166 protein-coding genes, 2 tRNA genes and 2 pseudogenes (1 of these 170 only partly in view) are annotated in these 184,829 nt (G+C 56.6%); 72 read left to right on the top strand and 98 right to left on the bottom strand.

What is annotated here, in order from left to right; genetic code table 11:
- Nucleotides 1-150: 150 nt before the first annotated feature.
- From MWH26_RS01075 to rpmH, 10 genes are all read right to left on the bottom strand, one after another.
- Complete coding sequence (locus tag MWH26_RS01075; RefSeq protein WP_247975697.1) at nt 151-1,446, bottom strand: serine hydrolase; 1,296 nt, start codon at nt 1,444-1,446, stop codon at nt 151-153.
- Between the two features lie 120 nt (nt 1,447-1,566).
- On the bottom strand, nt 1,567-2,775 hold the full coding sequence (locus MWH26_RS01070) for a hypothetical protein (protein ID WP_247975696.1): 1,209 nt from the start codon (nt 2,773-2,775) through the stop codon (nt 1,567-1,569).
- Between the two features lie 59 nt (nt 2,776-2,834).
- Nucleotides 2,835-3,674: an ion transporter gene (locus MWH26_RS01065; RefSeq protein ID WP_247975695.1), complete on the bottom strand. Its 840-nt coding sequence runs from the start codon at nt 3,672-3,674 to the stop codon at nt 2,835-2,837.
- 17 nt (nt 3,675-3,691) lie between these two features.
- Nucleotides 3,692-5,029 carry an APC family permease gene (locus MWH26_RS01060; protein ID WP_247975694.1) on the bottom strand — a complete coding sequence of 446 codons (1,338 nt, stop codon included), beginning with the start codon at nt 5,027-5,029 and terminating at the stop codon, nt 3,692-3,694.
- A 313-nt stretch (nt 5,030-5,342) separates the two neighbouring features.
- Complete coding sequence (locus MWH26_RS01055; RefSeq protein WP_188558084.1) at nt 5,343-5,852, bottom strand: DUF2480 family protein; 510 nt, start codon at nt 5,850-5,852, stop codon at nt 5,343-5,345.
- A 70-nt stretch (nt 5,853-5,922) separates the two neighbouring features.
- Entirely contained in the window at nt 5,923-6,630 is a 708-nt protein-coding gene (gene tsaB, locus MWH26_RS01050; protein ID WP_247975693.1) for a tRNA (adenosine(37)-N6)-threonylcarbamoyltransferase complex dimerization subunit type 1 TsaB, read from the bottom strand.
- Nucleotides 6,631-6,663: 33 nt separating this feature from the next.
- The gene (locus MWH26_RS01045) at nt 6,664-7,224 is read right to left on the bottom strand and encodes a hypothetical protein (RefSeq protein WP_247975692.1); all 561 of its coding nucleotides are present in this window, start codon (nt 7,222-7,224) and stop codon (nt 6,664-6,666) included.
- 72 nt (nt 7,225-7,296) lie between these two features.
- The gene (locus tag MWH26_RS01040) at nt 7,297-9,006 is read right to left on the bottom strand and encodes a S41 family peptidase (protein WP_244694716.1); all 1,710 of its coding nucleotides are present in this window, start codon (nt 9,004-9,006) and stop codon (nt 7,297-7,299) included.
- Between the two features lie 95 nt (nt 9,007-9,101).
- Nucleotides 9,102-9,527 carry a ribonuclease P protein component gene (locus tag MWH26_RS01035; protein ID WP_247975691.1) on the bottom strand — a complete coding sequence of 142 codons (426 nt, stop codon included), beginning with the start codon at nt 9,525-9,527 and terminating at the stop codon, nt 9,102-9,104.
- A gap of 46 nt (nt 9,528-9,573) precedes the next feature.
- Complete coding sequence (rpmH, locus tag MWH26_RS01030; RefSeq protein ID WP_088845492.1) at nt 9,574-9,732, bottom strand: 50S ribosomal protein L34; 159 nt, start codon at nt 9,730-9,732, stop codon at nt 9,574-9,576.
- A gap of 235 nt (nt 9,733-9,967) precedes the next feature.
- On the opposite strand from rpmH, the gene MWH26_RS01025 reads away from it, so the two are divergent.
- A complete protein-coding gene (locus MWH26_RS01025) occupies nt 9,968-11,701 on the top strand; it encodes a M61 family metallopeptidase (protein ID WP_247975690.1) in 1,734 nt (577 codons plus the stop codon).
- A 185-nt stretch (nt 11,702-11,886) separates the two neighbouring features.
- Nucleotides 11,887-12,693 (top strand): hypothetical protein, encoded by an 807-nt coding sequence (locus MWH26_RS01020; RefSeq protein ID WP_244694712.1) that lies wholly within the window; start codon nt 11,887-11,889, stop codon nt 12,691-12,693.
- A gap of 81 nt (nt 12,694-12,774) precedes the next feature.
- Here the strand turns inward: MWH26_RS01020 and MWH26_RS01015 are convergent, their stop codons facing one another.
- From MWH26_RS01015 to MWH26_RS01000, 4 genes are all read right to left on the bottom strand, one after another.
- Nucleotides 12,775-13,050 (bottom strand): hypothetical protein, encoded by a 276-nt coding sequence (locus MWH26_RS01015; RefSeq protein ID WP_244694711.1) that lies wholly within the window; start codon nt 13,048-13,050, stop codon nt 12,775-12,777.
- Nucleotides 13,051-13,232: 182 nt separating this feature from the next.
- Nucleotides 13,233-13,481: a hypothetical protein gene (locus tag MWH26_RS01010; RefSeq protein ID WP_247975689.1), complete on the bottom strand. Its 249-nt coding sequence runs from the start codon at nt 13,479-13,481 to the stop codon at nt 13,233-13,235.
- Nucleotides 13,482-13,640: 159 nt separating this feature from the next.
- Nucleotides 13,641-14,573, bottom strand: a complete 933-nt coding sequence (locus tag MWH26_RS01005; RefSeq protein ID WP_244694709.1) for a PfkB family carbohydrate kinase — start codon at nt 14,571-14,573, stop codon at nt 13,641-13,643.
- A gap of 159 nt (nt 14,574-14,732) precedes the next feature.
- Nucleotides 14,733-14,806: transfer RNA gene (locus tag MWH26_RS01000), tRNA-His, on the bottom strand.
- Between the two features lie 265 nt (nt 14,807-15,071).
- Between MWH26_RS01000 and MWH26_RS00995 the strand changes: the two genes are divergently transcribed.
- A complete protein-coding gene (locus MWH26_RS00995) occupies nt 15,072-16,502 on the top strand; it encodes a DEAD/DEAH box helicase (RefSeq protein ID WP_244694708.1) in 1,431 nt (476 codons plus the stop codon).
- Nucleotides 16,503-16,725: 223 nt separating this feature from the next.
- Here MWH26_RS00995 and MWH26_RS00990 read toward each other — a convergent pair whose 3' ends face one another.
- From MWH26_RS00990 to MWH26_RS00980, 3 genes are all read right to left on the bottom strand, one after another.
- Nucleotides 16,726-17,184, bottom strand: a complete 459-nt coding sequence (locus MWH26_RS00990; RefSeq protein ID WP_244694707.1) for a hypothetical protein — start codon at nt 17,182-17,184, stop codon at nt 16,726-16,728.
- Between the two features lie 132 nt (nt 17,185-17,316).
- Entirely contained in the window at nt 17,317-18,033 is a 717-nt protein-coding gene (gene upp / locus MWH26_RS00985; RefSeq protein WP_247975688.1) for a uracil phosphoribosyltransferase, read from the bottom strand.
- Nucleotides 18,021-18,977, bottom strand: a complete 957-nt coding sequence (locus tag MWH26_RS00980) for a GNAT family N-acetyltransferase (protein WP_247975687.1) — start codon at nt 18,975-18,977, stop codon at nt 18,021-18,023. Before MWH26_RS00980 ends, upp begins: the two co-directional genes overlap by 13 nt.
- A 121-nt stretch (nt 18,978-19,098) precedes the next feature.
- Between MWH26_RS00980 and MWH26_RS00975 the strand changes: the two genes are divergently transcribed.
- The 7 genes from MWH26_RS00975 to MWH26_RS00945 all read left to right on the top strand — a co-directional run bounded on the left by MWH26_RS00975 (nt 19,099) and on the right by MWH26_RS00945 (nt 27,713).
- The gene (locus tag MWH26_RS00975) at nt 19,099-20,985 is read left to right on the top strand and encodes a hypothetical protein (protein WP_247975686.1); all 1,887 of its coding nucleotides are present in this window, start codon (nt 19,099-19,101) and stop codon (nt 20,983-20,985) included.
- A 97-nt stretch (nt 20,986-21,082) separates the two neighbouring features.
- Entirely contained in the window at nt 21,083-21,439 is a 357-nt protein-coding gene (locus MWH26_RS00970) for a hypothetical protein (RefSeq protein WP_244694702.1), read from the top strand.
- A gap of 158 nt (nt 21,440-21,597) precedes the next feature.
- On the top strand, nt 21,598-23,445 hold the full coding sequence (locus tag MWH26_RS00965) for an ABC transporter ATP-binding protein (protein WP_247975685.1): 1,848 nt from the start codon (nt 21,598-21,600) through the stop codon (nt 23,443-23,445).
- 193 nt (nt 23,446-23,638) lie between these two features.
- On the top strand, nt 23,639-24,043 hold the full coding sequence (locus MWH26_RS00960) for a hypothetical protein (protein WP_244694700.1): 405 nt from the start codon (nt 23,639-23,641) through the stop codon (nt 24,041-24,043).
- A 15-nt stretch (nt 24,044-24,058) separates the two neighbouring features.
- A complete protein-coding gene (gene lpcA / locus MWH26_RS00955; RefSeq protein ID WP_247975684.1) occupies nt 24,059-24,640 on the top strand; it encodes a D-sedoheptulose 7-phosphate isomerase in 582 nt (193 codons plus the stop codon).
- Nucleotides 24,641-24,905: 265 nt separating this feature from the next.
- Nucleotides 24,906-26,444, top strand: coding sequence for a YifB family Mg chelatase-like AAA ATPase (locus tag MWH26_RS00950; protein WP_247975683.1), 1,539 nt, complete (start codon nt 24,906-24,908; stop codon nt 26,442-26,444).
- 234 nt (nt 26,445-26,678) lie between these two features.
- Entirely contained in the window at nt 26,679-27,713 is a 1,035-nt protein-coding gene (locus MWH26_RS00945) for a quinone-dependent dihydroorotate dehydrogenase (RefSeq protein WP_247975682.1), read from the top strand.
- 116 nt (nt 27,714-27,829) lie between these two features.
- On the opposite strand, the gene MWH26_RS00940 is transcribed toward MWH26_RS00945, so the two are convergent.
- Entirely contained in the window at nt 27,830-28,951 is a 1,122-nt protein-coding gene (locus MWH26_RS00940; RefSeq protein ID WP_247975681.1) for an acyloxyacyl hydrolase, read from the bottom strand.
- A 289-nt stretch (nt 28,952-29,240) separates the two neighbouring features.
- Between MWH26_RS00940 and MWH26_RS00935 the strand changes: the two genes are divergently transcribed.
- From MWH26_RS00935 to MWH26_RS00920, 4 genes are all read left to right on the top strand, one after another.
- Nucleotides 29,241-29,990, top strand: a complete 750-nt coding sequence (locus MWH26_RS00935; protein ID WP_244694696.1) for a porin family protein — start codon at nt 29,241-29,243, stop codon at nt 29,988-29,990.
- A gap of 322 nt (nt 29,991-30,312) precedes the next feature.
- On the top strand, nt 30,313-31,014 hold the full coding sequence (locus tag MWH26_RS00930; protein WP_247975680.1) for a porin family protein: 702 nt from the start codon (nt 30,313-30,315) through the stop codon (nt 31,012-31,014).
- Nucleotides 31,015-31,142: 128 nt separating this feature from the next.
- Nucleotides 31,143-31,922 (top strand): porin family protein, encoded by a 780-nt coding sequence (locus MWH26_RS00925; protein WP_247975679.1) that lies wholly within the window; start codon nt 31,143-31,145, stop codon nt 31,920-31,922.
- Nucleotides 31,923-32,017: 95 nt separating this feature from the next.
- Nucleotides 32,018-32,620, top strand: coding sequence for a porin family protein (locus MWH26_RS00920; RefSeq protein ID WP_247975678.1), 603 nt, complete (start codon nt 32,018-32,020; stop codon nt 32,618-32,620).
- Nucleotides 32,621-32,706: 86 nt separating this feature from the next.
- Here the strand turns inward: MWH26_RS00920 and MWH26_RS00915 are convergent, their stop codons facing one another.
- From MWH26_RS00915 to MWH26_RS00880, 8 genes are all read right to left on the bottom strand, one after another.
- The gene (locus MWH26_RS00915; RefSeq protein WP_247975677.1) at nt 32,707-34,068 is read right to left on the bottom strand and encodes a dipeptidase; all 1,362 of its coding nucleotides are present in this window, start codon (nt 34,066-34,068) and stop codon (nt 32,707-32,709) included.
- A gap of 66 nt (nt 34,069-34,134) precedes the next feature.
- On the bottom strand, nt 34,135-34,620 hold the full coding sequence (locus tag MWH26_RS00910) for a DUF2199 domain-containing protein (protein WP_247975676.1): 486 nt from the start codon (nt 34,618-34,620) through the stop codon (nt 34,135-34,137).
- Nucleotides 34,621-34,632: 12 nt separating this feature from the next.
- On the bottom strand, nt 34,633-35,274 hold the full coding sequence (gene plsY / locus MWH26_RS00905; protein WP_247975675.1) for a glycerol-3-phosphate 1-O-acyltransferase PlsY: 642 nt from the start codon (nt 35,272-35,274) through the stop codon (nt 34,633-34,635).
- A gap of 161 nt (nt 35,275-35,435) precedes the next feature.
- Nucleotides 35,436-40,628: a hypothetical protein gene (locus MWH26_RS00900; RefSeq protein WP_247975674.1), complete on the bottom strand. Its 5,193-nt coding sequence runs from the start codon at nt 40,626-40,628 to the stop codon at nt 35,436-35,438.
- Nucleotides 40,629-41,006: 378 nt separating this feature from the next.
- Nucleotides 41,007-41,843, bottom strand: coding sequence for a 50S ribosomal protein L11 methyltransferase (gene prmA, locus MWH26_RS00895; RefSeq protein ID WP_247975673.1), 837 nt, complete (start codon nt 41,841-41,843; stop codon nt 41,007-41,009).
- A gap of 91 nt (nt 41,844-41,934) precedes the next feature.
- Nucleotides 41,935-42,321: a 7(1) septoil knot domain-containing protein gene (locus tag MWH26_RS00890; protein WP_244694683.1), complete on the bottom strand. Its 387-nt coding sequence runs from the start codon at nt 42,319-42,321 to the stop codon at nt 41,935-41,937.
- Between the two features lie 158 nt (nt 42,322-42,479).
- Nucleotides 42,480-43,244, bottom strand: coding sequence for a triose-phosphate isomerase (gene tpiA, locus MWH26_RS00885; protein ID WP_247975672.1), 765 nt, complete (start codon nt 43,242-43,244; stop codon nt 42,480-42,482).
- Between the two features lie 144 nt (nt 43,245-43,388).
- Nucleotides 43,389-44,195 (bottom strand): TspO-related membrane protein, encoded by an 807-nt coding sequence (locus tag MWH26_RS00880; protein ID WP_247975671.1) that lies wholly within the window; start codon nt 44,193-44,195, stop codon nt 43,389-43,391.
- Between the two features lie 190 nt (nt 44,196-44,385).
- On the opposite strand from MWH26_RS00880, the gene MWH26_RS00875 reads away from it, so the two are divergent.
- Complete coding sequence (locus MWH26_RS00875; protein WP_247975670.1) at nt 44,386-44,619, top strand: hypothetical protein; 234 nt, start codon at nt 44,386-44,388, stop codon at nt 44,617-44,619.
- A gap of 80 nt (nt 44,620-44,699) precedes the next feature.
- Here MWH26_RS00875 and uvrA read toward each other — a convergent pair whose 3' ends face one another.
- Nucleotides 44,700-47,534 (bottom strand): excinuclease ABC subunit UvrA, encoded by a 2,835-nt coding sequence (gene uvrA, locus MWH26_RS00870; protein WP_247975669.1) that lies wholly within the window; start codon nt 47,532-47,534, stop codon nt 44,700-44,702.
- Nucleotides 47,535-47,710: 176 nt separating this feature from the next.
- On the opposite strand from uvrA, the gene MWH26_RS00865 reads away from it, so the two are divergent.
- Nucleotides 47,711-48,628, top strand: coding sequence for an ADP-ribosylglycohydrolase family protein (locus MWH26_RS00865; RefSeq protein ID WP_247975668.1), 918 nt, complete (start codon nt 47,711-47,713; stop codon nt 48,626-48,628).
- Nucleotides 48,629-48,645: 17 nt separating this feature from the next.
- On the opposite strand, the gene MWH26_RS00860 is transcribed toward MWH26_RS00865, so the two are convergent.
- Nucleotides 48,646-49,341, bottom strand: coding sequence for an SGNH/GDSL hydrolase family protein (locus MWH26_RS00860; RefSeq protein WP_247975667.1), 696 nt, complete (start codon nt 49,339-49,341; stop codon nt 48,646-48,648).
- Between the two features lie 359 nt (nt 49,342-49,700).
- On the opposite strand from MWH26_RS00860, the gene MWH26_RS00855 reads away from it, so the two are divergent.
- From MWH26_RS00855 to MWH26_RS00845, 3 genes are all read left to right on the top strand, one after another.
- A complete protein-coding gene (locus tag MWH26_RS00855; RefSeq protein WP_247975666.1) occupies nt 49,701-51,182 on the top strand; it encodes an alpha/beta hydrolase family protein in 1,482 nt (493 codons plus the stop codon).
- A 109-nt stretch (nt 51,183-51,291) separates the two neighbouring features.
- The gene (locus MWH26_RS00850; RefSeq protein WP_247975665.1) at nt 51,292-51,894 is read left to right on the top strand and encodes a hypothetical protein; all 603 of its coding nucleotides are present in this window, start codon (nt 51,292-51,294) and stop codon (nt 51,892-51,894) included.
- A 153-nt stretch (nt 51,895-52,047) separates the two neighbouring features.
- Nucleotides 52,048-52,800 (top strand): copper resistance protein NlpE, encoded by a 753-nt coding sequence (locus MWH26_RS00845; protein WP_247975664.1) that lies wholly within the window; start codon nt 52,048-52,050, stop codon nt 52,798-52,800.
- 79 nt (nt 52,801-52,879) lie between these two features.
- Here the strand turns inward: MWH26_RS00845 and MWH26_RS00840 are convergent, their stop codons facing one another.
- Complete coding sequence (locus MWH26_RS00840; RefSeq protein ID WP_247975663.1) at nt 52,880-54,181, bottom strand: MFS transporter; 1,302 nt, start codon at nt 54,179-54,181, stop codon at nt 52,880-52,882.
- Nucleotides 54,182-54,434: 253 nt separating this feature from the next.
- Between MWH26_RS00840 and MWH26_RS00835 the strand changes: the two genes are divergently transcribed.
- The 5 genes from MWH26_RS00835 (at nt 54,435) to nth (ending at nt 57,465) form a co-directional block, all read left to right on the top strand.
- Nucleotides 54,435-54,863: a hypothetical protein gene (locus MWH26_RS00835; RefSeq protein WP_247975662.1), complete on the top strand. Its 429-nt coding sequence runs from the start codon at nt 54,435-54,437 to the stop codon at nt 54,861-54,863.
- Between the two features lie 91 nt (nt 54,864-54,954).
- The gene (locus MWH26_RS00830) at nt 54,955-55,515 is read left to right on the top strand and encodes a DUF6799 domain-containing protein (protein ID WP_247975661.1); all 561 of its coding nucleotides are present in this window, start codon (nt 54,955-54,957) and stop codon (nt 55,513-55,515) included.
- Between the two features lie 317 nt (nt 55,516-55,832).
- Nucleotides 55,833-56,468 carry an RNA polymerase sigma factor gene (locus MWH26_RS00825; protein WP_247975660.1) on the top strand — a complete coding sequence of 212 codons (636 nt, stop codon included), beginning with the start codon at nt 55,833-55,835 and terminating at the stop codon, nt 56,466-56,468.
- Complete coding sequence (locus MWH26_RS00820) at nt 56,407-56,637, top strand: anti-sigma factor (RefSeq protein ID WP_247975659.1); 231 nt, start codon at nt 56,407-56,409, stop codon at nt 56,635-56,637. Before MWH26_RS00825 ends, MWH26_RS00820 begins: the two co-directional genes overlap by 62 nt.
- Nucleotides 56,638-56,745: 108 nt before the next feature.
- Nucleotides 56,746-57,465 (top strand): endonuclease III, encoded by a 720-nt coding sequence (nth, locus tag MWH26_RS00815; protein ID WP_247975658.1) that lies wholly within the window; start codon nt 56,746-56,748, stop codon nt 57,463-57,465.
- Between the two features lie 44 nt (nt 57,466-57,509).
- On the opposite strand, the gene MWH26_RS00810 is transcribed toward nth, so the two are convergent.
- Nucleotides 57,510-58,730, bottom strand: coding sequence for a glycosyltransferase family 4 protein (locus MWH26_RS00810; protein WP_247975657.1), 1,221 nt, complete (start codon nt 58,728-58,730; stop codon nt 57,510-57,512).
- Nucleotides 58,731-58,732: 2 nt separating this feature from the next.
- The gene (gene gldB, locus MWH26_RS00805; protein WP_247975656.1) at nt 58,733-59,743 is read right to left on the bottom strand and encodes a gliding motility lipoprotein GldB; all 1,011 of its coding nucleotides are present in this window, start codon (nt 59,741-59,743) and stop codon (nt 58,733-58,735) included.
- A gap of 108 nt (nt 59,744-59,851) precedes the next feature.
- On the opposite strand from gldB, the gene MWH26_RS00800 reads away from it, so the two are divergent.
- The gene (locus MWH26_RS00800; RefSeq protein WP_247975655.1) at nt 59,852-60,520 is read left to right on the top strand and encodes a porin family protein; all 669 of its coding nucleotides are present in this window, start codon (nt 59,852-59,854) and stop codon (nt 60,518-60,520) included.
- A 137-nt stretch (nt 60,521-60,657) separates the two neighbouring features.
- On the opposite strand, the gene MWH26_RS00795 is transcribed toward MWH26_RS00800, so the two are convergent.
- From MWH26_RS00795 to MWH26_RS00780, 4 genes are all read right to left on the bottom strand, one after another.
- Nucleotides 60,658-63,000, bottom strand: a complete 2,343-nt coding sequence (locus MWH26_RS00795) for a hybrid sensor histidine kinase/response regulator (protein WP_247975654.1) — start codon at nt 62,998-63,000, stop codon at nt 60,658-60,660.
- 230 nt (nt 63,001-63,230) lie between these two features.
- Nucleotides 63,231-64,838 (bottom strand): Rne/Rng family ribonuclease, encoded by a 1,608-nt coding sequence (locus MWH26_RS00790; RefSeq protein WP_247975653.1) that lies wholly within the window; start codon nt 64,836-64,838, stop codon nt 63,231-63,233.
- A gap of 327 nt (nt 64,839-65,165) precedes the next feature.
- Complete coding sequence (locus MWH26_RS00785; protein ID WP_244694655.1) at nt 65,166-66,071, bottom strand: tetratricopeptide repeat protein; 906 nt, start codon at nt 66,069-66,071, stop codon at nt 65,166-65,168.
- Between the two features lie 82 nt (nt 66,072-66,153).
- Nucleotides 66,154-66,459, bottom strand: a complete 306-nt coding sequence (locus tag MWH26_RS00780) for an HU family DNA-binding protein (protein WP_045690055.1) — start codon at nt 66,457-66,459, stop codon at nt 66,154-66,156.
- Between the two features lie 198 nt (nt 66,460-66,657).
- Between MWH26_RS00780 and mutY the strand changes: the two genes are divergently transcribed.
- The 4 genes from mutY to recG all read left to right on the top strand — a co-directional run bounded on the left by mutY (nt 66,658) and on the right by recG (nt 71,224).
- Nucleotides 66,658-67,749, top strand: coding sequence for an A/G-specific adenine glycosylase (mutY, locus tag MWH26_RS00775; RefSeq protein WP_247975652.1), 1,092 nt, complete (start codon nt 66,658-66,660; stop codon nt 67,747-67,749).
- 96 nt (nt 67,750-67,845) lie between these two features.
- Complete coding sequence (locus tag MWH26_RS00770; protein WP_247975651.1) at nt 67,846-68,271, top strand: single-stranded DNA-binding protein; 426 nt, start codon at nt 67,846-67,848, stop codon at nt 68,269-68,271.
- A 147-nt stretch (nt 68,272-68,418) separates the two neighbouring features.
- Complete coding sequence (gene gldD / locus MWH26_RS00765; protein WP_244694651.1) at nt 68,419-69,015, top strand: gliding motility lipoprotein GldD; 597 nt, start codon at nt 68,419-68,421, stop codon at nt 69,013-69,015.
- A gap of 109 nt (nt 69,016-69,124) precedes the next feature.
- Nucleotides 69,125-71,224: an ATP-dependent DNA helicase RecG gene (gene recG / locus MWH26_RS00760; RefSeq protein WP_247975650.1), complete on the top strand. Its 2,100-nt coding sequence runs from the start codon at nt 69,125-69,127 to the stop codon at nt 71,222-71,224.
- 138 nt (nt 71,225-71,362) lie between these two features.
- Here recG and MWH26_RS00755 read toward each other — a convergent pair whose 3' ends face one another.
- On the bottom strand, nt 71,363-71,569 hold the full coding sequence (locus tag MWH26_RS00755; protein ID WP_247975649.1) for a hypothetical protein: 207 nt from the start codon (nt 71,567-71,569) through the stop codon (nt 71,363-71,365).
- Nucleotides 71,570-71,990: 421 nt separating this feature from the next.
- Between MWH26_RS00755 and MWH26_RS00750 the strand changes: the two genes are divergently transcribed.
- Complete coding sequence (locus MWH26_RS00750) at nt 71,991-73,439, top strand: hypothetical protein (protein ID WP_247975648.1); 1,449 nt, start codon at nt 71,991-71,993, stop codon at nt 73,437-73,439.
- A 266-nt stretch (nt 73,440-73,705) separates the two neighbouring features.
- On the opposite strand, the gene MWH26_RS00745 is transcribed toward MWH26_RS00750, so the two are convergent.
- From MWH26_RS00745 to MWH26_RS00710, 8 genes are all read right to left on the bottom strand, one after another.
- A complete protein-coding gene (locus MWH26_RS00745) occupies nt 73,706-75,136 on the bottom strand; it encodes a Glu/Leu/Phe/Val family dehydrogenase (protein WP_247975647.1) in 1,431 nt (476 codons plus the stop codon).
- Between the two features lie 230 nt (nt 75,137-75,366).
- Nucleotides 75,367-77,154, bottom strand: a complete 1,788-nt coding sequence (locus MWH26_RS00740) for an acyl-CoA dehydrogenase FadE (protein ID WP_247975646.1) — start codon at nt 77,152-77,154, stop codon at nt 75,367-75,369.
- Nucleotides 77,155-77,498: 344 nt separating this feature from the next.
- A complete protein-coding gene (locus MWH26_RS00735) occupies nt 77,499-78,677 on the bottom strand; it encodes an acetyl-CoA C-acyltransferase (RefSeq protein WP_244694645.1) in 1,179 nt (392 codons plus the stop codon).
- Between the two features lie 46 nt (nt 78,678-78,723).
- A complete protein-coding gene (locus MWH26_RS00730; protein ID WP_262920531.1) occupies nt 78,724-79,092 on the bottom strand; it encodes a four helix bundle protein in 369 nt (122 codons plus the stop codon).
- Between the two features lie 39 nt (nt 79,093-79,131).
- The gene (locus MWH26_RS00725) at nt 79,132-81,540 is read right to left on the bottom strand and encodes a 3-hydroxyacyl-CoA dehydrogenase/enoyl-CoA hydratase family protein (protein ID WP_247975645.1); all 2,409 of its coding nucleotides are present in this window, start codon (nt 81,538-81,540) and stop codon (nt 79,132-79,134) included.
- Between the two features lie 185 nt (nt 81,541-81,725).
- Nucleotides 81,726-82,202, bottom strand: coding sequence for a MarR family winged helix-turn-helix transcriptional regulator (locus MWH26_RS00720; RefSeq protein WP_188558023.1), 477 nt, complete (start codon nt 82,200-82,202; stop codon nt 81,726-81,728).
- Nucleotides 82,203-82,343: 141 nt separating this feature from the next.
- The gene (locus MWH26_RS00715) at nt 82,344-83,045 is read right to left on the bottom strand and encodes a carboxypeptidase-like regulatory domain-containing protein (RefSeq protein ID WP_247975644.1); all 702 of its coding nucleotides are present in this window, start codon (nt 83,043-83,045) and stop codon (nt 82,344-82,346) included.
- 168 nt (nt 83,046-83,213) lie between these two features.
- Nucleotides 83,214-84,995 carry an AMP-dependent synthetase/ligase gene (locus MWH26_RS00710; protein ID WP_247975643.1) on the bottom strand — a complete coding sequence of 594 codons (1,782 nt, stop codon included), beginning with the start codon at nt 84,993-84,995 and terminating at the stop codon, nt 83,214-83,216.
- 200 nt (nt 84,996-85,195) lie between these two features.
- Between MWH26_RS00710 and MWH26_RS00705 the strand changes: the two genes are divergently transcribed.
- The 4 genes from MWH26_RS00705 (at nt 85,196) to MWH26_RS00690 (ending at nt 88,487) form a co-directional block, all read left to right on the top strand.
- The gene (locus MWH26_RS00705) at nt 85,196-86,344 is read left to right on the top strand and encodes a formimidoylglutamase (RefSeq protein WP_247975642.1); all 1,149 of its coding nucleotides are present in this window, start codon (nt 85,196-85,198) and stop codon (nt 86,342-86,344) included.
- Between the two features lie 54 nt (nt 86,345-86,398).
- Nucleotides 86,399-86,659, top strand: coding sequence for a cytochrome b5 domain-containing protein (locus MWH26_RS00700; RefSeq protein ID WP_247975641.1), 261 nt, complete (start codon nt 86,399-86,401; stop codon nt 86,657-86,659).
- A gap of 86 nt (nt 86,660-86,745) precedes the next feature.
- Complete coding sequence (murQ, locus tag MWH26_RS00695; RefSeq protein WP_247975640.1) at nt 86,746-87,549, top strand: N-acetylmuramic acid 6-phosphate etherase; 804 nt, start codon at nt 86,746-86,748, stop codon at nt 87,547-87,549.
- 371 nt (nt 87,550-87,920) lie between these two features.
- Nucleotides 87,921-88,487 carry a hypothetical protein gene (locus MWH26_RS00690; RefSeq protein ID WP_247975639.1) on the top strand — a complete coding sequence of 189 codons (567 nt, stop codon included), beginning with the start codon at nt 87,921-87,923 and terminating at the stop codon, nt 88,485-88,487.
- A gap of 75 nt (nt 88,488-88,562) precedes the next feature.
- Here the strand turns inward: MWH26_RS00690 and MWH26_RS00685 are convergent, their stop codons facing one another.
- The 4 genes from MWH26_RS00685 to era all read right to left on the bottom strand — a co-directional run bounded on the left by MWH26_RS00685 (nt 88,563) and on the right by era (nt 91,776).
- Nucleotides 88,563-88,790, bottom strand: a complete 228-nt coding sequence (locus MWH26_RS00685; protein ID WP_247975638.1) for a hypothetical protein — start codon at nt 88,788-88,790, stop codon at nt 88,563-88,565.
- Between the two features lie 209 nt (nt 88,791-88,999).
- A complete protein-coding gene (locus MWH26_RS00680) occupies nt 89,000-89,236 on the bottom strand; it encodes a hypothetical protein (protein ID WP_188558015.1) in 237 nt (78 codons plus the stop codon).
- A gap of 150 nt (nt 89,237-89,386) precedes the next feature.
- On the bottom strand, nt 89,387-90,709 hold the full coding sequence (der, locus tag MWH26_RS00675; RefSeq protein WP_188558014.1) for a ribosome biogenesis GTPase Der: 1,323 nt from the start codon (nt 90,707-90,709) through the stop codon (nt 89,387-89,389).
- A gap of 167 nt (nt 90,710-90,876) precedes the next feature.
- Entirely contained in the window at nt 90,877-91,776 is a 900-nt protein-coding gene (gene era / locus MWH26_RS00670) for a GTPase Era (RefSeq protein WP_244694635.1), read from the bottom strand.
- 216 nt (nt 91,777-91,992) lie between these two features.
- On the opposite strand from era, the gene hemH reads away from it, so the two are divergent.
- Nucleotides 91,993-93,039 (top strand): ferrochelatase, encoded by a 1,047-nt coding sequence (hemH, locus tag MWH26_RS00665; protein WP_247975637.1) that lies wholly within the window; start codon nt 91,993-91,995, stop codon nt 93,037-93,039.
- Between the two features lie 84 nt (nt 93,040-93,123).
- Here the strand turns inward: hemH and MWH26_RS00660 are convergent, their stop codons facing one another.
- Together MWH26_RS00660 and MWH26_RS00655 are read right to left on the bottom strand one after the other, a co-directional pair.
- On the bottom strand, nt 93,124-93,609 hold the full coding sequence (locus MWH26_RS00660; RefSeq protein WP_244694631.1) for a PRC-barrel domain-containing protein: 486 nt from the start codon (nt 93,607-93,609) through the stop codon (nt 93,124-93,126).
- Nucleotides 93,610-93,636: 27 nt separating this feature from the next.
- Entirely contained in the window at nt 93,637-94,296 is a 660-nt protein-coding gene (locus tag MWH26_RS00655) for a hypothetical protein (RefSeq protein ID WP_247975636.1), read from the bottom strand.
- A gap of 163 nt (nt 94,297-94,459) precedes the next feature.
- On the opposite strand from MWH26_RS00655, the gene MWH26_RS00650 reads away from it, so the two are divergent.
- Nucleotides 94,460-95,389, top strand: a complete 930-nt coding sequence (locus MWH26_RS00650) for a TIGR00271 membrane domain-containing protein (protein WP_244694628.1) — start codon at nt 94,460-94,462, stop codon at nt 95,387-95,389.
- 73 nt (nt 95,390-95,462) lie between these two features.
- Here MWH26_RS00650 and MWH26_RS00645 read toward each other — a convergent pair whose 3' ends face one another.
- Both MWH26_RS00645 and glmM read right to left on the bottom strand, forming a co-directional pair.
- A complete protein-coding gene (locus MWH26_RS00645; protein ID WP_247975635.1) occupies nt 95,463-96,611 on the bottom strand; it encodes a cysteine desulfurase family protein in 1,149 nt (382 codons plus the stop codon).
- Between the two features lie 188 nt (nt 96,612-96,799).
- Complete coding sequence (gene glmM / locus MWH26_RS00640) at nt 96,800-98,188, bottom strand: phosphoglucosamine mutase (protein WP_247975634.1); 1,389 nt, start codon at nt 98,186-98,188, stop codon at nt 96,800-96,802.
- Between the two features lie 167 nt (nt 98,189-98,355).
- Between glmM and mazG the strand changes: the two genes are divergently transcribed.
- From mazG to MWH26_RS00595, 10 genes and pseudogenes are all read left to right on the top strand, one after another.
- Nucleotides 98,356-99,195: a nucleoside triphosphate pyrophosphohydrolase gene (gene mazG, locus MWH26_RS00635; protein WP_247977114.1), complete on the top strand. Its 840-nt coding sequence runs from the start codon at nt 98,356-98,358 to the stop codon at nt 99,193-99,195.
- 278 nt (nt 99,196-99,473) lie between these two features.
- Nucleotides 99,474-100,337 (top strand): MotA/TolQ/ExbB proton channel family protein, encoded by an 864-nt coding sequence (locus MWH26_RS00630; RefSeq protein WP_188558102.1) that lies wholly within the window; start codon nt 99,474-99,476, stop codon nt 100,335-100,337.
- Nucleotides 100,338-100,407: 70 nt separating this feature from the next.
- Nucleotides 100,408-101,037, top strand: a complete 630-nt coding sequence (locus MWH26_RS00625; protein WP_188558005.1) for an ExbD/TolR family protein — start codon at nt 100,408-100,410, stop codon at nt 101,035-101,037.
- Nucleotides 101,038-101,048: 11 nt separating this feature from the next.
- Nucleotides 101,049-101,567: an ExbD/TolR family protein gene (locus tag MWH26_RS00620; protein WP_188558004.1), complete on the top strand. Its 519-nt coding sequence runs from the start codon at nt 101,049-101,051 to the stop codon at nt 101,565-101,567.
- The gene (locus MWH26_RS00615; RefSeq protein ID WP_229728709.1) at nt 101,564-102,394 is read left to right on the top strand and encodes an energy transducer TonB; all 831 of its coding nucleotides are present in this window, start codon (nt 101,564-101,566) and stop codon (nt 102,392-102,394) included. Before MWH26_RS00620 ends, MWH26_RS00615 begins: the two co-directional genes overlap by 4 nt.
- Nucleotides 102,395-102,631: 237 nt before the next feature.
- A pseudogene (locus tag MWH26_RS20295) lies at nt 102,632-102,745 on the top strand (hypothetical protein); the annotation flags it as partial.
- 126 nt (nt 102,746-102,871) lie between these two features.
- The gene (locus tag MWH26_RS00610) at nt 102,872-103,456 is read left to right on the top strand and encodes an energy transducer TonB (RefSeq protein ID WP_247975633.1); all 585 of its coding nucleotides are present in this window, start codon (nt 102,872-102,874) and stop codon (nt 103,454-103,456) included.
- 190 nt (nt 103,457-103,646) lie between these two features.
- Entirely contained in the window at nt 103,647-103,901 is a 255-nt protein-coding gene (locus MWH26_RS00605; protein WP_244694624.1) for a hypothetical protein, read from the top strand.
- Entirely contained in the window at nt 103,888-104,847 is a 960-nt protein-coding gene (locus tag MWH26_RS00600) for a PstS family phosphate ABC transporter substrate-binding protein (protein ID WP_247977113.1), read from the top strand. Before MWH26_RS00605 ends, MWH26_RS00600 begins: the two co-directional genes overlap by 14 nt.
- 46 nt (nt 104,848-104,893) lie before the next feature.
- Nucleotides 104,894-106,516: a tetratricopeptide repeat protein gene (locus MWH26_RS00595; RefSeq protein ID WP_244694623.1), complete on the top strand. Its 1,623-nt coding sequence runs from the start codon at nt 104,894-104,896 to the stop codon at nt 106,514-106,516.
- A gap of 83 nt (nt 106,517-106,599) precedes the next feature.
- Here the strand turns inward: MWH26_RS00595 and MWH26_RS00590 are convergent, their stop codons facing one another.
- The 14 genes from MWH26_RS00590 to MWH26_RS00525 all read right to left on the bottom strand — a co-directional run bounded on the left by MWH26_RS00590 (nt 106,600) and on the right by MWH26_RS00525 (nt 120,309).
- Nucleotides 106,600-107,694: an RluA family pseudouridine synthase gene (locus MWH26_RS00590; RefSeq protein WP_247975632.1), complete on the bottom strand. Its 1,095-nt coding sequence runs from the start codon at nt 107,692-107,694 to the stop codon at nt 106,600-106,602.
- 133 nt (nt 107,695-107,827) lie between these two features.
- The gene (locus MWH26_RS00585; protein ID WP_244694621.1) at nt 107,828-108,460 is read right to left on the bottom strand and encodes an OmpH/Skp family outer membrane protein; all 633 of its coding nucleotides are present in this window, start codon (nt 108,458-108,460) and stop codon (nt 107,828-107,830) included.
- 45 nt (nt 108,461-108,505) lie between these two features.
- A complete protein-coding gene (locus MWH26_RS00580; RefSeq protein WP_247975631.1) occupies nt 108,506-109,189 on the bottom strand; it encodes an OmpH/Skp family outer membrane protein in 684 nt (227 codons plus the stop codon).
- Nucleotides 109,190-109,231: 42 nt separating this feature from the next.
- Nucleotides 109,232-111,781 (bottom strand): outer membrane protein assembly factor BamA, encoded by a 2,550-nt coding sequence (gene bamA, locus MWH26_RS00575; RefSeq protein ID WP_247975630.1) that lies wholly within the window; start codon nt 111,779-111,781, stop codon nt 109,232-109,234.
- 9 nt (nt 111,782-111,790) lie between these two features.
- Complete coding sequence (gene uppS, locus MWH26_RS00570) at nt 111,791-112,537, bottom strand: undecaprenyl pyrophosphate synthase (protein ID WP_247975629.1); 747 nt, start codon at nt 112,535-112,537, stop codon at nt 111,791-111,793.
- Between the two features lie 164 nt (nt 112,538-112,701).
- Nucleotides 112,702-113,457, bottom strand: coding sequence for a type IX secretion system protein PorG (gene porG / locus MWH26_RS00565; RefSeq protein ID WP_247975628.1), 756 nt, complete (start codon nt 113,455-113,457; stop codon nt 112,702-112,704).
- A gap of 40 nt (nt 113,458-113,497) precedes the next feature.
- The gene (locus tag MWH26_RS00560) at nt 113,498-114,379 is read right to left on the bottom strand and encodes a DUF6089 family protein (protein ID WP_244694617.1); all 882 of its coding nucleotides are present in this window, start codon (nt 114,377-114,379) and stop codon (nt 113,498-113,500) included.
- A gap of 125 nt (nt 114,380-114,504) precedes the next feature.
- A complete protein-coding gene (locus MWH26_RS00555; RefSeq protein WP_247975627.1) occupies nt 114,505-115,398 on the bottom strand; it encodes an NAD kinase in 894 nt (297 codons plus the stop codon).
- Between the two features lie 37 nt (nt 115,399-115,435).
- Nucleotides 115,436-116,839, bottom strand: a complete 1,404-nt coding sequence (locus tag MWH26_RS00550) for a POTRA domain-containing protein (RefSeq protein WP_247975626.1) — start codon at nt 116,837-116,839, stop codon at nt 115,436-115,438.
- A 70-nt stretch (nt 116,840-116,909) separates the two neighbouring features.
- Nucleotides 116,910-117,587: a CBS domain-containing protein gene (locus tag MWH26_RS00545; RefSeq protein WP_247975625.1), complete on the bottom strand. Its 678-nt coding sequence runs from the start codon at nt 117,585-117,587 to the stop codon at nt 116,910-116,912.
- A 147-nt stretch (nt 117,588-117,734) separates the two neighbouring features.
- Nucleotides 117,735-118,511: an alpha/beta fold hydrolase gene (locus MWH26_RS00540; protein ID WP_247975624.1), complete on the bottom strand. Its 777-nt coding sequence runs from the start codon at nt 118,509-118,511 to the stop codon at nt 117,735-117,737.
- Nucleotides 118,512-118,536: 25 nt separating this feature from the next.
- Nucleotides 118,537-119,133, bottom strand: a complete 597-nt coding sequence (locus tag MWH26_RS00535; protein ID WP_247975623.1) for an anthranilate synthase component II — start codon at nt 119,131-119,133, stop codon at nt 118,537-118,539.
- Nucleotides 119,134-119,215: 82 nt separating this feature from the next.
- On the bottom strand, nt 119,216-119,737 hold the full coding sequence (locus MWH26_RS00530) for a CvpA family protein (RefSeq protein WP_247975622.1): 522 nt from the start codon (nt 119,735-119,737) through the stop codon (nt 119,216-119,218).
- A gap of 107 nt (nt 119,738-119,844) precedes the next feature.
- Nucleotides 119,845-120,309, bottom strand: coding sequence for a GatB/YqeY domain-containing protein (locus tag MWH26_RS00525; protein ID WP_244694611.1), 465 nt, complete (start codon nt 120,307-120,309; stop codon nt 119,845-119,847).
- Between the two features lie 202 nt (nt 120,310-120,511).
- Here MWH26_RS00525 and MWH26_RS00520 point away from each other — a divergent pair, with 202 nt between their 5' ends.
- The 8 genes from MWH26_RS00520 (at nt 120,512) to MWH26_RS00485 (ending at nt 128,096) form a co-directional block, all read left to right on the top strand.
- Nucleotides 120,512-121,225: a pyridoxine 5'-phosphate synthase gene (locus MWH26_RS00520; protein ID WP_244694610.1), complete on the top strand. Its 714-nt coding sequence runs from the start codon at nt 120,512-120,514 to the stop codon at nt 121,223-121,225.
- Nucleotides 121,226-121,354: 129 nt separating this feature from the next.
- Nucleotides 121,355-122,407: a tRNA 2-selenouridine(34) synthase MnmH gene (gene mnmH / locus MWH26_RS00515; protein WP_247975621.1), complete on the top strand. Its 1,053-nt coding sequence runs from the start codon at nt 121,355-121,357 to the stop codon at nt 122,405-122,407.
- Entirely contained in the window at nt 122,397-122,786 is a 390-nt protein-coding gene (locus tag MWH26_RS00510) for a VOC family protein (protein WP_247975620.1), read from the top strand. Before mnmH ends, MWH26_RS00510 begins: the two co-directional genes overlap by 11 nt.
- A gap of 22 nt (nt 122,787-122,808) precedes the next feature.
- A complete protein-coding gene (gene selD, locus MWH26_RS00505) occupies nt 122,809-123,867 on the top strand; it encodes a selenide, water dikinase SelD (RefSeq protein WP_247975619.1) in 1,059 nt (352 codons plus the stop codon).
- Between the two features lie 9 nt (nt 123,868-123,876).
- Entirely contained in the window at nt 123,877-124,470 is a 594-nt protein-coding gene (locus MWH26_RS00500) for a PH domain-containing protein (protein ID WP_247975618.1), read from the top strand.
- A 178-nt stretch (nt 124,471-124,648) separates the two neighbouring features.
- Nucleotides 124,649-126,544 carry a sensor histidine kinase gene (locus MWH26_RS00495; RefSeq protein WP_247975617.1) on the top strand — a complete coding sequence of 632 codons (1,896 nt, stop codon included), beginning with the start codon at nt 124,649-124,651 and terminating at the stop codon, nt 126,542-126,544.
- 50 nt (nt 126,545-126,594) lie between these two features.
- Nucleotides 126,595-127,374: an alpha/beta fold hydrolase gene (locus MWH26_RS00490; RefSeq protein ID WP_247975616.1), complete on the top strand. Its 780-nt coding sequence runs from the start codon at nt 126,595-126,597 to the stop codon at nt 127,372-127,374.
- A gap of 14 nt (nt 127,375-127,388) precedes the next feature.
- The gene (locus tag MWH26_RS00485) at nt 127,389-128,096 is read left to right on the top strand and encodes an SAM-dependent methyltransferase (RefSeq protein WP_247975615.1); all 708 of its coding nucleotides are present in this window, start codon (nt 127,389-127,391) and stop codon (nt 128,094-128,096) included.
- A 56-nt stretch (nt 128,097-128,152) separates the two neighbouring features.
- On the opposite strand, the gene feoB is transcribed toward MWH26_RS00485, so the two are convergent.
- Together feoB and MWH26_RS00475 are read right to left on the bottom strand one after the other, a co-directional pair.
- A complete protein-coding gene (gene feoB / locus MWH26_RS00480; protein ID WP_244694601.1) occupies nt 128,153-130,336 on the bottom strand; it encodes a ferrous iron transport protein B in 2,184 nt (727 codons plus the stop codon).
- Between the two features lie 9 nt (nt 130,337-130,345).
- A complete protein-coding gene (locus MWH26_RS00475) occupies nt 130,346-130,612 on the bottom strand; it encodes a FeoA family protein (protein ID WP_244694600.1) in 267 nt (88 codons plus the stop codon).
- Between the two features lie 262 nt (nt 130,613-130,874).
- On the opposite strand from MWH26_RS00475, the gene MWH26_RS00470 reads away from it, so the two are divergent.
- Nucleotides 130,875-131,741 carry a carboxypeptidase-like regulatory domain-containing protein gene (locus MWH26_RS00470; protein ID WP_247975614.1) on the top strand — a complete coding sequence of 289 codons (867 nt, stop codon included), beginning with the start codon at nt 130,875-130,877 and terminating at the stop codon, nt 131,739-131,741.
- Between the two features lie 185 nt (nt 131,742-131,926).
- Here the strand turns inward: MWH26_RS00470 and MWH26_RS00465 are convergent, their stop codons facing one another.
- Nucleotides 131,927-132,577 (bottom strand): OmpA family protein, encoded by a 651-nt coding sequence (locus MWH26_RS00465; RefSeq protein ID WP_244694597.1) that lies wholly within the window; start codon nt 132,575-132,577, stop codon nt 131,927-131,929.
- Between the two features lie 68 nt (nt 132,578-132,645).
- A complete protein-coding gene (locus MWH26_RS00460) occupies nt 132,646-135,159 on the bottom strand; it encodes a bifunctional UDP-N-acetylmuramoyl-tripeptide:D-alanyl-D-alanine ligase/alanine racemase (protein ID WP_247975613.1) in 2,514 nt (837 codons plus the stop codon).
- A 71-nt stretch (nt 135,160-135,230) separates the two neighbouring features.
- On the opposite strand from MWH26_RS00460, the gene MWH26_RS00455 reads away from it, so the two are divergent.
- The 3 genes from MWH26_RS00455 to MWH26_RS00445 all read left to right on the top strand — a co-directional run bounded on the left by MWH26_RS00455 (nt 135,231) and on the right by MWH26_RS00445 (nt 139,875).
- Nucleotides 135,231-136,136 carry an EamA family transporter gene (locus tag MWH26_RS00455; protein WP_247975612.1) on the top strand — a complete coding sequence of 302 codons (906 nt, stop codon included), beginning with the start codon at nt 135,231-135,233 and terminating at the stop codon, nt 136,134-136,136.
- Nucleotides 136,137-136,210: 74 nt separating this feature from the next.
- A complete protein-coding gene (locus MWH26_RS00450) occupies nt 136,211-138,799 on the top strand; it encodes a YfhO family protein (protein ID WP_247975611.1) in 2,589 nt (862 codons plus the stop codon).
- Nucleotides 138,800-138,978: 179 nt separating this feature from the next.
- The gene (locus MWH26_RS00445; protein ID WP_247975610.1) at nt 138,979-139,875 is read left to right on the top strand and encodes a 1-aminocyclopropane-1-carboxylate deaminase/D-cysteine desulfhydrase; all 897 of its coding nucleotides are present in this window, start codon (nt 138,979-138,981) and stop codon (nt 139,873-139,875) included.
- A 159-nt stretch (nt 139,876-140,034) separates the two neighbouring features.
- Here the strand turns inward: MWH26_RS00445 and MWH26_RS00440 are convergent, their stop codons facing one another.
- Nucleotides 140,035-141,276: a hypothetical protein gene (locus MWH26_RS00440; protein ID WP_247975609.1), complete on the bottom strand. Its 1,242-nt coding sequence runs from the start codon at nt 141,274-141,276 to the stop codon at nt 140,035-140,037.
- 111 nt (nt 141,277-141,387) lie between these two features.
- On the opposite strand from MWH26_RS00440, the gene MWH26_RS00435 reads away from it, so the two are divergent.
- On the top strand, nt 141,388-142,023 hold the full coding sequence (locus MWH26_RS00435) for a DUF4230 domain-containing protein (RefSeq protein WP_247975608.1): 636 nt from the start codon (nt 141,388-141,390) through the stop codon (nt 142,021-142,023).
- 146 nt (nt 142,024-142,169) lie between these two features.
- Here the strand turns inward: MWH26_RS00435 and MWH26_RS00430 are convergent, their stop codons facing one another.
- Nucleotides 142,170-142,673 carry a regulatory protein RecX gene (locus MWH26_RS00430; protein ID WP_247975607.1) on the bottom strand — a complete coding sequence of 168 codons (504 nt, stop codon included), beginning with the start codon at nt 142,671-142,673 and terminating at the stop codon, nt 142,170-142,172.
- Nucleotides 142,674-142,901: 228 nt separating this feature from the next.
- On the opposite strand from MWH26_RS00430, the gene MWH26_RS00425 reads away from it, so the two are divergent.
- On the top strand, nt 142,902-145,571 hold the full coding sequence (locus tag MWH26_RS00425; protein WP_247975606.1) for a DUF5686 and carboxypeptidase regulatory-like domain-containing protein: 2,670 nt from the start codon (nt 142,902-142,904) through the stop codon (nt 145,569-145,571).
- A gap of 60 nt (nt 145,572-145,631) precedes the next feature.
- On the opposite strand, the gene MWH26_RS00420 is transcribed toward MWH26_RS00425, so the two are convergent.
- From MWH26_RS00420 to MWH26_RS00410, 3 genes are read right to left on the bottom strand one after another with little or no spacing between them, the layout of a single operon-like run.
- Nucleotides 145,632-145,913, bottom strand: coding sequence for a DUF4834 family protein (locus MWH26_RS00420; protein ID WP_247975605.1), 282 nt, complete (start codon nt 145,911-145,913; stop codon nt 145,632-145,634).
- Entirely contained in the window at nt 145,913-146,689 is a 777-nt protein-coding gene (locus MWH26_RS00415; protein ID WP_247975604.1) for an FkbM family methyltransferase, read from the bottom strand. The genes MWH26_RS00420 and MWH26_RS00415 overlap by 1 nt, the downstream gene beginning before the upstream one ends.
- Nucleotides 146,690-146,746: 57 nt before the next feature.
- Nucleotides 146,747-147,214 (bottom strand): hypothetical protein, encoded by a 468-nt coding sequence (locus MWH26_RS00410; RefSeq protein WP_247975603.1) that lies wholly within the window; start codon nt 147,212-147,214, stop codon nt 146,747-146,749.
- Between the two features lie 121 nt (nt 147,215-147,335).
- Between MWH26_RS00410 and MWH26_RS00405 the strand changes: the two genes are divergently transcribed.
- A tRNA-Thr gene (locus MWH26_RS00405) sits at nt 147,336-147,408 on the top strand.
- Nucleotides 147,409-147,510: 102 nt separating this feature from the next.
- Here the strand turns inward: MWH26_RS00405 and MWH26_RS00400 are convergent.
- Both MWH26_RS00400 and MWH26_RS00395 read right to left on the bottom strand, forming a co-directional pair.
- The gene (locus tag MWH26_RS00400; RefSeq protein ID WP_247975602.1) at nt 147,511-148,041 is read right to left on the bottom strand and encodes a GAF domain-containing protein; all 531 of its coding nucleotides are present in this window, start codon (nt 148,039-148,041) and stop codon (nt 147,511-147,513) included.
- Between the two features lie 201 nt (nt 148,042-148,242).
- Entirely contained in the window at nt 148,243-148,779 is a 537-nt protein-coding gene (locus MWH26_RS00395) for a hypothetical protein (RefSeq protein WP_247975601.1), read from the bottom strand.
- A 209-nt stretch (nt 148,780-148,988) separates the two neighbouring features.
- Here MWH26_RS00395 and MWH26_RS00390 point away from each other — a divergent pair, with 209 nt between their 5' ends.
- On the top strand, nt 148,989-149,747 hold the full coding sequence (locus tag MWH26_RS00390; protein WP_247975600.1) for an SDR family NAD(P)-dependent oxidoreductase: 759 nt from the start codon (nt 148,989-148,991) through the stop codon (nt 149,745-149,747).
- A gap of 197 nt (nt 149,748-149,944) precedes the next feature.
- Here the strand turns inward: MWH26_RS00390 and MWH26_RS00385 are convergent, their stop codons facing one another.
- On the bottom strand, nt 149,945-150,307 hold the full coding sequence (locus MWH26_RS00385; RefSeq protein WP_244694582.1) for a hypothetical protein: 363 nt from the start codon (nt 150,305-150,307) through the stop codon (nt 149,945-149,947).
- 314 nt (nt 150,308-150,621) lie between these two features.
- Here MWH26_RS00385 and MWH26_RS00380 point away from each other — a divergent pair, with 314 nt between their 5' ends.
- Nucleotides 150,622-151,221: a C40 family peptidase gene (locus MWH26_RS00380; RefSeq protein WP_247975599.1), complete on the top strand. Its 600-nt coding sequence runs from the start codon at nt 150,622-150,624 to the stop codon at nt 151,219-151,221.
- Nucleotides 151,222-151,382: 161 nt separating this feature from the next.
- Nucleotides 151,383-151,736 (top strand): annotated as a pseudogene (locus MWH26_RS20130) (YkvA family protein); the annotation flags it as partial.
- Between the two features lie 520 nt (nt 151,737-152,256).
- On the opposite strand, the gene MWH26_RS00370 reads toward MWH26_RS20130, so the two are convergent.
- The 5 genes from MWH26_RS00370 to MWH26_RS00350 all read right to left on the bottom strand — a co-directional run bounded on the left by MWH26_RS00370 (nt 152,257) and on the right by MWH26_RS00350 (nt 159,793).
- Complete coding sequence (locus tag MWH26_RS00370; RefSeq protein ID WP_188557956.1) at nt 152,257-152,517, bottom strand: acyl carrier protein; 261 nt, start codon at nt 152,515-152,517, stop codon at nt 152,257-152,259.
- Between the two features lie 234 nt (nt 152,518-152,751).
- Nucleotides 152,752-156,228, bottom strand: coding sequence for an efflux RND transporter permease subunit (locus MWH26_RS00365; RefSeq protein WP_247975598.1), 3,477 nt, complete (start codon nt 156,226-156,228; stop codon nt 152,752-152,754).
- A 34-nt stretch (nt 156,229-156,262) separates the two neighbouring features.
- The gene (locus MWH26_RS00360) at nt 156,263-157,402 is read right to left on the bottom strand and encodes an efflux RND transporter periplasmic adaptor subunit (protein WP_244694579.1); all 1,140 of its coding nucleotides are present in this window, start codon (nt 157,400-157,402) and stop codon (nt 156,263-156,265) included.
- Nucleotides 157,403-157,464: 62 nt separating this feature from the next.
- Nucleotides 157,465-159,156 (bottom strand): TolC family protein, encoded by a 1,692-nt coding sequence (locus tag MWH26_RS00355; protein ID WP_244694578.1) that lies wholly within the window; start codon nt 159,154-159,156, stop codon nt 157,465-157,467.
- Between the two features lie 22 nt (nt 159,157-159,178).
- On the bottom strand, nt 159,179-159,793 hold the full coding sequence (locus MWH26_RS00350; RefSeq protein WP_244694577.1) for a TetR/AcrR family transcriptional regulator: 615 nt from the start codon (nt 159,791-159,793) through the stop codon (nt 159,179-159,181).
- 208 nt (nt 159,794-160,001) lie between these two features.
- Here MWH26_RS00350 and ispF point away from each other — a divergent pair, with 208 nt between their 5' ends.
- The 4 genes from ispF (at nt 160,002) to MWH26_RS00330 (ending at nt 165,262) form a co-directional block, all read left to right on the top strand.
- Nucleotides 160,002-160,481 (top strand): 2-C-methyl-D-erythritol 2,4-cyclodiphosphate synthase, encoded by a 480-nt coding sequence (ispF, locus tag MWH26_RS00345; RefSeq protein ID WP_244694576.1) that lies wholly within the window; start codon nt 160,002-160,004, stop codon nt 160,479-160,481.
- Nucleotides 160,482-160,717: 236 nt separating this feature from the next.
- A complete protein-coding gene (locus MWH26_RS00340; RefSeq protein WP_247975597.1) occupies nt 160,718-162,415 on the top strand; it encodes a M28 family peptidase in 1,698 nt (565 codons plus the stop codon).
- 267 nt (nt 162,416-162,682) lie between these two features.
- Nucleotides 162,683-164,086 carry a LutB/LldF family L-lactate oxidation iron-sulfur protein gene (locus MWH26_RS00335; protein WP_247975596.1) on the top strand — a complete coding sequence of 468 codons (1,404 nt, stop codon included), beginning with the start codon at nt 162,683-162,685 and terminating at the stop codon, nt 164,084-164,086.
- Nucleotides 164,087-164,182: 96 nt separating this feature from the next.
- A complete protein-coding gene (locus MWH26_RS00330; protein WP_247975595.1) occupies nt 164,183-165,262 on the top strand; it encodes a hypothetical protein in 1,080 nt (359 codons plus the stop codon).
- A 97-nt stretch (nt 165,263-165,359) separates the two neighbouring features.
- On the opposite strand, the gene sdaAA is transcribed toward MWH26_RS00330, so the two are convergent.
- Nucleotides 165,360-166,265, bottom strand: a complete 906-nt coding sequence (sdaAA, locus tag MWH26_RS00325) for an L-serine ammonia-lyase, iron-sulfur-dependent, subunit alpha (protein ID WP_247975594.1) — start codon at nt 166,263-166,265, stop codon at nt 165,360-165,362.
- A 219-nt stretch (nt 166,266-166,484) separates the two neighbouring features.
- Nucleotides 166,485-166,946: a peptide-methionine (R)-S-oxide reductase MsrB gene (gene msrB, locus MWH26_RS00320; protein ID WP_244694572.1), complete on the bottom strand. Its 462-nt coding sequence runs from the start codon at nt 166,944-166,946 to the stop codon at nt 166,485-166,487.
- A gap of 253 nt (nt 166,947-167,199) precedes the next feature.
- On the opposite strand from msrB, the gene MWH26_RS00315 reads away from it, so the two are divergent.
- Nucleotides 167,200-168,723 carry an NAD(P)H-hydrate dehydratase gene (locus MWH26_RS00315; protein WP_247975593.1) on the top strand — a complete coding sequence of 508 codons (1,524 nt, stop codon included), beginning with the start codon at nt 167,200-167,202 and terminating at the stop codon, nt 168,721-168,723.
- A 47-nt stretch (nt 168,724-168,770) separates the two neighbouring features.
- Here the strand turns inward: MWH26_RS00315 and MWH26_RS00310 are convergent, their stop codons facing one another.
- From MWH26_RS00310 to pafA, 4 genes are all read right to left on the bottom strand, one after another.
- On the bottom strand, nt 168,771-169,685 hold the full coding sequence (locus tag MWH26_RS00310) for a UbiA family prenyltransferase (protein WP_247975592.1): 915 nt from the start codon (nt 169,683-169,685) through the stop codon (nt 168,771-168,773).
- 61 nt (nt 169,686-169,746) lie between these two features.
- Nucleotides 169,747-170,430 carry a DUF6766 family protein gene (locus MWH26_RS00305; protein ID WP_247975591.1) on the bottom strand — a complete coding sequence of 228 codons (684 nt, stop codon included), beginning with the start codon at nt 170,428-170,430 and terminating at the stop codon, nt 169,747-169,749.
- A 145-nt stretch (nt 170,431-170,575) separates the two neighbouring features.
- Nucleotides 170,576-171,157, bottom strand: coding sequence for an inorganic diphosphatase (locus MWH26_RS00300; protein ID WP_247975590.1), 582 nt, complete (start codon nt 171,155-171,157; stop codon nt 170,576-170,578).
- A gap of 155 nt (nt 171,158-171,312) precedes the next feature.
- A complete protein-coding gene (gene pafA, locus MWH26_RS00295; RefSeq protein ID WP_262921974.1) occupies nt 171,313-173,028 on the bottom strand; it encodes an alkaline phosphatase PafA in 1,716 nt (571 codons plus the stop codon).
- 199 nt (nt 173,029-173,227) lie between these two features.
- On the opposite strand from pafA, the gene MWH26_RS00290 reads away from it, so the two are divergent.
- Nucleotides 173,228-173,956 carry an HAD family hydrolase gene (locus tag MWH26_RS00290; protein WP_247975589.1) on the top strand — a complete coding sequence of 243 codons (729 nt, stop codon included), beginning with the start codon at nt 173,228-173,230 and terminating at the stop codon, nt 173,954-173,956.
- Between the two features lie 180 nt (nt 173,957-174,136).
- Here MWH26_RS00290 and atpG read toward each other — a convergent pair whose 3' ends face one another.
- The 9 genes from atpG to MWH26_RS00245 form a co-directional block, all read right to left on the bottom strand.
- Nucleotides 174,137-175,027: an ATP synthase F1 subunit gamma gene (gene atpG / locus MWH26_RS00285; RefSeq protein WP_247975588.1), complete on the bottom strand. Its 891-nt coding sequence runs from the start codon at nt 175,025-175,027 to the stop codon at nt 174,137-174,139.
- A 112-nt stretch (nt 175,028-175,139) separates the two neighbouring features.
- Nucleotides 175,140-176,723: a F0F1 ATP synthase subunit alpha gene (atpA, locus tag MWH26_RS00280; RefSeq protein ID WP_247975587.1), complete on the bottom strand. Its 1,584-nt coding sequence runs from the start codon at nt 176,721-176,723 to the stop codon at nt 175,140-175,142.
- A 6-nt stretch (nt 176,724-176,729) separates the two neighbouring features.
- Complete coding sequence (atpH, locus tag MWH26_RS00275; protein ID WP_247975586.1) at nt 176,730-177,290, bottom strand: ATP synthase F1 subunit delta; 561 nt, start codon at nt 177,288-177,290, stop codon at nt 176,730-176,732.
- Between the two features lie 94 nt (nt 177,291-177,384).
- Nucleotides 177,385-177,879, bottom strand: coding sequence for a F0F1 ATP synthase subunit B (locus tag MWH26_RS00270; protein ID WP_188557936.1), 495 nt, complete (start codon nt 177,877-177,879; stop codon nt 177,385-177,387).
- A 170-nt stretch (nt 177,880-178,049) separates the two neighbouring features.
- The gene (atpE, locus tag MWH26_RS00265; RefSeq protein WP_019946527.1) at nt 178,050-178,310 is read right to left on the bottom strand and encodes an ATP synthase F0 subunit C; all 261 of its coding nucleotides are present in this window, start codon (nt 178,308-178,310) and stop codon (nt 178,050-178,052) included.
- Between the two features lie 53 nt (nt 178,311-178,363).
- A complete protein-coding gene (atpB, locus tag MWH26_RS00260; RefSeq protein WP_247975585.1) occupies nt 178,364-179,428 on the bottom strand; it encodes a F0F1 ATP synthase subunit A in 1,065 nt (354 codons plus the stop codon).
- A gap of 33 nt (nt 179,429-179,461) precedes the next feature.
- Nucleotides 179,462-179,869: a hypothetical protein gene (locus tag MWH26_RS00255; protein ID WP_244694564.1), complete on the bottom strand. Its 408-nt coding sequence runs from the start codon at nt 179,867-179,869 to the stop codon at nt 179,462-179,464.
- The gene (locus MWH26_RS00250; protein ID WP_244694563.1) at nt 179,866-180,180 is read right to left on the bottom strand and encodes a hypothetical protein; all 315 of its coding nucleotides are present in this window, start codon (nt 180,178-180,180) and stop codon (nt 179,866-179,868) included. The genes MWH26_RS00255 and MWH26_RS00250 overlap by 4 nt, the downstream gene beginning before the upstream one ends.
- The gene (locus MWH26_RS00245) at nt 180,180-180,431 is read right to left on the bottom strand and encodes an AtpZ/AtpI family protein (RefSeq protein WP_247975584.1); all 252 of its coding nucleotides are present in this window, start codon (nt 180,429-180,431) and stop codon (nt 180,180-180,182) included. Before MWH26_RS00245 ends, MWH26_RS00250 begins: the two co-directional genes overlap by 1 nt.
- A 203-nt stretch (nt 180,432-180,634) precedes the next feature.
- On the opposite strand from MWH26_RS00245, the gene porW reads away from it, so the two are divergent.
- Complete coding sequence (porW, locus tag MWH26_RS00240; RefSeq protein ID WP_247975583.1) at nt 180,635-183,820, top strand: type IX secretion system periplasmic lipoprotein PorW/SprE; 3,186 nt, start codon at nt 180,635-180,637, stop codon at nt 183,818-183,820.
- Between the two features lie 87 nt (nt 183,821-183,907).
- Nucleotides 183,908-184,829: the 5' end (the start) of a penicillin-binding protein 1A gene (locus MWH26_RS00235; RefSeq protein ID WP_247975582.1), read on the top strand. It continues 1,421 nt past the right edge of the window; 922 of the gene's 2,343 nt are visible here — the first part of the coding sequence; it begins with the start codon at nt 183,908-183,910; the stop codon falls past the right edge of the window.

Here is a 184,829-nt window from a genome sequence, read left to right as displayed (position 1 = left end):
GTGCAAAAGTGGCGCTTCGAATTCAGTTCTCCAAACCCTGCTCACACTTTTTTCGTTAAAATTTGCTTCGTTGAACGCCTCGCGAGCGTTTTCTGCAGATTATCAACTGTTTGCTACCAACAATCTGTATTACATTTTACTGGCGTGGTCTCATCTTACCTGCTTTTGAGGAAAGGATTCATCAGAGAGAGGGAGTATTGGTCGTGCACGCGAAGCTTCATACTGACTGACCACCTGACCGAGGGCTGCTAAGAAGGGTAAACCAATGGACTCATACTCGTAGGCCCCATCATTGATTACACCATCCTTATTCACATACAAGACGGCGCTAAGCATGAACTCTGTATGCCGGGTAGAGTCAGCGAAGTACGCAACGTCGGCGAGGTAGCCATGTGACATGCCTACTACGTTGTATATATGCAAACCTGCTTGGGCCTCAGTCTTTCTGCTTCGACCGTAGTAGAGGTACTTCTTGTATGCGTCGAAATAGCTTGGAGCTCTGTAGGCAGTGTAGCCTGAACTGTGCGGAGTGTGGTGGAGGTAATAGCGCAGAAAGGCATAATCGGTGGTGGTGAGGTTGAAACGCCGTTGAGCGAGTACTGCTTCCGGAAACAAGATGACCTTGAGCATATTCGTAACATCTTGCAACGGCAGGTAATTGGCAGTAGTAAAATCGTATGGTTGCGGGATGATGCGGCCCCCGGCCTGATAGGCGCGGCCTTTCATTACGCGGCCTAACGGATGCGTCAACGGAACTCGACTCAGTGTAAGCGGCTGCTGGTAGCATACTTGGCCCGTATTTGGGTTTCGAAACTCAATAGGATTGGTGTATCGATTGGCCGCGGTATCACAGGGAGCAAAGCGTCGGACAATTCGGGCATCAGGATACCCTAGCTGGCGGAGACGAGCATTGAGCGGGCCCTGCCCCAGAAATTCATATAATCGGTTATAGGCCTGATTACGACTCACCAGTAGCATGCGCTTGATGTAGTTGCCGACGGTATTGATGCGGTCAGAATCAGGAGACACTATATAAGGAGCAGCCGTCTGGCAACGAAAGCCCACGCCGGTGGCCATTGGGGAGCGACGAGACAAGCCCGGTTGCTGCAGTTGATTTAACTTTTCGAGAGCTAAAGCGGCGGTGGGTAGCTTAACTAGACTAGCCGGATTGAAATACCGGCCGGCATCAAGGCGAAAGTTGTGCTGAACGAAATAAGGCCGCTGTTGAGCATCTCGGTTTATTTGTGTGTAAATGATCTGTAACTCGTAGTTGGCGGCGCGCTGTACCACTGGCCGCAGACGCGAATCGGAGTTCAGCAAACTATCTAGCAAGCGGCTGTTCGCAACTGGAGTTACAGCGGGCAGAGGCAATACAGAATGCTGATCCTTATTGGATGTCAAGCGCAGCAATGCTGCTATGATGGGAATGAGAATGATGTGCATCATATAATAAGGTAGCAAAAGGCCTCTCCCCTACCCCAAGCAGTACCTGTCATGTGTGCTTTAACGCAACCGGCGAGCCGCATCTATATGATACGGCTCGCCGGTTGCTGATTTTATAACGAGTTATTGAACAGTAGTTGTCCGGTGGGCTAGCAAAAGGTTGGAATTGTTTTGACGCCAGTTGTAGCCCGTGCCAAACGGTAGGGGGCGCGGGCGGTTGGCTGAGTCAGTGTAGGCAGTCGTCAGTTCGGGCTGGTAGTGTTTGGCGAAGAGGTTGATAGGACGCTTATAGGTCCCGTAGAAGGTAAACTGCCAATCGGTGGCAGGACGGAAGTACTTCATGGCAATGCCTGAATCGTCCTGGAGCACGTAGTTGCTGCGTGCTAAAATCAGATTGCGGACTTTGCTGAAGTAAGGCTTGTGCATCAGATACGTAGCCGACTTTACGTAGGTGGTGAGCGGCCCTAGTGTTTGGACGTATTTGAGGGCGGCTTCCTTGGTAACTCCTAGCTTCCAGTCGCTGAGGTCGGCGGAGAGGTAGACCACCTTTTTCGGCTGGCCCTGCGCAGTACGCAGCTGTACTTCAACCCCGGGTACCACTTTCAAACCAGGCCGTCGAATCGTAGCGGTGTCGGCTTCTACTACCTCGCCCTCCGCAGTGAGCTGGATATAGCGCACAGCTTCTACTTGGTGATTGGTACGCGTGGCGAACAGCAGCAGCAGCGGCAAGGCTCCGTCGAGTTCAACCGACTTCAGATCAACGGCCATGTCGTTCGTGCGGAAAAAGCTGAAGTTGAGCACCGACCAAAGCGACGCTTTCAGGGCCGTAAACAGCTTGGGATTTTCTAGGGTAGTAGGGCGCGGCACGGTACCAACGGGCTCCAGGCCCATCAGTACGTAGGTCTGGCTACCGGGAAACATCGTCGTGACGTTGAGAAAATCGGGGCCGCTGAAGGGGTAGAAGATGGTAGGACTGGTGGCCCGCACCGAGTCCAGCTCCGTTTGAGCCCAAGCTTCAATCTTGGCCGTGCGGGTAGTGTGGTAGTTGGTCCAGCTCTGGGCGGCGGCGGCGGCGTAGGCCTGCCAGGCGGGCTGGGCTGTGAGGGGCCGCAAGTTGCCAGCGCGGCTGGTAGGTAGTCCTGCTAGGTAGGCGGCCACATCGTGGGTAGCGGAAGTGTCGGAGGCAGCGGGTTTGGGGGCAGCTGGTAGGGTTGCAACCGTATCGGTGGGGGTAGCGGCTGGCTGCTCAGTGGTGCTTGGTTTTTTATCGGAGCAGGAAGCCAAAACGGCCAGCATAGCCGGCATGATAAGCCGGGCGACGGAAAAACGCATAGGTGCTAGGAGTTGGAAAGGCCCGAAAGGTAGAAAATGTAGGGCGGAGCTTTCTACACCTAAAGCTTCTCTCCGCACCGCCAGCAGTACTCTGCCTCGGGCCGGTGTTCCGTGGCTTGGCACACATGGCAAATAACCTGCTTGTAAGTAGGCGGCGAAGAAGCCGGAGTAGCCGGCGTTGCCATCTGGGCCGATACAATCCCTGTGGGCACGGCAATAATGGCATAGCCCAGAATCATGAGCACAGAGGCCAAGCTTTGCCCGAGCACCGTTACGGGTGAAATGTCGCCGTAGCCCACGGTTGTAAGCGTAACAATAGCCCAATAAATGCTCTTTGGAATACTGGTAAAGCCATTTTGACCACCTTCAACCACGTACATCAGGGTACCTATCACGACTACCAGTGTCAAGACAGCCGTCAGGAATACCAAAATTTTAAAGCGGCTGGCTTTGAGGGCCCGTACGATAAATTCTCCCTCACCTACGAAGCGGCCTAACTTAAAAATGCGGAATACACGCAGTAGCCGCAACGTGCGGATCGTTAGTAGGTATTGGCTTCCTGGTAGTACCAGACTAACCAGGGTAGGCGCAATCGACAGAAAATCGATGATGCCCAACAGACTTAGGGCATAGGTGAGCGGGCGGCGCACTACCACTAAACGGGCAATGTATTCGGTTAGGAACAGCACGGTGAAGGCCCATTCCACCGCCCGAAGGTAGGGGCCATACTGGGCATTGATGCTCCGTACGCTCTCGAGCATGACCACAACTACACTCAGCAAAATAGCCCACAGCAGCGCAATATCGAAGGTTCGTCCGGCGGGCGTATCGGCTTCAAAAATGACGCTGTAGGCTTTCTGCTTCCAGCCAGGAGCTGCTTGGGGCGGGCGTGTTTCCATACCGTATAAAACTCAGCTTACGGCCGGGAAGCGGGTTGGGGTTGAGCTGAAAAGCGCTTTCCCACGAAGTATAGCACCAGTCCTACGGCCAACGTGGCTACTCCGTACACCGTCTCCTGGGGGTTGCGCTGGGCAATGAAACGGAGCGTCCAGCCATTGAGTAGCAGAAACAGCAGGGGCGTAACGGGGTAGCCCCAGGCCCGGTAAGGCCGGGACAGCCCGGGCTGGCGCCACCGCAGAATGAACAGGCCTAGCACCGTCAGAAACGTAAACAGGCTTAGAACAAAGCCAGCGTACAGCAGCACTTGCTCGAAAGTGGCCGTCAGGATAAAGAGAATGGTCAAAGCGGTCTGAAACAGGGTAGCTCGCACCGGAATACCCGCCGAGCTTAACTGGGCCAGTGGCCGAAGTGCGGGTAGGTCCTCCCCCATCACCTGCAGAATACGCGGACCGGCAAATATCATGGAGCTTACCGTAGACACTAACAGAACAGCAATGGCTCCGCCCATAAGTCGGCCCGCAGTGTCCCCGAACAAGTGGCTAGCCACAACAAAACCGACTTCGAGCTGGCCACTAATCTTGGACAGGGGAGTTGAGTAGAGAAAAACGAAATTCAGCCCTACATATAAAAGGAGTACGAGGCTGGTACCGAGCAACAAGATGCGGGGCAGATTACGCTGGGGTTGCTCTACTTCGCCCGTAAGGTAAACGGCCGCGTTCCAGCCTGAATAAGCATAGGACACATACACCAACGATACGGCAAAAGCCGGGCTTAGCAGCTGCTGCCAGTCGGCGGCCCCATGAGGCGCAAAGTGCAGGGGCTGAGGCTGGGCCACCAGCAGGCCTACCCCAATAAACCCAGCCAACACCAACACTTTTATGGTCGTTATAACTACCTGCAAGCGGCTCCCGGCCCGTCGGCTCGTTATGTGCACCGTCGCTAATATGAGCACGACAACTACTGACAAAGCGGAAGGCGAAACCGTAGGCCATACGCTTTGAGCGTAACGGCCCAGGGCCATGGCTGCCAAGGCAGTAGGCGCGGCAAACCCTACCGTGGCCGAAACCCAGCCCGATAGAAACCCCAGCGCCGGGTGATAAATACGCGAGAGGTAGTGGTACTCGCCGCCGGAGCGGGGCATAGCGGCTGCTAGCTCCCCATAGCTCAAGGCCCCGCACAGGGCAATAATGCCCCCTACGGCCCACAACATCAGCAGCGCAAAACCACTCTTGATGTCCAGCACCTGAAAGCCGAGGCTAGTGAACACGCCAGTACCTACCATACTAGCCACTACAATGGCTATGCCCGTCAGAACACTGATTTTATATGAGCCAGAAGGATTGGGTGCGGGCATATGAGCAGGGTTAAGAAGCCAAAGATGCACAATGTGCCCCCTGCATCAGTTCGCAGCCTGAGTTTTAGCCACTGCGAAAGTGCTGCGTTCCGCTGCATAACTGGCCCATACCTGCCAAGCATACAGCTACCCTTTAGCGTCCGTAACTTCCACCCCACCGCGGGTGGTAAGTGCTTCCGTTGAGGTGTCGCTTACTTCTACATCCAAATTGCAAGGCTAAGTTGGTATAGAAGTAACATGAAAAGAGCCCACTTGCCGGGCAAATGGGCTCTTTTCAGTAAAAATCAACCGCTAAACTTCGCGTAAGCCGAGGCTACACTTTCGGGCGCTTGTATAGCGGCACAGTACTGCACGGCTCCCCGTACATAACGCTGCTGACAACGGGTAGCAGCTTCTGCATGATGGCCACGTAGGCGTAAGTTGGCACGGGTTTCTCGCCGCAGCCCTTTACTACCACTTTTGCGTCGTGGTACTGCTCCACGTCGATAGCCGCAATGGCTTCGTGGAATAGCTCCTGCTCCAAGGCCTCTAGGTTACCAAATACGTAGCGATGCGCGTGCTTTTGCAGCTTGGTTGCCAACAACATATAGGCCCACGTGGGCACAATAGCGTCAGCGGAACAGATAATAGCTACGTTCTTTCCGTCGTACTGGCTCCAGTCGTGGGTTTTGATAAACTCGCGGAAATCCTTTTCGCGCAGCATCAGCCCGTGAAACAGATTTTCCTTGATATCATATACCACCCGCTCCCCTGGGTGAATAAACTCTTCGAGGTTAAGGGTAGTAAGGGCGCTTTGCGCCACGCGGTTGATAAATTCTTCCATGCTCAGCGCCGCAGCAGCAGCGAATTAGTAAGATGTCGTTCCCTATGATTGCAACAGCGTAGTGGTACCTCTACAAGCCGGCTTTGTTCTTTGGAGTTGTGGTATAGACTTCCTTCAAATAAAACGGCTCATAGTAAGCTACGTTCTGAAACTCCTGGCGCTGGTAAGCTGCTACTCCCAGGGCGCCTACCGCTATGGCTGAGGGCTCAATGCCTGGCAAGAAACCAGCTCGGGCATTGTTAGCCACCAGCGGATAAAATTTCGTGGCTCCGCTACCAAAGAACAACAAGGAGTGGTGGGCTAAATGTTCGGCCAAGGCGGTTTCGTCTAGCACCAAGGGGGTAGGTGCCAGTACCTCGGCGCCATCGTGGCGGTAGAGGGCCGTGTACACTTCCATCCGGCGGGCATCCAGCATGGGGCAGTATAGGTACTGCTCGGGCTGGGCGGTGTACGTAGCTACTTGGTGCGCCAGGCTTTGCAAGGTGCTCACGGCCAGTAGCGGAATATCCAGGGCATAGCACAGCCCCTTGGCCGCCGCCGCCCCAATGCGCAGCCCGGTGTAGGAGCCCGGCCCGTCGGAAACGGCCACTGCTGCCACATCCTGCAGGGTGTGCAGGGTATTTTCCAGCAGCTGGTTCACGAGCACACTCAGGTGCGAGGAGTGCGACTTTTCCAGACGCAGTTCCGATTGGCCGACCAATGTACCATCCGCCACGCGGTGCAAGGCAACGGAGCAAACTGGTGAGGACGTTTCCAAGGAGAGCAGCAAGGTAGGCATAAGACAAAGGTACGGCGGCTCTTGGGAAGCGTACTACAGTGCTTGCTCATCAGCGCCTATCCGCCGCAAGGCACGCTCTTCCCACTGCTTCTCTTCCCATAGCTTATTCAGGCGGGGCTGTATAAACCACACTCCGACTGGCCAGAAAAAGCAAAGCAGAAAGCCTTTTATAGCTTGAGCAGCATCAGGACGGCGGCCTGTTTGACTAGCATAAAGCAGGGAGCCAGGAAACCAATGCATGTGTAAGTAGGCAAAGGCAACATAAAAGAAGATCAAACCACCAACCCCATCGGCATGCCAACTCGTTGTTGAAATATGAAAGTGAGGATCTTCGGTTGCTACGCTGTAGCCCCATGCGCCCAGGACTAGAAAGGCATTGAATAGAAACCAGTTCATATTATACCCTTCCTGCTTAGGACGAAGCTGCATCAACTCATTCGACTGCAGGATCAACCATACTATTAAGGAGAAGGCGCCCAAAAAATCCAGCACACTATCCAGAAAGAGGTCTTCCGTGTACCAGGATAGAAAGTGAGGAATAAGCAAGCACAAGAATACCTGCCAATGTTTGGCACGTAGTACAACGTCGTTCATCTTACTTCAACATAACATAGAAAAAGCAGCCCCAAGATGAGGCTGCTTTTTCTATTTACAATTCCAAGACACCTATTTGCCGCCAGCCGTGCTGCGCTTGGCTTCAGGGCGGGTTTTGGCTTCTACGGTGCCGGGCTTTAGCAAAGCTGAGTAGCGCGGCTGGTCATTGAGCACGTTCAGGGCCATCAGGATGTTGGGGTCATCGTCGAAGCTGGCTTCCACGCTACCCTTCTGGAAGTAGTAGCGTGACACAATTTCCTGCTCCAGCAACTCCCGAATTTCTGGCTTGAAGCGCATCAGGTCGTTGGCCTTGTTGGTCGTCACCTTTTTGCGCATGCCTTCTAGCTCGGTTTTCACGTCCTCGTAGTGCTTTTCCTCCTTTACTTTTTTGGTGAGGTCAGCCAACGCTTTTTCCGCGTCGGTGCTGTAGCTGATGTCCTTGCCTTTGAGGTAGTCTATAAACTTCTGGTAGTCGGCGTCGGTGAGCTTGAACTGGCGCGCAGCGGCAATGGTCGGGTGCTCGGCGCGGTAGCGGGTAGCGTAGTCGAAGAGGTAGCTTTTCTGGAGCAGCACGCGGGTGATGTCGGCTATTTCGCGGTCCTGCACTTCCACGTCGGGCGCTACGCCGCCGCCGTCGTATACGGTGCGACCGGCCACGGTTTTGAAGGCCGTGCGCAAGGAGTCGGGCACTTTACCCAAGGTGCCATCATCGGCGCGGTGGGTGTAGTCGATTTCCTGAATGCACCGGCCGCTGGGGATATAGTACTTAGCGGTGGTTACTTTCAGCTGGGAGTTGTAGCTCAGGGGCCGGGTGGCTTGCACCAGCCCCTTGCCGAAGGTACGCTCCCCTACCAGCACGGCCCGGTCGTAGTCCTGTAGCACGCCCGAAACAATTTCCGAAGCCGAGGCAGAGCGGTTGCTGGTAATGACAACCATCGGAATTTGGGTATCCAACGGCGCATCCAAGGCTTTATAGGTTTTATTCCAGTCGGATACCTTGCCCTTAGTGCTCACGATGTCTTTGCCCTTGTCCACGAACAGGTTGGAGATATTCACGGCCTCGTTGAGCAAGCCGCCGGGGTTGTCCCGGATATCAAAGACGAGCTTTTTGGCGCCTTGCTCCTTGAGCTTGGCTACCGCTAAGCGCACTTCCTTACCTGCATCCACGGTAAAACCCGAGAGTTGAAAGTAGCCAATTTCGGGCGTCAGCATGCCGTAGTACGGTACATTGTCGACCTGAATTTTGTCGCGGGTAATGTTGACTTCCACCGGGGCTTCCTGGCCGTAGCGCGTCACCATTAGCTTCACCTGGGAGTTAGCTTGGCCCTTGAGCAGTTTGCTGATATCGGAGTTGGACTTCTTCTCCACCGTCACGCCGTTGATGCTCAGAATTTCATCACCGGGCAGCAGACCCGCCTTTTGGGCAGGATAGCCCTCGTAAGCTGCCTGCACTACCGTTCTGCCGCTACGCTTCACGACTACCGCCCCAATCCCGCCGTACTGGCCGGTGGTCATGGTGCGAAAGTCCTCAATATCGTCCTCGGGAATATAGTTGGTGTAGGGGTCCAGGGACTTGAGCATGGCGTCAATCCCGGTTTTCACCAGCTTAGCCGGCGGCACCTCATCAACATAGTAGGTATTCACCTCCTTGAAGAGGGTAGCGAAAATGTCGAGGTTCTTAGCAATTTCGAAATACCGCTCGTTGTCAGAGGCCGGGCGGAAGGATACGAGCAGCGCAGCGCCGCCAAGCAGGGCAACAGCTGCCAAGGATTTTTTACGCATATACGGGGCTGAAATCAACTAAACGACCCTACAGTGTGCCTCGCTTCCGGCTTGCTGTTTCTACCATGAACAGCCGGAGGACAAGTCATTTGTACCTAAGAACCGGCGACTCGCGAAGGAGTTGCACCGGCTTCGGTGAGCAAACGCTCTAGCCCTGAAATTAATTTTTTTTCAACCAGCGTGAAAGGCTTTTTTTCCTTGCCCGTGTAGATAATCGCCAATCGCCCGAGGCAGTGGCCTCCTTCGGCTTCCAGCAGCCGGTATTTGTTGAGGCGGTAAGCCTCGCGCAGCAGGCGCTTAAGGTAGTTGCGGTCAACGGCGCGCTTAAAGCTGCGCTTACTTACGCTGACCAGCACCTGTGGCGGCGCGGTAGTAGGTGTTTCCGTGGGCAACCAGATCAGCCGCAAGGGGTATAAACCAAAAGAAGAACCCCGGCCGAAAAGCTCTTCAATGAGCTTTTTGCGACACAGATGTTCTTCTTTCGGAAACGAATAGGAGCGCCCGCCAGGCGTAGAATCCATGGACTCAGACTCAGAGAGCGGCGACTGCACAGAAGCCGGCAGCGGCTTAGCGCTTATGACGACCTTCGTCGGATACGGTCAGGCGCTTGCGGCCTTTGGCACGACGACGAGCGATTACGCTGCGGCCGTTAGCGGACTCCATGCGCGAGCGGAATCCGTGCTTGTTGCGGCGCTTGCGCTGCGAGGGCTGAAAAGTACGTTTCATGGTATTGTTAAGTGACTCAGTAACAGGTAAGGCCGGCAAAGGTAAGGGGTTGAATCGGAAAAGACAATGCTTTCCCGCGCTTTTTCCTTTCTGACAAAGTGGATTTTACCGGAAATGGCCTGACGGAATGCTGGTTGTTTTCCGCCTGCAGCCGTATGAAAACCACGGGTATCCGCCCCGCAAATTCGTAGCTTTACGTTCAGGTTTACCGGCCCTTGCCGCCGTCCGCGCTTCCATGATTCACTACCACGTCTCGTTCGAGAACCCGCTTACCTTCTACGTTCAAATTCAAATGACCTTTGAGGTAGCCCAAGACGCTACTTCGGAGTTGGAACTACAGCTGCCAGCGTGGCGGCCCGGACGGTATGAGCTGCAGAACTTCGCCCAGAAGCTTCAGCACGTAGTCATTGAAGATGCAGCCTCCGGCGAATCCCTTTCTTCCCGCAAAATCACCAAAGACCGGTGGCAGGTAGCAGAGGCCGCCGGCCGCACCGTGCGGGTGCGCTATAACTTTTACGCCCACCAAATGGACGCCGGCGGCTCCTGGCTCGACGAAGGCCAGCTCTACCTGAACCCCGTGCAGGGCTTTATGTACGTGGAGGGCCGGCAGCAGGAAACCTGTCAACTATTGCTAGACCTGCCGGAAGGCTGGCAAATTGCTTGCGGCCTCCCCCAAAGTGGCCCTAACACGTTGCAAGCGCAGAGCTTCGACCATCTCGCCGACTCGCCCCTCATTGCCAGCCCTACCCTGCAGTATCGTAACTACGAGGTAAACGGATTGCCCTTTTACATCTGGATTCAGGGTGACTGCCCCGTGGACTGGAAGCGCGTGGTAGAGGATTTTCGGGCGTTTAGCGCCGAGCAGCTGGCTCTGTTTGGCTCGTTCCCGGCCCAGGACTACCACTTCCTGAATCAGATTCTGCCCTATAAGCACTACCACGGCGTGGAGCACTTGAACTCCACGGTCATTACCCTGGGCCCGGCCGAGTTGCTGATGACGGAAGGACTCTATAAGGAGTTTCTGGGGGTAAGCTGCCATGAGCTGTTCCATGCCTGGAACATCAAGAGCATCCGGCCCGCCGAAATGCAGCCTTACGACTATGCTCGGGAAAACTACTTCCGCACCTGCTTTATTGCGGAAGGCATCACCACGTATTACGGTGAGTACCTGCTGGCCCGCGCTGGAGTCCGTACTACGGAGCAGTATTTCCAGGAGTTGAACACGGTGTTGCGCAAGCACTACGACGACTACGGCCGCTACCACCTCTCCGTGGCCGATGCTAGCATGGACCTCTGGCTCGATGGCTATAAACCCGGCATCCCCGACCGCAAGGTGTCAGTATACCACAAAGGCGCGCTGGTGGCTTTGCTGCTGGATTTGACGCTGCGCCAGCTTTCCGGCCACAAGCGCAGCCTCGATGACGTGATGCAACGGCTGTGGGAAGAGTTCGGAAAAACCGGCGTGGGCTACACGGAGGAAGACTACCTCCGCATCGTGAAGGAAGTAGCTGGGCGCGATATGCAGGCCTATTTCGACAAGTTCATTTACGGCACGGCCCCGCTGGAAGAACCCCTGAACCGGGTGTTAGGCTTTGTGGGCTGTCGCCTTCGACTCGACGAAAATTTGTCGGTTTCGGAGGGTACGTATGGCTTCCGGACGGTAGTGAAAAACGAACGCACGGAAGTCACGGATATTCTGCCAGATTCGCCCGCGGCGCTTAGCCTGACGGTTGACGATGAGGTTATAGCCGTAAATGGCCGGCGCGTGGATATGAACCTGCAAAACCTGCTCAGTGACGGCGCCGACCACCACGAAATTACCGTATTCCGGCAGAATCGTTTGCTAACTGTACCGTTGGTTGCAGATCCGGCCCACCGGTTCTGGCAGAAGGTAACGGTAGAAAAACTGGCCGCCCCTACCCCCGAGCAACAGGCGAGCTTTAAGCAGTGGCTGAAACAGGATTTTTAAGGTAATACCCTTTTCAGAGCCTTGCTTGCCGATCAGCTAGTCACTTGCCTTCTTACGCAGCCTCCGCACTTTTCACCCCAGAATATTTCGCATAATCAGTGCTTGGCGGAACTCCCTGCACGCGTTTTCTTTTTCGCTCTTTGTCCACCAGACCTCGCGCATTTCGAATCAAGCCTACCCCTATCATGTTTCGGTTTCGTACCGTGGCGGCCGTGTTGCCGCTAGCCATGGCTTTGCCGGCTTGTTCACTGCGGATGCAACCGGCTGAGAAGCCGCGCCCGGGCATTGCAGTACCGCCACTACCCGCGCCAAAGCCCCCACGCATCTACCGCCTCGAGCATCTGGATACGCTGGTGCAAGTGCCCGGCCGCGTGCTGCGCATTTACCCGGCGGCCCGGCCCGTGTATGAGCGGCTGCCCAGCCCGCACTGGGTTTTGCCGCAAGCGGCCTCGGCAGCCGAAGAAGAGTCGTTTCTGGACTTTGCCGCTGAGGAAAAGCGGCGGCTACTAAAGGCTGGACCGCGAGTATTTCGGAAAGGCCGGGCTTTGTACTTACGCCCCACAGCCAGCCGGGAAGTTCGTTTGGTAAACAACCCGGTAGAAGATGAGCGTAACGTTGCCTACGAATACCTAGCCACTCTTCCCGAAATAAAGCAGTGGCTGGTATCGGTGCACCTGTACGAAGGCGGCTACTATATGCTGATTGACCAGCGCACAGGCCACCGCACCCAACTCATGGCCCCACCCGTTATTGCGCCCGATGGGCAGCATTTTGTGTGCGGCAACTCCGACGTCCTCGCCCGCTTCGAGCCCAGCGGTCTGCAACTCTGGTCCATGAATGATGGGGTACCCCATTTGCTGTGGGAGCGACAAACAGAATGGGGGTGCACGCAGCCCCGCTGGCTCGACAACAAAACTATTCTCTTTGAGCAGGACTTCTTTGATAAGGGCGACGTAGACACCCGCGTAGTACGACTTAAAGTAATTCCGTAGCGCCATTACGCGCATATGCTCTTATACACCAAACGGCCTTCCTGAAGTATATCAGGAAGGCCGTTTGGTGTATACTCGTAATTATTTCTGCTTTTGTTGGCTGGGGTTCGGGTTGTGGCGAGGCTTATTTGCTTGCGTGGTCCGCTCCTGCTCACTGTCGCCACCGCCGGGCGCATTATTGCGGGTGTGGTTGCCCGCCTCATTGAGGCCATTCTGGTTGTCGTTTTGCACCTGAGTACCGCCGGACTGTCCGCGCGTATCGGGGTCAACTGAGGGAGCGTGCTGCAGGGCATCGGGGCCCATGGCCGAGTCGCTTTTTTGATTCGAGGCTGGGGAATCTTTTTTATGCTTAGACATGGCAGTAGAGGCTAAGAGTACGTGAACAATCTGCCTTCTTTTACCCAGCCAGTACCCGTAGGGTTGTAAAAAAAGAGCGGACTTTTCGCAAGCTAAACAGTAGGCAAACCGAACTCTTACGCTCTATTCACCTACTGTTTACTTGCGAAAAGTCCGCTGTAAACACTCCGCTGGGAGGTTACTTAGTCAGCCTTTTTGCCCGGCCCTCGCTGGTTACCATCTACCGACATGGGCTGGTTACCCTGCGGATTGTTGCGAATGGGCGTGGTTTTGCGGGGCTCATTGCCACTGGAGTTGCCGTCGGTGGTATTGCCGTGCGCCGATACGTTGCTCACGTTGGGGTTCTGCACCTGGGTGCTTTTCTTCTTGGTATTCGCAGCCGGATTAACCGAGGTTTGCTCGTTGGTCAGGTCGGTTTGTTTTTTGCTCATGCTCATGGCCGTAGGGGGTTACGGGTGAATAGATAGAGCATGTACCTCATCAGTAGCTGGCAGGTTACGGTAAAATTAGGGCCACGCAAAAGCCCTGGCCGCTACTAGCAACCAGGGCTTGCTACCGTTGTCGGTGAATATTGCGCGAACCGGGTCGCTTTACTGGGCCACCGCCGAAGCCGGCACAACGGCCACTAAGTCGGCAAATTGCTGCTCGCGGGCTTCAATTTCTTCTTGGGTTAGGTTCAGCAGGCGCTCCGTGCCAAACTTCTCCACGCAGAACGAAGCCATGGCCGAACCGTGAATCACGGCGCGTTTCATATTGTCGAAGCTGATGTCATCGGTAGCGGCCAAGTGACCGATAAAGCCGCCCGCGAAAGTATCCCCGGCGCCGGTCGGGTCGAATACCTCTTCCAAGGGTAGGGCCGGTGCGTAGAACACCTTGTTTTTGTGGAAAAGCAAAGCGCCGTGTTCCCCTTTTTTGATAATGAGGTACTTCGGCCCCATAGCCATGATAATTTTGGCGGCTTTCACCAACGAGTGCACCCCAGACAGTTGCCGTGCTTCCTCATCGTTGATGCTGAGCACGTCCACCATCTCAATGGTCGTTTTCAGCTCATCCATGGCCACGTCCATCCAGAAGTTCATCGTGTCCATCACGATAAGCTTGGGCCGATTCACGAGGCGCTGAATCACGAGGCGCTGAATTTGGGGCGTTAAGTTGCCCAGCATCAGATACTTGCAATCCTGGTAGGAATCGGGGATAATCGGGTCGAAATCAGCCAGCACGTTCAGTTCCGTTACCAGCGTCTCGCGCGAGTTCAGGTCGTTGGAGTACTTGCCTGACCAGAAAAACGACTTCTCTCCTTCCTTGATCTGCAGGCCTTCCGTATCCACGCCGTGCTCCTGAAGCAACAAAATATCCGACTGCGGGAAATCGTCGCCAACTACTGCCACTACCTTCACAGGCTTGACGGAATAGGAGGCCGATAGGCCGATGTAGGTAGCGGCGCCGCCTACAATTTTGTCGGTTTTGCCGAAGGGCGTTTCCAGGGCGTCGAAGGCCACCGTGCCGATAACAACCAGACTCATAGATCAGAGGGGGAAAAGTGGTTCATGTACTATTATTACTGCTCCGCAACGTTGCTCAAGCCGAAATCCTTCCGCAACACGGTAAAAACACCCAGGAGTGAGCCACCAGGGCAAATAAAAAAGGTCTCTACCGAGACGGAGAGACCTTTTTTGACAGTGGGTAAATAATGGGGCTCGAACCCACGACCTTCGGAATCACAATCCGACGCTCTAACCAGCTGAGCTATATCTACCGTGTGGAGTATTGTGTCACAAAAGTAGCGGGTGCCGGGTTATTTGCAAACGATTTGGCGAGATTTTTCTTCTAAACCCAGAAGTAATAGGTCGGCGACTTCCTCGGTCCGGCGGCTTTAAATGGCCGGAACGCGGGTAGCCAGCGGCAAATCAGCCCACTAATTACTGCTCCGAGAGCTACCTTATTTCTGAACCTCCACTGCGGGGCAGAATACCCGCCGCCCGGATTACCCGTACCTTTGGGGCTCGTAATACCCTTTTGCCATGTCTGATACGCCGCAGCCCGTTTCCTTTGCCGACTTTAAGCTCAACAAGCAGCTCCTGACCGCCGTGGCGGAAGCAGGCTTTGAGCACCCTACCCCCGTGCAGGAGCAGACGATTCCGTTGCTGCTGGCCGGCCACGATGTGCTCGGCATCGCCCAGACGGGGACGGGCAAAACTGCCGCCTTCGGCCTACCCCTGCTGATGAAGGTAAAATATGCCCAGGGCACTCACCCACGGGCACTTATTCTGGCGCCTACCCGGGAGCTAGCCATGCAACTGGAGGCCCACCTGAAGAAGCTGGCTACCTACACCGACCTGCGCATTTTTGCTATTTACGGGGGCCTGGGGCCGAAAACGCAAATTGAAACCATTGCCCAAGGCGTAGATATTCTGATTGCCACCCCCGGCCGCCTGATGGAAATTTACCTGCGCGGCGACTTAGTGCTAAAGGAGCTGAAAACTTTGGTGCTAGATGAGGCCGACAAAATGATGGACATGGGCTTTATGCCCCAAATCCGGCGCATTCTGGAGGTAATTCCGCGCAAACGCCAGAACGTGCTGTTCTCGGCTACCATGCCCGAGAAAGTAACTACCCTTAGCGAGGAGTTCCTGGAGTTTCCGGTGCGGGTAGAGGTTACGCCGGCCGCTACCTCGGCCCAGAACGTTACCCAGAGCTTATACGAAGTACCCAACCTGATTACCAAGATCAACCTGCTAGAGTACCTGTTTCTGGACTGGGACACCTTCAGTCGGGTTATGATTTTTACCCGCACTAAGGAGCACGCCGAAAACGTAGCCAGCTTTCTGCAACGCAAAGCGCACGGCGAGGTGCGAGCCATTCACGGCAACAAGGGCCAGAATGTGCGCATCAACGCCATGGAGGCTTTCAAAGCGGGTGATGTGCGGTTCCTGGTAGCTACCGACGTAGCGGCCCGCGGCATCGACGTGCCGCAGGTAAGCCACGTTATCAATTTCGACGTGCCGCTGGTGTACGACGACTACGTGCACCGCATTGGCCGCACGGGGCGCGCCCAGCACACGGGCGCCGCCATTACCTTCGCCAATGAGGCGGAAATGCACCACATGCACCAAATTGAGGAGCTAATCCGGCAGCAGATTCCGGTGTTGCCCCTTCCGCCGGAGGTAGTTATCGCCAAAACTTCCTTTGAGGAGCAGCAGGGCATGGACCGGGAGAAAGATGAGCGGCGCAAGCGCGAAGACCCCAACTTCAAAGGTGCCTTCCACGAGCGCAAAGAGTGGATCAAGCCCGGCGTTACGATTGACAAGCGCACGGGCCGCGAGTTTGTAGCCGGCCCAAACCGCAGCCAGAAGGGCAGCAAGGCCAATCCATCCAAGGGCAAAGCCTCGTCTCACTCTTCCAAAGCCTTCCGCGCCGCCCAAGGCCGCGCCCGCAGCCGCCGTAGTAAGTAAGTGGTAAATGAGTGCTTGAGTGAAGGAGGGGCACGGTGAGCGGAACCCAGCTATCCTTTCTCTCATTCGCTAGACACTTGATAATGCGAGAAGCCCTTGACGCCAGCACGGACGTCAAGGGCTTCTCACATAGTATTAGGGGTAGTACTTTATGAAGGAAGGATGGCCGCGCTCCGTTTGCCCTAACCCTCCTTCACTCAAGCACTCATTTACCAGTTCACCACTACCGGTAGTGGTCGAAGATGGGGAGGTGGCTGAATTTGACAGCTAGCAGGGTGAAGGTGATGCCCCACAAGGCCGCGCTCCAGAGCATGTGCACCAGAATGCGCCAGCGCGGTACGTGCAGTTGGGTGGCAATAACGGTTCCGCCGACGGGGCTGAACAGAATCGGGGTTAGGAAGGCAATGCCTACCATACCAAAGCGCCGGTAAATGCGCACAATAGTTCGAGTACGGCGGTTGAACAGGGGCTTGCCCTTTTCTTCGCGCCGGCGGCGCTGATGTAAGGCCCAGGCCCGTCCTAATCCGGAAATGAGTACCACCGTTGTCATCATACCCGCCACCGACAGGCCCCAGATCAGCCCGGGCTGTAAGCCGGCGGCAACCCCAGCAATGGGCGCCGCCACAAACTTGAACATCCCAATGGCGAAAACGGAAGCGTATTTAAGAAGAGCAGGCAGCACGGTAGTACGTGAAATAAGCGGAAGGCAATGTGCTTGAACGCACCCTTGAAGATAACAGATTTACCTCGGCCAGTGGTTTTGCTGGTGGTTAGCCATGTCTTGCTACACCTCACCCAACCAGTGGCCCTACCCTTACAGCTTGCTACCGTACGATAGGTCGCCGGCATCACCCAGGCCCGGAATGATGTAGGCTTGGTCGTTGAGACCTTGGTCGATGGCAGCTACCCACAGCGTGGCCTCGGGTACTTCGCGGGTTACGTACTCTACGCCCTGGGGGCTGGCAATAACGGCGGCAATGTGCACCTGTCGGGGCGTGCCGAAGCGCAGCATAGCCCGGTAGGTTTGCACTAAGGATTTGCCGGAAGCCAGCATGGGGTCGGCCAGAATCAGCACCCGCTCGTCCAGGCTGGGGGCTGAGAGGTAGTCGACCTGCACCTGCACCTGGGCCGTACCCTCAATGCGGTAAGCGGCGGCAAAAGCCGAGGGCGACTGATCGAAGTAGTTCAGGAAGCCCTGGTGAAACGGTAGGCCCGCCCGCAGCACGGTGGCCAGCACTGGAAAATCGTGGAGCAGCTTGCCACTGGACTCGCCGAGCGGAGTGCGCACGGTTTGGTCGGTGTAGCTGAGCTGGGAGCTGATTTTGTAGGCAATGATTTCGCCGAGGCGCTGCAAGTTTCGGCGGAAGCGCAGTGAATCCTGCTGCACCGTTACGTCGCGCAGCTCGGCTAAAAAGTGATTGGCAATGGAGGGCTCAGCGCACACCTCGTGCACGCGGCTGTGGTCGGCGGCGGGGGTAGCGGATGCCGCGGCAGCCGCCGAAGAATCAGGAGTGGGGGTCAGCGCATCCATTTCAGATACCAGGGGCGTTGGGTGAACGATAGGGCCGCGTAGGGCACGGGCTCGGCCCCGAAATTGGCGAAAAAACGCGCAATGGACGGTATCGTGCCGCCTTCAAAATCCAAAACCAGCTCTGAGGTGCCAGCGTGTTGCTGAATAACCGCATCTAGCAGCAGCAGCGGGGCCCCGGCCTTTTTACCGGCCAGCGAGGCGGCCGCAAACAAATACACCAGCTTGGTGCGGTAGCGCACGAACAAGGCACTGGCCAGCAGCTCGCCGGTTTGGGGCTCCCGTACTTCCCGAATATCTAGCAACTGCCGCAAACTAAGCGCCGCTACCAACTTGCGCATGAGTATATAATGGCGGGTTTTAAGGCCGGCCTCCGGACCTTTCGTCTGCTGAAAGAGCTGCAGCAGCGGCTCCACATTCGTCGTTTCCGTGACGCGAAGGGGACGGCCGGCCGCCTCATAAAGACGCAGGCGGCGGCGGTAGTCGGCGGCATAAGCGCCCCGCAAGGTTTCATAGGGACTGTCCAGCCGCAATTGATAGGTATGTCGCTGCTGAAATGCTACCGACAGCGGCGCTTGGGGAGGCAGCTCATTCGCCTCATTAAGTTGGGTGTAGCAGCGGGAGTAGTGCGCGAGTAGGCTGTCGAGGTTCATCAGCCCACCAGAGCCTAGCGGCTGCTTAGCATTGGTTGAGGTGAGCCAGCCTAGCTGTTGAGTGAACGGAGGCTGATGAATCTCGCGGCCCCAGGGGCGCCACTTCACGGGCAGGGGCCACACGCTCAGGTAGCGGCCACTGCTTTCTTCCTGCTCTACCACGGCATCCCAGCGGCCAGCCGTAGCCTGCAGCCACCACGAGCAGGCGTAGGGCACTACCTGCCGGGCCGCCCCAACGCAGGCGTCCCAGGCGGCAAGGTCGATTTCGTGGTGGCGGAGCAGGCGCGTGGGCATGAAGCAAAGGTACTGCGGCGCAACTTCCGGCGTTACTGGACTCCTTACCCGAACTGAATCTTACCGTAACTCCGTAGGTTTGCCTACCCGCGCGCCGGCTTCGGCGTAAACGGCTCTGCTTATGAGAAAATCCTACCTTCTACTGCTGGCTTTGACCGGCCTACTTACGGCTCCGGCCGCCGCCCAGGACACGCCCACGCGCCCCTCCGACGGCAAAGGCACCTGGCTTGATTATTCGGGCGCGCCCAAGCCCTACCGGCCGGCCGCCTGGAACCTGAACTCTGATGAGCCGGCCAAATCCACGATGGGCACTACCTACGTGCCCCTGGACGTGGATATTTACCGGCTTATTGATCGGTATGCCATCAAATACGGCCCCGATTCCCTGGCTGATCCGCACACCTCGGTTCGGCCCTACACGCGGGCAGCGGTGGCCCGGCTGGCCGAGCGCATCCTGCGCGACTCCACGGCTGGCCTGTCGCGCCAGGACCGCTTTAATGTGCGCTACCTGTTGCGCGACAACTGGCACGACGCCCGGCAGGACTCGGCCGTGAACCTGCGGGAGCAACCTATTCTGAAGCACTTCTACGAACGGCGCTCCGACCTCTACAGCCTGGAAACGCCCGATTTCTCATTGCGGGTGAACCCCGTGCTAGGCCTGAGCCTGGGCAACAGCGACGGTAGCAAAAGTTACAGCTTCCTGAACACCCGCGGGGCGCAGGTAGAAGGCACCATTGACCAGCGTTTGGGCTTCTATACCTTCCTGGCCGACAACCAGATGGCCGTGCCACTCTACGTACAGCAGCGCATTGAGCGCGACCAAGCCGTACCGCACGAAGGGTTCTGGAAGCCATTCAAGAATACGCCCGGCCAGTACGATTTCCTTTCTGCCCGGGGCTACCTGACGTACGCCGCTGGCAAGCACGTAAGCCTGCAGCTGGGCCACGACCGAAACCAAATTGGCAACGGTTACCGTAGCCTCATCCTGTCGGATTACGCCTCGCCCTACCTGTTTCTGAAGGCAAACACGCGCATCTGGAAGTTTCATTACCAGAACCTATTCGCGCAGATGACGGCCGATGCGCCCAACCTGGATGCAGAGTACGACCGGAAATACCTGGCTTTGCACCACTTAAGCTTTGATGTGCTACCCAATTTGAATGTGGGTGTGTTCGAAAGCGTGGTATACAGCGGCTATTCTTCTACCTCTGACAGCGTGCTGGTAAATGGCCGCCCAGTGATTCAACCGCGTCGCCGAGGCTTCGAACTGCAGTACCTGAACCCCATCATCTTTTACCGGGCGGTGGAGCAGGGGACCGGTTCTGAGGACAACGCCATTCTGGGTCTGGATTTCAAATGGAACATCAAGCGGCAGGTGCAACTCTACGGGCAGCTGGTGCTGGATGAATTCGTGCTTAGCCAGATCCGAAGTGGCAACGGTTGGTGGGCTAATAAACAGGCTTTCCAGCTCGGTGGCAAGTATATAGACGTAGCGGGCATCCGGAACCTCGACATCCAGGGCGAGTTCAACTACATCCGGCCCTATATGTACCAGCACGAAGACCAGTTTCGCAACTACCAGCACAACGCCCAATCCCTGGCCCACCCCATGGGCGCCAACCTCTGGGAGCTGGTGGGCATCATAAGTTATCAGCCCCTACCCCGCCTGAATGTGGTGGCCAAGGGCTTTTACGTCAAGCAAGGCCTTGATCCGGTGGGACAAAATTACGGCTCCAACGTGCTGCTGCCTTACACCAACCGCCCCTTGGATGCCAACGGCAACCTGCGTGAATACGGCTTTGTGGTTGGCAGCGGCCCCACCTCCTACCTCTTCCACGGCGACTTCACCGCCACCTACCAAGCCGCGCACAACCTCTGGCTCGACGGCAAGCTGATTGTGCGTCACCGAACCTTCGACCAGCCCGTGCCCCATTTTACCGCCGGCACTGATGCCCTGGCCTCCGTGGCCCTGCGCTGGAACATTGCCCAGCGCCTGCACGAGTTTTAATAGGTGGGGCTAGGCATATCCAGCGCAGCTTATTCCGCCGGCCGAAACAGTATAGCTTATTCTTTTTGTTACCCGTCGTACTCCCTACTTACTTTTTATGCGCCATGAATCTGCCACCATGCTGCTGTACCGGCCAGTTAATCAGCAAGAATTAGATTTGATTGCCGCCTCGGGCTGGCTGGAGTTTCCGCCGCGCCTACCGGAGCAGCCCATCTTCTACCCCGTGCTGAATGAGCAATACGCTGCCCAAATTGCCCGGGACTGGAATGTGCCTTACTACGGCGTGGGCTACGTGCTACGCTTTGCCGTGGACGCCGACTATGCCGCCTCATTTCCGGTGCAGAACGTAGGCGGCCGGGAACATGAGGAACTGTGGGTGCCGGCCGAGGAGCTAGCCGAATTCAACCAGCACATCGTCGGCCAGATTGAGGTAGTGGGCATGTTCCAGGCCTGAGAGTTGGTGGGATTGCACTTCAGTTTTGCGTGAAGAGCCTTTTGCCACCCTGGCAAAAGGCTCTTCTGCTTGCTATCAATGTGCTTACCTATGGCTCAGGCCGGCTTGCTGACCTGCCACATTGGTAGCGCGTCGGATGCTGTACCTTTGTGCTTCCGATGAAGACCTACCTCCGCATTCTGCAATACGCCCGCCCCTGGGCTGCCTTTCTGCCGCAATACCTACTATTTACCTTGCTGGGTACAATATTTGGAACTGCCAACTTCACGCTAGTTATCCCACTATTGAGCGTACTGTTCGACAAATCGGAACAAGTTGCATTTCAGGCTCCGGCTTCCCTTCCCAGCTTTGCACCAACCCTTGATTGGGTAAAAAACTCCTTCAACTATTATTTCGCTGACGTGCTGGCACAGCATGGCGAAATGGGTGCACTGACATTTGTTTGTGGAGTCGTCGTCGTTTCTGTGCTTCTCAGCAATGTATTTCGCTACCTGAGCCTGCGAATTTTAGCAATGGTTAGGGCGCGGGTAATCAGCAATATGCGGCGTGATTTATACTACCGCATCACTGATCTGCCGCTTAGCTTCTTTGGGAAAGAACGCAAGGGCGATTTAATGTCCCGTTTCACCTCTGATGTGCAGGAAGTAGAAACGTCAGTGGTGAACACCTTAACAGCTGTTATTCAGGAACCTCTGCGCATTATTGTCTACTTCGCACTGCTGTTCTACATTTCCGTACCCTTAACTCTATTCGCGCTAATTTTGCTTCCTATATCGGGAGGGCTTATCGCAGGGGTGGCTAAACGGTTGCGCACCCAAGCAAAGCAAAGCCAAAGCACGCTAGGCTCCATGTTGTCGGTGATTGATGAAACATTAGGCGGCATCCGAGTCATAAAAGCCTTTAATGCTCAGACGTATATTAAAGGCAAGTTTGAGGACCAGAATGACCAGTACGCTAGCACCTCCCGCAACATTGATAATACTAGGGATTTGGCGTCTCCTTTCTCCGAAGTTGCTGGGGTAGCTGTGGTAGTGGGCTTATTGTACTTCGGGGGTACATTAGTATTAGGAGAACAACCTACACTTACTGGTCCCACATTTATCGGCTACGTTATCCTGTTTTCGCAGGTGCTCACGCCGGCCAAGGCGCTGTCGTCGTCCTTTGGCAACATTCAGCGCGGCTTGGTGGCCGGCGAGCGGGTGCTGAGCATTATTGACACGGAGCCAGTAATTCGGGATAAGCCCAACGCACAACTCCTGCCGACCTTTGAGCAGCAGATTGAGTTGCGCAACCTGCAGTTCAGCTACGGCGACACGCCCGTGCTGCAAGATATTAACCTCGTCATCCAGAAGGGCAAAACCGTAGCGCTGGTAGGGCCCAGCGGCGGCGGCAAAAGTACCCTGGCCGACCTACTTCCCCGCTTCTACGACCCTACCGGCGGACAGCTGCTCATTGATGGCAACGATGTGCGCGACTGCACCATTCACTCCGTCCGCGACCAGATGGGCATTGTGACCCAGGAAAGCATTTTGTTCAACGACACCATTTTCAACAACATCCGCTTCAACACCCAGGCCACCGAGCAGGAAGTGATGGAAGCCGCCCGCATTGCCAACGCCCACGACTTTATTATGGCCGCGCCGGAAGGGTACCAAACCTTCATTGGCGACCGGGGCAGCCGCCTGTCGGGTGGGCAGCGCCAGCGCCTGAGCATTGCCCGCGCCATCCTACGCAACCCGCCCATCCTGATTCTGGACGAGGCTACCTCCGCGCTGGATACGGAAAGTGAGAAACTGGTGCAGGAAGCCCTAACGCGCCTGATGCAGAACCGGACTTCCCTTGTTATTGCCCACCGCTTGAGCACGGTGCAGCACGCCGATGAAATTCTGGTGCTCCAACACGGGCGTATTGTGGAGCGCGGCACTCACGAGCAGCTGCAGCAGCGCGAAGGTGGCCTCTACCAGCGCCTGAGCCTGATGCAAACGACTAACGCCGCCTTGGTATAGGCCTGGAAATTCCGCTGTGTTATCGGCTACTCAGCCGTTAACTACTTGCCCCATCAAAGCTGAAAGCAGGCGCGAACTAAGGCACACTAAGCCCTTACGGGTTTCCCATTGCGAAAAACCTATATTTAGTCCGCGAAGTTGGCTGTCCCGTATGAGGGCTAGTTCTGTACTCCACCACAACCTGCTACAACTCATGCTTGCTCTCAAACGTCTGGTTACGATTCTGGTCATGGTGTTCCTGCTGCTGGCGCTGCTAGTGCTGCTGCTGCCTTCCGTGCGCGCCAGCTTCGTAGGTATGGCCGGCACTGCGGAGGCTCTGTATTTTGCCCTGCTTATTGCTGCAGTAGTGTTACTGGGCCTGCAGTTGATTACCGAAAACCTCGACAGCACCCTGCTGCGCCGGGAAGTAGCCGTTCGCGAAGCCAAGATCAACGAGTTGAAAGCCCGGCTCTACGACCACCAGATGGAGCAGCGCACCTCTGCCGACCGCCCGCTGGGTGCCCCGCGCACCGGCACCACTACCCTACCCGATGGCTACATAGCGCCGGCATCGTCGGGTGTGCCTCCTTCGGATGCTGCCAACCAGCCCCTGGCTTAACCTTTACCGCGTATCGTGTCTTCCCTTTCTGATCTTATTCGGGCCGAGCTAACGGAGGCCCAATCGGTTCTCGAACGTTTTCTGCAAGATTCTGCCAACCTCGGAGCCATAGAACAAGCGGCCCGCCTAATGGCTGGCTCTTTAAATCAGGGCGGTAAAATCCTGACCTGCGGCAACGGTGGTTCCCTCTGCGACGCCCAGCATTTTGCCGAGGAGCTAACGGGCCGCTACCGCCAAAACCGCCGCGCCCTGGCTGCCATTGCCCTCACCGAGGCTTCGCACATGAGTTGCGTAGCCAACGATTTCGGCTACGACCATGTGTTCAGCCGCTTCGTGGAGGCGCTGGGCCGCCCCGGCGACGTGCTGCTGGCTATTAGCACCAGCGGCAACTCCCCCAACGTATTGCTAGCTGCCCAGGCTGCCCGCGCGGCTGGCATGCAGGTAGTCAGCCTGACGGGCAAGGATGGCGGCCAGTTAGCTGCCATCAGCGACGTAGAAATTCGGGCCCCGCACAGCGGCTACGCCGACCGGATCCAGGAAATTCACATCAAGGCTATTCACATCCTGATTATGCTCATTGAGCAGCTGGTGAAGTAGCACGTAGTGAGTCTTGCCACAAGCCACTACTGCCTCCTTGTACAGCTGAAGTAGCAAAAGGCCGAATCCATGTAGAGTGACGCGTAGTACTACGCGTCACTCTACATGGATTCGGCCTTTTGCTTCCTATATCAATTTCTTACCGCTTTATTTCTCAGCTCAGTTGCTGAGTGCGAGCAGCTAAAGAACGCGACTCTGTTATGCGCCTGCTACATTTATTCTACCTTCGTTATTTCCATTCTCTTACTAATGTATTTCCTAGGTTATGCTCACCAAAACCTTCGGCTCGGCCGTGCAAGGGGTTAATGCATATACTATTACTATTGAAGTAGTTGTATCACAAGGCACGGGCTTTTTCGTGGTAGGCCTACCTGATAACGCCATCAAGGAAAGTCAGCAGCGGGTAGAAGCAGCCCTGAAGTTCCGAGGCTACCGGATGCCGCGCACGAAGGTGGTCGTAAATATGGCCCCCGCCGATATTCGCAAGGAAGGTTCCTCCTACGACTTGCCCATTGCTCTGGGCATTCTGCATGCCTCCCAGCAACTGACCACCGAACGGTTAAGCGAGTACATCATTATGGGTGAGTTGGCCCTGGATGGGGAGCTGCGGCCGGTGCGGGGTGTGTTGCCTATTGCCATTCAGGCCCGCAAGGAAGGCTTTAAGGGCTTTATCCTGCCCCGCGGCAACGCCCAGGAGGCAGCTATTGTCAACAACCTGGACATCATTCCGGTAGACACTATGCAGGAAGCCGTTGACTTTCTGGAAGGTCGCCAACCTATTACGCCCGTTGTGATTGACACCCGGGACGTATTTCAGCAGATGGCCAACCAGTACACCGCCGATTTTGCCGATGTGCAGGGCCAAGAAAATATCAAGCGTGCCCTGGAAATTGCGGCGGCTGGGGGCCACAACGTCATTATGATTGGTCCGCCCGGCGCGGGTAAGACGATGCTGGCCAAGCGCCTGCCTAGCATTTTGCCTATTCTGAACATGCAGGAGGCGCTGGAAACCACGAAAATTCATTCGGTGGCGGGTAAGCTGGGGGCCGATGCATCTTTGCTCAACACCCGGCCGTTCCGTGCGCCTCACCACACCATCTCCGACGTGGCCTTGGTAGGCGGCGGGGGCAACCCACAGCCCGGAGAAATTTCACTGGCCCACAACGGGGTACTATTTTTGGATGAGCTGCCGGAGTTTAAGCGCACGGTGCTGGAAGTGATGCGTCAGCCCCTAGAGGAGCGCCGCGTGACTATTTCCAGGGCTAAAATCAGCATTGATTTCCCGGCCAACTTCATGCTCATCGCCAGCATGAACCCCTGCCCTTGCGGCTACTACAACCACCCTGAAAAGGAGTGCGTGTGCGGCCCCGGCGTAGTGCAGCGTTACCTCAACAAAGTCAGCGGACCGCTGCTGGACCGCATTGATCTGCACGTAGAAGTCACGCCCGTAACCTTCGACCAGATGACGGAAACACGGCGTTCGGAGGATAGCCGCGCCATTCAGGAACGGGTAGAGCAGGCCCGGCAGCGGCAGGCTGGGCGCTTCCGGGAGTTTCCCGAAATTCACTCAAACGCCATGATGCCTTCCCAGATGGTTAAAGACATCTGCCGCATCGACCAAGCCGGCCTAACCCTACTCAAAACAGCCATGGAGCGCCTCGGCCTCTCGGCCCGGGCCTACGACCGAATCCTGAAGGTAGCTCGCACCATTGCTGATTTGGCTGGCACTGAAGAAATCCAGATTCAACACCTAGCCGAAGCCATTCAGTACCGCAGCCTCGACCGGGAAGGCTGGGCGGGGTAATAGTGGTGCAGTAAGCGAGTAAGTGAATGAATAAGCTGCTACACGTAAGATGTTGTTATTCTGAACAGAGCAGAGAGTTTGGATGAATGGCTTTCGTTGTAGCGACTCGTGTCAGCGTAACCAGGTCCTTCGCTCGACGCAGGATGACACTTCACCTATACAACTTGTTCACTTACCCGCTCAACCACTATTTCACTGCGTCGCTAACTCACCTTTTCCCATCTTTGCGGCATCATGTACAAAGCGCTGCTCAAACCGCTTTTCTTTCGACTTGATGCGGAAGAGGCTCACCATCTGGTTTTTAACAACTTGAAACGGGTGTACCGCCTGCCGGGGGCCCAGGCAGTGCTGCGCGGCCTTTATGAGCACCAGCACCCTAGCCTGGAGCGAGAGGTGTTTGGGCTGTCCTTCCGAAATCCAGTAGGCTTGGCGGCGGGCTTCGATAAAAACGCGGAGCTGACGGATGAATTGGCGGCATTGGGATTCGGGTTCGTGGAAATTGGGACGGTTACGCCCCGGCCCCAGCCGGGCAACCCGCTGCCACGCCTGTTCCGGCTGCCCAAAGATGAGGCCTTAATCAACCGTATGGGTTTTAACAACTCTGGGGCTGAGGCTGCTGCTGCCCGTCTGCGCCGGCGCCGGGCTCCCGGGCTGATTATTGGGGGCAACATTGGTAAAAACAAAGACACACCCAACGAGTTGGCCGCCCAGGACTACGTGGCCTGCGTGGAGGCCCTGCACGAGGTGGTTGACTATTTTGTGGTAAACGTTTCCTCGCCTAACACTCCCAACCTGCGCCAATTGCAAGAGCGGGAGCCCCTAATTGCCTTGCTGCAACAGGTACAGGAGCGCAACCAGGCCCTACCCCAGCCCCGCCCCCTGTTACTTAAAATTGCCCCGGACCTAACTGATTCTCAGCTCGACGACATCTTGCTGATTGCCCGCGAAACCGAGCTCAGCGGCCTAGTAGCTACCAACACCACCATTAGCCGCACCGGCCTGACGACTCCTGAGGCCCAGGTAACGGCCGCCGGAGCGGGTGGCCTCAGCGGACGCCCCCTGCGGCGGCGCGCTACGGAGGTTATTCAGTACCTGAGCAGCCGAAGCCGCGGGCAGCTGCCCATTATTGGGGTAGGCGGTATCCACTCGGCCCAAGATGCACAGGAAAAGCTGGCAGCCGGCGCAGCCCTGGTTCAGCTATACTCAGGGTTTATTTACGAAGGGCCGGGGCTGGTAAAGCAAATCAATCAAGCTCTTACTAGGGCCTAGGTTTCGGCGTTTGTTCGCTAGTTCTGCTCAGTAGTTTTGCCCGGCTACCTTGCTGAAAACCGCTGCCGATTAGTGCCGCCAACGTAGCACTAGGACTTTGGGACTAGCCAAGTCTTCTAGAGTTTTATGCCTAGGCGCCACTCAATAACGTCGGCCGCACCGCGGTGTACCTTCAGGTCTACGTTGCCAAAGACTCGCTCGGTGAAATGGTATTTTAGCCCGAGCCGCTCGTAGTAGAAGTTGTTGGATTTGTAGGGGTTATATACGTAAAAGCCCAGGTGTGACACGAATGCCAGCCGGCCAAATAGCAGTTCATGCCCGACGTAAACGCCCGCCTTTTTTACGTCAGGTAGCCGCACGCTGGTGCGGGCAGTATCCCGCAGCTGCGCCCGCAGGCTCCGGTCATAAAATCCTTCGAGGCCCGCTGTTAGGTTGCTTTTGCGGTTCACGCGCCGACCCACTGCCAGGGTCACGGAGTTTACCAGGTAGTTTTGCGAGTCGGCTTCATTGCGCTGCTTCCATCCCAGCGAGGCACTCAGGTTCAGAAAGTTGCGACCAATATTGGTGGGCGCTGGCGCCGGGGGTGTAGCCAAGGGGCGCAGGGGCCGTTGCTGATGGTAATTAAGGCCCAGCACCACGGTAGGCAGGTTGATGCCAAAATTAGGTTTGGTGGTAGCGCCGTTGGAATAATGGTTGAGGCCCACCCCCAACAATAGGCCCACCTGTTCGCTCAGGGCCACATCATACTCGAGGCGGGTTTGGAGGGTAGCGTTGAGCCGGGAGCTAATAATGGTGTTTTTGTGGTTCGTGGCTTGGTCGAACCGCTTGGAGAAATAGCCTATTCCCGTCCCGATGCGGAAGCTTAGCTCCTGGCGCCGTGTCTGCCAAAAAGCTTTATTAATGTAGACACTAGCCGCGTAGGACTGGCCCAGCCGGGGGTTACGATAGTCGTAATACACCAGGGCTACACCCACTTTGGGGTAGCGGTACCAGGCGTGCCAGGGTTCCCCACCATGCGTCTGACGCTGCAAGTTCATCTCCACACCCGTCGGGTGCGACACAGCTAAGTGCTTGACGGCCGGCGTGTGGGCCATGATAAAGCTGCCTTGAGCGTAGGCTCCTATCACCAGCGGGGGCCGACTCTGGGTAATGAGTTCCGGGGTCGTTTGCGCCTGGGTGTTCGTTAGTCCACTTCCTGCCAGTGCCCCTACTAATAGCACCCCAAATCGAATCATCATAACGCGGAAGGCCAACTGCCCAAAAGTAACAAAACCTGTTGGAAGCCATGCGCCAAAGCGGTGCGTCAGATTCCTACTTGGCGCTGTTTATTGGTATGGTAACAAGTTGCTGGTGTTGCACTTCCTCATGACGAGCTGCATTATCACTAGGATAATTCTAAAGTAATTCTGTACTCATCCGCAACCAACTGAGGCTTTTTTGCGCTATGAGGCCTTGAAACCACGAGGAACGTGGCTGTGCTGGTCAGTGAAGTGGTCTTTGTAGGCATTTTCCCCATCCCCCTATCCCATGAAAAAATTTGCAGCTCTTACGTTGGCTTTGGCCTCAGCTGGTTCAATTGCTCACGCTCAGGATGCCGGTGGCTTCCGCATTGGCGTGAAAGCTGGTGCCACTTACTCCAACATTTCCGGCGACAATGTTGGGCAGATTACCGGCCCCAACTACAGCACTGACCTAGCCGACTACAAGCTCGGCTACAACGCTGGGGTGTCCTTGACGATTCCATTGAGCAGCGACGGTTTCTTCTCTTTCTCGCCAGAATTGCTCTATAACCGGAAGGGCTACGAAATTCAGACGGAGCAGAATTCGGGCTTCGCCGCTGGCTCTAACATCACCAAAATTGAAGTAGAGCAGAAGCGGGTGCTGCATTACGTAGATGTGCCACTGCTAGCAAAAATCAACGCTGGAGGTCTGTTCTTTGAGCTGGGTCCGCAGGTGAGCTACCTGTTCGGATCGAAGAATAAGCAGCAGACCACCACCAAATATTCGAACAACCAGAAGGACAAAGTGGACGCTAACAGTGGCTTCCAGGACTACACCGGCATCAGCCGCGACGAAGCCTACAAATCTGACCTGTCGCAATTTGACATCAGCGGCGTAGCCGGCCTGGGCTACATGACCGATGGTGGTCTGAGCATCGGCCTGCGCTACGCCCGTGGCTTTAACTCCCTGATTGACACCAAGGACCAAGACAACGAGCCAAAAGCGTTCAACAATGCCTACACGCTGCAAGTTGGCTATCTGATTCCGACCAAGTAAGCACTTGGCTCACACCATAAAAAAAGGCTACTCCGCAAAGGGGTAGCCTTTTTTTATGGTGCGCAATCTAGCTGCAGCCTAGGTGAAGTACAGCTAGCCAGCGTTTTTATGGCTGAGCTACTGGCTCGGTAGGAATTACTACTGTGGGAAAGTGATTGGAGCGAGAAGCATACTCAACTGACTACCAGGTCATTTTAAAATAAAAAATCCAAGCAGGGAACTTTCACGGGAAGGAATCTACACGCTGGCACACTTTTCGACGTTAGCCCGACAGTTCCACTTCCTTTCACCTGTGGAGTTGTCACTCAACCCTATTTGCACCATGAAAAAGACCGTCTTATTTGCCGCTGCCCTGCTGGGTGTAGCCGCTGTTTCGTCCTCTTACGCGCAAGGTGTTCGTCTGGGCTTGCGCGCCGGCACCAACTACTCCAACCTGGCCGGCAACGTTCAGAACGAGAATACTTACAACAACAAATTTGGCTTTCTGGGCGGCGTTATGCTGAACGCCGATATCACCGGCGACGGCTTCTTCTCCATTCAGCCCGAAATCCTGTACTCACAGAAGGGCTTCGAAAATAAGCCTACGGAATATACCAGCACCATACTGGGGGTAGGCTACACGGAGAAGCGTGAGGGCAAGGTTAACTATAACTACCTCGACGTGCCCGTGCTGCTCAAAGTGAATGCCGGCGGCCTAGTTCTGGAAGCGGGCCCGCAGTACTCCTACCTGCTCAGCGCCAACGATGAAACGAAAGTGACCCGCACGCGCCAGCCCAACGGCACGCCCACGGTAGCCGAAGCGGAAAACAAGAAGGATGTAAGCGGTTTCAAGCGTAGCGAGCTGGGCTACGTGGCCGGCGTGGGCTACCAAGCCGACAATGGCCTGAGCCTGAATCTGCGCTACACCGGCGCCTTCAGCGACTTTGTAAAAAGCGACAATGGCAGCTACTTCAACGGCGACCTGGCCAACGCCCGCCACTCCGCGTTTCAACTCTCGCTCGGCTATCTAATTCCGAGCAAGTAAGCTTGATCTACGATTAACTACTGCCCGACTTGCGTGAGCTGGTCGGGCAGTTTGCGTGAGGTTTGTTTCGGTGCGCCCGCCTCTTTACGTGCCTCTATTCATTCCATGCCCCCTACTTACTGGACTTAATGCGGCTTTTTTACGGATTTTTTGTTACTCTATTCGTATTGGTAAACCATCATGGCACAGCGCAACGCATACAGTTAGGCCTCAGAGGCGGCGGGGTAATCACCCATGGCATAGGGGCCAATGCTACTAACAGTTCCCCTCGGTTTGGAGGTGAAGGTGGGGCCCTGATTCGGATAAAAATTACGCAGCAACTGGCCCTGCAGGCCGAGGGGCTCTACGCACAACGTGGTGACAAGAGCACAAGCTATGGCCCCTCCATCATGCACCGCCTGAACTACCTTTCGCTTCCCGTACTGGCTCAGTACCACTACGGTGATATTTTCTTCGAGGCTGGGCCTTCTTTTAGCCAACTGTACGCTGCTACCCCTACTATAGCACAGTCTACAAACAGCAGTGGCACCGTCTTTCGCTCTCGCGAATTGGGGTTTATAGTGGGTATCGGCTACCAGGATAGCACCGGCTTGATGCTGGGCTGGCGCTATAACGGCGGACTAAATAATGTGTACCGACGGGTGGACTTAGCAGGCAGCAGCCAAGTACAGTTGCGCAATAGCGCTATAGAGTTTTATTTGGGGTATTTGTTCGAGCCTAAAGAGGCTGCCCACCTTGCTGTGGGTAGCGCCAAGCTGGCCTTTGTTACTACTCCTGTCCTTCTGTTTAAAGGCAGCAAATTTCTGTTCTACACAGCTCCGGGAAAGCTCGTTCGAGGCATAGGAAAAAAGCGTAGGCAAGCTACTACCGACGTGGTTTCTCCGCCCAATGAAGCCAAACCAAAGTAAGTACTTCTCTCGCGGGTGAGGTAGCGAGTTTAGTGGGCAGCATCGGACCTCCTCGATTGTTTTGGGCTACTTTTATGCCTCCTTATCTCTTTCCTATGAAAAAGATTTTCTTTTCCCTGGCCCTGGTTGCCGGTGTTGGTGGCTTAGTGCAAGCGCAGTCTGTGCAGGTAGGCGTTAAGGCCGGCGCTAATCTGGCTACCGTTGTCGGCGACGATGCTAGCGACGCCAATGAAAGCAAAGTAGGGCTCAATGCCGGCGTGGCTTTCCGATTTGGACTTGATGCGGAAAATCAAGTGGCCCTTCAGCCGGAGTTGTTATACTCCGTAAAAGGCACTCGCTCGCAAGACGGAAAGAACAAGTCCGACTTAACCCTGCACTCCCTCGATATTCCGGTGCTCCTTCGCCTTGATGCCAAAGGCCCTTTCTTCGAATTGGGCCCGCAGATAGGGTTTTTACTAGCTGTCAGAAGTGAGTTGAGCGACGGATCTTCCTCAGTTGTCGGTCGGAACAAAGACGCGTATAACAAAGTAAGCCTTGGTGCCGTGGCCGGGGTAGGCTACCAGTTCAGCAGCGGACCGAGCGTTGGCATCCGCTATAATCGGGACTTTAGCTCTGTGTATGAGAAAATACAGGGCACCCAAGCGCAGCATTTCAACTCTATATTTCAGTTTCAACTAGGCTATATGTTTGGCCGTTAGCCTCAGACGGCAGCTAGCTTCAATGAAAACGGCTCGTTTCCGTACTGGAAACGAGCCGTTTTGTATTCACATGTTTTCCGCGCCGCTTACTTGGTAGCTGCGGCGTAGTTGCGGTAGAAATGCGGAATGGTTTCGATGCCCTTCAGGAAGTTAAACACGCCGTAATGTTCATTGGGCGAGTGGATGGCGTCGGAGTCGAGGCCGAAACCGAGTAGCACCGTATCTAGCCCTAGTTCCGATTTGAACATGGCCACAATGGGGATAGAGCCGCCACCGCGGGTAGGAATGGGGCGCTTGCCGAAGGTAGTTTCCATGGCATCGGCGGCGGCTTTGTAGGCTACTGAGTCGGTGGGCGTTACTACCGGCTCGCCGCCGTGGTGGGGCTTTACTACTACCGTTACGCCGGCCGGCGCAATGCTTTCGAAGTGCTGCTGGAAGATCTGCGTGATTTCGTCGGAGGTCTGGTTTGGCACCAGGCGCATGGAGATTTTAGCGTAGGCCTTGGAGGCAATAACCGTTTTGGCGCCCTCGCCGGTGTAGCCGCCCCAAATGCCGTTCACGTCTAGCGTCGGCCGGATGCCAATGCGCTCCACGGTGGTATAACCGGCTTCGCCATAGGTGGCGGGCAGGCCGATGCTTTGCTTGAACTCGTCATCAGAGTGCGGCACCCGGTTTAGTTCGGCGCGCTCCTGCTCGCTGAGTACGGCTACGTTGTCGTAGAAAGCTGGGATAGTAATGTGGTTATTTTCATCGTGCAGGGAGGCAATCATCTTGCAGAGCACGTTGATGGGGTTGGCCACCGCGCCACCGTAGAGGCCGGAGTGCAGGTCGCGGTTGGGGCCGGTTACTTCCACTTCGTGGTAACTCAGGCCGCGCAGGCCTACCTCAATGCTGGGCTGCTCGTTGCTGAGCATGCCGGTATCAGAAATCAGGATGACATCGGCCTTGAGCTTCTCCTTGTTGTTGCGCACGAAGATGCCCAAGTTGTTGGACCCAATTTCCTCTTCGCCCTCAATCATCACCTTCACGTTGCAGGGTACGCCGCCCTCCTGGTTCATCAGTTCCAGGGCTTTCACGTGCATGTACACCTGGCCTTTGTCGTCGCAGGCACCGCGGGCGTAAATCTTACCGTCTTTGATAACGGGCTCAAACGGCCCGGAAGTCCACAGCTCATACGGGTCGGCGGGCTGTACATCGTAGTGGCCGTACACGAGCACGGTAGGCAGCGTCGGGTCGATGATTTTCTCGCCGTAGACAATAGGGTTACCAGCCGTGGGGCACAGCTCCACGTTCTCCAATCCGACTTCCTCGAAGCGGGCTTTCAGGTACTCGGCGGCGCGCAGCACGTCGCCGTGAAACTTGGGGTCAGCTGATACGGAAGGAATGCGGAGCCAGTCAATCAGCTCATTCAGGAAACGCTCTTGGTTCTGCTCGAGGTAGGAAGCCATGCGGCGGTGGGGTTGGGGTGGAAATGCTGGGGTAAAAGTAGCCAACGAAATGGTAGGGCTTAGTTACTACTTGGGCAGATATTCATGCACGATTTCCCAAGCTTTATCAGCACTGATACCTTCATGCTGCGCAACTGATAAGGGATGGTTCGTGGGTTCGAGCTCTATCCAAGGACGCAGATTGCCGCACTGGAATCGCGCTTGTGTTTTCAAAGACAGTGTTTCCCCAAATTCGGGAATATCAGAACACAGCCACCCAAAATAAGGGCCGATTTCATCGGTATTGGGATGCTGTTGGTAAGTCCAGAAATTCTCCTCCTTCTGGCTAATCCATGCACCTATCCCAAAATAAGATTCGCTGTCATGAAGCGGTATTTTAATAACACCACGTATGTAGAAGTACTGATTGTCAATAATGCAGGTATCAGCAGTTACTTGAACTCTAGTATCTCTTTGCTCTGGAGGTACATCAAAGTAATTTTCCGGCTTGGCAAAACCGATATCCGGTAAGTACTCGTGCGTTTCACCGCAACAGGCGCAGACATAGCTCATAATTACTTTGGTCTATTTTTTATCCCACGGCATGGGCACGCGGCTCTCAGTGCCGGCGCGCAGACGGCCGATGTTGGCGCGGTGGGTGTACACGAGCAGGGCGGCCAGCACAAAGCCAAACCAGAGCAGCAAGGAGTTATCGGGGCGGAACTGGGGTAGCAGCTGGAGCAGGGCAAACACGATTCCGGCCGTCATGGAAGACATCGACACGTAGCGCGAAATCAGCAGCACCGTGATGAACACCAGGATGCACACCCCTACCGTAGCGGGGGCAATGGCCAGCATCATGCCCAGCACGGTGGCTACGCCCTTACCGCCCCGGAAACCCGCCCAAATAGGATAGATATGGCCGACCACGGCCAGCACTCCACAGGCCAGTTGGTAATACAGAAGCTGGTCGGGCAGAATGGCGCCCTGGTTGAGCATTACCTGGGCCAGGGAGGTAGCCAGCCAGCCTTTGAGCACATCTACGGCCATCACGAAGGAGCCGGGCTTCTTGCCTAGCACCCGGAAAGTATTGGTAGCCCCAGCGTTGCCAGAACCATGCTCCCGAATATCCAGCCCAAAAAACGCGCGGCCGACCCACAACGCCGTTGGGATAGAGCCAATAAGGTAAGCGGCCACCAACAGGCCAAGCACTAAGGGGAGATTCATGGAAAGGATGGGTAGCGTTTCGTCGATACCGACAAAGATATCATTGTCATTCCGACCGTAGGGAGGAATCTGGGTCCATGGCTACATGGCAAACCCAGATTCCTCCCTACGGTCGGAATGACAAAAAAGCCCCGGCAGAAAATCTGCCGGGGCTTTTCAGGTTACTCGTCGCCGAAGGGGTCGTTGGCGTCTTTCTTCTTTTTCTTCTTGGATTCCTTTTTCGGCTCCTCGGTGGGGGCGTCGGTGGGCGGAGCGGCTTCTACGGCCTCATCCTTTTTCTTCTTTTTCTTGCCCGTGTCTTCTACCGGAGCGGCGGGGGTGGAAGTAGGAGCGGCTTCTACAGGCTCGTCTTTCTTTTTCTTCTTTTTGGCGGGCTCTTCCTCGGCGGGCGGGGCGGCGTTGGGGTCAGCCTCCAGGGCTTCGTCTACCGCATCCTTTTTCTTCTTTTTCTTCTTACCACCATCCTCCATGAAGTCGAAGTTGCCGGTGCTCTGGGGCTGGGTCGTGTTGACTTTGCGCTTGCCGGTTTCCTTCAGGTAGTCCTTGCGGAAGTGGTTGAGGAATGTTTGCACCTCCATGTCGTCGCCGAGGAAGAAGCCGTACTCGGTGGCCGTGTTGTAGTCACCTTTCGCTTTCAGACCAATGATTTCATCGAAGGAGCCATGCTGGGCCTTGGCCAGCATCACGTTGTTAGAGTACTTGAGGTAGTACCAGGTCTGGGGCTCGGCTTCCAGGTACAGCTCCACGGCGTCGCCGGTGCTTTCCTTCTTGATTTCGATGTAGCCATCAATCAGGGCGTTGATGTCCTTCTTGCCTACACTCACCAGGCCAATTTTGCCCACCGAGTACCACGACTTGAATTTCTCGTTCCAACGCAAGTTCACCTGGCTCAGCACCACCGTGTGCAGGAATTTGGCCGATACCTTCTGCAACGGCACGTAGCCTCCCTTCCGGGTGCTGTAGTCCTGCACGGCCTTGTTACCGATGAACTCGCCCATTTTGTAGAGCTGGGCCGGCGAACCATCCAGCGCCTCCGGCGCGCCCTTGGCGTTGGTAGCCAAATCGGCAGCCATGGCTTCCACGGCCTTTTCCGGCAGGTTAATGTCGAAGGTCAGGAAGGTGTTCAGGTCGTAAATGGCGCTGTCGGGCTTGGCGTAACCTAGGCCGGCGGCCGTCAGGGTGTAGTCTTTGTTGGAGTTGATCAGGTTGAGCTTGCCCCGGAAGTCGAGCGCGCCCGTGGAGTCGGTTAGGGTCAGCACCGAGCCCTCGTACACGTCGGGGTCAGCGGGGTCGTGGCGGCTGATGCTGTACTGGCCTTTCTTCTGGTTGAAGCGCAGGTCACCATCTACTTCAAACAGGTTCATGTCCGTCACGCCGGGCTTGGTGGCCACAAACAAGGGGTAAATTTTGCCCGTGCCTTCCGACATAAACAGGCCCGACAGCATGGGCGTACCATCGTCCGACTTGGGTCCGTTCAGCTTGATACGGATGCCCTTGGGGTCAATGGTATCCTGCACGGCAAACCAGTCGGAGGCCGTCGTCGACTTCACGAAGTTAAGCTTGGCCTGGCCGTCGAAGGTGAAGCCTTTCTTCTGGGAGTTCATGGTAACACCACCCCGGTAGGCAATGCGCGGGGCTAAGTGAAACTTGTCGGTTGCCTGCAGGCTGGCCACGGCAATGGTGGGCGGCGAAGCCGGCTGGTCCTCCTCCGAAGGTCCGCGTTTCAGTAGCCCTTTCATGCCGCCCTTAGCTGCGCCGTTCTTGCCCAGTGAGGCCGTCATAGTCGCCATCGAATCGACGTGGAAGTTGGCAAACTTGATGGCGAAGGAATCGGCTGAGGCGTTCTTGTAGCTATACAGCGCGTTACCCGAGAAGGCCATGCGCGAAAGCACCCGGATTTCGCCCTTGTACAACTGGTGATACTTGCGCAGGGTATCCATTACAATGCCTGCGTTCTGGAAGGCGCGCATCTCGGCGTTGGGCAGGATGTACACCTTGCTAGAATCTGGCGTAATCCAGGCGTCGGCCGAGGAAATGCGGGGCACGCCGCCGGCTACCAGCCGGTAGCGGCTCAGGTCGTACTGACCGGTAGCAGCCTGGAACTTGAGGCCTTTCTGCTCGGGCTTGGTGCTGTAGAAGAAGGAGCGCGACGAATCAGCGCCGGGCGCTACCCGCAGCTGCACCAGCTTCTTTTTGAAATCCCACTTCCCCCCCGAAAGGGTGGTGCGGTACTGAGAGTACGGCAAGTCAATGCTCGACTTGTTGTCGCCTTCCTCGCGGGCAAATTCCGTGTTGCCGGCCTTCAGGTCGTAGGTGAAGTTTACGTTGTTGGCCGTGAGGGCGGGCTTGTTCACCTCCGCCGACTTGATGTTCAGCGTGGCCTTTTTACCCGTGTAGCGCGTAGGCTTGAAGGCAAAAGACGTAGACCGGATGAAGGACTGGGGCCCGTCCATGCGGCCGTCGCCGTAGAGGCCGCCGGGGGTATAGGTAAGCGTGCCTTTGAAGCCGTTATTAACATCATAGAGCTTGAAGGCTTCTCCCTGAGCTTGAGAGGTCAGGTACATTGAGTCCTGCTTCACGGCCCATTTCATCTGGTAGCCGGGCAAAAGGCTCACCTTGGCAAACTCCGTCCCGCTGAGCGGCCCCGGCAAAATAGTCCCGCTCTTGCCCACGGTCACCACTGAGTCGCGGTAGAACACAAACTGGTCGCTTTGGAAGTCGCCGGTGAGGTACTTCACATTCCCGACGCCCTGCAGGCCCTGGTTGTTCATGCGCACCTTGTTGTACAGGCGCCCCTTGCCCCCATACAGCGGAAATCCTTCCTTGGGCACGTTGTACACGAAGCCCAGGGAGCCATCTTCCTGCATACTCAGCTTGGTCTGGAAATCGGGCATGATGCCGCCCGACACAAACGTGCCTTTAAAGCCCACGGCTACCCGGTTCTTGTTGTTCAGGGAGTCGAGTTTAAAGGGCGGAATATCGAAGTACAAGGTTGTATCGTAAGCGCCGCCGAGTACCTCGGGCTTGTCGAAGTACACGTAGGCTCCGGTGCTGGCGTCGAAGGTGGGGTAGGCACCCAGCTTCTTGCGACCCGACTTGTTGTTGGGCGCGTTGATGTAGAGGCGGCCGGCCGAGTTCTTTTTCTTGTTGGTCAGGGTCCAGTCGACGTCCTTGCGGGCCTTCATGACGGAGCCTTTCGAGCCCTTGCCCTTCACAATGATGGAGTCAATCTTAACCAAGTCGATGTAGAACCCGTCGTAGTCAAACTTAAACTCCTTGCCCTTAAACACGAAGGCCGAGGCCACCACGGTACCGTTGAACAGCACGCCGCGGTTTTTCTGAATCCGGATGACGCTGGAGTCGGGCTTCACGAACACCGTCACGGAGTCGTCGGAGAAGTTGAAACGGTCCACGCCCCGCACAATCAGGTCGTTGGTGTTCAGGTCGAGGGTAGCGTTTTTGCCCGAGGGCGAGAGGCTCTTGATGGCAATGTGGTCGTAGTCTTTTTTGCCCCGCGAGGAGTTTACGTAGTGCATGGCCTTGGGCAGCAGCACTACTTGGTCAGTCTGGGGGTACCAGGCCACGTATCCATCACGGGCTAGGCCGGCCACGGCGGTGCGCACATTGTCGGGCTTCAGCTTGCGGAAAGTGGCTACGTCCTGAATCGTGAACAGCCTTTTGTTGCCGTTTTCCATGCTGTAGCCCACCACCATCTGGAGCGGGTGCAGCTTGTTGATGGCCTTGATCTGCTGGTAGCGGGTGTTGGTGTAGAACTCCTTGGACTCGAAGTTGGCCGTTACCTGGTTTTTAGCCGTCAGAATGGAAAAGTCGATGAAAGGAGTGCGCACGGGCCAGGTTAGCAGCTCGGCCGTTACTTCCATCTGGTGGTAGGAGTCGTAGTAGGGCGTGGTTTTGTAGAGGCCGCTTTCCCGGGCCAGCTGCAGCACTTGCTTGGGCTTGTTGTACTTCAGTTTCACGCCAGGGTGAGTCAGTGAGTCCTGCTTGTCCTGGAAAATGGTCACGGCCGCGTGCGAGGCCGTAATCACGGAGTCGCCCAACTCGTAGGCTCGCGAGGAAGCCCGGAACTTTGGTTTGCCATCTACGTCCACGATAATGCGCGACAGGGCCCCATCCAGCGAAGCCGACAGCGCCCGGCTACCCGACAGCGAAAAGCCGCCGAAGTAGCGAATGTTCTGCCCGATGTTTTTTACCCGCGCATCGTTGGTATTAGACACAAAGCGGGGGTAGCCCGTATCGGTAGTGGGCGTTTTGCGCTTCACGCTGCGGTAGGCCAGCCAGCCCTGCACGGGCTGCTCCAGCACGGCCGGGTAGGTGAGGGTAACGGGTTGGGCCGTAAACTCCGGCCGGGTAATATCGAAGTCGTACGTGGTCAGGTCGGCCGTTACGGGGTTGGCGTTTACTTGCCACGCATATTGCCCGCCGTAGCCCACAAACCGGTTGCGGGTAGGCACTACCGCGCCACTGGTTTTGCGAATCAGCACGGAGTCGCCGGAGGAGGCCAGAAACAGGTCGGCATCCTTGATGAGCAGCACTGGGCCGCGGGTAGAAGGCGCTACGTAGGAGCTGTAAGAAGGCGTTTGGTCGGTCCAGCCGCTGCCATCGGCAGATTTGGCGGCCGTGCCGCTATCCGTGTTCCAGGGGTCTTCGTCGCCCCAGCCGTTGTTTTTCTTTTTGGTATCCAGCTTCTTGGTGGAAACGGTAGCTGGGGCCGGCGTGGGCGCTACCGGGGGCGCGGGCGGCGCCATAGAGGGCATGTCGGCTTCGTTGTAAGCAAAGCTGAACGTGCCACCCACTACGCGCAACGTGCTGTAGCGCGAGCGGTACAGAGAACGGGTATCCAGGAATTGCGCGGCGCTGGCCATGAACTTCTCCGCATCGGTGGGCTGCTCCTTTTCCAGGGCTTTGCCCGCCACGCTCAGAAACTCAGTCATCTGCTGATCCGAAAAGTTCTGGACCAGCGCCCCGGCCGCAATGGCCGTGTAGAAGTGCTCAAAGTGGGGTTTGGGCCGAAACTTGCGGGCCAGCATGTACTGGCTCAAAGACACGATGTAGCGCTGCTGGGTAGCCGTGAGCTTGTTGCTAGCCCAAAGCTGCTGCATGCGCGCGCCAGCAGCTTTGGCCGTGGCGTTGTTGGTGGTTGCCATCATCGACTGCACGTCCACCATGAACTGCTCCGGCTCGGAGCTGAGCTTGCCCGTGAACTTGGGCAGGGCTGGCGCGGCTGCCGGAGTACCGGCCGGTTGTTTGGCGGGTTGCGGTTTCTGCTGCGCCCAGGCCGGAGCATGTATTCCCAACAGCAGCGCGCAAACCCATCCAACTAGAGTACGCTTCATATCAAATTCGTCAAAGCCTGATTAATCGCCTACAATTTCGACAAAACCCAGCACTTTTCGCGCCGGATTGCCCCGTCCCTCGCCACAATCATAGGGCACCTTTTTTTTATACCATTCTGATCATCAGCCTAGTTCCTGTCGTACCAGGCAGAGCTTGCCCTGGGGTCAAGGGGTAGGCAAAAAAACGACCAGGCCCAGACAAAATTGTTGCCTGGGCCTGGTCGTATAATTTCTCCTAACGGCGGCTGCCGGTACCCGTTAGCCCGTCAATTCGAGCGCCGCGAGTAATCCGGATTAAGCCGTTGAACGGTAACCCCAGATTTCTCGCGGCGCTCGGAATGACAGGGATTGGCTGTACAGTTGGGTTCTAGATGAAACCTACGCCGGCTGCCGGAATACGGCCGAAACCCAGTGATTTTGGGTGCGGTGGTTTTCGTACTGGAAGCCAGCTTTTTCGGCAGCGGCCTGAATCAGGGGTAGGTCATCTTCGTAGAAACCGGAGAACAGAATCGGGCCACCAGGTTTCAGGTACTGAGCGTAGGCACCCATGTCTTCCAGCAGCACATTGCGGTTGATGTTGGCCAGAATAATGTCGAAGGGCTCCTCCCCTTCCAGGGCCGTTACGTCGCCGAGGCGAGCTTCTACCTTATCCTGCACGTTGTTTTCGGCGGCGTTGTCGGCGGCGTTTTCCGCGGTCCAGGGCTCCACATCTACGGCCAGCACGTAGCGGGCCCCGAGTTGCACGGCCATTACGGCCAGAATGCCGGTACCGCAGCCCATATCTAGCACCCGCTTACCCTGGTGGTCAATGCCAAGCTGATTGGTAATCATAAGGGCCGTGGTATCGTGGTGGCCGGTGCCAAAGGACATGCGCGGCATAATCACGATTTCGTGCTCCAGCTCAGGCCGGGCCTCGTGGAAGGGTGCCCGCACCGATACTTTATCGGCAATGACTAGGGGCTGAAAGTTCTTTTCCCACTCGGCATTCCAGTTCTGGCGGGTAATTATGCGGTGCGAAAATTCCAGCTCGCCCAGGCCTTCGTACCGGCTCATTACCTCGGCTACGGCATCGGCCGAGAACTGGTCTTCGTCGATGTAGGCACAAAAGCCTTCGTCATTGTCTTCGAAGGTGCTGTAACCTACCTCGGCCAATTCAGCCACCAGAATATCCGACAGCTCGCGCGGAGCTTGTACGCGTACTTCAACGTAATCCATCTTCAACAACTATCAGGAGTCAAGCAAAACAAAACCGTCCCGCGCACCAAAGGCACGGGACGGCAAAGGTCGCAGGAAAAACCGGGCGGCCCTACTGCTTCCGGCAGCCGGCAAAGGCCCGGGCTTTGGTATAGTGAAACGAGAAGTCGGCTAGGTTGCGGTTATCCGTCACGAAGAGCACGTAGTCGGCGAAGTCGCGCGAATCGGTCAGGTACCATAAGCCCACCTTGTCGGCGAAGAGTTTGTTGGTTTCCTGGTATACCAGCACATCCGCAAAGGCCTCTTCCGGCTCCTGGTACACCACCCCGAAGCACTGGCTTCGGCGGCGCGGGTCCGTTTCCAGGTACACCGAGCCGTAGAGGCGGCACGGGTCGACGGAGGCAGCTACCGCGGCCGCCAGTGGGGTAGGCAGCTCGGCTGGGGCGGGCCGGAACGGGTTCAGGGCCAGCAGGCCGGAAAGGAGAAAAGTAGGAAGCATGAAAGAGCTGAAGCAGCCTAAAAAACGTTTGTCATCCGGAAGCGGTAGCCAGAGGACCTTGTCACGTCAGCACGTCAATTTTCGTTCCAGCGTGACAAAGCTCTCCGACTACCGCCTCCGGATGACAGATACCTGGCGGCTACGGATTGGTACAGTCCTTAAAACGACTTGATAATCTCGGTGAAGTCGCGCGACTTGAGGGAGGCGCCGCCAATAAGGCCGCCGTCTACGTCGGGCTGGCTGAACAGCTCGCGGGCGTTCTGGGCGTTGGCCGAGCCGCCGTACAGAATGGTGGTGTTGTCGGCTGCCTGAGCGTCGTAGGCGCGGGCAATTTGCTCCCGGATGAAGGCGTGCACTTCCTGAGCCTGGGCACTGGTAGCGGTTTTGCCGGTGCCAATGGCCCAGATGGGCTCGTAGGCCACCACTACCTGGTCGAACTCCTCATTGGAGAGGTGAAATAGGCCGTCCTGCAGCTGCTTGCGGAGGTAGTCAAAAGTCTCGTCGGCCTCGCGGGTTTCCAAGGATTCGCCTACGCAGAAAATAGGCTTCAGGCCGGCGGCCAGGGCAGCTTTCAGCTTTTGGCTCAGCAGCTCGTCGTCCTCGCGGAAGTACTGCCGCCGCTCCGAGTGGCCCAGAATTACGTATTCGGCACCCACGGATTGTAGCATCTGAGCCGATACTTCGCCGGTGAAGGCGCCGCTTTCTTTCTGGTGGCAGTTCTGGGCGCCGAGGTGGAAGCGGCCGCCGGCGGGTAGCTGCTTGCCAATAACCGACAGAAACGGAAAGGGCGGGCACACGACTACCTCTACCTGGGAGCCGGTTACTTCGTCCTGCACCATGTTGACGATTTCGGAAATTAGCGCCTGGCCATCCTGGAGGGTGGTGTTCATTTTCCAGTTGCCGGCCACAATATTCTTACGCATAGCGGAAAGGGTTGAGGGTAGGAGTTGGCTTGCAAGTTATGATAATGAAGAGTTAGGAGTGAAGAACGAGGCATGAGGACGCAAGGCAAGAGGACACTTGACTCTCTATTCCTCACTCTTTATTCCTTCTTCTCATTTCCTGCCCTATCCCTTGCGCCTACCCCACCAGGCCAGCCCAAGCCCACCAAGCGCTACCAAACCCGCCGCGGCCAGCGCCATCCAGGCCAGCACGAGCGTATCGGCCTCGGCGCGTCGGGCCGCCCAAATGCCCAGCAGGCCCCAGGCAACTGCCGCCGGGTAGGCCAGCTCCCGAAACTGCTTGGTCACGTTCAGGGCCAGTCCGGCCGTGATGCCGACTACTACAATGGCTAGTTCAATGCTTTGCTCCGCGCCCGGCCGCCATTGCGTGCCCAGGACCAGCGTCAGGTTTACTACCGTCGCCACCGAAATCCAACCCAGATACAGGCCAAAAGGGACGCTGGTGAACCAGGGTGCTTCTCCCCGCTGCACAAAGTGACGGGCCCGCCCATAGACTACCGCCAAGCTGGCCAGAATGCCCAGCATCACAACCACGCTTGGGACCAACAGCTCGTAGGCAAAGACCACCAGCCAAGTGGCTGTAAGTACGTTGGCCAGCACCAGCGGGCGGGCCACGGCGTCGGGCAAGGGATTGTGCCGCTGACGAGGCAGCAGCTGCCACCCGGCGTAGCAGGCCAAGCCCAGAAAAATGGCGCCCCAGATGCTAAACGCGTAGCCGGCCGGCGTGAGCAGCGTGGGGTATTTGTAGGATACCTGCGCGTTGGTTTGCCCATTGAAGGGGTAGCGTTGCGAAACGTAATTTATCCCCAGGTTGCCCGCAATGGCCGCCGCTACCGCCCAGCGCCAGGCGCGGCTTTCTGTGGGAGCCATGAGAGTATCGAAGGCGGCTTGGGAAGTGGTAGAAATCGGCATAGGTAGTAGTAAGGCAGCGAGAGAATAAGCCGCAAGTACGTACGCAATCAGGGAAATTGAGGTGCTGTTGCTTCCCCTTTACGCTTCGTTGACCTCGCTTGCTGGTAGCCATCAAATATTCCCTAACATTGCTACCACAGGCTGCCTGTTCAGTTGAGTTATCATCCTATTTCACCTTCATTTTTCTTGTATGCGTAAACACATTCTCTCTGCTTTGGCTCTCACGTTTCTCGCTGGTTCGGTAGCAATAGCCCAAACCGCGCCGGCGGCAAAAGCTGCTCGTACTACCACCGCTACCACCAAAAAGACTACTGCCGCCCGCCCAACGCAAGGCGCCGCTGCTGCTAGCCCGAAAGCCGCTCCTAAAGCCGAGGCCAGCACGCCAGCAAAGCCCAGCAAGCCGGCCGCCGCCCAGGATTACTAGGCTCCAGCTACTACCACCAAAAAAGCCCCGGTACCTGCAGGTACCGGGGCTTTTTTGGTGGTAGTAGCTGAGGCAAGCGCCTACAGCTTTTCGGCTAGGAAGCGGGCCGTGTGGTTGGTGTCCTTGAGCTTCACCATTTCCTCGGGTGTGCCTTCGAACAGCAGGTGGCCACCGTTGAGGCCCCCCTCAGGGCCGAGGTCAATCACCCAATCAGCGCACTTGATGATGTCCATGTTGTGCTCGATGATAAGTACCGAATTGCCTTGCTCCACCAGCGCATTCAGAGCCGTCATCAGCTTGTTGATGTCGTGGAAGTGCAGGCCGGTGCTGGGCTCGTCGAAGATGAACAGGATTTTGTCGTTCTGCAGGGTGTTGCCCTTGGTCAGGAAGGAGGCCAGCTTCACGCGCTGGGCCTCGCCGCCGGAAAGCGTGTTGGCCGACTGTCCCAGGCGGATGTAGCCCAGTCCTACGTCGTCAAGGGGCTTGAGACGCTCTACTATTTTGGGCTGGTCCTTGAAGAACGTGATGCTGTCCTCAATGGTCATTTCCAACACCTCGTTGATGCTCTTGTCCTGGAATTTCACGTCCAGAATATCCTGCTTGAACTTGCGGCCCTCGCAGGCTTCGCAAGTCAGATAGATATCGGCCATGAATTGCATTTCAATCTTCACCTGGCCTTCGCCCTGGCACACCTCACACCGGCCCCCGTCAATATTGAAGGAGAAGTGCGAAGGTTTAAAACCGCGGGCTTTGGCTAGCTGCTGATCGGCAAACAGGCTCCGGATGGCGTCGTAGGCCTTCACGTAAGTTACCGGGTTGGAGCGGCTGCTCTTGCCGATGGGGTTCTGGTCCACGAATTCCACGTGGGTTACCTGCCCGTTTACGCCCGTGAGGCGGTCAAATTTGCCGGTTGCCTCGCCAGCACCGCCCCCCAGCTGCTTGAGCAGGGCCGGCGCTAGAATCCGCCGAATCAAGGTAGACTTGCCCGAGCCCGAGACGCCCGTTACCACCGTCATCACGTTCAATGGGAACTTCACCGATACGTTCTTAAGGTTGTTCTCGCGGGCGCCGGTCAGCTCCAGGGCGTTGCGCCAGGGTCGACGGTCTTTCGGCACCGCTACCTCCAGGCGGCCGCTCAGGTATTGGCCAGTGTAAGTGTCAGAAGCCAGCACCTCGGCATAAGTGCCCTGGAATTGGAGAATGCCGCCGCCGCTACCCGCCTCGGGGCCGATGTCGATGATCTGGTCGGCCTGCTCCATCATCTTATCCTCGTGCTCCACCACAATGACGGTGTTGCCAAGCTGCTGTAAGGAGCGCAACACGCCAATGAGCTGCTCGGCATCTTTGGGGTGCAGGCCAATGCTAGGCTCATCCAGAATGTACATGGAACCCACTAGCGCTGAACCCAAGGACGTAGCCAGAGAAATCCGCTGGCTTTCTCCGCCCGAAAGCGTGCTGCTCAGGCGGTTCAGGGTGAGGTAGCCCAGGCCTACGCGGTTCAGGTACTCCAGGCGGTTGGTGACTTCCGTCACGAGGCGCTCGGCTACTTTAGCTTCGTGCTCCGGCAAGTCGAGGTTCTGAAAAAACTCCAGGGCCCGGCTGACGGGTAGCAGCACCAAATCGGTAATGCTTTGGTCCTGGATTTTGACGTACTGGGCGTCCTTGCGCAGGCGGGTGCCGCGGCAGTCGGGGCAAGTGGTGCGGCCCCGGTAGCGGCTTTGCAGCACGCGGTACTGAATCTTGTGGGTCTGGGTAGCCACCCACTTAAAGTAGGCGTCAAGGCCCTCAAAGTACTTGTTGCCCTTCCAGAGCAGTTGGCGTTCGGCCTCGCTCAGCTCGTTGTAGGGCCGGTGAATGGGGAAGTCGAAGCGGATACCGTTTTTCAGCAGGGGCTTCAGCCACTCGCTTTGTTTGTCGGTGCGCCAGGGAGCAATGGCGCCCTCGTACACGGTCATGCTCTTGTCAGGGATGACCAAGTCCTCGTCAATGCCCAGCACCGAGCCGAAGCCCTCGCAGGTCTGGCAGGCGCCGTAGGGATTGTTGAAGGAAAAGAAGTTGACGCTGGGCTCCTCGAACACCAGGTCGTCCAGCTCAAACCGGTCGGAGAAGGTGCGGGTTTCCTCGTCGAGCTTGGCCACGCAGGTGCCATGCCCTTCGAAGAAAGCCGTTTGCACGGAGTCCGACAGGCGAAACATCAGGTCTTCGTCGCCGGGCTGAATCACGGCCCGGTCAATCATGATGTACACGTCGCCCTGCACTTCGGGCTGACCTTCGGCAATCAATTCTTCAATGAAAGCCGTTTCGCCATTCACTACCACGCGGCTGTAGCCTTTCTGCAAAAGCAAATCCAGCTCCTTGCTCATGGGTCGGCCGTCCTCACTAGGTAGCAACGGCGAGAGCAGCATTACGCGGGTACCTTCGGGCAGGCGGAAGAGGTAGTCCACCACGTCGGCCACGTTGTCCTTGCGCACCTGCTCCCCACTCACGGGCGAGTAAGTGCGGCCCACGCGCGCAAACAGCAGCTTGAGGTAATCGTAAATTTCGGTGCTGGTGCCCACGGTGGAGCGGTTGTTCTTGATGCTGACCTTCTGCTCAATGGCAATGGCCGGCGAAATGCCCCGGATGTAGTCCACGTCGGGCTTGTCCATGCGGCCCAGAAACTGCCGGGCGTAGGAGCTGAGGCTTTCCACGTACATACGCTGCCCCTCGGCATACAACGTATCAAACGCCAAGCTCGACTTGCCCGAGCCCGACAAGCCCGTAACTACGATAAACTTATTGCGCGGCAGTGCTACGCTCAGGTTTTTGAGGTTATGAACCCGGGCGTTTTTTATCAGAATAAACTCGCGCGGATCGAGCTGGTCAATGGGGTCGGCCGCGGGGGCGGCTACTTGCAAAGCGGAATTGTCGGCCATAGGTCGTTCAACAGCCCGGGGCTAGGGTTTGGTTTCCGGCCGGGGTAGTTTGGGCAGGCGAAGGTACGGCGGGGGCGGCCTAGGTTGGTAGTAGGAGGTTTCTTTGTAATCTCACCTTATTACTTTGTTCTGGCTACGAGTATCTGACTACCTTTTAGCTACTTCTCCTTTAAACCATGACTCATGTTTATTCTAGCCTGCACGATAGCTTCGTCGCGTGCATCTTGGGTGGCGCTATTGGAGATGCCTGGGGCAGCAGCTTTGAAAACGAGGTGACGCCACCTGCTGCTACCTTTTACCTAGGCGGCAAGCCGGCGGTATCCCGGCGTTGGACTATTACCGATGACACGCAACTCACGCTGGCAACTTGCGAAGTACTAGCTAATGGTCCTTTTGATCCGGAATTACTTGCAGAGCAGTTTCGGGTGTATTATCGGCAAGCAAAATTGGTTGGTCTGGGAGCCAGCACTCTAAAGGCTGTGCGCGAGATGGAGGCAGGAATCCACTGGACCCAAACCGGCCGGCGCGGGCAATATGCTGCCGGCAATGGGGCAGCCATGCGCGTGGCACCCTTTGCATTTTATTCCGCCACTACCCGGCAACACCTGTACGATGCCTGCCGCATCACCCACCAAAATGAGGAAGCTTATGTGGGCTCGTTAGCCGTGTACTTAGCCATTAAAGCTGCTACTGCGCGTACCTGGAATGGTCGCAACAACCTCATCAGCCTCATTCTTCCCGAACTGCCCGACACGAATCTGAAAGACCGGCTTCTGACAATAAATGAGTATCCGCGCACTGCTACTATTGCCGACGTAGCCCACTTAGGAAACAATGGCTACGTCGTAAACTCGGTGCCCTTTGCTATCTTTTGTGCCACCAAAATTCTCGACCTTGGATTAGCTGGCTTGTTGCAACAACTTATTGCTACCGGCGGCGACACGGATACGAACGCCTCCATTGCAGGTCAGCTCGCAGGAGCTTTGGTTGGATTGGCGGGAATACCAACAGAATTGCTTTTGAAGCTAGAGCGGTTGCCGGAATACCAATGGATTAAAAGCATCATCAACCAAACGCTTCCCTCACTTGAGTAGAGCGACAAGGTTACCTGCTACCTCTTCCCCAACCCTTTCCCTACTACCCCCTTCCACAGCTCATACCCTGCGGGCGTCATGTGCAGGCTGTCCGCCACGAACAGTTCCGGGCGGGGCCGGCCATTGGGCCCTAGCATGGGGGTAGCCACATCCACGAAGCGTAGGCGTTTGGGGTGGGCGGCAATGTATTCCCGAATGAGGCGGTTGGCTTCCTGCACTTTCGGGTAGAGCGCCCAACGGGAGGGGCTGGGCTTAATGGCCAGAAACACCAGCGGCACTTTGGGCAGCTTCTGCTGCATCAGCTTCTCAAAGGCTAAAAATGACTGAAATACTTCTTGCGCGGTAGCCCCAGACCCAATGTCGTTGTCGCCCTCGTAGAGTACAACCTGCCGCGGCTGGTAGGCGACAACCAGCTTGTCGAAAAAGTACAGGGCATCGGGGAAGCGGGAGCCGCCAAAGCCACGGTTGAGCACGGGCTGGCCTGGGAAGTCTTGCCGCAAGGTTTCCCACTTCCGGATGGATGAGCTGCCGTAAAACAAAATAGGCCGCCTGGGCGGGGGCGCAAGACTATCCTGGCGGGCGAAGGCGCGCAGCTCGGCGGCCCATTGAGCCGGGTTGATGGCCGGAGTCTGGGCCCGGCTATGGTGGGCAGCAACGGCGAAAAGCAGTAGGAGCGCCCCGGCTCTCACCCAGCGCATAAGTAAGTAAGGCATCAGCTCAGCATGAAGAAGTACATGAGGTAGGGCAAGGTAACCCGGAACCAGTAAAGCGCCTGCAAGCGCAGCACACACCATAGCAATAATACTGCGCTACCTCCCGGACCGGGTAGCACCAACCCACTTTTTGGCTCCTGAACTAGCAGGTTCAGGCCGGAATCAATATAGAGGGCATCAGATGTTCACAACCTGAACAATAGACGGGAGGTGCTAAAAAATTTTAGCCCTTCTCACTACCTCTAATCGGGTTCTGCGGTTGCGGGCGTAACTCTGGCTGGTATGTATGCGTCAAGTTTGATATTTTCATACCTAGTATGCGCGCTTAGCGGTAAAATACCCCTGTTGACTTTCATTTTATGAAGAAAACCCTACCCGCACTTTTCCTGCTTTGGCTCCTGTATTGGCTACCGCTGACCTTGTTAGCGGCCGGCGACCCGCCTACCCTGAACGGCCAGTGGAAGGGCCCGTTGAAGGTACCGGGCGGTCAGCTGACGCTGATTATCACCCTGGTTCCGTTGTCTAATGGTGCCTACTACGCGGCGCTGGATGCTCCTCAGCAGCGCATCAGCCGCATGCCCGCCGAGGTAACCCTGAAAGGCGCTGACATTACCGTTAGTATTGAGCAGGCTGGTAGCAAGTTTGTGGGCAAAGTGAAGGACGGGGGCACCACATTCCAGGGCACCTGGTCCCAGCCCGGCCTCACGGCTCCGCTCACGCTTACGCGCCTCAAGCCCGCAACTCAGCCCGTGGCCGCCAGCAAGCCCCGCCTAACCCCGCCCTACCGCGAGGAAGACGTTAAGTTTCTGAATACCAAAGCCGACCTGGCCTTAGCTGGCACCCTCACTATTCCGGCCGGTCCTGGTCCTTTCCCGGCCGTGGTGCTGCTCTCCGACAATGGCCCCCAGAACCGCGACGTGGAGCAGCAAGATTACCGCATGTTCGGGTCACTGGCCGACCACCTCACCCGCCGCGGTATTGCCGTGCTGCGCTTCGACGACCGGGGCGTGGGCAAATCTCAGGGCAACCACTTCACTACCACCACCGTGGATCTGGTATCGGATGCCCAGGCCGCCATGGTATACTTGCGGGCCAAACCCCTCATCGACCAGCGCTACATTGGTCTGATTGGTCACGGAGAGGGAGCTAACGTGGCACTTTTGGCTGCCGCGGAGCAGCAGCCCGCTACCCCGGCCTTCGTGGTAGCCTTGTCGGGCTACGGGATTCCGGGCCGCGACGTGATATTGCGGCAACAGGTGGAGATTATGCGCTTGATCGGCTCAAACCCGGCCCAGGTGAAAGCCGCGCTGGAGTTGCACAAAGAGATGGTAGAAATCATCCGACAGACGCCCAACGATAACCAGGCCCGTGGCAAAGTGGCCGCTACCCTGCGCTTCAACAACACCGACATGGACCCCCACATGGCCCGGGCTCGCGCCGTGCAGCTCACCTCGCCCTGGTCGCGCTACTTCCTCGATTTTGACCCGACCCGCAGCTTAGCCGAGGTGAAGTGCCCGGTACTGCTGCTGGGCGGCTCCAACGATTTGCAGGTAGACCCCAGTCAAAACATGGGCCCGCTAAAACAAGGACTGAAGAATGCTAAAGTGAAATCGGCAAAGCTGGCGGGTGTCAACCACTGGTTTCAGCCCGAAATGAAGGACTGGCCCTTAGTCAACGGGGAGCAAGCACCAACCTTCTCGCCGAAAACCCTGACAACGGTTCGGGAATGGATATTCGAAAATACGGAGCGGCCCCAGCCCCTACCCACCTCGGACACCAAAACGGCTACGACCCCCAAACCCACTAAACGCGCCCCGAAATCGGCCCAGGCCAGCCGCTAACGTAGCGAGCTGCTCAGGCAAAGAAAAAGCGCCGCAGCTGAGCTGCGGCGCTTTTTCTTTGCCTGCCATTCACGGAACCTCCGCCCTGGTTTCGGACTTATAGTCAACCATGCTAGCGCTGCGCACCGACTTACACGACATCCTCACCTTTGGCATGCTGAGCCGCCACACGCTTGACATTCTGCGCCACAAGCACGGAGTAAGTGAGGGCGAGTTGTTTTCGGCGCTGATGCAGGTGCTGCGCGAGCAACGAGCCGCATCGGCCGCGCCCTACCCCACCCCGGATCAGCTGGTATGCCGAGCCGACGAGCACGTTTGCCGCCACTGCGGGGAAATTCTGCCGAAGAAAGATGCCATGAAGCACCTCTGGCAAGCTCATGACCTAGTAGTGCGCCTCCGGCCCGAAGACCACTACACCACCGATGTGCGCTTAGCTGCTCTCTACCGCGAAGCCCAAGCTGCTGGAACTGACCCTGAGCCGCTGGTAGCGGCCTGGGCCACGGCGGAGCAATTTCAGGAGCAGTTTACGCCTGCACCTGGGGCCGGCCTGCGCCGCTACTTGGTGCGCCGCCGGGGCTATACCATGCTGTTAGTAGGAGCACCCTCACTCAATAGTGCTTATCATCGGCAGGACCTGAACCGCGACAATCAGCGACGCGGCTTTGTGCGCTGCCTGCAAGGCACCTTTCTGTTGGTTCCGATGCGGGCCTAGTACTGGCGTAGGCAAATAGCTTACCATGTGCATAAACCCTGTGTTATCCACATACTTATCCACAATTTGCAGAATTATCAGAGCGAAACCGGCTATTTGGTATCTATTGGAAACGAGGCTGCGTAGGAAATTTTCTCCCTACATGTTCTGCTTATGACTTTCTCGCACTCACTTTTAGTTGCTGCCAGCGGCTTGTGCCTGCTGGCTTCCTGCCAGGGCCGGGAGCAACCTTTTGGTACTGGCTCTGAAAACGCAGCCGCTGACAAGGATGCCGGTGCCGCTACCCTCCCCCTGGCCGGCATCTACGCTGATACCATGCCTTGCAACGACTGCCAGGGCATCGCCACTCGCCTTACCCTCCGGCCCGACAGCTTGTACGAGTTGCAAGAAGCCTACCTCGGGCGCACCTCGCCGGTTAATTACCGCCGGGGCCCGTGGCGGGTCCGGGGGCAAGTGGTTACCCTGGAGCCCAGTGGCAACGACCCCGTACGCCGCTACTCCGTGGAAGCGGACCAGTCGTTGCGCTTGCTGGATGCCACGGGTAAGCCCATGCAGGCAACCGGCCAGGACTACACCCTGAACCGTACGGCTAACAGCGACCTGAGCGCCGCTGGCACCCGCCGGGAGTTCACCGGTAAGTTTACCTACCAATCTGATGCTGCCAGCCTAATCGAATGCGGTTCCGATAAGCGGTACACAGTAGCGCCAGCTGGGCTTACCGCTGATCTGCAACGCCGCTATACCACTACCCGAAAAAAAGACGGCCAAGCCGTTTTCGTGCGGGTGCTGGCTACAGTACAAGGCCCACAATCGGGGGCTGAGGAGGCCTTGTTAGTAGAGAAAATCCTGGAAATGAAGCCGGATCCTATCTGCCCCCAAGAGCAGAAGCAGGCCTTCCAGAAGTAACCTACCTTATTCATGCCCACAAAAAGGCCCGCTCGAACGTAGTTCAGGCGGGCCTTTTTGTGGGCATACTTTTTGGCGCCTATGCTTTCTGGGGCTGGGGCGTCAGGTCCAACTTGCGCAGTTTGTTGGCTTTCAAGGTCGTAATTGCCACAACCACCAACGTCATAGCGCCCCCAAATACCACGGAGTTTACCACTCCCAGTAGTTTGGCCGCGGCCCCGGACTCAAACGAGCCAATTTCGTTGGACGAGCCAATAAAGATGTTGTTCACGGCCGATACGCGGCCTTTCATGTGCTCCGGCGTAAAGGTGTGCAGCAACGTAGACCGCACAATTACTGACACGGAATCGAAGACGCCGGTTAGGAACAGCAGCCCCAAGGAAAGCCAAAAGTTGGTGGATAGGGCAAAACCGATGGTGGCTAGGCCAAAGCCGGCCACGGCCCACAGCAGCTTGCGCCCGGCCCACTTCCGAATGGGAAAGTACGTAAGGCTCATGGCCATCAGTACCGAGCCAACGGCCGGCGCAGCCCGCAGATACCCCAGCCCTTCGGCCCCAACTTTTAGAATATCATCGGCGAAGATGGGCAACAGGGCCACGGCTCCGCCAAACAGCACCGCAAACAAATCCAAGGACAAGGCGGCTAGCACCAACTGGTTCCCAAAGATGAATTGTACCCCACTCAGTAGACTTTCCTTCAGGCTGAGCTTCTCGCCCTCCCGTGCCGGCAGGGGCCGGCCCGCAATGCTGATAAAAATACTAAGTGCCACCGCCATTAGCACGGCATCCACGGCGTAGGCCGTAGAAATACCAGCGTCGGTTTGGTGCCGGCCGGCCAAGCCCACAATTAGGCCCCCAATAGCCGGTCCGATTACGGAAGACGCCTGCCAGGTAGTACTGTTCCAGGTAATGGCGTTGGACAGCACCTGCCGGTCGGGGAGCAACTGGGGCATAAATGAAAACAAAGCCGGACCCAAAAAGCCCCGGGCAATGCCGCTCACGAAAATAACCGCGTACAGGGGTAGCGTATAAAAAGCGTCTTTCTGCAACAACGTCAGCCCCGCTGGCCGCGACAGTAGCCACAACGAGACCGAACAGAGCAGCAATACCGCCACCGCTGACACGATAATGTTTTTGCGGCGTACTGAATCGGCCACATGGCCGGCGTACAAGGACACCACAATGCTAGGAATGGCCTCGGCTAACCCAATCAGGCCCAGAGCCAGCGGGTCGTTCGTGAGCTTGAACATCTGCCAGCTCACCACTACCCCTTGAATCTGGGTGGCCATTACCATGGCCGCGCGGGCCGAAATCAGCCGCCGAAAATCAGGAATGCGCAGGGCGGCGTAAGGATCATGGCGAGGGGTAGCAGAAGTGGACATAGAACGGAAAGGCGAAAACCAGCGAGTGAGCAAAGGTAGCTCCCCTGGCCGGTGTGGGCAGGAGCAACACGGTACTTTTACAGGTCCCCCGTGCCGAGCTCTTGCCTTACGCAAGCCGTTTTACCTGCGTTATCGTATAAAACAACCTTCGCCGGCTTGCATTACGGGCGCCATAGGTTTCTGGCAAAGCGGCTCCAATACCAATTTTGTGGTTGCCGCGCGCCGCCTGCTGTTCCATCTACCTGTTCTCCGTATGCCTCCATCCCAGCCCCCTACCACCCTCGATTTTGTGGAGTTTCGCCGCCCGGATGAGCTAGGAGTGCTTATCATTCGCTGGACGCGGCCGGTTTCGGCCGCTGAGCTGCAGCAAAGTTACGAGGCGGCCCTGACCGTAGCACGGCCGGCGGCGGTTAGGTATTGGCTGGCCGACTCGCGGGGCCGAGGGCCGGCCAGTGAGGACGACACGCATTGGGTATTAACCCAGTTTATTCCGCGCGTAGCTACCTCTTTGCGCGGCCGAATTTATTTGGCGTTCCTTGTTTCAGCCGCGCAGCTTAGCCCTGAGGAGCAGCAAACTGGCTCGCCCATGGTCCTCAGCGACCTTGCCCACGTTCGGCTCTTTGCCACGGAAGAGGCTGCTCTCCATTGGCTGCATAGCCGCCAGCACCTACACAGCGCCTAGCCTGCAGCGTTGGGGTTAGCCGCAAGTCGGGGCTACCCCGTATGCTAGCGTATTTCTCGCTCTTTCCCGACTTTATATGCTCACTCCCGCTATGCTACTTCGCTCTCTCGTGCTGGCTGCCCTGTTGTCAGGGGGCAGTGCTTTTTCTGCTGTTGCTCAAACTACTAAATCGGCGGCTACGGCGGCCACACTCAAAGACGGGGCCTTTGCCCGGAATGGCAAGATGTACCGCCTGCAGGCGGGGAAAGTCACGCCTCTAACTAGCCCCTTACGCGTTGGTAATGGCCTAACGCTGCAACCCGATGGCACCCTGCTCGGCAAAAACGGTTCCCGGCGCCGCCTAACCGATGGTAAAGCCGTGAACATGCAGGGTGACGTGGTGCTTTACCGCGACGACATGATGACGGCCGCGGCCATTGAGCGCCACGATGAGCTGACCACCGGCTCGAAACCTACCGTAGTAGAAATTCCTGCTACCGCCAACGTAACGGCCCTAATCCCGGAGTTGCAACGCACCGGCCAGCGCCTAGAGCAGCTTCGGCAGCTTACTGATTTGCTGGCGGAGCGAGCTACGGGCGCCGCAACAGGCACCAAAGCCACGGCCGCTTCTGAGCAGCAGATTCAACAGCTCAGTCAGCAGCTTCAACCGTAGTGCACGGTTTTTGCTTTTAGCTGTACAAGGGTAAACCGAAGTTTCTACACCCCAAGAAGCTTCGGTTTATTTATTTCATTGTCAATAAGTTATATATTTAAATACACTATTTAATCTAGAATTGTATATACTGAATATTTTGGTTTCAGATGCTGCGAAAAAAATTTTGGCTTTTGCGGGGCCAAGGCATTGTGTTTGGGCCGGCGGTTCTCTACATTTGGATTCACTGAGTTTTTCTTTACTCACTTCTTCTCCTTTTCACCGGCAACTGCACTCTATGGCCTAAAGCTCTACGTCCCCTAATTTTCGTAGTCTTTATGGAAACCATGCAGCCGAGCGACTCCGCTCTTATTTCGCTTTATATTGCCGGCCAGGAAGAAGCCTTCACTCAATTGCTTGAGCGGCACAAAGCCCGCGTATTTACTACTATTATGCTGATCGTGCGCGACGAAGACGTTGCCGAAGATCTGCTGCAGGATACCTTTATCAAGGCCATTCACACCATGAAGGGTGGCCGCTATAATGAGGAAGGAAAATTCTCGTCCTGGATTTGCCGCATTGCCCATAATTTGGCCATTGACTGCTTCCGTCGGGAAAAACGCAGCCCTTTGTTGAACCTTGATACAACAAGTCATGCGTTCAACTCGTTGTCGTTGGCAGAAGAGGGTGCTGAGGCTGCGCTTACCCGGGAAGAAACCCACGCGCGGCTTCGGGAGCTGATTCAGGAGCTGCCCGCGGCGCAGAAAGAAGTCCTGATCATGCGCCACTACGGTGACATGAGCTTTCAGGAAATTGCCGATGCAACGGGGGTCAGCATTAACACAGCGCTGGGGCGTATGCGTTACGCGCTGATTAACCTGCGGAAAAAAATGGCCGCACAACCCGTTTTCTATGATCAAAACGTTTACCCACGAGAAGCTGCTCCGGTACGTGTACAACGAATTGCCGGCTAATGAACAGCAGGAAGTAGAACAAGCTCTGGTACACGACCCCGAGCTGGCCGCTGCCTGCGCCGATCTACTGTTGGCCCAACGTGCCCTCGACGGAGCCCGGTGTACGCCTAAGCAGAGCACTACTAGTTCTATTCTGCAATACTCCCGTACTTTTTTGAAGGCCGGGTAGCATCTTCTTAGGGGAAAATTCTTGTCCTTACCCGCCTATGTTTCTAGAAACATAGGTGGGTAAGGACTTTTTTTGCGTGTATTTTGCGCGGTATTCATTTGTTGCAGCATGCGTAAGCCTGAGCGGTACCGCCTTTTTTTAGAGTATTTCACCACCAATTTTCCGGAGCCGAAAACGGAGCTGGTGTACTCGAACCCCTACGAGCTGATTGTGGCTGTGGTACTAAGCGCCCAGTGCACCGACAAGCGAGTAAACCAGATTATGCCGGCCCTGCTCCAGCAGTTTCCTACTCCTGAGCAGCTAGGCGCCGCTTCTGCCGAGGACATCTTCCCTTTCATTCGTAGCGTTTCCTACCCCAACAACAAGGCCAAGCACTTGGCGGGCCTCGGCCGCTTGCTTGTAGAAGAGTTTGGGGGTGAAGTGCCAAGCACCATTGAAGAATTGCAGCGCCTGCCTGGCGTGGGCCGCAAAACGGCCAATGTAGTAGTCTCGGTTATCTATAACCAGCCGGCTATGGCCGTCGATACGCACGTGTTTCGGGTATCTCACCGGCTAGGCTTGGTGTCCCGCACGGCTACTACGCCCCTAGCGGTGGAAAAAGAGTTAGTGCGCTACATCCCCGAAGACTTTGTGCATAAAGCCCACCATTGGCTTATTCTGCACGGCCGCTACATTTGCGTGGCGCGGCAGCCCAAGTGCGGCATTTGCCCCTTGAGAAGTTGGTGTAAGTATTACGCAGAGGTTGTGTCAAAGCAGGAACCCATCTTGCAAAAAAAGCCTCAAAAAGGCCCTAAAACCCCAACTTCACCGGGTACTAGTACAACATAGTATATAAGTAGTTATAGGCAGCACATAAGCACGCAGCTGTCTTATCAACAGGCTTGTTCAAGAATGCGCTGAATGGTCTGGCCTATCCGTTGGCGGTCAAAATGAGTAGCGGCAACCTGTTGTCCTGCCGCCCCTGCAGTCCGCAGCTGGGCGGGGTTACGCAGTATTTCGGCCAGCCGCTCCGTGAGTTTTTCCGCGTTGCCGGCGGGCGTGAACCAACCGCATTTGTGCTGCTCCACTAAGCTCTTGGTCCACCCTTCATTCGTGACTATAACTGGAGTTCCAACGGCTAGACTGTCGTAGAACTTGGCAGGTGAATTAGCATCGAGCACTGGCAGCCCGAGAAATGAAACGACCGATACATCTGCCAGCCGAAACCAGGTAAATACCGCGTGACGGGGCTGGGCCGGCACCAGCCGAATGGCGGAGCAACGGCCAGCCGCCGCTCGTAGCAAAGGCTCATGGTAGCCGTGGCCCATGAATAACCAGACGACATTCGGACACACAAGCGCCAGACGTTCGGCGGCCGCAACCAGCGTAGGAATATCATTGGCGCGCCCGAACGTGCCAGCGTACAAAATTACCTGCCGTCCTTCCAGCCCCTGCTCCTGCCGCAAGGCCGCTACTGCCGCATCGGTGGCCGTGGCTGCTAAGTCTAGGTCGGTTCCATTCAGAACCGTGTGCACCTTGCTGGGGTCGAAAGCCCAACGAGAGGTAGCGCCAGTCCCAACCTGTTGCACATAGCTTGTCATGTCGGGCGAGAGGGTCATAATGGCCCGCGCTTGCTGGTAGAGCCTGCCTTCTAGCTTGTACAGCTCCCGCCGGGCCAACTCGCTGGGCACCGCGCCCATGGCAATGGGAAAGGAAGGCCACAAATCCTGCACCTCAAACACCCACGGTACCCGACGCAAACGGGCCACTTGCGCAGCGGCCCAAGCCGCCGTAAGCGGGGTGCTAATACCCCAAATAACGTCGGGCTTGTTTATACGCAACCCTTCCCGCAGGGCGTAGGCAGCGTACTGCCCAAAGGAAAGCACGCGGCGGGCGGGGCCCATATTGTTCTGGTAAGGCACCGCCGCGGCCCGCATTTCTACTCCTTCCGGTAGCCACGGAAAACGCTCCGTCAGGCGCTGGGGCTCCCAGGTACGGGTGGTAATAAGCGTTACGCGGTGCTGCTGGGCTATTTGAGTCAGCAGCGAGTAGTGCCGGCTGGTGGCTGGGCAGTCGGGGTTGGTGTGGTACTGGCTGAAGACGGCAATGTGCATGGCTAGCTGATCCGGCCCCGGTTCTGCTTGGGGCGGTAGCGCGACTCGTTCAGAATGCGCTGGGCGTTTTTCTCGGCCATCAGCTGCTGCAGGGTAACGTTGGGGTGGTCGGCCATGTATTTGCGCACAATCTGCCAGCCAATCCAGGCCCCTACCCTGCCGGGACAGGTCTTGTCAATTTCCGGAATATTGGGCCGCTCCCCGATGTACTTCTGAATGGTGAAGGGCGCCGTGTTGTAGAGCAGGTTTTTGTCGATGAAGTGAGCCCAGATCTTTCCTTCGTTGAAACTCACTCCGGCCATTTCCTTGTCGGTGTAGCCCATAATCAGGGAGTCGGGGGTGCAGGGCAGCACTTTTTCAGCGAAGTACAAGGACTTGCCAAACTGCACCATCTCGGCCAGCATGGTTTGGTTGGTGAGCTGCTTCTGGTTGTACTTGCTGCTGATGGCCAGCGCCGCAGTGGGTAGCACGTGCTCCGGGGTGTAGCGCCGCTGAATGTAGCCCGGCACGTTGGGGCGGTAGGCAGCTTTTGGCCCCACAAAGAAATCGGTGCTAATCACCAGCAGACTGTCGTTGACAAACAAGTCCTGGCTCAGGCCGCTCACAAAGGTTTTCACGGGCGGCACCCGGAAGCTAGGGAAGTAATAGCGGATGTGCTGAAACATGGGCTGCAACTGCTGTTGCAACTGTTCTGCGCGGAAGGTAGTATCGGCCTGGGTGCCTAACTTTTGCAAACCGGCATTGGTAGCCAAGCGGGCCAGGGTAGTGCTGAGCACACTAGTTGGGTACTGCCCGCTCTGCAAGAACTGCCGGGCAAACAAGCCGTGCTCTTGTATGAAACGCTCGGCGTCCGCCGGATTCTTGATCTGGAAAAAGGGCTTCTCCAGGCGTTCCAGGGCCACCGGGGCCGAAACCTTTGCTACCTCCGGGTTCAGCTCACAATTTTCTTGACCTTTACTACAGGCAGTTAGGCCCAATCCGGCGGCCATTAGGAGTGCCAACAAGGTCCGCATACGGGCAGGAATGTGCATCACGCTTCTATCTTTAAGGCGAAATTAGCCAAAACGAAACGGCTCACCGCCGCGGCTTCGTGTTTCCCTCACTGTAATTCCGCAGTTGCCATGAAAAAAGCCCTGCTCGCCCTCTTAATTAGCGGTGCCACCATCGGCGCGGCCTCCGCTCAGGTTGAAATCGGCCTGAAAGTTTCTCCTTCCATCACGCACCTCCGCGCTAACTCGCTCGAGAATGGCCTGCAAAACGAAAAGGCCAAACTCAGCCTGGGTGGCGGCCTTATTGTTGATTATTTCTTCGGCGAAAACTACGCCTTTAGCACTGGCCTGGAGCTAACTGGCAAGGGGGGCACTATTAGCTACTTCGACCTCCAGCTTAATGCGCGGCAGCAGCAGAAAATTGGCCTGCAGTACTTGCAGGTACCCGTTACGGTGAAGCTGTTCACCAACGACATTGCCACCGATACCAAGCTGTATTTCCAACTTGGCGGTACCCTGGGTGGCGTTATTGCCGGCCGGATTGGAGGCGAGAAGTACTACACCGACCCCGCTACTACCGAGAAGAGCAAGGCCTCTAAACACGTTATCATTCCGGACGCAGGATTACGGGCCGGGCTGGGCGTTGAGCGGCAGTTAGGAAAGAACACAAAGGTATTGGCAGGCCTAAGCTACCACCGCGGGCTGCTCAACATTGATAACTACTTTGAGGACAGCCGGGGCTTCAAGGAAGTAGAGCTGAAGAACTCTGAATTCGCTCTAGACCTAGGTATTAAGTTTTAACCCAGCTCCTGAGCACATAAAAGGCCCGCGTACAAGAGTGTACGCGGGCCTTTTATGTGCTCAGGAGCTGGGTCTAAGCGTCATCATTCCACCACCTTTAGCTGGAGGGGCTCAGTTTCCAGGTCAGGAACCGGAGCTTACTGAGTGCGGGCATCGGCTGGCAGCTCCTGGGCTAGCTCCTGAAGAGCCCGGCGAATTTGGCTTACTATATGATCTGTGGCTGTTGTGCTGGCCGCCGCAGGCTGCCCCATGGGCGGAATGTCCTGTTCCAGTTGCTGCATGGCGGGTAGTACCCCTTGAATACCCAATGACTCCACACTGGGCTTTATGTGGTGAACCAGGGCGGCCACCTGGGCCCAGTTGTGGCTGGCGGCAGCAGCTTCCAACTCAACCAAGCTGGCGGGCATGTTGGTCAGAAACGACTGAATGATTTTGTCTACGAAAGCAGCGCGGCCACGGGCCATGGTCTGCAATTTGGCCAGGTCGTAGCTAGCCCCAGAAGCAAGAGTGGCGGGTTGAATTAGGGCCTCCAAGTGCCGGTATAAGTCCTCTTCTTCAAATGGCTTGGTCAGGCAGGCATTCATGCCGGCGGCTAGGTAGCGGGCATTATCAGCCCGGAAGGCGTTGGCCGTTAGGGCCAGAATGGGGATGTTGGCTTGGGCCGGGTCGGGTAGTTTGCGGATGATGGCTGTGGCCTCCAACCCGCTCATGCCGGGCATCTGAATGTCCATCAATACCGCATCATAGGCCCGGTGTTGAAGCATTTCTACACCGACCTGTCCATTTTCGGCCTCGTCCACCGCTACTCCCCATTCCTCCAGCAGCATGCGGGCTACGTCGCGGTTGATTTCGTTGTCTTCTACTAGCAGCACGCGCCGCCCGCGCAGGGCGCCGGTATCGAAGGCTGAGTGCACGGCGTCCTGGGTTACAGCGGGCGTACGGGGGAAATCCAGCACAAACCGGAAGCGACTACCCTTTCCCGGTTCGCTTTCCACCAGTAAGGTACCTCCCAACTGCTCCACAATGGCGCGCGATATACTCAGTCCCAGCCCCGTCCCTCCGAAACGACGGGTAGTATCGGCGTAAGCCTGGGTAAATCCTTCGAAAATGCGCGTCTGCTGCTCCGGCGGAATGCCTATGCCGGTGTCGGCCACCACAAATTCCACGGTAAGCGTATCGGGGGTAGAGGCCAGCTGGCGGCTGCTAACGGTGATATGGCCGCCAGGCTCCGTGAACTTGATGGCGTTGGCCACCAGATTAATCATAACCTGGTTGATGCGGTATGGGTCGGCGCTAACCCAGGGCAAGGGGCAGGTGTCGCGCAGGGGCATGGCCGTTACGGTCAGCCCCTTTTCCACGGCCTGCATCACCAGCGGTTGCAACGACTCGCCCAGGGAATCACAGAGGTTAAAGGCCGTTTGCTCGAATTCCAGCTTCCCCGACGTGATTTTGGCCATGTCCAGCACGTCGTTGATGATGGTAAGCAGGTGCTGGCCCGAGCTGCGGATAATGCGCACAAACTCCTGCTGGCGGGCATCGAGGCGGGTTTTGGCCAGTTGCCCAGCCATGCCCAGCACCCCGTTCATGGGCGTACGGATTTCATGGCTCATGTTGGCCAGAAAATTCTCCCGGGCCCGCACGGCCGCCTCGGCCTCATCTTTAGCCCGGTTCAACTCCTGCTCTACCAGAATGCGCTTTGTAATATTGACCAAATACAAGTTAGCGTACCCTTCCTCCCCGAAAGGGGCCACAAAAACCGTATAGAAACCTTCGCCTACAGAAATATCCACCTGCCAGGGCTGGCTATGCTCTAAGGCAGTAGCCGCTAGTCCCTGGGCCTTGGCCAGCAACCGAGTCTGGTCGGCTTCGCTCAGGGATTTGAATAGGAAATTGGCCGCTTGGTTGGTGTAGAGCAGTTGCCCCGTCCCATCCAAACGGAAAATAGGATTAGGGTTCTGCCCCGGAATGCTGGCTACGGCCCGCAGCCGATCCGTGGCTTGGCGATATTCCGTAACGTCGCGCAGCCTGATCAGCACGTTGCTACCCGTGCCAGTGTCGGCGGGAATGGGCATAAAGTCCCGCTCTAACACGCGGCCATCGGCCAGCTCCACGGGGTCGTTAAATACGGGCGCTCCTTGCTGCCGTTTGCTATGCACGGCTTGGGCAAAGCGCCCGGGGTCCGTGGTAAGCGGCATCAGAATAGTGGTCAGTTCTTGCCAGGGCCGGCCTACCCAGTAACTAGCGGGTTCCTCTAGCTCCCAGAGCGCACAAAACCGGTCGTTAATCAACGCTATTTGGCCCGCTTCATCCGTGAGCAACACCCCTTCCTGCAGATGGCTGACCAACTGATCCAGGCGGCGTTCGGCGGCGACGGTGGCAGAGGAGGCCTCACGCAAAGCTTCTTCCAGCGCCTGAATCCGCAGTTGAGCCTGTTCTAGATCCAAAGGCGAGTCGGCGGCAGTAGCGGAGGTGGAATTCATAGCGGAAGAAACGGCGTCCCCGAAAGTACTAGCTACCCTGCTCAACGGTCCTGAACTCTGGCTGAATGGCTCTTTTTACCCAGCCAATAGGGAGTTCAGGCAAGCGAATAGCTTAGCCTACCCCGAATGCACTACCCGTACCTACCGGCTTAGACCAAAAAACCCGCGTTGCTTCCTTGCAACGCGGGCTTTTCTTCTATCAGGAGGAGTTTTCTCGCAGAAAAAATCCGTCAGTCAGTTATTTCCAATTCCCGGTCCTGCAACCGGCTCATGGCCGCCGCGGCCGAGTGCAGCTCGATTTCCTCGCCGTGCTCGTCCTCGATGCGGTACTCAGTGAGGCCCAGACTTGTGTCTTTCATCACCTTTACCCACTTGTAATACTTCAGGTACCATTTCATTTGCCGACTTACCAAGCCTTTGGTGTAGTAAGCATGCAGGAAAGGATGCACCGAAAGCGTAATACCCGACTGGTTTTGAGCTACCAGCAGGTCGTCAATGCTGTTGTCGATTTCGTCCGTCACGAGGATGGAAGCCGAAATCTTGCCCGTGCCACCGCAGGTAGGGCACACCTCACCGGTGACAATGGCTTCGGCCGGCCGCACGCGCTGCCGGGTAATCTGAAGCAGGCCAAACTTGGTAATGGGGAGGATGGTGTAGCGGGCCTTGTCCTGCTTCATGATGTGGTGCACCGCATCTTCCACCTTCTTGCGGCTCTCGCCCGACTTCATATCAATGAAATCGACGACGATAATGCCGCCCATGTCGCGCAGCCGGAGCTGGCGGGCTACCTCTTTGGCGGCCGCGAGGTTCACGTGCAGGGCCGTGGCCTCTTGGTCGCCTTCCTGGTTGCTCTTGTTGCCGGAGTTTACGTCGATGACGTGCAGAGCCTCCGTGTGTTCGATGACCAGGTAACCGCCGCCGGGCACGGTCACGGTTTTGCCAAACAGCGTTTTCAGCTGCTTCTCAATGCCGTGCTGCTCGAAAACTTTCACCTTGCCGGTGTGCAGCTTCAGGAGCCCGAGCTTGTCGGGTGCAATCTGCTGCAGGTAGCTGCGCATCTCCTCGTACATCGTCGATGAGTCCACGGTAATGGCATCGAACGATTCGTTGAGCATGTCGCGCAGCATGGAGCTGGTGCGGCCCAGCTCACCCAGTACCTTGTCGTTGGGCTTGCCCGCGCGCAGGTTCTGGAAGAGCGTTTCCCACTTGCTCACCATGCTTTGCATGTCCTTGTCGAGCTCAGCCACCTCGCGGCCCTCGGCCACGGTGCGGATAATCACGCCAAAGTTGTCGGGCTTGATGGAGGCAATGAGCCGCTTGAGCCGCTCCCGCTCCGTCTTGCTGACAATCTTCTTGGATACGCTGATGGTATTCGAAAACGGAACCAGCACCAGGTAGCGGCCGGCCATGGAAATATCCGTGGACAGGCGCGGGCCCTTGGTGGAAATTGGCTCCTTTACAATCTGAACCAGTAGCTGCTGGCCCTTCTTGAGGGTGTTGTCGATTTTGCCGACTTTGTCGAGCGTCCCGTCAAACTGGAAGGTTTTCAGGGGGCCAACGGTAATTTTCTGCGATTGTACGCCTTTGCCCCACTTCACCAGGGAAGGAAAATTCTCCCCCAGGTCGCCGTAGTGCAGGAAGGCGTCTTTTTGGTACCCAATGTCAATGAACGCGGCGTTCAGACCGGGCATAACTTTCTTGACCGTGCCCAGGAAGATGTCACCGACTGAGTAGGCGGTGTCGTTGCGGTCGAAATGATATTCGATGAGCCGCTTGTCCTGTAGCAGGGCAATCCGTTCTCCGTCCTGAGTAGAATTAATGATTAATTCGTTACTCAATGGATTAAGCGGTTAGAGTAGCACCCGGCGAAAGCAACTGCCCTACCTCCCCGAAACCCGTAAAGGGAAGCCAGTGCATAACAGCACCGGCTTCCCTTCCAAGCCAGGGGGAAAGCATATAGCTAGCCACTCTCCGAGATACTAAGTGAGAGATAGACGAGGACGTTTCCCACAGGAAATCCGCGCCAGCAAACCCCGGAAGGGCTTACTTCTTCTTGTGACGGTTCTTGCGCAGACGCTTCTTCCGCTTGTGAGTGGCAATCTTATGACGCTTTCTCTTTTTACCGCAGGGCATGAGTTGAGATGGTTAAGGGTTGTAAAAAATACTTAGTTCAGCTTTTGCAATTGCTCATCCACTGAAGCCGCCAGGGCGGGGTCGGTGCTGAGGCTTTTGGCCTTCTGGAAGGCTTTGCGGGCTTCTTCTTTGGCCCCGGTCTGGGCTAAAGAGACGCCAAGATAGAACTGTCCGTTGACGTTTTCAGTGTTAACGTTCACCAGTTCCCGGAAACGCTCCACGGCCTTATCGTACTGGCTGCTTTGAATGGCCAGTAAGCCAAGGTTATACAGCGCCTTTTCGTTGCGAGGATCCGCGGCCAGAACTTCTCGGAGCAACGTAATGCCCTGCACCGGATTGTCGCTGGCCATGTAGGCCATACCCAGGTTGGTTTTGGCGTCAAGGTTGTCGGGATTGTTTTTCAAGACTTTCCCGTACAGTTCCTGGCACTTGGCCCCCAGCAGTTTCTGCCGCTCCTCCGTAGCCGCGAAGCTGTAGGCTTCGAAGTACTCATCGGCGGCCCGCTGCCAGGCTTGCTCACCGGGGCGAGCAATGGCAACCTGCTCGAAGTAATACCCGGCGCTGTCGAACTTCTCGACGGCCTTGTACTTGGCCGCCAGCTCCTGAGCCAACCGCAGGCGGCCCGTCAAGTCGGCGCCCGAGGCCTCATACTTCGCCAGCAACCCATTGATTTCCTGGCGCTGAGCAGCAGGCACCGTCATGTGCGGCTGCTCAGGCCCAACCGTTGTGGGCTGCTCTCCGGAGGAAGCTATGGCTTTGGAACCGTTGGTAGCAGGTCCGCCGCCGTCGCGGTTGGCAGTTTGCGCCGCATCTTGGGCCAGTTCCCCTCGCCCTTCTTTGGGCTTGACAACTACCTTCGGCAACAAAAACAAACCGGCCACCAGCGCAACCGCCAGGGCCAGAATCAGGAGTTGGTGCTTGGAAGAATTGGTAGTCATTAGCAGGAAAAAAAGCCGGCCGCCGGAGTTCCGAAACTGGAATTCCCGGCGGCTCAGCCGGCAATATTACAACAAGTGCGGGTTAGGCGTTGGCCGTTTCCTTGATCTTCTTGCTGTTTTTGATTTTGCCGATGAAAGTTTTCGACGGCTTGAAGCTCGGGATGAAATGCTCGTCGATGATGATCGACGTGTTTTTCGAGATGTTACGGGCGACTTTCTTCGCGCGCTTTTTGTTCACGAAGGAGCCAAAGCCACGCACGTAGATGTTGTTGCCGTCGGCCATGGAGTCCTTCACAACTTTGAAGAAGGCTTCTACGGTAGCCGAAACGTCTGCCTTTTCAATGCCAGTTTTGTCGGCAATTTCGGCGATTACTTCTGCTTTAGTCACGCTGGTAAGTGTACTAGGGAGTGAAAAATATTATGTTGGCAAAATGATGCCGTCCTCAAAACGTAAGCACTTGCCCGGTAAGAGTTTGCCTACGTTTTGAGGGGCACAAAGGTAGCCCCCTTTTTCGGTTTTACAAATGGTTTTCGTGCAATCCGTTCTGCTTCCCCGGTTGCATCCAACTTATTCTTTCTCAAAGCCTTGACATTTTCTTTAACTGCTCCTAACCAATCGTGGTTCGCGGGGGCGCTGCTGAACTGGTATCCGCGCCACCGCCGCGACCTACCCTGGCGTCATACCCGCGACCCATATGCCATTTGGCTGTCGGAGGTAATTCTGCAGCAAACCCGGGTGAAACAGGGCCTGCCCTACTACCTCGATTTCATCACCAGCTACCCCACCGTGCACGACCTGGCCGCGGCTCCGCAAGATGAGGTGCTGCGCCACTGGCAGGGCCTGGGCTACTACTCCCGGGCCCGCAACATGCACCACACGGCCCAGCAGGTAGTGCAGGAGTACGGCGGGCAGTTTCCGGGTTCTTATGGGGAGTTGCTGAAGCTGCGCGGTGTGGGCCAGTATACGGCCGCCGCCATTGCCTCCTTCGCCTACGATGAGCAAGTAGCAGTGCTCGATGGCAACGTGTACCGGGTGTTGGCCCGGGTGTTTGGTCTGACCCAGGACATTGCGGCGCCGGCCAGCCGGAAGGTGTTTCAGCAACTGGCCGATACATTGATTCCGGCGGACCACCCAGCGGAGTTCAACCAGGCTATTATGGAGTTTGGAGCCATTCAGTGCACGCCTCTGAAGCCAGATTGCCTGTTTTGCCCGCTGCAAAGCCAGTGCTACGCCTTCCAGCACGGCATGGTGCAAGAGCTACCCGTAAAGAGCAAGGCCAAAGCCGCCCGTACCCGTTACTTTCACTACTTGGTGCTACGGCACGGGAACACCCTGTATTTGCGCAAGCGCGGCCCCAAAGACATCTGGGAGGGCCTGTACGATTTCGCCTTGCACGAAGACGATACGGCCGAACTACCCGCCCCAACGCTAGTAGAAGCGGTAGAAAAGTTAGGCGGCCGGCTGGCGGCTAACCACGCGGAGGAGCCCGTGCGCAGCTTGCGCCATGTGCTAAGCCATCAGAAGGTAGAAGCCAAGTTTCACCCGTTGTGGCTGGCGGAGCCCCTACCTTCCGCGGCGTTACTGGCTACCGGCCTGCTACCCTACCAAGCGGCTGAGATTGAGGAACTGCCCAAACCCATGCTTATAGCTAATTATATTAGCAATATCGGCATCTAACCAACTAAATTATTTGGTATTTTAAATAGTAATTCGTATATTTATAACAGGAAATACATCCTCATTTACAGCAATAACCAACTCACTACCAATAGTATGGCAGGCGTGAACAAAGTTATTTTAGTCGGTAACTTAGGCAAAGACCCAGAAGTACGGCACTTGGAAGGTGGTACCAGCGTAGCCCATTTTACGCTGGCCACCAATGAATACTACAAAGACAAGCAGGGCAACCGCGTAGAGCGTACGGAATGGCACAACATTGCCGCGTGGCGGGGCCTGGCGGAGCTGGCCGAGAAGTACTTGCGCAAAGGCCAGCAGGTGTACGTAGAAGGCAAGATCCGGACCCGGCAGTACCAGGATAAGGACAACCAGACGCGCTACATCACGGAAATCATTGCCGATGAAATTTCCATGCTGGGTGGTCGGCCTCAGGGTAGCGAAAGCGTCTCTCCTCAACCGGCCACCACGGAAGCTCCTACTACCTTCCGCCAGGAACCGGAACTAGACCAGTTGCCGTTCTAAGTCTGCGCAGCTTAACCCTTCGTACAAGCCCCGGTTTCTGCCGGGGCTTTTTGCGTTTTCGGGCGCGCGCTTGGCCGGGGGCGAAAACGGTGAACCTCTGCGCTGCTTTCTTAGCTACCTTTGATTACTCATTTGCTTTTGCTTCGCATGGCCGTTTATCCAATGCTGCGTGCTGGGGGTGCAGTTCTCGCTTTGCTGGCCCTGGCCGCCGGCTGCACCTCTACCCCTGACTTTACGCCCAAGCCGAAAGGCTACAACCGCATCGACCTGCCCCCGCATGCCTACCAGCAGTTGGGGCCCGGCCACCCGTATCAGTTTGAGTACTCGCGCTACGCCAAGATTCTGCGCGACTCCTCCTACCTGGCCCAGCCCCACTGGATTAACGTGTACTACCCCTCGTTGCAGGCTAACGTGCAGGTGACATACGCCAGCCTAGCCGGCAAGCCCCAACTTTACAGCAAGCTGCTGGAAGATGCCCGCAAGCTCACCAGCAAGCACGAAATAAAAGCTACGGCCATCGACGAGAACGTGCTCAAAACGCCCCATGGCATGCGTGTATCCGTGTTTGAGCTGCAGGGCGAGGTACCTAGCCAGTTTCAGTTTTATACCACCGACAGCACCAAGCACTTTTTCCGGGGCGCCCTCTACTTCCGGACTGCTACCGCTAACGATTCGCTGGCGCCGGTGATTGATTACGTTAAGCAGGACATCGTGCGCATGCTGAACACGCTGCACTATCAATAAGCCACTGGCTTATCGTCACTGGCTGTTAGCTTTGTTCTGACAGCATGTAGAGTCCACAATCATCAATAACAGCTAACAGCTAACGGCCAACAGCTAACAGCTGATTAGAATGAGTAACTTCTTTCAAACCAAGATAGAATTTCTGCGCGGCGTGGGGCTGCAGCGGGCTCAGCTTCTGCAGAAAGAGTTGGGCCTGTTCACCTACGGCGACCTAATCCAGCGCTACCCTTTCCGCTACCTCGACCGTACCCAGTTCTACAACATCTGCGACTTGCACGATGACCTGCCCTACGTGCAAGTGAAGGGCATCCTGCGCGGGCGGGAAGTAGTAGGCGAAGGACCCAAGAAGCGCATGGTAGCCAAGCTCGCCGATGCCAGTGGGGAGCTGGAGTTGGTGTGGTTTAAGGGCGTGAACTACCTGGAAAAGATCATCAAAAATCACCAGGAGTACATTGTCTTTGGCAAGCCAACCATGTTTAACGGGCGGCCCCAGATGGCTCATCCCGAGCTGGAGGAGGTCACGGAGGCCAAAGCTGGCCAGAGCTACCTGCAGCCGGTGTACAACACCACCGAAAAGCTCAAAAATTACCACCGGGTTGATAGCAAGGCCATTGCCCGCATGGTGGCCGACCTGCTCAAGCTGGCCCTGCCCCAGGTGCACGAAACCCTGTCGCCGGACCTGATTCAGCAGTACGGGCTGATGGAGAAGGCCATGGCGCTCCAGCAGATTCACTTCCCGCAAAGCACGGAGCTTCTCCAGACGGCCCGGTTCCGGTTGAAATTCGAGGAGCTGTTTTACGTGCAGCTCAAGCTGCTGCGCCAGAAAGATCAGCGCAAAGTCACGCTGGCCGGCCAGATTTTCAAGGAAGTGCCTACCCTCGTGCACTTCTACAAAAACGTAATGCCCTTCGATCTGACGGGCGCCCAGAAGCGGGTTATTCACGACATCTACAAGGATTTCTGCTCGGGCCAGCAGATGAACCGCCTCCTACAGGGCGACGTAGGCTCGGGCAAAACCATTGTGGCCTTTATCAGCATGCTCATGGCCGCCGACAACGGGGCGCAGAGCTGCCTGATGGCGCCTACCGAAATTCTGGCCGATCAGCACTACGTGGGCCTGAAGCACTTTGCCGATATGCTGGGGCTGAAAATTGGCAAGCTCACGGGCAGCACCCGCACCGCCGAGCGCCGCGTTCTGCATGAGCAGCTTCGCTCCGGCGAAATGCACATGCTGGTGGGTACCCACGCCCTGCTGGAAGACGTAGTGCAGTTCCGGAACCTGGGCCTGACGGTGATGGACGAACAGCACCGCTTTGGGGTAGCGCAACGCTCCAAGCTTTGGCAGAAAAACCCTCATGTAATTCCCCACGTGCTGGTGATGACGGCCACGCCCATTCCGCGCACCCTGGCCATGACCCTGTACGGCGACCTGGACGTATCCGTGATTGACGAGCTACCGGCCGGCCGTAAGCCCATTGTCACGGTGCACCGTTTCGACTCGAACCGATTAAAAGTGTTCGGCTTTCTGCGCGACCAAATCAAACTTGGCCGCCAGGTCTACATCGTGTACCCACTGATTGAGGAAAGCGAAACCATGGCCGACTACAAGGACCTGATGGATGGGTACGAGAGTGTAGCGCGCGCCTTCCCGGAGTTCCAGATCAGCATTATGCACGGGCGCATGAGCGCCGCCGAAAAGGACGCCGAAATGCAGCGGTTCGTGAAAAACGAAACCCAGATTATGGTAGCCACTACCGTTATCGAGGTAGGCGTAAACGTGCCCAACGCCTCCGTAATGGTGATTGAGAGCACCGAGCGGTTTGGCCTCTCGCAGCTGCACCAGCTGCGGGGCCGGGTGGGCCGCGGGGCCGACCAGAGCTATTGCATTCTGATGAGCGGCTACAAGCTCAGCAAGGACTCGCGCACCCGCATTGAGACGATGGTACGCACCAACAACGGTTTTGAAATTGCCGACATCGACCTGAAACTGCGCGGCCCCGGCGACCTGATGGGCACCCAGCAAAGCGGCGTGCTAGATTTGCTGATTGCTGATCTGGCCAAGGATGGGCGCATCCTGACCGAGAGCCGGGCGGCCGCGCAGCAACTCATTAACGAAGATCCTGGCCTTAGTAAACCCGAAAACCTGGCTATCCGCCGCCACATTGAGAGCCTACCTGCTACGGCCGTTAACTGGAGCCGAATTAGCTAAGCCGGGCGCAGCATTAGTCAGGAAATTAAGAAAAGCCGTCCCGGCTGGGGAAGTAGTACTTCCCCAGCCGGGACGGCTTTTTGGCGGAATGGGCACAAAAAAAGCGACTTCTAAGAAAGTCGCTTACCGGTAGCTGGATTATTCAAGCGTATTGGCGGTTGTTGCGGGAGCTGTGGTTTGCCAGAAGCGGGAACCACCTCCCGGAATCTGTCGCTTGACCGAATTCTGGCCCTCCGACAAGGAAGCATTTTGAACTGGAACTTGCCAGCTACTGCGCACTGCCTTGGCCGCCACCGGAACGGTTGACTGCTGGCTTAGTTTGCCGAGGATGACAAGCGAAATCATGAGAGAAAAACGAAGTAAAGATTTCATAGCGTATTGCTGATTTAGGGCGGCCCGAGGGCTTACAAACTTCGAGCCAGACTAGCTTCGGTTAAAGGGCGTTAGTGGTGGAAAAGGAGGAAGAAAATCCAGACAAACAGTTGGCTTTCAGCTAGAAGCAACGAAAATATTCATATTTAGGGCTCTTCTTTACTACCTCATTTTCCGACTGATCTTTCCGGACTCTTCCAGTATCGGGTGCAAAGATCAACTATTCCCTGGGCTTTTTGCTGCCCTCAGAGTTAAGCCTGCATGAATATTCCGTTATCGGGCCAAGAGCTGACTTACCCGGCGCGAGGTGTAGGAGAGTGCCGCTGAAGTTGGATATCTTTGGAAGATATAGTTCTCATTTTTCGCGTCTTCACTTACTTAATTCCCTTTTTCCGTGCGTTTTTTCTTTGTACTCGCAGCCGGTTTTTCGCTGGCTAGCCTACTAACGAATCTGACTCCAGCGGTAGGACAACGGGTGAAATCAGCACCCTTCAGCTACGTGCCAGAACGCGCCGACGACCGGTACAACCAGCGCGTGACCCGGAAAACCCTGGCCCTACCCTCCGGTGGCTTCGTGATACTGGCGCATAAATCGGGTACGGAGTACGCCGTGGAGCGCTACGACGCGGACTTGAAGCGCCTGTGGAGTACGCCCCTAGCCCTGGGGGCCGGTGAAGCTGTGGACGGATTTGCGCGCAGCAGTGGGCAAGCGCTGGTCGTGACGCACGCCACCGGAGCCGCCCAGCAGCTCTCAGCCTATAGCCTAGACCTCAGTAATGGCCAGAAAAGCCCGGTTAAAAAGCTGACTGAAACCGGCCCGCGCGACCGGCGCCCTGGCGTGGCCTTCTCCCCCGACGGTACCAAGCTGGTGGTGTGGCGCTACCTCACCCGCAACGAGCAAATTAGGGCCATCAGCGCTACCGTGTACGATGAGAAGCTGCTCAAACTAAAGGACCGCACCTATGATTTCCATGATCAGGGCGGCTTCTTTTCCACTACCGTGGAAGTCGGCAATGATGGTTCGCAGTTTGTGACGCTCGTTAGTGACGGAATGAAGAAGCTTACCGTTCGCCGCTACCGCAACGATTCGCCGGAAGTCAAGGTGATGTCCGTGTCGGTGGGTGGCACGTTCGGGGGCAAGGAAGTCAACGTGTTTGATTCCCGGTTTTCCCTGCAGCCCGACAACACCCTCTATGCCGCCGCTATCTGTAACGAGCGAGAAAGTGGCCTGTATCACAGCCTGAAAGTAGTAAAGTTTGACTTTTCGGGTGAGGGTGAAATGAAGTTTGCCCCCGAAGTGAAGTTCAGTCCCGAATATTTGGCGGAAACCAACAAGGCCACGGGTGCCACGACCAAGCGCCTAGAAGATGTGTACCTGACGGACCTGCTGCTGACTGACGAGAAGCAGCTGGTGGTGGTAGGCGAAAAGAAGTACGAGGAAGGCGGCGACGACTCCCCCGGCCACACCCGGGAACTGCACTTGTTCGGTTACAACGAGTTTCAGACGCCTTCCTGGCACCGCATCATTGCCAAAGACCAGGTAGCTCCGGCCGCCGAGGGCTTCAGCAGCATCGGCTACCGGGCCGCCGTGTTCGGGCCCGATATTCAGGTAGTAACTTGGGAGAAAATCAAAAATAAGTCAGACCTGTACCTGCGCCGCGTGAACGCGCAAACGGGCGCAGTGCAGGAGCCGAAAGGCCTCGGGCTCAACGTGGCTTCCGACCAAAATCCGTCGTACGTCAAGGATTTCACTACCTGGCTCGACGCCAAAACAATTATTGGCGTCAGCCGGCCCAGCAAGAAATCCGCTTCACTGATGCTGAATAAAATTGCCGTAAAGTAGGCGTTACTCCCGCAATAAAAACGCGGTGGCTTCTTCACTAAACAGGCCGCTCCCGGTGTCGGGAGCGGCCTGTTTGGCTTACTTAGGTTGCGTGGATAACAGAAAATTTTGAGTCAAGAAAGACCGTCATGCAGAGCCGGAGGCGAAGCATCTCGCTTGAATCGTTGGGTTACCATTGCAGCCTCAGCACGCGAAATGCTTCACCTCCGGCTCTGCATGACTACCTTATAATTCACTGTCCGCACAGCTTAGAACTGGCCAATAGCTTACGGAAAGATGCCCAGCGACTGGTAGCTGACGCCAATCTTCTCGATGGCGCTGTAGAAGGCAGCCGTGCGTAGGTCTGTGATGCCGTTTACCTCATCCATCACCTTCCGGATATTCTGGTAGGCCGTAATCATGGTGTCTTCCAGACCGGAGCGCACGAGGTCAATCTCGTCGGCGCCGTGCACAATGAGCTGGCGTTCCTCGGGGGTAATGGTCTTGCCCGTGGTGCGCTCAATAGTGGTTACCAGACGGCGCATGGCGCCTTCCTCGGCCCGCTTGCCCATCCGCCCGAAGCGCACGTTCGAGAGGTTCTTCAGCCACTCAAAGTACGATACGGTTACGCCGCCAGCGTTGAGGTAGAGGTCGGGTAGAATGACGATGCCCCGCTCCAGCAGAATCTTCTCGGCGCCCTGGGTGGTAGGACCATTGGCTCCCTCGGCAATGATTTTGGCTTTAATATTCGCGGCGTTGCCCTCATGAATCTGGTTTTCCAGGGCGGCCGGCAGCAGCACGTCGCACTCCCGTTCCAGTAAGTCCAGGGAGTTCTCCACATTCTCCGCTCCCGCAAAGCCCAGGATGGAACCTGTCTCCTCCCGGTGCTTGAATACAGCCGCTACATCTAGCCCACTAGCGCTGAAAATACCGCCCTCCCGCTCTGCTATACCCGTAATGACGGCTCCCGCCTCTTGGCAAAAGTGAGCGGCATAGTATCCCACATTGCCCAGGCCCTGCACAATAATACGCTTGCCGGCAATGCCGCTAGTCAGGCCCATCTTTTCAAGCATGGGCTCATCCAGCAGCAACTCACGCAGCCCATAGAACACCCCCAGGCCGGTGGCTTCCGTCCGGCCCCGGATGCCGCCCTGGCCTACTGGTTTGCCAGTCACGCAACCGAGGGCATTGGTGTCGCCGTACTTGAAGGTCATGTACGTATCGGCAATCCAGGCCATTTCCCGGCTGCCCGTACCGTAGTCGGGAGCGGGTACGTCCATGCCGGGGCCAATCAGGTTTTTCTTGATCAGTTCACTGGCGTAACGGCGCGTAACGCGTTCCAAGGTTTGCACCGAGGTAGTACGCGGATTGATTTTTACCCCACCTTTCGCGCCGCCAAATGGCACGTCTACCAGGGCGCACTTGAAGGTCATGAGGGTAGCCAGGGCCATTACTTCCTCCTCATCCACATACACGCTGTAGCGGATGCCGCCTTTGCTGGGCAGCTTATGGTGGCTGTGCTGCACCCGAATGCCCTCGAATACTTGCACGCTCCCATCTACCTCAACCGGGAAGTTCACCTTATAAATGCTGTTACACACCCGAATCTGGGCAATAATGCCGGTGTCCAGCTTCGAGAAGCTGGCCGCATGATCATAAAACCGCAGCACACTTTCGTAAAAGTCCTTGCCTTTTACTTGCTCGTTGGCGTTGCTCATAAGAAGTGGAAGGTTGATGGTGGGTAGTCTACTATGCAACGGCTGAGATAAGTGCCGCGTTGTCGTTGAGTAGCCCCTTCCTGCCTCCAGCTTACCTACCGGGCAATATGAGCAGACCAACAAAAAAGCCGCTCCCGAACACGGAAGCGGCTTTGAACGCACCAGGAGCGTAAGTTGGGGAGCCGCCTGCCAGCAGCCCTACCCTTCTCTGCACCCGATAAACTAGTGAGTTAGTACACGTACTCGTTGGCGGCAATCAGCACGTCGGCAATGCGGCGGCGGGCGTCCTTGGCGTTGTAGAGGTCGGCTTTGGTGAAGCGCTTTAGGCCCATGGCTAGCAGGCGCTGCTCGTCGCCTTCGGTCATGGAAGCAATGGCGTCCTTGCCGAACTTGTTCACCAGGTCTACCGTGTCGTAGAGGTACACGCGGGCAATATCCATTTGGGTGGCCAGTGCCTCCTCGCCTTTCACACCCGCTTCTTTCTCCACGCGCAGCAGCGTGCTTTCGGCCGTGTACACTTTAATAGCCATGTCGGCAATGTTCATGAGTACTTCCTGCTCCTTAGCCAGGGAGTTCATGTACTTCTGCACGGCCGTGCCCGCTACCATTAGAATGGCCTTCTTCAGTTTCTGAATGGTTTTCTTCTCGGCGGCGAACAGACCGGTTTCCTCCTCGAGGTTGAAATCCGGAATAGCCATCAGCTCCTGCTGCACGGCCTGGGCGGGGCCCATCAAGTCCAGCTCACCTTTCATGGCCTTTTTCAGGATCATGTCTACGGCCAGCATGCGGTTGATTTCGTTCGTACCCTCGAAGATGCGGTTGATGCGCGAATCCCGGTAAGCGCGGTCCATGGGGTAGTCGGCCGAGAAGCCGTAGCCACCGTACACCTGCACGCCTTCGTCCACTACGTAGTCGAGCACCTCGGAGCCTTCTACCTTCAGAATGGCGCACTCCACGGCAAACTCGCGGGCCGCACCCAGCAAGGCTTCGTTGTGGCTCTGACCCTTCGCCAGCAGTTCCTGCTCCATGCGGGCAATGTCCATACCGGCGCGGTAAATAGCCGACTCCACGGCGTAAATGCGCACGGCCTGCTGGGCCAGCTTGTACTTGATAGCACCGAACTTGCTGATGGGCAGCTTGAACTGTACCCGCTCGTTGGCATACTTCACGCTCAGGGTAGCGGCCATTTTGGTGGCGCCCAAGCAAGCAGCGGCCAGCTTAATGCGGCCAATGTTCAGGATGTTGAAGGCAATGAGGTGGCCTTTGCCAATTTCGCCCAGTACTGCCGACTTCGGCACTTTCACATCGGACAGAAACACTTGGCGGGTAGAGGAGCCCTTGATGCCCATCTTGTGCTCCTCGTTGCCAAGGCTCAGACCAGGCGTGTTCCGCTCCACAATGAAGCCGGTGAACTTGTCGCCGTCTACCTGCGCAAACACGATGAATACGTCGGCGAAACCACCGTTGGTAATCCACATTTTCTGGCCGTTGAGCACGTAATGCTCGCCGTCCTCGGTGGGCATGGCTTTGGTTTTGGCGCCCAGAGCGTCGGAACCGGAGCCGGGCTCAGTGAGGCAGTAGGCCCCCATCAATTCCCCACTGGTCAGGCCGGGCAGGTACTTGGCCTTCTGCTCCTCGTTGCCGAAGTACAGAATAGGTAGCATGGCAATACCGGTATGAGCCGCAAAAGCCACCGGGAAAGAGTGGCCGCCACCAACGCCTTCCGTCACGCGCAGGGAGGTAGTGAAGTCCATATCTAGGCCGCCAAACTGCTCCGGAATGCTCACCCCGAACAGGCCCAACTCGCCAGCTTTTTCCATTAGGCCGCGCATCAGTCCTTCTTCGTGGTTGTCGAGGCGCTCCAGCAGGGGCTGCACTTCCTTCTCCACGAAGTCTAGGGCCGTCTGGTGCATCATGTTCTGCTCCTCCGAGAAATCGGCGGGGGTGAATACGTCCTGCGCGGCGGTTTCTTTAATGATGAACTCGCCGCCTTTCACAAGCTTGTTGGTTACTTCCATGACCGGGTGAGATGTTGGATTGGAGAAAATCGAAGTCGAAAAAGGAAAGAAAATGCTCGGCTTGCCTACTATTTGGCGGTGAGCTAGCCGCGCTGTTCTGTTGTACCGAAAGATACAAAAATATGTTATGCTTGCCGACTACTTCACGAAAAGAAAACCCCGGTTTAGCGGGGAATCCTTTCTGAGTGTACTGCCGAACGAAGTAGAGACACAATGGTTAAGCCTCGTCGTTATTGACATTGCTTAACCGGCGCGGTGCCAGCCGTTCAGCTTGTGCCGTGAGCGGCTGAGTTTTCCGCCCCCACTTGGTTACGGACCGCTCACGGCACAGGCTGCAATGGGTACTACTTCAGCAGCTCGTAGATGCCGGCCACGCCCTGGCCGCCGCCTACGCAGGCGGTTACCATGCCGTACTTCTGGCCCCGCTCGCGTAGTTCGTGGAACAGCTGAATGCTGAGCTTAGCGCCGGAGCAGCCCAGCGGGTGGCCCAAGGCAATAGCACCGCCGTTCACGTTCAGCTTGCTCTCGTCAATATCCAGCTCGCGGGTAATGGCAATGGACTGGGAGGCAAAGGCCTCGTTCAGCTCAATTAGGTCAATGTCTTGGAGCTGCATGCCGGCCTGCTTCAGCGCCTTCGGAATGGCCTTAATGGGCCCCATACCCATGATGCGTGGGTCGATGCCCTCAGTGGCATAGGTAATCATGCGGGCAATGGGCTCCAGGTTCAGCTCCTTCACCATGCGCTCCGACATCACCAGCACAAAGGCCGCGCCATCAGAAGTTTGTGAGGAGTTGCCGGCCGTTACCGAGCCGTTTTGAGCGAATACCGGGCGCAACTTGGCCAGCGCTTCCAAAGAAGTATCAGCCCGGGGACCTTCGTCGGTATCGACTACGTAGGAGCGGGTTTTCTTCTTGCCGGTGGCTTGGTCGAGATAGGTTTCCTCTACCGTGATGGGCACAATCTGCTCCTTGAACTTGCCCGCCTGAATGGCTTTGATGGCCTTCTGGTGGGAGTTGTAGGCAAACTGGTCCTGGTCCTCGCGGGACACTTTGTAGTCCTGCGCCACAGCTTCGGCCGTGAGGCCCATGCCGAGGTAGTAGTCGGGGTGTTGCTGGGCGAGCTTGTAGTTGGGCACCGTTTTCCAGCCTACGGTGGGTACCATGCTCATGCTCTCGGTTCCACCCGCCACAATGCAGTCGGCCATGCCGGCCGTGATTTTGCTGGCGGCCATGGCAATGGTTTCCACGCCGGAACCGCAGTAACGGTTCACGATGAGGCCCGATACATTCATGGGCAGAGCCAGCAGCGAAATCAGGCGACCCATTTGTAGGCCCTGCTCAGCTTCCGGCACCGCGTTGCCTACCATCACGTCGTCGATGCGTGTGGGGTCGAGGGCGGGCACGGAGGCTACCAAATGCTTGATAACGTCGGCGGCGAGGTCATCGGGGCGGGTGAAGCGGAAACCGCCGCGGGTGGCTTTGCCCACGGCCGTGCGGTAACCTGCTACGATATATGCATTCATGTTTTTAGAAGTTAGAGGTGAGAACTTGGAGCTTAGACTCTAGTAATTAGTTCTCAGGTTGAAGACTTTTTTGAAAGCCGTAGAGCATTCTTTGTAGTTCTGATAATTCAGCTGTGACTACTTGCAATTGTTCTTCCCTTATATACCCGAAGTCGGCAGCTAGAATGAACTGGGTTTCCAGTTCATAGGCAGATCCGGTAGCAACAGAGAGAAACTGGCTGAAATCCTTAGCTGAACCGCGACCAGCACCTTCCGCAATATTAGAGGGGATAGAAACAGCCGCCCGACGCATCTGTGAGGTTAAGCCGAAACGCTCATCACTGGGAAAGTTGGCACAACACTGATAAGTCAGCTTGGTAATCAGCATCGCCTTCTGCCAGATCTTTAAATCTCGAAATCGATGCCGACTTACCATACAGAACAACTCTAAGTTCTAAGCTCTCAATTCTCAGGTCTAATTACGCAGCGGTTTGCCGGTAGTTAGAATCGACTGGATACGCTCCAAAGTTTTCCGCTCGCCGGTCAGCGAGAGGAAGGCTTCGCGCTCCAGATCCAGCAAGTACTGCTCCGATACTTCGGTAGGGCTGCTTAGGTCGCCGCCGCACATGATGTAGGCCAGCTTGTTGGCAATTTTCACGTCGTGGTTGGAGATGTAGCGGCCTTCCTTCATGGCGTGTACACCGGTCAGGAACATGCCCAGGGCGCCTTTACCCTGTACCTTGATATTGGTGCGTTGCACCGGCTGGGTGTAGCCATCCTCAGCCAGCTCAATGGCGGCGGCCTTGGCTTGCGCGATGACGCGGTTGCTGTTTACTACCACCTCGTCGCCGCGGCGCAGGAAGCCTAGGTCGAAGGCTTCGGCCGCGGAGGTCGAAACCTTGGCCGTGCTGATGGTCATGAAGGTGTTGCGCAGCAGGTTGTACTCCGGCTCGCCTTCCTCGTATTTCAGAGCAGTGCGCAGAGTCATTTCCTTGGTGCCACCGCCGCCCGGAATTAGGCCTACCCCGAATTCCACGAGGCCCATGTAGGTTTCCGTGGCCGCTACTACCCGGTCGCAGTGCAGGTTCAGCTCGCAGCCGCCACCCAGGGCCAGGCCGTGCGGCGCGCCTACCACCGGAATGGAGCTGTAACGCATGCGCATCATGGCCTGCTGGAACTGGGCAATCATCAGGTTCAGTTCGTCGTACTCCTGATCCAGCGCGAACATGTACACCAGGCCCAGGTTGGCACCGGCCGAGAAGTTCGGCGCGTCGTTGCCTACTACCAAGCCGCGGAAGTCCTTTTCCGCCAGCTCCACGCCCTTCAGCAGGCCCTGAATTACGTCGGAGCCCAGGGCATTCATCTTGCTATGGAACTCCACGTTCAGGATACCGTCGCCAAGGTCCAGGACCGAAGCACCGGCGTTCTTCCACACGACCTTACCGGTAGCGCGCAGGTTATCGAGGATAATGAAGTTCTCTACCCCCGGAATGGCCTGGTAGCTCTTCGACTCGATGTCATAGAACTGCTTCACGCCCTGCTCATTCACTTTATAGAACGAAGTATTGCCGGCGGCCAGCATTTCCTGCACCCACGGCGCTACCGTTTTGCCTTCGGCCTGGGCTAGTTCCAGACCTTTCTGCACACCTAAGGCATCCCAGGTTTCAAACGGTCCCATTTCCCAGCCGAAGCCAGCGCGCAGAGCGTCGTCAATCTTATAGAGCGAGTCGGTGATTTCCGGAATCCGATTGCTCACGTAGGCGAACAGACCGGCGAAGGTTTTGCGGTAGAAGTCGGCGGCTTTGTCGTTGCCGGCTACCAGCATCTTGAACCGGTCCGCCAGCTTTTCAATCGGCTTAGTCGTTTCCAGGGTAGCAAACTTCACCTTGGAGCCGGGCTTGTACTCCAGCGTGTTCAGGTCGAGCGCCTGAATTTCCGACTTGCCGCCTTCGCCTTTTACCTTTTTGTAGAAGCCCTGGCCGGTCTTGTCGCCCAGCCACTTGTTTTCGGCCATCTTCTTGATGAAGTCGGGCAGCTGGAACACGGCTTTGGCTTCGTCGTTCGGTAGGTTTTGGGCCAGGCCGTTGGCGACGTTAATCATCGTGTCCAGGCCTACCACATCCGAAGTACGGAAGGTAGCCGACTTGGCGTGTCCGATAACCGGACCGGTGAGCTTGTCCACTTCCTCCACCGTCAGGCCGAGCTGGCTCATCACCTGCACCACATCCATGATGGCGAAAACGCCCACGCGGTTGGCAATGAAAGCGGGCGTATCCTTGGCCAGTACGGTGGTCTTGCCCAGGTACAGGTCGCCGTAGTGCATCAGGAAATCCACTACCGCTTGGTCCGTGTCCGGGCTCGGGATGATTTCGAGCAGCTTCAGGTAGCGCGGCGGGTTGAAGAAGTGAGTGCCGCAGAAGTACTTTTTGAAGTCGTCGGAGCGGCCCTCCGTCATCATGTGAATCGGGATGCCTGAGGTGTTCGAGGTGATGAGCGTGCCAGGCTTGCGGTACTGCTCTACGCGCTCAAACAGGCTCTTCTTAATGTCGAGACGCTCCACTACTACCTCTATCGTCCAGTCACAGCCGGCAATGTCCTTGAGGTTATCGTCGAAGTTGCCGGTCTTGATGCGGCTGGCGTCGGCTTTGCGGTAGAGCGGCGAAGGGTTAGCTGCCACGGCTGCCTGCAAGGAGCTGTTCACGATGCGGTTTTTCACCGCCGGATTGTCCAGCTTCAGGCCTTTGGCTTCTTCGGCGGGTAGCAATTCCTTGGGCGCGATGTCGAGCAGCAGCACTTGCACACCGATGTTGGCGAAGTGGCACGCAATGCGCGAGCCCATCACACCGGAGCCCAGTACGGCTACTTTTTTGATGGTACGGTTCATTCGTGGGGTGAATGAGGGGGTGAGAGATGAATTTTTTAGGCTGCTAGCTATCAGCGTTAGACTGGTAACATTTGAAGTTACTCGTCATGCCGAGTTTATAATCATGCTTTATTTCTTGCTGGCTTGCGTTCTTAACGGCCAAAAAGAAAGCTATCAGCTAAAAGCCACTAGCTAAAGCCCACGCATCAAGCCGGCGACTCGGAGCGGAGCGGTTTCGGTTTAAAATCCTCGTACAGTGTCTTGCTCTCGATCATGCCCGTAATCTGGGCTACTACTTTGAAAAACACGTTCAACTCATTCTGCGGGATTTTTTCCCGCACTTTCAGGTTGAAATGACGCACCGTCTGGCGGGAAATTTCCTTTCCGCGCAGGCCTTCCTCAGTTAAGAAAATGCGTACCGAGCGTTTGTCCTGAGTATCGGCCTGCTTATAGATGAGGCCTTTTTCTTCCATGCTGCGTAGAATGCGCGTCAGGGAACGGGTTTCTAGGCCTAGCAACGGAGCTATTTTGGTAGCGGGTGTGCCGTTCTCCTGGTCAATGTTCAGCAGCACAAAGCCGATGCTCGTGGTAATGTCGTGCTTGGCCGCCTGCGTGTTGTACATCCGCGAAATGGCGTGCCAGGCAACCTTTATGTTATAATCAACGGTTTCTTCGGGAGTCATGGGATAGTACGGCAAGTCCGGTAAACATACAGAAATATGTTATGCTTGCATACTAAGTTAACCAAAAAAAGTTTGGGGTTTGATTAAGAGTTATCCTCTCATCAAACCCCAACCTATTAGTAATTTACAAGCTTTGCTTATCTACGGCACGATGAACGCTACCGTATTGGAGGCCACACCAAGGCCCATGTACACGGTCCGGCCGGTGGCAGGATCGATGTATGAGCTGAAGGTATTTGGCACGCCGTACACCACTACATAAGCAGTTCGGCCCGAAGCCAAGCCGGCTGCGTTCAGACTTGCCCGGGTCAGGACTTGCGATGCATAGGAACTACTTGTGCCGTAAGTAGTATTGGCATATAACGTACCCGTTTCAGTTGTTACGTTAGGTGTAGAACCTACGTACATCTGGTAGCGGTAGAGCGAACCTGTAGGCATTACAGGGTTGACCAAGCTAAACTGCAGGGTAGCTGTTCCGGAGTATGAGTTGCTCGATACGGTGGGGTTAAGAATGCGGGTTGAAGAGGACTGCGTAAGGAAGGAGGTAAAGGCGAAGGTAGGCTGGTCACCCCCAACGTGACCTACGCTCACGCGCCGGTAGGTTCCCAAGTCCGGACGGGTATACGTCAGGTTGTAAGTACCTGCTTTTAGGTTAGCAAACTCGAAGCGGCCGTTGGCATCGGTGCTGACGGTAGCAGCGGGATTCGCCCCATCCAACGTTACCGATACACCGCTCTTGGCAGCCGGATTGCCTAGCTCATCTACCGGATTGACGAATCCGTACAAGTTGCCGGTCAGGCTCGGAGTTGCCTCGTCGTCTTTGGTGCTACGCCCTACGAGCAATGAGGTAGCACAGATGGCAGAGAATTAAAGTGACGTAAATTTTTTCATAAAGAACTGTTGAGATCAATACGGCGCTAAAGGTAGTGCAGCAGGTAGGATTATTCGTTGTAATCTGGACTTTCTACATAAAAAAACGGCCCCGTAACGTTGCGTTACGGGGCCGTTGGCTTAGTGCTTTTCTGCGTGTTGGTAGAGGCTTTCAATTATCGCCTTGTTGTTTTCGGTAATGGCCTTGCGCTTGACCTTCATAGTGGGCGTCATTTCGCCGGTTTCCACGGTCCAGAGCTGGGGTAGCAGCACCACTTTTTTCACCTGCTCCCACTGCGCGAAGTTGGTGTTGTACTTGTGCACGAGGTCTTCGTACATCTTCACTACCTTCTCGTTTTTCACCAGTTCCTCGTTGGAGCAGTCGCAGTTCACGTTGTTGCGCTTGCACCAGCCTTTCAGGGCATCGAAGGACGGAATCAGGAGGGCCGAGGGAAACTTCTGGCCGTCGCCGACCACCATGCACTGCTCCACCAGCGGCGACTCCTTCAGCTTGCCTTCTATCACCTGCGGGGCAATGTATTTACCGCCCGAGGTCTTGAACATTTCCTTTTTGCGGTCCGTGATTTTAAGGAACTTGCCCTCTACCAGCTCGCCAATGTCGCCGGTATGAAACCAGCCATCCGCGTCAAACTCCTTGGCCGTTAGCTCCGGCTTGTTGTAGTATCCCTTCATTACCGACTCCGACTTGGTCAGAATCTCGCCATCGGGGGCAATTTTCACTTCGGTATTGTCAATCACGGGGCCTACAGTACCAATCATGTTGTTTTCCGGCTCGTAGCCGCCCACGGCAATAACCGGGGAGGTTTCCGTTAGGCCGTAGCCCTCCATTACCCGGATGCCGCCGGCCCAGAACACCCGCGCCAGCCGGGGCTGCAGGGCCCCGCCCCCGCTCACAATGCAGCGCAGGTTGCCGCCCAAGGCCTCGCGCCATTTACTGAAGATGAGCTTATTGGCCAGAGCTAGCTGGGTGTTGTACAGGAAGCCGCCATCCTTCTGGTTGTCGTATTTCAGCCCTAGGTCCAGGGCCCAGAAGAATAGGCTTTTTTTAACACCATTTTGCTCGTGCCCTTTAGCGACGATCTTATCGTAGACTTTTTCCAGCAGGCGCGGCACGGTAGTAAAGATTTCTGGCTTCACCTCGCGCAGGTTGTCGGCAATGGTTTCCATGCTCTCGGCATAGTAAATACTCACGCCGTTGATAAGATAGAGGTGAGTTACCATCCGCTCGAAAATGTGGCAAAGCGGCAGAAAGCTCAGTGCTTTATCGTCCTTGGTGACGGGCACAAAACGCTGGGCATTGCGGCAGTTGCTCAGGATGTTGTTATGGGTCAGCATCACGCCTTTGGGCTGCCCGGTGGTGCCGGAGGTATAAATTAGGGTGAGCAGGTCATCGGGCTGCACGGCAGCCTTTAGCGGCTCTAGGTCGGCGGGGTTGCCTTGCTTGCCCAGTTCTAGCAGCTCAGAAAAATGACGCGCCCCCTCAATTTTGTCGAAGGTAAAGATATTGTCCGCCGGAATGTTGAGCCCCTGCGTGGCTTCCTTCACCTTGTCGAGCAGCTTTTTGTCTGACACGAATACAGCTTTCACTCCAGCATCGGAGAAGATGTATTTATAGTCTTCTACCGTGATGCTCGGATACATCGGCACGCTGGTAGCACCTAGTTGGGCAATGCCAAAATCGGCGAACATCCACTCGGGGCGGTTCATCGAAATAATAGCGACTTTATCGTCTTTTCCAATGCCCAGGCGGCGCAGTCCCAGGCTTACCTGGTTTACTTGTTCCACAGCCGCATCGGTGCTGATGGGCGTGTATTGGCCGTTTATTTTAACAGCGAAGCAGTCAGGCTTATTGTACTTCTGCTGGAGATGAGGCAGAATATCGAACGTACGACGAATGTCCATGCGGCGGGAAAGCACTAAGGTGGGGTTAGTGAACAGGAAAAGCCAGCTACCGGCTGCTGCAGTGCGCTTACAGAAGCCGAACAGAAAAGGCTGCTTAAATAACTACTTTTTTCGCGGGAAAGCTTCTATGCTCGACAGAAAGCAGGTAGGCTGTGGCTGGCTTTTGCGTAGCTTTGTCGGAGTCTGCTACGGCGCGTACGATGAATCTGGCCATCTTTTTTGATCCGCTCCCCGAAGAGCTGGCCGGTCCGGCCACCGTCCCGACCACGCTAGCCGCTTATGTCACGCCTTTTCTAGACACGTTTCCTGACTGGCGAGGAGCTGACTTGGCCCTGATTGGCCTAAACGAGTGGCGTGGTAGCGCCGCCGGTGCCCCCGCCACTCAAGGCGCGGATGCCGTTCGACGCCGCTTTTACCAACTTCAAAAAGGTACCGGACCGATGCGGCTGGTAGACCTTGGCAATCTGCGGCCGGGCCTGACCCTGGACGATACCTACCAGCGCCTGCGGGAAATTATTGCGGCTTTGCTGGAGCAGAACACCGTCCCGATTCTGCTGGGTGGCTCTCACGACCTCGACTACGGGCAGTTTCTTGCTTACGAAACCCTGGACCGGGCCGTGAGCTTTGCCACCGTGGACGCGCGCGTGGACATGGCAGAGGTAGAAGGAGCCGCGCCCGAAGACAGCCACCTGCGCCGCATGCTGCTCCACGAACCGAGCTTCCTGTTCAACTTCGCTCAACTGGCCCACCAGCAGTACTTGGTAGCCCCCGATGTGCTGGCCGCGCTAGAAAAGCTGCACTTTGAAACCCTGCGCCTCGGGGCCATTCACGCGGATGTGCGCCAAGCTGAGCCCCTGTTGCGGCAGGCCGATTTTGTTAGCTTTGATGTGGCTGCGCTGCGCTGGAACGATGCGCCCGCCTACTGGCCTGCCAACCCTTTCGGGCTTACCAATGAAGAGGCCGCCCAACTAGCCTGGTACGCCGGCCACAACGACACCCTGACCTCCTTCGGGCTCTACGGCTACCGCCCCGAGTACGACCCTCATGGCCTGGCCGCCGCTACCCTGGCTACCATGCTATGGTACTTTGTGGAGGGCTTCTACCACCGCCGCCAAGAAACCGATTTTCAAAGCCGGCGCTTTATGCGCTACGCTGTGGGCCTGCCCGGTACCCCGGCCAAGCTAGTTTTCTACAAAAGTAAGCGCACTGAAAAGTGGTGGCTGGAAGTCGAAAGCCTCGCCGATAGTGACGTGAAGCGCATTGTGCCCTGCAGCTACCAGGACTACCTGCGCGCAGCCCAAGGCGACCTACCGAACCGCTGGATTTTAACTCAGGCCCTCCTGGGGTAGGCCGCCCGGAAGTATCCTGGCGGGCTGCTACGCCATCAAGTATAGAACTCACTTATGAGCCTCATTGCTGATCCAAATGACACGCTGGCTACCTATACCAAGGCGCAGCTAGCATTGCGAAATGGGCAGGATCGGGACGAAATATGGGTGGGGTATCGGGGGCTGATCTACGACGTGAGCCGGTCGCGCCTGTGGCGCCGTGGCAACCACTATGAGCACTGGGCTGGCCAGGACCTAACCAAGGAGTTAGAAAAAGATGCTCCCCATACCCCCAACGTCTTCGATAACTTTCCCGTTGTGGGCAAACTGGCGTAAGCCCCGCTGTGAAGGGCGCGCAGGAGCGAACAGCATAATGCTGCTACTTCCTCTAGCGGCCTTGCATTACTTCTCTCTTCCTTTCCATGAGCACCACTGAAAGCCCCTCCCTCTTCAATAACCTTGAAACCCTTTCCACCCACGAGCTACTCGCTGGCCTCAATAGCGTAGACCAGACGGTACCGCTGGCGGTGGCAAAGGCCCTCCCCCAGATTGAACGATTGGTGGAGGCCACCGTGACCCGTCTCGGGGCTGGGGGGCGGCTGTTTTACATTGGCGCCGGCACTAGTGGGCGGCTTGGCATCCTGGATGCCTCTGAGTGCCCACCCACTTTCGGGGTGCCGCATGGGGTAGTGGTAGGCCTAATTGCCGGGGGTGACACGGCCATTCGCAAAGCTGTGGAAAATGCGGAGGATGACGCTGAGCAGGCTTGGCAAGACTTACTGGCTTATAACATTACCAACCAGGATATTGTGGTCGGTGTTGCCGCTTCCGGCCGGACGCCATACGTAATCGGAGGCTTGCAGCAGGCCCGCAGCCAGGGCATTGCTACCGGCTGTATTGTATGCAACGCCGACTCCGTGGTGGCCGCTACCGCCGAGTTTCCCGTGGAGGTTGTAACCGGACCGGAGTTTGTGACGGGCAGCACTCGGCTGAAAGCAGGCACGGCCCAAAAGCTCGTTCTGAACATGCTCACAACGGCCACGTTCATTCGGCTGGGCCGGGTAAAGGGCAACAAGATGGTCGACATGCAGCTCTCTAATGCCAAACTGGTAGATCGGGGCGAAAAGATGCTCATGGACGAGCTCGGCATCGGCCACGAGCAGGCTGCCGCACTCCTGCACCAGCACGGCTCTGTGCGCGCGGCCCTGGATGCGCATAAGTCGTAGGCTAGCGCCGGGCTACTGTGATAGGAGAACTTGCGGATGCGTACTACCGGACTGGTATGCTGCAACTTGCGCTGCTCATTCTGGCGGGGTCCGATGACGGTGTAACGGGTTTGGGAGGCGTAGAAATTTACTTACTGCCCACCACAGCGCGGTTACTAATAATGGCATATGCTGCCCTGTTGCGCGGTTACTGGCTAACGGCCTTATGCACCGTTGTTCCCGCTTTTCCGGGTTTCTTCAGGGTTGTTTTATGTATGGCTGTAGTGCTTGGCTAGCCCCAGGCGAACAGACAGCAGGCATTCCGCGTTAGGCCATTACACGCTCGCCCAACCTTTGCCAGACGAAGGGCTTGGCGCTAATTCGACCCTAGCATGCACACCATTGAGCCGCATTATGCGTGGCTGGAGCACTATTCCGCCACTGAAGACCCTCGCTCCCCTCTCTTTGAGGCTGAAAATAGCCTTGATGCTTATGTGAATACCATCTACGGCTATTACATCCATCCGCAGTGGGACAGCCTCGATTCAGATACCCTGTACCTGAAGATTCTATTCGTGGATTATGACCTGGGCATTAGCGTCATCGAGTTCATCGGCGAGTGGAACGACGCCATCGAAAACGACGTGATGCAACTCAAGCGCAACATCATTGATGTAATGACGCATGAGGGCATTCGCAAATTCATTCTTATTGGCGAAAACGTGTTCAATTTCCACGGCTCCGATGATTCCTACTATGAGGAATGGTTTGAAGATGTGGAGGACGGCTGGATTGCGGGCGTTAATTTTCAAGAGCACGTCATCCGCGAAATGCGTCAGTACAACCTCGACAGCTACATCAACTTTGGCGGGCAGCTAGATGAGCTTCCCTGGCGCACCTACCAGCCGCGCAAGCTATTCGAAGTGGTAGACGGACTTTTGCAGCGCCGGTTGGGTTAGCTATATTCTTGTAAATTTCTTGATGTACGCTCAACAAAGAAGCCGCCCTTAAGGAGCGACTTTTTTGTTGAGGGCCTAGTCAGCTGACTCTATTGGAACCGAATCGGCTGGGCTTTCCAGGGCGGCGGCTCTAGCATCGGCAGAGTCCCGAACAGCATTTGCCCGCTCTTCCATGGCGTCAAGTTGCGCATCTCCCGAAGACGCTGTAGTATCAACGGGCTGCGTAGTACCTTCCTTCTGGCCGTCGCAGGCAGTAAACGATAAGGCAACGGCAACAAGGGCGAAATAAGGTGCTTGTTTCATGATGGCGGCAGTATGGAAGAGATAAAGCCAAGGCGTGTCCAGGCTTTCTGAAGCACGACCAAGCCGCACCAGCGCAAGTAAGCTGGTAACAAATACGGTTGCCAACGTACCTATTTCACGTCTTATTCCCTGCTTTCACCCATAAAATAAAAAAAGGCCGCTCCCTGGTAGGAGCGGCCTTTTCTCTTAGCACCGGTCGGTGCGTCAGCTTACTTAGCGTCGGTCGAGTCAGCAGCGTTTTCGATGGCGTCAGCCTGAGCTTCGGTAGCGTTTTCTACAGAGTCAGCACCAGCTTCGTTGCCAGCGTTTTCCATAGCGTCAGCCTTAGCTTCGCCACCTTCTTCTACTTGCTCAGCCTGAGCTTCAGCAGCGTTTTCAGTTTTGCTGTCGCAAGAAGCGAAAGAGAAAGAAACAGCAGCCAGAGCAAGGAACAGTACTTTTTTCATGGTAAGGGTACGTGAGAAATTGAAATTCAAATGAGGAATGACTTCGCAGTTTCTAGCCGGAAATCGAGGCTTTATATCAGATTCAGCAGAAGGTAACCCGACAGTAGAAAAACATTTTACTTTTTTTCTGCTGCCAGGCTACTGCTCATCTTACTTCTTCCGGAAAACGATACCAATGGGCACGCCTGTAAAGTCGAAATGCTCCCGCAGGCGGTTTTCGAGGTAGCGAGTGTAGCTCTCCTTTACATACTGCGGCAGGTTGCAGAAAAAGGCGAATACTGGATTGTGAGTCGGCAACTGCGTGGCGTACTTGATACGCACCAACTTGCCCTTCTGAATGGGTGGCGGGTACTTCTCAATCTCCTTGAGCATCACCTCGTTCAGCTCGGAAGTTGGGATTTTACGGCGCTTGTTTTCGTACACCTGCACGGCCGTTTCAATGGCTTTGTGCACGCGCTGCTTGGTAAGCACCGAGGTAAAAATGATGGGCGGATAGCTGATGGGCGCAATCTTCTCCCGGATTTTCTCCTCGAACTCCTTGGCCGTGTTTGTTTCCTTGTTCTCGATCAGGTCCCACTTATTGACCAGAATCACGATGCCCTTGCGGTTTTTGTCGGCCAGGCCAATGATGTTCAGGTCTTGGGCCTCAATGCCACGGGTAGCATCCAGAATTACAATGCACACGTCTGACTCCTCCAGGGCCCGCAAGGAGCGAAGTACGGAGTAGAACTCCACGTCTTCGTGCACCTTGGTTTTGCGGCGCAACCCGGCCGTATCCACCAGAATAAACTCGTGGCCAAAGGCGTTGTAGCGGGCCTGAATAGAGTCGCGGGTGGTGCCAGCAATATCCGTAACAATGCTACGGTCGGTGCCGAGCAGTAGGTTTACGAACGAGGACTTGCCCACGTTCGGACGGCCTACTACGGCAATTTTGGGTACGCCAGCATCAGGCTCTTCTACCCCTTCCTCCTCAAAGTGGCTGATAACGGCATCCAACAAGTCGCCGGTGCCGGAGCCGCTTTGAGAACTGATAGGATAGATTTCGCCGTCGCCGAGGCCGAGGGAATAAAATTCGCCGGCGGCGTGGGCGCGGGTGTTGGTATCAGCCTTGTTAGCGACGACGTAAATGGGCTTCTTGCCCTGGTAGCGGCGCAGTACGTTGGCAAATTCTTCGTCTAGGTGGTGCAAACCGGCGTCCACATCCACCATAAACAGCACCACGTCAGCCTCATCAATAGCCAGCTTTACCTGCTTGTTGATTTCGCCCTCGAAAATATCGTCGGAGTTGTGCACGTACCCACCGGTGTCAATGACGGTGTAGTACTTGCCGGTCCAGTCGCCATAGCCGTAGTGCCGGTCGCGCGTTACGCCGGACTCGTTGTCCATGATGGCTTTACGCTGGCCTACCAGGCGGTTAAACAGTGTGGATTTGCCCACATTGGGGCGGCCCACAATGGCAATAGTATTTTTCATGTTGTCTGACTCCAGCCGCCGGCCCGACCAATTTCGGCAGTGCCCGGAGTAGTTAAGTGAAGAGTAGTCGGAAGTTTTTTAGGGCAGGAGGGTATGAAGGTGGGAGGGTAGGAGTTGCAGGCAAATTCAGTACGACTCCTACCCTCCCACCTTCATACCCTCCTGCCCTATTGGCTATACCCGAACCGGTTTAGGGCTTTGGGGTCGGTGCGCCAGTTTTCATTGACTTTGACGTGGATTTCGAGGAAGACCTTTTTCTGAAAGAACTTCTCCATTTCCTCGCGGGCCCAGGTGCCTACCTTTTTAAGGGCAGTGCCTTGCTGGCCGATGATGATGCCCTTCTGGCTGGCTCGTTCCACGTAAATCGTGGAGCGCATCCGGATGATGTCTTCCTCCTCCTTGAACTCGTCAATGGCTACCTCGCAGGAGTAAGGCACTTCCTTTTTGTAGAGCTTAAAGATTTTCTCCCGAATCATCTCAGCGGCGAAAAACCGCTCGGGCTTATCCGTCAGCTCATCTTTGGGGTAGTAAGGCGGGTGCACGGGTAGGTAGCCCAGAACCAAGTCCAGTAGCTCTCCGGTTCCAAATTTCTCCAGCGCAGAAATAGGTAGCACCCGGGCTGCGTTGGGTAGGTGGCCGCGCCAGTATTCTACTTTGGCTTCCACTTCGGCTTGGTCGGCCTGGTCGATTTTGTTTACCAGCAGCAGAATGGGGGTATCCTGCATTTTGCGCAGGCGCTCCACCACCGGCTCCTCGTCGTGCTTTTCGTAGATGTCCGTCACGAACAGAATCACGTCAGCATCTTCCAAAGAGGAATACACGAACGACATCATGGCATTATGCAGCTCGTACTTGGGCTGAATGATGCCGGGCGTATCGGAATATACCAGCTGAAAGTCGTCGCCGTTCAGAATGCCCAGAATGCGGTGGCGCGTGGTCTGGGCCTTGCTGGTCACGATGCTGAGCCGCTCACCCATCAGGGCATTCATGAGCGTGGACTTACCCACGTTGGGCTTGCCGATAATGCTCACAAAGCCAGCGCGGTGCGGAGTTGGTTCGGTATTCACTTCAGAATCTGAAAATTGGCCTGCAAAGGTACAACTTTTAGCCCGCCCAGCCGCCGGCCCCTGAAACAACGGCTACCGGAAGATTGTCTGTAGCCCGAACAGCAAGAACATGCCCAGGAAGTTTTACTTGGCGCAACGTTGTGCGACCTTTGCAGCCGCGAGCCGGTAGCTACTTACCGCAACGTGTTCTTACGACTCGTCACGTACTAGTATTTTATGCCCTCCACTCCCACCTCATCCAAAGGCCGCATCGGCGTCCTGCTCGTCAACCTTGGCACGCCGGACTCGCCCCAAACCAGCGACGTGCGCCGCTACCTTAATGAATTCCTGACCGATGGCCGCGTGATTGACATGCCGGCCGCCGTACGCTACCCGTTGTTTCAGGGGCTCATTGTACCGCTACGTGCCCCGAAGTCAGCTAAGATTTATCAGCAGCTCTGGACCGAGCGGGGCTCTCCCCTGCTCTATCACGGCCTGGATTTGCAGAAGCTGGTACAGGAGCAACTGGGCAAAGAGTACTTGGTGGCCTTTGGCATGCGCTATCAGAATCCCAGCATCGAGAGTGCCCTGCAGGAGTTGCGCGACGCGGCCGTGGAGCGGATTATTGTGCTGCCCTTGTTTCCGCAGTATGCGGCAGCCAGCACGGGCTCGGTGCAGGAAAAGGTGATGGAGCTGGTGAGCAAGTGGTGGGTAGTGCCCAGCATCAGCTTTATCAGCACCTTCGTCGATGACCCCGGCTTTATCAGCAGCTTTGCCACCCTGGGCAAGGCGGAAATGGCCAAGCGCGATTATGACCACGTGGTGTTCAGCTACCACGGCATTCCGGAGCGACACGTACTAAAGGGTAGCCACAAGGGCTACTGCAAGCTGGGCAACTGCTGCAACAACTACAATAAAAACAACCGCTACTGTTACCGGGCCCAGTGCTTTGAAACCTCGCGGCAGCTGGCCCAGGCGCTTGGCCTTGCACCTGAACAGTACACTACCTCCTTCCAGAGCCGCCTGCAAAGCCGCCTCCGCGACCCGTGGCTGCAGCCTTACACTGACGAAGTACTGAAAGAAATGCCGGCCAAAGGCATCAAAAATGTGCTGGCCTTCTCTCCCGCCTTCGTAGCCGATTGTCTGGAAACGACCATTGAGGTGGGCGAAGAGTTTAAGGAGATGTTTGAGGAGGCCGGCGGTAGCCACTGGCAGCTAGTTCCTTCGCTCAACTCCAATCCGGAATGGGTGCAAGCCGTAACCTCCATGATTCGGCGGAACTAGTTTACTTCCTACTAAACGATAAATGCCACAGCGGCCGCCTCCCCGCAGGAGACAGCCACTGTGGCATTTATCGTTATGCGGCTTCTACCCCAGCCGACGACGCTGGTAGAAGGCGTGGTCATCATAGCCGGGCTGGCTATAAAAATCAGTTGTGGCAGTTTGAGCCAAGGGCAGGTTCAGGGCCCGGAGCATGGCTTCTTCGTACTGGCGGCTGATCTGAATTTCAACGTAGGGCGGGTATTCCAGCACCGAGCGGGCCGTAAGTGAGGGGACGAACACATTGTCGGCCTCCTCATCGAGGGCGGCCACGCCAATGGGCAGGAGAATGTGCCGGTCTCGCTCGTTGATGTTCAGCCTTTCATCCAGCTCCACATCCAGGTAGCGCACCTTAAGGGCATCCGTGTCTACTATCAGCTCGTGCACCTGACCAAACTGCTGGCCGTCAGCACCACGAACTGCCCAACCCCGCACGTCGGGGTTGCCGTCCGCTACTTCAAAATCAGACAAGTCGCGGAGACGACGCAGGTGCAGGCCTTGAGCGGAGGGAATAGAATCGATGGTAGGTTCCATAGGAATATAGAGTACAAATGAGCCTGCTTAACGGGCAGGAGGCTGATTTAATGCTTTAACCATACTGGCCGCCCGGGTAAGATAGGCGCGCGTTTGCTCCTGATCTTGGGCCGTAGCAGTTCGACCGCTAAGGTTAGCAGCCTGGCTGGTTAGTTGATTCATTTCGGCCTCCAACTCCGGGTAGCCTTGTTGCTGCATGGCCTGCAGCAATGCCGTAGCCGCTACATACCCCGGCCGTAGGCTGGTGCCGGCTTCGCCCAACCGGGCCGTGGCGCTGGTCAACTCATCGCGCCGGGTGGCAATGGCAGGCTCCCGAAAATCGTCCCGGTCAGCTAAATCAACCAAAGAAGCCGTAAGCAGCCGTAGCCCCTCCCGACCGTACTGCGGCTGGGTAGCGTCACTCTGGGCATAAGACGACAGCACCTCCAGCGTCACGGGAGCTGGTTCCGCCGCCATATCTCCTACGGCATCCGTCCCGGAAGGATGCGGCCCCGTTTCGGCACCCGTACTACTATCTGGTGGCACGGGCACCCCTGCTTCTGCCGGTACGGGAGCCGGAGCGGTGGGAGCTGCCGAATCGGCCCGCAGGAGGAAATAGGCGCCAACGGCCACTACCGCCAGCACCAGCAAGATGAGTAGCCAGGGGCTAGGCGAGGACTTTTTACGCTGAATGTTGATGTCGGCCATAGGGAGGTAAACAGGTTTGGGGTTCCATACGCAGCAAGGCTCCAATATGATACCCACTGCATCTGTCCCCGCACCTGCGGAGCTATTGTTGGGGCCTAATTTTGTGGAACAGTAAGCCAATAGGGCGCCTCTACGTATAGCTAATTTCACTATCGTAGCGTTTATGCATCGGAACCTTGCGCTTACAGTCCCTGCTGCCATTACTGAATCCTTATCGAAACAGCTAGTTGAGATTGAGGATGTTATTAGCTTAAGCGTCCAAATTGGCGCCTCCCGCAAACCCGTTGGTGACATCATCACGGTACAAGTGCTCAATCGTGGCGCCGATGAGGTGTTGCGCCAAGTCCGGGCGGCGGTGGCTAGCCCGGAAGAGCTATCCATATCAACAGCCGAGTTAAGCAGCATCATTGACCCCGTTCATGGGGAACAGGTGCTCAACGACCGGGACGAGGCCATTTGGGAAGAAGTAGAAGCCGGATTACGCCACCAGGGCCGACCAACCCCGAACTATGCCGCTCTTATGGCCCTGGGCGGTGTTATGGCTGCCGTGGGGCTCGTCTCGGACCCGGTACCGCAAGCAATAGCCTTTATTGCTGCCAGCATTATTTCACCTGGCTTTGAACCCATTGCGGCTATTCCAATGGGGGTAGTACTGCGGCGGTGGCACGTGGTGGGTAGAGGCATGAGGTCCGTGCTTATTGGCTATGCTCTGTTCATACTCACGGCGGGGCTTACCATGCTTTGGCTGGTAGGGGCCGGGGAAACCTCCGCATCGGCCCTGATAAATAACCCGGAAGTGCGTAACATCTCTAACCCTTCCCTGAAAGAGTTGCTAGTGTCTGCCTGTGGGGCGGCGGCGGGTATTGTCATCATTGCCGCCTATCGTCGGAGTGTTATTGCTGGCGCCCTAATTGCCCTCATTCTCATGCCTGCCGCGGCTTTGATAGGCTCCGGTATTGCCCTTGGCCAGTCTCATCTGGCCCTCGAAGGCCTCACCCGCTTTGGCATTGACGTAGGCTTTGTCATTGTGCTGGGTTTGCTGATCTTCTATATAAAACAGAAGATAGTTCACCGCCGCGAGTCACTGGAGTAACAAGTCATCAATAGCAAAGGGGCCACTGTGCATCACAGTGGCCCCTTTGCTATTGATGATGGTACCTTGGAAATCAGATTTTCAAGGGCTGCCGCCGATACATTTTGGCGAGTTGCTCTACGGCATAATCTACTTCTTCGGTGGTGTTGTACTTGCTCATCGAGAAGCGGATGGTGCCCCGGTCCGGATCGACGTTAAGGGCGCTGAGTACGTGGGAGCCGGCGTTGGCACCACTGGTACAGGCGGAGCCTCCCGACACGGACACCTTGTTGATATCGAGGTTGAACAGCAACATCTCATTCAGCTCCGACGGCGGCAAGCTCACGCTCAGCACGGTGTACAAGCTCTGGTCAGCCTCAGCAGAAGTGCCGTTAAATTCTACCCCTTCAATTTCTGCCCGCAGCTTGTTGATAAACCGGTCTTTCAGCCCCTGAATATGGCGCTGATGCGCGGCCATGTCGCGGTAAGCAATTTCCAGCGCTTTGGCTAGGCCAATAATACCGTACACATTTTCGGTGCCCGCCCGCTGGTTGCGTTCCTGGGAGCCGCCATGGATTAGGGCATCTACTAGCAGGCCCGACCGGCGGTACAGGAAGCCAATGCCCTTCGGACCGTGAAACTTATGCGCTGACCCGACCAGGAAATTCGCTTTAAGTTGCTGTACGTTGTGGGGGTAGTGGCCCATCGTCTGTACCGTATCCGTATGGAACACGGCATTGTGCTGGGCGCACAGCTCCCCAATAGCCACAATGTCATTGAGGTTGCCAATTTCATTATTGGCGTGCATCAAACTCACAAAAGTGCGCGGCTGGGTAGCCAGCAGTTCTTCCAGGTGCGCCAAATCAAAGCGTCCTTGCGTGTCGTGGCGCACATAGCTCAGTTGAATGTCGCCGGCCTTCTGTAGCGCCTGCAGGGTATGCAATACCGCATGATGCTCCAGCGGGGAAGTAATGGCATGCTTGAGGCCCAGCGTCCGCACGCTGCCAAAAGCGGCGTAGTTGTCGGCCTCCGTACCACAGGAAGTAAACACGATTTCGGCCGGGGCAGCATTGATCAGGTGGGCAATTGTCTTGCGGGCATTTTCGATGGCAGCCCGAACCTGTCGGCCGTGCCCGTGTATGCTGCTCGGGTTGCCAAAATGGTCCCGCATGAAGGGCAGCATAGCATCCAGCACTTCGGGGTCTAGCGGCGTGGTGGCGGCATTATCGAAATACACGTTCATGGGTAAGACAGGCGTAATCGTGAGTACGGAGAAAGGAAAGGCTCTGCAAAAATACAAGATTCCGTTGGGGTAGCCGGAATTCTGTACGTTGCCTACCTTGTCCTGACTTTTACTACTAACTGAAACAGCCTGCTTCAAACCGCAATTTGGCTTGGAGCAGGCTGCTGAGTTGGTCTGGCAAGCAGTCCTTATTTGCTGATGATTTCTTTGATGTCGCCGATGATTTTGTTAGCTAAATGATCAGCGGTAGCATTCGAATCCGACTCGGCGTAAATGCGGATAATCGGTTCAGTGTTCGATTTGCGCAGGTGTACCCACTCTTTGTCAAACTCAATCTTGACCCCGTCAATTGTGTTGATGGGCTGCTTGGCGTAGCGCTCTTCCATGCGCACCAATACCTCGTCGGTGTTGATTTCCGGCGTTAGCTCAATCTTGTTCTTTGAAATAAAGTAGTTCGGATAGGAAGCTCGCAGGCGGGTCATCGTCATGCCCGTTTTGGCCAAGTGGCTTAGGAAAAGCGCAATGCCTACTAAGGAGTCGCGGCCGTAATGCAGTTCCGGGTAAATGATGCCGCCGTTGCCTTCGCCCCCAATAATGGCGCCGGTTTCCTTCATCTTGTTCACTACATTGACTTCGCCTACGGCAGCGGCCGCGTAGCTACCCCCTTGTTTTTCAGTGACGTCCCGCAGAGCACGGGTACTGCTGAGGTTACTCACAGTGTTGCCTCCCCCGCTTTGCTGCAGCACGTAGTCGGCAACAGCTACTAGAGTGTACTCCTCCCCAAACATCGTTCCGTCTTCGTTGACTAGGGCCAGACGGTCGACGTCCGGATCCACGACAATGCCGAGGTCAAACGAACCTTTTTCGAGTACCCGGGCAATGTCGCGCAAGTTCTCGGGTAGCGGCTCCGGATTATGGGCAAAGTCGCCGGTGGGTTCACAGAACAGCTTTTCAATTACCTCTACCCCCAGCTGTTGGAGCAACATAGGCACCGCAAACCCACCCGTGGAGTTAACGGCGTCTACGACCACCCGGAAGTTCTTAGCTTTAATGGCTTGCTTGTCTACCAGTGGCAGGGCCAGAATAGCGTTAATGTGTTCCTGCAGAAAAGTATCGTCGGTGGTATACTTGCCCAGCTTAGTAACGGGGGCGAAATCAAACGCTTCAGCGTCGCCGAGGGCCAAAACCTGTTTGCCGTCCTCATCAGAAATAAACTCGCCGGCTGCGTTAAGTAGCTTCAGCGCGTTCCACTGCTTGGGGTTATGCGAAGCCGTCAGAATAATACCGCCCCCCGCATTTTTCGCGGGTACAGCCATTTCTACAGTTGGCGTAGTACTTAGCCCCAAGTCAATTACGTTGATGCCAAGTCCTTGGAGGGTAGCCGATACCAACCGGCTCACCATATCCCCCGATAAGCGGGCGTCGCGACCAATAACGATGGTGTTATTCTGCGTTTTTTCTAATACCCACGTGCCAAAGGCAGCGGCGTATTTAACCACATCGATAGGAGTCAGACCGTTTCCGGCTGCCCCTCCAATGGTTCCTCGTATGCCCGAAATCGATTTAATCAGTGCCACTGTGCTGTCCGTATGTTGAAATACTCTGTAATCAGAAGGAAGAAAGGGCAAAAGTAGGCAACCGCCCCTGCTTTCCCTACGTGGAAATTAGTCTGGCGGGTAATCAGAAGCTAGCAGCCATCCGTGTACCCACAATTGATGACTCGTCTCATTGTATATTTGACCTAATGGAAGATACTATTGCCGCCCGCCGCCCAGCCCAGCTAGAGGCTTTTGGTCGCCTGCTCGATGTACTAGACCGCCTCAGAGCTGAGTGCCCATGGGATAAAAAGCAAACCCTGGAAAGCTTGCGCCACCTCACCATTGAAGAAACTTACGAACTCAGCGACGCCATCATCCGGGGTGACTTAGCTGACTTAAAGAAGGAACTAGGTGACGTACTGCTGCACCTAACTTTCTACGCTAAAATCGCCAGCGAACAAGGCGCTTTTGATATTGCTGACGTGCTGAATGCCCAGTGTGAAAAGCTTATTTTCCGCCATCCTCACATCTACGGCACCGCCAAAGCAGACAGTGAGGAGGAGGTTAAGCGTAACTGGGAACAGTTGAAACTGCAAGAAAAAGGGAACTCCTCGGTGCTAGGTGGCGTACCTACCTCATTACCAGCCTTGGTAAAAGCCATGCGCATCCAGGAAAAAGCCAGAGGCGCTGGTTTCGACTGGGAACGTCCCGAGCAAGTATGGGAAAAGGTACAGGAAGAACTACAGGAATTCCAAGCAGAATTTGCTACCCCCGAACCTACTCAAGCCAGCCAAGAGCGAGCCGCCGCTGAATTTGGCGACTTATTATTCTCCCTCATCAATTTCGCCCGCCACGCCGGGATCAACCCCGAAGAGGCGCTCGAACGCACTAACCGCAAGTTCATTACCCGCTTTCAGTACCTAGAAACTGCTGCGGCTCAAGACGGTCATCAGCTCCGCGACCTTACGCTCGCTCAGATGGATAGCTATTGGGAAGAAGCCAAAAACCGACCCGACGCTACGTCTAAAACCCCACGCTCGGAATAGCCTTTTTTGGAGGCACGCATTGTTTTAAAGCGTTTAAACCCATTTTTCATTTGGCGACACACAGGTTTTTAATTAGGTTTGCCAAGGCTAGATCTATTTTCGAACCACGCCCCGCACACGAGCAGACCCACGCTATCCAGACTTTTCAAAGTTATGCGTGCGGGTGAGCGGGGTTTCCCCGTCTATAGGCTAGTCACTTATTTCCACTTTTTTACTCGTACTTCAACCTTTCACCAACAACCCCCTAATTCTCCGGAACAATGGAACAAAAGAATGCCATGAACAAGCCCGCGGCTCGGCCCGCCGCTGCTGCAGCGCCGAAAGGCGAAGCTAAGGGCGGTGGTTCGTCCCTGTTTGCCATTCTCGCCATCGTATTGGCGTTTATTGTAAGCGTGATCATCTACAAATTCGTCCTAGGTGATGCCAGCCACTTCCAAGGTGGTAACAACGAGAATAACCCCATTGGTGGTGACTACTTCGGTGTAGTGTACAAAGGTGGTCCTATCGTACCGCTACTGATGACGATGTTCCTGTGCGTAATCATCTTCTCGATTGAGCGGGCACTTACTATCAGCCGCGCCAAAGGCAGCAAGAGCATCGAATCATTCGTGCGCACTATCCGCCAGAAGCTGAACGTAAACGACATCACCGGTGCTATTGCCGCCTGCGACCAGCAGAAAGGTTCGGTAGCTAACGTGGTAAAGGCTGGCCTGGGCAAATACCAGGAAATGGCCCGCGAGCGTAACCTGGAGAAAGACCAGAAGATCTTGGCTATCCAGAAAGAAATCGAGGAGTCGACGGCTCTGGAACTGCCCATGCTGGAGAAAAACCTAGTTATTCTGTCCACGCTGGCTTCTATCGCCACGCTGGTAGGTCTGCTGGGTACGGTATTCGGTATGATCAAAGCCTTCTCGGCACTGGCCCAAGGTGGTGCTCCTGACGCAGTAGGTCTGGCTAACGGTATCTCGGAAGCTTTGATCAACACGGCTCTGGGTATCGGTACCTCGGCAATTGCCATTGTGGCCTACAACTTCTTCACCAGCAAAATTGACGAGCTGACCTACAGCATCGACGAGGCTGGCTTCAGCATCATTCAGACCTTTGCTGCTCAGCACGGCGAAACCGAACACCACACTGCTTAATTTTAGCGCGGCAACGCACTAAAGCATAGGTCCCTTCGTTTCTGAATTACGCTAACTAACAACACCAGCAATGCCCAAAGTAAAGCCCCATAGAACGTCACCGTCGCTGGATATGACCCCGATGGTGGACTTGGCCTTCCTGCTGGTGACTTTCTTCATGCTCACCACCAAGTTCGCCCCGGAAGAGGCAGTGGTGGTAGATACGCCCTCATCCACCTCGGAAATTCGCTTGCCAGAGTCGCACGTAATCACGATTGCGGTCGACAAAGACAAGCGCGTATTCTTCGGAGTAGATGATGACGCTATCAAGTCGGATTTGCTGACGCAGGTAGGAGCTAAGTACGGAGTAAGCTTTACTCCGTCTCAGATTCAGGCCTTTAAAGGCGTCGCTTCAAGCTTCGGCACCCCCATCGAAAAACTGCCTGCGCTGCTTAGCCTAGACAGTGAACAGCGGAAGTTGGTGAAGCAGGAGGGTATTCCTGCTGACTCTGTCAACAACCAGTTCATCGAGTGGGTACAAACTGCCCAAGCCTTGAGCCGCAAGTCAGCTTATGGTAAGCCTTCCTACGTGGCTATCAAAGGCGACGGCAATGCCGATGTACCGACGGTGAAAAGAGTCATCAAGCTGATGCAGGATAAGAACATTAACCGGTTCAACCTGATTACCGACCTGGAAACTAAACCAGTGGCTGGTAACTAACCCGCACAGACATGGCAGAAATACAACAACAAGCCGATTCCGGTAAAGGAGGTAAGAAACGGGCCAAGAAAATGTCGACCAAAATCGACATGACCCCGATGGTGGACTTGGCCTTCCTGTTGCTTACCTTCTTCATGCTCACAACCACCTTTAGCAAGCCCACCGTAATGGAGGTTGCTATGCCGGTGAAACCCAAACCAGGTGAAGAGCAGCCGCCTATTAAGGCGTCGAATGCTCTGACTCTGCTATTAGGCGAGAACAATAAACTGTACTATTACGATGGTTTGTTGGATGGTACTACTAAGCCAGAGTTGAAGCTTTCTAACTATGGTGCTGATGGTATTCGTAAGGTGTTGCTTCAGCACAAAAGCAACCCACAGCTCGTAGTGCTGATCAAGCCAGACGATAAATCGGCTTACAAGAATATGGTTGATATTCTTGACGAGATGAACATCACGGAAACCAAGAAGTATGCCTTGGTAGACATCTCTAAGCCTGATCAGGAACTGATTAAAACTTCTGGATTATGATGGACAACTCGCAGTTGGCCAAAGCCTCTCTCGATGACATCGTCTTCGAGGGGCGCAATAAGGCCTATGGAGCCTACGTAATCCGGCGGGTGTATGGAAAGCACGTAACCCGAGCAGTTCTCATTGCCGTTGCCCTTTTCGCTCTCATGATTGCCTTCCCTTTGGTGGCGCGCATGATGAAGAAAGATGAGGTAGTGGAAGACGAGAAGATGCTGAAGGTGAACGTACTGGAGGCACCGCCGCTGGATGCGACTAAGCCCCCACCACCACCGCCGCCGCCACCAGACGCGCCGCCACCACCACCACCAAAGCTCTCCACGATTAAATTCGTACCCCCCGTTGTTAAGAAAGACGAGGAAGTACAGAAACAGGAAGAAATTCCAGATCAGGAGGAGCTCAAGGATAAGGTAGTAGCTAACGAAACCGTGAAAGGCAACACCGATAATCCAGCTGACTTGGCTGGTTTAGAACCCGGTGAAGGCACGAAAGCGGTGGAGGAGGTAGTGGAAACCAAGCCTTATACTTACGTAGAACAGATGCCGGTTTTCCCTGGCGGACAAGAAGCGTTGCTGCAATACATTGCCAAGAACATCAAGTATCCGGCAATGGCATTGCGCAATCAGGTTGAAGGTCGCGTTTTCATTAAGTTCGTAGTAGGCCCTGACGGAGCTGTTACGAATGCCGAAGTGCAAAAAGGTATTGGTGCTGGTTGCGACGAAGAGTCGCTCCGAGTTATCAAAAACTTGCCGCGCTTTACTCCTGGTAAGCAGAATGGCCGGGCAGTGTCCGTGTACTACACGGTTCCTGTAACCTTCGCCATCAAATAAACTGATCTGTTACTGGCCTAGCTAGAACATAAAACCCGAATCAGACTCCGGTCAGATTCGGGTTTTTTATTTGCATTCGTATCCATATAAAAATATATAGTCGGCACGCATAATAACACGCTGTTTAGCAACGTTGAATACAGTGAAAGCCAGGAGGTAGCGTTAGATATAGTGGTAAGTATTGGCTTGAATAGTTTAGGTATGTATTAGCCCATTGTTCACTTAATTATATATCCCATGACCACAGCCGCGCACACCTCCCTCCCATCCCTTGATGACATAGTCTTTGAAGGGCGCAACAAGGCCTATGGCGCTTATGTCTTGCGAAAAGCCTACGGTCGGCACGTAACTACCGCTATTGTTATTGCTACTGCTTTAGCTGCTTTGCTCATTGCCATACCATTGCTAGTTCAGCGGCTGTGGCCTGCCATCACGGAGGTTCCAGAGACTATCCCTAATGAAAGAGTCAATATTGTTTTGCCTCCTCCCGTCTTCCAACAGAAACCCATCACTACCCCTCCGGCGGGGGCAGCCATTACCGTGCGTCCGCCAACTCCCGCTACGGCTACCCGGGTAGTTCGCGACGATTTAGTGAAGACACCGCCTGTTGATACAGATGTAAAGCCGCTGGATGGTCCGGCTATTACTGGACCCGTTGCAACAGCAGGTGATGACATATCAACCGTACCCGGCGGGGTTATTGGTGGTAGCGACACAGTTACGCAACCAGCGGCTCCGGCCATAACGGAGCCATTCGTACACGTGGAGAACATGCCGGAGTTTATGGGTGGCGATGCGGCACTAGCCAAGTACTTTCAACGCAACCTTCGTTACCCTCCGCAGGCTCTGCGAGCCGGCATAGAAGGTAAGGTGTATATGTCGTTCACAGTTAACTCCGATGGTAGCATCACGGATGTGTCGGTGTTGAAAGGGTTGGGTTACGGCACAGATGAGGAAGCCTCCCGCGTAATTCGGCAAATGCCGGCCTGGAAACCTGGTTACCAAAACCACCGAGCGGTTCCAGTCCGTTACAACCTCCCCATTACATTTAAATACGAATAAGTAGGTTCTTGCTATATATTCGCATCTAGATTAAAATTTAGACGCCCAAAGTCGCTCGGTTGCGTACAAACCGAACGCCTTTGGGCGTTTTTGCCACCAATTTTGCAACCAACTACAGCGCCATTCACTTCAAAACGAACAAATAAGACTTTGTTTAGCGTTTGGCTACTACACACCGATTTAGTTTCTCATGCTTGACTTACCCACCACTGAAGAAAGAATAGGTAGTCATAAACAGCAATCCTGGGTCCGCTACTTCACCTTGCTGATGTCGATGGTGTACGCAGGGTTGGGGCTGTATTTATGGTTTGCTCCCGCGGGCACACTTACCTTAGGAGATACCCCACGCCGTCTGCTGGCGGCTGTCTTTGTATTTTACGGAATTATTAGATTTGTCCGCACCTACCAGCAACACTTCAAAAAGAATAAGAATGACGCGCGCTAACTTTTGGGTTTTAGGAGTGGCCTTGTGCACCAGTATCGGAATGGCTAGCTGCGGCAACGACGCAACTAGTACCCAAGCTACTGACACACCCACGAGCGGATCTATTCGGATTGGGGTTGACGAGACGTTTGAGCCTATTCTAAAGTCTCAAGTGGACACTTTTCAAAAGCTCTATACCAGCGCCCACATCAATGCAGCTTACCAGCCGGAACTGGACGTAATGCGGGCATTTATGGCCGACAGCATTCGGTTGGCGGTGGTATCTAGAGAACTCACGGCGGAGGAAAAGGCTACCTTACAGCGTCTTAAGTTGGAGCCTTTTTCAGTTCGTATTGGTGTAGACGGGGTAGCCATCATCATGCACCCGAGCAACCGCGACAGTTTGTTAACTACGGCTCAGTTGAAAGGTATTTTTACCGGGCAACTAGCTCAGTGGAATCAGATCAGCCCAGGCAACAAACTAGGTGCCATTACGGCCGTATTTGATAACAACAACTCCAGCACTGCTCGTTACGTGCAGGATTCCGTTAATAACGGCGCACCGCTGGCGAAAGGTGTTTTTGCCTCGAAATCGAACCCAGCACTCATCGATTACGTTGCAACTCATCCGAATGCAATTGGGGTAATTGGTATTAACTGGATCAGTGACCGGGACGACCCCAATGTTCCGAAGTTCTTAAAACGGATACGGGTTGCTGGTATAAGCCCCAAAGCCACGGGTTCTACTTCAGCAGACTACGTACAGCCTTATCAAGCATACTTAGCCCAGAAGCTGTACCCGCTGCGCCGTAATCTGTACGTTATTAGCCGCGAAGCGCGCACCGGACTTGGCACCGGTTTTGCAACCTTTGCAGCAGGTAACAAAGGACAACTTATCATGCTAAAGTCGGGATTGATGCCTGCCAAGGGACAAATCCGGATGATGGATGTTAAGCCCTCTCTGTAGCCCTACTTGTCTCCTTTCCACCGCATTTTCACTAAACCTTTTGCTCATGAATCTCAAGCCCTGGAAGCTTACGCTCCTCGCTGCTTTGTCTGTTTCGGGTTCTGCTGCCCTTGCCCAATCTTCGGGCGCCCAAAAAGCCATTGAGCTGGAGCGTTACAGCGAAGCCCGCGCCGCTTTGCTGCGGCAAGGCCAATCGAATGAGACGTCGTTCGAACTTGGCCGTTTGTATCAACTGCGCGATATGCCCGATTCAGCGGCATACTATTTCAACCGCATTGCTCTGAACCCGAAGGATGCCATGACCCAGATAGCTGCCGGCCGTGCCGCGTTAGCTCAAGGAAAAACGGCCGAAGCTGAGATTCAGTTTGACAATGCCGTGAAATCCTCGAAGGGCAAAGACCCGAAGGTATACACGATGATTGCTCAGGCTTACGCCGAATCCAACGTAAAAGACGTTACCAAGGCCCTTACCTACGTTAGTGCTGGCGAAAAGCTCGGCAAAGGTAAGGACGACCCAGCGCTGATGATTGCCCGCGGCGACTTGTACCTGAAAACGGAGCAGGGCGGTGGCGAGGCCATGAACAGCTACGAGCGTGCTACCTTGGCCGACCCGAACAATGTGAAGGCTTACGTGCGTAAAGGTCAGCTGAACATGCGGGCCCGTACTTACAACGAAGCCAAAACGAACTTCGACAAAGCTATCAGCCTCGACCCGAACTACGCACCGGCTTACAATGCCTTAGCCGAGACGTACTATTTCGCTGGCCGTTACGATGATGCTCTGGCCCAGTTCCAGAAGTATTCTTCGCTGGCGGAGAAGTCGTCGGATACGGATGCGAAATATGCTTCGTTCCTGTACCTGACCAAGAAGTATCCTGAGGCACTGGTGGAGGTAGATAAGGTTCTGGCTAAAGACCCGAACAACCTCACCATGAACCGTCTGCGGGCTTACTCTCTGTACGAAACCGGCAAGAACGATGAGGCTTTGGCTGCTATGCAGAAATACATGCAGCTTGCTAGCGCTGGCAACAAAGTGATTACCGAGGACAACGTGTACTACGGTAAGATGCTGATTAAAGGTGGCAAGACCACGGAAGGCGCAGCCATCATTAAGAAGGCTATTGATGCTGATCCGAAGAAAGCCGCTGATCTGCAGAATGAGCTGGCTCAGGCTTATATGGCGGCGAAAGACTACCCCAATGCCATTTCTACGCTCAAGGCGCGGATGGCAGCTACCAAGGGTGGTGAACTAACCGACAAAGTATACCTGGGCCGGGCTTACGAGCTGAACAGCCAATATGCGCAAGCTGACAGTCTGTACGGCCTAGTAGTAGCTGAGCGTCCGAACTATGTTCCGGGCTACCAGATGCGTGCCCGCGCCAACGCGAACATCGACAAAGACTCGAAGCAGGGCCTTGCCAAGCCTTATTACGAGAAATACATCGAGGTAGCCGGTGCTTCGGCTGACGCCGCCAAGTACAAGAGCGGTCTGCTAGAAGCCAACAAATACCTGGGGTATTACTACTACCAGAAAGGCGACAAGACCACCGCTTTGCCCTACTGGCAGCAGGCCCTGGCTTTGGACCCCAACGACCAGCAGGCTAAAACGGCAATAGCCGAAATTACCAAGCCCAAAACGGCGGCTAAGCCCGCCGTGAAGCGCAAGTAGTAAGCGTTTGAGGAAAAAAGAAAAGGCTCCTTACCGATGGTAGGGAGCCTTTTCTTTTTCGAGGTATTGGCTATGCGCTTGACTTAGCTTTTTGTAGTGGCATATTCTTCCCATTTTGCTAATAGCTCGTGAAAATCGGCGGGAAGCTCGGCTTCAAAATGCAAGTGCTCGTGGGTGACTGGATGCTCAAAACCTAATGATTTAGCATGCAACGCCTGCCGGGGCATGAGGGCCAGCATCTTTTCAGCAAAGGCCTTGTAGGAGCCCGTGCGCTGCCCATACACTATCTTATCTCCGCCATAGGTAGCATCACCAAACAGTGGATGTCCGATGTGCTTCATGTGAGCCCGAATCTGATGCGTACGACCAGTTTCTAGGTTGCACTGGAGCAGAGCTACTTTACTGTCGAAGGACTGCAGCACCTTATAATGCGTCACGGCGTGCTTGCCATGCTCGCCTTCCGGGAATACTGCTTGCACCTTTCGGTCTTTTAAGCTGCGCCCAATATGCCCTCGAATGGTGCCTTCTGCCTCCTTGGGTACACCCCACACTAGCGCCAGATACGTGCGCTCAATGGTGTGATGAAAAAATTGGTTGGAAAGGTGAGTCATAGCCCACTCGGTTTTACCTACCACTAGTAAGCCCGAAGTATCCTTATCAATCCGGTGTACTAGGCCCGGGCGAATTTCTCCGTTGCGGCCCGTTGGCAGGTTCTGCAGATGATAGGCTAGCCCATTCACTAGGGTGCCATTCCAGTTGCCATACGCCGGATGCACGACTAACCCAGCCGGCTTATTTACAAGTAGCAACTCGGCGTCCTCGTAGCGAATGTCCAAGTCCATAGGTTCGGGCAGAACCTTGAACTCCCGTGGTGGCTCGGGCAGCGTAATAGTTATAACATCGAGTGGCTTAACGCGGTAGTTAGATTTAACGGGCCGGTCATTCACCTGTACCGCCTCCGCCCGGATGGCATTCTGAATGCGGGTTCGGGAGGTACTAGGCAGGCGGTTAAGCAGAAACTTATCTAGCCGGAGCAGTTCCTGCCGCCGGTCGGCCCGGATGCGGTGATGCTCGTATAGTTCATCCCCTCCTTCGTCATCCTCCTCAGCCAGTTCCCCTGCGTCCACAGGTGGGTTGCCGAGGCTGCTCTCAATAAATTCTTCTTCCGGCTCCTGCATTATAAAAGCAATGAATTTAAAGGCTATTGCTTACTGCTCTAGACTTAGGGTAGGCATCCATATAACAACACCGCCGAAGCAGGAGCTCCGGCGGTGTTGTTGGTAAGCGCATGAAGTTTGAGCTTATTACACCTTACTTCTTTGTCTTGGTTTTCGTCTTGGTAGCCGTAGGGGCAGCAGCTTGCGTAGAGGCTGCTGCCGGCGTAGCTACTTTAGGAGCGGCCGCAGCAGCGCCCGGGGTGATGCCCATTTTCTTCAGAATCAGGTCTGATACGTCACCATCCTTCGGGCCGTGCAACAGCAAAGGGCTGTCACCATCAGAGTTCAGAATGTAGGTATAGCCGTTCTCATCGGCCACGGCATCAATATTTTTCTGCAGTTTGTCCAGAGCGGGCTTTAACAGCGTCTGCTGCTTTTGCTGCAGCGATACTTCTGCATTCTGCTGGAACTCCTGAATCGACTGCTGCAGGTTCTGGAGTTCTTTTTCTTTATCAGCCTTAACTACGTCCGTCATAGTAGCGCCACCTTTCTGGTAGGCTTCTACCTTAGTGCGGAACTCCGTGCTTTTTGCATCCAGCTGGCTTTTGAGCTGCGTGCTGTAGTCCTTCAACTGGGATTCAATCTGCTTGCTCTCAGGCATCTGGCTCAGTACGTACTGAACGCTAGTATACCCGATCTTCAGCGGTGCGGCCGTCTGTGCCATCGAAGCCGTAGCCGTAGTGAAGGTAAGGGCGGCAGCAGCCAGTGCAACGCGGAATTTGTTCATGGTGGTCATCAAAAAGAGAAGTGTCAGAGAGTTAGATGCGCAAAGTTAATTTTTTCGGGTTGCCGGCCGCGTGGTAGTACGAGTCGGCTGTTTAGGCCGGGTAGCAGCAGGTTCGTCTTCTACCACCGCATCACCCGCCGGAGCCTGCGGAGTAGTCACCGACCGTACGGCGCCTTTCTGGCCGGGCTGGTTGCGCTCCTCCGAGGCCAGGCCCAGTTCTTCCATTACAAACTCCGTGTAATCGTGCACCGGGTTAGTGTAGAGCATAGTCAGGTCACCAGATTTATCGAAAACAATAGCGAGTTGTTTCTTCTTCGCTACCTTCTCAATGGCCTCAAATACCTGATCCTGTACCGGCTTGGTAAGCTCTTGCCGCTTCTTAAAAAGCTGCCCTTCAAAACCGAATATTTTGTTGGAGTAAGCCTTAATATCCTGCTCCTTCTTCAAAATCTCGTCCTGACGCTTCTTCTTCATCGGCTCAGTTAGAACGACTTCTTCGGCCTGATAATTCCGATAAAGCTTATCCAAGTCCTTTTTTTGCGTCTCGATATCCTTCTGCCAATTGCCGGAAAGGGTATTGAGTTCCTGCTGAGCCTGCGCATACGCCGGCATCTTACCCATGATAAACTCGGAATCGACGTAGCCGAATTTCTGGGCTAGTACTGTTTGGGGCAAGCCCCCCACTAACAGGAGTGCGACGGCCGCTACCCACGAAAACATCTTGTTCATATGGTAAAATAAGATGAAGTGTTGACGGCCGCGCCGCCGGGCTTAGCGGATCTGCTGGCCGATAATAAAGTGGAAGATGCCCTTGTCCTGCTTCTGACCAGGAGTGTAGATCGGCACTTTATCAAAGCCCCAACCGTAGTCAAACCCTAGCAAACCAAATGCCGACATGAAGATGCGGGCTCCGACCCCCGCTGAGCGGTACAACTTATAAGGATTGTACTCGGAATAGCGTTCAAAAGCGTTGCCAGCTTCTGCAAAGCTGAGCACGTACACGGTGGCGGCCGGGTTTAAGCTAACCGGATAACGCATTTCCATCACGAACTTATTGTACACCACGCCGCCACTAGAACCATTCGTACCAGTTATAGAGGTAGGTAAGGGGGAAGTGCTGGCATCGCCTGGGTCCGCGTAGCCTCTTAGGCCAATGTATTCAGTGCCAGCTATAAAGTTTGCCGACCCACCGTAGCCCAGACCCGAGCCACCCAGCTTAAAGCGTTCAAATGGCCCGATTGGGCGGCTGCTGTTGTAGGTGCCAATGAAACCGAAGTGGGCGCGGGTATTGAGAACCAGCTTGCCTACCACCGGCGAGAACCAAGAGGCGTCAAACATCCACTTGTGAAACTCTACCCACTCACCTACGCTGGGGCTGGACCCCGGGAACAAGGAGTAAGGCGGCGTCAGATTCACACTCAGCGCCAGTGAAGAGCCCCGGCGCGTGAAGGTGGGGTTGTCGATGCTGTTGCGGGAAAGGGTTGTGTTAAACGTTATGTTGTTCGCGTTACCCGTACCGTTAGGGAAGAATTCAGAGCCTAACGCCGTGTAGTTGTTCAGTTTGTACTGGGTGATGGACAGGGCATTACTCAGCGTGAAATAGTCATCGGGCCAACGCAAACGGCGGCCTAAGCTTACACTAGCACCATTTGTTTTAAGGAAACTACCCGTTTCGGCGTCGAAGTTGGTACCTAGCCGGTAAATGGTTTTGGTTAGGCTTACGGACAGAGAGTTCGGCTTGCGGCCACCCAGCCAGGGTTCCGTAAACGAGAAAGAGTAGGCCTGGTATTGCAAGCCATTCGCCTGCACGTTCAGCGACAAACGCTGACCATCACCGGCGGGCACCGGCGTCCAATTGCGCAACGTACCGGCTTTGCGCAGGGAAAAGTTATTGAACACTAGACCAACGGTACCAATAAAGCCGGCGTAACCACCCCAACCACCCGACAGGGTAATCTGGTCGGAAGGCTTCTCTTCCACCGTGTAATTGATGTCAACCGTACCATCAGCCTGGTTAGGAACCGGGTTCAACCCAATCTTTTCCGGGTCGAAGTAGCCTAGGGTAGCAATTTCACGCTGGCTGCGAATGAGCTGCTCTCGGCTGAATTTGTCGCCGGGCAGCGTGTACAGGGAGCGGCGCACTACGTGGTCGGAAGTTTTCGTGTTTCCGGCAATGTTCACGTCCTTAATGCGCGCCTGTACACCTTCCGTAAGACGCATCTCAATATCAATTGAGTCGCCTTCTACCTTGGTCTCTACTGGCTCAATCTGGAAGAACAGGTAACCGTCGTTCATGTAGAGCGAGGTTACGTCCTGACCTGTTGGGTTGTAGTTCAGGCGTTTATCCAGAGTTTCCTTGCTATAGACGCTACCTTCTTTAATGCCTAGCACAGAGGCCAGGGTCTTGTCATCGTAGAGGTAGTTACCCTTCCAGGTAATATTCCGGAAGTAATACTTGGGACCCTCATCTACCTTGACAGTGAGGCGCAGGGCATCCCCTATCCGCTCCAGCGTATCGGAAACTACAACAGCGTCGCGGTAGCCTTCACTGTTGTAAAACTCTAGCAGCTTGGCTTTGTCCTCTTCAAATTCTTTACTCTGAAACTTGCCGGAGTTAAAGAGCTTAGGAAATTTCTTCTCTTTGGTTTTCTTGAACTTGCCCTTCAGCTTACCATCCGAGTAGGCTGTGTTTCCCTCAAACTGAATGTCATTGATTTTGACCTTAGAGCCCTTATCAACTTTGATATTCAGCACGACACTGTTAGACAGCGAGGAATCAGGAACCTGGGTGATGGTAACCTTACTGTCCAGAAAGCCCTTATTGGTATAGAACTTCCGAACCTGGGTACGGGTGTTGCTCAGCAACGCATCCGTTACCACCTTTCCGCGGATTAGCTTAATCTTATTCTTGAGCTCATCGGCCTGGCTTTTACCGATGCCCGAAAACTCAAATTTAGACAGCCGGGGCCGCTCCTTTAAGTTAAAATCAAGAAAGATGCGGCTGCCCTCTGTGCGCGCAATGCTCACACTTACGTCGCCCAAAATGCCCTGGTCCCAGAGCCGGCGGATGGCTTTACCGATTTCTTCGCCCGGAATTGTAATTGGGTCCCCTACCTTCAACCCAGTCAGGCCGATTAGCGTATTAGGATCCAGGTAACGGGCGCCGCTTACAGTGATGCCACCCAGAGTGTAACGCTGGGGCTGCTCGCCGGCAGAGGCAGCCGGCACCTGAGTTTGGGCAACGGCCGTGCTTATTGGCACTGCGCCCAAGGACAAGGCCAGCGCGGCAGCTGGAATAAGTTTATGGTAGGAAGAACTCATGTTCTGTTATTACGAAACGGTTAGCTGCTCACTGGTTTTCCCGAACCGACGCTCCCGCTGCTGGTAAGCCCGCAGGGCATCGTAAAAATGCTCCCGCCGGAAATCAGGCCACAGCAAATCGGTGATAAACAGTTCCGTATAGGCCAGCTGCCACAATAAAAAATTACTAATGCGCTGTTCGCCACTGGTGCGAATCAGCAATTCAGGATCTGGAATGCCTGCTGTTGAAAGAAAGCTGGCTACCGTTTGCTCCGTGATTTGCTCCGGCTGCAGCCGACCAGCTGCTACCTCTTGAGCCATTCGCTGCGCGGCCTGCGTTAGGTCCCACCGGCCGCTGTAGCTTAGAGCTAGCAGCAGAGTAGTTCGGGAGCCTTCTTTAGTTAGCTCGATTGCCTCCGCCAATTCCTTTTGGCAGGAAGCAGGCAAATTTTCAATCTGGCCGATTGCTTGAAGGCGGATGCTGTTTTTGAGCAGCGTAGGGGTTTCTTGCCGGATGGTATGAACCAACAACTGCATAAGCGCCATCACCTCGTGCGCCGGCCGCGACCAGTTTTCGGTCGAGAAGGCATACAAGGTTAAGTAGCGCACCCCCACTTCCGCGGCGGCCTCTACTGTTTCGCGCACGGCCTTGATGGCGCTCTGGTGCCCGAAAATGCGCAAGCCCCCCTTCTGCTTGGCCCAACGGCCATTGCCATCCATTATGACAGCTACGTGAGCGGGTATATTCTGGGAATCTATCTCGGACCGGACGGCCATCAGTACTTTTTGCGTAAAGAGGCTGCAAGTTACGCAAATGGTTGCATTCGCCTCTGCTCAATAACAAGTTGCACTCAAGGGTCTTAATACGAACAGCCCCCGGCACCTAGTATGTCGGGGGCTGTTTGCGGCAAGACTTGTAGCCAACTACTTATCAGTAGTAATTAGTTTTTCTTTGCTTTTTCCTGGCTAGGGTCAGGGCAGCGAATTTTGTAGAAGGTATAGGAAATGCTCAAGCCGTTGTAGAAGTACCAGTCCTGATCATGCGAATTACCAATCAGGTCATTTTGCCCCCGGGATTTGCCGTCAATATGGTCCAGTTGATCAGTGAAGGTTTTGCGCGCCCCAGCTTCCAAGCCTAGGTTCCAGTGGTCGGAAAGAGCATATTTGAAACCTAAGCCCGCTGGAATAGCCAGATTGATCATGCCCGCCTTGCGGTCTAGCTGGGGGTTAGCACTACTAGCTGTCTGAGTATTGGCATAAAATCCGGCCAGTCCAACGAATACATAGGGCGTGAAGTGGACCTTGTCGCGCCGGTCGTGGTAATCAAAGAAATTATATTCTACTACGCCGGATGCTTCCAGCAGGCTACCTTTCATATTAGCATTGCGATATTCGGCTAACGGAGCAATTCTTCCATTAGCACCCTGCACGTTACCATCGTCGGCACGTAACAAACCAGCTGTGAACCCTGCCCGCAATGTTATGGGTGCAGATACATCCTTCCGGTAAAAGGCTGTCAGGGCCGGTCGGTTGTTGCGGAATTGGTAGTTCGGTGACAGCTCCCCTTTATAGGTTAAACCGCCCAAGCCTATTCCTATCTCGCTAGTGTTCTGAGCAGTTGCCGTGTAGGCAAAAAAAACACTCCCTACTGGCAATACGCCAGCAAGGAGTGTTTTGAAGAGCTTCGATTGAGTCATTAGACTGGCTGTTGGTGAAAAAGGACAGCCAGTTTACTGGCTATCGGAATTTGGGGCTTCTTACTCGAGGAGCAAGGATATAGTTTACCGACACACCCAAAGTAGTGTACCAGTCTTTTTCAGAGCTTTTGCCGCGCATCTCGCCACCTTGAACGGCTTCAGTATATGTGCCTGGGACCTCTTTCGTAATATCCCAACCGAAATACTTAGCAGCAGGAGAAGAGAGAGCATCCCGGTTAGCTACGTAGTTACCGCTTACGTCGTCAAGATAGTCGGTAAAGGTTTTACGGAAGCCAAGCTCTAGGCCAATATCAAACTGCTTGTTCAACTTGTAACGAGCCCCAGCACCGAAAGGAATAACGAATTGGGTCAAAGAGTAGCCCTCCGACTGTCCCTCAGTTCTCAACGCTTGCAGAGCAACATAATTGCCTTCTGCGTCCAAACCTTTCGGATTATGACGCATTACTCCAATACCACCGAATACGTAGGGTACAAAGTCAGGACGCTTGATGTAGTTGTTGCGATTCTCAATCAGATCAAACATGCCTACTGCCGCAAACTCCAAAATACCGTTGCGGAAGTTCATGTTCCGGTTGAAGCGGAACTTAGCGTCCGCATCGTTCTGATCAGCAGCTTTCGAGTCGTCGCCGCTAATACGACCGTATGTCAAAGAGGCGCGCCCCGATATACGCGGAGCAAAACGGCGTGTGAATGTCAGACCTGCATTAAGACGAGTTGCACCGGGACGGAAGCTGGGAATACTAGGCTTGGGAGTAATATCTCCAAAGTAGTTCATGCCAGTTACGGTCAGGCCAACAGAGTTGTACTGCTTCCGCTTGCTGAATTGCTGCGCACTCGCTTCCGTCGCTACCAGTGCGAGGACTAGCAGCAGGGCCGTAGTGTAGGTGAAGAGTTGCTTCATATTAAGCGAAGGTTAGAAAATATTCAAGTTCAAGAATGCGAAAATTGTACAAGCACGGTCGCAGTCAGCGACAAAAGTAGAGGATGACGGGAACTTTAAAAATTATTAGTGGAAAATCTCTATGCTTAAATAGGTATGCCAGCAGGGTTCCGACGGTCCAGACCCCAGTTTAACTTACTGCGCAAGGTACTCAGGAAGTTAACATGGTTAAGCTTTACCAGGCGAGCATTAAAGTTTTCTCGGCGAACAGCAATCTGAATTCCGGCCTCTACTGTTTCGGAGCGGGAGTCAAGTGAAAGCAAAAAGTTGTTGCTTCTGCCTTCAATTTCAAAGGAAATTACACTCCGGTCTGATACAATTAGCGGCCGTACGTTCAGATTGTGGGGACATACGGGAGCGATAATAAAATTGTTTGTTTGTGGTAACATAACGGGTCCGCCGCAGCTCAGCGAATACCCAGTAGAGCCAGTGGGCGTGGCCACAATCAGGCCATCTGCCCAGTAGGAGTTCAGGTACTCTCCATCGATGTAGGTATGTACCACAATCATGGAGGAGGTGTCGCGCTTCAGAATGCTGAACTCATTGAGGCCGAAGTTAATAGCGCCAAAGGTATCGGGGTCTGTATCAACCCGAATCAGGCTTCGGTCTTCCAGCACAAAGTGCCCTTTGAATAGGGAGTCCAAGGCGGGGCCAATCTTGTCGGGGGAAATGGTGGCCAAAAATCCTAACCGTCCGGTATTGATACCGAGGATCGGAATTTGAAGGGCTCCGACGTAGGTAACGGTGTCGAGCAGGGTACCATCGCCTCCAATGCTGAGCACGAATTGCATGCCCCGTAGGGAGTCGCCGCGCCGGAAGGTGGTAATGCCCTCAGGTAAATCAACCCGTTCACTGAGGTAAGTATGAAACGATTCCAGAACGCATACTTCGGCCTGCCGACGCGTCAGTTCTTCTACCATTTCACGCATGAAAGGCGTCAGCTCCTCACTGAATGGCTTACCTAGAATGGCAATTTTCATAACAAAAGCTTAATCTGATGCCTCTTTGGCAGGAAGATTAAATGGGGAACTGCGTACGAAAAAAGAAGCCTCCCTCCCGCTCCCGGGTACGGGCATACTCCAGGGTAAGCACCCAATCGTAGTACGTTACCAGGTGTAAGGCAACGCCGGTGGAGGCCAGCAGCTTATTGGGCAACCGATTCGTAGGCCGGGGTGCTGGTGTCTGCACGTAGCCTACGTCGGCAAAAGTATTCAAATAAAACACGAGGGGAATGGTGTTGAACTTAGTAGTGCGCACTCCATTGAGCTGGAGTTGGCCTACATCAAGCAACCGATACGTAAGCCCTTGCTGCACGAGACCGTAGTGGTGGCCATCTATTACGTAAGCGTCATAGCCGCGCACCAAGACATCATACCCAAATGCTCGGTTATCGGCGTAGCCTACGGACCGGGCTAGGCGCACTTGCGCGGCCGTACCAATGGTGTAGTAAAATGGACCGCCCAGGGCTAAATAGCGGGCGTAGCGCCCCCGTAGCGTAAGTACATCTGGCGTGCCTGGTGTAAGAAACGTGCGGTAGGATAGGGCAAGTTGCGCGTACTGTCCGGTTAAGGGGTAGGCAAATGTATGGCGCTGGTTGAGGGTGCTGACTAAACTGAGCTCCACGTACTCCCGGCGCGGTCCGTGCAGGTAGTAGGTTGGGTTGTAGTAGAGCACGGAGTCGGAGACTTGCTCGCGGTGGTACGACACATCTAGGGCCGTGAGGTGCTGCACGGTACGGCGCCAACGCAGCCCCAGGGTAGCATACTGTCGCTCAATAGGAAAATCATTTTCCTGCCGCAGATTGGCGAGCCTGTCTTGCACCGTGGCATAGTCTAGGGCATGGCTGCGGTAGTAGGACAATCCGGCCCCTAGGCCAATACGGCGCCGCCGACCGTAGCCTGGCGCCTCATAGAACACTTCGTATTTGCGGTTGAAGCCTAACTGCACGTTGGCCAGCAGTTGCTCGTTCCGGCCCCGAAAGTTACGGCGCACCAGATGCAACCCGTAATCTACGCGCTGCCAGCGGTCCGCACGGTCGAGCCAGGAGCGAAAATTGCGGTCGGCCAGGGAGAAGATGGGTACAGGAAAGGTGTACCACCGCTCTTGCACGCTGTAGAGAATGGTCACTTCGCCGTCGCGACAGACGGCCTGCAGCAGCACCTGGTGGAAAAGCTGCAGGTTAAATAAGCGGCGGCGGTTGGCTTCCAGTCGTTTACTGAAGGTAGCGGCCCGTAGCGTATCGCCTTCCCGGAAATCCAGCTCGGCTCGTAGCACCGGCTCTTTCGTTACTTTATTGCCCACAAACAGAATGCTAGCAACCCGCAACGTGGGGTAGCCGGGGCATTGCACGCTAATCACGCTGTCGGTTGCGGCGCGGCGGAGCGAATCAGGGGGAGCCGCGGAAAGGCCAGCGACAGGCATAGCTGCCGGGGCCGACGGTAGCAGGCCTAGCAGCAACGTCAATACAATAGCCAGCACTTCTCCTACCTGCTCAGATGTTCAGGTAACGCAGCAGGGCATCGTAGCGCTGCTGCTCGTCTTCGCTCACTTCCTCGGTGCCGCTGAACTGAGCCGTAATAGAATACCCGAACCGCTCTAGAGTAGCAATAATGCGGGTAATATTGGGCGTGTTCAGCTTCAGAGTGAGCCGGATCCGGTAGGGGTCGTGTTCGTCCTGAGCCACGTGGGCGCTTATGATTTTAGCGTTGTTTTCCTCTACGTACCGGCTAATCTGGGTTAGGGAATAATCCCGCTCTTCCATGGCCAGCACAATGATGCCCTGCTGGTTACTAGCAACGGGCACTTTACCGAAGGCCGCCAGCGTGTCGCTTACGGTTACCACACCCATGTACTCCCGCTGCTCATCAAGTACGGGCACTAGCTGCACTTTATTTTGCACGGCCAGCTCAATGATATTGTAGAAGTGCTGGTCGCGCTGCACGTGCACATCAGCGTAGTTCAAGGCAATATCACTGAGCAGCTGCTTATCGGCATCCTGGTCCATCAGGTCCGATTCCGTCACCAGTCCCAGGTACAGCCGATTATCGAGCACAGGCAGCTGGCCCACGTGGAATTCCTCCAGCCAGCGGGCCGCCTTTTCCATAGAGTCCGTCACCTTCAGGGGCGGAATCATCTGATTCAGTAAATCCTCGGCGATAATGGAGTTCATGGGAGGGAACTAGGAACGAAGATAGAGGTAGGGCACACTACCAAAGAAAGAAATTCCAGCCATACATACGTACGTGGCTGGCTAAAAGAGCGGGTTCACCAGACCAACAGTTGCATTTATTTGGCGAAAGCCTCGGCGGCGCGGAGCTTACCCGGCTACCGGAACAGCTGTGCGCGCTAAAAACTGGTGCAGTAGCTGGTTGAAAGCAGTTGGGCGCTCCATCATGGGCGCATGACCGCAGTGGTCCAGAAAGCGCAACTCAGAGCCGCGGATGAGGCGGTTAAACTCGTGGGCTACTACGGGGGGCGTTATCGTGTCGTTCAGCCCCCACACTAGCAGGGTAGGTACGCGGATGTGCTGCAATTCCTTGGCTAGGTTATGCCGCTGGGCCGAGCGGGCAATGCTAATGATGCGCAGGCATTTCGCGTTGGAGTTGGTTACGCTAAATACCTCATCAACCAGTTCCTGGGTAGCAATAGCGGGGTCGTAGAAGGTATAACCCACCCGCTCTTGCACGTAGGCATAGTTACCACGCTTAGGAAACGAACCGCCCATGCTGTCCTCAAACAAGCCACTGCTACCCGTCAGGACCAACCGGTTTACGCGGCCGGCGTTGCGCAACGTGTACACCAGGGCAATGTGCCCGCCGAGGGAGTTGCCGAGCACGGTGCACGGCTCAGGCAGCTTTACTTCCGCCAGGAAATCTTCGACAAAACCTACCAGGCCGGGCACACCCGCTTTGGTGAGCGGCATGTCATAAATTGGCAGGAGCGGAATTACTACGCGGTACTGGGCGCTAAACTCGGCCACTACGTCTTGCCAGTTGCTCAAGGCTCCGAACAGACCGTGCAGCAGCAACAGCACTTCGCCGGAACCTTCATCTACGTAGTGAAATCCATTCTTTTCCTTGATCTGCAACGCCATCTTCTCAGGGAATATACTGCCGGGCTCAGGGCGCCGGGGCAGGTTGTGCAATGATACAATTCTTGACCCAATTGCCTAGCAGGGCCAGGCCGTTGGGCGTCAGGAGAGCTTCCGGATGAAACTGCACCCCGTACAAAGGCAGTGTACGGTGACGCAGCGCCATGATTTCCTGCTCGGTGGTAGTAGTACGGGCCAGCGCCTCCAACGACGGGGGCAGCTGATCTAGTACGAGAGAATGGTAGCGCGTGACGGGCATGCGCAGCGGTAGCCCTGCATTCAGCGGGCTCGGGGCCAGCCATTCTACCTCCGATACTTTGCCGTGCATGGGCCGATTGGCCCGGCTGATCTTGGCCCCAAAAAACTCGCCCAAAGCTTGGTGGCCCAGGCATACTCCGAGCATGGGCAGCTGCTGGTGGTAGGCCTCGATGACAGTTGGCATTACGCCTGCCGCCGCCGGCGCGCCTGGTCCCGGCGACAAGACGACACCATCGAAGGATAAGTCCTGCAACTCAGTTAAGGATACGTCATTACGCCGCACCAGCACCTCACAGCCCAGCTGCCGGAGGTAGTCTAGCAGATTATAGGTGAAGGAGTCGAAGTTATCTAGTAGCAGCAAACGCATGGGCAAAGGTAAGGGTAGGTGTGCTAACCAAGCAGTTGGTTACTAGTTCCGCCCCGCGCCTACATTCCATGCAGGATGGCTACTAAAACACCTCGCGCAGCTTATCCAGCAGAGTGCCAGCGAAGGGCAACACGAAGCTTACGATGCTCAGGGCCAGCGGCGTGGCTTCCCGCACAACGGGTAGCACCTGCGAATCGGCCAGCAGCTGGGGTGAAATCAGCTGCAGACCCGCCATGCCCACCCCGTGCAGCAATAAGCTGAGGCCGAGTACCCATTTCAGCACGCCGCTCACCGCGCCGCCCAAGCTATCCAGCACGCCCAGCGGGGTCAGGTGCACGGCTGTGCGGATAACCCCGCTCAGCAGATGCACACCCCAACCGATGGCGGCAAACACTAGCACGAACGACACCAGCGGCAGCAGTCCAAAGGCCTCCCCCACGTAGTGACGCACCAGTGGAATGGCATCGTTTAGCAACAGCAAACCACCCACTACCCCCAGCACCAGCGCCAGCAACGAGGCTACCTCCAGCAGCAACCCGCGCCGGTAGCCTTTCACCGCGCCAATGCCCAGCGGAATAAGCAGCAGGATATCAAGGGCGGACACAAGGTGGAACAGTGAAGAAGTGAACAGGTGAGTTTGACGGGCTGTCCTAGCAAGGACGCAGATGGCGGTGACCCATCTGCACCCTTTCGCTACCCATTATTGCCCTCTTACAGATTCGTATTATTGAGTAGGTTATTTACTACCTGTGAAATCTGCCGGCCATCGGCCTGACCTGCCAATTCGCGGGCGGCTACCCCCATTACCTTACCCAAATCAGAAGGGCCGGTGGCTCCTACGCGCTGGATGATGCCGACGAGCTTTTCCACCAGATCAGCTTCCGACAGCTGCTGGGGCAGGTACTCTTCGATGATGGCCAGCTCTGCCAGCTCTATTTCTTCCAGGTCAGAGCGGAACTGCTTCTGGTACATTTCGGCGGCTTCGCGGCGCTGCTTAGCCGACTTGGTTAGCAGCTTCGTTTCGGCCTCAGGAGTTAGGGCCGCGCCGTGCTGTCCTTCGGCCGTTTCCGCCAGCAGGATCTGGGATTTAATGCTGCGCAGGGCGGTCAGACGAACTTTGTCTTTGGCCAGCATAGCCTTTTTAATATCAGCGTCGATGGTTTCTTTCAGAGCCATGGGAAGGAGAATAAAGGAGGTGCAAGATTACGGGTTATTCCCGACAACGGGGTCGACAAGGCCCTTTTTCAGCTGCGAGAGAACTGCTTGTATAGGCGGTAACGTAACGTTGGGGTTAGCAGCATGACCGGAAACGGAAAGCGAGGTGGGCTGTTTGAGGTTGTATCTTTGACCACGTACCTCCCGGCCAGCCTACCCTATTATGACGAAGCTCAGCGTAAACATAAATAAAATAGCCACCCTGCGGAACGCCCGCGGCCACAACCGCCCCGACCTGTTGCAGGTAGCCCGCGACTGTGAGCGGTTTGGCGCCCAAGGTATTACGGTGCACCCGCGGCCCGACGAGCGCCATATTCGCTACCAGGATGTGCACGATCTTAAACCCCTGGTTACCACGGAGCTGAACGTGGAAGGCAACCCCACCCCTGATTTCTTAGCCCTGGTGCGCGCCGTGCGTCCGGAGCAGGTGACGCTGGTACCGGACGCACCCGATGCCATTACCTCCAATGCCGGCTGGGATACGGTCCGGCACCAGGAGTATCTGCAGGATGTGGTAGCGGAGCTGAAGAGCTTTGGGGCCCGCGTCAGCATCTTTCTGGACCCGGTGGTAGAGCTGGTGCACGCAGCAGCTAGCACCGGCACCGACCGGATTGAGCTGTACACCGAAGACTACGCCCGCCGCTACCACACCGACCGGGAAGCAGCTATTCGCCCCTACCGAGAAGCCGCGGAAGCTGCCCAACAGCTGGGCCTCGGCCTCAATGCCGGCCACGACCTCGACCTGGACAACTTGGCCTACCTTCACCAAAACCTGCCGGGCCTGGCGGAGGTGAGCATCGGCCACGCCCTGATTTGCGACGCTCTGTATTTGGGCCTGGAAAACACCATTCAGCTGTACCGGCGCCAGCTAGCTTAGGGGATTAACAAGAAGGAAGTAACCATTCATAATCGGGCCGGTAGGCTGTATGCCGCTTCAGTTGGCGCCCGGTGGCACCGGCCACTTCGTACTTCTTCATTCCTCATTTTTGGTTCTTCATTCAACAACATGCCCCGCCTGTCCCTCTCCGACTTCCTGCAAGGCCCCGCCGAAGCTCCCATTCTCGATGTGCGGGCGCCGGTTGAATACGCCCAGGGCCACATTCCCGGAGCGCTGAGCTTTCCGCTGTTTTCGGATGAGGAGCGGGCCCGCATTGGCACCACGTACAAGCAAATGAGCCAGGAAAAGGCCGTGCTGCTGGGCCTCGATTTGTTTGGGCCGCGCATGAGTCAGATGGTGCGGCAAGCGCAGAAGCTTGCTCCTCACAAGCAAGTGCGCGTGCACTGCTGGCGCGGTGGTATGCGCAGCGGGGCCGTGCAGTGGCTGCTGGAGTTGGCTGGCTTCCACGTGCATCTGCTGAACAAAGGCTACAAAGATTACCGGCATTGGGCCCTGGCTGAGTTTGGGCAACCCCGGTCGTTGCTGGTACTCGGCGGCCTAACCGGCTCGGGCAAAACCGACGTGCTGCAGGCCCTGGCCGCCGCTGAGCAACCCGTCCTCGACCTGGAAGGACTGGCCAGCCACAAGGGGTCGGCGTTTGGCAGCATCGGGCAGCCGCCCCAGCCTACCCAGGAGCAGTTTGAGAATGAGTTGGCGGCGGTGCTGGCTACCCTACCGGCGCAGGTTCCTACCTGGGTCGAAGACGAAAGCCGCACCATCGGTAGCATGCACGTTCCCCCGCCCCTATTTGCCCAACTGCGCACGGCCCCGCTGATTTTACTGGAAATTCCTCGCGACGTACGAGTGCGGAAGCTAGCCGAGGAATACGGTCGTCATGACCCAGCCGCCTTGGCTACCAGCATCCTCCGCATCCGAAAGCGCCTGGGTGGCCTGGCAACCAAGGAAGCCCTGGCCGCCATTGGTGAAGACGATATGGAGAAAATGGTCAGCCTCGTGCTCGACTATTACGACCGGACTTATACGCACGGACTAGCCGACCGCCCGGTCGTGCGCGTAGCCTCCGATACCTGCGACCCGGCTATTAACGCCAACTTGGTGCAGCGGGCCGCTCAAGAAGCTGGTTTTCTGACCACTCATCGGCCTGCCTCCCATGGTTCCTAAGCTGCGCGTAGCTCGCCCTACCGATCAGCTAGCAGCCGTAGTACGGTTTTACCGCGACGGGCTAGGCCTTCGGGAATTAGGCTCTTTTGCGGGGCACGAGGGCTTTGATGGGGTAATGCTAGGGCACCCGCAGGCCCCCTACCACTTGGAGTTTACCTCCCAGCCCGGGCACCTTATTGGCCGGGCTCCAACGGCAGATCATCTGCTCGTATTTTACCTACCCGACCGGCTGGAATGGCAACTGGCCGTTGACCGGCTGCAGGCTCAAGGGTACTCATCAGTGCCGGCCGCTAACCCGTACTGGGACAAGCTTGGGCTTACTTTCGAAGACCCGGATGGTTACCGGGTAGTTTTACAGCAAGCCGCCTGGAATTATTAATCACGCGCCTCCTACCACCTCTATGTCTTCTGTCTCCAACCCCACCGACCACATTCGCCTTACTCAGTATAGCCACGGCGCGGGCTGCGGCTGCAAAATTGCGCCTAAAGTGCTGGATCAGATTCTGCACACCAGCATTCCGCAACCCCACAACGACAAGCTGCTGGTAGGAAACTCCTCCCGCGACGATGCCGCCGTGTATGACATCGGGGGCGGGCAGGCCCTGATCAGCACCACTGATTTTTTCATGCCCATCGTGGATGACGCCTACGATTTCGGGCGTATCGCTTCGGCCAATGCCATCAGTGATGTGTATGCCATGGGCGGGCGGCCGGTTATGGCTATTGCCGTGCTGGGCTGGCCCATTGATAAGCTGGCGCCTGAGGTTGCTCGGCGCGTAATTGAAGGTAGCCGCAGTATCTGCGCCGAAGCTGGTATTCCATTGGCAGGGGGCCACAGCATTGATTCGCCGGAGCCCATATTCGGTCTGGCCGTTACCGGCCTACTCGACATCAGCAACCTAAAGCAGAACGATACCGCCACGGCCGGCTGCGAGCTGTACTTGACCAAGCCGTTGGGGGTAGGCATGCTCACCACGGCCCAGAAGCGCGGCATCTTGCGGCCGGAACACGAGCAGCTGGCGCCCCACAGCATGATGCAGCTCAACAAAATTGGGGAGCCGCTGGGCAAGCTCCAGGCGGTGCGCGCCATGACGGACGTGACGGGTTTTGGGTTGTTGGGCCACCTTGCCGAAGTGTGCGAAGGAAGCAACCTGACGGCCGAGGTAGACTTCAGCAAAGTACCCCTGCTGCCGGAAGCCGAGCAGTATCGCGCCCAAAAGTCGATTCCCGGTGGCACCGTCCGGAACTGGGATTCTTACGGCCACAAAATCGGGGAAATTACCGAGGAGCAGCGCCAGTGGCTCTGCGACCCGCAAACTTCCGGTGGCCTGCTGGTATGCGTGGAGCCTGCGGGCCGAGACGCCGTGCAAGCCATATTCGCGGAGTACGGCTTAGCTTTGGAGTCGTTCGGCCGGCTGCGCGAGCACGCGGCCGGGGAGCCCTGGATTCTGGTGCGCTAAGCCCGATAAATGAAATTGTTGCCCTTTCTGCGGCCGCTGCTGGAGGCGGCGGCCGCCGTTACCCTAATGGTGGTCGGTCTGCGAGTAATTACCGGCTTTTTCACCCGCAAAAGTCGGGTATACCGCCCCACCTTTCTGCGGCAGTTCGCGCTATTGTTCTGGCCGTTGCTGTGCCTGGGGGTAGGCTTACCTTTTCTAGGAACCTTTTTCTACGCCGGTACGCTCTCGAGCTACGAGCTGGTTCTGCTGACGGCCGTGGCTGCCGTGGTGCTGGGGTTTTCCGTGCCGGCCTTCCTGCTACACAGCCAGTACTACGCGCGTAACCTGCACACTACCCTTGTTTTCGACCCGAAGCAAAACGTGTTGGAAGTGTACGAAGGCCGGGTTCGGATTCCGTTTGGCAAAAAGGATATTGCGCGGGTAGAGCGGGTTACCTGTAAGTCAGAGCGGCTTTTCTGGAGCAACTACACGTACCTGAAGCTGCAGTTGCAGACCGGCGAGGTGCTTACTCTTACCTCCCTGCTGACTAATCTGGAACCCGTTGCGGAGTTTCTGCGCAACACGCCCCTGGAGAAAAAACAGCGGTGGTTTTGCTGGGCCTGAGGCGAGAGAAAGTTAGCCGTATCGTGCGCCAGCCTCCTCACCCGAAACAAGCTAAACCATACTAATATAAGACAGTTGCTGCCTTCTTATTTAATAGCAACTCCTCTATATTACGCAATCGAACCCCTGCCCATCCGGTACCCATCAGGAGCCCGGCCATCTTATTGCCCCGTTGCTGATGCAGCGCCTGCTGATTCTCTGTTTTTTATTCTGTATTGCCTATACGGTAGCCTCCGCCCAATCAACGGAAGCTACGTTGCTGCGGAAGCTCCGCACCCAACCCGCCGATACGGGCCGGGTGCGGCTGCTCAATGCTTTGTGCTACGAACTGCACGACAGCGCGCCCACCCGCGCCCTCACCTACGGGGAACAGAGCAGGGCGCTGGCCCGTCGTCTTCAGGACCAGCCGGGCCTGTTACAGGCCTTGCTCAACCTGGGTAGCTGCTACGCTAACCTAGCCGACGGCCCGCACGCCTTGCAGTTGCAGCAGCAAGCTCTTCAGCTAGCCCGCCGCCTTAACAACGTAGATGGTATTGTGCGCAGCTACGCAGGTATGGGCGGCGTCTATCATGAGCGTAACGACACGGCAGCGGCCCTGCTGAACTACCGCCGGGCCCTGGAACGGGCTTACGAACCCCGGGTGACCGTCCGGACCCAGCTCATGCTTTTCGGCAACCTGGGCAACCTCTACTTCAACCTGGGGCGCCGCCAGGAAGGGCTGGTATTCACTCGCCGGGCCTTGCAACTGGCCCGCCGCACCGGCGACCGGCCCGGAGAGTCGCTGTACCTAGCTGATTTGGGCTCCTTCTACCTGCAGATGAACCAGCTGGAAACAGCGGAAGGGTTGCTGCGCCAGTCGGTTATGCTGGTTGAACCGCTCAATATCCCCCGTTTCGAGGCGGGCCACCTGGAGCTGCTGGCAACGGCCCTACTACTTAAGTCGGAGCTGGAAGAGGCGGAGGAGCTTACCCGCCGGGCACTGGCCCTTTCCCGCCGCATCGACTACAAAGAGCGGGTATTGGATGCCTACAGCTTGCTGGCCGAAATCAGTGCCAGCCGGCGCAATTTTGAACAGGCGTTTACATGGCAAAATCGGTTTCGAGACCTGAATGACAGCCTCAACAGCCGCTCACGGGTGCAAACCTTAACCGCCCTGCAAACCCGCTACGAAACGGCCGAAAAAGAAGGCCAGATCCGGCGGCTTACCGAGCGTGGCCTAGCCTCCCAGCAGCGCAACCGGGCCCTTTGGGGCACTATTGCGGCCCTGGTGCTGGGCTTGGGTGGCATGGGCCTGCTGTACTTTAAGCTGCGGCGCAGCCGGGAGGCCCTGGCCGTTAACCACCGCTTCTTGGAAGAGGCCACCAAGGAGTTGCGGCAGGTAGCCGCCTCCAAAGACCGGCTCTACGCTATTGTGGCTCACGACCTACGCGGCCCCGTTACCTCGTTTGCGGGCGTTACCGAGCTTATTGATTTCTACCTCAAGCAAGGCGACGAACAAGGTCTGCGGCGCCTGCCTGACCTCGTGCGCCAATCGGCCCATCAGCTCAACCACCTGCTGGATAACCTGCTAAACTGGGCCGTTAACCAAACCGGCGAGTTAGCTTTCCGTCCTGAGCGGCTACCCGTGGTGGATCTGCTTACTCAGGCCATACAACTTTACACCAACACCGCTGAGGCCAAGCAGATTACGCTCAGGCTGGAAACTTTACCGGAGGCAGCAGTGTGGGCAGATGCGCACATGACCCAGACAGTGCTGCGCAATTTGGTAGGTAATGCGCTGAAGTTTACCCCCAGTGGCGGCACCATTCAGCTCGGGGCGGAAGCGTTGCCCGGTTCCGGGGTGCGGCTAAGCGTAACCGACACGGGCGCTGGCATGGACCAGCGCCAGGTCACGGCCCTGCTTACGGACGCCGGCCCCACCAACCACCCTATGCGTGGCCCTCGTTCCGGTACGGGACTGGGCCTGCTGCTCTGCCGAGCCTTCATGCACCGCCAGGGCGGTAGCCTCGATATTAAAAGCGTGCTGGGCCAGGGAACTACCGTGGCCATTACTCTACCTGCCGCCCGGGCCTGAGGCTGACGACGGGCCGTTGCTACTGCCAAAGTCCCCATCTTTGCAGGGTTATGCTGCAACTTCACTTCCGCGAAATGGGGCAGGGCGCCCCACTGGTAATTCTGCACGGTCTGTTTGGCACCCTCGACAACTGGCAAACCCTAGCCCGGCGCTGGGCCGAGGCGGGTCACCGCGTTATTGTAGTGGATTTGCGCAACCACGGCCGCTCCCCGCACGCCCCGGAACACACCTATGCGCTGATGAGCGAGGACGTTCTGGGCCTGTTTGATCAGCTTCAGCTCGGCCCCGACACGACCCTGATGGGCCACAGCATGGGTGGCAAAGTGGCCATGCGCTTCGCCCTCGACTACCCCGCCCGCCTAGGCAAACTGGTGGTAGTTGACATTGCCCCGCGCTTTTCCGACATGCGCCACCAGGACGATATTCTGGCTGGTCTGCACGCGGTGCCACTAGCTGCTCTGGAAAACCGACAGCAGGCCGACGAAGCCCTGGCCCGTTACATCCGGCAGGTAGATGTGCGCCAGTTTCTGCTGAAAAACCTGTACCGCCGCGAGGACAACTCTTTTGCCTGGCGCCCTAACCTGGAGGCCCTGACTGCAGAAATGGAAGACATCGGCGCCGAAATAACCGCTGAGCAGCCCTTCCTGAAACCTACTCTGTTTATCCGCGGCGGCAAATCAGACTACGTTACGACGGAAGACAAGCTCTACAGTATTCCGGTGCTATTCCCGAACTCCCAAGTAGAAACCGTGGTAGACGCAGGCCACTGGGTGCACGCCGAAAAGCCCGAGGAAGTATTTGGGCTGGTGAAGGCCTTTATTGAACAGTAATTGCTAGCCGAATTGTGAAAGGCACCCTCTACCTTATTCCGACCGTGCTGGCTGAAGACACAGCCACCCAGGTCCTGCCCCCGCAAGTAGCTACCCAGGTGGCCGGGCTATCCTACTTTCTGGTGGAGAATGCCCGTACAGCCCGGCGCTTTATCAAAGGCGTAGCCCCACAGCAAGTCATTGAGGAGCTGCGCATCAGCGTCATTGACAAAGACAGCACCGAGGCTCAGATTCAGGCGGCCCTGGCCCCGGTTGCGGCCGGCCAAGATGCCGGCGTCATTTCCGAGGCTGGCTGCCCCGGCATTGCGGATCCCGGCGCCGAACTGGCCCGCCGGGCCCACCAACTCGGGATTCGGGTAGTACCTTTGGTAGGCCCTTCCTCCCTACTGCTGGCCCTGATGGCCTCGGGCATGAATGGCCAGAGCTTTGCTTTCCACGGCTACCTGCCCATTGAACGGGCTAAGCGCGTAGCGGCTATTAAAAAGTTGGAGCAGCAGGCACTACAGCAGCAGCAAACCCAGCTCTTCATCGAGACTCCCTACCGCAACTTGCCCCTGCTCGAAGACCTACTCCAGACCCTACACCCCGGTACCCGCCTATGCGTGGCGGCCAGCCTCACGGCTGCAAACGAGCTGGTGCGAACCGATACCGTAGCGGGCTGGAAAAAGGCCGGACCGCCCGATATTCACAAGCAGCCGGCCGTATTTCTGATTGGGCACTAACGCCACAGGGCCGCCGGACAAGTGTCTAGCGGCCCTGTGGCGTTTATTTTTCTGGCTTATTTCAACACCTGGTACACAATCAGGGACGACACGTAGGCTAGCCCTGTCATGTAAAGCATCTGCAGGATGGGCCACTTCCAGCCCTTGGTTTCGCGGTAAGTAGCAGCCAGGGTGCTCATGCACTGCATGGCAAACACATAGAAAACGAGCAGGGAAAAGGCCCGGGCCGGCGTAAAAAATGGTTGCCCGTTTTCATCCTTTTCAGCGGCTAGCTTTTGCTGCACCGTTTGCTGATCGGCGTCTTGGCCTACACTATAGATAGTAGACATGGTGCCCACGAACACTTCCCGGGCGGCAAACGAGGTAATAAGCGAAATACCAACCTTCCAGTCGAAGCCCAGGGGCCGAATGCCCGGCTCGATAAAGTGGCCGAAGATGCCAGCGTAGGAGCTTTCCAGCTTTTCAGAAGCTACCCGGGATTCTATTTCTGCCGGACTCAGTCCTTGCGCCCGTCCTTCGGTAGTAGCCTGGGTTTCGGCCCGCTCCAGCGCGTCGCCCGGACCGTAAGAGGCCAGCACCCAGAGCATGATGGAAATGGCCAGAATAACCTTACCCGCCTGGAAAACAAAGGCTTTTACTTTTTCTACGATGGTAATGCCCACGTTTTTCCAGCGGGGCCAGCGGTACACCGGAAACTCCATAATGAAGTAGCTCCGCTCCGTGGTTTTAAGCAGCAGCTTCATGGCCCAGGCCGAGAGAATGGCCGCAAAGAACCCCAGCAGATATAGCCCCATTAGGGCTACCCCGCGCAGGTTAAAGATACCCAGCACCGGCTCGTCGGGCACTACCAGCCCAATCAGCACGGTATAGACCGGAATTCGGGCCGAGCACGACATAAGAGGCGTCACGAAGATGGTAATAAGCCGGTCCTTGCGGTTTTCAATGGTGCGCGCGCTCATAATGGCGGGCACGGCGCAGGCTACCCCCGAAATCAGGGGCACAATGCTTTTACCGTTCAGCCCGAACCGGCGCATAATCCGGTCCATCATAAAGGTCACGCGGGCCATGTAGCCGGTTTCCTCCAGCACGGCTATAAAGGCGAAGAGTAGCGCAATCTGGGGAATGAAAATTAGCACGCCGCCCAGGCCCGCCAGCACGCCTTCCGTCAGCAGGTTAATTAGCGGCCCATCGAAATTACTCTGGATAAGCCCATTAATCCAGGCTACGCCCTGATCAATCAGCTCCATGGGGTAGCTGGCCCAAGCAAAAACGGCCTGAAACATCAGAAACAGCACCCCGAAGAAAATCAGGTAGCCCCAGACCTTATGGGTCAGAATTCGGTCGAGACGGTTGCTATAGGGCTCGTTTTTCTCAGTGCGCGTAACCGACACGCAGTTAAGCAGTATCTCGTTGATGCGCTGGTACCGGTCGATGGTTTCCTGGGCCTGCCGGGCTGTGGGCTCAAAACCGTACTGCTCGGTCAGCTCCTGAATGTAGGCCCGGTCGTCGGCCGTCAGGAAGCTGATGTGGCGGTACTGATGGGCGTAGTGCAGGGCCAGGTAATCGTTGTGCAGATTGAAGTAGTAGCGAATCTGCCGAATCATGGGCAGCAATTCTTCCTCCGGCTCGTAGAAATGGGCCTTGGGGGCGCCCAGCGTCTGGGCCATAACAATCTTGAGCGCGGCAATGCCCACGCCCTTGCGGGCATTCATTGGGATAATGGGCACGCCCAACTCCTCCTGTAAGGCAGCCACATCAATCCGCACGCCGTGCTGCTCGGCCACGTCCATCATGTTCAGGGCCAGCACCGTGGGTAGGCCCATGTCGGCCAGCTGGGTGAACAGCAGCAAATTACGGCGCAGGTTGCTAGCGTCGGCCGTTACCACCACGAAGTCAGGGTACTGCGCGCTGGTCTGGTCATAGAAAAGGTCCGTGATTACCTTTTCATCCAGGCTTTTGGGGTAGAGGGAGTAAGTACCCGGCAGGTCAATGATTTCGGCTCGGTGCTGGGAGGTAAGCTGGCTGGTGCCGGTTTTGCGGTCCACCGTAACGCCTGGGAAGTTGCCTACCTTCTGATTGAGGCCGGTGAGCTGATTAAACAGCGAGGATTTGCCGGAATTGGGGTTGCCAACCAGCGCAATGCGCGTCAGCGGGCCCGGTTGGCGCAAGGCATTCACGTCAAGCGGAGCACCTGCTACCCCCACGCCGGCCCGACCGGAAAGTAATTGCCCGCCTACCATGTACTGAGGTTATTTCAGAAGAATCGTTGCCGCCTCACTTACCCGTAACGACAACGTATAATCGGCCATATCTCCCACCACCAGCGTAATAGGACAGCCCAATGGTGCCCGGCTATTGAGTCGTACCTGCGTGCCCGGAATGCAGCCCATTTCCAACAGCTTCAGGGCCATCTCAGGATCTTTCAGGCAACAAATAGTGCCGCTCTCCCCCAGCTGGAGGTCTTTCACGCTGCGAGGCGCGGCCGGCGTAGGAGCAAGAGGTTGGCGCTTGGACACGGGTGGGGTTATTTAGATTTACTTCAAACAAAGGTACCACCCTTTTAGGTTTCGGCCAAAATCAGGTTTTTCCCAGATTATAGTTCGCCACAAACCGATGCTACTTCCTAACTGGCTGATTTGTAATTATTCCGCAGACAAATTGCATTGGTATAAATATTCTCAGAACACTTGCATTTAGTGCCCGGATTCATTGTAATTTTGGGATATCATATACTGTCTGCATATGCTCCAACGCGTACTTTCTCTTCTCTTTTTTGCTTTGCTTCTTCCAGCACTAAGTTTTGCTCAGGAGAACAAAATTTCGGGCCGCGTCGTCGATGAAAAGACCAAGGAGCCCATTCCATTCGCCTCTATTGGCCTGAAGGAAGAACAAACCGGTGCTCTTACCAACGAGTACGGTTATTTCCAGATAGCCATGCCGGAGAAAAACCCCCAAGACTCCCTGGTGGTAGTAGCCCTGGGCTATTTTCACAAGGCGGTTCTGGTTAAGCCGGGTATCAAGATTCAGGATATGATTATTGAGGTTCCTAAGCGCGCCATCGAGCTGAAGGAAGTTAAGGTAATCAGCAGCGCCAAAATCAAGAACCTTGACCTGGGCTCGAAGTCAAATACGCCGGGCGAGGGTATGATTCAGGGTATGCCGGGTAGCCAGTACGCCTTCTTCGTGAAGAACGATAAGGCGAAGAAGCTGGGCAACGTACGGTCAGTATCCTTTTACATCGGTGAAAACGGCTTCCCCCGCGAGCCTTTCCGCGTCCGTCTTTATAAGGCCGACGGTAACTACAACTCGCCCAACACCGACTTGCTCACGGAAAACATTGTGGTTTCGGCTCCCAAAGGCGGCGAGTGGTACACCATCGACCTGACGCAGTACAATATTGAGGCGCCGGTAGAAGGCTTTTTTGTGGCCATGGAGTGGATTGTGAGCGGTGATAAGTTCTACACCACGAACTTCATGGACAACTACACTCCCTACGGTCAGATTCTGCGTCCCACGTTTGAATTCAAGGAAAGCCGCACCTGGAACTACACCATCGGCCGGGGCTGGAGCCTGATTACGCTCGCCAACAACGGCATGCGCTACAACGCCATGATCCGGGCCGAGGTTGACCAGATCAAAGACTAATCACAGATTTCCACGGAGAAAAGCGGATCGGTTGGATTTCGTAGCCAACGCTCTTTATCGTCAATAAAAAAGGCTTGCCAGATGGCAAGCCTTTTTTATTTCAACATTATTTGGGTCTACCGAATCGTATTGGGGACGATTATAGAATCCGCCCAATCCGCTTTTCTCTGTGGAAATCCGTGAGCTTATTTGCGCACTGCAATTTCTACCCGGCGGTTTTCCTGACGGCCGGCGGCGGTAGCGTTGCTAGCAACGGGAGCAGCTTCGCCCATGGGCTCGAGGCTTACTTTGTCGGCGGCTACTTGGCCGTTTTTCACGAGCCAGTCGCGTACGGCGGCGGCGCGCTGGGCGCTTAGCTCGCGGTTGTAGTTTTTGTCGCCGCGCGAATCAGCGAAGCCCATTACCTGAATGTCCTTGCCACGGTGGCGACGGGCAATAGAGGCGCTGATTTCGGACAGGGCCCGGGTAGCGGTAGGCTTGATGGTGGCTTTGTCCGTATCAAACAGTACTTTTTCTTCCAGGGCGTACACGTTGTACTGGTCGTCGCCGCGGACGCTAACTTCCGGCAGGTCAATTTCTTCCAGCTTCACGTCCGCCAGCTTGGCTTTCGTCATATCCCAGGCGTTGCTTACGGCGTTGCCTGCTTTGTCAGCGGCGTTGTCGACAGAGCCAGCTGCGGTGGCAGCGGCATCACCGGCCGTCTGGCCGTCGCGGTATACCACGGCGGTATCGGCGGTAGCTTCTTGGGGCTGGTCTTTTTCCTCGGGCTTTTTCAGGTCAGAGCAGGAGGCGAGCAGCGTAGTCGCTGCTAGCAGAGAGAGCAGGTGCTTTTTCATAAATAGGGGGAGTGGTTGTGTATCGGTCAAACTACGGGGAAAGATGGGTAATGTTAGGCTAGCGGCCATTACTCGGTTACAAATACGCGCTTGACCCGCTCGCTCACGTTGGTAAGCAACTCGTACGGGATGGTGCCAATGCGGGTCGCCAGTTCCGTCAGGGGTAGCTCCTCCCCGAAAATAACTGCCGGGTCGCCGGCTTGGGCCTCGGCAATAGCAGTTACATCCACCATGCACATGTCCATGCACACGTTGCCGATCAGGGGGGCGCGCCGACCCCGAATTACTACCTCGCCTACCCCGTTGCCAAAGCGCCGGTCGTAGCCATCGGCGTAGCCAATGGCCAGGGTAGCAATGCGCCGTTCGTAGTCAGCGGCCTGGCCACGCCGGCCGTACCCGACGGTAGCGCCGGCGGGCAGGGTTTTGATTTGGGAAACCGTGGTGCGCAACGTGCTGACGGGCCGCAGCGCATCCGGCTCCTGGCCGCTGGCTTCAACCCCGTACAACCCAATGCCCAGCCGAACCATGCTGTGCTGGGCCTCCGGAAAGCGCACAATGCCGGCCGAATTCAGGGCGTGTTGCAGAATGGGGTAACCCAGAGTCGCTTCCAGCTGGGGCACCATGCGCTGGAAGGCCGCTAGCTGATGCCGGGAAAAATCGTTGTGCTGAGCTTCGTCGGCGCCGGCCAGGTGGGTCAGGGCGCTGGCCACGCGCAGGTGGGCGGCATTGTCGCGCAGCAGCTGGCAAAGCTGAGGCACGTCTTCTTCGGCAAAGCCCAGGCGGCGCATCCCGGTATCGAGTTTGAGGTGAATGGCGGGCAGGGCCTGCTCCCGGGCAGCCGCTAAGTAGTCGTGCAAGCGCTCAAAGGAGTAGATTTCGGGCTCTAGGTGGTACTGACGCAGCTTCTGGAAGGCATCGGGCGAGGGGTTCATCACCATCACTGGCAGACTGATTCCATGCTGGCGCAGCTCTACGCCTTCGTCGGTGTAGGCCACGGCCAGGTAGTCGGCGCGGTGGAACTGGAGCAGGTTGGCCACCTCGTAGGACCCGCTGCCGTAGGCAAAGGCTTTTACCATAACCATGAGCTTCACATCGGGCTGAAGCCGGTGGCGGTAGAAGTTGAGGTTATGCACCAGGGCATCAAGGTTGACTTCCAGCACCGTACCGTGAATTTTCTGCTGGAACGCGGCCACAATTCGCTCAAAACCATAGCGGCGGGCGCCCTTCACCAGAATGGTTTCGCGGCGAAACTGTTCGGGCTGAAACTCCAGCAGAAAAGCTTCCGTGTCGGGGTAGAACGCCGTGCTCAAGCCCTGAAAAACAGCCCGATGCTGGCTGATATCTGGCCCGATACCCACGAGGCGGTCGACGCCGTGGGCGGGCAGCAAAGCGGCGGCACGGGCGTACAGCTCGGCCCCACCCAGGCCCGACTCCAGCACATCGGACAGAATAAGGGTGCGGCGGCCGCGGCGAGGCTGGCGGGAAAGGGCATCGAGGGCGAGGCGCAGGCCGGCCAAGTCGTTGTTATAGGTGTCGTCGAGGACGTAGCAGTCGTTGAGGGCCTGCTTCATTTCCAGGCGCATGGCCACCGGCTGGAGTCGGTCGAGGCGGCGCTGAATTTCGCTGGGTATTACTTGGCGCCACAGCAGCACGGCTAGGCCATGCAGGGCGTTTTCCACCGAGGGCTCATCGGCGAAAGGCAGAGTGAACGTGTACTCTTGGGGCCGGGGGCGGGCCCGCTCCAGGCGTACCACCGTGCGGTCGGCAGAGGCTTCGTGAATAGTAACCAGCAGGTCGGCTTCCTGGGCGTCGAAGCGGGCCCGCTGGCGCGTCCAGGCGCTGAGTACGGTGCGCGTGAGTCGCAACTGCTGGCGAGCCGCCGCGTGCACCAGGGCGTGGTCGGCGCAGTAAAAGAGCGTATCCACGTTCTCAAACAAGCGCATTTTCTCGGCCACTTTCTCAGCCGAGGAGGTGAAGCCCGCGTCGTGGGCCGTGCCAAGGTTAGTGAAGATGCCAAGGGTAGGCTGAATGATGCGGGCCAACCGCCCCATTTCGCCGGGCTCGGAAATGCCCGCTTCGAAAATGCCCAGCGTGTGCGTCTCGTTCAGTTCCCACACGCTCAGGGGCACGCCCACTTGAGAATTATAGGAACGCGGGCTTTTGCAGATTAGCTCGTCGGGACTCAGCAACTGGGCCAGCCACTCCTTTACAATGGTTTTGCCATTGGAGCCTGTGATGCCGAAAACCGGCAAGTGAAACCGGCGACGGTGGTCGGCAGCGGTGGCTTGCAGGGCGGCCAGGGAGTTAGCAACCAGTAGGAAGCCGGCTTCGGAGTAGGCACTTATTCCTCCCGGCACCAACGTTACCTCTTCGACCACAAACAGCCGCACGCCCGCCTGATACAACTCAGGTAGGTAGCGGTGGCCGTCGTGCTGGGGGCCGCGCAGGGCAAAGAACACGCTGCCGGCTGCGGTAGTTACCTGCCGGCTGTCCAGAAGCAGGCGGTGCACGGGCGCCGGCGAGGCGGGCAGCTGCAGCAGAGTGCCGCCGGTAAGCGCTGGAAGGTCAGAGAACTGGAGCATAGCGGCGCAAAGGTAAGGCTGCGGCGCGCAGAGCCGGCAGCGCGTATCTTTGTCGTCTTATTTAGTATTCAGTGTCTCTTTCTCGTCATCACCTGGCGGCCCTGGCGGCCTTTCTCATTTGGGGTTTCTTCCCGATTCCGTTGCGTTGGCTGGCTGGCTACCCCAGCGGGCAAATTCTCTTCTTCCGGATTCTGCTTTCCTTGCTGCTCCTGCTGCTGATCCACGGCCTGGGCCGGCGGGCTACGGTGCGCGCAGTGTGGGCTCAGTGGCAAGCCGCCCCACCCGCCGAGCGCCGACAGGTGGCGCTGAGTACCGGAGTAGGCGGTTTGCTGCTGACTTCTAACTGGCTACTGTTCATTTATGTCGTTAACCAGGTGAGTGTGCAGGCAGGCTCGTTTGCCTACCTCATCTGCCCGATTCTTACGGCCTTGCTGGGCTTTGCGCTGCTGGGCGAAAAGCTCCGGACCAATCAGTGGGTAGCCATTGGCCTGAGTGCGTTGAGCTGCGCCCTGCTGGGCGCCGGCCAGCTGCATACGCTGCTGATGAGCCTGGTGGTAGCTTCCACCTACGCCATCTACCTTATCAGCCAGCGCCGCCTGCAGGGCTACGACCGATTGGTGCTGCTGACGGTGCAGCTGCTGCTGGCGGCCTTTCTCATCTTGCCCCTGGCGCCGCTGTTGGGCGCCCAACCCCTGGCCGGCCTGCACGACACGCACCTATTGCTGGTTACGGGCCTGCTCAGCGTGGGCTTTACCGTGCTACCACTTTTTCTGAACCTGTACGCCCTGAATGTGCTGCCATCGGGGGCGGTGGGCATCATGATGTACCTGAATCCGCTGGTCAGCTTTGCCCTGGCATTTCTGTATTTCGGGGAGCGAGCTTCTACCTCGCAGCTGGTTGCCTACGGCGTAATTTTACTGTCAGTGGTGCTGTATAATCTCTCTTTCCCGCGGCGGCCACAGTCAATAAACAGGTAAAAACGGGTACCTTCGGGCTGCCCAGCCGGGCCGTGGGGCGCTGGCAGGCAGTTTTCCGACTCGTAGTAAGCCGAATGACAACTCCTTTCCGTCCGGCCACCGCGCCGCTCTGGCGCCGGGTGCTGCCGCACCTGCTGGCCGTCCTGTTTTTCCTGGTGCTGGCCGCCGTGTACTTCTCCCCCATCTTGTTCGAGGGCAAAACCCTGGCCCAGCACGACATTGTGCAGTTCAACGGTGGGGCTCACGAGGCGGCCCAATACCGGGAGCAAACCGGCCAAGAGGCCCTCTGGACCAACTCCATGTTCTCGGGGATGCCGACCTACCTGATCAGCACCCGCTTCCCCGGCGACCTGAGCGTGTACCTGCACAAGCTGTTTACGCTGGGCTTGCCGGCCGTGGTAGCCAACTTGTTCCTGGCCCTGGTGTGTGGTTACGCCCTGTGCATTGCCCTGGGCCTCTCGCCGCTGGTAAGCGTGGTAGGAGCCGTAGCCCTGGGTTTTACCAGCTACAACCTGATCATTCTGGCTGCCGGCCACAACACCAAGAGCTTAGCCCTGGCCTACGCCCCCCTGGTGCTGGCGGGTTTGCTGGTGGCGTTCCGGCGCAATAGATGGCTGGGCACAGCCCTGTTTGCCCTGGGCCTGGCCATGAATGTGCGCTCTAACCACCTTCAGATAACCTACTACCTGCTGCTGCTGGTGCTGGTGTTTGGGGTAGTGGAATTGGTTTTCGCGGCCCGTGAGAAGCGTTTGCCCGACTTCTTCACCCGCACGGCTTTGCTGGCCGTGGCTGCCCTGCTGGCCGTGGGCGTGAGCTTCGGCCGCCTCTATACCACCCTGGAATACAGCAAGTACAGCATCCGGGGCAAATCGGAGCTGAAAACGGCAGCCCCGACTGCGTCGGGCCAAGCCGCTACCCCTGCCGACGACAGTGAAGGCTCGGGCCTGGGCAAGGAGTACGCTTTCAGCTACAGCTACGGCATCGGCGAAACGGCTACCCTGCTCATTCCGAACTTCTACGGCGGAGCTTCGCAGATGAAGCTGAGCGAGAACTCCGAAACCGGCAAGGCCCTGGCCGCGGCCGGCGTACCGCCCGTGCAGCTCACGGACTACCTGGCCCAAATGCCTACTTACTGGGGCGACCAGCCCATTACTAGCGGCCCGGTGTACGTGGGTGCGGTGGTGTTCTTCCTGTTTGTGCTGGGCTTGATGGTGGCCGACCGCCGCACTCGCATCTGGCTGCTGGCCGGCACGTTGCTGTCGGTGCTGCTGGCCTGGGGTAAGAACTTCGAGACGTTTAACTACCTGATGTTCGACTTCTTCCCCGGCTACAACAAGTTCCGGGCCGTGAGCATGGCCCTGACCATTGCCCAGTTGACCATGCCCCTGCTGGCCGTGCTGGCCCTGGCCCGCGTACTGCGCGGCCGTACCACGGCAGCGGCCCCAGTAGCCGCGGCTCCGGTAGCCGCCAGCACCCACCCGAGCCTGGCCGCCCTGGCCGGTAAGCCCGCGGATGATGCCGACACGGCCGCGCTGAAAAAGCAGGTGCTACGGGCGCTGGCCATTACGGCGGGCCTATGCGCCCTGGCGTTCTTGGTTGGGCTGGTGTCCGACTTCGCCGCTCCCATTGACGCGCAACTGCAGCAGCAAGGCTTCCCGCTGGACGCCCTGCGCGCCGACCGCGCCTCCCTGCTCCGCACTGACGTATTCCGCTCCCTATTTTTTGTGGCCGCCGCCGCTGGGGTACTCTGGTTTTTCCTGCAGCGCAAGCTCTCGACCGGGCTGGCTGCTACGCTGGTAGGGGTACTAACCCTAATTGACCTGTGGGGAGTGGACAAGCGCTACCTCAACGACGGTAACTTCCAGCAGGAAACCATTGCCGAGCAGTTCGTGCCCACTCCCGCCGACCAGCAGATTCTGCAGGACAAGGACCCTAACTACCGGGTGCTCAACGTGCAGAACCCCTTCAACGAGGCCCAGACCTCCTACTTTCACAAGAGTATAGGCGGCTACCACGGAGCCAAGTTGCGCCGCTACCAAGATTTGATTGAGCGGCAGATTTCGCAGAACAACACCCAGGTGCTCAACATGCTGAACACGCGCTACGTCATTGTGCCCGGTCAGCAGGGCCAGCCCCAACAGGTGCAACGCAACCCCGGCGCCCTCGGCAACGCCTGGTTTGTAAGTCAGGTGCAGAAGGTGCAAAACCCCGACCAGGAAATCAGTGCCCTAACCAGCTTGAACGCCGCTACCACGGCCGTTGTGGACGCCTCCAAGTTTCCGCAGGTGAAGACCTCTTACCCCACCGCCGGCGCCAGCATCGGGCTTACCAAGTACTCGCCCAACGAGCTGACGTACCGCTCTAACGCCCCCGCAGAAGGCCTAGCCGTTTTCTCGGAAATCTACTACCAGGATGGCTGGAAAGCTTACATCGACGGCAAGCTCGTGCCTCACTTGCGGGCTAACTATGTGCTACGGGCCCTGCCCGTACCGGCTGGTTCGCACACCATTGAGTTCAAATTCGAGCCCACCGAGTACGCCATTGGCAACACGGTTTCCATGATTTCCTCGGTGCTGCTGATTGCCGCCCTGCTGGGCGCCCTGTTCTACGCCCTTAAGCGCCGCCCCGAGCCTCACTCCATTCAGGACACTATGCTGGCCTAGTAGTGAAATGGTACGTTAGCAGGTAGAAAATTGGGCATCCTGCGTAGCGCCAAGGACCTTATCACGGCAGCACAACCTCGTAACAACGACTCGTTTACGCGTGATAAGGTCCTTAGCGCTACGCAGGATGACGTGTTAGTAAGGCATTAATTCCACTATCTCACGCTTCGTCTTTCTCTATGCTTCTTCAGCCGCTGCATGAGCCTGCCGCCGATAAGGCGGGTGTTCGGCTGCTCCTGCTGCGTGACGATCTGAATCATCCTGAGTTGCCCGGCAATAAGTGGCGCAAACTCAAGTATAACCTGCAGGAAGCGCGGCGGTTGGGTCATGATACGCTACTCACCTTCGGGGGCGCCTACTCTAACCACCTGGCGGCCGTAGCTGCGGCGGGCCGCCTAACGGGGTTACGCACCATTGGCATCGTGCGGGGTGAAGAGTTAGGTAGCCGGCCGCTAAACCCCACGCTAACCCAGGCCCGGGCCGATGGCATGGCGTTGCGTTTTCTGGACCGTGCTACCTACCGCCGCAAGCAGGAACCGGATGTTGAGGCGGCCTTACTACAGGAAACGGGTCCGGCCTACGTACTGCCCGAAGGCGGCTCCAACATCCTGGCTCTGCCGGGCTGCGCCGAGCTAGTTGCGGAGCTTGCGGACGTCACTGAGTTTGACACCCTCTGCGTGGCCTGTGGTACCGGTGGCACCCTGGCTGGCTTACTCACGGGCCTAGCTGGGCAGCGCGAAGCCCTGGGTTTTGCGGCCCTGAAAGGCGCCGATTTCCTACGGACCGATATCGACGCGCTAACCCAGCAAGCAGGTGGACGCAGCTACGCCAATTGGTTTCTCCACACGGCATATCACGGTGGTGGGTACGCCCGTTTAAGCTCGGAACTGCGCCGCTTTATTCAAGGGTTTGAGCATCGCCACGGCGTTCTGCTTGACCCCATTTACACCAGCAAGATGATGGTAGGCATCCTAGATTTGCTGAACCGTGGCTACTTCCGACGGGGTAGTACGGTAGTCGCCATCCATACCGGCGGTTTGCAGGCCTGGGCCGGTTTTGGCGGTAGCGGTGCATAAAATCACTTTGCGTACAACTCCTCTACGCTAATTGAAAATACAGCCTCAAGCAGGGCATCTTGCGGGCTGACGCCAAGTTTGCTGCTACAACATCAACCCGCAATGCGCTTCGCTTCCAGCTTTGCATGACGGCCAGCACTGCGTCAACCACAACTTTTACTACCTGCTTTCACCCTCTGATACCTCCGCAATAAGTGACGGGTGACTGCTTTTCTCCAGCCACTGCTGGGCCCGCCGCCACAGGGGTAGAGCCCCCAGAGCGGCCAGGGCAAACACGTAGGGCAACACAGGACCCGAAAACCGAATATCGTAGTCCTCAATGGTGAGCGTGATGATGCCGGCCTGCACTACGAAACCGGCCGCCAGAAACACCCGCATGGGCCGTGCCACGAAACGGTAAGCCAGCCCGCGCAGCGCCAGCCAGTAAACCAACGGCAGGGTCATAAACTGCCAGAAAATGTGCAAGGCCGAAAAGTAGGGCTTAGGAAAACCCATAAAAAAAATCAGCTTCCAGATAGCCAGCTGCCCGAAGTAGCGCGGATTATGCAGGATAAAATATGCCAGCCGTTCTACCGGCGTAGCATCCGGCGCGGGCAGCGCTAGCGGCCCAGTCGGGTGCATCAGGATGCCATCGTACATGAAAATGATCATGCCCTCCCGGTAGGTTTTTATCAGTTGAAAAGTAAGTAGCAACTGGTTGAGCGCCGTCCAGGCCACTGGCAACAGCAGTAGCGTCGCCCCTAGCACCAACCACTTCAACCGGCGCGGCCCCCGCTGCTGCACCACAACGGCCAGGGCTAAGGCCGCTGCTACCAGGGCCACAAACCCGTTGGGCCGTACGCTCACGGTGATTAATAGCACGAGCAGGGCTAGGGCCCCACTGCCAACCGTGCGCACGCGTGCCACTGCCCAAAAAGACAGCAGCAGCAGGCTGGTGAACAACGACTCCGTCAGTAGAAAGGCGTTAAACCGTTGAATGTCGGACCACCCGATGTAAAGCAACGTCGCTAAAAAGGCCGGCTCCCAGGCGCCGCGACCTAGACGCCGGACAGCGCGGTAAAGCGTTACGGTGGCTACGCCGGCCACCGCATATTGGCCTAAGGCCATGGCCGTGCGCCCCAGCCCTACCTTCAGGAATGCACTCAGAAATAACGGGTAGCCAATGTAGCGGGTGTAGTGCACCTTCACGAAGTTGCCTTGCTCAGCTATCTGGTGGGCGTAGTCGAGGTAGTGGACACTGTCGCCGTAGGCGTGCGGACTGTGGTTTACGTGCCAACTCACCACTTGCACCCCCAGCCAGCATACTACCAGCACCGCCACGTGGTAGCGGGCCAGCAGGCGCAGGCCGCGCAAAGCCAGCGCACTAACACGGGGTAGCAGAAAATTAGGAGCAGCGGCCATCAACGGTAACTAATACGCCCTAAAGCTAGGCTGCCAAGCCGGAACTGCGCGCCCGGGCCGCCACTGGGCCGGTAGCTTGCGTATACGGGACCATTACTGCTCTGCTTCTGTATGCCTCTACCGCGTTTGCTACGCCGCCTGCTGCCCTTAGCTTTTCTGCTGGGCCTGGGCTGGTTTCTCTGGCTGCAAGTCCGTCCGGTCTTGTCTGAGTTGGACAATCCGCTCAGCCCCACCCCGCGCATTACCGTGACGCACAATACCGTGCTGCAGAAGGTAGAAAGCCTGGGCCGACTGGAGCTGGTGCGCTACCAATTTAGGGATGTAGTGGAGTACAAGAAAAGCACCTACCGTTTCCTGCCCGACGCCAAAGTGGCGCTCATTGTAGCCGGCAATGCCGTGGGCTGCCTCGATTTGCGCAAAGTGCGCCCCCAGGACGTCGTGCTGGAAGGCGACTCGGTGCTTCGGCTGGCCCTACCGGCGCCGGAGCTATGTACTTGGCAAGTCGACCACGCCAAAAGTAAGGTGTACAGCGTGGAAAACGGCTTTTTCCAGGATGCAGAACTGGTAGACGCCGGCTACAAGTACGCCGAAGCCAACGTGCGCACCGCCGCGCTGCAGTCCGGCATTCTGGCCCAGACTACGCAAAACGCCGAGCAGATTCTGCGGCCCATGCTTGAGACGATGACCGGCCGCCGGGTGGTGCTGGTGCCGCGGCTGGAAAACCCACTCCTACCCGCCCGCCGGTAAGTAAGGGTCTAATTAAGCACTGTAAACTATCATTCCGACCATAACGAGGAACCTGGCTTAGACACCAGAAGGTTACCCCAGATTCCTCCCTACCGTCGGAATGACAGTAGAACGTTACGTAGCCCCTTGGCTTCCAGAGCCATCGGCTAGTTTTCCTCTTCTTCGGGAGCTTTGCCGAGGTCATCCAGGGCCATTTTTATCAGGTCCTGCTCATAGCCCTTGCCCACGAGGTAAAGCTGAATTTTTTGGCGGCGCTTGCCCGGGTGGCGCTCCTTTTCCTGGCGGTCCTTTTTCTCCAGCACGTCCACCAGGTTCTGGTAATACTCGTCTCCGTCAATTTCCTTCATGCCGGCTTTAATGCAGTACTCCGACAGGCCTTTTTGCTTAAGCTCCTGTTGAATACGGCGGCGGCCCCACTTCTTCTGACGTACGTGACCCCGCACAAAGCTCTTGGCGTAGCGCTCCTCGTCCAGCAGGTTTTCCCGACTCAGCCGGATCATGATTTCTCCCGCCTCGTCCTCGGTTAGACCGTAGTCGCGTAGTTTGCTTTCGGTTTCCTTGAACGTGCGCTCCTGGTAGGTGCAGAAAGCGGCAATTTTTTGCAGGGCCTCGGTAGGAGTATAAAATTTCTTCTTGGGCTGATTAATCATGGGGCAGAAAACGGAGTAGCGCGGCGGAAAGGATGTAAATAACCCAACATGGCCCAGCCTCCCTTGATTCCGCAGGAAGGCATAAGTCGGGAAGTTTGGGCAGCTAAGGTGCTTTGGGCTGGCGCAGTGAAGAATCGGGAGCTGTGGCTAGTATCGGGGCGCTGGGCAAGGTAGCGGAAGATCTATTTTCATCCTCAGCCAACCATTGCCGGCGCTATTTCCTCTATCTTGATACCACTTGTGATGATTCCGCAAATGCACCGCTATTTCCTGATTTTACTTCTACTGCTACGTACCGTTGCGCCCGCCACCGCCGGTATCGTCCGGGGCCGCATTACTGATGCGAAGGGAGAAGGCCTGGCGTTTGCCAACGTGGCCGTGCGCGCCAGCACCACCAGCACCGCCTCCAATGAGCAAGGCAACTACCAATTGCGCCTGCCCGCCGGCCGCTACGAGTTGGTGTTTCAGTACGTGGGTTTCAAGCCCCGGCTCGAAACCGTGCGCGTGGCCGGCGGCGACACGGCCACGGTACTCAACATCACGCTCAGCCCGGAAAACTACCAGTTGCGCGAAGTCATTGTGCGCTCCACCGACAAGGACCCCGCCTATACCATTGTGCAGCAGGCCATGCAGTGGCGGCGCTACCACCAGCGCGAGGTAGCGGCCTTCAAAGCCCGTACTTACATCAAAACCCTGGGTCGCTTTACCGATGTACCGGGCAAGATTCTGGGCCTAGTGAAAGTAGGGCCCGACATCAAGCCCGGCATTTTTTACCTCTCCGAAACCGTATCGGAAATGAGCTTCCGCCAGCCTAACGTGGTGCAGGAACGCATGATTTCCTCCCGAGTCAGTGGCGACACCAAAGGCATCAGCTTCAACCGGGCTAGTGCCGGGCGGGGCCTGAATTTCTACCAGAATGTGCTGAAAAGTGGTTTTTCGGAGCGGGGGTTCGTCTCGCCCATTGCCGCCAATGCCCCGCTGTTTTACCGCTACGAGCTGGAGGGTAGCACCCGCCAGGGCGCGCTGCTGATTCATAAGATTAAGGTGACGCCGCGCCGCCGCACCGACCCCGTATTTGCGGGCCACATCTACATTGTGGATGGCACCTGGCGGCTGCACTCTGTGGCCCTGAACCTGAGCAAGGATGCCCAACTCGACTACGTAGACAACCTGCACATTGAGCAGATTTTCGCACCTGCGCCCGGCCCGTCGGATGTGTGGGTCATGCAGTCACAGAAGGTAACGGTGGGCTTCACGGCGTTTGGCTTCAAGGGCAACGGCTACATCACGGCCATCCTCTCCAATTACAAGGTGACCCCCACGTTCCCGAACCGCCCCGCTCCTACTACCCCCGCGCCCGTCCCCGGCCCCGATGCGGCCGACGAGGCGCCGGCTGTAACCCGCGAAACGGTGGCTCAGGTGAAAAAGCAGAAGCCCAAAGTGGATGGCCTCAACCGCACCATGCGCCGCCAGAGCCGGCAGGTGGCCACTACCCGCGACACGAGCAGCCTTGCCCTGGGCCAATTGAAGCGGGGCGAGGTGATGCTGGTAGAGAAAGGCGTAAATGAGCGGGACACCAGCTACTGGGCGTCCATTCGGCCGGTGCCGCTCACGGAAGAAGAGCAGAAAGACTATCAGGTGAAGGACAGCACCGAGGTTATCCGCAATTCTCGCCCCTACCAGGATTCCTTGGACCGCAAGCGCAATGAGCTTAGCCCCAGCAAGTTTCTACTAACGGGCTACGTGTACAGCAACACCTTCCGCAAGCGCCAGTGGTACGTGGCGCCGGTGTTCAACATTGTGAACTACAACACGGTAGAAGGGCTGGTCATCAACCCCCAAGCTACCTACACCCAGCGCACCGACGACCGGCGGACCTGGTCCGTGACTCCATCCTTGCGCTACGGTTTCAGCAACGAGCTGCTTAGCCCCAGCGTAGCCGCCTCCTGGCAGCTCGACGCCGTAAAATTAGCCCGTATAAGCGTGGTGGCAGGCCGTACCATCGAGAATTTTGACCCCAGCAGCCAGCTTACGCCGTTTATCAACACGTACTACACGCTGCTGCAAAACCGCAACTACGCCAAGCTCTACCGCCGCGACGGGTTGCAGCTGGGCTACCAGTGGGAGCCCCTGAACGGCCTGACCGTGCAGACGACGGCCAGCTACTTCACTCGCCACGAGCTACAGAACACTACTTTCAAGCTCCTCACTGACCACGAAGACCGCACCTTCACCCCGAACGAACCCGTGAATGCCGAGCGGCCCGACGGCACCCGTTTTGGCCGCAGTCAGGCGCTTACTACCGAAATTACGGCTTCCTTCCGGCCGGGCCAGCGCTACATCACCCGTCCCGATGGCAAGTTCAACCTCGGCTCCAAGTACCCCACCTTCTCCCTGACCTGGCGGCAGGGCATTGGCGGTATTTTGGGTTCCAATGTGCACTACACGCTCCTGGAAGCCGGTGTGCGCCACTCCGTTAGCCTGGGGTTGTTGGGCACCAGCAACTATCGGGCGGCAGCCGGTTTTTTCCCCGGCTCACCCCGGCTGGCTTTCATGGATTTCCGCCACTTCAGCGGTAATCGTACCTACCTCACTGAGGACTTCGCCAAGTTCCAGCTGCTGGATTACTACCGCTTCAGCACCGCCGATAAGTTTCTGGAAGTCCATTATAACCACCACTTTAATGGCTTCCTGCTCAACAAAATTCCGCTGCTACGGCGCCTGCACTGGCAGGAAGTGGCCTCGCTCAACTACCTCACCACGCCTACTGCCAACCACTACCTGGAGCTGGGCGTGGGCGTAGAGCACGTATTCAAAATCCTGCGCGCCGACTTCTACACCAGCTTGCAATCTGGGCAGCGGGCCGGCACGGGCGTCCGGATTGGAATCGGGTTTTAACCGCAGTAAAAAGGGAGTGAAGTAGCTAAACTTCACTCCCTTTTTACTGCGGTTGCCTAGCTATTTAACGTCTTCGAAGTCCACGTAGTCACCACCGGTAAACTCTTTGGGTTTCTGGGGCTTCTGGCGGGGCGGCACGTAGTCGACGTGAACTTGGCCGGAACCTGGGCGGGTAGGGCCTGGCCCGGGGCGAGGCGCCTCGAATGGAGCGCCACCAAACTGCTGCCCAAAGCGCTGGGCTTGCTTTTTAACCAACTTGCCGACCATCAACCGGAGCACCAGCGGCATTACGAAGCGCATGATGAGCCAAAGGACCAGCAGAATGAGCAGGAATTTTACCATTAGCGAAGCTCTAGAGTGGGAGCTGGGGAAACGGGTTGAAAGTAGAAATCAGCCGTGACAGCGCTGCTTAGCTGCGCTTCGGTGCACGGCACAAGCTCAAAACGCTCGGACAAGATAAATGGTTTATACCCTAGCGTGCCTAGCAACCCAGCCACGGCCCGGCGGTTTTCCAGTCCATTTAGCTCGGTTTGAATAAGGGGTTGAAAGCGGCGTAGGGTAGCCTGCATATGGCGAAACACCTCATACTCAAATCCTTCCACATCACACTTCACGAAATCTAGGCGGGGAAGGTTCTGGAACAGCGCATCGGGCACGCGCATGGGTACTTCGTAGGTGCGGGCATACTGCTCCTGGGGGTTGCTGGCGGCCACTTTCGTCATGCCATGATGCAGGAGGCCGTCGCGCTCCGGGGTGCCCATCTGTACGGTGGTTTGTTCGCCGCCCAGGGCGTAGGGTAGCAGCGTCAGGTTCTGGTAGCCACTCAGGCGCACATTGTCCTGCCAGATAGCCTGAAAAGCAGGAATAGGCTCCACGGCTAGCACCTGCCCTTGCGGCCCTACCAGCCGGGAAAGGGCTACGGAGTAGTAGCCCAGGTTGGCCCCGATGTCAATGCACACGAAGCCAGGCTTTACAATCCGCTCCAAAAAGAACAGCTCCGGGTATTTCTGCCGACCCCAGCCCGCACCCACCAAACGCAGGTACACGCGACTGACCAGGCGGATATAGCGCTCAAAACCCAGCGTGCGGACCAGCAGTTTGCGCAATTGTTTCATCATAGCGGCGCAAAGATGCCGGAAAGACGGGAATCCTAGCTGCCGCGCCGGGCTTTCCTGCTACTCCTCTTCCGTAGTTGCCTGACTCCACCACGCCGAGGTGCCAGCCGCTACCAGTCCACCCAGCAGGTACCAGGCCACGGTCATGGCTTTGGTTTGCGGGGTGCGGTTGCTTGGGCCGTCGCCCAGGCCTAGGGGCCCGGGCAGTACCACACCGCCTACCCCCGCAGCCAAGCCCAACGCTATACCGCGCCACCACACGCCCCGGCCCGTGCCTACCAAACTGTAATACAGCCCATTGCTAGCAACGTCCCCCAGCAGCGTGAGCCCGTATGCGGTATTCTCATCGGGCTGCGGAGCATTGGCTTTGAACAAAAGTTTGCGCAGGCCCCGCTTGCCCAAAATGTCCATGCGTGGGGCGTCCACGGGGCGCAGTTGTCGCACCGACTCGTGCACGATGTTTAGGATTAGGGCGCCGGCCAGGCCACTGCCAAGGGCCTGCAAAAAGGAAGAGGAAGTTGACTTCATATGGGTAAAGCAGCCAGCGGTTAGTAGACGGTGGTTTCTAAAAATTTACGACGAGTGCTTGCGCGTTGTTCGCTGGGCTTTCTATCTTTGCTGCCCCTGACGGATACGCCGCCTCGGAAATGCCTCTTTAGCTCAGTTGGTAGAGCAGCTCATTCGTAATGAGCAGGTCGTTGGTTCGAGTCCAATAAGAGGCTCACAAGTACAGAAAGTCCGCCATTCTCTCGCACCAAGCGAGGAGTTGGCGGACTTTCTGCTTTACTGGCCTTACTGGAAGGCCTAGTTAAACAGTACCGGCGTTAAATTTTGCCCAGGCCCCGCACGTACTCCTGCACGACGGGTAGCAACAGAGGAACGGCAGCGTCCAGGTAGTCCCGCTCGGCGGCAGTCCAGTGGCGCGGGTGCCCGAATACGCAAGGCTGCAAAATCCCCCACAGTTGGCCATTATCCGTGATATGCGCATGTACTAAGGCCCGGTGCCCGAAAGTGCGGCGCTCAAACTCTTGGTTAAGCACTTCGGGGCCCGCTTCGTGCACATCCTCCACATATACCGAAGGACGGGCGGCCAGAGCGGCCCGGAACAACGGATCCTGTTTCGGCAGCTCGCCGGTGTCATCTTGCCAATCGTGGCGCGGATCGGGCACGGCCTCATCCAACCGCCAGACCAAGGCAATGCGGCCCCGGGCCTGAGCCGGGTCGCGGACGTAGAGGAAGCAACGGTCGGCACGCAGGTGGGGGCCAATCAAGTTGAGGGCCCGTTGCAAGGCCTCGGCCGGTGGGCTCCCGGCAGCTAACACGGCCGTAAGTTCGGCTAACGGTGAGACAGACATTGTTTTCTTGGCAAAGTTGTAGGCGTTCTTCTTTGATAATTACTAACCGTTCCGTGCCTTCCCGATAATCGGAAACTACACAGAGCTGCTGGGCTTGACTGAGCAGTACGTTGGAAACTCCGCCAAAAAAACCGGCCCACGAGAAATTTCTCACGGGCCGGTTTCCTACTCACGTGTCAGCTGGGGCTGATAGAAGGTTGCTTACAAATCGGAAGCGTAATCGTCTTCGCCGTAGCTGCGGGTAGCACCCCGGTATACGGAGTCGTTGGCGCTGTCCCACTTCGACGACGAAGCATTTGACTTGCTTGACTTATCGGATGAGCCGCGGTAAGAGCGGTACGTCTCGCCTTTGGCGCTGCTGCTCTTCGAGCGCAGGGCCAGCCAGCTCAAGCCGCCTACCAGCAGCGCGCCGCCCATTACTTTTTGGCGGGGCGTCAGCTTGTTTACTTGGTCCAGCGCCTTCGTGCCGAAATCTTTGATCTGGTTAACGTCGATATTTTTCAGCCACTGCTGTTGATCCAGCCACGACTGTTGCTGGCCCGACTGGCCTGACTGGCCTGAAGTGGAAGCTTTGCCTTGGGAGGAACCGGCGTTGCTGGGCTCGTTGTAGGCGGAAGAAGCAGAGTTGTCTGTGCCTTCGGCCGAGTTAGCGGCGTCCTGGGAGGTTTCGCTGGCAGGAGTAAAGGTGACGTGCTTATGGGCGGGAGCGCCGGGCTGGTTGGACTTTTGCGTGCTCATAGTGGAAAGGGTTGGGAATGGAATCTAACCTGAACCAGACCAGGGGTCAGTTCCCTCCCCTATTCGTGAAAAGTTAACGTAAGGTTATAGCCAGTACTAAAAATTATCCTGCTCAGGGCCAGGCACAACCTTGCCGGCCCGATGCTAGTAACAGCAAGGTTTTATCACCTGCTTGGTACTACAGCCATCCACGTTTAACCGCTCGCCACATGCCCTTTTCGCCCGTTGCCGACCCCGCCCGCCGCTTTCAGGATAAGGTTTGCTTGGTTACGGGTGCTACCTCCGGCATAGGGCAAGCCGTGGCCGTTCGGCTGGGCCGGGAAGGCGGCCGCGTGGCCGTGCTGGGGCGCGACGCTAAAGAGGGCCAGGAAACCGTGCAGCTCATTCAGCAAAGTGGTGGGCAGGCGCTGTTCGTGCGCACCGATGTGGGCAAAGACAGCCAGCTAGTGCACGCCGTGGAGCGCACCGTCAAGGAATGGGGCCGCATTGATGTGCTAATCAATGATGCGGGCACGATGACGTTTGAGCCCATCCTGAAACTCGACCCCAAGGCCTGGGACCAACTCATGCTGGTTAACCTGCGGGCGTTGTTTCGACTAACCCAGCTGTGCCTGCCTCACATGAAATACGGGGCCATTGTGGCCGTCAGCTCTGTGCACGCCCAGCAAACTACCGCTAACGTGGTGCCCTACGCCACCAGCAAAGGAGCCTTGGAAGCCTTCGTGCGCGGCCTCAGCCAGGAAATACCGCACACTCACGCCCGTATTAATGCCGTAGCGCCCGGCGCTGTGGATACGCCCATGCTCCGGGAAAACCCGAATGTTAAGAGCGGGAAAGAAAAGATTACCGGCCAGGTAGGCACCCCAGAAGAACTAGCAGCTGCTATCTGCTTTATTGCCTCTCCCGAAGCCAGCTTTATCAACGGCACCACCCTAGTAGCCGACGGCGGCCGCCTAGCAGCGCTGTGATACGGTGAATGAGTTACTGAGTAGAGGGAAGTGCTGTCATAGTGAGGGCACCGAAGCCATACTTTCATTCGTGACAAGCCCTTGATGTCCGTGCTGGCGTCAGGGGCTTGTCTGGTTATTAGGGGTAGGCGTTGGTCAGGACAGATGGCGTCATCGTGCCTCCTCGCCATGACACACTTCACTTAGTCATTCAGTTACTAACTCACTTTCGGCGTAGGATGTCGTTCAGCTTCCCCAGGCAAGGGCCGACCTTGGGCGTAGAGGTGGGCTTTTAACTCGGCGGCTTCCCGGGCGGCTACCTCAAACGGAATGTTGTAGTAGCCATAACGCACCCAGTCGCGGAGGTAGCGGGCCAAGAAGCCCAGGCGCCCATACTGTTCGAATTGCTGGATGTGCTCCATCTCGTGAGCTACCCAGAAAGGGTCACGCAGGAACTGGTCCCGACTAACCCCACTCAAGTGGATGCTGGAGCCCAGCACCATCGCCACATTGGGAGCCCCGAGCTTTAGCCGGGCCAGGCGAGCGAGGGGTGAATTCTCGACGATACGGGGGAGCTTCATGGGTAGGAAAAAGTTGGCCGGAGTATACGGAGAGTATTCCGAAGCGGTTGAGGAATTCGATATGATTCTTCCCCGAGTATCGTGTGCTATAAGAAGAATTTTATCTTAAATGAGGGGGTAAACTTGGTACTTCAGAATTTTTGGGCCTAGCTTTAACCAATAGCCGTCGGACTGGACTTCAGTTTCGGCGACTAAAAAGTCCCTTTTCGTCTCCCTTTTGCTTGCCGGTTTTCCCGGTTGCTTATCGAAAAAAAGAAGCACGCTTACGCTGCTCGGCTGACCCCAACAGCGCTCCTACCACCTCCCGACGGACAATGAAAAACAGCATTCTCTATTGCCTCGCCGCGGCCTCGATGGTCCTCTCTTTTTTCTTCGACAGCTCCTCTGCTCGCCCCGCTGCCTCAGCAGTGCCAGCCCCCCAGGAAGCTTCCTTCATCAGCACTTTACTTTCCGGCTCGGAGGAGCCCCGCTTGCTTACCGCCTCCGATTCCGTTGCCTACAACAAAGCAGCTCATCAGCTAGGCATTGAAGCTACCTATACGGCCGACCAATCATTGCTGGAAACGGTGGTATCGTGGTTGGGCACTCCCTACCGCTACGGCAGCAACAGCAAAAGCGGTACCGACTGCTCGGGCTTTGTAACCCGCGTATTTAAAGAAGCTTACGGCATTACGTTGCAGCGCAGCTCCCGCTCCATGTTCAGCAGCGTAAAGCACGTGCAGAAAGACGAAATGCAAACCGGCGACCTAGTGTTCTTCCGTCGGGGCCCCGGCCAGCCGATTTACCACGTCGGCATCTACCTGAAAGATGGCAAGTTCGTGCACTCTGCTACCAACGGTGGAGTTATGGTAAGCTCCCTCAATCAGGCCTACTACAGCCGCAATTTTTACGCCGCTGGCCGCGTAGACCACTAGACTTTTTCCGACCTGATTTTTCTGACGCCCCGCTTTGTCAAGTGGGGCGTTTTTGTTTTTGCCCCGATCTTGGGTCTGAAAACCATTTTACTTCAACGGAGTATAGCACACCGCTGGGGCACCAGTCTGCTCCTTTCCCACTTCTTCTCTCCTTACGCTCTATGGACAAGCAAACCCCTAACGGCGAACATATTGCCTCTTCGCCCCTCTTCAAAAAATTTGTTGGCAAGGCTGAAGAATACATCAAGAAGCCTACGCGCATGAAGCAGCTGCTGAATGACGCCTATCAGAAAGCCAGCGAAAAGAACGACGTAGGCTCTATTGCCCACGAGGCCTGGGATACGCTCCAAACCCTGTTCCGTCTGATTCGCACTTCGGTTTCGGGAGAATACACGGGCCTACCAACTACCACCGTTATAGCGGCCGTAGCGGTTACCATTTACTTTCTGAGCCCCATTGACGTCATTCCGGATTTTATTCCGGTGTTGGGCCTCCTAGATGACGTGGCTTTGGTTGCTTGGTTCAGCACCACCATCAAGGAAGAAATGGACAAGTTTCTGGAGTGGGAAAGAACTCGGCCTTCCCTGGTTTCGGATGCCGTGATTGTGGAAGACAAAGTAGCGGCTTCCCCCTCCATGCCTCCGGTAGAAGCACCTCCCATTGGCACCACCTCGTCAGCTAACACTGATTCTGGCATTAGCTCACCCAATAGCAGCAAGCCTGCCCCAGCCAGCATCACTGATGCTACCCCAGCAACAAACGTTACTCCCCGCACTGACACGGCCGGCAACACCACCGATAGCAGCCGGGAGCCTCACCTAAGCGCCAGCTCGGGCCGGGCTAGTGGCGGCGACCCAGGCGGCAACGTTCGCTAACGTTTCAGCCTTCCCCACGAAAAAGCCCCCGCGGGGCGGCAACTAGTATAAGTTGCCGCCCCGCGGGGGCTTTTTCGTGGGTCAGAAACAGTACCAGTTGACAACGTAACCGATAGGGCTGGTAGGCTAGCCTGACCAGCAATAATCCGATTCTGGCTGCTTAGGCAGCCTTGGCGTGCGAGGCCACATAGTCCACGAAATCACCAACGGTAGCCAGGGGTACTTCATCAGGGATGGTGATGTGGAAGTTACGCTCTAACTCCAGGATAATGTCGACAACGTCGACTGTGTCAAAGCCCAGCTCTTGGCTGAGGCTGCTACCGATACGCAGGCGACGGGCCTTGATGGCCTTGCGCTTGCTAATAATGCGCAGTACTTGCTGCTGAATGGATTTGGGGGCGGTAGTCGTTGAGGTGAACATACGGGGGAAACGACAGGGTAAAAGGGGGCTTGCAAACAAAGCGGGCCGGTAGGTCAGCTGCTACCCCGCCCGTTCGGGCGAAGGAGTCCTGGACCCGGCTGCATGGTTGCAAGCACCACCAGAAAAATCAGGGAATGTGCCTAGGAAGCTGCGGCCCATCGGCCCCGGCCCGGACTTCCGCGTTGGGTGCAACGAGGTAATAAGTCCGGGCCAGAGCAGAGGACGCCAGAGGCCCTAGTATTCGGCCAGCACCGGAGGGCGAGCAGCCGCTACCTCTTCATCGGAGGCAGGGGTTTCGGGGGTCTTTTTGAGGCGCAGCTTCAGGCTTTCACTCATCAGGTACATCACCGGCACTACCAGCAGGGTAACAGCCGTAGCAAACACCAGACCGAAGATGATGGTCCAGGCCAGCGGGCCCCAGAATACGACCGACTCACCCCCAATGAAGAAGTGTGGGTTGCCGGAAGCGAACAGCTCGTAGAAGTCGATGTTCAGGCCAATTGCCAGCGGAATCAAACCCAGCGTAGCGGCTGTAGCCGTTAGGATTACCGGATTCAGGCGGGTACGGCCGGCCAGTACAATGGCTTCGCGCAGGGGCATCCCCTGGCTACGCAGAATGTCGGTGAATTCAACGAGCAGGATACCGTTTTTCACCACGATACCCGCTAGGGCAATGATGCCTACCCCGGTCATAACGATACTGATGTTCATGCCCGTTATGGCCAGGCCCCAGAACACGCCCGCAATGGAGAACAGCACTTCCGAGAGGATGATAACCGGCTTGCTAAAGGAGTTAAACTGCGTTACCAGAATCAGGAAGATGAGGGCCAGAGCACCCAGACCAGCCATAGGCAGGAAGTCGGTGGTTTCCTTCTGGTCTTCCTCGGCCCCACCCATTTTAATGGTGTAGCCTGCCGGCGTGGGGAAGGACTGCAGAGCCGTGCGGATGTTGGCTACCACGTCGGGGCCGGTGTAGCCGTTGAGCACGTTGGAGCTGATGGTGATGACGCGCTTGGTGTCTTTGCGCCGGATGCCGCCGTAGGTGGAACCGTAGCTTACCTGGGCAATAGACGAAATAGGCACCTGACGCACGGCGCCAGTAGCGTCGCGGAAGGTCAGTGGGGAGTTGATGATGGCATCCACGTCGTTGCGGTAGGGCTTGGCGTAGCGCACCTGCACGGGATACTCATCGTCGGGGGTTTTGAATTTGCTGGCTTCCGCGCCGTAAATGGCCGTGCGCACTTCCAAACCAATCTGGCCGGTGCTGATGCCTTCCCGGTTGGCCCGGGTCCGGTCGATGTTCACGGCAATTTCCGGGTTACGATCCTCCAAGTTGGAGCGCAGGGCTTCTACCCCACCAATGTTGAGCGAATCAACGTAGCGGGTTACTTTCTTGCTGAGCTTAGCCAGGGTGGGGTAATCGTCGCCGATAACCTCAATGGCAATGGGCTTCTGCTGGGGCGGGCCGCTGGCTTCCTGGTCGACGGAAATTTCGGCGCCGGGAATCCCTTTCACTGCCTCCCGGATTTTATCCATGTAGGTACCGGTAGCTGGTCCGGTCCGGTCGCTTAGCTCCTTGAAGGCCACGGCCACTTTGCCCATGTTTGACATGGCCGTACCACTCGACGAGGATGCGTCGCCGGGGTCACCGGCGCCAATGGCCACGTTGCTGATGACGGATTCCACGTCGGGGTTATTGCGGCCAACGACGCCGTAGATGCGGTTTTCCAGCACTTTGGTGATGGAGTCCGTGATTTCTACGCGGGTACCCACCGGCATTTTCAGGTAGGTATAGATGAATTTCGGGTCGCCTTTAGGGAAGAAGTCCACCTTAGGGCTGCGCATGCCAATGGCCACAAAAGAGCCAACGAACAGCACAATCACGCCCACCATCACCAGGGCCGGGTGGCTGATAGCCCAGCGCACCAGACTGGCATAGCCGTTCTGGAAGCGCGGCAAAGCGCGCGTCTGGAACCAGGCAATCATCTTCACCAGCACAAACTTATCGAGCAGGATGAAGCCGGCCAGGGCCAGGCAGATGTTGCCGATGAAGTGGCCCATCAAGCCGCTGGTTTCGCCGTCGGGACCTACCTCTGGGGTAGCACCGAAGGCCAGCACGTTAAACAGCACGCCCAGCACCACCAGTACGCCTACGGCAATAAGGAGGCCTTTGCTCAGCTTGGGTTTGCTGTGCAGGTCTTCCTCGAAGTGCTCCTCGCGCTCCATGAAGCTCACGGCAAATACCGGGTTCATGATGAAGGCCACCACCAGGGACGACATCAGGGTAATGATGAGCGTCACGGGCAGGTAGTACATGAACGAGCCCACAATACCGGGCCAGAACATCAGCGGCACGAAGGGCGCCACCGTGGTAAGCGTACCGGCCAGTACCGGCACGAATACTTCCCCGGCCGCAAATTTGGCGGCCTTTTCGGTGGTCAGCTCGGGGTGCTCATGCAGGAGGCGGTGGGTGTTTTCAATTACCACAATGGCGTCGTCCACCACAATGCCCAAGGCCAGCAGGAAGGCAAAGAGCACAATCATATTCAGGGAGAAATCGAAGCCCGGAATGATCAAGAAGGCCAGGAACATCGAAATCGGCACCGAGAGGCCCACGAACATGGCGTTGGTGGTGCCCATGAAGAACAGCAGAATGGCCGTTACCAACAGGAAGCCGATAACGATGGTGTTAATCAGGTCGTGCAGGGTTACGCGAGTGTCATTGGAGGTGTCACCCGTAATGGTCACTTTCAGCTCGTTAGGCAGCGTTTTCTGGGCATCCTTTACCAGGGCCTTGATCTTGTCAGAAGCGTCAATCAGGTTTTCACCCTGGCGCTTTACTACGTTCAGGGTAATGGCGGGCTTGCCATCGAGGCGGGCGTACGACTCCCGATCCTTGAAGCCATCCTCCACGGTAGCAATGTCGCCGAGGCGCACGGCGGCGCCGTTGAGGTTCTTCACCTGAATGTCGGCAATGTCCTCGGCGCGCACGTACTGGCCGGCCACGCGCACGGCCCGCTTCTGAGAGCCCACGTCCACGGAGCCGCCCGAAATGGTCACGTTTTCACGGGCAATGGCATTGCTGATATCCGAGAAGCTCAGGCGTGAAGCCCGGAGCTTGTTCAGGTCCACATCCACGTTCACCTGCTGATCAAGGGCCCCGACGATGTCCACGCGGGTAATTTCGGGTAGGGCCTCAATCTTATCCTGGAAGTCGTCGGCGTACTTTTTCAACTGTACAGCCGGCAGGTTACCGCTCAGGTTCACGAACATGATGGGCTGCTCCGAGATGTTGATTTCCTTAACCGTGGGCGGCGAAGGCAAATCGTTGGGCAACTCGGGCGCGGCCTTGTCCACGGCGTCCTTCACCAGCTGCTTGGCGTACTGCACGTCCACACCCGAGTTAAACTCGATGTCCACGATGCAGTAGTCCTGGTTAGAGGTGGAGTTGATTTTCTTTACCCCGTTCACGCTTTTCAGCTCCTTTTCGAGCTGGCGCGTCACTAGGTTTTCAATATCCGCTGGCGAAGTGCCGGGGTAAATGGTGGCCACGATGATGCGCGGAATGACGATGTCGGGAAATTTCTCTTTGCCCAGCTTGATGTAGGCAAAAATCCCCGCCACGCACAGCAGCACCGTGATGATGTAGATGCTGGTTTTATTATTAATCGACCAACTGGTCGGCCCAAACTCTTTCTCTATGTCCTGCATGTTGTTGGGTTTTTGGCGGTTGAGGTGACGCCGGTTAAATCGTCACCAATTGGCCTTCGTTCAGGGTCTGGTAGCCAGCCGAAATCACCTGGTCGCCAGCCTGCAGGCCGCTGGTTACTTCCACCTTGCCGTTGTAGGTCTGGCCGGTCTGGATAACGCGCTTGGCAGCCACTTTCTTGCCACCTTTCTCACTGACTACCAGCACGTAGCTGTTCTGCTCATCCTTTTGCACCAAGTCCACGGGCAGCACGGTGGCATTCTGACGGTCGTAATTCTGGATGCGGACGTTGGCCACCATGTTGGGGCGCAACTGGCCGGCTTTGTTGCCGCTTAGGCGCAGCTCAGTAGTGAAGGTGCGGCTGGTGGGGTTAATGGTGCTCGACACCACCCGCACGGTAGCGGGCAGTTCCTCACTACCCAGGTCCGGAATGGTTACCAGGGCCTTGTCGCCGGCCTTGATGCGGGAGGCGTAAGCTTCCGACACATCCGCCAGGATTTTGCCCGTGCCACTGCTGCTGATGAGCTTTACTACCGGCGCGCCGGGTGCTACGGCTTCGCCCAGTTTGGGCAACACATCATCTACAGTGCCCGCAAACGGAGCGACTACGGTATACAGAGCACGCTGCTGGTTAAGAGTGCTGAGGTTGCGCTGCAAGGCCTGGTAGTTATTCTTGGCCTGCAGGTACTGAATTTCGGTACCAATTTGCTGCTTCCAGAGGCGGTCCTGCTTCTCGTATACCACGCGGGCCAAATCCATGCGGGTGCGCAGCTCAGCAATGCTGGCGTCGAGGATGCTGGCGTCCACGGTAGCCAGGGTCTGGCCTTTGCTTACCCGGTCGCCGCGCTGCACGCGCAAGCTGGTGAGGGTACCGGCGGCGCGGGCGGCTACGGTGGCGTTCTGATCGAAGTCAACGCGGCCCTGCAGCTCCAGGTAGCTCTTAAAGCTCTCGGGCGCTACGTTGATAACGGATACGGGCGTGGTCTGGGCAGCCGCGCCTTCGGCCTTGGCGCCAGTTTTGGCTTCCAACTCAGCAATTTTAGCCTGGTTGGCGGCTTGTTCTTTCTTCAGCTCGGCCAACTCTGCTTTCGGGTCTTTTTGACCGCCGCAGGCCGCCGTGAATATGCTGATAGCTACTAGCGGATAGCTGATAGCTTTGTTTAGAGAAAAGTTCATAGGAAGTCGTAGGGAGAAGTTCCGAGGAAAAAGCTAACAGCCAGCAGCTATCAGCCAACAGCTTATTTCTTGGCTTGGTTGTACAGCTCGCCGGTAGCTTTGTCGCGGTCCACTTTGGCTACCAGCACGTCGTAAAGGGCGGCGTAGTAGTTGGTTTGGGCTTCGCGCAGGGAGGTTTCGGCGGTTACTACCTCTAGGTTGGAGCCCACGCCTTCTTTGAACTTGATGCGCGACACACGGGCTACCTCGTCGGCCAGCTCCAAGTTGGCTTTCTGGTTGTCCAGCACGTCCAGGGCATTCACGAGGGTAGTGCGGCTCTGGGCATCCTGCAAGTCAATGCTCTGGCGCAGGGTTTCGAAGCCCCGCTCAATGGTTTGCTGGGCAATGCGCGCCTGCTGCACCTGGTACTTGCGGCGGAAGCCATCAAACACCGGTATCTGCAAGCTCAGGCCCACGTTGCCGAAGCCAAACCAGTTCTGGTTCGGGAAGCCATTTGCCGCCCGGGAGTCGGGCCCGCGGAAGGCAAATAGGTCGCCGGCAGTATTAGCCGAACCCGTGAAACCATAGGCAGCCGTAGCCAGCAGACGGGGGTAGGCGCCAGCCCGGCGGTTGGCCAAATCGAGACCCGCCAGTGCCTGCTGGGTTTCCAGGGTGCTAAATTCAATGCGGTTATTGTAGTTGAAGGCAGCAGCCAACTGGCCCGTGCGCGCTCCACTCAGGGCCGTTTGCTGGTCCTGGCGGTTTTGCGCATCGGTATTGCCAGTGGCCGGAGCCGGGGCGCTCGGCACGCCAGCCAGGCCACTCACACCGCCACCCGTAGTCGGGCTGGCTACCCCGAGGCGCTGGCGCAGGGCACCGGCATCTACTACGGCGGCTCCGAGTGAGTCGGTAAGTTGCACGGTCTGGTCCTGGGGTAGGCCCATCTGAAATTTCAGCAGAGCCACGCTCAGGTCGGTGAGGCGAGCCGCTTTCTGCTGCTCCACCACCAGGTTATTGCGCTGCACCTGCAGGCGCTGCACGTCCAGCTTCTCGGCAAAACCAGCCTTGAAGGTTTGGTTCGTTTGGTAAAGAATTGTGTCGAGGCGCTGCACGTTGCGGGCGAGCAGCTGCAGCCGTTCCCGGGCTACCAAGGTGCTATAGTAGGCCTTGCTTACCTGCTCCACTACCTCAATTTCTGCCTGCTGGGTTTGCTTTTTGGCGAGCTGCTCGTACACTTTGGCGGCTTTCAGGCCGATCAGGTAAGAACCATCGAACAACAGCTGCGACACCGAGGCACTGGTGTTACCGGCGTACTGCAGGCCGAAAGCCAAAGCCTGAGGCGGCGCGGGCTCGGAGGGCAACACGACCGTCGACAGGTTGACGGTTTGCCCGCCCTGGGCTGCGGCAATATCGGTGGGCGTTAGCTGGGTAGCCGTTGAGCCACCGGCGAAGGCACCAAAATCCACCAGGCTCTTCTGGAGCTTGAAGTTGTCGGCCAGGTTAGCGGCCACGTTCACCTGGGGCAAACCCGCCGACTTAATCTCGCCGACCCGCGCCCGCGCCGTCTGTTCGCCTAGGCGCGTAGCCAGCAACGACGACTTATTTTTAATAGCGTAGTCAACGGCCTGTTGCAGAGACAAGGCCATGTCGCCCAGGGGCGCCGACTGGCCGGCCACGGCTGGCCGGGGTGCCGGCGTCTGGGCTAGCGCGGCGCTGGCCGGAGCCAGCAGCCCCGGCCCGGCGGCCAGCAACAAAACGCGGAGGTTATTCTTCATATCGGAAAGCAGGTGTTAGAGCTTATTCTTCTTCCGTCACGTGACGGTACTCGTTAATGAGCTTGTGGCCTTTCAGCGTTACCATGCCCAGCAGAAAATGCTCGTTGCAGGCTATCTGCACGCGGGGCTGGTCGAACTGGGCGTGGGGAAATATTTCGGGGTCAAACAGCACGTCGATTTGGGCTAGGCGCAGGCGCGAGAGCACCTCAATGTCAAGGTCGGCGCGGTAGAGGCCTTCGGTTACACCCCGGCGCAGGTTGGCCTGGATCTGACTCAGGATGTACTTGTTCTTGTGGGCATGAAACAGGTTCCAGGCAGCGGGGTAATACTTGCGCAGGTCATGAATGGCCGTGGGATTCACGTTGGCAAACTGCCGCTTGGCCCAATCCATCATCTGTACCATTTCGTCCACGGCATTGAGAGCATGGCCAATGATGCCTTCACACTCACCCTGAACCCCGTTTAAATGGTTGCTGATGACAGCTGATACAATCTGGTCCTTGTTTTCAAACCACTTGTAAAGCGTCTTTTTCGAGATACCCAAGTGGGTAGCAATATCATCCATCGACACGCTCTTAATCCCGTTGCGGGTAAAGAGGCCCATGGCTGCGTGTAAGATTCGGTCTTTGATTTCCATGACTACGGGTGCAAAGATACAATGGAAACTTTTAACGACTCCCTAGTTTCCATTAATTTTCTGCTATTCTTTTTACCTCGTAGCGGGTGGTTCTTCCTGCTTGACGGGCGAAACGCGGTTTTACTTTGCCGGCCGTTGCTTTTTTTTGCCGTAGCGCAACGGCGCTGGTGCCGTACCTTGCTGCTCTGTTTCCTACTTCCCCTACCCCATGAAAATCCGGACTGGCTTCGGCTACGACGTTCACCAACTTCAGGAAGGCCTGCCTTTCTGGCTCGGCGGCATTCAGGTGCCCCACACCCACGGCGCCCTCGGCCACTCCGATGCCGACGTGCTCATCCACGTCATCTGCGACGCGCTGCTGGGCGCGGCCAACCTGCGCGACATCGGCTTTCATTTCCCCGATACCGACCCGCAGTACAAAGGCATCGACAGCAAGCGCCTGCTCTCGGAGGTAGTGCGTTTGCTCCAGGAACGCGGCTATAGCATCTCCAACATCGATTCTACCATCTGCCTGGAAGCGCCCAAGGTCAATCCGCACATCCCCCAGATGCAGCGCGTGCTGGCCGAGGTGATGGGCATCGAGCCCGACGACATTAGCATCAAAGCCACTACCACCGAAAAGCTCGGCTTTGTGGGCCGCCGCGAAGGTGTGGCCGCTTACGCCTCCGTGCTCATCATGCAACCCTAAGTGGTGGATGCGTGACTGAGTGAATAAGTGAGGTGGTGCTTGAGTGAGCGTCATCCTGAGTTCAGCAAAGGGCCTTTTCAACTGGAGCGAGTCGTTGTGAGGAGGTTGTGTTGACGTGGTAAAGTCTTACAGCTACTACCTCAGGATGACGTATCTTTTCACTGCTCACCCATGTACCAACTCACTTAGCCACCCAGTCCTCAAATCACTTTTTCCTACCCAATCTTTTCCTTCTAATGAAGAAAACCTCCTTTCTGGCCTTCTTGCTGGCAGCAGGCGTAGCTACCTCCGCGGTAGCTCAGCAGGCGCCCGAGAAAACCAAGGTCAAGGTAAAGCGCAAGAATAAAACCGAAGCGCCCGCCGCTACGGCCGAAACCGCGCCTGCCCAAGCGGCCCCGGCTGCTACCGCCGACTTTGCTCGTACCTACGCCGAGAGCATCACCCAGGCCGATTTGCGCCAGCACCTGACCGTGCTGGCTTCAGATGCCTACGAAGGCCGCGAAACCGGTGAGAAAGGCCAGAAAATGGCCGCCGAGTACATTGCCAACCGTTTCAAGGAGCTGGGCCTGCAGGGTCCGGTGCAGGGCTCCGACAACCCCTACCTGCAGCACTTCACTATGGTGCGCAGCACCTGGGCCGATGGCGCTACTCTCAAAGTGGGCGGTCAAACCTACAAGTGGCTGACCGATTTCTACGCGGCTGGCAGCACTGGTTTCGCGCAGGAAACGACCATTCAGCCAGTATTTGCCGGCTACGGCATCGAGCAAGATGGCTACTCCGATTACGCTGCCCTCGGCGACGTGAAAGGCAAAGACTTGCTAGTTCTGATTGGCGAGCCCCAGAACAGCAAAGGCACTGCCCTGCTGGGCAAGGACGGGCAGGGTAGCAAATGGGGCCAGGACTACCGGGCCAAGCTGCAGATGGCCACCCAGAAAGGTGCCCGCTCGGTCTTCTTCGTAGATTTTAACCCCAACAGCAACTTCGAGAAGATGGCGGCGCGCATGACGCCTTACATCAGCCGCCCCAGCATTGCCTTCAAGGATGCCGCGCCCGGCCAGACCCGCGCCACGGCATTTTTCGTGTCGCCGGCAGTAGGCTACAAGATGCTTGGCGCTACGGCTCCGGCCGTAACTAAGTACACTACTAGCGTAAATACGGCCGGCAAGCCGGTGGCAGGCCCATTCAAGCCAGCCAAGATTTCGGTAAAAGCCGCGAAGAAGACGGAAGACTTCACCACCGAAAACGTGCTGGGCTACCTGGAAGGTACCGACAAGAAGGACGAAATCATGGTTTTGTCGGCGCACTTTGACCACATCGGCATTATCAATGGCGAGGTGCACAACGGCGCTGACGATGACGGCTCGGGCACGGTAACGGTGCTGGAAATGGCCGAAGCCTTCACCAAGGCCAAGGCCGAAGGCCGCGGGCCGCGCCGTAGCGTGCTGTTTCTGACGGTAACAGGCGAGGAAAAGGGCCTGCTCGGCTCCGAATACTACACTGACCACCCCATCTTCCCGCTGGAAAAGACTATGGTCGACCTGAACACCGACATGGTGGGCCGCACCGACAAGGACCACGAGGGCAAGGGTGACTACGTGTACGTCATCGGCTCCGACAAGCTTAGCTCCCAGCTCCACCAGGTGCTACTGGATCAGAACCAGAAGTACAGCCAAATGGACTTAGACTTCCGCTTCAACGACCCCGAGGACCCGAACCGCTTCTACTACCGCTCCGACCACTATAACTTCGCCAAGCACCGTATTCCGGTGGCCTTCTTCTTCAACGGCGTGCACGATGACTACCACGGCCCGGGCGATGAAGTTGACAAAATTGAGTTTCCGCAAATGGAGAAGCGCGCCCGCCTGGTGTTCTACACCGCCTGGGACCTGGCTAACCGCGACCAGCGCATCATCGTCGACTCAAATAAGAAGTAGAGAGGTACTGGGTGAAAAGTGACAGGTAAGGAAGTGACGGGCAAAATGAACGTCATTCCGAGCCCCGCGGCGAGGAATCTCGCGTGCTGACGTTGCAGACCTTATAGGTTAGCCAGCGGTAGTGATGCTTCGACTGCGGCTGCGCCTCTGCATGACGACTTTTACTTCCTCTTTCCCTTCTTATTAACCAAAATTAAAACCCGCCGAACCTCCTGGGGCCCGGCGGGTTTTTATCTTTGCTAAGAACCTGTTGTACTTTGTGCTGCCATGAACCCGACGACCACCACTCCCCTCGCCCCTACCAAAGCCCACCAGTTTCTCACCGATTCGGACCGCAAGGCCTTTGATCTGGAGCACCGGCGCAAGATTCGCTTCAACATTGGCAAGTACAACGCGGCCGTACAAACCGGGTTGGGCTTCTACCAGGACCACGAACTGGCGCGGGCGCGGGCTTCCTACCTTAAAACCCAGGTCATTAACCGCCTCGATGAGTACTTGCTGCAGTTCGAGGAGAAGTTCACGGCTAAAGGTGGCAAGGTTATTTGGGCCCAGAGCGCGGAGGAGGCCTTGTTTGAGGTGGGCAAGATTATGGAGCGTCGTAAGGCCCGCACCGTGGTGAAGGCCAAGAGCATGACCACTGAGGAAATTCACCTGAACAAATACCTCGAAAAGCGTGGTATTGAGTCGGTGGAGACAGATTTGGGCGAGTTTATTGTGCAGCTGAACGGGGAGCGGCCCTACCACATCGTGACGCCGGCCATGCACCTGAGCAAGCTCGATATTGCCGACATTTTCGTGAAGCATTTGGGCATTGAGTACACCGACGATGCGCAGAAGCTAGTACTCACGGCCCGCCACCTGCTCCGCGACAAGTACACCACGGCCGAGGTAGGCATTACCGGCGGCAACTTCCTGGTGGCCGATACCGGTGCCGTATGCGTGACGGAAAACGAGGGCAACGCCCGCCTTTCCGCTACCTTCCCGAAAACCCACATTGCCATTGTGGGTATTGAAAAGGTGATTCCGAGGCTGCAGGACCTAGATTTGTTCTGGCCCCTGCTCAGCACCAGCGGCACCGGCCAGCAGGTTACAGTGTACAACACCATTTATACCGGCCCGCGCCAACCCCTGGAAAAGGACGGCCCGGAGGAAATGTTCGTAATTCTGCTTGACAACGGCCGCACCAACCTGCTGGCCCAGCCCGACAAGCGCGAGGCCCTGAACTGCATTCGGTGCGGGGCGTGCCTGAACATTTGCCCGGTATATAAGAACATTGGCGGCCACACCTACGAGGCTACTTATTCCGGCCCCATCGGCTCGGTTATCACGCCCCACCTCTCGGGCATGGCCGAAAACAAGCACCTGAGCTACGCCAGTAGCCTGTGCGGGGCCTGCACATCAGTGTGTCCGGTTAAGATTCCGATTCACAACATTCTGCTTAGAAACCGCCAGCAGAGCGTGCAGGAGGGTTTAACCGATAAGGAGGAGCGACGGGCTATTTCGCTGTGGTTGCACGGCATGAAGCACCGCTGGGTCTGGGACCTGGCCCCGGCTTCAGCTAAAAACTGGGTACTTAGCCGCCTACTGGGCGAGGTGGGTTGGAGCAAGCGCCGCGACGCCGTGCAAGTAGCTCCCAAAACGTTCCGGCAGCTCTGGAAAGAGCGGAAGTAAGCGGCTCCCTAGTGCAGCGCTTGCTCGTACGAGCGTAATCTGCGGAGTTGTTGCCAACCCTGTCATACAGAAGCCAGTACACAGCAACCGGCAGCAGTGCCGCTTACTTTGTACAAAGGCTTTATGCTGGAAATGGGATTACGGATACTGGCTTTCGGGGCCGGAGTATTCTTGGTGATTACGACAGTACTGGCGGCTATTCGCTCGTTTGTGCTGCCCCGCAACGAGTCGGTGCTGCTCAGCAACTGGGTGTTTTCCGGACTTCGGCGCGCGTTTACGGCCATTGCCAAGCTAGGCCGCACCTACAGCCAACGCGACAAAGTAATGGCCCTGTACGCCCCAGTCGGGTTGGTGGCCCTGCCCATTGTGTGGCTGGGCGTCGTGAGCCTGGGATACACCATTATATTTTGGGCGCTGGACGAAGGCAGCCTGGAACGGTGCTACCGTCTCAGCAACAGCTCCTTGCTTACGCTAGGCTCCGAGGAGCCCACGGAGGGCTTTACGGCCAGCTTCATGTCCTACTCCGAAGCTACGCTGGGCCTGTTTCTGATGACCCTGCTGATTTCCTACCTGCCTACCATCTACCAAGCTTTTTCGCGGCGAGAATTGGTAGTTGCCCGGCTGGAGCTGCGCGCGGGCACCGAGGCTTCGGCCGTGGAGCTGCTGTGCTGGCTCAACCGTAGCGGCTCGCTCCAGGACGACCGGGAGCAGTGGGAAATTTGGGAAGAATGGTTTGTTGAAATTGAGGAGACTCATACTTCCCTACCGGTGCTTTCCTTTTTCCGCTCGCCTCAGCCGGGCCGCTCCTGGGTAATGGCCGCAGCTATTATTCTAGATGCCGCGGCCCTGCTCATCAGCGCAGTTGAAATGTCACATGCCCCGAACATCACCCTCTGCTTTAAGGCGGGCTGCGTGGCCATTAATCGGGTGTCGCGCTTTTTCAAATTTGAGGCGCAAACCAAAGCTCCCACTCCCGTGGATGGCAAGGAACCCTTGGAAGACCCTGAACGCCAGGACTTCGAGGATGCTTGCGAGCAGCTCAGCAAGGCCGGCATCCCACTCAAGGCCGATGTGGAGGGCGCCTGGGAACAGTACCAGCAACTCCGAATCAAGTACGCCGGTGCCGTGGACTACCTGGCCAAGCTCACCATGGCCCCCGTAACCAAGCCTATTTAAAACGCAAGCGTGAGGCCCGAACCAAGGAACGGCTACTCTGCCTATTGGCGGGTAGCCATTCCTCGGTTCGGGCCTCACGTGCACTTCTAGAAAGCTGCTAGTTCGCGTCTTCGTCGGGCAAAATCTGTACGTCCTGCACCAGCACCATCTTCTCAATTTCGCGGCCTTTGGGGGTGTTGGCAAGGCCGCCCAGAGCCGTTTCCTTGTAGCGAGTTTCCATGCTTTGGCCTACCTCGCCTAAGGCAGCCACGCACTGGTCCACGGGAATCACCGGGTCGACGCCGGCAATGGCAATTTGGGCTGAGCTGAACGCAATGGCGGCTGCCGAGGCGTTACGCACCACGCAGGGCACTTCTACGAGGCCGGCTACCGGGTCGCAAACCAGGCCAAGCATGCACTGAATGGTAATGGCAACGGCGGCGAAAGTTTCTTCCACGGAGCCCCCTAGGCAGTACACAATGGCCCCGCTACCCATGGCGGCCGCCGAACCAGTTTCGGCCTGGCAGCCTCCTACGGCACCAGCCAGGGAGGCATTCTGCTCGATAATCAGCGCAATGCCGGCCGCTACCAGTAACCCTTCTAGAATGGTGCGGTCTTCGAGCTTGTGTAAATCCTGGAGTGTCACGAGCACACCGGGCAGAATACCGGAGGCACCGGCCGTTGGGGCCGCTACTACCCGGCCCATGCACGAGTTAACCTCCTTAGCCCCCAGCGCCCGGGTAACCAGTTGTTTGAACTCCGGCGACAATACGGTTACGGGCGAGGCGGCAATCTTCTTGGCCCCGTTGTTTACCATGCCCGAGCGGGAGGTCATGTTCTGGGTAAGGCCCGTGTGCACGGCGTCGCGCATTACATCGTAGGCCCGCTGCAGGCCGTTCCAAATTTCCTCTTCCGTGCGGCCTTTCTGCTCTACCTCGTAGGCTAAAACGGGTTGGTGAAGCGGTTCGCCGGTAGCCGCGCAATGGGCCTGCCAGCTGGCAAAGTCAGTGAAAAGAAGGGACATTGGGCGGGTAGGAAAAAAGGGTGGGAAAGACTAGTAACAACGCCTGCTCCGGCTCAGTTCGGGCTGGCGGGCCACGAAAATCGGGATAAAATTAACAGGCTCACTACCGGCGCTGCTTGGCGGCCCATTGGCGCTAGATCAGGAGCTTTGGTATTTACGAAAAAGGCCCCTCTGCGTGGAGCAAGGGGCCTTTTCCATGGTATAGATGAACCGGAGTAGCTAGCTTACTTTTTCGTTTGCGCTAATCAGTTTCACGGCCGCCGAGTTGATGCACAGGCGCAAGCCGCTGGGGGCCGGGCCGTCGGGGAAGACGTGGCCCTGGTGAGCATCGCAGACGTTGCAGAGTACTTCTACGCGCGTCATGCCGTAGCTAGTGTCCTTCTTGTAGCGGATGGCGTTTTCCTGCACGGGCTGAGTAAAGCTGGGCCAGCCCGTACCCGACTCAAATTTGGTACGGGAATCATAGAGCGGGGTGCCACAGCACACGCAGGCGTACAGGCCGGCTTCGTGGGCCTCGCAGTACTCGCCCGTGAAGGCCCGCTCGGTGCCGTGCTGGCGGGTTACGTGGTACTGCTCGGGTGTGAGTTGGGCGCGCCACTCAGCATCGGTTTTTTCTACTCGTTTTTCGGGGGCAGGGCTGCCGTGGTTGGCGAGCCGGATTACATCGTTCCAGGTTTGCATGGGCCAGAATACGTAGTTCGAGGGGTTGATAGGTAGGAAACGCTCCGAACCAGACGGAAGTTTTCTACGGCGGAGTCGATTACGCAAGACAAGAAAAGTATTCCGGCTTCATCGAGGCTAAACCCGGCTGTCTGGAAAGAATACACTGTCATAACGCTATAGCTGAGCAGGACCGATATAACAGAATTATTGCCTTGATCTAGCTTGCCCCGATTTTTGATACTTCCCGGCTACCGTCAATTTACTTCCTGCTATGAAGATACTTACTGCCGCCCAAACCCGCCAGGCTGATGCGGCCACCCTACTAGCCGAGGGCATTACCTCCGCGGAGCTGATGGAGCGGGCGGCCACGGCTTTCTGCCACTGGTTGCAGAAGCGTTTGCCCGCTCATAGCCAGCGGCCCATGCACATCTTCTGCGGCCCCGGCAACAACGGCGGCGACGGGCTGGCCATTGCTCGTCAGTTGCACGAGGCGGGTTACCAGCCCCAGGTATGGACGCTGCCCGCTGCCCAGCCCTCGGCTGATTTTACGCTTAACCGTCAGCGCCTGCCGGCGGGCCTGCCTTGCCATGAAATACAGCCGGAAACACTGCCGCAGCTCCCCGCTCGCGCAGTGGTAGTTGATGCCCTGTTTGGTACCGGCCTGAGCCGGCCGTTAACCGGCGCAGCAGCAATGCTAGTAAAGCACCTCAATCAGTCGGAGGCTACTGTTGTGGCCGTGGACATGCCCTCTGGGTTACTGACGGACGCTCCGCAGAGCCCAGACAGCCTGGTAGTACGAGCCCATTACACCGTCAGCTTTGAGCTCCCCAAGTTGGCTTTTCTACTGCCTCAAAACGCAGAGTTTGTTGGCCAGTGGGAGGTGCTACCTATTCACCTCGACCCCACATTTATCCACAACGCTCCTGTGGATAACTACTTCGTGAATGATAACTTCATTCGGGGCCGCCTACCTGCCCGGAATAAGTTCAGCCACAAAGGCACCTTCGGGCACGCCTTGCTGCTGGCGGGCAGCCGCGGTAAAATTGGGGCCTCCGTACTGGCAGCAAAGGCCTGCCTGCGGGGTGGGGTTGGACTGCTTACCGTGCGCACCCCGGCCGTTGGCTACCCCATTATGCAGGTTGCGGCCCCGGAAGCCATGGCCCTGGCCGACTCCGCCACCGATTTCGTGACCGAGCTACCAGACCTGAAACCGTACGCCGCCGTTGGTATTGGGCCGGGGCTGGGGCAGGAACACGCCACCTGCGAAGTGCTGCGCCAACTGCTGCGCAAGACCAAAGTGCCGCTGGTGCTGGACGCCGATGCGCTAAACCTACTCGGGGCCAACCCTAGCTTACTGAAGCTACTACCCCGCGAGTCCTTGCTTACCCCCCACCCCAAGGAGTTTGAGCGGCTGGTGGGCAAACCCGCCCGCGACGACTACCACCGCCTGGAGCAACTACGCACCTTTGTGCGGGAGCATGGGTGCTACTGCGTACTGAAGGGTGCTTACACTACCCTGGCGGCCCCAGATGGCACACTTTACTTTAACAGCACTGGCAACCCCGGCATGGCCACCGGCGGCAGCGGCGACGTGCTAACGGGCTTGCTGCTAGCCCTGCGCGCCGACAAGCGCCTCTCGCCCCTGGATGCGGCCCTGTTGGGCTTGTACGCCCACGGCCGGGCCGGCGACCAGGCCGCTCAGCAAACCGGCGAAGCGGGCCTGGTGGCCGGCGACCTTATCCGCTTTATTGGCCCCGTGCTGCAGGAACTCACAACTCCCCTACCCGGCCTTTAACATGCTGAACCGTCGGTTTCGTGCAGTGGTATCCGGGGTAGAAAAAGTTACAGTACCCTGGCAGCCACTCCCGTGCTGGCCCACCACACCGCCAGGAACTGCACCAGCATAACCCCGTCGGTGAGCAGGGCAAAGTAGTAATCAGGCCTCGACTCCTCAGCAAACCAAATAACGGCCGCAGCGGCTAGCAGCGGCATTAGAAGCACGAAGTCGTGGCCGGCCGGAGTTCCTGGCGGCACGAGCAGAGCTGCCGTGGTTAGCGCAGCCAGGGCTAGGAGCTTGGTGGCTTGAATCCCGAAGACGCCCGGAAAAGTGCGGGTGCCCGTCAGGCGGTCCTTGGTGTAGTCGCGGATGTCGAACACAAAGGCTAGGGCCAGAATAAACAGAAAGCGCCGCCCAAATAAAATCAGCACAACCGGCTCCTGCAAGCCGCGCCCCAGGTACAAGGCCGGAATCCAGACAGTGACGGCCGCCCAGACGTAGCCAATCAGGAAGACCTTCAGCAGGGGTAGGTCGCGCAGGGCCCACCACCGCCGGTTGTACTTGACCAGGGGCATGGAGTACAACACCGAAATAGCGCCCAGATGCCCCAAGAACAAGGTAATGCTCAGACGCGCATCGGTCAGGAACAGGCCCGCCGCTACTAGGCCGGCTACTGCGGCTAGCCCTAGCAATTCCCGGCGGTGCCCCCGCATCCACTGCTTGCGCTTCGAGAGGCCCGGCTGCTGCCCGTGTTTGTAAGGCAGCACACTATCGAGGTTGTATAGGAAGAGAGTAGCCGTGAAGATCAGGGCGCCCAGCCGCAACGGAATGTGAACCCGCCAGAACAAGAAAGTGGCCCACATCAGCCCCAGTGCCGCCAACGATAGCCACGTGCTGCTATACAGCAAGGCGTCTGTCAGTGGTCTGAGGCGCTGAGCAAGGGCACGGGCAGACGGAAGCAACAAACGAACGGACAGCATATGCGCTAACTCAGGGTGAGCTGGCACTTGCCTTCACCATCCCCGAATATACTGGAGCGGACTACTTCCCGGTTTCGGTGTGGGCTGCGTCTACCTGCTTGGACTCTGGCGAGCCATGCTGACGTAGGAAGATGGACAACCCCACAATGGACACGATGGAAAGAAACTCGCTCTGCCAGTTCTGAAACGACTCAAACCAGAACCGGCTGGTGGTCATGTAGTCCAGGGTACCAACGGCGGACTTGCCATTGTGGACCTGCTCAATGCTGTAAACCTCAGCGCCGCCCTTGGCGTGTAGCCAGAAAGACCCGAAAAACAGCAGAAAAAACGCAATGCTCAACGACCGGCGGTACAAAGCCAACTGCCAGCCGCCGCGCTTCACGGGGCCAGGAGCATCTTCCTTGGTTGGGTCGGGCTCCTGGTCTACCTCCTCTTCCTCATAGAGCTTCTTGGATTCAGAGGAGCCCCGCTGCCGCAGCCAGATGGTCAGCACTACGTACAGGCCCATCTGCAGAAATTCACTTTCCCAGTTCTCAAACGTAGCCTCCAGAAAGTGTCCAGATTGCGCGTACGCACCCAGGGTAAGGGGTAGCAGCCTCATGTCCTCCAGCTCCGAGTTATAGTCGTGCCACCCCGTAAAGAGCTGCCCAATTAGGGTAACCAGCACTAGCAAACCGCCCACCAGTAGGAGGCTGTTTTCGTAGAGAAATTTTAGAACATTGGATTTTGGGGGCTGTGTCGGCATACCCTGCTTCATACGCTAAGCGAAGCCCGAAAGGATACTACGCTTGAGCTTGCCAGGCTTCCGCGGCCCCCGAAACACAGCAGCGCCCGACGGTCAGGTAGACCATCGGGCGCTGCTATGGGTGTAGAGAGGTTGTGTACTCAGATTAGCTCAGGGCCTCTCTTACGTCTACCTCGTTCTGGGGGTTGCCTTTCGGGAAGGTTTCCTCATATAATTTAATGCTGTCCTCGATAATGCGGTAGGCATCCTCACGGCCCATGAACCGCTCCACGCTTACTTGCTTGTGCTCCAGGGCTTTGTAATCCTCGAAGAAGCGCTGCATTTCCAGCAGGGTATGGGGGGGTAGGTCGGCAATGTCGTTGTAGTGGTTCACCGACACATCGTTGGCAGCCACGGCAATGATTTTATCGTCTTCCTCATCCTGGTCAATCATCTGCATCACACCAATTACTTTGGCGTCTACCAGGCACATCGGCACGATATCCACGGAGCAGAGCACCAGAATATCCAGCGGATCCTTGTCGTCGCAGTAAGTTTTCGGGATGAAGCCGTAGGCTGCCGGGTAATGCACGGCCGAGAACAGCACGCGGTCCAGCTTGAGCAGGCCGCTGTCTTTGTCCAGCTCATACTTGCCTTTCGAGCCTTTCGGAATTTCAATGATGCCGTTTACAACTTTGGGAGCGTCTTCGCCACGCTCTACGTCGTGCCAGGGGTTAAAATGGGCCATTTTTTAGTAGCTGTTAGCTGTTAGCTGTTGGCTATTAGCTGAAATTTGAGAGAATGAAAACGTGTTATGACCAGCCATGGGCTGTTAGCTGCTGACTGCGGGCTTCGTTAAACGGAAAGCTAGCAACCAGTAGCTAACAGCTCATGGCCAAAAAATTAAAAGCCCAGTACTTCGGGCAGCGGCTGCCCGGTGCACCCGTCGGGCTCCTGAATATGGAGCCAGCGGGCCAATGTGGGCGCAATATCGGTAATCTTTGCCGGAGCCGATGACTGTCCGTGCTTTACGTGCCAGCCCCAGAATACTACCGGCACGTGCGTGTCGTAACTACCCGAGGAGCCGTGGGTGGTGCCTTTGTTAACGGGGTACTGATACGACTCCAGCCAACCCGGCTCCAGAATCACCAGCACGTCGCCGGAGCGCTTGGGGAAGTAGCCATTTTCCAGGTACATCAGCATCCCGCTTTCCCAGTGCGACTTCTGCACATCCTCGGCGGCCAGGGCCCGCGTAACGCCGGCGTAGCCCAGCATGATGCCGGCTACCTCGCGCTGCATCTGGTAGAGGTCAAGGTTTTTTTCGCGTAGCAGCGGCCGGTTCAGGTATACCTGCTGGTTTTCGTAGCTGAGCACCCACTTGCCGGGGCCGTGCAGGCGCACCAGCTGCTGCTGCAAGGAGTCGCGCATCAGGCCTGGGCCCACAGAGCCAGCCGGTATTTTCTTGTCAATCAAGAAATTAGGCGAGTGGGCCGCTCCATGGTCGGCGCTGAGGAATACCAGGGCCTGCTTCTTCCCTACCGTTTTATCGAGGGTGGCGAACAGGCGCTCCAGGTCCCGGTCCAGGCGCAGGTAGGTGTCTTCGGCCTCAATGGAGTTGGGCCCGAACTGGTGGCCTACGTAGTCGGTGCTGCTAAAGCTCAGGGCCAGAAAGTCGGTTTGGCCGCGCTGACCCAGCTGCTCGGCCCGCATGGCTTCCAGGGCAAAGTCCAGGGTCAGGGAGTTGCCAAACGGTGTGGAGCGAATCAGGTCTAGGTTACGGGGGGTAGCGGTGGGCGCCTTCTCGCCGGCGGCTTCCATATTGCCTTTTACCGCCGTGGTGGGCGCTGCGCTCAGCGTCGGTAGGTCGTGGGGGAATACGGGCTTGGCTTCGCCCTTAAAGGCTCCCTCCCAGGCCACGTCGTCGGGGGAACTTTCGGTGTACTGCGCAAGGGGCAGCAGCGTGGTCCAGGCCTGATCCAGGTACTTGGCGGCCCGGTTCTCGGCGTTGAACTTGGCTACCCACTCCGGTAGCTGCTGGGTGTAGAAGGTGCTGGTAATAAACGCCCCGTTGCCGCCATCGTACCAGTAGGCCGCGTTGGCCGCGTGCCCGGCCGGCAGCACGGAGCCCCGGTCCTTGATGCAGACGCCAATAACCTTGCTCTGGAAGTTGGTAGCCAGGCGCAGCTCATCGGTGATGGTGGTCGTCAGCATGTGGCGCGGCGACTGTTGCCCAGCCGCGGCCGAGCCGCCTACCGCCTGCACGGTTTTATCCTCGGTTACATAGGTGCCGCGGCCTTCCTCGCGCACCAGCCAGTTATTACCAATGATGCCGTGCACCGAGGGGGTAGTGCCGGTGTAGATGCTGGCGTGGCCGGGCCCGGTGTAGGTAGGCACGTAGTTGTAGTGGGCGTTTTCGTAGCTGAAGCCCTCCCCCAGCAGGCGGCGGAACCCGCCGCGGCCGTATTTGCTCCAGTAGCGGTAGAGGTAGTCGTAACGCATCTGGTCAACCACAATCCCGACCACCAGCTTGGGGCGGTCCAGGGGTTTACCTTGTTTTTGCGCGAGGGCGGGCACAGCCAGCGTAGCGGCCAGCAATAGGCTCAGACTCTTTTTCTTCAAAGTGGACAGGACGTTATGACGCTACCCTGCGGGCGGCGCCGGATTCGGCGGGCGCAAAGATACTCCGCGCGGCCGGGGAACCAGCTCGTCCACAGTCAAAACCGCCTCGTGCGCGTAGGCAAGAATGGGCGTTCCGCTGACATCTGACTTGCCGGCGCGTCGTTCTTGCTGCTTTACTGCATTCCTCATCCTTTTTGCTATGCCTGCTACCCCCCAGCCCTACGCGCTGATCTTCGATATGGATGGTACCATTATCGACAACACGGCCTTCCAGGCCAAAGCCTTTCAGCTGCTGTTTCGCGACTTAGGCCTGACCACCAACGCCCGCAAGCTGCTGGACCGGCTCAATGGCATGCCGGCTACTAACATTCTTAAAACCGTCTTTGCTCATCCCGTTCCCGATAAGCAGCTCAAGGAGTACGCCGCCCAGCGCGAGTTTCTGTACCGGGTGCTGTACTGGGACAAGCGGCGCGAAACGGCGGGCCTCACCGCGTTTCTGCAGGCCGCCCGCGCCGCCGGATTTAAAATTGCTCTCGGCACTGGCTCTGCCGCCGACACCATTGGCTACATCATCGACCACCTAGACCTGCGCCGCTACTTTGATGTGGTGGTAGGCAAGGACGACGTGGACCGCGGCAAACCCCACGCTGATACCTACGTAGCTACCTCGCGGCAGCTAGGCATTCCGCCGGAGCGCTGCCTGGTATTCGAAGATGCCATTCTGGGCGAGCAGGCAGCCTACAAGGCGGGTATGCGCTGCATTACCCTAACTACCACTCTGAAAGCCGCTGACTTCCAGGCCCCTCTTGCCGTCATCAAGGATTTCACGGAGCTTACCCCCGACAAGGTGGTGGAGCTGCTGGAGCAGTACCCCGCAACGCCCAAGCCCAGCAAGGAACTGGCCAAGCGGCAGTACATGCAGCTGTAAAAGCGCACCTTTGGTGCCTCATCGCTGCTGATTTCATTCCCCTTGAGTAGCCAACGTAGCCGGGCCGCAACGAAACGCGAAGGGCACCACCCCGCAACTATTCTAACGGCACAGCAATAGCACGAAAAGGCCCGCTTCCTTGCGAAAGCGGGCCTTTTCAGTAATGTCTGAGCTATATCCTTACCGGCTGGCAGCCAGGGCTTCAGCACCACCCACGATTTCGAGAATCTCGGTGGTAATGGCGGCCTGACGGGTCCGGTTGTAGGTTAGCTTCAGTTGTTTTAGCAGCTCGCCGGCGTTGTCGGTGGCCTTGTCCATGGCTGTCATGCGGGCACCGTGTTCCGAAGCGTTGCTTTCTAGTACCGCCTTGTAGAGCTGCACCTTCAGCGACTGCGGAATCAGGGTCCGCACGATTTCCTCCTTCGAGGGCTCAAAGATGTAGTCCACATTCGAGGTGGCGGGCGCGTTAGCAGGCTGCTCGGTGGGCACCAGCGGCAGCAACTGCTCGGTCCGGATGATTTGGGTAGCAACGTTTTTGAACTCGTTGTACACCATTACTACCTCGTCGTACTGACCGGCCTGGAAGCCGTCCATGGCCTGTTCCGCCGCTTCCCGGACGGTGTCGAAGGAAAGCTTGGTGAAGACGTGCTGGTAGTCACCGAGCAGGGGCAAGCGCTTACCGAAGTAATCGTGGGCCTTGCGGCCGATGGCCATTACGGTTACGTTGCCAGCCGCGGCCTGGGCCGCGTAGCGCTCCTGAATCACGGCGTTGGCGCCTTTGAACACGTTGCTGTTGAACGCGCCAGCCAGACCCCGGTCCGAGGTAATGGCAATGATCAGCACCCGGCGCACATCACGCTGCTCCGCGTACTCGCTCACTACGTCCTCACCAGCCAAAGCCGTCAGGTTGCCTAGAATGCTATTGAGCCGCTGGGCGTAAGGGCGCATGCGCAGGATGTTGTCCTGGGCCCGACGCAGTTTGGCCGCCGCTACCATTTTCATGGCTTTGGTGATTTGCTGCGTGCTTTGCACCGACGTAATGCGGCTCCGAACTTCTTTTAAGCTAGCCATCTATTTCGAATTAAGAATGAGGAATGAGGAATGAGAATTGAGGTCAAGCCATAACGGTGTCACGACGTACTTCCCCACTTCTCATTCCTCATTCCTCACTCTTCATTAGTAATTACTTAGAAGCGTAAGCGGCCGACAAATCTTTGGCAACCTGACGGATAGCGCCGGTTGTCTCGTCGTCGAGCTTGCCAGCCTTCAGGCCTTTCAGCACCTCGGGGTAGCGGGTGTTCATCACCTGGGTGAACTCCTTTTCAAACTCACGCACCCGGTTTACTGGCACCAAGTCCAGCAGACCGTTAGTAGCAGCGTAGATGATGGCTACCTGGTCCTCTACTTTCTGGGGCGAGAACTGGGGCTGCTTCAGAATTTCAAGGTTCCGACGGCCCCGCTCAATCGTGAGCTTGGTCGAAGCATCCAGGTCCGAGCCAAACTTAGCGAAGGCCTCCAGCTCGCGGAACTGCGCCTGGTCAAGCTTTAGCGTGCCGGCTACCTTCTTCATCGACTTGATCTGGGCGTTACCACCTACGCGCGATACCGAGATACCCACGTTAATGGCGGGACGCACACCCGAGTTGAAGAGGTTGGTTTCGAGGAAGATCTGGCCGTCCGTAATCGAAATTACGTTGGTCGGGATATACGCCGAAACGTCACCAGCCTGGGTTTCAATGATGGGCAGCGCCGTCAGCGAACCACCGCCTTTTACGAGTGGACGAATGCTGTCGGGCAAATCGTTCATGTCCTGAGCAATGGCGTCGGAAGCGTTGATCTTCGCGGCGCGCTCGAGCAGGCGGCTGTGCAGGTAGAATACGTCGCCAGGATAAGCCTCACGTCCGGGAGGACGACGCAGCAGCAGCGACACTTCGCGGTACGCCACCGCCTGCTTCGACAAGTCATCGTACACCACCAAAGCCGGACGGCCCGTGTCGCGGAAGAACTCACCGATAGCAGCGCCCGTGAAGGGAGCGAAGAACTGCATGGGAGCCGGATCAGAAGCCGAAGCCGATACCACTACCGTGTAGTCCATCGCACCACCTTTGGTCAGGGCGTTTACTACCTGCGCTACGGTGGAGGCTTTCTGGCCTACGGCTACGTAGATGCAGAAAACCGGCTCGCCGCGCTCATAGAACTCGCGCTGGTTCAGGATGGCGTCAAGGGCTACCGTCGACTTACCCGTCTGACGGTCGCCGATGATTAGCTCGCGCTGGCCCCGGCCGATTGGAATCATGGCGTCGATAGCCTTGATACCGGTCTGCATGGGCTCGTTTACTGGCTGACGATAAATTACACCGGGAGCCTTACGCTCCAGGGGCATATCGTAGGTAGCGCCCTGGATGAGGCCCCGACCGTCGATGGGCTGGCCCAGCGTGTTTACCACGCGGCCAATAATGCCGTCACCAACCTGAATGGAAGCAATTTTATTGGTACGACGTACCGTAGCGCCTTCCCGGATTTCAGAGTAGTCGCCGAGCATTACGGCGCCTACGTTGTCTTCTTCAAGGTTCAGCACAAGGGCTTGGAGCCCGTTTTCAAATTCGATCAGTTCCCCCGACTGGGCTTTGCCCAGGCCGTAGATGCGGGCTACACCGTCGCCTACCTGCAGAACCGTACCAACCTCTTCGAGTTCGGCTTCGGTTTTGAAGTTAGACAGCTGCTCCCGCAGAATGGCGGATACTTCATCCGGACGTACTTCTGCCATGGTGGGTTATAGTTGGGGTTGGTAGGGATTCTTCGAGAATTCGTTGCGCAGCTTGCGCAACCGGTAGCTCACGGAGTCGTCAATTAGCCGGTCGCCGATGCGCAGCACAAAGCCGCCGATCAGCGAGGCATCTACCTTTTCCGTGAGAGTAACATCGGCCAGGCCAGATTGCTGACGCACTACCTGCCGAAGGTGCTCACGCAGCTCCGCGGTTAGCGGGGTAGCGGTGGTTACTTCCGCCGCCTGCATGCCGCGCAGCAGGTTGTACTGGGTCAGAAACTCGGAGCCGATAAACTCCAGCGCGCTTTCGCGGTTGTGCTGGGTTACAATAGAGAAAAACTTCTCCGTCAGGGCCGACACCTTACCGCCAAACACGGCCTGCAGAATAGCAAGCTTCTTGTCGTGCTTCACGATGGGGTTGCGGAGTAGCAGGCGCAATTCACGGTTCTCATTCAGCGTTTTGCTGAACAGGTCCATGTCCTGCTTTACTACTTCCAGCTCGCCGCGCTCCTCGGCCAGATCCAGCAACGACTTTGCGTAGCGGGAGGCAACTCGTAGTTCAGACATTGTTAGGGATCTTAGGGTCTTGGGGGCTTAGGGTCTTGGATAAAGCAATGGGTCAGGATAACCCAAGACCTTAAGCTCCCAAGACCCCAACAACCTAATTCAACTTTACTTCTTGCAGGTACGAGTCCACGAGTTGCTGCTGGGCTGGCTGGTCGGCCAGTTCGCGGCGCAAGATGCGCTCGGCAATATCAATGGAGAGCTTGGCAGCAGTGTTTTTCACCTCGGCCAAGGCAGCGTTTTTCTCGTTCTGGATGGCTTCGCGCGCCTGCACAATCATGCGGCTACCTTCTTCCGTAGCCTTGTTCTTGGCCTGCTCAATGAGCTGGTTCGAGACGTCGGTGGCTTCTTTCAGAATACGGTCGCGCTCCATGCGAGCTTCGGCCAGCAACTTCTCGTTGCCCGCCTTTAGCTGCTGCATTTCCAGCTTGGCCTGGTCGGCCATGCGCAGCGCACCTTCGATTGAGCTTTCACGCTCTTTCAGCGAGCTAAGAATTGGTTTCCAGGCAAAGGCGCGCAGCAAGAGCAGCACGATGCCGAAAATCACTAGCTGCCAAAAGATAAGGCCAAATTCGGGCGTTACAATTTGCATCGTAGAAACTAGTAGGTAGTGAGTGATAGGTACCGGTAACCGCGGCGGTGGAGACGGAAGTTCCGCCTCAGCTTAAGGCCGCCGGCTGGTACCGGAAAAGCCAAGACAGCCCGCTACGCCGTGCGCTGAAGCGACGCGCGCAGCGGGCTGCTCGTGTACTACCTTTATTCCTAGAGATTGAACGAAATCAGCAGGCAGACTACTACTGCGAACAGCGCCAGACCTTCAATCAGAGCGGCTACGATCAGCATGGCAGTTTGGATCTTGCCCGAAGCCTCCGGCTGACGACCAATGGCTTCCATAGCCTGACCACCGATACGACCAATGCCCAGACCGGCACCCAGAGCAACCAGACCAGCACCAATAGCAGCACCGAATACGGCCAGACCAGCAGAATTAGTAATGGCCTGCAACAACAGAGAAAGAAGCATAAAAAAGAGGTTTGTGGGGAATGAAAAACAAAAAAATCAGGGGTGAGAAAGGCTTAGTGGCCGTGAGCCGGCTCGGCAGCGTCGCCACCACCTATCTGGTAATCAGCGTCGTGATGCTCCTCTACCGCGCCACCGATGTACATGGCCGTCAGTAGGGTGAAGATGTAGGCCTGCAGAATGGCTACCATTAGCTCCAGCGTGTTGATGAACAAGCCGAAAGCCAGCGAAACTGGGGCAACACCAATGTTGCGGAAGATGAAGATGAGCGAGATAAAGCTCAGGGTTACAATGTGGCCGGCCGTGATGTTGGCAAACAAACGAACCATGAGGGAGAAGGGCTTCACGAAGATGCCAATCACTTCTACCGGAATCATGATGGGCAGCAGGGCCTTCGGTACGCCGGGCGTAGCGAAGATGTGGTGCCAGTAGTTCTTGTTGGAGCTGAACAGGGTAATGAGCAGCGTCAGGACAGCCAGGGTCAGGGTAACGGCAATGTTACCGGTGAGGTTAGCGCCGCCTGGCAGCAAACCCAGCAGGTTATTAAACCAGATAAAGAAGAAGATCGTCAGCAAGTAAGGCATGTAGCGCTCATACTTCGGGCCAATCGACTTCTTAGCTACTTCGTCGCGGATGAACACGATAATAGGCTCGAAGAAGGACTGAATGCCGCGGGGGGCGCCGCTTCCGCGCTTGGCGTATCCGCGGGCTACTGCCGTGAAAACGAGGAGCAGCAGCGCGGCGCTCAGCATCAGGGAGGCTACGTTCTTGGTAATCGAGAAGTCGTATACCTTGCTACCATCCTCTGATACTAGGTGCTCGTGCTCCAGCTTCAGGCCGTCATAGACTTTACCTTCCGCCAAGCGAGAAGAGGAGAATACGCTCAAGCCTTGCGTGGGGCGGTAGGCAATAACGGGCAGCGGAATCGTGAGGTGCGTACCATGCTCTCCGCCGCCGAGGGTAGCAAAATGCCATTCGTGGGCGTCTCCGATGTGGTGCAAAATCATCTCACCGGGTTTGAAGTCCTCCGTATCGGTGGCTTCTGCGGTAGTAGCCGCCGGTTCGTTGGCGTACACCGAGAACGATAGGAAGCAGAAGAGAGCTAAAAGTAAGCGCTTCATTCAGAGGGGCTTAGGGCTATATGCACAAAATCTTCATTTTGTATTTTCACCCGGTTTTGAAAACGGGCGCAAGTTACTCAGAACGCTCCAGACTTCAAACCCAGCAAAGAGAAAATACAGGATGAAGAAGCTCCCGAGGAAGGCCCAGCGGGCGTCGCCTTCCTTCCCGCCGCCCCGGAAAAGGTACACCAGCACTAGCGTCAGGGACAAAAGCAGACGTACTACCATGGTCCCGAAATAGGCCACCATAAAATTATCGGGATTGGCTTGCACCAACCGGGCCGTGACGCGGTAGGTCAGAAACGTCAGGATGGCGAAGAAGGCAAATGTGTAGGGCGTGAACGGATGAATGACCCGCGGCCCAAACTGGCTGTACAGGGCGTACAGGATTGCCCCAGTCAGCAGGCAGAAGAGTAGGTAGGGACGAAGGAAAGGCTTCAAGGTAAGTAGAGGAGAGGGTGCGTATGGCTGATATAGCGGAGCAGATGGGAAGCTTTTAGCAGGTCAAATGAGGTGAAATCCTCCTCGGACGCTTCTTGAACAGTCCGCCAATCGTCACTGAGCTGGCCTATGGTCAAGTCCTCAGGGTTCTCCTCCACGAGGTAGAGTTGTTCTTTAGGAATATCCCAATAGAAATCCTGTTCTAGTGGAATATGACCGTCCTGCCCGTATTGGTGCTTCAGAGCTTGTAAAGAGAGAAGCAGCACTTTCTCTAGCTCAGCAATGGCAATAGAAGGTGTAGTATCGCTCATTACTGTTCCCTAGTAACAGAGCGAATGACATTATATAAGGCGGCAAATAACCCGAGCAGCATCAGGCCCAGGGTAAACCAGGGCGTCTCGGTGCGATAGTGCTTATCAAGCCAGTAACCGGCCCAAGTGCTCAGGCCAATGGTTGCCATCATCTGAACCGCAATGCCGGAATAGCGGGCGAAGGCACGCATTCGGTCGGAATTGCCCTCGGAGTCGGGGCGCCGGGGGGGCGAAGGTGTGGGACTGGACATGAGGCGGGGGTAGCGGTGAGTGATGCAAAACTACGCGGCGCAGCGTTAGGAGTTGGCCCTGGACTGCTGACAATGATGGGTCCGGGCAGAAACCTGTACTTTTACCTACCATGCTACGTTGTGGGAAACACCCGGCGGCCGAACGATTCGGCGGGGCCGCTGTGTTTTCTGTTTGCACCTTTCGCCCTGAGCTCTTTGCTGCTTTGACGACGACAACTTTTTCGCTTCTACGCCTGCTTTCTGCTCCCACTGCTGCCTTCCTCCTGCTGGCGGCGGGCTTGGCTGGGTGTGCTTCCGAGCGTCCGTCCTTGATTGGGCACGCGTACGATAATGTGGTGGCGCGCGACAATGCGTATTTTCTGGCCCGTGAGAAAATGCTGGCTACGGAGGCAACCTTATATAAGGCCCGCGTTAACGACTACAACCGCGTTCTGCCGCTTTTCCCTACCCTGAACGATGCCACGGTAACTACGGTCACGGCCGACCTAGATGACATCATCAAGAAGGCCTCCCTACCCATCCAGCACCGCCCGGGCTCCGACTGGACCGATGACAGCTACCTGTTAGTGGGTAAGGCTCGCTACTACAAGCGCGAGTATGAGGACGCGGCCAAGACGTTCAGGTACATCAATACTACCAGCAAGGATAACAACGCTCGCCACGAGGCCCTGATTTGGCTGATGCGCACGTTCCTGGCCACGAAGGAGCTGGAAAATGCAGCGGCTGTATCAGATTTGCTGGACAAAGAACAAGGCACAGAGCGTAATGCACGGGAGCTGTTCCTGACGCGGGCCGAGTTTTTCCTGCTCACGGGCGAGCAGGCCCGAGCCATTGAGAACCTGGAAAAAGCTATTCCCTATATCGAGCCCAAAAATGAACAGTCGCGCACCCGCTACATTCTGGCCCAGCTGTACCAGGCCCAGGGTGAGGATAAAAAGGCGTACGCGCAGCTCAACCAGATTCTGAAGAAGAACCCGCCCTACGAGCTGGACTTTTTTAGCAAGCTCATGCTTGGCCAGGTGTCGGACCTGAACCAGACTGACCGGGCCCGGCTGGACAAGTACTTCGCCAAGCTGCTCAAGGACACAAAGAACAAGGAGTACCGCGACAAGATTTACTACGAAATGGGGCGGCTGGAATACCGTCAGCAGCGCTACCCTGAGGCGCTGGCCCTGTTGCAAAAAGCAGCCCGCACGCCTTCCACAAACCGAGTGCAAAAGTCGTACGTGTACTTGCTCAGCGGCCGGATTTACTACGAAAACCTACAGAAATACCGACTGGCTGCCGCCTACTACGACAGCACCGTGCAGGCTCTGCCCCGCGAGGCGCCAGAATACGCGGCCATTTCTGAGAGGGCAGCTATTCTGAAAGATTTTGCCCAGCAGCTCACCATTGTAGAAACGCAGGACAGCCTGCAAGCCTTGGCTCGGCTGGATTCTGCTACCCTGCGTACCCGCCTAACAGCTTATGCTCAGGCAGAAGTAGACGCTCAACGCAAGGCTGCGGAGCAGCTAGCGGCTCAGCAGGTCCGGCAGGAGCAGCGCTCTGGGCAGGCCCTGGGAGGTATTAGCGCGGGCCGAGACTTGCAGCCGGAAGTAAACACCGACGACTTTCTGGCGGCTAATATGGGCGTTAAGTGGTACTTCGATAACCCCACTGCCTTAGGTACGGCGCGCAACGACTTTATCCGGCGCTGGGGCGACCGGCCGCTGCAGGATAACTGGCGCACGGTTAGTCAGGCGAGCAGCTCGCCGGTCACGAACCGGGGCGGCAATGTGCCGGTCAGTATTGCCGGCAACGCCAGCACTACCGTAAACGGTGCCGGTGGGCTGGGCACAGCGGCTACCCCGGAGGCCGACCCAGCCGTGCAGTTGCGGAGCCTAGTGGACCGCTACCGCCAGAACATTCCTCTAACGGAGCCCCAGCGCAAACAGTCAGATGCTCTGACGGAGGAAGCCTTATACGCCTTGGGTAGCATTTATAACCAGCAGCTTCGGGAGCCAGTGCGCGCCGCCGAAACCTATGAAACGCTGCTGACTCGCTATCCGCAGGGCCCGCATACGCCCGAAACGCTTTACATTCTGTACCTGATTTATAAGCAGCAAAACAATTCGGGCAAGGCCGAAGGGTATGCGGAGCGTCTGCGCCAAGCTTATCCCAACTCTTCTTATGCCCGCTTAGTAGCCGACCCAGAATACCTGCGGCGCACTTCCGTAGCTAATGCTCAGGTAGCTGTTCTCGTTGATTCGGCTTTCAGCTTCTACAAAAACCAGGATTTCAAGAAGGCCGGCGCTGTGCTGGTCCGGGCGCGTAAGCAGTACCCCGAAAATGACCTGAATGACCGAATTGCCTTCCTCAATACCCTGCTGACTATCCGGACTCAACCGCCGCTTACAGCTAAAGCAGCCGTAGAGAAGTTTTACAAGGATTACCCCGAAAGTCCGTTGGCTCCGCAAGCTGCTACTCTGCTTAATACATACAAGCAGCAGGCCGAGGGGCAGATAACCGGCGCTCTGGCCTCTACTGACAAGCCGGTAGTATCTGTGTTCAAGCCGGGTGAGGTAGAAAACCGCATGCGGATTTACTATGGGGAAAATGAGTCGCCGGCCGCGCCAGTTACCCCGAACCCTGCTACCTCTTTACCCGCCCCCGCAGCTTCGCCAGCTCCTTCTGCGCCAATTACCACCTCTCAGCCAGAGCAGCCAGCCGCCGTTACACCTGCCTCCCCTACCACTACTCCCCCGTCGGAGGTTTCACCCCAGCCTGCCTCTTCCACTCCCCCACCGGTAGTAGATGAGGCCAAAGCTGCCCGAATGGCCGCCGCTCAGGCTCGTGCCCGCGGCAAGAAAGCTCCCGCTGCCTCAAAAACAGCTCCCCCCGCAACTACTTCTGTAACTACCCCACCTGCCCCTGTGGCCGGAAACACTTCTGTTTCTGCGCCTACCCTACCCAGCACCGCTGCTACTACGGTAACGCCTCCGGTTACGAGCACTCCCGCTCCTACGGCTCCGGTAGGTACGCCCTATAAGGCCACCCCGGCAGCAGCGCACGTAGTCGTGCTGGTGCTAGCCAAGGATGCCCCGGCACTGCAAGGCTTATCCGAACAACTCAGTGCTTACAACAACCGGTACTTCAAGGCCAATAATCTGCTGGTGCGGCAGCAACCGTTGGGAGCTGGGCAGGAGGTAGTGCTTATCGAATCATTGCCCGGCGTGAAAGTGGCGCAGAGCTACGCCTTGAAACTGCGCGGCCCTCAGTCGCCGCTGAGTAAGCTGCGGGGAACGGGTTACCAAACCCTCCTGATTAGTATTGATAACTTGCCGCTCCTGCTGCAAAGCCAGAACCCTGAGGAATACCAGCGCTTCTACCAGCAGAACTACTCTAAATAATTGCCAGTGGCCCCGGTTCAAAGGCTGTCTTATAGCCTCCTATAACCGGATTTTCTTGGCCCCTGGCACGTAGCACCTTTTTTTGCAATGGCTCAATCTGCCACGAAAACCAAGTCCTCCTTTCGTAAAACCAACCAGCCGGGGCGCTATACCGGGTGGGCCCGCCTGCTATGGATTATTTTCGGCGCGGGTGTTTTAGGCACTGTGCTGTACGTACTGGCCGTTAGCGTAAACTTTCTGAACCTGTTTGGGCGAATGCCCAATCTGAAAACGCTGGAAAACCCGCGTAGTGAGCTGGCCTCGGAAATCTACTCCGCCGACGGGGTGCTGATGGGCAAGTACTTCCGGGAAAACCGCACGCCGGCGGAGTATGAGGACCTTCCCCAGCACCTGGTAGACGCCTTAATTGCCACTGAGGACGCCCGCTTCGAGGAGCATTCCGGTATCGACCCTAAAGCTACCGGCCGGGTAGTAGCGGGCCTACTCACGGGCGGCAGCGGCGGCGGCGGTTCTACCCTAACCCAGCAGCTGGCCAAAGTGCTGTTCCGGACCCGGGAGGACCTGAATGACGGCAAGCTCAACGACGTTCCTGGCGTTCGGATGCTTATCACCAAGACCAAGGAATGGATTTTGGCCGTTCGGTTGGAACGCAGTTACACTAAGCGGGAAATCCTGCGCATGTACCTGAATACCAATGACTACGGCTCTAATGCCTTTGGTATTAATACGGCCGCTAAAACCTTCTTCAGCAAAACGCCTAAGCAGCTCACCCGCTCGGAGGCTGCTACCCTGGTAGGCGTGCTCAATGCTCCTTCCCGTTTTAGCCCCAAGTACAACCCCGCCCGCTCCAAAGCGCGGCGCAACTGGGTGCTCCGCCAGATGCAGAAGTACGGCTACGCGGACGCCCAAACCCTGCAGGCTGACACGCTGAAACCCATTGTTCTACGTTACAACGTTGAAAACCAGAACGAAGGCATTGCGCCTTATTTCCGGGTAGAGGTGAGCAAGA

The sequence above is a fragment of the Hymenobacter sublimis genome (assembly GCF_023101345.1).
In the GTDB taxonomy this organism is placed as follows: domain Bacteria; phylum Bacteroidota; class Bacteroidia; order Cytophagales; family Hymenobacteraceae; genus Hymenobacter; species Hymenobacter sublimis.
Note: the sequence above shows the minus strand (reverse complement) of the source record. Positions and strands in the feature narration are given on the sequence as shown.

Coding starts and splice junctions, on each gene's coding strand:
- feoB (WP_244694601.1), bottom strand. CDS start 130,336: ATGGTAGGCGGGCAATTACTTTCCGGTCGGGCCGGCGTGGGGGTAGCA.
- MWH26_RS00550 (WP_247975626.1), bottom strand. CDS start 116,839: ATGCCTGTCGCTGGCCTTTCCGCGGCTCCCCCTGATTCGCTCCGCCGC.
- MWH26_RS00890 (WP_244694683.1), bottom strand. CDS start 42,321: ATGCTTCCTACTTTTCTCCTTTCCGGCCTGCTGGCCCTGAACCCGTTC.
- atpB (WP_247975585.1), bottom strand. CDS start 179,428: ATGAAGCGCTTACTTTTAGCTCTCTTCTGCTTCCTATCGTTCTCGGTG.
- bamA (WP_247975630.1), bottom strand. CDS start 111,781: ATGAGTTCTTCCTACCATAAACTTATTCCAGCTGCCGCGCTGGCCTTG.
- MWH26_RS01035 (WP_247975691.1), bottom strand. CDS start 9,527: ATGGATTCTACGCCTGGCGGGCGCTCCTATTCGTTTCCGAAAGAAGAA.
- MWH26_RS00370 (WP_188557956.1), bottom strand. CDS start 152,517: ATGTTCACCTCAACGACTACCGCCCCCAAATCCATTCAGCAGCAAGTA.
- atpG (WP_247975588.1), bottom strand. CDS start 175,027: ATGGCTAGCTTAAAAGAAGTTCGGAGCCGCATTACGTCGGTGCAAAGC.
- MWH26_RS00770 (WP_247975651.1), top strand. CDS start 67,846: ATGGCAGGCGTGAACAAAGTTATTTTAGTCGGTAACTTAGGCAAAGAC.
- tpiA (WP_247975672.1), bottom strand. CDS start 43,244: ATGCGTAAGAATATTGTGGCCGGCAACTGGAAAATGAACACCACCCTC.
- porG (WP_247975628.1), bottom strand. CDS start 113,457: ATGACTCAATCGAAGCTCTTCAAAACACTCCTTGCTGGCGTATTGCCA.
- MWH26_RS00540 (WP_247975624.1), bottom strand. CDS start 118,511: ATGGCGTTGCAGATCAAGGAAAAGAATGGATTTCACTACGTAGATGAA.
- mazG (WP_247977114.1), top strand. CDS start 98,356: ATGGAAGATACTATTGCCGCCCGCCGCCCAGCCCAGCTAGAGGCTTTT.
- MWH26_RS00315 (WP_247975593.1), top strand. CDS start 167,200: ATGAAGATACTTACTGCCGCCCAAACCCGCCAGGCTGATGCGGCCACC.
- nth (WP_247975658.1), top strand. CDS start 56,746: ATGCGTAAGCCTGAGCGGTACCGCCTTTTTTTAGAGTATTTCACCACC.
- MWH26_RS00680 (WP_188558015.1), bottom strand. CDS start 89,236: ATGAAAAAAGTACTGTTCCTTGCTCTGGCTGCTGTTTCTTTCTCTTTC.
- MWH26_RS00500 (WP_247975618.1), top strand. CDS start 123,877: ATGAAATTGTTGCCCTTTCTGCGGCCGCTGCTGGAGGCGGCGGCCGCC.
- MWH26_RS00385 (WP_244694582.1), bottom strand. CDS start 150,307: ATGAAGCTCCCCCGTATCGTCGAGAATTCACCCCTCGCTCGCCTGGCC.
- MWH26_RS00940 (WP_247975681.1), bottom strand. CDS start 28,951: ATGATGATTCGATTTGGGGTGCTATTAGTAGGGGCACTGGCAGGAAGT.
- MWH26_RS00845 (WP_247975664.1), top strand. CDS start 52,048: ATGACTTTCTCGCACTCACTTTTAGTTGCTGCCAGCGGCTTGTGCCTG.
- MWH26_RS01040 (WP_244694716.1), bottom strand. CDS start 9,006: ATGCGTAAAAAATCCTTGGCAGCTGTTGCCCTGCTTGGCGGCGCTGCG.
- atpH (WP_247975586.1), bottom strand. CDS start 177,290: ATGTCTGAACTACGAGTTGCCTCCCGCTACGCAAAGTCGTTGCTGGAT.
- MWH26_RS00880 (WP_247975671.1), bottom strand. CDS start 44,195: ATGCCGATTTCTACCACTTCCCAAGCCGCCTTCGATACTCTCATGGCT.
- MWH26_RS00355 (WP_244694578.1), bottom strand. CDS start 159,156: ATGAAGAATAACCTCCGCGTTTTGTTGCTGGCCGCCGGGCCGGGGCTG.
- MWH26_RS00300 (WP_247975590.1), bottom strand. CDS start 171,157: ATGGCCCATTTTAACCCCTGGCACGACGTAGAGCGTGGCGAAGACGCT.
- MWH26_RS00270 (WP_188557936.1), bottom strand. CDS start 177,879: ATGCAAATTGTAACGCCCGAATTTGGCCTTATCTTTTGGCAGCTAGTG.
- MWH26_RS01055 (WP_188558084.1), bottom strand. CDS start 5,852: ATGGAAGAATTTATCAACCGCGTGGCGCAAAGCGCCCTTACTACCCTT.
- plsY (WP_247975675.1), bottom strand. CDS start 35,274: ATGAATCTCCCCTTAGTGCTTGGCCTGTTGGTGGCCGCTTACCTTATT.
- prmA (WP_247975673.1), bottom strand. CDS start 41,843: ATGGATTACGTTGAAGTACGCGTACAAGCTCCGCGCGAGCTGTCGGAT.
- MWH26_RS01060 (WP_247975694.1), bottom strand. CDS start 5,029: ATGCCCGCACCCAATCCTTCTGGCTCATATAAAATCAGTGTTCTGACG.
- MWH26_RS00380 (WP_247975599.1), top strand. CDS start 150,622: ATGAAAAACAGCATTCTCTATTGCCTCGCCGCGGCCTCGATGGTCCTC.
- der (WP_188558014.1), bottom strand. CDS start 90,709: ATGAAAAATACTATTGCCATTGTGGGCCGCCCCAATGTGGGCAAATCC.
- MWH26_RS00975 (WP_247975686.1), top strand. CDS start 19,099: ATGAGAAAATCCTACCTTCTACTGCTGGCTTTGACCGGCCTACTTACG.
- MWH26_RS00705 (WP_247975642.1), top strand. CDS start 85,196: ATGAATCTGGCCATCTTTTTTGATCCGCTCCCCGAAGAGCTGGCCGGT.
- gldB (WP_247975656.1), bottom strand. CDS start 59,743: ATGCGGACCTTGTTGGCACTCCTAATGGCCGCCGGATTGGGCCTAACT.
- MWH26_RS00855 (WP_247975666.1), top strand. CDS start 49,701: ATGAAGAAAACCCTACCCGCACTTTTCCTGCTTTGGCTCCTGTATTGG.
- MWH26_RS01015 (WP_244694711.1), bottom strand. CDS start 13,050: ATGTCTAAGCATAAAAAAGATTCCCCAGCCTCGAATCAAAAAAGCGAC.
- MWH26_RS00820 (WP_247975659.1), top strand. CDS start 56,407: ATGATCAAAACGTTTACCCACGAGAAGCTGCTCCGGTACGTGTACAAC.
- MWH26_RS00410 (WP_247975603.1), bottom strand. CDS start 147,214: ATGAAGTCAACTTCCTCTTCCTTTTTGCAGGCCCTTGGCAGTGGCCTG.
- MWH26_RS00795 (WP_247975654.1), bottom strand. CDS start 63,000: ATGAATTCCACCTCCGCTACTGCCGCCGACTCGCCTTTGGATCTAGAA.
- MWH26_RS00965 (WP_247975685.1), top strand. CDS start 21,598: ATGAAGACCTACCTCCGCATTCTGCAATACGCCCGCCCCTGGGCTGCC.
- MWH26_RS00690 (WP_247975639.1), top strand. CDS start 87,921: ATGCACACCATTGAGCCGCATTATGCGTGGCTGGAGCACTATTCCGCC.
- MWH26_RS00605 (WP_244694624.1), top strand. CDS start 103,647: ATGCTTGACTTACCCACCACTGAAGAAAGAATAGGTAGTCATAAACAG.
- MWH26_RS00725 (WP_247975645.1), bottom strand. CDS start 81,540: ATGAACCGTACCATCAAAAAAGTAGCCGTACTGGGCTCCGGTGTGATG.
- MWH26_RS00655 (WP_247975636.1), bottom strand. CDS start 94,296: ATGGCCGACATCAACATTCAGCGTAAAAAGTCCTCGCCTAGCCCCTGG.
- MWH26_RS00465 (WP_244694597.1), bottom strand. CDS start 132,577: ATGAAAAAGCACCTGCTCTCTCTGCTAGCAGCGACTACGCTGCTCGCC.
- selD (WP_247975619.1), top strand. CDS start 122,809: ATGTCTTCTGTCTCCAACCCCACCGACCACATTCGCCTTACTCAGTAT.
- MWH26_RS00920 (WP_247975678.1), top strand. CDS start 32,018: ATGAAAAAGATTTTCTTTTCCCTGGCCCTGGTTGCCGGTGTTGGTGGC.
- MWH26_RS00995 (WP_244694708.1), top strand. CDS start 15,072: ATGTCTGATACGCCGCAGCCCGTTTCCTTTGCCGACTTTAAGCTCAAC.
- MWH26_RS00360 (WP_244694579.1), bottom strand. CDS start 157,402: ATGAACTTTTCTCTAAACAAAGCTATCAGCTATCCGCTAGTAGCTATC.
- tsaB (WP_247975693.1), bottom strand. CDS start 6,630: ATGCCTACCTTGCTGCTCTCCTTGGAAACGTCCTCACCAGTTTGCTCC.
- uvrA (WP_247975669.1), bottom strand. CDS start 47,534: ATGGCCGACAATTCCGCTTTGCAAGTAGCCGCCCCCGCGGCCGACCCC.
- MWH26_RS00365 (WP_247975598.1), bottom strand. CDS start 156,228: ATGCAGGACATAGAGAAAGAGTTTGGGCCGACCAGTTGGTCGATTAAT.
- MWH26_RS00560 (WP_244694617.1), bottom strand. CDS start 114,379: ATGAAGCAACTCTTCACCTACACTACGGCCCTGCTGCTAGTCCTCGCA.
- MWH26_RS01070 (WP_247975696.1), bottom strand. CDS start 2,775: ATGCGTTTTTCCGTCGCCCGGCTTATCATGCCGGCTATGCTGGCCGTT.
- MWH26_RS00660 (WP_244694631.1), bottom strand. CDS start 93,609: ATGGAACCTACCATCGATTCTATTCCCTCCGCTCAAGGCCTGCACCTG.
- MWH26_RS00430 (WP_247975607.1), bottom strand. CDS start 142,673: ATGATTAATCAGCCCAAGAAGAAATTTTATACTCCTACCGAGGCCCTG.
- MWH26_RS00390 (WP_247975600.1), top strand. CDS start 148,989: ATGCCCTTTTCGCCCGTTGCCGACCCCGCCCGCCGCTTTCAGGATAAG.
- MWH26_RS00555 (WP_247975627.1), bottom strand. CDS start 115,398: ATGAAAATTGCCATTCTAGGTAAGCCATTCAGTGAGGAGCTGACGCCT.
- MWH26_RS00830 (WP_247975661.1), top strand. CDS start 54,955: ATGCTACTTCGCTCTCTCGTGCTGGCTGCCCTGTTGTCAGGGGGCAGT.
- MWH26_RS00445 (WP_247975610.1), top strand. CDS start 138,979: ATGCTTCTTCAGCCGCTGCATGAGCCTGCCGCCGATAAGGCGGGTGTT.
- MWH26_RS00925 (WP_247975679.1), top strand. CDS start 31,143: ATGCGGCTTTTTTACGGATTTTTTGTTACTCTATTCGTATTGGTAAAC.
- MWH26_RS00900 (WP_247975674.1), bottom strand. CDS start 40,628: ATGAAGCGTACTCTAGTTGGATGGGTTTGCGCGCTGCTGTTGGGAATA.
- MWH26_RS00630 (WP_188558102.1), top strand. CDS start 99,474: ATGAACAAGCCCGCGGCTCGGCCCGCCGCTGCTGCAGCGCCGAAAGGC.
- MWH26_RS00545 (WP_247975625.1), bottom strand. CDS start 117,587: ATGAACTCCATTATCGCCGAGGATTTACTGAATCAGATGATTCCGCCC.
- ispF (WP_244694576.1), top strand. CDS start 160,002: ATGAAAATCCGGACTGGCTTCGGCTACGACGTTCACCAACTTCAGGAA.
- MWH26_RS00645 (WP_247975635.1), bottom strand. CDS start 96,611: ATGAACGTGTATTTCGATAATGCCGCCACCACGCCGCTAGACCCCGAA.
- msrB (WP_244694572.1), bottom strand. CDS start 166,946: ATGCAAACCTGGAACGATGTAATCCGGCTCGCCAACCACGGCAGCCCT.
- MWH26_RS00865 (WP_247975668.1), top strand. CDS start 47,711: ATGACTCATGTTTATTCTAGCCTGCACGATAGCTTCGTCGCGTGCATC.
- murQ (WP_247975640.1), top strand. CDS start 86,746: ATGAGCACCACTGAAAGCCCCTCCCTCTTCAATAACCTTGAAACCCTT.
- MWH26_RS00945 (WP_247975682.1), top strand. CDS start 26,679: ATGTACAAAGCGCTGCTCAAACCGCTTTTCTTTCGACTTGATGCGGAA.
- MWH26_RS00305 (WP_247975591.1), bottom strand. CDS start 170,430: ATGCCGACACAGCCCCCAAAATCCAATGTTCTAAAATTTCTCTACGAA.
- MWH26_RS00850 (WP_247975665.1), top strand. CDS start 51,292: ATGCTAGCGCTGCGCACCGACTTACACGACATCCTCACCTTTGGCATG.
- atpE (WP_019946527.1), bottom strand. CDS start 178,310: ATGCTTCTTTCTCTGTTGTTGCAGGCCATTACTAATTCTGCTGGTCTG.
- MWH26_RS00395 (WP_247975601.1), bottom strand. CDS start 148,779: ATGAGCACGCAAAAGTCCAACCAGCCCGGCGCTCCCGCCCATAAGCAC.
- MWH26_RS00580 (WP_247975631.1), bottom strand. CDS start 109,189: ATGAACAAGATGTTTTCGTGGGTAGCGGCCGTCGCACTCCTGTTAGTG.
- gldD (WP_244694651.1), top strand. CDS start 68,419: ATGGCCGTTTATCCAATGCTGCGTGCTGGGGGTGCAGTTCTCGCTTTG.
- MWH26_RS00825 (WP_247975660.1), top strand. CDS start 55,833: ATGGAAACCATGCAGCCGAGCGACTCCGCTCTTATTTCGCTTTATATT.
- MWH26_RS01020 (WP_244694712.1), top strand. CDS start 11,887: ATGTTTCGGTTTCGTACCGTGGCGGCCGTGTTGCCGCTAGCCATGGCT.
- MWH26_RS00585 (WP_244694621.1), bottom strand. CDS start 108,460: ATGAACAAATTCCGCGTTGCACTGGCTGCTGCCGCCCTTACCTTCACT.
- MWH26_RS00835 (WP_247975662.1), top strand. CDS start 54,435: ATGCCTCCATCCCAGCCCCCTACCACCCTCGATTTTGTGGAGTTTCGC.
- hemH (WP_247975637.1), top strand. CDS start 91,993: ATGCCCTCCACTCCCACCTCATCCAAAGGCCGCATCGGCGTCCTGCTC.
- MWH26_RS00950 (WP_247975683.1), top strand. CDS start 24,906: ATGCTCACCAAAACCTTCGGCTCGGCCGTGCAAGGGGTTAATGCATAT.
- MWH26_RS00495 (WP_247975617.1), top strand. CDS start 124,649: ATGCAGCGCCTGCTGATTCTCTGTTTTTTATTCTGTATTGCCTATACG.
- MWH26_RS00930 (WP_247975680.1), top strand. CDS start 30,313: ATGAAAAAGACCGTCTTATTTGCCGCTGCCCTGCTGGGTGTAGCCGCT.
- MWH26_RS00935 (WP_244694696.1), top strand. CDS start 29,241: ATGAAAAAATTTGCAGCTCTTACGTTGGCTTTGGCCTCAGCTGGTTCA.
- MWH26_RS00980 (WP_247975687.1), bottom strand. CDS start 18,977: ATGCCCACGCGCCTGCTCCGCCACCACGAAATCGACCTTGCCGCCTGG.
- MWH26_RS00415 (WP_247975604.1), bottom strand. CDS start 146,689: ATGATGAAACAATTGCGCAAACTGCTGGTCCGCACGCTGGGTTTTGAG.
- MWH26_RS00245 (WP_247975584.1), bottom strand. CDS start 180,431: ATGTCCAGTCCCACACCTTCGCCCCCCCGGCGCCCCGACTCCGAGGGC.
- MWH26_RS00700 (WP_247975641.1), top strand. CDS start 86,399: ATGAGCCTCATTGCTGATCCAAATGACACGCTGGCTACCTATACCAAG.
- MWH26_RS01045 (WP_247975692.1), bottom strand. CDS start 7,224: ATGAACGACGTTGTACTACGTGCCAAACATTGGCAGGTATTCTTGTGC.
- MWH26_RS00860 (WP_247975667.1), bottom strand. CDS start 49,341: ATGCCTTACTTACTTATGCGCTGGGTGAGAGCCGGGGCGCTCCTACTG.
- MWH26_RS00625 (WP_188558005.1), top strand. CDS start 100,408: ATGCCCAAAGTAAAGCCCCATAGAACGTCACCGTCGCTGGATATGACC.
- MWH26_RS00875 (WP_247975670.1), top strand. CDS start 44,386: ATGCGTAAACACATTCTCTCTGCTTTGGCTCTCACGTTTCTCGCTGGT.
- MWH26_RS00590 (WP_247975632.1), bottom strand. CDS start 107,694: ATGCAGGAGCCGGAAGAAGAATTTATTGAGAGCAGCCTCGGCAACCCA.
- MWH26_RS00450 (WP_247975611.1), top strand. CDS start 136,211: ATGACAACTCCTTTCCGTCCGGCCACCGCGCCGCTCTGGCGCCGGGTG.
- MWH26_RS00250 (WP_244694563.1), bottom strand. CDS start 180,180: ATGAGCGATACTACACCTTCTATTGCCATTGCTGAGCTAGAGAAAGTG.
- MWH26_RS00510 (WP_247975620.1), top strand. CDS start 122,397: ATGGTTCCTAAGCTGCGCGTAGCTCGCCCTACCGATCAGCTAGCAGCC.
- uppS (WP_247975629.1), bottom strand. CDS start 112,537: ATGGCCGTCCGGTCCGAGATAGATTCCCAGAATATACCCGCTCACGTA.
- MWH26_RS00340 (WP_247975597.1), top strand. CDS start 160,718: ATGAAGAAAACCTCCTTTCTGGCCTTCTTGCTGGCAGCAGGCGTAGCT.
- MWH26_RS00350 (WP_244694577.1), bottom strand. CDS start 159,793: ATGGAAATCAAAGACCGAATCTTACACGCAGCCATGGGCCTCTTTACC.
- MWH26_RS00595 (WP_244694623.1), top strand. CDS start 104,894: ATGAATCTCAAGCCCTGGAAGCTTACGCTCCTCGCTGCTTTGTCTGTT.
- MWH26_RS00650 (WP_244694628.1), top strand. CDS start 94,460: ATGCATCGGAACCTTGCGCTTACAGTCCCTGCTGCCATTACTGAATCC.
- mnmH (WP_247975621.1), top strand. CDS start 121,355: ATGCCCCGCCTGTCCCTCTCCGACTTCCTGCAAGGCCCCGCCGAAGCT.
- MWH26_RS01010 (WP_247975689.1), bottom strand. CDS start 13,481: ATGAGCAAAAAACAAACCGACCTGACCAACGAGCAAACCTCGGTTAAT.
- MWH26_RS00720 (WP_188558023.1), bottom strand. CDS start 82,202: ATGACTCCCGAAGAAACCGTTGATTATAACATAAAGGTTGCCTGGCAC.
- MWH26_RS00745 (WP_247975647.1), bottom strand. CDS start 75,136: ATGAGCAACGCCAACGAGCAAGTAAAAGGCAAGGACTTTTACGAAAGT.
- sdaAA (WP_247975594.1), bottom strand. CDS start 166,265: ATGTCCCTTCTTTTCACTGACTTTGCCAGCTGGCAGGCCCATTGCGCG.
- MWH26_RS00910 (WP_247975676.1), bottom strand. CDS start 34,620: ATGAGCTATGTCTGCGCCTGTTGCGGTGAAACGCACGAGTACTTACCG.
- MWH26_RS00615 (WP_229728709.1), top strand. CDS start 101,564: ATGATGGACAACTCGCAGTTGGCCAAAGCCTCTCTCGATGACATCGTC.
- MWH26_RS00460 (WP_247975613.1), bottom strand. CDS start 135,159: ATGCTCCAGTTCTCTGACCTTCCAGCGCTTACCGGCGGCACTCTGCTG.
- MWH26_RS00440 (WP_247975609.1), bottom strand. CDS start 141,276: ATGGCCGCTGCTCCTAATTTTCTGCTACCCCGTGTTAGTGCGCTGGCT.
- MWH26_RS00710 (WP_247975643.1), bottom strand. CDS start 84,995: ATGGACATTCGTCGTACGTTCGATATTCTGCCTCATCTCCAGCAGAAG.
- MWH26_RS00520 (WP_244694610.1), top strand. CDS start 120,512: ATGACGAAGCTCAGCGTAAACATAAATAAAATAGCCACCCTGCGGAAC.
- MWH26_RS00335 (WP_247975596.1), top strand. CDS start 162,683: ATGAACCCGACGACCACCACTCCCCTCGCCCCTACCAAAGCCCACCAG.
- MWH26_RS00800 (WP_247975655.1), top strand. CDS start 59,852: ATGAAAAAAGCCCTGCTCGCCCTCTTAATTAGCGGTGCCACCATCGGC.
- MWH26_RS00740 (WP_247975646.1), bottom strand. CDS start 77,154: ATGGAAGTAACCAACAAGCTTGTGAAAGGCGGCGAGTTCATCATTAAA.
- MWH26_RS00490 (WP_247975616.1), top strand. CDS start 126,595: ATGCTGCAACTTCACTTCCGCGAAATGGGGCAGGGCGCCCCACTGGTA.
- MWH26_RS00915 (WP_247975677.1), bottom strand. CDS start 34,068: ATGGCTTCCTACCTCGAGCAGAACCAAGAGCGTTTCCTGAATGAGCTG.
- MWH26_RS00420 (WP_247975605.1), bottom strand. CDS start 145,913: ATGGTAAAATTCCTGCTCATTCTGCTGGTCCTTTGGCTCATCATGCGC.
- MWH26_RS00525 (WP_244694611.1), bottom strand. CDS start 120,309: ATGGCTCTGAAAGAAACCATCGACGCTGATATTAAAAAGGCTATGCTG.
- MWH26_RS00685 (WP_247975638.1), bottom strand. CDS start 88,790: ATGAAACAAGCACCTTATTTCGCCCTTGTTGCCGTTGCCTTATCGTTT.
- upp (WP_247975688.1), bottom strand. CDS start 18,033: ATGGATGCGCTGACCCCCACTCCTGATTCTTCGGCGGCTGCCGCGGCA.
- MWH26_RS01075 (WP_247975697.1), bottom strand. CDS start 1,446: ATGATGCACATCATTCTCATTCCCATCATAGCAGCATTGCTGCGCTTG.
- MWH26_RS00785 (WP_244694655.1), bottom strand. CDS start 66,071: ATGACTACCAATTCTTCCAAGCACCAACTCCTGATTCTGGCCCTGGCG.
- rpmH (WP_088845492.1), bottom strand. CDS start 9,732: ATGAAACGTACTTTTCAGCCCTCGCAGCGCAAGCGCCGCAACAAGCAC.
- MWH26_RS00310 (WP_247975592.1), bottom strand. CDS start 169,685: ATGCTGTCCGTTCGTTTGTTGCTTCCGTCTGCCCGTGCCCTTGCTCAG.
- MWH26_RS00400 (WP_247975602.1), bottom strand. CDS start 148,041: ATGTCTGTCTCACCGTTAGCCGAACTTACGGCCGTGTTAGCTGCCGGG.
- MWH26_RS00435 (WP_247975608.1), top strand. CDS start 141,388: ATGCCTCTACCGCGTTTGCTACGCCGCCTGCTGCCCTTAGCTTTTCTG.
- recG (WP_247975650.1), top strand. CDS start 69,125: ATGAGTAACTTCTTTCAAACCAAGATAGAATTTCTGCGCGGCGTGGGG.
- MWH26_RS00970 (WP_244694702.1), top strand. CDS start 21,083: ATGCGCCATGAATCTGCCACCATGCTGCTGTACCGGCCAGTTAATCAG.
- MWH26_RS00620 (WP_188558004.1), top strand. CDS start 101,049: ATGGCAGAAATACAACAACAAGCCGATTCCGGTAAAGGAGGTAAGAAA.
- MWH26_RS01005 (WP_244694709.1), bottom strand. CDS start 14,573: ATGAGTCTGGTTGTTATCGGCACGGTGGCCTTCGACGCCCTGGAAACG.
- MWH26_RS00840 (WP_247975663.1), bottom strand. CDS start 54,181: ATGTCCACTTCTGCTACCCCTCGCCATGATCCTTACGCCGCCCTGCGC.
- atpA (WP_247975587.1), bottom strand. CDS start 176,723: ATGGCAGAAGTACGTCCGGATGAAGTATCCGCCATTCTGCGGGAGCAG.
- MWH26_RS01025 (WP_247975690.1), top strand. CDS start 9,968: ATGATTCACTACCACGTCTCGTTCGAGAACCCGCTTACCTTCTACGTT.
- MWH26_RS01065 (WP_247975695.1), bottom strand. CDS start 3,674: ATGGAAACACGCCCGCCCCAAGCAGCTCCTGGCTGGAAGCAGAAAGCC.
- MWH26_RS00600 (WP_247977113.1), top strand. CDS start 103,888: ATGACGCGCGCTAACTTTTGGGTTTTAGGAGTGGCCTTGTGCACCAGT.
- MWH26_RS00290 (WP_247975589.1), top strand. CDS start 173,228: ATGCCTGCTACCCCCCAGCCCTACGCGCTGATCTTCGATATGGATGGT.
- MWH26_RS00535 (WP_247975623.1), bottom strand. CDS start 119,133: ATGCGTTTGCTGCTACTAGATAACTTCGACTCCTTCACCTATAATCTG.
- MWH26_RS00960 (WP_244694700.1), top strand. CDS start 23,639: ATGCTTGCTCTCAAACGTCTGGTTACGATTCTGGTCATGGTGTTCCTG.
- MWH26_RS00730 (WP_262920531.1), bottom strand. CDS start 79,092: ATGGTAAGTCGGCATCGATTTCGAGATTTAAAGATCTGGCAGAAGGCG.
- MWH26_RS00735 (WP_244694645.1), bottom strand. CDS start 78,677: ATGAATGCATATATCGTAGCAGGTTACCGCACGGCCGTGGGCAAAGCC.
- MWH26_RS00755 (WP_247975649.1), bottom strand. CDS start 71,569: ATGATTTCGCTTGTCATCCTCGGCAAACTAAGCCAGCAGTCAACCGTT.
- MWH26_RS00810 (WP_247975657.1), bottom strand. CDS start 58,730: ATGCACATTGCCGTCTTCAGCCAGTACCACACCAACCCCGACTGCCCA.